Source organism: Xanthomonas cassavae CFBP 4642 (genome assembly GCF_000454545.1).
Lineage (GTDB): Bacteria > Pseudomonadota > Gammaproteobacteria > Xanthomonadales > Xanthomonadaceae > Xanthomonas > Xanthomonas cassavae.
Genome location: NZ_CM002139.1, coordinates 1,122,025 through 1,351,571, shown reverse-complemented (window position 1 = coordinate 1,351,571; position 229,547 = coordinate 1,122,025). Strand labels below are relative to the sequence as shown.

Below are 229,547 nucleotides of genomic sequence, written 5' to 3'. Positions count from 1 at the left end.
GCGGAACGCATCGTCGCCCCACGCATCCAGCGTGATATCCAGCCCCTGCCGCGACGCGAACGCCATCTCGCACAACGCGGCAAACGCACCGCCATCGCTGCGATCGTGATACGCCAGCAACAGCCCGCTGTCGCGCGCGTCGCGGATCAATTCGAAGAAGCTGCGCAGCCGCTGCGCATCGTCCAGATCCGGTACTTCGCCGCCGAATGCCGGCAGCGCCGAAGCGTCGGCATAGACCTGCGCCAGCACCGACCCACCCAGACGCTGCTTGCCGCCACCGAGCCCGATCAACCACAGCTCGCTTTCTTCATCATTGCGCAGCAACGGCGTGAGCTGCGTGCGGACATCGCTCACCGGCGCAAAGGCACTGATGATCAGCGAGACCGGCGAAACGCTCTTGTGAGCGATGGGATTGGAGATTGGAGATTGGGGATTCGCAACAGCGGAGGTCTCCGGTGTTTCGCCAATCCCGAATGCCGAATCCCGAATCCCGGCTTCAACCCACTGCGCCTGCATCGACAGCGAGTCCTTGCCCACCGGAATGCTCAGCTCCAGCGCCGGGCACAGTTCCATGCCGACTGCGCGCACCGCGTCGTACAGCAGTGCGTCTTCGCCGGCATGACCGGCAGCGGCCATCCAGTTGGCCGAGAGTTTGATGCTGGCCAGGGTCTGCACCGGTGCCGCGCACAGGTTGGTGATCGCCTCGCCCACGGCCATGCGCGCCGAGGCGGCAGCGTTCAACAGCGCCAGCGGGGCGCGCTCGCCGATCGACATCGCCTCGCCTTCGAAGGTCTCGAACCCGGCCAGGGTGATCGCGCAATCGGCCAGCGGCAGCTGCCACGGCCCGATCATCTGCTCGCGCGCGGTCAGCCCGCCCACGCTGCGGTCGCCGATGGTGACCAGAAAGCTCTTGGACGCCACCGTGGGATGCGCCAGCACGCGCAACCCGGCCTGCTGCAGGTCCAGCCCGGCGGTCTGCAGCGCCGGCCACTGCGGCGCGGCCGGATGCACCGCATCGCGATGCATCTTCGGCGCCTTGCCGAACAGCACATCCATCGGCAGATCGATTGGGATCTGGGATTCGGGAGTCGGGATTGGGGATTGGTTAGAAGCAGGAGCGCTTTCAGCATCCGAGAGAGCGCCATTGCGAATCTCGAATCCCGAATCTCCAATCCCGGAGTCGAAGACTCCATACCCCACCACCAACCGCTCCTCTTCCGTCGCCACGCCGACGGCGGCGAACGGGCAGCGCTCGCGGGCGCAGATGGCGGCGAATTCCTCCAGGCGTGCCTGCGGTACGCCGAGCACGTAGCGTTCCTGCGATTCGTTGCACCACAGTTCCAGCGGCGACAGCGACGGGTCGTCGCTGAGCACGCGGCCCAGGTCGATGATGCCGCCCACGCCCGAGTCGTGCAGCAGTTCGGGGATGGCGTTGGACAGGCCGCCCGCGCCCACGTCGTGGAACCAGCGGATCGGGTTGTCGGTACCCAGCGCCACGCAGCGGTCGATGACCTCCTGGCAGCGGCGTTCCATCTCCGGGTTCTCGCGCTGCACGCTGGCGAAATCCAGCGCTTCGGCACTGTCCCCGGCTGCCACCGAACTGGCCGCACCGCCACCCAGGCCGATCAGCATCGCCGGGCCGCCCAGCACGATCACCGCATCGCCCGGCTGCAGGCGCAGCTTTTCCACCTGGTTGCGATCGATCGCGCCCAGGCCGCCGGCCAGCATGATCGGCTTGTCGTAGCCGCGGGTCAGGCCCGGGCCTTCGGCCAGCTCGAAACTGCGGAAATACCCGAGCAGGTTCGGGCGGCCGAATTCGTTGTTGAACGCGGCACCGCCGAGTGGGCCGTCGAGCATGATGTCCAGCGCCGGCGCCATGCGCGTGTTCAGCGCGCGCGGCGCTTCCCACGGCTGCGGCAGGGTCGGAATGCGCAGATGCGAGACCGAAAATCCGGTCAGGCCGGCCTTGGGCTTGCCGCCGCGACCGGTGGCGCCTTCGTCGCGGATCTCGCCGCCGGCGCCGGTGGCCGCGCCGGGAAACGGCGCGATCGCGGTCGGGTGGTTATGCGTTTCCACCTTGATCGCAAATGCCGACGGCAGCACCGCTTCGCTGCGGTATTGCCCGCTGGCCGGGTCCGGGCGGTAGCGCGCGGCCGGCACGCCTTCCACCACCGCCGCGTTGTCGCTGTACGCCGACAAGGTGTGCTGCGGGGTCTGCTGGTGGGTGTGCTTGATCATGCGGAACAGCGAGCGTTCCTGCGGCTTGCCGTCGATGGTCCAGCTGGCGTTGAAGATCTTGTGCCGGCAGTGCTCGGAGTTGGCCTGCGCGAACATCATCAGCTCGACATCGGCCGGGTCGCGGCCCAGGGCGGCGAAGCGTTCGCGCAGGTAGTCGATCTCGTCCTGCGCCAGCGCCAGTCCCAGGTCGCGGTTGGCCTGTTCCAGCGCGTCCAGCGGCACGCGCTGCAGCTGGCCCGGGTCGGGCACGCTGAACAACGCTTCGCCCGCGGCGGTCGAGCCCAGCAGCGACTGCGTCATCGGGTCGTGCAGCAGCCTGGCCACCGCGGCTTGCACGGCAGGGTCCTCCGGCCAGCCGGCCAGATCGATGCGGGTACCGCGCTCCACGCGCTGGATCGGCTGACCGGCCCCGCGCACCAGTTCGGTGGCCTTGCTCGACCACGGCGACAGCGTGCCCAGGCGCGGCACGACGTAGCGCGAAGAGGCGTCCTCGGCGCGCGGCGCCGGGTCTGCGGCGGCCTGCAGGATCCGCTGCAAGGTGGCCTGATCGGGCGATTGCCCTGCCTCGGCGCGAATGAAGTAGACGTGCCAGGCGCCGGAGATGCGCAGCGCAGGAACGAGGGTTTGCAGGCGGGTTTCGAGCCGAGCGCGGCGGAACGGCGAAAGGGCGGAAGCGCCCTCAAGGACCATCATGTCCGGGGAACCGTGTCAGAAACGGGGCTGCAGATTGTAACGGAGCCGGTGGATCGGCGTCGGTCGAGCGTGCGGCGGCACGGAATCGGGAAGCGGGAAGCGGCAGGCCGTGGCTAGCTGGCGCCCAACCCTCAGAAACAGCATAAGGCCCGGGTGCGGTGGCACCCGGGCCTTTGTCATTGTGCAGACCACCACCGCAACGACGCTATCGGCAAGGCGCCGCGACGATCGGAGTCGAGCAGGCCTCAGCGGCTGCCGCCCGCCGTGGTGACGGCGCGCTTTTCCAGCGCTTCACGCAGCTGCGCCGGCGGCAGGTAGCCGCCGAGCTGGGTGCCGTCGGGGGCAAAGATCGCCGGGGTCCCGTTGACGCCCAGGCGCTGACCCAGCGTGTATTCCATCGATACCGGGTTCTTGCAATCCTTGGAAGCCACCGGCTGGCCGGACTTGGCCGCCGTCAGTGCCTGCTTGCGGTCGGCGGCGCACCATACCGCGATCATTTCCTTATGGTCCTGGCTGCCCAGGCCCATGCGCGGAAACGCCAGATATTCGACCGCGATCCCCTGCTTGTTGAGCTCGCCGATCTCGCTGTGCAGCTTGCGGCAATAGCCGCATTCCACATCGGTGAAAACGGTCACGGTGTACTTCGGGTTGGCCGGCGCGAACACGATGCGGTCGGCCTTGGGCACCGTCTCCAGCTGCTTGCGACGGTAAGCCAGCAGGCCCGGGCTGGCTGCGAACTGCTTGTTCTGGATGTCGAACGGCTGCGCCTGGATCAGGTAGCGGCCGTCGTCGCTGACGTACAGCACCTGCCCGCCGACCACCACTTCGCGGAACCCGGGGAACGGCGCGGCGCCGATATAGTCCGGCTTGAAGTCCGGATCCAGCGCTTTCAGCGCATTACCCACACGCTGGTCGACATTTCCCGACGCAGCGGCGGCAGGAGCGGCAGCGGGCTTGGCGCCGGCATTGCTTGCCGCAGGCTGCGAGGATTGCGCGCAGGCAGTGAGGCTGAGTGCGCCCAGCAGTGCGGCGATGGCAAGACGATACATTCACGCATCCAGTGGAATGGGGTCGACCGATTCTCGCACAGGGCAGATGAAGCCTGGCAGCGGCCGCGACAGTTTGTTCGCTTCCGGAGGGACCGGTTTATGACACTTGATGGGCACGCAGTGGTGGGCCGACCTGGCGCCGCAGGACGAGCCACCCCAAGCTATCAGCACGTTACGCCCCGGTGCCGCATAGATCTAGCGAGGACATTCCGATAGCCGCAGCGGCTTGCAGGTGGCGAAGTCCACCGATCGGATGCCCACACGCTCGAGGCCGGGACGCCTCCGGCCGATCAACGCTGCGCGCCACGCAATGTTGCCGACAGCTGAGCATGTGACTCACCCGGACATGATCTTGTACGACAAGAATTCCCTCGTTCGCCCCATCAGCCGCGCGGATGATGCCGGGCATGCAGCGTCTGCAGGTGCTGACGCGCCACCAGCGTGTAGATCTGGGTGGTCGAGAGGGAGCTGTGGCCCAGCAGCATCTGCAGCGCGCGCAGGTCGGCGCCGTGATTGAGCAGATGGGTGGCGAAGCTGTGGCGAAGGCCATGCGGGCTGACCGTGGCCGGATCGATGCCGGCCAGCGCCGCGTGGCGCTTGACCAGCGCCCAGAACTGCTGACGGCTGGGCGGCTGGCGCGCCGCGTCGATGAACAATGGCACCTGCCCATCCGCCGCGGGTACCGCCTTGTTGCCGGCAAGCAGCGGGCGCGCCTCGCGCAGATAGCGCTCCAGCCAGTGCTGGGACTCCTCGCCCAGTGGTACCAGACGTTCCTTGCTGCCCTTGCCGGTGACGCGCAGGACGCCCTGCCGCAGGTTGACCCCCACCGCCGGCAAATTGACCAGTTCACTCACGCGCAACCCGGCCGCATACATCAATTCAAGCATGGCGCGGTCGCGCAGCCCCAGCGGCGTCTGCACATCCGGTGCCGCCAGCAAGGCATCGATCTGGGTTTCGGTCAGCGCCTTGGGCAGCGAGCGTGGCAGGCGCGGAGGGTCCAGCAAAACGGTGGGATCGTCGCTGCGCACGCCATCGCGCAGCAACCGCCCATAGAAGGCGCGCAAGGTGGATAACAGCCGGGCATTGCTGCGCGGGCAATAACGCGCCTCGGTGCGCCAGCGCAGGTAGTCGAACAAGGCCGGACGCTGCATCCCTGACAGGCCACCGCCCGCACCATCGCGCCAACGCGCCAGCCCTTCCAGATCGCGCCGGTAGCTCTCCAGCGTCTGTCGCGCCACGCCGTTTTCGGCCCAGAAACGGTCCAGGAAACGCTCGATGGCCGCCGCATCGGCCGCCTGCAAGGGCGGCAGTTGCCGGGCGAGTTGTCGACGTTCGGTGGGGCTGCTGGCAGACATCGCCACAGCATAGAACGTGGCCGGCGGCATGCGCGAGGCCAGGCGTGCCCGGCAACGCGACGCCAAGCTGGCTCGCCACCGCTCAGGCACACCACACCAACGCCTGCAGCGCGCTACCGCAGCGCGGCGTTGCCGTAGCCTTGGCGCCGGCTATGCTCCTGGCATGACGTCCATTCCCGCTCCCCGCGCAGCACGCTCACCTGCCCTGCTGGGCTGGCGGATCCTCGCCCTGTGTTACGACCTCTGGCCAGCGCTGGCGCTCTGGATGCTGGTGTCCACCGGATTCACGCTGGGATTTACCCTGGCCGGACACCCCGCACGCCAGAACATCGCTCCCTTCAGCGCCTGGCAGTGGCTGCTGTGGCTGTGCTGCTGGGGGGTGGCAGGTCTCTACGCCACGGTCAGCTGGCGGCGCGGCGGGCAGACCCTGGGCATGCGCCCGTGGCGACTGCGACTACAGGAGCCACGCCCCACCTGGCGGCAGGCCTGGACGCGTTATGCGGTGGGCACGCTGTCGCTGGCCCTGGCCGGCGCCGGATTCTGGTGGGCATGGGTGGACCGCGACCGGCTGACCTGGCATGACCGCGCGAGCGGAACACGGCTGCAGCGGCCACTCAAGCCAGGTCGCTGACCCGGAGGATCACCAGACGTTCAAGCTATCTGCAAGCAGACCGCAAATGGCACGCGCATCGCATGCATGGTGGCGTTCTCAGGCGGGCGCGCCGCCTGCTGGCTTGGCCAGCGTCATCTAGCGAGAGAACGGGGACGGGCGCCCGATGCATGCCTGCAGCAGGCCTCCCAACAGATACAAGCCCACCAAAAAGGGCAGCACCAAGACAAGGTGACTCGTCGACCAGGACAGCCCGCGTAGCCAGGAATCTGCGCCAATCGCGTCCAGCAACGCAAGCTGCGGGGTCAGGGCAATTGCAGCATTGCAAACCGCCCCTTGTCGTCGCTGCCGGCCTCCTGAGCGATCCACAGGCAGAGTGCTGTGGATATCAGGTACAGCGCACAGCACGATGCCGAACACACTCGGACGCCGCCGATGGATCAACTACTGCGTCGCCGGAACAACCACGCCGAGACGCCCAGCATCACCATCGGTGGCAGCGCGTAGGCGATGCGGTAATCCAGCTTGAGCGCGCCGGCCATGCGGCTGAAGAACAGCTGCAGCAGCCAGAACCCCAGCGCGAACAGGATGCCCAGGAACAAGCGCTTACCCAGGCCGCCGCTACGCAGCGAACCGAACGAGAACGGAATGGCCGCCATGCACAGCGCCAGTACATTGAGCGGGTAGAACCAGCGGCTCCAGTACTGATCTTCGTAGTCGCGCGCATCCAGGCCATTGCGGCGACGGTACTCGATGCTCTGCTCCAGATCGCGGGCAGATAGGTTGCGTGGCTTGGCAAGCCCGGCCGCCAGGGCGGCCGGACTCAGCTGGGATTGCCAGGGCAATTCCGGGAAGGTCTCACGTTGTACCGAGCGTTCCTGAAAGGTGTCGCGGCGCACTTGGCGCAACGTCCAGCGGCCATCACGATGCTCGGCAACGGCCGCGTAGGTCAGCTGTTGCATCCTGCCGGCGGCGTCAAGGTGATAGAGACGTACATCGTGCAGAGCCAGCGCAGTGCCGCCGCTGTCGAGCAACTTTTCTTCGCCGCTCAGCGCATTGAGGAAGGTGTCGCCCTCGCGTGCCCATAGACCGGAATAGCGCGCCATGGCCATGTCGCTGTTGTAACGGGCACTGGTCTTGAGCGTATCGGCCTGGTTCTGCGCCCACGGCCCGATGGTCTCGCCGCTGATCACCATGCTGGCGGTCAACAAGGCCATCGCAGCGACCACCGAGGCGGACATGCGCTTGCGCGAGACGCCCAGCGCGCGCAGTGCGGTCAATTCGGATGTGGCCGCCAGCTGCCCAAGGCCCAGCAGCGCCCCGATCACCGCGGCGGTGGGAAACAAGGTGTAGGCCCGGCGCGGCACCGTGTAGGCCACATAGGCCACGACATGGCCGAACGTGTAGCTGCCCTGGCCGATATTCTTGGCCTCACTGGCGAAGGCGTTCACCAGGTCCAGCCCCAGCAGCACCGTCCAGGTCAGCAACACCGTGAGCAGCACCGCACGGCCGACGTACCAATCATGCACCCGCGGCATCAGCCTCATGCGCGCACCCTCGGACGGCGCACGCGGCCATCGCGCGCATACGCCCAGACCGCCACTGCCAGCAGCGGCAGCGTCAGCCACCATAGGCCCAGCGCAGCCGGAGTCTTGCCGTTGGCGATCCACTGGGTACCGACAATCATCAGATTGGTGCCCACCATGTAGGCCAGGAAGGCCAGCATGATCCGGCCGTAGCGCTGCTGCCGCGGCGCACTGCGCGACAGCGGCAGGGTCAGCAAGGCGAAGGCCAGCGCCAGCAGCGGCGGTGCCAGCCGTTCATGCAGCTGCGCGCGTGCGGCCGGGCGTTCATCGGAGAGCAGCTGCGTAGTCCACATCACTTCCGGGTCGTTGGCGTCATGCACCCGGGTGCGGTCAGGCAAGGCCACATCGTTGCTGGCGAACTTCATCAGGCGGTAGTCCAGGGTGGCACCGGCCGCCGGGCCTTCGATGCGGTAGCCATCCTCCAGGCGCAGGTAGCGGTCGGTCTTGCCTTCGAAGAACATCGCGCCGCGCTGGGCGGTGACCACGTCGAGGCGGTCGTCCTTCTGCCGCTGCAGGAACACCTTGCCCAGGCCCTTGCCGTCGGCGGAAATGGTGGTCAGGTAGACCACGCCACCGCCGGAGAGCGGGGTGAACTTGCCCGACTCCAGCCCGGCCATCAGCACACTGCGGTTGGCGTCTTCCAGCATGGTTTCGGCGGTACGGCTGGCCCAGGGGCCCAGCCACAGCGAGCACAGCCCGATGATCACGACCACCGGCACCACCAGCATCAGCATGGGCCGCAGCATGCGCCTGGGGCCCACACCAATGGCGGTAATGACGGCCATTTCTGAATCGCGGTACAGCCTTGCCAGCGCCAATAGCAGGCCCAGCATCAGCGCCAGTGGCAGGATGATCGGCAGATAGGCGACGAATTGCAGCCCCACCTGCGACAGCAGCAAGCGCGCCGGAATGCGGCCGTCGGCGATATTGCCGAGGATATCCACCAGGACACCGCCGACGCTGACGACCAGCAGCACGATCAAGGTGGCCAGGAAGCTCTGGGTGAAATCGCTAAGCAGATATCGATCGAGCTTCGGCATAGGGTGGGCTTGTTTTAAACTCTCGGATTCGTTCGCGGCGCCGCCAGCCTAGTCAGGTTGGCGTAAACAGCCCGCGATTGTACGGATTTGCCTACGGAATCTGATCAATGGCCCTGCAATTCACCCTGAACCAAGACGCGCCGGCAAGCGCTGCCGTCGACTGCATCGTGGTTGGCGTGTTCGCCGACAAGACCCTCTCGCCCGCTGCCCAGGCGCTGGACAGCGCCAGCCAGGGCCGTTTGACGGCCCTGGTGGCACGCGGCGATGTGGGTGCCAAGACCGGCGCCACCACCCTGCTGCACGACCTGCCCGGGGTCACCGCCCCGCGCGTGCTGGTAGTGGGGCTGGGCGATGCCGGCAAGTTCGGCGTGGCGCCCTACCTCAAGGCGGTGGGCGACGCGACCCGCGCGCTGAAGACCGGCCCGGTCGGCACCGCCCTGCTCACCTTGACCGAATTGCCGGTCAAGGCGCGCGACAGCGCCTGGAACATCCGCCAGGCCATCATCGTCGGCGACCACGCCGCTTACCGCTACACCGCCACGCTGGGCAAGAAGAAGGTCGACGAGACCGGCCTGACCACGCTGGCGATCGCCGGCGACGACGCCCGTGCACTGGCCGTGGGCATCGCCACCGCGGAAGGTGTGGAGTTCGCCCGCGAGCTGGGCAACCTGCCGCCGAACTACTGCACGCCGGCCTACCTGGCCGACACTGCCGCGACCTTCGCCGGCACGTTCCCCGGCGCCGAGGCCGAGATCCTGGACGAGGCGCAGATGGAGTCGCTGGGCATGGGCTCCCTGCTGTCGGTGGCGCGTGGCTCGGCCAACCGCCCGCGGCTGATCGTGCTGAAGTGGAGCGGCGGCGGCGACGCGCGTCCCTACGTGCTGGTTGGCAAGGGCATCACCTTCGACACCGGCGGCGTCAACCTCAAGACGCAAGGCGGTATCGAGGAAATGAAGTACGACATGTGCGGCGGCGCCAACGTCATCGGCACCTTCGTGGCCACGGTCAAGGCCGAGCTGCCGATCAACCTGGTGGTGGTGGTGCCCGCGGTCGAGAACGCCATCGACGGCAATGCCTATCGCCCCTCCGATGTGATCACCAGCATGTCCGGCAAGACCATCGAAGTCGGCAATACCGACGCCGAAGGTCGCCTGATCCTGTGCGATGCGCTGACCTACGCCGAGCGCTTCAACCCCGAAGCCCTGGTGGACGTGGCCACGCTGACCGGTGCCTGCATGGTGGCGCTGGGCCACCAGACCGCCGGCCTGATGAGCAAGCACGACGACCTGGCCAACGAGCTGCTCGGCGCGGGCGAGCACGTGTTCGACCGCGCCTGGCGCCTGCCGCTGTGGGACGAATACCAGGGCCTGCTGGATTCCACCTTCGCCGACGTCTACAACATCGGCGGCCGCTGGGGCGGCGCCATCACCGCCGGCTGCTTCCTGTCGCGCTTCACCGAGAACCAGCGCTGGGCGCACCTGGACATCGCCGGCGTCGCCAGCGACGAAGGCAAGCGCGGCATGGCGACCGGCCGCCCGGTGGGCCTGCTGACCCAATGGTTGCTGGACCGCGCCGAAGGTGGGAATTGACAATCGGGAATAGGGAATCGTGAAAGCCCTTTCCTTTCAGGCACCGCCGCGACCTTCGAGGTCGCGGCGGTGCCGTGACCATTCCCAATTCTCCTCTCCCGATTCCCTGCCCTGATGCCCCGTGCCGACTTCTACCTGATCGCCAAGCCGCGCTTCCTCAACGAACCGCTGCGGCTGGTCTGCGAGCTGGCGCGCAAGGCCAACGACGCCAACCTGTCCACACTGATCCTGGCGCGCGATGCGCAGCAGGCCGAAGCGCTGGACGACCTGCTGTGGGCGTTCGACGACGAGGCCTACGTACCGCATCAGATCGCCGGCACCGATGAGGAAGACGAACTGGCACCGGTGCTGATCGCCCCCCCTGAATTCGCCGCGCCGTCGCGCCCGCTGGTGATCAACCTGCGCGACGATCCCTACCTGGGCGCCTGCGACCGCGTCCTGGAAGTGGTGCCTGCCGACCCCGCCGCCCGCGAACCGCTGCGCGAACGCTGGAAGCAGTACAAGGCCCTGGGCCTGGAGCTCACCAAGTACGACATGTGAGTGCGGCGGGGATTGGGGAGTTGGGATTGGAGATTCGTCACAGCGGTTTTGCGCGCTTCCATAGGCTGCAGCCAACGATGAATCCGAAATCGCCACCCTCCGTTCCATAGCACCATCGCTGCCATTGATGCGTGGGTTGCCAGTGATTCCCACAGGCTCCATGACCCAACAAATCCCGAATCCCGAATCAACGAATCCCAGCCCTTCTATGACCACCCTCGCCTCCAGCTACGACCCCGCTTCCTTCGAATCGCGCTTGTATGCGCAATGGGAGGCGGCCGGCTATTTCGCGCCGTCCGGCAAGGGTGAGCCGTATACCGTGCTGCTGCCGCCGCCCAATGTGACCGGCACGCTGCACATGGGGCATGCGTTCCAGCAGACGTTGATGGACGCGCTGGTGCGCTATCACCGCATGCGCGGGTACGACACCTTGTGGCAGGTGGGCACCGACCATGCCGGCATCGCCACCGAGATGGTGGTGTCGCGCAACCTGGCCCTGGAAGGCAAGGGCGAAACGCGCGACTCGCTCGGCCGCGAGGGCTTCATTGCCAAAGTGTGGGAATGGAAGGCCGAATCCGGCGACACCATCGAGCGCCAGATGCGTCGCCTGGGCACTTCCAGCGATTGGTCGCGCAGCACCTTCACCATGGACCCGCAGCCGTCGGCGGCGGTCAACGAAGCGTTCGTGCGCTGGTACGAGCAGGGCCTGATCTATCGCGGCCAGCGCCTGGTCAACTGGGATCCGGTGCTGAAGACCGCGATCTCGGATCTGGAAGTGGAAAACGTCGAAGAAGACGGCTTCTTGTGGTCGATCCGCTATCCGCTGGCCGATGGCGTCACCTACGAGCACGTCGAGCACGATGCCGACGGCAACGAGACGCTGCGCGAAACCCGCGATTACCTGGTGGTCGCCACCACGCGCCCGGAGACCATGCTGGGCGACACCGCGGTGATGGTGCATCCGGAAGATCCGCGCTACGCCACGCTGCACAGCGCCCGCATCGTGCTGCCACTGACTGGCCGGCAGGTGCCGGTGATCACCGACGATTATGTCGACCGCGCCTTCGGCACCGGCGTGGTCAAGGTCACGCCTGCGCATGATTTCAACGATTATCAGGTCGGTGAACGACATAACCTCCCGTTAGTGAACTTGTTCACGGCTGAGGCAAAGATTGTCGATCCACGCACGCAGTATCCGGACGACCTGTATCCCTTCGTCGAACCAGGCATCGATTGGCGCGGACTCAACCAAATCCAGCGCAAACGTACCGGCCAGCATCTTGCGTATTCGATCCCTTCAATTTATGTGGGGCTGGACCGCTATGACGCTCGCAAACTTGTCTTAGCCCATTTGGAAGACGAAGGTCGATTGGTGGAAACCAAGCCGCACAAGCTGCAGGTACCGCGTGGCGACCGCACCGGCCAGGTGATCGAGCCGTATCTCACCGACCAGTGGTTCGTGAAGATGGACGCGCTGGCCAAGCGCGGCCTGGAGCTGGTCGAAAGCGGCCAGGTCAGGTTCGTGCCGCCGAACTGGATCAACACCTATCGCCACTGGATGGAGAACATCCAGGATTGGTGCATCAGCCGTCAGCTGTGGTGGGGCCATCGCATTCCGGCGTGGTTCGACGACGCAGGCAAGTGCTACGTCGGCCATGACGAAGCCGAGGTGCGCGCCAAGCACGGTTTGGGTGCCGACATCGCCCTGCACCAGGACAGCGACGTGCTGGAAACCTGGTTCTCCTCGCAACTGTGGCCGTTCTCCACGCTGGGCTGGCCGGATGCGAACGCGATGGCCGAGCGCGGCTTCGAGCGCTACCTGCCGTCGTCGGTGCTGGTCACCGGCTTCGACATCATCTTCTTCTGGGTGGCGCGCATGATCATGGCCACCGACAGCTTCACCGGCCAGGTGCCGTTCCGCGATGTCTACATCACCGGCCTGATCCGCGATGCGCAGGGCCAGAAGATGTCCAAGTCCAAGGGCAATGTGCTCGATCCGCTGGACATCATCGACGGCATCAACATCGAGGATCTGGTGGCCAAGCGCACCGGCGGTTTGATGCAGCCGCGCATGGCCGAGAAGATCGAAAAGGCCACCCGCAAGGAATTTCCGGACGGCATCATCGCCCACGGTGCCGATGCGCTGCGCTTCACCATCGCCGCGCTGGCCACGCATGGCCGCGATATCAAGTTCGACCTGGGACGGGCAGAGGGCTACAAGAACTTCTGCAACAAACTGTGGAATGCCACGCGCTTTGTGTTGATGAATAGCGAGGGTGCGCGCTTCGCCGGCGTGCCGCGCCCGCGCACCGAGACCGAAAAGTGGATTCTGGCGCGACTGGACAAGGTCGCTGCAGAAACCCACGCGCATTACGCCAACTACCGCTTCGACCTGCTGACGCAATCGTTGTACGAGTTCGCCTGGAACGCGTTTTGCGACTGGTTCGTGGAGCTGTCCAAGCCGGCGCTCAGCGATGCCATGCAGGACAGCGATGCGGCCGCCAGCACCCGCCACACCCTGCTCTATGTGCTCGAAGCCCTGCTGCGCCTGCTGCACCCGCTGATCCCGTTCGTCACCGAGGAACTGTGGCGGCAGGTCGCTCCGCGCCTGGGCATCACCGACGCCACCATTTCCCTGCAGGCCTTCCCGCAGGCCAATGACCTCGATACCGGCGGCTACGCCGGTGCGGAAGCCGATGTCGAATGGCTGAAGTCGATGGTGTCGGCACTACGGCGCGTGCGCAGCGAATTGAACGTGCCGCCCTCCAAGCAGGTGCGTCTGTTGCTGCAGGCCGGCAACGCCGACGACCGTGCGCGCGTGGCGCGCTTCGCATCGCAGCTGTCCTTCCTGCTCAAGCTCGAAGCGATCGACTGGCTGGATGCCGGCCAGGACACACCGCCCTCGGCCACCGCCATCGTCGGCGAGCTGACGCTGCTCGTGCCGCTGGAAGGCCTGGTCGACATGGATGCCGAACGCACCCGCCTGGACAAGGAAATCAAGCGCGTGGAAAGCGAAATCGGCAAGTGCAACGGCAAGCTGGGCAACGCCACCTTCGTGCAGAACGCGCCGGCCGCGGTGGTCGAGCAGGAGCGTGCACGCCTGAACGACTGGACGGTGCAGCTGACCGGCCTGCGCGAGCAGCGCGCCAAACTCTGAGGCAATGCATCACGCCCTTGCGCGATAGCGCACGATCCGGCTCGGCGTCTCTCGAGACCTGCGAGCCGGAGCAGCCCGACGCAGCGGTCTGCGTTGAACAGCGCGCTGGCGATGTCCGGACTGCTCATTACTGCTAAAGCACTCCTGTCGGGGTGCATCGCATCGGGCATCATGTGCGCATGAAGATCTATCTCGTTGGCGGCGCTGTCCGCGATGCCTTGCTCGGTCAGCCGGCCGGAGACCGCGATTGGGTGGTGGTCGGTGCCGATCAGGCGCAGATGCAAGCGCAGGGATTCAAGCCGGTGGGCAAGGACTTCCCGGTGTTCCTGCATCCGCGTAGCGGCGAGGAATATGCACTGGCGCGCACCGAGCGCAAATCGGGCCGGGGCTATCGCGGCTTCGTGGTGGATGCCGATCCATCGGTGACGCTGGAAGAAGATCTGCTGCGGCGTGACTTCACCATCAATGCCATTGCCCGCGACGAAGACAGCGGCGCGGTGGTGGACCCGTATGGCGGTACGCGCGATCTGCAGGCGCGCATCCTGCGTCATGTGGGACGGGCGTTTATCGAAGATCCCGTGCGCGTTCTGCGTGCGGCACGTTTCATGGCGCGGTTCGCCCCGCTTGGCTTTACGCTGGCGCCGGAGACCGCAGCGCTGATGCGTGAAATGGCGGCCAGTGGCGAGCTGGACAGCCTGGTGCCCGAGCGCGTCTTGCAGGAACTGCGCCGGGCGTTGAGCTGCACCCGGCCGTCGGCATTCTTGCGCACCCTGCACGACACCGATGCACTGCGCGTCATCCTGCCGGAAATCGATGCGCTGTACGGCGTGCCGCAGCGCGCCGACTTCCACCCGGAGGTGGATACCGGCGTTCACCAGGAGATGGTCAGCGACATGGCCGCACGTCTGGCGCCCGGCGATGCGCTGATCGGCTTTGCCGCGCTCACCCATGACCTGGGCAAGGCACTGACGCCACCTGAGCAATGGCCTCGTCACCTGATGCACGAGCAGCGCGGTGTCGACCCGCTGCTGGTGCTGTGCGAACGGCTCAAGGTGCCGCAGGACTATCGCCAGTTGGCCGTCACCGCCTGTCGCGAGCACCTCAACATTCACCGTCTGGCGGAACTGCGCAACAGCACCGTGCACGACTTGCTGGTGCGGTGCGATGGCTTTCGCCGGCCCGAGCGCATCGCGCAGCTGGCCCTGGTGTGCGAGGCCGACAAGCGTGGTCGCCTGGGCAGCGAAGAAACAGCCTACCCGCAAGGCGAACAGCTCAAGCGCCTGCATGCAGCAGCACTGGCGATCAATGCGCGCGACCTGGCCGCGACCGGCTTGCAAGGACCGCAGATCGGGCAGGCCTTGGCGAAGGCGCGGATTGCCGCAATCGCGGCGGTGCGCAACCACGCTCAATAAGGCCGCCTTCCGCGCATGAACAGCAGGCGCTCAACCGATGTGCACCATATGGCCTGTACAGGGCGGTGTCGTTCTTGGTGCAGGCCAAACCCGCCACAGCCAGGTGAGCGCGTCACTGGCTACGGGGGCGGCAGCAAGGAATTATGCATTGGCTTGCGCAGCAGCCCTCACATGATCTGCAGGAGCGGGGCCTCTTTCCGAATGCCCATAGACGATACGTGTCGCAAGTCCGCACCACGCAATGTGCATCTGGCAAGCCACCATGCAAGGTCTGGCAGGCCTCTACTCGATCGAACACCATGACCTGATGGCAGGCCGATACTGAGAGCCAAACCAGCATGCTCTGACCGTCCCAGGCAGCGCCTGCATTCGCGACGTCCCCGGCACTACTTACAGCTTGAAATTCAGGCTCAGCATGAACGACCGGCCGTTCTTGTAGAGGTAGTATGGCTGGTTCTTGTTGCCGATGTAGCTGAAGTAGGTTTCGTCCAGCAGATTGGTGGCTTCCAGCGCTACCCGCAGCCGCTCGGTGGCCTGGTAGCCGAACGAGGCATCGACCTGGGTGAAGGCATCGGTCATCTGCTGGCCGTTGAGCCGGCCGATCTGGGTGAAGTATTCCGAACGCCAGCCCAGGTTCACCCGCGCACTCCACTTGCCCTGCTCATAGTACGGGCTGATGTTGTAGGCGTTGCGCGAGTTGTACGGCAGGCTGTAGTCGCCGTCGGTATTGGAGTCGGAGTAGGTGTAGTTGGCCACCACGCCAAACCCGTTACCGAAGTTGTGCTGCAGGTCGAGCGCCACGCCCTGTACCTTGGCATCGCCGGCATTGGTGGGCACCGAGGTCTGATAGGTGCTCGACCCACCGGTGGCGTTGTTGAAGAACACCCGGTCTTCCACCGTGGTCAGGATGTAGTTGGAGATATCGCGCGAGAAGAACTCGCCGCTGAGCAGGCTGCTGTCGGCGAAATACCATTCCAGCGACGCGCCCAGGTTGGTGGACTCGTACGGGCTCAGGCCAGGATTGCCGGTGGAGGCGGTGAGCGTGGTGTCGTCGGTGGCCACGTACGGGGTCATGTTGGTGTAGCGCGGCCGCGCGATGACCTTGGAGGCGGCAAAACGCAGCATCAGGTCATCGCGCAGGTCATAGGCGATGTTGAAGGCCGGCAACCATTTGCCGTAGCTGCTGAGAAAATTGACCGGCGTGTAGTTGCCGCCCGGCGCATAGCTGAAACCATCGGTGGAATCGCGGGTATGCACGTAGCGCACGCCGATGTTGCCGCGATAGCGCTCGCCGGAGAAGTTGCCCTGCAGGAACCAGGCGCGGTTCTGCTCCTCGATGCTGTAATTGCCTGCGTAGCTGATCGGAAAACCGGCATCGCCTTCCAGATCACCGATGTAGCGACCGATCGCACCGCGACCGATGGTGGACCAGCGTTGCATGTCGGCGCTGGTGGACAAGCCATCCAGGTGACCGGGTGGCGTGGTGCCTGGCGAAAAATCCGCCAGCGTACTGCCATCGTTCGGCGCCCAGGTGCGGCTATAGGATGACTGTCCGGTGGCGTGGTTGGTGAGCTTGATGCCGGTAAGGATCTGCGTGAACGGCCCCCATTCCACCGCATGGTCGAAATCCAGCTGCAGGTAACGCTCCTTGTCGTACTGCGGGCTGTGGCTGGCCGAGACATTGTTGAGCTGCATCGCCGTCGTATTGGTCGGCTCGGTGCTGTAGTCCATCGCGGTGCGGCGCCCGTCGATGGTGTAGCTGTAGCCGGCCAGGTTGCGGAACTGGATGCCGTAGATGCGCTCGGCACCGCCTTGCGAGCTGGTGTAACCGACCTGGCTGGAGGCATTCCAGCCATCGCCATGCCAGTCGGCGCGCAGATGGATGCTGCCGGTGCTGACATCGCTGTTGCGCAGGTAGCCATCCAGGAACGTGGTGGACCGATCGCCGAAGGTCCCGGAGGTGGCCACGCCGTTTTCGAAGCCCAGCGCCCGTGCATCGCCGGGATTGGATCCCCAGTAGCCGTAGCGGCTCTGGTTGTAGTTGTCGAAATTTTCGGTGACGTACAGACCGGTCAGGTTGAGCTCGAAGTCGGCATCGGGCTTCCACTGCAGCGCAGCGCTGATGCCATCGCGTTTACGCGTCTGTTGGAACAACGCGATGTTGATCGAGATGGGAAACACGCCAGTGTTGTTGCCGACCGCCGCAGGCGGAAATGCGGCGCCGGCAACATCGTCGTAACCGAAGATCTCCACGCCTTCGCGGCGCAGCACGCGCTGGGAGTGCATCACCGAGGCCAGTATGCCGAAGGTCTCGTCCTGGTTCTTCCAGCTGTAGAGCGCGGAGGCGTTCGGCTTGCCCTCATCGGAACGATCGTTGTAGCCATAGCTCACTGTCCCGGTGAGCGTGTTGCGACCGAGCTCCAGCGGCTTGCGGGTGTGCACGATCACGGTGCCGCCGATGGAGCCTTCGTCGATCCGCGCCTCCGGGGTCTTGTAGACCTCCATCAGGCCCACCACTTCCGGCGCCAGCGTGCTGTAGTTGAACGAACGGCTGTCCGGGTCGTTGGGGTCGCCACCCCAACTGGTGGAGGCGATGGTCTGACCGTTGAGCAGGACCCGGTTGAGCGCCGGATCGGTCCCCAGGATGCTGACCTTTTCGCCTTCGCCGAACTGACGATCCACGGTAATGCCGGAGAGCCGCGATAGGGATTCGGCCACGTTGGTATCGGGGAACTTGCCGATGTCTTCGGCACTGATCGCATCCACGATCGCGTCGGCATTGCGCTTGACGTTGAGCGCCTTGCCCAGGCTGGCCTGGTAGCCAACGACCTTGATTTCGTCCAGCGTGGAGACCGACGGATTGGTCGGCGGTGCCGCAGTGGCTTGTGCAGGCGGCGATGAAACCGGCGCTGGTGCGGGCTGCTGTTGCGCGAACGCTGGAAGCGCCTGCGCGCCACTCAGCGCGGCGCCACCGATCAGCAGCGCGCGAACCGCAACACCCAATGGCGCGCGCGGCGGCGATTGGCTGCGCACGACAATGTGCGATGACGCGCCTGCGCCCCCTCTCGGCCCGGCGATCGCAGCGGTGGGCAAGCGCCTCGCGGGAACAGCAGGCGACACCGAAGCGCAACGATCAGGCGCAGCGATTGGCTGCGCGGCAGAAGTGCAGATTGCATCGACAGACAACGACAACAGACGGGGAAACAGCATTGCATTGACCTCGTGGCGGAGACGTCAGGCCGCAACCGATCGGTTGCACTGGAGCGCGGCGCGCGCGGTGCTGCACTCCGTCCCCTGCGCCGGAATGCAAGCAATGACCCACACGCGCATTCCGCGTGCAGACCGGACTACCAGACCGCAGCACGGGCGGCTGGTAACGAAGTGATCGAATGGAACAGGCTCCTGTTCGCTGACAACGTTATCAGCGAAGGTGCCTTCCGATAGTGGCACTGTCAACCAGTGGTCAGAAATGCCTGGATTTATGCGAGATACGCTGTGGTCGCCGTCGATAACGGAATAGCAGCGTGACCTATCGCAGTCCTGATGGCTGCACATGCAGACCACTGCGCCAGGCAGCGTGACGTGGAAAGGCTGCGCAGCGAAATGTTGCGATGCAAGACGTGGTGGTTGCGGGGTGTGGTACGCGAGCTGATGCCTCACTCAATGGTTTTGGCTCGCCACGCCTAAACTATGCAAGCGTGGATGCTCGCCATGGTGCCGATACCCACCTGATGCGGTCATGACACGCGATTGGCATCAATTCGTTCGCGCAAGCTTCCGCGGAAGGTCGCCTCTCCGCACGCAGCATGCACACAGCACACTGACGCTGCTGCGATCACCTGTCGACGGGTATCGGAATCAATGCGTTTGCGCGCACCGCTGCGTCCGCAGCCACTGCGCCGCCGCAGCGATGGCATCGACCTGCGGGTCCAGCGCCACGTCCGGTTGCAATGCGCCATCCAGACGCTGTGCATTGCGGTCCTGCGTCGCACTGCTGGCAATTGCAAGAACGCCGCCACCGGGCAGATCGACCGAGCGATTGCTGGTGGTCTGCCCCGCACTCGCTTGGCCGAAGCTACGCGTTGCCGGGTGGCCACGGAATGCGATGGCGACCATCTCGCCCGCGCTTGCCGTGTGTGGCCCGATCAGCAGGGCTACCGGGCGCTCGGTTTGCGACGCGCGCGCGCCGGCAGTCGGCCTCGCATGCCAGGGCGTCTGCCGCCCTGCTGAGTCGACGAAGTACCCGAGTGACTGGTCACCCAGCAACGATTGCAACCCATTGACCATCGGCCACATCGTGCCGCCGGTGTTCTGTCGCAGATCGATGACCCATCCGCAGCGCGCTTGCGCTGCCATGCCATCCAGCGCGGCGGCAAGCGCACGTTGATAGGCGCCCCTGACATCACCGGACGAGGTCATCAAGCCAGTCACCTCGACATAGCCCACATCCGGCGGCAGCAAGCGTGCCTGCACTGCGGGTCGCGCGGCGGCGCGCGCCTCCATCTGGCGCCGCGCCGTGGGGCGCATCAGGAAGCTGTGGCCGTCATCGAGCTCGGCGATCAGCGCATCGATGGCGGCGTACGCGTCGGCTTCGCGCATGCCTGCGGCCTGCGCGCGCAGCTGTGGCTCGCGGGTGGCCCAGTCGATGCGGGTGCGCTGCAGTGCGTGGTCACGGATGGCCGGGATGGCAACGTCGAGGATCGCGGACGCCGGTGCAGCATCAACGATGGCCTGCGCCATCAGACGCAAACCGGTCACCTCGACCGCACCGTCCCCTCGCAGCACCACGCCGACTGCCAATCGACTTGCTTGCGAGGGAATCTGCATCGCAATGCGACGTTGTGCCTGGGCATTGCCACTTACCCGATCAGCCTGCGAGGTTTCGAATGCCAGGACCTTGCCTTGCGCATCGACTGCGCGCATCCACAGGTTTGCACCCTGCATCGCTTGAGATGCCTGCAAAAGGCCGTCCAGCGCCAGCGACTGACCCCGCAGCGCAGCGGCATCCAGTTGCACGGCCACTGCACCGAAGGCGGCCGTGCGATTGGCAGCGGCGGTCAGACGTAGCCGGGCGCCCTCGGCCGCCTGCACATCCCCCTGCGCTACCTCCAATCGGTAGTCCGTGCCGCCGGCAACCAGCTGCCAGGGTGCGGCAGCGGCAGCGGTCGCGTGCATGCAAAACAGCAACCACCCCACCCACCACCAGCGCATCCGTGCGTTGCTCATCGGTACTGCCTTGTCCTTGAGTTGATGCCGACTCTAGCAGCCACGGCGTGCCCCGGGTGGATGGCAGCGCCACCCACCTCGCAGCCACCATGATTCGGCCGCTGATCCGCACGTAACGGCAACGGCACCGCAACCCGTCCGGAGGGGTGCCTGGCAGGCATTGCCGCTGCTGTAACTACCGCAATGCCTGAACACCCATGCCGGGAGCTAAGGACGCTTCAACGTCAGCACTACACCCGGACACGCCAGACGTCATTGCCACCTGCAGACACAGCCCATGGGATGTACCTGCCCGAAAGCAGGCGCCACCATCATGCGTGCCCTCAGTCGCGCTGCCCGGCCACCCAGGTGCCCAGCACCTGCACATTGGCGTCCACCAGCACCAGATCGGCCTGGTAGCCGGGTGCGATGCGGCCCAGACGCTCGCCCAGGCCGATGCACTGCGCCGGATAGGTGGACGCCATGCGTGCGGCTTCGGCCAGGTCCACGCCCAGCCAGCGCACGCTGTTGCGCACGGCGGTGGCCATGTCCAGCGCCGAGCCGGCAAGAGCGCCGTCGGCATTGCGCACCACCCCATCCACCGCAGTGATGGTTTCGCCATAGAGGTCGAAGCTGGGGCTGTCGCTGCCGACCATCGGCATGGCGTCGGTCACCAACAGCAGCTTGCCGCGCGGTTTGGCCGCCAGCGCCACCCGCAGGCTGGCCGGATGCACGTGCACGCCATCGACGATGACGCCGCACCACACGTCGGGATCTTCCAGCGCGGCGCCCACGGCATTGGGCTCGCGCCCGGCCAGTTGCGACATCGCGTTGTACACGTGCGTGAAGCCGCTGACGCCGGCAGCGATGCCATCGCGCGCCTGTTCGTAGGTTGCCGCAGTGTGGCCGGCGAACACGATTGCACCGCCAGCCACGAACGCACGGATGTCCTCCACCGGCACGCGCTCGGGGGCGAGCGTAATCAGGGTGACGCCATTGTCCAGCGAGGTATCGACGGCGATTTCATACGCGTCCGGCAAACGGAATTTGTGCGCGTCGTGGGTGCCTTTGCGCGCGGGGCTCAGGTAGGGCCCTTCCAGATGGATGCCAAGCACGCCGGGCACGCCTTGTGCGATGGCCTGGCGGGTGGCTTCGATCGCTTCGGCCATCACTTCGGCGGTGTCGCTGATCAAGGTCGGCAGCATGCCGGTGGTGCCGAAGCGGCGGTGTGCTGCCGCGATGGTCGCCAGCGCCTGCGGGTTGCGGGCGTTGTTGAGCAATACCCCGCCGCCGCCGTTGACCTGGATGTCGATGAAGCCCGGCAGCAAGGTGGCGCCGCCCAGGTCCACGCGCGTGTGCGCCTGCGCCACACGTACATCGCCGGCCGGCACGACCGCCTGGATCTGCGCACCGTCCAGCAGCACGGCCAGGTCATCCTGCAGACCGCCGTCGGTCAACACACGTGCATTGCACAGCGCTTGAATCGGGGAAGCATCCATGTTCAAACGGTTTCCGTGACCTTGTTCAAGTGCGGCGGCAGATCGGGATGATGGCCGCGCTGCAGTGCCAGCGCATTGATCGCGCGATAGAAGCTCTGCACGGTCAGCAGCGGCGCACACACCGGGTGCGCGGCCTCTGCCAACGGCAGATCGCCATCGGGCGCGGCCAGCCACACCTGCGCACCACGTGCGCGGAATTCTTCGGCCAGCGCGCGCGTGCCGGCACCGGTCTCGTCGGGCTGGGCGAACACCAGCACCGGGAAACCCGGGCCAACCAATGCCATCGGCCCGTGTCTGACCTCGGCCGAGCTATAGGCCTCGGCATGCAGGCCGCAGGTTTCCTTGAACTTCAGCGCCGCCTCCTGCGCCGCGCCCAGGCCCAGGCCGCGGCCGAGCACGAACAGGTTATGCGCAGGGGTCAAACCGGTGGTCAGTGCGGACCAGTCGGCCTGCCAGGCGCTGCGCAGTTGTTGCGGCAACGCATCCACTGCGGCGAGCAGTGCGGGGTCGTTTTTCCACACGGCGCCAAGGTGCAGCACCGCCGCGAGCGAGGCGAGATAGCTTTTGGTGGCGGCAACGCTTTTTTCCGGGCCGGCACCAAGCGCAATCACCACATCGGCCAGCTGCGCCAGCGGCGAATCTTCCACGTTGACCAGCGCGACCACGCGTGCACCGGCGGCCTTGGCGGCTTCGGCATTGCGCAGCAGATCCGGGCTCCTGCCCGATTGCGAAATCACCATATACAGCGCGCCGCGCAGCTGCAGCGGTGCGGCATACACCGAGCCCACCGACGGCGACGCAGAGGCGGTAACAATGCCCAGCTGCGTCTCGAACAGGTACTTGGCATACGTGGCGGCGTGATCGGAGCTGCCGCGCGCGCAGGTCACCACGAACGGCGGCGGGTTATCGCGCAGCGACTGCGCCAGCGCGGCGATGGTGCCGGCGTTACGCGCGAACTGTGCGGCCACCACATCGGCGGTCTGTGCCGCCTCGCGGAACATCAGGGTATCGGTTTCCTGGGGGAGGTTCATCGGAGCTCAGGCGGATTCGGGGGGAAGGGGCTTGCTGGCCGGCGTCTGCGCCGGTGCGGTGGAGCCGCGCACCACCAGCTGCGGCACGAAGCCGCGGTTCTGCAGCTGCGCGGGTTGGTCATCGTAGGCATCGCTGCGCAGCTGGCTGATCAACAGGCGTGCGGCGTGCCGCGCGATGTCGTCGGTGGCCTGCTTGGCCGTGGTCAGCGCCGGCCACGACTGCCGCGAGAACGGGCTGTCCTCGAAGCCGGCGATCGACAACTGGTACGGCACGTTCATGCCGGTGGACTTGGCTGCGGCCAGCACGCCGGCGGCGATTTCGTCGTTGCTGCCGAAGATGGCGGTGGGCGGCTCGCGCAGCGACAGCAACCGACGCGCGCCACGGAAGCCATCGTCGAAGGTGTAGTCGCCGGGAATCACCAGGTGCTTGTCCAGGCTGATGCCGTAATCCTTCAACGCGGCCTCGTAACCGGCGTAGCGCTCGCCGCTGGAGCGATGCTGCGGGCCGCCCCACAGGAAGCCGATGCGCTGGTGGCCGAGCTGGATCAGATGCTCGGTGATTTCATACGCGGCATCGCGGTCGTCGATATACACGCACGGGCCATCGCCCGGATCGTCGGTGGCGGCGATGATGCGCACGCTTTTGATACCGCGCGCGGCCAGACCGGCGAGCAGCTCGGGGCGCTCGGACATCGGCGCGGTCAGCACCACGCCAGCCAGGCGCGAGCGCTGCACCCACTCGGCCAGTTCCTCGGCCAGCAACGGCGAGGTGGAATCGCAGGGATGGATCTGCAATCCGAAGCCGGTTTCGCGGCAGGCGGCGAGCACGCCGTTCTGGATGCCGATGATGTGGTACGGGTTGGGGTTGTCGTAGACCAGGCCGATCACGAACGGCGTGCCGCTGCGCAGGTTGCGCGCAGACGGATCGGGTTCGTAGTCGAGATCGGCGATGGCGCGCAGCACGCGCGCGCGCGTGGCCTGCATCACCGAGGGCTCGTTGTTGATCACCCGCGACACGGTCTTCAACGAGACCTTGGCGCGCTCGGCGACGTCTTTGATGGTGGGCCTGCGCATGGGTATGCCTTGGTCGTCGGAACGCATCATGCCGCGTCGCTCACTTGGCCTGGGCCGGCAGGCCCACGCGGTGACCGCGCAGCGAATAGAACAGGATGTACAGATAGCACGGCACCATCAGCGCAGCGAACACGACCTGGAAGTCGTAATGCTGTTTGAGGATGGCGAACAGCTGCGGAATGATCGCGCCGCCGGCAATGCCCATGACCAGCAACGCCGAGCCGATTTCGGTGAGACGGCCGAGCCCGCGGATGGCCAGCGGAAAGATCGCCGGCCACATCATTGCGTTGGCAAAGCCGAGCGCGGCGACAAAGCCCACCGACACGTAGCCATGGGTGAACAAGGCGCCCAGCGAGAACAGCACACCCAGCACCGCCGACACGCTCAGGTAGCGCGCCTGCGAAATGACAGTGGGGATCAGCACCAGGCCGGCGATGTAGCCCATCAGCATCGCGCCCAGCGTGTAGGAGGTAAACAGCTTGGTGCTGTCCAGCGGCAGGTTGAACCCATGCCCGTAGGTGCCGATGGCATCGCCGGCCATCACTTCCACGCCCACATAGACGAACAGGCACAGCACGCCCAGCCACAGATGCGGAAACTGGAAGATGCTGTGCTTCTGCACGCCGGTCTTGGCGCCGGGCGTGGCATTGGCCTCGGACGCCTGGAGTTCCGGCAGTGGCGAGAACAGCACGCCGATGGCCAGCAACAGCAGCACGCCGGACATCACCAGATACGGTGCGTGGATCTTGGCGGCAAACGCTGTGAGCAAGGTTTCCTTGGTCGCTGCATCGGCGCTGGCCACCTGCGCGGATAGATCGCCGATGCCGTGCAACACCAGCGAGCCGATCAGGATCGGCGCCAGGATGCCGGCGATCTTGTTGCAGATGCCCATCAGCGCGATGCGGCGCGCCGCGCTTTCGATCGGCCCGAGAATGCTGATGTACGGGTTGATCGCGGTCTGCAGCAAGGCCAGGCCGCTACCGATCACGAACAGCCCGCCCAAGGCGCCCGGATACCAGCGCTGGGTGGCGAACTGGCCAAAGCCCGCCGCGCCCACCGCCATCACCACCAGGCTCAGCGCCAGGCCCTTCTTCATGCCGGTGCGCTTGAGAATCCACGACGCCGGCAGCGCCAGGAAAAAGTACGACAGGTAGAACACCATCAGCACCAGGAAGGCGTTGACCTCGTTGAGATCGAACGCCAGCCGCACGAAGGTGATCAGCGGCCCGTTGATCCAGGTGAAAAAGCCGATGATGAAGAACAGCACGCCGACGATGGCGATCGAGACAACGGGATTTGCGGGCCTGGCAGTAGTCATGGATCGGCTGGCTCTGAAGTTGTCGTGGGGGAGGCCGTTGGCGTCAGCGGCGCAGTTCGGCGACGAAGTCGTAGAAGTCGTTGTGGCAATAGGTGTCGGTCAGTTCGATCGCGCTGCCGTCGCGGGCGTAGCCCACGCGCAGCACGTGCAGGATCGCCTCGCCGGTCTTCATGCGCAGATGTTCGGCCAGCCGTGCCGGCAGGTTGATCGCGCGGAAGTACTGCAGTGCGCGCACCACCGGGGTGCCTTGCGCATCCAGATAGCTGTAGAGCGAATCGCCCACCTGCTGTGGGTCGGCCACGATGCGCTGCGGCAGCACGGCATGTTCGTAGGCCATCACGCGGTCGTCGGCGCTGCGCAGACGCGTCAGCGAGGCCACCGATGCGTCCGGGGACAGGCCCAGCCGCAAGATCTCTTCGCCGTGGGCCGGGCGCAGGCGCCGCTCCAGCCAGCGCGTGCCCGGCTCGTAGCCCTTGATGCGCAGCGTCTCGCTGAAGCTGGTGAGGCCGCTGAGCTGGTGCTGGATCTGGGTGGTGACGAAGGTGCCGGCGCCCTGCCGGCGCGACACCAGGCCTTGTTCGACCAGCACGTCGACCGCCTGGCGCAGGGTGACCCGCGAGATCTGCAGGCGCTCGCACAGCTGGCGCTCGGCCGGCAGCGCCTCGCCGGCCTTCCATCGACCGCCACGGATGGCATCGGTGAGCTTGCCGGCCAGTTGCAGGTACAGCGGGGTCGGCGCGGACGCGTCCAGGTGCAGCTCGTCCAGTCGCTTGTCGGCGTCCGCCTTGGCCTTGGCCATCGTTGTTCCGTCCGCCCAAATTCGATAGGTCCAATATAGTACCAATCGGCGGCAGCGCACCAGCCCCGATGCGTCAGGGACTGACAACGCTGCGATTCGGCAGGGATTTCATGCTCGGGCTGACCAGCGCACTGGTATGAAATGCCGGGACGGTCGCCCATTGGTCTGCCTGATGCCACGGTGGCGAGGCCGGGCGAGGCGGCCTGCCAAGACAGTGACCATGGCGGGCGGAACCGGGATTCAGACCACTTGCATCGCGGTGTCGGCAGCAGAATGACGGGGGAGACCCTGCCCGACCGCGCGCTACGCCATGCACGTGTCGCTATCCCTCACTGCACCGCTGGCCCATCGGCCCTGCAGGCAGATCTACAGCTGCCCTTCGTCGCGCCGTACCAGCCAGCGCTCCGGCGTCTGCATAAAGCCGAGCAATGGCAGGCCCAGCTGCAGGGCGGTGTCGGGGCCTGGCTCGACCTGGGTGCGCCACTGCCAGCGGCCATCGCGTTGCAGGCGCAGTTCGGCATTCAACTGCACGCCATCCGGCAGGCCGCCATCGGGGGCGAGTGCCAGCACCACTGCATCGTCCACGCAATGCGGGCTGCCGCGCAGGCGCAGCGGCAGCAACCCGGCGGCCTCGCCGCGCTCGCTGGGCACGATCTGCATGGCCACATCGCCGCCGGCCTGGACGCAGCGGGTAGTGTCGAAGACTGCGCGAACATCGCGCAGATCGATCGACAGGTCCATCAGGCTCACCCCGCCTGGATTGCGTAGCAACAGCCGGCCATTGGCCTGCTCCACGCCCTGCCGTGCGCCCTGCAGGGCCACCGCGTGCACGGTGGCCGAACGCAACTGCACCTGGCGTTCGCCACGCAGCAGCGGCAGCGCACGCAGGCGCACGCCGACATCGCCCAGCTGCAGGCTGTTCCAGCGCACCTCGCGCAAGGTGCCGTTCCAGATCGAGCCCTGTGCTTCCAGCGCGGAAAATGGCAGGCGCTGCGCAGGCAACAGCAGACGCAGCGACAGGGTGGCGATCACAGCCGTGGCAAGCACCAGCATGCCCAGCAGCGCCCAGCGCAGTGCCCTCATGGCGCGATGCCCTGCAAGGTGATGTGCGCTTGCAGCTGGCCATCGCGGCGGGTGATATCGAGCTGGGTCGGCGCCAGATGATCGCGCTGACGCAGCTGTTCCAGCCACGCGAACAAGCTGGCACTGCTCACCCTATCGATCTGCAGGTCCAGCGTCCCGGTGGGGCTGACGCGGTGATGGGTGATGGCGATGGTGGCCTCGCGGGCGCTGCGCAGAATGCGCTCAAGGGGGACTGCCGTCACTGTAGCGGCGCGGTGTGAAGCACGCGCAGCGAGCAGCGTTTCGGCGGCATGGTCATAACGGGACTGGGCACGGCCCTTCCAGTGCCGCAGCGGCACCAACAGCGCGTACCACCCCACGAAGGCCGCCACGGCCAGCAACATGATCGCCAGCATGCCGCGCTCACGCGGCGCACGCGCCTGCCACCAGGCCTGCATGCGTTGATTCATCGTGGCGGTTCCAGCTGCAAGGTGGTACGCAGGCGCCCGTCCCGGGATTCGCCCGGCGATGGTTGCAGCTGCCAGCCGGCAGCATGCAAGTGGGAGCTGACACTCTGCAGCTGCGCCGCATCGGCATGCAGCACGGCGATGCGTATCGCGCCGGCATGGTGGTACGCCAGCACATCCAGCTCCACGCCCGGCACCGACTCCACGGCGGAAAAAACGGTTGCCAGGCGCGAGGCGAATGCGTCCGGCGTTGCAGCGCTGGCCTGCGCTGCGGCCGCGTCGGATGGCCCCTGGGGATCATCCTTGCCCAGCAGCGCGGCAGTGCGCCGCTGCAGCAGCTGCGCCCCGATCTCGTAGCGCAGGGTCTGCGCAAGCACCAGCAACACCGGCGACAGCAACAACAGCGCAACCAGCAGCGTCAGCGTGCGCCTGCGCAGGCCGGCGCGCTGGCGGGTGACCACCGCAAAGCCTTGCTGGCGCAGATCGATCGGCGCGATGGCGGCATGCCGGGCGAACTGCGCGATGACCCGCTGCGGATCCGGGTCCAGCGGCAGCGCAGGCGCGATGGGGAGTGCGGCAATCAGCACCTGTGCAAGCGGCGGCTCCAGGCTGCAGGCCAGACGCGGGCCGCGCAGCAGCCAGCGCCCGTCCCACTGCAGCAGTGTCGGCGGTTGCTCGGCGGCCGGCACGGCCAGCAGCAGACACTCCGGCACCACCGCATCGGGAACGATCCCCACGCCTGCAGCGCGCTCCAGCCAATGCTGCATCACCACCGTGTCCACCGCCGCGACCAGATGCATGCCATCGGCCTCCGGCTGCGTGGCAATGGCCACGTGCAGGGCCTGCACGTCCACTGCCAGGTGCTCGGCCAATTGCAGGCGCGCGGCGGCCACCGATTGCGCCATGCTGCGCCCGGGCAAGGCCATCCAGCGCAGCTGCACATCGGCGCCGGGCACCACCAGCACGCTGCGTCCAGGAGGCGCGGGCCGTGCGTTGCATTCGCCTTGCCATACCACCTGCCCGTGCGCATCCACATGCACGACGGTTGGCGGCGTTGCCGTGTCGGCCGGCAGCAGCACCAGCGTGGTCATCATGCGTCGGGGCTCCATTGGCGTGCCACCAGCCGCACGCGGCCGGCCGGGTCTTGCTGCAGCAAGGCTTCGAGCATGACCTGCGCACCGGCATGCTCGACTTCGCTGACGAGGGAAAAATACGTGGTGCGCAACTGCACCTGCTGCAGCACTGCGTTCGACGGTGCGACGTGCAGCAGGGCGGGCGTGTTGAAGAACACCACCGGATCGCGCCATCCGCCGGCCGGGCGTGCCGCGATCACCCGGCGTGCGGCCGTCAGTTCCAGCCGGCCTTCGGTCAGCGCCACCAGCACCGGCGCATCCTGCAGGCGCAGGGTGTTGATGTTGACCGGCGACAGCCGCCCTTCCGGTAGCGCACACAGATAAGGCTGCAGCAGCGTGATGCGTGCGGGGGTGTAGCCGGCGATGGCACCCAGCTCGCTGACACCGGCCAGCAGGGTCGCACCGGTCCGCAGCGGCGCTGCCGAATGCAGATAGTGCTCGTCTTCCGCGCCGTGTGCGCCGGGTTGGCTGTCGCTGTCGATCCAGTCCACCAGCGCATCGGTCAGCGCCTGCGCCTGTGGCGGCGTGATGCCCAATGCCTCCAGCAGGGCCTGGTATTGGCGCGCACCGTCGTCGCTGCGCTGCCATTGCTCGGGCGCGCCGGCCACCACGCTATTGAGGTTGAAACAGCTGCCACGGTCGCGCAGCCGTACGCTCACCCTGCCATCGTCCAGCGGGAAGGTGACCGGTTGATCGTTCCAGCCGCCATCCAGCGTGGTGCGCAGCGGGTCGCGTCTGGCCAGTGCCTGCAGGCGTTGCCGCGCGAGGGTCTCGCTCCCCAGCGCATACCACTGCGCCTGCGTCATCGCCTCGCCATTGCCGCTACGGCGCAGGCCAAAGCGCAGGTCGTCCAGCACCGCGACCATCAGCAGCGTCATCACCGCCACCAGCAACAATACCGTCAACAATGCGACGCCACGTTGCCGCGCAGGTGCATGCAACGCCCTCATGCGCGTCCCTCCGGCAGCAGGAACACTTGCCGCACACGTCCCCATTGCTCCATGTCCAGCTCCAGCGAGATGGCATCCGGCAGCGCTTCCAGCCCGCCGCTCCAGCCATCGCTCCATTGCGCACGGTAATGAAACGCCACCACCGCCGAGCGCACGCCGCGCAGCAGCACCTGCGGCGTTGCGGCCGCCGCACCATCCAGTGCCGGTCGCGCACTGCGCTCCAGGCGTCCTTCGACCACGCGGTACTCCACATATTGCAGCGAGGCGCGTGCCAACCGATCCGGATTGCTCCAGCCGCGCCGCACGAAGCCGAACAACGGCCCCTGGGTTCCCGGCGCACTGGCGATGAAGGCCGTGCGCGCGGCGCTGCCATCGCCATTGCGCGTGCGCCGCACCGCGGCCTGTTGCAGATCGCTGCGCAGCAGGCCATGGGCCAGCTGGAAATCGCGCACCTGCTGCAATCGTTGGCGGACCGTATCGCGTTGATCGATGCTCTGGCGCATCACCACCACCGCCGCAGCTGCCACCAGCGCGAACACCGCCAGCGCCACCAGCAGCTCGATCAGGGTGAAGCCGCCCGCGCGAGGTGGGCGGCTCATTGCACGCTCCGCAACACGCTCAGGCTGGCGATTTCCTGCGTCTGGCCTGCGGCACGCACCTGTACCTCGAGACGCACCATGCCGGCGCTGGCCGGCACGGCCTGGCGCTGCCAGTCCCAGCTGCGGCCACCCAGCAGTTCCTGCCCGTGGGCAGGCGCCAGCGCAGCGGCGGTGGGTGCAAGCATTGCCTCGATCGCCTGGTTTTCTGCCACCACGGCCGCCATTGCGCGTTCTTCCAGCACCACCGCCGTGCGCATGCTTTCGCCGGAGAGATTCAACGGCCCCACCACCGCCATGCCGAAGATGGCCAGTGCGACCATCAATTCCAGTAGCGCAAAGCCGGCCGCGGCCTGGCGACTATCGACGCGGCGCATCGACCCGTACTCCGCCGGCGGCATCGACCAGCACCTGTAGCTGTTGCTGCCCGTCGGCCAGGGCGATGCGTTGCGGCGTGGCCGCCCCGGTGGGGTCGAAGCGCACGCTCAGCTGCGTGGCACCGGCTGGTAGTTGCGCCTGCACACCGGCCGGCCAGCGTGTGGCGACGAGCGGTTTTTCGTCCAGCGCCACCCACTGCTGCCGCGCCTGACGACGGAACGCGTAGCCGCCGGTATCGACGATCACCTCGACCATGCGCAGGCTCAGGATGGCGTCGTCGCGCGCGTCGATCAGCGCGCTGGCCAATCCATCGGCCTGGTCGTGCAGATCGCGCCGGGTGTCGGGCAGCGTCATCACCACCAGCGTGCTGGCCAGCGCGGTGATGACCAGCACGGCCAACATCTCCAGCAAGGTGAAACCACGCATGCCCGTACGCCGGTGGCCGAGTACGCATCGCTGCACGATGACGGGTGCGGTCGGCACGCGCGTGTCTCAGCGCCAGTTGCCGATGTCGGCGTTGTCGGCATCGCCGCCTTGAGCCCCATCGGCACCGAAGGAATACACATCGAAGCCGCCTGTGCGACCCGGGCGGCGATACTGGTACGCATGCCCCCAGGGGTCTTCGGGCAAGCGGCGGATATAGCCGCCTTGCCGGTAGCGCTCCGGCCGGGCCAGACCGCCCGGCGCGGTGAGCAGGGCCTGCAGGCCCTGTTCGGTGGTGGGATAGGTGAGGTTGTCCAGGCGATAGGTTTCCAGCGCCTGCTCCAGCACCGCGACATCGGCGCGCGCCTTCTCGACCATGGCGCGGTCCTGGCTGGGCATCACGTTGATCATCACCACGGTGGCGAGCAGGCCGATGATGACGATGACCACCATCAACTCGACCAGGGTGAAGCCGCGCGCGCGACTGCGCAGCGGACGCGCGCCGGCAGAGGCAAGAGACTGGATGGACTGCATGTGGATCTCCGAAAGAACGGCTGCGCTCAACCAAGCGCCAGGGTGTTGAATTGCAGGATGGGCAACAGGATCGACAGCACGATCACCGCCACCACGCCACCGAGCAGCACGATGATGGCCGGCTCCAGCAGGCTCATTGCCGCAGTGGTAAAGGATTCGAATTCGCGTTCCAGATAATCGGCCGCGCGTTCCAGCATCGGCGCCAGCCGCCCGCTGTTTTCGCCGCTGGAGGCCATGTACAGCAGCGTCGGTGGGAACACACCCGCGCGCTTCATCGCCGCGGCCAGGCTGCCGCCTTCGCGGATGGCGCTGACCATGCTGTCGGTGGCCAGCCGCAAGGCGCGGTTGTCCACGGTGCGTGCGGCGATCATCAGCCCTTCCATCAACGGCAGGCCGCTGTTGACCATGATCGCCAGCGTGCGTGCCATCCGTGCGGCATGCAGGTCGCGGATCAGGCGCCCCAGCAAGGGCGCGCGCAGGATGGCGCGATCTGTCGCCAGCCGCGGCGCCGGCCGCTGAAGCACACGTGCCGCAGCGAACGCAGCGACCACCATGGCGATCAACAACGGAATGCCTGCCTGCAACAAAACGTTGGACACGCCGATCACCGCCCGCGTCAGCCAGGGCAAGGCGCGGCCCATCGCATCGAACTGGTCCACCACCTTGGGCACCACGAAGGTCATCAGCACGATCACCACCGCCCCTGCGGTCAGGGCCAACGCCGCCGGGTAGACCAACGCAGACTGCAGCTTGCTGCGCACCTGCGCTTGGCGTTCGAGCAGATCGGCCAGCCGCTCCAGCACCTGCGGCAGGGCGCCCGCACTTTCGCCGGCGGCCACCATGGCGCGATACAGCGGCGGGAACGCATTGCCCTGGCGCGCCATCGCATCGGACAGGCGAAACCCTTCCACCACCAGCGCATGGGTCTGACCGGTGACCCGGCGCACGCCGCGGCGCTCGGACTGGGTGCCGATGGTGCGCAAGGCTTCCTCCAGCGGCGCGGTTTCCACCAGCGTGGCGAGCTGGCGGGTGAACAGCACCAGATCCTTGCCGCTGAAGCGCGCTGCGCGCACGGCGGTCGACGTCGTGGTGGCTGCAGCATCAACGCGCACCGGCACCCACTGGCGCTGTTCCAGCTGCGCCCGCGCGCCCTGCACGCAGTCGGCGCTGATCACGCCCTGGCGGCTGCGCCCTTGCAGGTCGAGTACGGTGTAATCAAACCGCGGCATGCGCGTCGTCCTGCTGGCGGGTGACGCGCGAGGCTTCTTCCAGCGTGGTGAGGCCTTGCAGCACCGCGGCACGCGCAGCCTCACCCAGGCGCGGCGCGCGCGCGAAGGCCACCGCCGCCAATGCGGCTTCATCGGCGTTGTCGCCAATCAGGCGGCGCATGGCATCGTCCACTGCGATGGCTTCGTAGATGCCCACGCGCCCGGCGTAGCCGCTGTGATGGCAGGCGCTGCACCCCACGGCCGCATACACGCTGGCGCTGTGGTCGCACCCCATCAGCTCGCGCGTGGCGGCGTCCAGGGGGCGCGGCGTGCGGCACTGCGTGCATAGCCGCCGTACCAGTCGCTGCGCCAGGATCAGCCGCAGGCTGGAGGCGAGCAGGAAGGGCTCGATGCCCATGTCGCGCAGGCGCGTGACCGCGCCCGCCGCATCGTTGGTGTGCACGGTGGAGAGCACCAGGTGGCCGGTGAGGCTGGCCTGCACCGCGATCTGCGCGGTCTCGGCGTCGCGGATCTCGCCGATCATCACCACGTCCGGGTCCTGGCGCAGGATGGCGCGTAGTCCGGCGGCGAAGGTCATGCCGACGCGTGCGTTGACCTGGGTCTGGCCGAGGCCATCGATGGCGTATTCCACCGGGTCTTCGACGGTGAGGATGTTGCGCGAGCCATCGTTGAGCAGGCTCAGCGCTGCATACAGCGTGGTGGTCTTGCCCGAGCCGGTGGGTCCTGTGACCAGCACGATGCCGTTAGGCACCTGCAGGGCACGCTGCACGGTATGCATCACCGCCGGCGGCATGCCCAGCTGCGCCAGCGACAAGCTGCCCTGCTCCTTGTCCAGGATCCGCAACACCACCCGCTCGCTGCCGCGCGTAGGCAGGGTGGACACGCGCACGTCCAGTGCCTTGGCACCCATCACCAATGACACGCGGCCGTCCTGCGGAATGCGCTTTTCCGCGATGTCCAGCCGTGCCATCACCTTGACGCGCGACACCAGCAGCGGCGCGATGCGGCCGGGCAAGGTGGCTGCCTCGCGCATCACACCATCCACGCGCAGGCGCACGCGCAGACGCGATTCGTAGGATTCCAGATGCACGTCGGAGGCGCCCAGCCGCGCGGCCTCGGCGATGATGCCGTTGATCAGGCGGATGATCGGCGCATCGTCCTGGCTGTCGAGCAGATCGGCGGTGGGGATATCGTCGATCAACGAATCCAGGCTGCCATGCAGATCCAGCGCTTCGACCTGTACGCCCTGCTCCAGCCCGGCGTCGGCGTAGATCTCCGACACATGCCGGTCGAACACAGCCGGCGTCAGCGTGCGCACCTGCAATGGCATGCCGAGCGCGCGCCGCAGCTCGATCAAGGCCTGCACATCGCCACCATCGCGCAGGCCGATCTGCGCGGTGTCCTGTGCACCGAGCAGCACCACACCATGGCGTTTGGCGAAGGCATAGGAAATGGCGGCGCGTGCGGTGGTCATGGCCTCAACGCTGCACAGGACGGCTGGCGGGTGCGGGGGTGACGGCTGGCGCCGGGCGCACGGACGGGGTCGCGGGCACCTGCGGCGGCTGCGCACGCAGATAGTCGCGCACCAGCGCATCGAGCGCGGCCTCCGGGTCGCCATCGGCCAGCTGCCGATCGCGCAGGTAGTCGTAGCGCGGCGCGGTCATGCGCTGCGCATCGGCCGCATCGCGGATGATGGTGGGGCGAATGAACACCATCAGATTGGTCTTGTCGCGATTGCGCGACTTGTGCCGAAACAACGCGCCCAGGCCCGGCACGTCGCCCAGCAACGGCACCTTCTCCACGGTCTGGCGATCGTTCTGGTCGAGCAGGCCGCCGAGCGCAACGATGGCGCCGTTCTCCACCACCACGCGCGTTTCGATCTGGCGCTTGTTGAATACCAGCTCGGACGACTGCGTGCTGACCGGCCCGGCGATGGCCGAGACTTCCTGCTTGATCGCCAGCGTGATGCCACCGGCGGTGTTGATCTGCGGGCGCACTTCCAGCTCCACGCCCACGTCCTGACGCTGGATGGTGCGGAAGGGATTGTCGTTGGCCGCGCCCAGCACCTCGCCGGTGGTGATCGGCACTTCCTGGCCCACCAGGATGCGCGCCTGTTCGTTGTCCAGGGTCATGATCGAGGGCGTGGACAACAGGTTGGAGCCGGTGTCGCTCTTGACCGCATCGATGATCATGCCGAACACCGCATCGTTGCTTTGCCCGGCCAGGCCGATCAGGCCGCCGCTCAAACCCAGCAAGGATTGTGCGGCCACATTGCGCGCCTGTTCCAGCACCGACTCGTCATCGTCGTTGCCACTGCGCGTACCGGCCGCCGCTGCAGCCAGCGGCACGATGCCCGGCGAGGCACCGCTGTACTGCGTGGCGATCAACGGCACGGTGCCGTTGCGGCCGGCCAGCAGCAGCTGCACGCCCAGGCGCTTGGCGGCGGTGTCGGAAATCTCCACCACGATCGCTTCCACCAGTACCTGCTCGCGGTGCACGTCCAGCTGGCGGATCACATCCATCAAGGCGCGCTGCGTCTCCGGGTCGGCATTGACGATCAGGGCGTTGGAGCCGGGGTAGCGCACGATCACCGGGCGCTTGCCTGCCGCCGGTGCAATCACTTGCGTCTGCGCAGTACCGCTTGCCGCCGCCACATCCACCGCAGTCGAACGTGTGTCCTGCCCGGGCTGCACCTCGTTGCCGGGCGTCTGCCCGACCAGCTGCTGCAGCACCGGCAACAGCTGTTCGGCACTGGCGTGCTGCAGACGCACCACGCTGACATCGCCGCGGCGCTCGGCGCGCCCGTCCAGATCCACCGCAGTGCGCACCACCCGCTGCACCAGCGCCGGGTCGCCGCGCACGATCAGCGAATTGCTGCTCTCCACCGGCAACACCGACAGCACCGCGCTACGCTCGCCACCCTGGCCGAACAACGAGGTCAAGGTGCGCGCCAGTTCCTGCGCGGAACTATTGCGCAAGGTCACCGTGTCGATCGCCACGCGGTCGGTATCGATCTGCGCCACCAACCCGCGAATGCGCCGCAGGTTGTCGGCGTAATCGGCAATCAGCAGGCTATTGCCTTGCGGCATCGCCATGATCACGCCGCCGCGCCCGATCAGCGGCTTGAGGATTTCTGCCGCGCTGCGCGCATCCACGCGCTGCAGGGTGAATACCTGCGTCGCAAACCCCAGGTTGCCGTGAGCGGCGCTGCCGGGTTGTTGCGCGGCGGTGTCGTCGGGAATGATGCGATAGGTGGATGGCCCGCTGGACACGGCAATCAATCCATTGGCGCGCAGCACCGCCAGCAGCATGCCCAACAGATCCGCTTCGGACATCGCCTGCGCGCGCGCCAAGTTCACCGCGCCCTGCACGCGCGTGTCCACGATGAAGGTGATGCCGGTGGCGCGCGAGACATCCTGGATGAAGGCACGCAGATCCACGTCCTCCAGGCGCACCGCCGGGGCATCGGCGGCGCGCAGCGAGACCGCCGGCATGACGGGGAGCGCGAGCAACAACGTGGCCGAGATCAGCCAGAGAGGACGAGCGGCACTCATTGCGGGCGCTTCAGGATCATGGTGTGGGTCTGGCCATTGCGGCGATAGGTCAGCGTGGCAGCCTGGCCACCGCGCAGTTCGTCCTGCAACTCGCGCAGGTGGTCGGCATCGAGGGTGCGGCCGTTGATCTGGGTCAGCACATCGCCCGGCGCCAGGCCGGCCTGGCGCAGCAGCGCGCCATCGCCACGCGGCATGATCGTGAAGCCGCTGCCGTCTTCGCTTGCGCGCAGCCCCGTGGTGCTCAGCAGCTGCTGCGGGTCCACGCCAGCAGCAGCGGCGGCATTGGTCGCGTTACTCACGTTCGACATCACCGCAGCGGCCACGCCTGCTGTTCTCGTGCCCGCTAGTGATGGTGTTGAGGCGGGCACCTGCGGCGCGGCATCGGTCAACGCCAGGCGGCGCACGCCGCTGCCGGTGCGCAGCAGCACATGGTCGGCAGCGATCGCCTGCACCACCACGCCAGGCAGCACCGCATCGCCAACACGGTAGGCGCCCTGCTCGCCCTCGCCGTGACTGAGATAGGCCGCCGCGTGCGTACCGCCGGCACGCACGCCATGCAGCACGACGCCATCGCTGTTGACGTCGCCGACAGTGCGGTAGAACACGTCGCGGCCAAGCGCAGACAGATCCGATGTCGCCTCGGTGGCCGGCGGGTGCGCGCCCAACGGGCCGATCGGCGTGACCACCAGCCAAACCAGGCGCAGCGCCTGCACCGCCAGCACCACGGCCAGCACGCAGACCACGGCCGTGCGCGCACCGCGCAGCGACATGACGGTATTCAACGAGGGCAACACGCGCTGCACAGCAGACATCCGTCTTGAGGATTGCGAACGGATGACAGAATGCGGCTGCAATGTGTCCGTTCGAAGAAACTGATGACACAGGTCGACACATGCCGACGTACGGCAAAAACGCAAATGCCCGCCGTGCCTGGCACAGCGGGCGTTTGCGGCGCTTCCCGCGCGCGCCGCGGATCAGAAGCGCGCTGTCACACTGATGTCATAGCTGATGCCGGGCTGGTAGGTGTACAGGTCCACCCGGTTGCTGCCCACCTTCTGGTATTCCTGGTACCTGGTCTTGAGCAGATTGCGTGCGGCGAAGTTCACCAACAACGTATCGCCCGACCAGACCAGGCCTTTCTTGATCACCAGATCCAGCGAGGTGCCCGGCTTGTCGATGTAGTCCGGCTGGCCGGGGCGGCCGCGTGCCGACACCCGCTCGCCCACGTAGTTGGCGATCAGGGTGGCCTGGCTGTTGGTGCTCTCGCTCTCCACGCCGATCTGCAGGTTGGCGATATCGTCCGACTGCCCCTGCAGTGCGGAGCCATCGCGGATGAACAGCGTGGCCTGCACCGGTGCGCTGAAGCCGAACGGCTGCACGGTGTCGCCGGCGCTGGCACTCACCTCGGAGGTGGTGCGCGTGTAGTTGCCGGAAACAAACATGCGCTTGTCGCCCCACCAGTCGGCGGCGATCGGCAGCTCCAGATACTTCTTGGCTTCCAACTCGATGCCGCAAAGGTTGGCCTTGGGCGCATTGATGAAACTCTGCACGATGCCGCCACCGGGCGCGTCGTTGACGATGGCTTCGATCGGCTTGTCGATGTCCTTGTAGAACGCACCGACGGTGACGTACTGGCCCGGTTCGAAGAACCATTCGTAGCGCGCATCCAGATTGACCAGCTCGCTGTCGACCAGGAACGGGTTGCCGAAGAACTGGCGATCGATGTCCGGGTCCAGATATTGCTGCGGCGCCATTTCGCGGAACTGCGGCCGCGCGATGGTCTTGGAAGCGCCAAATCGCAATTGCTGGTTGTCGGCGAAGTTCCAGGTGACCGTGGCCGACGGCAGTGCGTAGCTGTTCTCCAGCGGCGCCACGCTGTCCTGGCGCGTGCCACTGAAGATATCGTACGGATGCACCGCTTGCGTGGCATCTTCGTAACGCACGCCCAACGTGGCACGCAGGGTCGGCACGATCTCGCCTTCGGCCTGCAGGTACGCCGCCTTGACCTTCAAGGTTGCGTCGTAGGCCGCCGCGCCGAAACTGCCGGTGGTTTCGCGAAGACGCAGCAGATCGTTGCTGAGGTTGTAGTCGGAGATCAGGTAATCCACGCGCTGGTACTGGTTCAGGAACGGCAACGGGCCATCCAGCGCCAGGAAACGGAACTCGCGACTCCACGCGGTGCGGTCGTTGTCCAGATACGCCAGACCACCCTTGACGGTGATGTCGTGCTCGATCGGCAGGCGCCAGGTCACATCCACGCCGCCGCTGGCGACGGTGTCGTCGACCTTGCTGAAGCGGGTGTAGTTCTGCACGCGCGAGGCATCGTGCGCCCAGTAACCATCCAGCAGCTCGTAACGAATGCCGGTCTCGTAGGGCACATTGCGGCTGGCGTTGGCCACCGCAGCACGCCATTCGATCTTGAGGTCGTCGTATTCGCCGAACGCATGCGAGCCCAGCAGCTGGTTGTTGATCAGCTGACGCTCGTACCACTCGGTGTTGTCGTCGCGCACATCGAAACCAGCCAGCTCATCGCGGCCGGCCCGGCTGCGCGCCACCTTCAAAGCGTCGTGCACATACAGAGTGGTCCAGCCGATGGTGTGGCGGCCGTATTCCCAGCCCAGCCCCAGCATGCCGTTGGTGCGCACGTTGTTGCGGGTGGTGGCGAAATCGTAGTTGGAATTGAACTCCACGCTATCGCCGACGAAGATGCCGTCCTGCTGCTTGCCGGTGCGGGTGCGCCATTCGTTGTCGTAGCTGGCCACCGCCAGGATGCCCAGCTTGGCTTCGCCGATATCCATGCTGTAGCCGGCGCTGGCGCCAACATTGACGTCCGGGTCGATGCTGTCCTTTTCCTGCAGCACATACAGGTTGGCATTGTTCATGCTGCGCCCGATGCGGCGGATGTCATCGCGCGAGAAATTGCCCAGATCCACGCGGCGCCCGCTGGCGATGGCATCGCGCAATGCGCCCGGCTGCTTGCGCGCGCCGTCATCAAAGCCCCACTCGTCATCGCCGGAGCCGTAATAGGTCAGGCCCTTCTCGCCGGTGCTGACGCTATTGGCGCCGCCGCCTACGGTGAGCGAGAGGAACGGCTTGTCCGGCACGGTCATCGATTGCAGATCGATCACGCCGCCGCCGAATTCGCCGGGATAATCGGCCGAATAGGTTTTTTGCACGGTCACGCTTTGCAGCACGTCGCTGGGAAACAGATCCAGCGGCACTACGCGCTGCATCGGCTCGGGGCTGGGCAACGGCGAGCCATTGAACAACGCAGACGAATAGCGCTCGCCCAGGCCGCGCACATACACATACTTGCCGCGCGACAGGCTCAGGCCGGTCACACGCGTCAGCGCCACCGCGGCGCTGCTGTCGCCGGTGCGCTCCATGTCCTGGCGAGTGACGAACGAGGCCACTTCGGAGGTCTGCAGCATCGGCTCGGGAATGTAGTCGCCGCGCACCACGACCTGGTCGAGTTGCTTGGGCGCAATGGCGGCACTGGAACTGCTGCCGCCGGCAGCATCGCTGGTGGTCGACTGCGCCAGTGCGGCGCCGGACATCAGCAAGGTGGAAATGGAAAGAGACAGGCCCGTCCGCGACAGACGGGCAACAGTGGAGGTACGCATCGTGGGAGCCCTGGCGACAGAAAGATGAAGCGGGACGCAGCGCGCGGCGGCATCGGGCCGCCGCGCGCTGCCGTGCCTCAGCAGGGACGATCGGCGGTCAGGCCGCAGGTCCAGCCCTGCCACCAGGTGTCGTTGGCATCGCGCACGCCACCGATGTAGTTCACCTGCTGGAAGAAGCTGCTCACCCCGTTCAAGCCCTGGAACGCCGGCACTGCAGTTTCGTTGGCGCCATTGACGAAGGTGTTCTGCAACGTGGACACGCCGTTGGCGACGTTGTTGGTACCGGCCGCAAACTGGCTGGCCGCACGCGGGTCGCTGCCGAACGCGGTGGGGCAGGCGAAGAACACCGAGTTGAAGGTGCCGAGCGTATCGGCATCGGCCAGGTTGAAGCACACCAGACCATCACCGGTGCCACCGGCCGGACGCGTGACCACCGCGTTGTAGAACGCAGCCTGCGTGCCCTGGTTGAGCATGATTGCCGCACCGGCGCGCGCATTGCCCACGTAGGTGAAGTTGGCCACCTTCGGGCGCGAATACGGCTGACGGCGCAAGCTGCTCCACTCGTTCATGCGGTCGCCGCCGCCGGCGCGCTGCACCACGATGCCGAACTGCAGTGCACCGTTCCAGCCAGCATCGGTATCCAGCGAATCGTCGTCGGCACCGGTGATGACCAGATGGCTACCGTTGACCGTACCGCCGAACCATTCGATCCCGTCGTCGGAGCTGTTGTGGATCTGCACGTAATCCAGGCGCGTGCCGCTGCCCACGCCGGCCAGGGTGATGCCCTGCAACTCGTTGTTGGGCGAAATTTCGAAGCCCGAATACATCACGCGCAGGTAGCGCATCGAACCGCTGTTGTCGGTGGCGTTGTTGCCGCCATAGAACGCGTTGGTGCCCTCGACCTGCGCCTGGCATTCCGGCGTACCGGACACCGTGGTACCCGGGCAGTTGTTGATCGCCGCGCGCCCCAACACCACGATGCCGCCCCACAGACCGATGGTATTGGCGCTGACCGTGCCATCCAGCGCCTGACGCGCGGTGAACACGATCGGTGCAGCCGCGCTGCCTTCGGCAAAGATCTGCGAACCGCGATTGACCACGATGTAGTCGCTACCGGCCGACCCGAACAGGGTCACGCCCGGCTCGATGGTCAAGATGCCCTGCGTGCTGCCAGCTGCCGGTGCGGTGGCATTGCCGCCGCGGTCGGTGCCCACATTGACGCGGCCACTGATCGAATACGCGGTACCCGCGCGTGCCGGCACCACCAGATTGCCATTGATGGTTTCCGGCAACTGGCAGGCGCGCAGCGTGTTGTTGGCGATGGTGCCGACATTGGAAAAACCGGTCGGGCAATCTGCGGCCGGGCCGGTTGGCGCAGGTGCGGGCGTCGGCGCCGGGGTGGGTGCCGGCGTCGGCGCGGGTGCCGGTGCAGGCGGAAAGGCACCCTCGCCGGGCGAAGCGACACGGTCGGCACCGCCACCGCAGGCAGACAACGCCAGTGCGGTACCAAACGTCATGAGAAGTGTCTTGCTGCTGTTGCGAACGGCCATGCGGCTGATCTCCAGGTCAAAGGGTCCGGTATGAAGAGGAGTCGTCAAGAATTGGTGGCGTTCCGCGCACTGCAGTGGCGAGCACGTTCAAGATCCCCGTCACTTTTATAGCGACCGTCTGTTGCATTTGTCTTACCGCGACACATTTGACACACAACTGCCACACGCTGGCATGCACTGTAGCGGGATGACATCCACCAACATTCCTACAGCGCTGGCCGACTGGATCGTGGCGCAAGCACTGGCCGGCCAGCCGCCCGAACAGGCGCTACAGCCACTGCTGGACCAGGGCTGGAACGAGCAGGACGCCATCGATGCGGTCGAGGCGCTGGTCCGCGCCCACATCCAGCAACATGCGCAGGCACACGGTTTGCCGGTGCCGGTGCGCGTGCCAGCGCTGCAACAGGACAACGACGCCTCGTTGCTGGCGTTGGGCGACCGGGATGTTCGTGTACTGATGCGCCTGTTGCTGCCGCGCGTGGTCGTGCTGGGCGGTTTTCTTTCCGATGCCGAATGCGATGCATTGATCGCCTTGGCGCAACCGCGCCTGGCGCGCTCGCGCACCGTGGACAATGCCAATGGTGCGCATGTCGTCCATGCGGCGCGCACCAGCGACAGCATGTGTCTGCGCGTGGGGCAGGATGCGCTGTGCCAACGCATCGAAGCGCGTATCGCACGCTTGCTCGACTGGCCAGTCGAGCACGGCGAGGGGTTGCAGGTGTTGCGTTACGCCACCGGTGCGGAATATCAGCCGCATTACGATTATTTCGACCCGGACGCGGCAGGCACACCGGTGTTGCTGCGGGCCGGCGGGCAACGCGTCGCCTCGCTGGTGATGTACCTCAACACACCCGAACGCGGTGGTGCCACCCGCTTCCCGGCTGTGCATCTGGACGTTGCAGCAGTCAAAGGCAACGCGGTGTTTTTCAGCTACGATCGCCCGCACCCGATGACACGCAGCCTGCATGCCGGCGCCCCGGTGCTGGCCGGGGAAAAGTGGGTGGCCACCAAGTGGCTGCGTGAACGCGCAGTGCGCATGCCGGCCTGAGGGCGGAGATCGGTGCTTGCGCAGTAGCCAGATGGACGACTATCGTACTGAAACACCCCCCATCTGCAGCCCCACTCGCACCGTCTTGCCAACCAATCAACGCGGCCCGAACAAGCGCCGATCAATCCGCAGCATCACAAAACGCAAGGGCGTCCACGCCAGGCACACGCCGGCCAGGATGCCCAGGGTATCGGCCAGCGTATCGTAGGGATCTGCGCTGCGGTTGGTGGTCAGCGCGCCTTGCGCAATCTCGATCCCGATCCCCAGCAGCACCAGCCCGAACGCGGCCAGCAACAGCGCACGACGGGTTGCGAACAACTGCACGGCCCCCCAACTCAGCAGCGCGAAACTCAGGAAGTGTTCGGCCTTGTCGCTGTTGGACGGCAGCTCGGGAAATTCCGGCGGTGGCCCCAGGCACACCGCGATCAGCACCACGATCGCCGCGATCCACAGCCCCACCCACAGCGCCGGCCGGTGGAACGGCCGCAGCGCCGCCGTCACAGCCGCCACGTGAGATCGCCAGCCAGAAAGGCGGGGGCGAGATCCACCTCGCGCGAGAAACCCATCACCTGGAAACGCTCGCCCATTTCGCTGGGCAGGGTGAGCTGCTTGACCTGCTGACGCAGGCGCATGCGCCCGACGTCATCGGTGCGCGCATCGGCCTGGGTCAGCAAGGTATCCAGGCCATTGCCCAGCAGGAAACTGGCCTGCGTGCAGTAACCGGCCAGCTCGAAACCGGCGCCGGTGCCGGCCTCGGCCAACGCAGTGAAGTCCACCGAGGCGGTCAGGTCCTGCAGACCCGGCCAGCGATACAGATCCTGGTGCATGCGGTGGCGATAGAACGCGCGCAAGGTGCCGTCCTCGCGCTGCGCACGATAGAACTCGCCACGCGGGTAACCGTAGTCCACGAACAGCATCGCACCGCGTTTCAGTCCGCCGGCCACCGCCTGGATCCAGTACGGCAGCTGCGGCAACAGCTCGGAGCGATAGCCGTCGGCGAAGGGCTGTTGCAGATAGCGTTCCAGATGCCGTACCGCCGCGCTCAGCAAGGCATCGGCCGGCTGCTCGCCGCGCGCGAACTGCTGCTGCGCGTCCAGCACCACGGTTTCTTCATAGACCTGCCCATCGCGCAGCGCAAAGCGTGGCGTAGGCAAGGCGTCGATCACCTCGTTGGCGAACAGCACGCCGTCCCAATCGTCGGGGAATGGTGCATCCAGCCACTCGACCAGATCGAACACCGGCGGAATCAGGCTGCGTCCCAGGCGCTCGCGCTGGCGTTCGCGCAGGTCGGCACTGGGCTCGAGAATCGCATAGCGCTCCGGCAGCGCATCCAGCTCCAGCAACCGCTTGAGCATGACCTCGGCAAACGCACCGCTGCCGCCCCCCACTTCCAGCACCCGCGCCTGCGGCCCCAGTTGCTGCAGCACCGGCGCCAGCGCGCCGGAGACGGTGGCGGCGAACAGCGGCCCCAGCTCGGGCGCGGTGACGAAGTCGCCGGTCTCGCCGAACTTGCTCGACCCGGCGCTGTAGTAGCCCAGGCCCGGCGCATACAGTGCCAGCTCCATAAAACGCGAGAACGGAATCGCTCCGCCGGCGGCCTGGATTTCGGCGCGCAGATGTGCGGCCAACCGCTCGCTATGCGCCAGGGCGTCCGGATCGGGGGTGGGAAGGTCGGCGTGCATGCGGGCACCGGTTGCGAAGACAATGCACAGGATAGCCGAGCCCTCCGCAACGCCGAGCGAGTACGCCATGACAGACAGTTCCAAGGTGGTGTTGATCACCGGTGCCGGCCGCCGCATCGGCGCGCAGATCGCCACCACGCTGCACGCCGCCGGCTACCGCGTCGCGCTGCATGCGCACCGCTCCGGCCAGGCGCTGAGCGCGCGCGTGGCGGAGTTGTGCGCGCAGCGCGCCGGGAGTGCATGCGCCCTGCAGGCGGACCTGCGCCTGCCGCAGGCGCCGGCGCAGCTGGTGGACGACTGCATCGCCGCCTTCGGCCGCCTGGATGCGGTGGTCAACAACGCCTCGGCGTTCTATCCCACCGCGCTGGGCCAGGCAACGCCGGCGCAGTGGGACGAATTGTTCGCCGTCAACGCACGCGCGCCGTTCTTCATTGCCCAGGCCGCCGCCGCACAGCTGCGCCAGCACCGCGGCGCCATCGTCAACCTCACCGACCTGCATGCCCGGCAGCCGATGCGTCATCACCCACTGTACGGCGCCTCCAAGAGCGCACTGGAAATGCTGACCCGTTCGCTCGCACTGGAGCTGGCGCCGGACGTGCGGGTCAACGCGGTGGCGCCCGGTGCGATCCTGTGGCCGGACGAAGGCAAGGCCGCCGAGGCCAAGCAGACACTGCTTGCGCGCACGCCGCTGGCACGGATCGGCACGCCGGACGAAATCGCCGAGGCAGTGCGCTGGTTGCTCGACGACGCCAGCTTCGTCACCGGCCACACCCTGCATGTGGATGGCGGCCGTCAACTCAGCTGAGAACGGCTGGCCACACGACCGCGCTCACCGCCAGGCGGGCGCGGCCGATGCTCGGTGAGAAGTGCGCATGGCCACTCGTACATCCCGATCCTGAGCGCGCCATCCATACACGTCTGACGACTCCTCGATACGTAATGTCTGCTGCGCGAAGGCGGACGAAGCACGCACGCGTTGCGCGAGATGCATCGTCAGCGATCGGCAGACGCATGCGCACAAGCCAATCTGCAAATAGCCCGCCGTAAGCTCGCTTGCCAGCGGCACGCACACTGGCGCTACGGCGCAGCATTCAGCGCAGGCGCATCCAGCTCCACCGTGGTGAATGCACTGCCATGCTGCGGATGCGCCTGCCATAGCGCGGCCAGCGTCTGCCCGCTCAACGGGTCCACGAAATCCGGCGCGATATCGGCCAACGGCTTGAGCACGAAGGCATGCTTGAGCTCGGGCCGCGGGATGCGCAACTGCCCCGGTCCTTCGACGATGCTGTCGCCGAAGAACACCACATCCACATCCAGGGTGCGGTCGCCGAAACGCGGCCCGCTGCGATCGCGGCCATGCGCATCCTCCAGCGCATGCAACCACTGATCCAGCGCCTGCAAACCCAGCGCGGTCTGCAGTGCCACTGCGTTGTTGACGAAATCCGGCCCATCGAAGCCCACCGCCGGCGTGCGGTACGCCGCAGACACAGTGAGTGGGCCAAAGCGCGCGCGCAGGGCCGCCACGGCCAGGCGCAGGTAATGGGTCGGTTGGACGTTGCTGCCGAGGCTGAGGAGCACGGTGGTCATGCGGTATTCGCGCACGCGGCCGGCGTGGGCGTCAACTGTTGCAGGCGTGCCCACTGCCAATCAACGGGCAAGGCGCACGCGACGCTCCGGCTCAGGCCACTTCCAGCGCGTGCGCCACCGCGCGGAACACGCGGCGCATTTCCAACGGCTTGCGCAATACGTGCACCGGGATGTCCGGCGGGAAGTGCATCCGCTGCAGCGGCGAGCCCATGTCTTCCAGCACGATCGCCGGCCCCTGGTAACCCAGCTCCTGCATGCTCAGCAGCACGTTCACTGCAGACAGCTGGATGATGTCGCTGTCGATGATCACCAGGTCCGGCATCGCGTGCTGCTGCACCAACTGCAGCGCCGCAAAGCCATCGGTGGCCAGCTGCGGCTGGTATCCCTGGCTGGACAAGGCATTGCCCAGCAGCGACAGGCGCGTGGCCTCGCCATCCACCAGCAGGATGCGCTGCCCATGGCCCAGCGCGAGCGGCAGTTCGGTGTCGGCGATCGCTACCGCCGCTGCACGCATCGGCACGAGCATGTCGAAGCGCGTGCCCTCACCCAGCCGGCTGTCGACCTGGATGCTGCCACCGTAGCTTTCCACGATGCGCTTGCACGAAATCAGGCCCAGCCCGGTGCCATCGGCCTTGGTGGTGAAGAAGGGGCTGAACAACCGCCCGCGGGTTTCATCGCTCATGCCCACGCCGGTATCGGCCACGCTCATGCGTACGCGCGTGGCATCAAAGCGATCGGCCGACAGCATCAAGGTACCGGCGCCCGGCATCGCCTGGATCGCATTCAGGCCCAGGTTGAGCAGGCATTGCTGCAGCTCGGTGTAGTTGGCTTCGATGGTCAGGTCGGCGGCAATCGGGTCCATCTGCAGGCGCACGCCATCGGGCAGGCTGCTCTTGAGCAGCATCTGCACCGCAGAAAACAGGTTGGCGATGGACACCTGCTCGCGCGGTTTGTTGGAGCCACGCACGAACGACAGCATCGACTCGGCCATTTCGTGCCCGCGTCGGCCGCACTCGGCCACCACGTTGGCCAGCTGGCGCAGCTGTGGGTCGTCGGTGCGGCCAGCCAGCAGGTCGGGCACGATCAGCAGCGGCTGCAGAATGTTGCGCAGGTCATGGCTCAAGCCGGCCGCCAGCATCGCCAGGCTCTCCAGGCGCTGCGCACGCATCAGCTCGCTCTCCACTCGCTGGCGCTCCAGATCCGCACGCGCCTCGCGGATGGCGCGCATCACCGCGCTCGGCAACCGCGTGGGGTTGTGCTTGATGATGTAGTCGTTGGCGCCGTCCTGCAGCGCCTTGACCGCGGTCTCCTCACCCATGGTGCCGGAGACGAAGATGAAGGGGATGGCGCCGTTCTGGCGCACCAGGCGCAATGCCTGGTGGCCGGAGAACCCGGGCATGCTCAGATCAGACAGCACGATGTCCGGGTGAAAGACGTCCAGCACGCTGCGCAACGACGGCTCGCTGTCCACGCGCTCGAACACGGCATCGATGCCGGCATCCAGCAGCTGATCGGACAACAGCTCGGCGTCTTCGGGTGAATCTTCCACCAGAAGGATCTTCAGCTGCTCCAGTTTGCCCCCCTCATGCGGCATGGCTCAGTCCAGCTCCGGTGCCTGGTTGATGACTGCCCAGAAGGTGCCGAGCGTCTTGACCGCGTTGAAGAACTGATCGACATCCACCGGCTTGACCACATAGGCGTTGACGCCCAGGTCCCAGCTGCGCGCCAGGTCGCTCTCCTCGCGCGAGGACGACAGGATCACCACTGGCAGGCGCTTGAGCGTTTCATCGCTGCGCACCTGCTTGAGCACCTCCAGCCCGTCCAGGCGCGGCATCTTGATGTCCAGCAGCAGCACCGCCGGCAGCCCTTCCTCACGGTGGGCGTAGGCGCCACGGCGCAGCAGGTAGTCCATGGCTTCCACGCCGTCCTCGACATGCACGATGGGGTTGGCCAGGCGCGCGTCGCGCAGGGCGTCGACCGCCATCTCCGCGTCGGCCGGGCTGTCTTCTGCCAGAAGAATGGTACGGATGGCACTCATACAGTGAACTCTTGGTTGGGCGCCTCATGCGCAGGGGGAAGCTCGAAATAAAACGTGGCGCCTGCATCGACGACGCCTTCGGCCCAGATGCGGCCGCCGTGACGCGTCAGCACCCGTCGCACGCTGGCCAGGCCAATGCCGGTGCCGGCGTACTCGCTGGCCTTGTGCAGCCGCTGGAACACGCCGAACAGTTTGGCGCTGTACTCCATGTCGAAGCCGGCGCCGTTGTCGCGCACGCTGAACCGGTGACCACCCTCGGGCGTCGGGACATAGGTGATCTCGATCCTGGCCACCTCGCGCTTGGCGCTGTACTTGACCGCGTTACCCAGCAGGTTCATCCATAGCTGGCGCATCATGTTCTCATCGGCCACCAGCACCGGAAGCGGCGCGATCTGCCACTCCACGCGGTGGCCGGTGTTCTCGCTCTTGACGCTGGAATCCAGGATCGCGCGCGTCTCGGCGACCAGCGATTGCATGTCCACCGCCTGCAGCCGCAGCGCACCACGGCCCAGGCGCGAATACACCAGCAGATCGTCGATCAACGAGGCCATGCGCCGCGCCGAGCTGCTGATCACTTCCATGTAATGACGCGACTTCTCGTCGGCGGCATCGCCCAGATGCCGCGCCAGCTTGTCCGAGAATCCGGCCACATGGCGCAGCGGCGCGCGCAGGTCGTGCGAGACCGAATAGCTGAAGGCCTCCAGTTCGCGATTGACCTCCGACACCTGCTCCACCTTGCCCTCCATCTGCCGGTTGAGCTCGGTGATGCGCAACTGCGAGGCCTTCTGCAGGCTGATGTCGCTGACCGTCATCAGCACCATGTCTTCGTCCGCGGTGTCCGGCAGCGGCATGTGCCGCGCATTGATCAGCATGGTGCGCAGCACCCCGTCGGCGGCGCGTTGCTCGTGCTCGAAATCCCACAGTTCGCGGCCGCGCAGCAACACGTCGGCCAGGCGCTGGTGAATCTGCTGGTCGCGCCACACGCCCTCGCCCACGTCTTCCAGCGCCATCAATTCGTTGCCGCGTTCCTCCAGGCCGTACAGCTCGGCAAATGCGGGGTTGTGCAGGACGATGCGCTGGCTGGCATCCAGCAGCACGATGGGCTCGCGCACGGTCTGCAACACCGAGCTGGCACGGCCGTTGGCGCGCAGGTATTCCTGCTCGGCCGCCAGCCGGCGCCGGATCTGCCGTTGCAGCAACCAGATCACCGTGGCCAGCAACAGCAGCTGCACCGCCAGCGCGGCCCAGCTCAGCATCGTGTAGTGCATGCGCTCGGTGTCCGCGCGCGCGTTGCGCAGCACCAGCAACCGGCCTTCGGCACCTTGCAGGTCGTCGATCAGCACGCGGATCGGGTTGTTCACCGTCATGTCGATGATCAACGCGCGGATCTGCTCCGGCTCGGTGGTCACGGCGATCCGCTCGGCCAACAGCAGCCGGCGCTCGATCGTGCTCTGGATCCGTCCGACGCGCAGCAGCTGCGGCGGGTTGTCATCGGTGAGCGCGATCAGCCGCGCCACCGCTGCCATGGATTCGCGCCGGCCCCGGCGCATGCGTTCCAGCAACGGCGGCCGCTCCACGCCGTGCGAGCGCATCAGCGCGGCCGATTCGGTGTCGCGCATCGCCGCTTCCAGCCGCTGCGCAGTCTCCTGCACCTCCTGGCTATGCGATACCCATACCGCCGCCTGGTTGGCATTGCGCGCCATCTGCTGCAGCAGCAAGGACGGCACCACCACGATCAGGCACACCGCCACCGCCAATGAAGGCAGTCGCCAGCGATCCCATTTCTCTGCTTGGGCCGTTGTCTGCATTACCAGGTCTGTGTCCGCTCGCTGCAAATGCCCAGGTCGGCTCGGCATTGTCTCCGATCGCGCCCCAAACGAGATTAATGATTCAGCAAATAACAGTTAGGACCGTGACTTTGCTGAATGGGCACATCATAAGTGCAGCAAACGTGAAAACCGCGAGAGCGCTCCGCCGCCTGCCGGTTCTCCGGCCACCTGGGCCAGACGAAAAAAGGCGCACTCCGGAGAGTGCGCCTTGTGCCCAGTCCAGCCGCCTCGCCTCGGCCGGCCCGGCATTCGCACCGGATGGACTTACTTCTTCGCAGCAACGACCTTCAGACCGGTCGACTTGACGCTCTTAACGCCTTCGATGCCCTTGGCCACGGCCACGGCCTTGTCGTGCTCGGCCTGTGTTGCGACCGAACCGGTCAGCATCACGATACCGTTCTTGGTCTCGACCTTGACGTCGGTGCCGGACACATTATCGGTCGCCAGCAGATCGGCCTTGACCTTGGTGGTGATCCAGGTGTCGGTGACCGGCTTCTTGGACTCGTTCATGCCAGCGGCATGGTCCTTGTGCGCGCCCATGTCCTGCGGCGCGGCAAATGCCTGTGTGGCGCCCAGGGTCAGGCCCAACGACAACGACAGCGCCAGCAGCTTGCGTGCATGCTTCATGTTCTTCATCCGAGACACTCCTGTTGAACGTGGCTGCAGCTTGCGGAAGTGCTCGTCGAGCAGACGTGACCGCTGCATGCAGGCGCCGTGAACCCGGCGAATACGGGTAGGTGCAATACCATGCGGGCTCCTTCCGTCGTTGCGATGAACCGTTTTCAATGCCTAAACAGTTCAATCTGGCCGTCGTCGGCTATGGCTATGTCGGCCACACCTTTCATGCACCACTGATCGCCAGCACGCCCGGCATGCAGTTGCATAGCGTGGTGTCGTCCAAGCCGCAACAGGCGCAGGCGGACTTTCCCGGCATCGATGTCGTCGCCGACCTCGCCACTGCGCTGGCCGACCCCGCACTCGATGCGGTGGTGCTGGCCACGCCCAACCAGACCCATGCGCCGTTCGCGTTGCAGGCGCTGGCGGCCGGCAAGCACGTCCTGGTGGACAAGCCCTTTGCGCTGGATGCCGCGCAGGCACGCACCGTAGCAGACGCCGCCGCAGCCGCCGGATGCATCGTCAGCGTGTTCCAGAACCGCCGCTGGGACGCGGACTTTCTGACCTTGCGCCGCCTGATCGACGAAGGCCGGCTGGGCGAGGTGGTGGAATTCCATTCGCACTTCGATCGCTATCGCCCGCAGGTGCGCGACCGCTGGCGCGAGAGCGACAGCCCCGGCGCCGGCCTGTGGTACGACCTGGGCCCGCATCTGCTCGACCAGGCCTTGCAACTGTTCGGTACGCCGCAGGCGATCGGCGCAGACCTGCAGCGCCAGCGCAGCCAGGCGCGCAGCGACGATTACTTCCACGTCACCCTGCACTACCCGCGGCGACGGGCGATCCTGCACGCCGGTTCGCTGGTGGCCGACAACCGCCTGCGTTTTGCGGTGCATGGCACGCGTGGCAGCTACCTCAAGCATGGGCTGGATACGCAGGAAGATCAGCTGCGCGCCGGGCGTCGCCCTGGCACGGTCGGCTGGGGCGTGGACCCGCTACCGGGCACGCTGACGCGCGTGGACGAGGAGGGCCGCGTGCACATCCATCAGCCCGAAAACCTGCCCGGCGACTATCGCCAGTGTTACGCCGCCTTCCGCGACGCGCTGGCCGGCACCGGTCCGGCACCGGTCTCCGCTGACGACGCGGTGCAACTCATGCATCTGCTGGAGCTGGCCCAGCGCAGCGCAGCAACCGGCCAGGTGCAGTGGCTGGAGGGCATGCGCCCTGACGCAGACGCAACCGGCTGCGCGCGTTGACGGCGCGCAGCTAGCTGCGTGCAAGACATCGGCTGTTGGCGTCGTCGCACTCGCGTTCGACGTCCACCGTTCGATGCCGACAGCGTGTGTATTCAAGGCACGCTGCCTGGCTCCGCCTGTCTGCCGACCGAGCATCGTGCGTGTTCCCTCTGTTGGCAGCTGACGCCATCGCTGCGGGCATTCAATCGGAGGGCTGGATTCGCAGCTGAAAACAGCGATCTCCAGCCAGCGGCCTTGGCTACGCCTTGACGCGCGGTCGCGCCGCTAGACACTATTGCAACCATCGGCATGCTCAGCCACGACCGCGCCTTGCCACAGGCGCAGTCACCGAAGACCGCTTAGGCGTCCTTGCTGCCGATCGTCGGGGAGGCGGCCGTGGTGGTCATCACCGCATGCCCGCCGAACTGGTTGCGCATCGCTGCCAGCAGCTTGTCGGTAAACGAATCCTTGTCGCGCGAGCGCAGCCGTTCCATCAACGACAGCGTGATGATCGGCGCCGACACTTCCAGATCGATCGCCTCGGCCACCGTCCAGCGGCCTTCGCCCGAATCGGCCACGAACGGCGCGATGCCATCCATCGCCGGATTATGGCGCAGCGCATCGGCGGTGAGATCCAGCAGCCACGAACGCACCACGCTGCCGTCGCGCCAGATCTCCGATACCTGGTGCAGATCCAGCGCAAAGTCGGTCTTGTGCTGCATCAACGCGAAGCCTTCGGCATAGGCCTGCATCATTCCGTACTCGATGCCGTTGTGGACCATCTTGGTGAAGTGGCCGGCGCCACTGGGGCCTACTCGCCCCCAACCCTTGTCCGGTGCCGGTGCCAGCGTGGCAAGGATGGGGTGCAGCGTGGTCACTGCCGCTTCCTCACCGCCCACCATCAGGCTGTAGCCCTCCTTCAGCCCCCACACCCCGCCGCTGGTGCCGCAGTCGACGAAGGCGACGCCGCTGGCCTGCATCTGCGCGGCGCGACGCTGCGAATCCTTGTAGTACGAGTTGCCGCCATCGATGACGATGTCGCCGGCCTGCAGCAACGGCAGCAACTGCGCCAGGGTGTCATCGACGATCTTGCCAGCCGGCACCATCAGCCAGACCACGCGCGGGCTCGGCAACGCGGAGACCAGCGCTTCCAGCGCATCGGCGGTCACGATCCCCTTGGCCTGCGCACTGCTGCGCGCGCTCGCGCCCAGATCGTAGCCATGCACGCGGTGCCCGCCGTGCACCAGACGCTCGGCCATGTTGGCGCCCATGCGGCCCAAACCCACCATACCCAGTTCCATAACCACTCCTCATGCTCTGATCAGTGCAGGGTGCCACGCCCGGCGTACGTCGGCGTGGCGGAATTCTCAATGGATTGTTCCGTGGCGGTGCTGGTGGCGCACTGTTGCAGCTGCCAGTCGATCCAGCGCCAGTACAAGGTGGTATGCAGATTGTGCAGCGTCAGGTCGATGGCGTAGGGCGTGCGCGGGTTGCGGTCCAGCAACCGCGCCACGTGATAGCCGATCGGCTTGATGCCCTTGGGATGCACGTACACCAGAAAGCCCTGGTAGAACGGATCGTCCAGCAGCGTCTGCAACTGCTGCAGCTGCGCCTGCTGCCGCGGATCCAGGCTGGCGCGCAGCGAGGCGTCGCGCTCGTACAGCAAGCGTTCGAAGCGTCGCTTACCCGGCCCGCGCAGCGACTTGGACAACTCCCAGATCCGCCGGTTGAGTGCGTCGTAATGCGCAAAGCCGCCATGCCGGGCCAGTGCCTGCGCCGCCGCATCGCCGACATCGACCACCACGAAGTTTTCGGCCTGGTTATGGATATCGTCCAGATAGGCCTTGTCGAACACGTGCGCGATGAAACCCGGCGCACCCACAAAGGCCTGCCGCCCCAGCTGCGCGGTTTTGGTCGCCTTGCCATCAGCGAACAACCTGCCGGCGTGCGCGCCAAGCAGAATGCTGTCGGTGTCGTGCAGGGTCAGGAAGGTGCCGATCGACAACTCGCCGGGCGTGAACACCTGGTCGAATCCGGCATCGCCATACAACTCACGCTGGGTGGCGAGCTGGGCCACCTGTCGCCCCACCCCGCATTCGGAGCGCACATGGCCGCGGTAGAACGCATCCAGTGCCTGCGCATTGCTGCCGTGCGGCTGATAACCGCGGCCGAAGCTGCGAAACCCGCTCCAGCCCTGCGCCGCCGCGCCGTGCCAGCCAAAGCCGATCCAGCCCAGCTGCACTGCCGAAAAGCGGTAATTCGGATTGTTCTGCAGTTGGGTCACTGCGCGCCGTGTCGCGGCCCCGACCTCGAACCCATAGGCGCAGTGCGTGGCCGGATCATCCAGCAGCGCCTTCAGTGCGGCGCTGCGTTGCGGCGTGCCCCAGGCTGCCGGCAAGGTTGCCTGCAGGTCGCCGGCCGCGTGCGCCTGCGCCAGCGATTCCCGCGTGCAGGGTGCGCCGCGGGCAATGACCGGAGCGTCGACCGCTGCCTCGCGAATGGTCCAGCCCAGACGTTGCAACAGCGCCTGCACGCAGTCGGCGCTGGCTGCGCTTGCGGCATCGCCGGGCTGCGCAGTCGCTGCCTGCAGCAGCTGCGCAGCGACCAGCACCGCGGCACAGCACCGTGTCGCCAAACGGGGACGCACGCTATGCCGCGTGGCCACGCAGATGGGGAGCGATGCACGCTGACGGCACGGCAGCTGAAGGTTGCTTATTCGCACAACGGGGGGGCTTGACGGCGTTTTCTTCTTGACTACAACACAAAAGCCCCGGCATGGCCGGGGCTTTGCGGATTCACCGCATCAGGCTCAGCGACGTTCGCAGACGCGCTCGACCTGCCGGTTGCCGTTGGTCTGCTGACGATTGCCCTGGATGGTGCGGCCTGCTGCACCGCCAGCCACTGCACCGGCCACAGTCGCCAGCTTCTTGCCGTTACCGCCGCCGACCTGGTTACCCAGCAATCCACCGATTGCAGCGCCGGCCAGCGTGCCGCCAATGCGATTCGGGTCGGTCGAGTTCTTCTGCACTTCGACATTACGGCAGCGGACGCGGGTGCCATCGTTGAAGCGACGGCCTTCGTCTGCTTCCGAATAGCGCTGCTGATGCGAATAGTTCTGAGCCTGCGCGAAGGTGCTCGTGGCCATCAGGCCGATCAGGGACATACCCAGCAGGGAGGTGCGCATTTTCATCGTTGGTCTCCACGTTTCTCGCCCGCTCGGCGAGCCATGGGCGCACTCTGGCCGCTGCGTCGAGAACACAACGTGAAGCGCGCAACCGGCTATTCAGACTTTGGAGCGCAGCGTGAAAAAGCCCGTCACGGCTGCGTGCCGGGCTCGGTTTGCGGCACCTTGGCCGGGGCCGGCGGTGGATCCTGCGCCTCGACCGGCAACGGTGCCACCGGCGGCTGTGCCACGGTCGTAGGAGCTGCTGTGGCAGCGGGTACAGGCGCAGGCGTTGCGCTCGCCGTCGAGGTGGCCGGAACAACCGCTGCCGGCGCCGGCGCTGGTGCCGCCGCATGCGCAGGGAGCGGTGCCGGTGCTGCACTTGCGGCGGCAGGCACCGCTTCGGTCACGTTGGGCAGATAGGAATTCAGCCGTTCGAAGAAGCGCTTGTAGAAGGCCGCATCCTGCACCGTAGTACTGGACACGCGCACCAGCGAATCGCCGCTGCTGCCCACCGGCAGCGACAACGACCCCAGCACCCCCACACCGACGCTGGCCGAGGTCGAACTCTTCTTCAGCGCATACCGGTCCTGCAGCGCACTGACGAACACCTGCGCCTTGCCGCCATCCTGAGTGGCGCAGGAGATGCGCAAGTTGAGTTGCTCGCTCTGGTCGGCTTCCTTCAACTGGAAGTTCTTGCTGCCCTCCACCGCCGCCGCATCGGCACGGGTGACGGCGTAGCCCTGGCTCAACAGCACGCGCCGAGCCGCTTCGCAGGCCTGTGGCGAGCTGGCCGCCACGCTGCGCGAGTAGGTGTCGTCGGAATTGAACGACTCACGCATCAGCATCGTGTCGCCCTTGCTGCCACCGCAGCCGGCCAGGGTTGCCAGCGCGCCAAGCAGTGCGCCATGCGCGATCGGGGAAGTACGAGACATGGGAAGATTCCATCATCCAAAACCGGCCAAAGCATAGCCGCAACCCATGTGCGCGCGGTGTCGCCTCGCCTGCTCAGGGCATCGGCGGTTCATCCGCTGGCAGTTGCAGGTCTACCTGCAGGCGGCTGCCCTCGGCACCGATGCGTTCGGCGCGCAGGTAGTGATGCGTGCGGACCGCCGCCAACGGCACCGGTGCCCGGCATGGCTCGCCCCACAGGCTCAAACTGAATCCCTGTGCCTGCAGCCAGGCGGTCATCCGGTCCCATAACGGCTGCTCGGCGCGCAGCATCAGGTCCAGGTCGTCCGGCCCGTCTGGCACCAGGATGGGCGACTGCAGCCAGCGTGCGTAGCTGCCATGCACCCGCACCGGCACTCCCAGCGCCTGGACGGCCTGCAGCAACTGTGCGGCCTGCGCCAGGTCCAGCTGCGCCCGGCAGTGCTGGAAGATCAGCGCGTATTCGTGGCTGCGGTTGCTGTCGGTGCGTGCATGCGCGATACCACCGGCTGCGCACTGGTAGCACAGCACCCGCTCTTCGTGCAGCGTAAACAGGCTGCCCAGGATCCGGCCGAGGTCCCAGGCCTGCGGAAACAGTCGCCCGCCAAGACAGATGTTTTCCGCCATCACTACGCCGAATGCGTCTGGGCGCAGCCGCCGTCGCAGCGCATGGAACACCCCGCGCATGCCGGCAAGATAGCCGGCGTAATCGGCACTGGCGTACAGCTGGCCTGCCTGCGCTTCACCCTGCCACTGGCAACCGAAATACGGCACGTTGGTCAGGCACAGATCAATCGCCGCTGCGGGTGTCGTCTGCATCAGGCTGCCGAGCACGACCGGCGCATCCACCCCATGCCGCTGCAGCCGTGTGCGCGCCACCTGCGCCCGCGCGGCATCGATTTCCATGCCGTGCGCGCTGCGACCTTCGAGCGCCGCGGCGAGCAAGGTGGTACCGAAGCCGCAGAACGGGTCGAACACCTGCTCGCCCGGCAAGCTGAAGTGGCGCACGAACGGGCGCATCTGATTGACCCAGCCACAGTCGCGGCCATACAGCGGATCGCTGGCACGCAGATCCTCGGGCAACGCCCAGGCGGCATCGTCGGCGCTCGGTGTCCACCAGCTACGCCGATCGAACTCATCCATCGGCCGGCTCCCATAGCACGTCTGCATCCGGGTCCCAGCCGGCGCACAGGCGGCCATTGGCGAAGAACACCAGCTTGTAGATGTCGCCGGTGGCATGACGCGCATGCAGGGCCGCGTAATCGGCACTTCCAAAGACCACCTGCAAGCCGTCGTCCCCACGCAGGCGCACATTCCAGAAGTAATACCCTTCGGTCATGCCATCGAGCTGCCACTGCGCCCACCACGGCTGCTGCGTGCAGTCGGCCAGCAACGGCTCCACGCCGATGCGCTGCTGTTCGATATAGCGCCAGGTGCCGTTGCTGCGATATGCCTCATCCAGCCGCGACAACTCGCGGAAGATGACCTGGCTGGCGCCGCAGCGGCGTGCCCACGCGATGTAGTGCGCCACGTCTTCGGCACGGCAGATGCCATCGCGTTGCACGATGCAGACCAGCCGCACCGGCAGGCGCTCGGCAATGCTGCGCGCGGTACGCACGAAGGTGGCCGCATCGGCGATGGGCTCGTCCGCCCGAAACCGCATGATGGCATCGTTGCGCGCCTGCAACGGGTGGTGGCGCGACAGTTCGATCCACGACACGCCGAACTGGCTCAGCGCATCCAGCAGGCGCCCGCCTTGCGCACGCGCCAGGCCCGCCCCGTTGCTGTAGAGCACGCGCTGCTCGACCTGCGGGCCATCCGGTGTCTGCGACAAGGTCTGCAGCAGGGTCTGCAGCCAGTGCGCATCGTCGGTCATCTCCAGACCCGACAACGAATACGACAACGGCACTGCGTGCAGCACCTGCAAGGCGGCACGCAGCTGATCGAAATACGCCGGACCCGGCCGCAGCATGGACGCCGTCAGGCTACCACCGTGCTGGCGCAGGTTTTCCGAGCAGAACCCGCAGCGTGCCGAGCAGGGGCGCACCGACGCATACGGGGTGAAGGTGACCGGCAACGCCATCCGATAGCTGCGTTGGCCGATACGCAAGCGATGCCAGCGATTGCCTTCGTCCTGCAGCGGCACACGCCGGTGCAGGCTGGGTACTGCCGCGCGCAGCTGCGTCAACAGCGGCGAGGCGGCCGCCAGCGGTGCGTCGTCGATGGAAGCGGGCATGACCATGCCTGCGTGCCGCCGGTCAGCGGCGCGCCGCGTCGGCGCGCGCACGCACCTGCTCCAGCGTCCACTCCTGCTGCATCGCCCCGTTCTCCCACACCGTCACCAGCGCGTCCTCGCTGTCGGCGCTGGCAATCACCTCGTCCAGCAACGCACTGCGGTAGCTGCCATCGCGACGGTCGCGCAGCAGGGTCAACCGACCGCGCTTGCTCTGCTTGCCCTGGTCGGTGATCGGATCCTTGTAGACATCGATCCACTGCCCGTCCACACGCACCGCCGAGCACTTGAGCGCGAATTTCTGGGTATCGCGGTCCACCTTCTGCAGCAAGGCACCGCCCATGCCGAAGGCGACGTTGTCGGCGGCATAACCGGCTGCGGTGATCCGCTCCAGAATCGCGCGCAGCGACTGCGGGTTGATGCCATCGCCCTGGATCACGCGTACGTGGTTGAGCACCTTGTAGCCCTTGCCGTTGGCCTGATGACCGAAGGCTTCGTCCAGCAGCAGCAGGCATTGTTCCACCACATCCACCGGGTCGCCGGAATCGGGGCGGATCACCACCGTCGCGCCGGAGGCGACGATCTCCTCGCGCAAGGTGGTGCCCCAATGCTCGGCAATGGCGCGGTAGATGTCGTAGCTGTCCGAGACCACCGCCACGATGGAACCGGGCCGTGCGAATTGGGTGAGCATGTTGCGATACGCATCCACCTCGCGCTCGCGACCCCAGCTGGTGATGGTGCTGTGCTCGGCGGCGGGAATCGAAAAGCCCGCCACTGGTGTGTGGTAGTGCGCGCGTGCCAGCAGCAACGCCGACAAGGTATCGGTGCCGAGAAAGTTCACCAGATGCGCGGCGCCACCGAGGGCCGCCGAGCCCGGGCTGGACACGCCGCGCGCGCCGAAGTCGTGCAGCTTGAACGGCAACTGCCCTTCCGGATCGTCGCTGGTGCGCTCCAGGTAATCGCGCACGATCTGCTTCACCTGCCAGCTCACCGTGGCCACCGTCACCGGATACCACACGCGCAGCAACAGGGTTTCCAGATACGACGGCACCCAGAACGCCCGGGCGTCGGTGGACTCGATCGTCATCAGCACATTGTGCGTGGGCACCACCGTACCTTCGGGCACCGCACGGATGCGGATCGGCAACTGGCCACCGAGACGGTCGACGATATCGCGCCAGCCGGCCTCGTTGAACGGCTCGCCATGCGCGGCCAGCAATGCCTTCGCATCGTCGATATCGGCGTGCGTGACCGGCCGGTTGATGGCTTCCTTCAGAATCGACTGCAGGCCGAAGAACACGGTCTGGTCGTACACGCCGCCGCGCGATTCGACATAGAAGAACGAGGCGTCGGTACCAGGCGGATATTGCAGCCAGTGGCTGGCCTTGTAGCTATCGGTGTTGAGCAGCAGGTTATCGAGGTAATGCATGACGGAAGCTCCTTCGCGTCGGGAAAACCGGCAGTCTGTCCGCCGGCGGGAGGCTGTGCTGCAAGCAAAAACACATGTCATGCGGACAACACCGATCGGTGCCGGCACGCAGGCGCATGCCGCTGCCTTCAACCACGGCCCAGGAAGAATTCAAGGATATGCAGGTGGTCTTCGTACAGACGCGGGCCCATCGCCATGACCTCGGCGATCGGAATCCAGCGCGCCTTGTCGGCATCGTCGCCACCGCGCACGACAGGCAGCTCGCCGGCCGGAAATTCGAAGTGGAAGGCATGGGTGATGGTGCGCCCGCGCAGGCTGCGGTCGGGATGGTCGAACACCTGGCGGGCACGCAACGAGCCCTTGAGCACCGGCACCGGCAGCTTGAGCCGGGTTTCTTCGCGCAGCTCGCGCAGGCAGCTGTCCAGCAGCCCCTCGTCCTGCGCAACGAAACCGCCCGGCAATGCCCACAGGCCCTTGCCCGGCTCGGCACGGCGGCGCACCAGCAGCACGTGGCCCGAGTGCACCACCACCGCATCGGTGGTCACGAAGGTGGGCGCATACGGCGCATCCTTCCAGGCAGCGCGGTAGTGCTCGATGAAACGGTATTCGGCCACCAGCTGCGCATAACTGGGCGAATTGCGCCGGAACGCTTCAAGCATGTCGTAGACTGGCGCCGGCACATTGCCGCGCAGCATCAACAGCCCGCCATGGAAACCGATGTCGCCCGCCTCGAACAGATAGCGACGCAGTTCGGTGGCCGACAGGGTGGCGGTGTGTTGCACATCTTCCAGCGGCCACTGCGGAAACTCGCGCAGGTAATAACTGCTGGCATCCTTGTCCATGCCGATCAGGCCGACCCGCGCATCGGGCGCGCCGCCATCGGCCTGCACCGCTTCGGCAACCTGGCGCTGCACCTCGGCGATCCACAGGCTTTCGTTATAGAGATGATCGCGCAATGGACGCAGGATCAGTCGCGCGTTCTCGCCCGGCAACGCGGACTCGATCATCACCGCGCGTTCTGCGACGGTCCAGGGATTGCGAATGGTGCGTGGCGTGTCGGCCGAACCGATCAACACAATGAGCTTGCTCGCCTTGCCCAACGCATGGCGGGCGACGGCGGCGTGGCCGTTATGAAAGGGCTCGAAACGCCCGATAAACACGAGATAATCGTACTGCACTGCCATGAGAATCCCTCACGGTTGGTGGGTAACCAGCGGTCTGTCCGCTGGCTTGGTGCAAATGCTACGCCGATGCGCGGCGGCGTCAAGCAGGCGAGGATGTCTGCATACATCATCACTGTCGTGACGCAGTGGTCATCGTTGCTGGCTAGACTCGGTGCTCTTGTTTCCAGGGAGTTCGCCTGCATGCCACGTCCGATCGCGCAGGTGCTGCTGCGCCGCCTTCTCGCCACCGTTGCAGCGCTGTGCATCGCCCTGCCCGCACTGGCGGCAACGCCGAGCGCGCCGCTGCGGGTGATGTCGTTCAACGTGCGCGTGCCGGTCGATACCGACGGCGACAAACGTTGGCAGGCGCGTCGCGATGCCATGGTCGCGTTGATCCGTCAGGCGCATCCGAATGTCGTCGGCACCCAGGAGCTGGTACACAGGAGCAGGCGCGGTATCTTGCAACGCACTTGCCGACCTATCGCTGGTTCGGCAAGGGACGCAGTGCCGACGGTGGCGGTGAGCACATGGGCGTGTTCTATGACAGCCGCGTGCTGACGGTGGTCGAATTGGGCGACTTCTGGCTATCCGAAACACCCGACATCCCCGGCAGCGGCAGCTGGGGAACGGACCTGCCACGCATGGTCACCTGGGCACTGTTTGAACGTCGCAGCGACAAGCGCCGGTTCTACCTGTTCAACACGCATCTGCCGCACCGCGATCAGGATGAGCAGGCCCGCGAGCAAGGCGCCCGATTGATCCTGTCGCGTATTGCGAAGCTGTCTGCGGATAGTCCGGTGGTGCTGACCGGCGATTTCAACAGCGATCCGGACAAGCGTACCTACCCCACGCTCACCGCCGTGCTGGGCGATGCACGCACCCACGCACCCAAGCGCAACGGTCCGGAAAACACCTTCCAGGATTTCAGCACCCGCCCGACCCGGCGCATCGACTGGATTCTGTTCCGCGGCCTGACGCCTACCCGCTTCACCACCCTGGAGGACCGCCCCGGCGGCATCCTGCCGTCCGATCATTATCCGGTGCTGGCCGAGTTCGACTGGCCGCGCTGACAGCCAAACGCGCAAGCACTCATCGCGCCGGCAATGACGCAATGACACGCCTGCCAGCGGCTACGGGATCCGATCTTGTGGGTGTTGCGGCCGCTCGAAGCGGCTCACAAACATCTCAAGCAAGCGTCATGTCGGTGGGGAAGGCGCGCTTGAATCAATGGTTGCAGCGTTAGGACATTGAAAGCCCGCGCAGCGGCCACGCCCGGCAGCCACGCGGCGATGTGCCGGCCGCTCAAACCACCTGGATGCCAGCCTGTGCCGCGCTGGCCTGCAGCCATTCCAGCAAGGTCTGCAGGATCGCCGATGGCGTGTCGCGCCAGACGATGGACAGCTCGCGCCGCGCCCAGGTTTCGTCCAGCGGCACCGCCGCCAACTGCTGCCTGACGCTGGAGCACGCCAGCGCCGCGTGCGGCACGATGGCCACACCCACACCGCGCGCCAGCATGCGGCACAGTGTTTCGATGCCGGGCACGCGCGCGCGGATGCGCAGGTGCACGCCGGCCCTGGCCAGGTGCGTGCGCAGGTGACGCTGCAAGGCGTTGTCGGCCGACAATGCCAGCAACTGCATCTGTGCGATATCGGTCAGGCGCACGCCGCCCGCAGCGGCCAGCGAATGGCTGGCGGCCATCGCCACCACCAGGCGATCCTGCCGGAACGGGCGCCGCTGCAGGCCGGTGAAATCCGCATGCCCCGCCACCACAGCCAGGTCGGCACGTTCATCGCGCACCGCGTCGGCCGCCTCCTCGCTCCCCCACTCGGCCAGGGTCAGATCCACCCGCGGATGCGCCAGCAAGAAATCCGCCACGCATTCGGGTAGCCATTCCGAGAGTGCGGCGGTGTTGGCGGCCAGTCGCAGCGTGACCTGGCCGCCGATGCCATAGTCGCCAAGTTCGCTGCGCATCGCCTGCTCCTGCCGCGCCAGCACCCGTGCGTGTCGCAGCAACACCTGGCCGGCCGCGGTGAGCGTCACCCCGCGCCGGCCACGCTCGAACAGCGCCGCCCCGACCTGCAACTCCAGCGCGCGGATGCGCGCACTGGCGGCCGCCAGCGACAGCGCCACGCGGTCGGCGCCAGCCGTGATGCTGCCGGTGTCGGCTACCGCAACAAAAATCCGCAGATCGACGAACTCTACCTGCATGTGCACTCCCAGCCTTCGGCGTAGCCGAAGTCTGCCTCAAACAAAGACAGCTTGCCGGCTCAGCATCGCCACCCGGATCCTGGCGCCCATGAGTGGACATGTTTCGCAGTGGCTGCTGGTTGCAGCGGTCTTCCTGCTGGCCGGCGGCGTCAAGGGCGTGGCCGGCATGGGGCTGCCGACGGTGGCGATGGGGCTGCTCGGGCTATGGCTGCCGCCCAGCCAGGCCGCCGCACTGCTGGTGTTGCCTTCGCTGGTGACGAATCTGCAGCAGGCCTGGGGGCCGGCGCCGGCAGCGCTGTTGCGGCGTCTGTGGCCGGTATTGGCCCTCGTGGTGGCGGGCACCTGGCTGAGCGCCGGGGTGATGATCGGCGGCAACCCGCGCGTCCTGCGCGCCGCGCTCGGCGTGCTGCTGGTGGTCTACGCCCTGCTCGGGCTTGCGCGCCGGCAGTGGACGCTGCCGCCACGCCACGAACGCTGGGCCAGCCCGCTGACCGGACTGGTCGGTGGCCTGCTCAACGGCGCCACCGGTGTCCTGGTGATTCCGGTGGTGCCCTATCTGTCTGCGTTGGGCCTGCCGCGTGAGCTGTTGATCCGCGCACTGGCGGCGTGCTTCGGCACGGCAACGCTCGCCCTGGCCATCGCGCTGGTCTGGCATGGCGGGGTGCCGCTCTCGGCCGGCCTGCCATCGCTGTTGGCGCTGGTACCTACCGCAGCGGGCGTATGGGCTGGCACGCGGGTGCGTCGCCGCATCTCTGCCGATCTGTTCCGCCAGGTATTTTTCGGCACCTTGCTGCTGCTCGGCCTGCAGGCCTGCTGGCAGGCGCTGGCCTGAGATCTCGCTGACAGCGGATGCCGCACACAAACGAAAACGCCACCGGCAAGCGGTGGCGTTCGTGGATCGGATGCGCAGCGGTGATCAGTCTGCCCAGCGCCCCGGGGCCGTGGACTGCGGCAGCACTTGCGCCGAAAGCGGTTGGTCCTGCGACAGCAGGCCCAACGCATCGGCCAGGATGGCGGCCGACTCGTGCAACAACGGGTCCGGACGCTTTTCTGCCGCCTTCTCACGCGCGGTGTCCTTGACGATATCGCGTTCGCTGCCGGTCAGGCCATCATCGGTGTCGTCGGCAAGCGGATCCAGCGGCAAGCCGAGCTGCTTGCGAATCTGCTGCCGATCCTTGCGCTGCTGGTCCTGCTTCTGGCGCTCGGCCAGGCGCTCGGCCTCGTTCAAGGAAATGTACTTCTTGGCCTTCTCTTCGCGGAACTGCTTGACGTCCTCTTCCCACCACTGGAACTCCTTGTCGGTGGCGATGCGCGCGGTGTGCAGCGTCTGCAGCTTGGGCAGCAGCGGTGCGAAGTTGCCGTACTGGGTGTGCGGCGCGGCAGCGATGCGCGTCCACGGCAGCGCGTTGTCGTAGGTGCTCTCGCCGAATTCGGTGGCATCGACGCTGGCCGGGAAGGCGATATCCGGTACCACGCCCTTGTGCTGGGTGCTCGAACCGCTGACGCGGAAGAACTGCGCAATGGTCAGCTTGACCTGCCCGTAGCGCTGGCCTTCGGCGGCCGGCCACCGGTCCAGGTCCACGATGTTCTGCACCGTGCCTTTGCCAAAGCTGGTTTCGCCGATCACCAGGCCACGGCCGTAATCCTGGATGGCGCCGGCAAAGATCTCCGATGCCGATGCCGAACCGCGATTGATCAGCACGCCCAGCGGGCCATCCCAGGCAACCTTGGGATTGCTGTCGCCATTGACGGTGACCCGGCCACCGGATTCGCGCACCTGCACCACCGGGCCCTGTTCGATGAACAGGCCGGTCAGTTCGATCGCCTCGTCCAGCGAGCCGCCACCGTTGTTGCGCAGGTCCAGCACCACGCCGTCGACCTTGTCGGTCTTGAAGCCTGCCAGCAACTTGGCAACGTCGCGCGTTGCAGATGCGTAATCGGTCGCATTGCGACGACGCCCCTCGAAATCCTGGTAGAAGCCCGGCAGCTTGATGATGCCGATGCGGCGTTCCGGCTGACCGCCCTGGGCCGGCAGTTTGATGGTTTCTCCCTTGGCGGCCTGCTCGGCCAGGCGCACCTTTTGCCGGGTCAGCGTGACCGTGCGGTGCTTGCCGTCGATGCCCGACTCGGCCGGGATGTATTCCAGGCGCACCTGGGTGTCCTTGCTGCCACGGATCTTGGCCACCACGTCGTCGATGCGCCAGCCGATCACGTCCTCGATCGCCCCGTTCTTGGCCTGGCCCACACCGACGATGCGATCGCCCGGCTTGAGCGTGCCGTCCACCGCCGCAGGACCTCCCGGGATCACCTCGCGGATCACCACCATATCGTCCTGCTTCTGCAGCTGCGCGCCAATGCCTTCCAGCGACAGCGACATCTGCTGATTGAACGTCTCGGCGGTGCGCGGGGTGAAATAGTCGGTGTGCGGGTCAACCGCGTTGGTGTAGGCGTTGACGAAGAACTGGAACACATCCTCGCCCTTGAGCTGCTTGACCGAGTCGGCGAGCGCGGCATAACGCTTGTCCAGCGTCTTGCGGATGTCGTCGGGCTTCTTGCCGGCCAGCTTCAGACGCAGCCAGTCGTTCATCACCGACTGCCGCCACAGCACATCCAGCTGCTTGTCATCCGATGCCCAGGGCACGTCCTTGCGGTCGTACTCGAACTTGTCGCTGCCGTTGAAATCGAAGTCCTGCTTGAGCAGGTCGCGCGCGTACTTGACCCGTTGGTCGACACGCTTGCGGTACACCGCAAAGACCTGGAACGCCGGTTCCAGATTGCCACCGCGCAACGCGTCGCCCACACCGGCCTGCAGCGGCGCAAAACCGTCGATATCCGCCTGGGTGAAGAATTGCTTGCCGCCATCGAGCGCTTCCAGATACCGCTTGAAGACATCCTTGGCCATCGCCTCGTCCAACGTGCGCGGCCGATACGCATAGCGACTATCGGACAGCAGGCCATAGACGAGTTTGGTCGCGGTCGCCTGCTCAGGCGTGGCGGCCGCCGGCAGCGCGGTATCGGCGCGTGCGAGCAATGCCATCGGAGTGGTCAACACCAGCGCCAGCAGGCCGGCCTTCATGGACGCAGAAACGTTGTAGGTCATCGAATGGCTCTCGGCACGGGGCCGACAAAAGAACGGCGGTGATCGGATCGGACAGCATGACAGTGCCGAAAGTTGCTGGCGTTGTCATCCGCTGGCTGAATCAGCCTAGCGCCCGGCATGTAGCAGATTGTGAACGAGACCGTACCTCGCTCAGTTGGGCGCCGCCGCCGAATGCAAAACGGCCCCGTGCGGTGCACAGGGCCGAATCGGGCGAGCCAGCAACGTTGAAAACAGCATCACGGCCGTCAATGCGCGATCGCACATCCAGCGCTGCTGCTGGCCGAGCCGACCAGCAGCACGCGACGGTAATCACATGCCAGCCACCGGTACCGCCGCTCAGGCGGCGACGCCGGCGCCTGCGGCCTGCCGGTCGGCATGGTACGACGAGCGCACCATCGGACCCGATGCGACGTGGCTGAAGCCCAGCGCATTGCCGTACTCCTCCAGCGCCTTGTAGTCCTCCGGTGTCCAGTAGCGCATCACCGGGTGGTGGTGCGGCGTCGGCTGCAGATACTGGCCAATCGTGATCATGTCCACATCGTGTGCGCGCAGATCACGCAAGGTGGCCTGCACCTGCTCCATGGTTTCGCCCAGCCCCAGCATGATGCCGGACTTGGTGGCGATGGTCGGATGCTGCGCCTTGAAGCGCTGCAGCAGGGTCAGCGACCACTGGTAATCCGCACCGGGGCGGACGTTCGGGTACAGGTCCGGCACCGTTTCGATGTTGTGGTTGAACACGTCCGGCGGGCTGAGCGCCAGGATCTCCAGCGCGCGATCCATGCGGCCCTTGCCACGGAAATCCGGTGTCAGGATCTCGATGCGGGTGTTGGGCGAACTGGCGCGGATGGCGGAGATGCACTCCACGAAGTGCTGCGCACCGCCGTCGCGTAGATCGTCGCGGTCCACGCTGGTCACCACCACGTATTTCAGGCCCATGTCGGCCACGGTGGTGGCCAGACTGGCCGGCTCGCCGGCATCCGGCGGCTTGGGCCGGCCATGTGCCACATCGCAGAACGAGCAGCGCCGCGTGCACACCTCGCCCAGGATCATGAAGGTGGCGGTGCCGTGGCTGAAGCACTCGTGGATGTTCGGGCAGCTGGCTTCTTCGCAGACGGTGACCAGGCGGTTTTCGCGCAGCTTGGCCTTGAGGGTCTGCACCGCGTTGCCGGACGGAATCCGCACGCGGATCCACGACGGCTTGCGCAGTACCGGTGCATCGACAAACTGCACCGGCGAACGATTGATCTTGTCGCCACCGATCTGCTTGACGCCGGTCTGCAGCGGCGCAGGCGCCGCGGTGTCGCCGGAGACGACCTGCAAGGGGATGGAACGGGCGATAGGCTGGGTCATGACAGTACGGGCGCTCAGGCCGGAAGCGAAAGGTCGGGCAATGCGGAAACGGGCTGCAGCACGAGGCCGAACTGGCGCGCCAGTTGCTCGAGCAGCACCGCCTTCACCGCGTCTATCCCGGAGGGGCCGCCCAAGTCTAGCACCGAGGTCACCTGCAGACCCTGGTAGCCACAGGGGTTGATACGGTGGAATGGCTCCAGATCCATCGCCACGTTGAACGACAACCCGTGGAAGGTGCAGCCACGGCGCACCCGGATACCGAGTGCGGCGATCTTGGCCGCGCCCACATAGACGCCGGGCGCGCCGTCGCGGCGCTCGGCCACGATGTTCCACTCGTCCAGCGTGTCGATCAGCGCCTGCTCGATCTTGCACACGTAATCGCGCACGCCGATCTTGAGCCGGCGCAGGTCCAGCAGCGGATAGACCACCAACTGGCCAGGGCCGTGATAGGTCACCTGCCCGCCGCGATCGACCTGCAACACCGGAATCTCGCCCGGCGCCAGCACGTGCTCAGGCTTGCCGGCCTGGCCCAGGGTGAACACCGGCGCGTGCTCGACCACCCACACCTCGTCGGCCGTGTGCTTAGCGCGCGTGTCGGTGAAACGCTGCATTGCACGCCACACCGCGGTGTAGTCCTGCTGGCCCAGGTCGCGCAACTTCGCCGGCGGGATGGCAACCGGAGCCATGACCGGCTCGACCGCTACAGCGTCCACTTCACTTCCGGATGGTCGCGCAGCGCCTGGTGCGCGGCGTCGAACTGCTCCCGGCTCTCGGCGCGGAAGCCGATCTTGACCGAGACATACTTGCCGCTGGACGAGTGTTTCCAGCTGACGCCTTCCTGCATCAACTCCACGCCGGTGGCGGCGAGCAGACGCGGAAGCTCGGTTTCCAGGCCACGATCAGCCGCGCCCATGGCGCTGAGCTCGAAGGTGCCTGGGAACTGGAAGCCGTGATCGGGGGTGTCGGTGCTGATGTCCATCGTCCCATTATCGGGCCGGTGGAGAGCAAACCCAAGTCCACTGGAGGTCGCTGCGGGTATCTGCCACGCATCACAGCGAACCTGAGGCATGGGCCGACCAGGTGACTACGTCACTCAGCCGGACACACCCATGCAATAGCGCGCCAATCCTGCAATCGAACTCGACAGACAAGACGTCATCGCCGCACGAAATTCACGCGGTGCAGCGGTAGTGGAAGGCACCTTTGCTGAACCTAGCCCACCTTTACTCCCCAGGCCCTCCATGCTCCGATCGCGCGCGTTGTCTGCTGCCCTGCTGCTTTCTCTCACCGGATTGTCGATGCCCGCCCTGGCCGCGGATCAATGCGACTCGAGCCGGCTGGGGCGTACGCCGCCGGCGGTGAATTTCCGTGTCGATAACGACCTGTTCGGTGGGGAGGACCAGGACCAGGGCTATTCCAACGGCGCGGTACTGACCCTGGTGTCGCCCAACCTGGTGGACTACACCGACGACCCCTGCCTGCCGCGCACCGCGCTCTGGGTGAACAGCTACCTGGAACGCCTGCATCCGGGCGAGTTCGATCAGCAGAACATGGTGTTTTCGATCGGCCAGGCGATCTTCACCCCCACCGATTTCACCCGTCACGACGTGATCCCGGACGACCGCCCCTACGCAGGCATTCTGCTGGCAAGTTTTGGCTACAACGCGCGCAACGATGCGTACTTGCGAACCACCCAGTTGCAGGTCGGCGTCGTGGGCCCCTGGGCCTTTGCGCAGGAGGCCCAGGATGCGATCCACGACGCATTGGGCGACGAAAAATTCCAGGGCTGGGACAACCAGTTGCACAATGAGCCACTGATCAACCTGGTCCACGAGCGCATGCGCCGCTGGCCTGCCGATGCCAGCGGCAATGCCGATGGCTTCGGGTGGGATTTCATCTCTCACTGGGGCGGCGCGGTGGGCAATATGGCCACGCACCTGAACGCCGGTGGCGAAGCACGTTTTGGCTGGAAACTGCCCGATGACTTCGGCAGCACCCCCACCCGCCCGGCCGGCGAGAACACCGCACCCAGCCGCCTGGGCCGTGCCAGTGGCTGGTCGGGGCATCTGTTCGTGACCACCGACGCACGCTGGGTGATCCGCGACATCACCCTGGACGGCAACACCTTCCGCAACAGCCACAGTGTGGACAAGCGTCCGTTCGTGGGCGATGTCGGTTACGGCCTGGCCATCATGTACGGCCGCTGGAAGTTCGCCCTCGCCCGCTACCACCGCACCCGCGAATTCGAGACCCAGCGCGAGACGCCGGTGTATGGGAGTTTCACGATCAGCCGGATGCTTTGAGGGATGGGATTGGGGAGTCGGGATTGGGGAGTCGCAAGAGCGGGCTGCTGGTGCTTCGCTGCTGCTCTCGCCTTTGCCAATCCCGAATCTCCAATCCCCAATCCCCGCAAAGAAAAAGCCGGCGTTCGCCGGCTTTTTCTTTGGATCACTCCGATTCCCACCACATCCAGAACGCATCCCAGAGGCGCTTGAAGAATCCGCCCTCCTCGACCGCGTTGATGGCGACCAGCGGGGCCTGGGCGATGATCTTGCCGTCCAGGCTGACATTGACAGTGCCGACCTGCTGGCCCTTCTTGATGGGCGCCTGCAGGTTCTTGGCCACCTCCATGCTGGGCCTGAGATCGTTGTAGCGGCCGCGCTGCAGGCTGACCAGCAATGGCTGGGCCACGCCGAGCTGCACTTCGTCCTGCGCGCCCTTCCAGACTTTCTGCTTGGTCACGACCTTGCCCGGTGCATACAGGCTGTGGGTCTCGAAGAAGCGGAAGCCCCAGTTGAGCAGGGCCAGGCTGTCGTCGGCGCGCTGGCGCTCGGACGAATCGCCCATCACCACCGCGACCAGGCGCTGGTCGCCGCGCTTGGCCGAGCTCAGCAGGCAGTAGCCGGCTTCGGAGGTGTGGCCGGTCTTGATGCCATCCACCGCCGGGTCGCGCCACAACAGCAGATTGCGGTTGTTCTGCTTGATGCTGCCGACCTGGAATTCCTTGATCTTGTTGTAGGCGTAGGTTTCCGGGTAATCGCGCACCATCGCGCGGCCCAGCAGGGCCAGATCGTAGGCGGTGGAATGGTGGCCTTCGGCGCTCAGACCATGCGCGTTGACGAAGTAGGAGTTCTTCATGCCGATCTTGGCGGCATAGCTGTTCATCAGCGAGGCGAACGCTTCTTCGCTGCCGGCCACATGCTCGGCCAGCGCGATCGCCGCGTCGTTGCCGGACTGGATCGCCATGCCCTTTTCCATGTCTTCCAGACGCGCGGTCTGGTTGACCGGGAAGCCGCTATAGCTGCCATCGGTGCCTGCGCCACCTTCGCGCCAGGCGCGCTCGCTCATCATGACCTGGTCGTCGCGGGTGACCTTGCCGTTCTTGATCTCGGCGGCCACCACATAGGAGGTCATCACCTTGGTGATCGAGGCCGGCGCCAGTTGCTGGTGGATGTTCTCGCCGGCCAGCACCTGCCCGGTGGCGTAGTCCATCAGGATCCAGGACTTGGAGACGGCCGGCGCGGGCGCGGGCGGAACCGGGACGGCGGCCGGCGCAGCGGCAACGGCAGGCGTCGGCTGCGGCGCAGGGGTCTGCGCGCAGACCAGGCCAAAGGCAAACGTGGCCACCGCAGCGGCGGCGAAGCGGAATTTCATTGAAGAACGACTCCTGACGGGCCCGAAGGCTGGGTAATGCGAAATTGTAAGGCGCCACGGCGATCAGGGCGACGCACGCGATGCTGCGCGCGCCTGCGCAGTTCAGCGATGGCGGCAGACGACGCGCCGAACGTGGCTGACGCGCTGGGCGATCGAGCAAGCTGCATTGGGCGCGTCGTGATCGCGGCTGCCCGACGCTACCTGTCGATAGCGGGCGCCGGCCTACCCGCCGACGCCTTGGCTGCCGGATCGATCGTCGCTAGTTGGCGACGATCTGCGGGCGCCCGAAGCCCAGGCCGGCGATGCGCTGCGCGATTTCCGAGGCATTGGCGTGATCGCGTGCATTGACGCGCAGGCGCCACAAGGTACGTCCGCCACTGACGATATCGCTGACGCTGGCTCCGGCGATGCCGGCCGATGCCAGCTGCGACAGCGCGCGATTGGCATTTTCGCGGCTGGCGAAACTGGCAACCTGCAACAGGATGTCGCCCAGCGCGGATTCGGCGGCGCTGGGCGCCCTGGCCGGAACCGGATCGACCTTGACCGGGCGCGCAGGCGCGCTCGCCGGCGCCTTGACCACCGCGACGGCAACCGGCGCAGCAGCAGCCGGACGCGGCGTGGCGGCCGCCGGCTTGCCGGTGGCCACACGTACGCCCTGCGCCTGCATCCAGGCATCGAAATTGTCGGCATTACCGGGCTGGCGCGAATCGGCCACGCGATAGCGCCACCGTTCGCCGGCCGGGATGACCACAGCGCCATTCGAGGCAGCGGCAGGCGCGGCAACCACCGTACCTGCGCTCGCCGCCGCACGTGGCGGCACGGTGCGGGTGGGCAGGCGCTGCACCAGACCATCGATCTGGCTGCTGCCCGCAACAGGCCGCGCCGTGGCAACGGCCGTAGAGGCCGGCTGGCTGCGGCGGCGCTTGGCCAGCAGGTTGCCGTTATCGGCTTCGGTCAGCCCGCGCACTTCCACATTGCCGGTGCCCTTGCCGGTGATGCCCAGCTTGACCGCCGCGGCGTAGCTCAGATCGATCACGCGTCCGTCGTGAAACGGACCGCGGTCGTTGACCCGCACCACCACCGAGTCGCCGGTGTCGGTATTGGTGACCAGTGCAAAGCTTGGCAGTGGCAGGGTCTTGTGCGCGGCAGTGAAGGCGTACATGTCGTAGACCTCCTTGTTGGAGGTCAGCCGGCCGTGGAATTTGCTGCCGTAATACGAGGCGGTCCCGCGTTCGACATAGTCGCCGGGGTTGTCCATCACCACGTAGCGCTTGCCCAGCACCTCATACGGCGAGCGGTTGCCCACCGCCGAGCGCGGCTCGTTGGTGACCAGGGGTTCGGGAATGCAGGCCACGTTGGGCACGTGGTCCGGCGTACTGTCCTTGACGCCGGGTTTGTACAGGCCGCCGGCGGTGTAATCGCCACGCGTGGACGGGTCTTCCTTGGCCGCCGCGTACGGCGACGTGGGGGGGCATCCGGTCGCGACATACGCCGGTCCCTTGCCATCGACCTTGACGCCCTTGATGGCACCGCTACCGGTGCTGCCGGCACCTTTCTTCGGTGCGCTGCTGCAGGCCGCCAGGCCCAGCATCAATGCCATCGGGATCAGCCACTTGGGGCCTGTCATGCTGTTCATGCCGGTGGTAACTCCTTGCCGGCGATGGCCTCGGACAGCTGGAACACGGCCATCGCGTACATCTTGGAGATGTTGTAGCGGGTGATTGCGTAGAAGTTCTGGAACCCCAGCCAGTACTGCTTGCCGTTGGCATCATCCAGGCTGATCGGCGTGGCGGTGCTGCCGGCCACCACCGGTGCGTTGGGGTGATAGCCACGCGCCGACAGGTCGGCCAGCGTATACACCGGCGACCAGTCGGTGGGATTGAATTCCTCGTGGCCGGCGGCCAGCGTAGCCGGCACCGCTACCTGCCCGTCGCGCACCCAGCCGCCCTTCTTGACGAAGTAGTTGGCGATCGAGGCGAACACGTCGTTGTAATCGGTGAACAGATTGCGCTTGCCGTCGGCATCGCCATCGACACCGAACTGGCGGTAGCTCGATGGCATGAACTGGCCCATGCCCATCGCACCGGCGTAGCTGCCGATCAGCGCGGTGACGTCGAGTTGCTCTTCCTTGCCGAGCGCGAACAATTGACCAAGTTCATCGCGGAAAAACAGCTCGCGCCGCACTTCGCGCTCGAGCTTGGCCGGGTCGCCGCTGCGTGGATAACGGAACGCCAGCGTGTATAGCGCATCCAGCACGCGGTGTTTGCCTGCGTTCGTACCGTAGCTGGTTTCCACCCCGATGATGGCCACGATCACTTGCGCCGGCACACCGGTGGCAGCCTCCACCTTGCTCAACTCGGCACGGTGTTCGGCCAGGAACGTGCGCCCGCCATCGATGCGGGCCTGGGTGATGAACATCGGCCGGTAGTCGTTCCACGGCTTGACCCGTTCGGCCGGACGCGACATCGCGGTGACGATGGCGTCCTTGAACTGCGCTTGCGCCAGCGTGGCTTCGATCTGCGCGGCATCGATGCCGTACCGGGCGGCGGTGTCGCGCACGAAGTTTGCGCGGGCGATCTCGAATGGCACCGGGGTCAGGTCGACCGGCGGAAGCGCGGGCGCTTCGGCAGCGGCACTGGCGGGCGTAGCAGACGCTGCCGGAGTACCGGGCGGCCTTGCCGGGGGAGCGCTGGCCGCCGGCGGCGGGAACGGAGGGCTGGGCTGGGTCGCGCAGGCGACTAGGCCGAGGGTGAGCAGGCAGGTCAGGGTGCGTCGAATCATCGGCCGAGGGTAACAGACATCAGATGAACTTCTGGCAATAAGGCCATGAAACGCAAAGACTTTGACTCAAGTCAAGGCGGGCTGCAGCAAATTGGGGATTGGGGATTGGGAAGCGGGCTGAAGACGGGGAGGCCAGGGAACAACAGAACAGGAGGACCAGGGGCCGGCGGGTCGAGAGTGAAACATCGGACCACTGAAGATCGTGGCCTGAGGCCGGGGTCGCAGCCTGCGGCGGCCACAGCGGCCTGTCCAGCAGCGGCCTTGCCAATCGCCCGATGATGGCCGGTTCGCCCAGTGGCTGATCGATCTTGCATGCCGGAACCTGCGCCTGCGCCCATGACTGCAGTTGCAAGGCAGGCTCTTCAGACAACGCCCGGGCAGTGCCCCTCCGGGGCGTCGTTATCGCGTCGGCAGCTGCAGGTCCGGCGCGACCGTTCAATGGCCGCGCCGGATGTCTTACAGTGCCGGGAAGTGCGGCGCGCCCGAGCAGGTGGGCACGGCGCCTTCGACTTGCACGGCACCGGTGGTGACGCCAGGACCGGTGGGCGTCAGTGCACTGTTGCTCAGCCCGATCTTCGCGTTGCTCGCAGTGACCGACGTGTTTCCGGTGACCACATTGGCCAGCACCAGATCCAACGGCGTCTGCGCGTCGTAGCCGCGCAGGATCCAGCCTTTGCCGCCGGCATCGTTGGCACTGCGCAAGCCGTCCACGACGATGGCGCTGAAGGTCGGCTTGGTGCCGCCGCTGCCTCCGGCATAGAACGGATTGATCACCACCGGACTGGTCACGCCGTACAGGCAGGTCGCGCGATAGGTAACCTGGCTGACCGGGCCGCCCTTGACGATGCTGGTCTTAATGCGCAGGCCGTTGTTGTCGGTACTGCGGTTACCCGCATCGTCGGTGGACACCAATGCATTGTTCTCCACCAGCACGTTGCTGACGCCAGACATCACCTCGCTGCCGATCGAGATGCCGTGGGTGCCGTAGAACCGGGAGTTGCGTACGGTGATATTGGCCGACTTGGACGCGATGGTCTTGATCGCCACGCCGTCGTCGCCCCCCATCACGTCACTGTCGTGGATGGTGGCGTTGACCACGCTGTCCAGATCCAGCCCGTCGGTATTGGGGCTGGTGGCCGGCGACTTCACCCGCACGCCCCAGATGGTGAGGCCGTTGACGATATGCGAAAAGAAATGGAAGTACGCCGCATTGATCAGGTTGACGTTGTAGAGCGTGAACGCATTGGAGTTCTGCACCTTGATCAGGTCCGGGCTGTTCTGCACCAGATTGGCCTTCTTGGCGTTTTCGCCGAACTCCCACCACGTGGTGCTCTTGCCCAGCATGGTCAGATCGCCGCGCCCATCGATGGTGCCCTGGCGCCCGCCGGTACGAATGCCCATGACGCCGGCGTTATTGCCCTTGACGCTGATCAACGGCAGGCAGCCACCGCTCTTGGAGGCGGCCACGCCGCAGCCGCTGCCGTAGTCGGCCGGATCGCGTGAGCCGTACAACGTGACGCCTTGGTCGATGACCAAGGTGACATTCGCTGGAATCGAGAGCGGGCCAGTCAGAAACGCGTTGCCGCTGCCACTGGTCAGCAGCACGCTTCCGCTCTTGCAGGTATTTAGCGCGTTCTGGATCGTCGCGGTATCGGGTGGCGTTTTTTCCAGCACATCGTCGAATTGTCGCCCGGCCGGCGTTCGGCTGGCCTTCAAGGGCGGCTGACAACTGGCGGGAATCGAGGGCTCGGAGACAGCACGGGCATCACCGGTGGCGAAGGTGACGGCACCGGCCTGCGTAGCAAGCGTAAGACAGACGCCGCCAATGGCAACAGAAAGCAGTTTCATACAGGAGATCGTCCGAAAGAAAGGTGCACGTGCCCATGCGGGCAACGCGGCGCGGCCGCCGTCGCTGCAGCGGCGTGGCGGACTCTACGGAGCGTGGGGTGCGCCCGTAACAGATGAGCGAATCGGGCACCGTGCGAGCGAAGTCACGCCCGCGCGCTGCGCGCTCCTTGCAACGCAGCGCGCAAAACACGCCACAGGTGCCGAGCTGTCAGCGCGATGACATGCGCGCGTTACGACCGTCAACAACGCGATCGTGCAGGCCTGCTGCGCGCGGAGTGATCGGCGTGACGCAAGTCAGGCAATCTGCCTGGCGATCACAGCGCGCGCGCACGCATGCGATGCAGTGCAGCTGCGCGGCCTCAATACCCATGCACCGGGCGATGCGACTTCACCGCCATCACCAGCCCCAACCCGGCCAGCAACGACACTGCCGAGGTGCCGCCGTAACTCATCAGCGGCATCGGCACGCCCACCACCGGCAGCAGGCCGGAGATCATGCCGCCGTTGACCAGCACGTAGACGAAGAACGCCAGGCCGGTGGCACCGGCGACCAGGCGCGAATAGGTGTCGCGTGCCTGCGAGGCGATCCACAGGCAGCGGCCGATGACAACGAGATACAAGGTCAGCACGGTGGCGACGCCGATCCAGCCGAATTCCTCGCTGAGCACGGAGAACGCGAAGTCGGTGGTCTGCTCGGGAATGAAGTTCAGATGCGATTGCGAGCCCAGCCCCCAGCCCTTGCCATCCAGCCCGCCGGAGCCAATGGCGATCTTGGACTGGATGATGTTCCAGCCGGCACCGAGCGCGTCGTTTTCCGGATTGAGGAACATCATGATGCGGTCCTTCTGGTACGGGCGCAGCAGCCAGAACCAAGCCACCGGCGCAGCCGCCGAGACCCCGCCGATGCCCACCGCCACCCACCACCACGGCAACCCGGCCAGCAGCAGCACGAACACGCCGCTGGCGGCGATCAGCACGCCGGTGCCGAAGTCCGGCTGCAGCATGATCAGTGCGGTCGGCACGCCGATGATCACCCCGGTCACCAGCACGGTGGAGATGCGCGGCGGCAGCGGCATGCGATGCAGATACCAGGCCGCCATCATCGGCAGGCTGATCTTGAGCAGCTCGGCCGGCTGCAGGTAAAACACTTTCAGGTCTAGCCACTGGCGGCCGTATTTGCCGGTGCCCAGCGCGAACACCGCCAGCAACGGCAGCATCGACAGGCCGTACACCCACGGCGTCCAGGCGCGCAGGCGCAGCACCGACATGCGCGAAATGCCCCACATCGCAGCCAGGCCGATGACGAAGCGCACGGCTTGCGCCATCACCAGGTGATCGCCGTTGGCGGCGCCGCCGGCGCTCTTGAGCACCGACAGGCCGATCACCATCAACGCGCCAAGCGCCAGGCACAGCACCCAGTCCAGGCTGCGCGTGAAGCGCGCGGCCATGTCCACCAACCAGCGCAGGATGTCACTCAATGGTCGGTCTCCTGCACCGCATCCGGCACGTCCGGCACCACAGGTTGCGCGGGCGTGCTGGGATCCAGCGCCACCGCAGTCTGGCCGATCACCACCGGCAGGTCTTCCAGCGTGGCGGCGGCCGTATCGCCTGCCTGGCGTGCATCGGTGGCGCCGGCTTCGAACTGGTTGATGCCCACCGCGGTCATGCCCAGTTCGCTGTCCAGCGGCAGGATGCCCGCAGGCATCTTGCCGAGCAGCCAGGCGTCGAAGATCTTGCGCGCGATCGGCGCCGCCGAGCTGGTGCCGAAGCCGCCGCCCTCCACTGCGACCGCGACCGCGATGACCGGGTTGTCGGCCGGCGCAAAACCGACGAACAGGCCACGATGGCGCAGGTGCATCGGCAGGCTGCGCGGGTCCACCGCGGCCACGCCCTTGCGGCTGACCACCTGCGCGGTGCCGGTCTTGCCGGCCATCTGGTACGGCGCGCCGGGCGTGATCGCATACCCGGTGCCGCCCGGGCGCATGGTGTCCATCATGCCCTCGCGCACCACCTGCAGGTGCGCTGCGCTCGGGCTGACCGGCTTGCCCGGCGGCTGGATCATCGGCTGCCAGGGATGGTCGAAGCCGGTGCGCTGCTCCAGCACCAGGTGCGGGCGCAGCAGCAGCCCGCCGGCGATGGCCGATACCCCGCGCACCAGCTGCAGCGGGGTGACCTTCCAGTCGCCCTGGCCAATGGCGATATTGACCGTGTCGCCGGGATACCAGCGCTCCTTGCGGGTCTTGTACTTGTAGGCCGGCGACGGCAGGATGCCGCCGATTTCACCGAGCAGGTCCACCCCGGTGGGCTGGCCGAATCCATAGTCGGACATGTAGCGGTCGAAGCGCTCGATGCCCATGTCCACCGCCAGCCGGTAGTAATAGGTATTGACCGACTGGGCGATGGATTTGCGCAGGTCGGTCCAGCCGTGGCCGCCGCGGTGCGAGTCGCCCCAGCCACGGCTGACCCCGGGCAGATAGAACATGCCGGTGGACAGCACCCGGTCTTCCGGCCGGCGCAGCCCGCTGTCCAGGCCGGCCAGCGCGATCAGCGGCTTGAGCGTGGAGCCCGGCGCCACGCCGCCGAGCACCAGCCGGTTGAACTGCGGCCGCGACGGGTTGTCGTTGAGCATCTTGAAGTCGGTATGCGAGATGCCGTTGACGAACAGGTTGGGGTCGTAGCTGGGCAGGCTGACCATGCCCAGGATCTCGCCGGTGCGCGGGTCCATCGCGATCGCCGCGCCCTCGTGCTCGCCGAACGCGGCCACCATCGCGCGCTGCAGGTCGGCATCCACCGACAGCCGCAGGTCCGCGCCCGACTGCGGCGCGACCCGGCCGACAGTGCGGATCGCCCGCCCCTGTACGTTGGTTTCGACCTGCTCGTAGCCCACCTGCCCGCGCAGGTCCTGCTCGTAATACCGCTCCAGCCCGGACTTGCCCATGTGGGTGAGCGCGGCATTGCCCTCGCCCAGCACCGCCAGGTCTTTTTCGTCGATCCGGCCGACGTAGCCGATGATGTGCGCGAACAACGGCCCGAACGGATAGCGGCGGGTCAGATACGGCTCCAGCTCCACGCCGGGAAAGCGCCAGCGCTCCACCGCAAAGCGCGCCATTTCCTCATCGCTCATGCGCAGCTTGAGCGTCACCGGCAAGAAGCTGCGGCGCGCGCGCCGCTCGCGGTTGAAGCGCTCCAGATCCTCCGGCGCGATCGGGATCACCTTGCCCAGCGCGGCCAGCATGGCGTCCATGTCGGCGACCTTGTCCGGGGTCACGTCCAGGCGAAAGGCCGGCACGTTTTCGGCCAGCAGCCGGCCGGTGCGGTCGTAGATCATGCCGCGCCCGGGCACCACCGGCCTGGGCTTGATGCGGTTGGCTTCCGAGCGCGTGGCGTAGACCTCGTGGTCGAGCACCTGCAGCTTGAAGTACCAGCCGCCCAGGCCGACCAGACAGATCACCACCATCACAAAGCCCAGCACCGCACGGCGGCGGAACTGCTCGGCCTCGGCGTGCGGATTCTTGGGGTGGCGCCGCCCGTGCATGACTTACTTCTTGCTCCGCTTGCCCAGCCGCACCGCGTCCAGCAGCACGAACAGCGGCGGCCACAGCGCCATGCCCAGCAGCGGCGCCCACCAGTAGCTCCACGGCAAGGTCGGCTCGCCGACCGCCAGATGCACCGCCGAAGAGACGATCCGGTCATTCAACAGCAGCCCACCGATCGCCAGCGCCTGCTGCGACACCGGGAAGAAGCGCATCCGCGCGCGGAAGCGTTGCAGGATGAAGGTCATGATCACCAGCCGCAGCGCCTGTTCGCCAAGCAGCCCGCCATACAGCAGGTCGGCCAATACCCCGGCCACGAAAGCGATGCCCAGCCCCACCCGGTCCGGTTCCTCGATCACCCAGTAGGCCAGCACCAGCGCCACCCAATAGGGCCGCAGCGGCTGCACCACCGCCGGCAACGGCAGCAGCCCCAGCACCAGCGCGATCAAGATGCTGACCGGCAGGATCCAGGTATTGCGCATGCGGGTCATTGGTCCGTCTCCTGCGGAGCCGGACGGGAATCGGGAGTCGGGAATCGGGAATCGTTAGGAGCGGTGCTCTGCGGCTGTGGGGTGTTGCGGTTGCCGGTTCCCGATTCTGCGTTCCCTGACGCCTGTGAGCCCTGCGGTGACTCGGGGCGGGAATCAGGGTTCTGGGTGCTGAATTTGTTCGATGCAGGAGTACGCGCGGGCATGCTGGACGGGCGGCTGGGTGCCGGCGCACTAGCAGGCTGCGCACCAGGCTTGGCCGATGTCGGCGTGGACTGGGCGCGCGGCGCAGCGCCGGTACTGGCGGCTGGTGCGGGTGCGGCGCCCGATGCTGCGCCCGCCTCCGCACGTGCCGGATCGGTCGCCGCGCTGGCAACACCGCTCGCCGCCGTGCGCGGTGTTGCCGTCATCGGCAGGCTCGCTGGCGCGGTGGTGGCAGCAGGCGCGGCATTGCCGTTGCCGTTGCCGTTGCTGTTGCCATTCCCGATTCCCAACTCCCCATTCCCCATTCCCGGCACTACCCGCAGCGGCTTGCCCGCCCGCAGCAGCAACACGTCGCGGCCGCGGTCGAGCTTGGCAGCGGGGGTCAGTTCGCCGACCAGGAAGGCGTGGGTGTCGTCCGGGTGCAGCTCGGAGACCTTGCCCACTGGAAAGCCGGCCGGGAAGCGGCCGCCCAGGCCGGAGGTGACGATCTCATCGCCCACCTGCACGCCGGCGCTGAGCGGGATGTCGCGCAGCTCCAGGCGGTCGCCGCGGCCGTAGACGATCAGGCGCACGCCGTTGCGGGCCACGCTGACCGGCACCGCATGGTCGGGGTCGGTGAGCAGCAGCACGGTGGAATGCAGCGGGGTCACTTCGATCACCTGGCCCATCAACCCGCCGGCATCGATCACCGCCTGGCCCAGCAGCACACCATCGCGGCTGCCGGCGTCCAGCAGCAGGCGCTGGCGGGTGGGGTCCAGGTCGATGTCCAGGATCGGTGCCAGCTGCACGTCCAGGCCGCGGCGCTCGGCCACGTTGAGCAGCTCGCGCAACTGCGCGTTGTCCAGCGCGGCGGTCTGCAGCCGGGTCAGCCGCGCATTGGCCACCAGCAGCTGATTGCGCAGATCCCGGGTTTCTTCCACCAGTTGCGCATGGGTGGCGGCGTTGTCGCGCACCTGCGAGCCGATCCGCCCCGGCAACCCGGCCACCGCCCAGATCGGCTGGATCAGCAGATTGGCCTGCAGCCGCACCTGGCTCAACCAGCCGCCCCGGCTATCGAGCGCGATCAGCACCACCGCCAGCACCAGATAGACCAGCAGCCGCAGCGTGGAGGTGACTTCGCCCGGACGGGAGGCGACGGGAGGACCGGCGTAGGAGGGCACGTTCAGGGCCGGGATTGGAGATTCGGGATTGGGGATTCGGGGCGCACTTGGCTGGCCCCGAGACGAATGCGGCTAACACGTGAATCAGCGGAACTGCGGGGCAATCCCGCCGGGCCGTAGGCAGGAACCGCCTTTGCGAATCCCCAATGCCGACTCCCGAATCCCGAACGCCTCACTCCGGCGCGAAGAACTCGTTGCCATGCATGTCCACCAGCTCCAGTGCACGACCGCCGCCGCGGGCCACGCAGGTGAGCGGGTCGTCGGCGACCTGCACGTGCAGGCCGGTTTCTTCGGAGATCAGGCGGTCCAGGTCGCGCAGCAGCGCGCCGCCGCCGGTGAGCACGATGCCGCGCTCGGCGACGTCGGCGCACAGTTCCGGCGGGGTCTGTTCCAGCGCCAGCTTGACCGCCGAGACGATGCCCGACAGCGGCTCGTGCAGCGCTTCGAGCACTTCGTTGGAGTTGATCTTGATCATCTTCGGCACGCCTTCTGCAAGGTTACGGCCGGAGATTTCCATCTCCTGCACCTCGTCCTGCGGGTAGGCGCAGCCGATCTGCAGCTTGATGCGCTCGGCGGTGGCTTCGCCAATCAGCATGCCGTGGTTGCGGCGCACGTAATTGGTGATCGACTCGTCGAAGCGGTCGCCGCCCACGCGCACCGACTGCGAGTAGACGATGCCGTTGAGCGAGATCACCGCCACCTCGGTGGTGCCGCCGCCGATGTCGATGACCATCGAGCCGCGCGCCTCGGTCACCGGCATGCCGGCACCGATCGCCGCGGCCATCGGTTCTTCGATCAGGTACACATCGCGCGCACCGGCTTCTTCCGCCGATTCCTTGATGGCGCGGCGTTCCACCTGGGTGGAACCGGCCGGCACGCATACCAGCACGCGCGGGCTAGGGCGCAGGAAGCGCGACTTGTGCACCTTCTTGATGAAGTGCTTCAGCATTGCCTCGGTGTAGGTGAAATCGGCAATGACGCCGTCCTTCATCGGGCGGATGGTGGTGATGTGACCGGGGGTACGACCGAGCATCTGCTTGGCCTCCGCGCCGACCGCAGCCACCGAGCGCGTGCCGCCGATCGCGCGGTCCTGACGCACTGCCACCACCGATGGCTCGTTCAGCACGATGCCCTGCCCGCGCACGTAGATCAGCGTATTGGCCGTGCCCAGATCGATGGACAGGTCGTTGGAGAACATGCCGCGCAGTTTCTTGAACATCGAGGGAGTTGTTCCTGGGTAAGTCGCGTGCCCTGCCGCCAGACTGGCGAAATTTTGGGCAGAAAACGAAGTCGGCTAGCCTAGCAATCCCCCCCGGGGTGAGCAAGGAAAAATCGGGGATTTCGCCTCGGTTTTCATGTGCCGGTCACGCCGGGCATGGCATGCGGTTGTGGCCCTGATCGGTCGCAGCCGTTACCCTTTGCGCCGCGGCGCTCGCGCCGTCCCGCTGCCATGCCCGGCAACTGGCGGGTATTTCCCTACGCAAAGGCCTGATTCGATGTCCGCACTGATCTGTGGTTCCCTCGCCTACGACACCATCATGGTGTTTCCGGACCAGTTCAAGAACCACATCCTGCCGGACAAGATGCACATCCTGAATGTGTCGTTCCTGGTCCCGCGCATGCGTCGCGAGTTCGGCGGTTGCGCCGGCAACATCGCCTACAACCTGCACCTGCTGGGCGGCGCGCCGATCCCGATGGGCACGGTGGGCCAGGACTTCGGCCCGTACCGCGAGCACTTCGAGACGCTGGGGATCGACCTGTCGCGGGTGAAGATCATCGAGGACCTGTTTACCCCGCAGGCCTTCATCACCACCGACCACGACAACAACCAGATCACCGCCTTCCATCCGGGCGCGATGATGCGCAGCTACGAGAATCACGTGAAGGACGTGCCGGGCGTGACCCTGGGCCTGGTCGGCCCGGACGGGCGCGAAGGCATGATCCAGAATGCGGAAGAGTTCGCTGCCGGCGGCATCCCCTTCATCTTCGACCCCGGCCAGGCGATGCCGCTGTTCAACGGCCCGGAGCTGCGCCAGTTCATCGAGCAGGCCGATTACGTGGTGGTCAACGACTACGAGTCCAACCTGCTGCAGGAGCGCACCGGCTGGAACGAGAAGGACATCGTCTCGCGCGTGCAGGCCTATATCACCACCCAGGGTCCCAAGGGCGCGCTGGTGCATACGCCGGACAAGACCTCCGACATCCCGCCGGCGCACGAACGCCGCGTGGTCGATCCCACCGGCTGCGGCGATGCGTTCCGCGCCGGGCTGATCTACGGCATCCAGCACAATTATGACTGGCTGACCATCGGCCGCATGGGCAACCTGATGGGCGCGCTGAAGGTGGAGCACCCGGGCACGCAGAACCAGCGCTTCGACTTTGCCGAATTCAACGACCAGTTCAAGCAGCAGTTCGGCTACGCGCTGTAACGCGCGCCTTGCCCTTCTCCCACCGGGACAGTGTCCTCCTTTATGGGGGAGAAGGGCGGATGGGCTATGAGCAACGCCTCGTGCAGATTGAACGGTGCCGAGGCTTCGCTCCGTACCCTCAACACGCCCCCGCAACCCCCTCCGCGCTCCTGCGCGCTTGCGCCGCGGGCGCTCCCAAGGCACACGCGCCCACGGCGTGCCAGCCGCGCCTTCCCGCCCCGCAGGCAGAGAGGCTCTGTCGACATCTGGCGTCCGTATCGCCATCCCGTTTGCTGCAATGCAGTTTGAGCAAGGGCCCGGTTTGGGTCTCTACTGGCGTCTCGCGCCCACTGAGGAACGCTGGCCCATGTCAGAGCCAAGCGTTGTCGCTGCCGCTTCCATCAGCCTGCCGGAGATCGAACCCGATACCCTCCGGCACATCCGACGGCTGCGCGACATCGCGCCGCTGGCCGCGCCACTGTCGCGCTCGTGGCGGCGCTGCCTGGACGATTACGCGCTGCTGCCCGAAGCGACCCCCGAGCCACTGGTGCACGACGCACTGCATGTGCGCGAGCGCCAGCAGCGCCTGGGCGAGGTGCTGCGCATCGCCAGGGTGGAAATGGAAAACCTGTACGAGCAGATTGCCGGCAGCGGCTATGCGGTGATCTTCGGCGATGCCGAGGCCACCGTGCTGCACAGCGTGCACGACTCCACTCTGCTGCGCGAATTCCGCCAGGCCGGCCTGTTCTGCGGCGCCAGCTGGGCCGAGTGCCATCAAGGCACCAACGGCCTGGGCACCTGTGCGGCCGAGCGCACTGCGGTGAGCGTGCACCGCGGCGAGCATTACCTGACCCGGCACCTGCCACTGTCGTGCAGCGGCGCGCCGATCCTGGACCCGCATGGCGGCCTGCTGGCGGTGCTGGACGCCTCTACTCCCAATGCGCAGGACAGCAAGCAGATCCAGCGGCATACCATGGCCCTGGTCAGCATGTCGGCCGCGCAGATCTCGCGCTCGCACTTTCTCAATCAGTTCGGCCACGCCTTCATCCTGCGCTTCCATAGCCGGCCGGAATTTGCCGGGCTCCTGCACGAAGCACTGATCGCCATGGATACCGACGGGCGCGTCCTGGCAGTCAACGAAGCGGTGCTGGAACAACTGGGCAAGCTGGACCGCAGCCAGTTGGTGGGCCGCGACATCTCGCAGGTGATGCAGCTGGATTTCGACACCATCGAGCACCGCGCCGGCAGCGACGCAGGCACGCTGTGGTCGATTCGCTGTGCGTGCCACGGGCGGCGTTTCCATGCACTGGTGCGGCCGCCCCGCGCGCGCGCTGCACCGGCGTCCATCGGCGGGGCCGGACAGGTGGCGCCGGAGTGCGACCTGCAGCCGGGCGAGCATGTCGGCTCGGACCCGCGCATGCGCCACAACCTGGCCAATGCGTTGAAGCTGGCCGCGCACCGTGTCTCGATTCTGTTGCGCGGCGACACCGGCACCGGCAAGGAAGAATTCGCCAAAGCCGTGCATCGCGGCTCGCCGTGGGCCAGCAATGCGTTCGTGGCGATCAATTGCGCGGCGATCCCCGAGGCATTGATCGAAAGCGAATTGTTCGGCTACGCGCGCGGCGCCTTCACCGACGCCGCACGCGAAGGCCGCCACGGCAAATTGCTGCAGGCCAGCGGCGGCACGCTGTTTCTGGATGAAATCGGCGACATGCCGCTACCGCTGCAAAGCCGCCTGCTGCGGGTATTGGAAGAACAATGCGTCACTCCTCTCGGCAGCGAACGCGCAGTGCCGCTGGAGCTGCACGTGATCAGTGCCAGCCACCGCGACCTGGCACAACGCGTCGCCTCGGGCGAGTTTCGCGAGGACCTGTACTACCGGCTCAACGGCGTGGTGTTGCACTTGCCGCCCTTGCGCGAACGCAGCGACAAGGCCGAACTGATCCGCACGCTGCTGCGCGAAGAAAACTGCGAGCAAGGCGTGCGCATCAGCGAAGAAGCGATGCACAAACTGCTCAGCTACACCTGGCCCGGCAATCTGCGTCAGCTGCGCAACGTGCTGCGCACCGCCGCGGTACTGTGCAGCGATGGCGTGATCGGCCTGCCCAACCTGCCGCAGGAAATCGTCGATGCCGGCAGCGCGCCCTGCCTGGTCGATGGCCGCGCGGTGGCCGCCGACGACATGTCCGGCCGCGCCGCACTGGATCAGGCCGAACGCCTGGTGCTACAGCAACAACTCGAACGCTACCGCTGGAATGTCAGCCGCACCGCCGATGCGCTAGGGATCAGCCGAAATACGCTGTATCGCAAGCTGCGCAAGCACGGTCTGGATACCGGGTGAATCGGGAATCGGGAATCGTAGAGCCAAGCACCCTTGCTCTTACCCATTCTCGATTCCCTACTCCCTATTCCCAATAATCAAAGCGCCCACCGCAAGCCAATCAGATACTGCCGGGGCACTCCCGGTGCCAGGAAGCTGGCCGGTCCGGTTTCCACCGGCGCTTGCTGCGGGCGGGCGAGTTCGCCATCGGGAAACACGTCTTCGGCCACGGCCGCATAGGTGGCGTACTGGCGGTCGAACACATTGTCGATGCGTGCGAACAGCGACACGCGCGCAGTGATGGCCCAGCGCGCCTGCAGATCCACCAGCGCATAGCCGGCGGTGACGATGTCGATGCGCTCGGGCGCGGCTTCGCCGTCTTCGGCGTTGTCGACCTGACCGTCTTCGTTGCCGCTGGCTACCCGCCCGGAGACCGCGCGCACGCCCATGCCCAACGTCAGCGCATCGCGCTGCCATTCCACGCCGAGCTTGAGGTTGTGCCGCGGTAGCGCTGCGATCCGCAGGCCCGGCCGCAGGGCGATCACGCGTTCGCCGGACAGCAGTTCGCCGCTGCTGCGATAGGTCGCATCCAGATAGCTGTACCCCGCAGACCACTGCCAGTCGCCGCTGCGCAGGTGTAGCGCCGCGTCGATGCCCTGGTAGCGGGTACGGCCCACGTTATCGAAGTAGCCCAGCTGCGTATCGGGCGCACGCAAGAACAAGATGTCGTCGCGGTTGTCGGCGCGGTACACCGACACCGTCGCGTTGCTGTCGGCCCATGGCCACCAGCGTGCGCCCAGCTCGTAGGTACGCGAGACGATCTGCTCCAGGCGCGGGTCGGCCTGCAGGCCGGTCGGCAGCCGGCACGGCTGGGTGGGATCGGCGCACCCCAGCTCGATCGCCGTGGGCGCGCGCGTGTTCTGCGCCACCGAGCCGTACACGGTCAGGCCGGACTCCAGCCGATGGGTGAGCCCCAGTGAGGGGTTGGCCTTGGCGTAGACGAAGCGCTCGCGCGGGCGGTCGCCGTCTTCGGCAGTGGAGAGGATGTTGTCGACCACCACCCGGTTCCAGCGCACGGCGGCAGTGAGATGGGTGGCCGCGCCTAGCTCCCAGGTGTCTGCGAGAAACGCGCCCAGGGTCTTGGTGCTGCCGCGCACGCCGGAAAAGAACGCACGCTCGGCATCTGGATCTGCCACCACCGAGCGGTCCGGCTGCACCCAGCCATCGCGGGCGAACTGGCGGTAACGCACGTGCCCGCGGTCGAAGGTGACACCGGCACTGAGCGCATGCGCGCCCCACTGCTTGCTCAGGTTGAGCGCAAGCCCCTGCGCTTGCTGCCGCATCTGGGTGGTATTGAGCGCGCCAGTGTGCAGCGCATCGGCATCGGCGCGCGCCACCTCGCAATCGGCATCCAGCGCGCTGCCATCGGCAGCGTAGCCGGAGGCGCACTCCTCGACAAACTCTTCGTAGTCCTCGCCGATGTCGCCGTTGACGGTGTCGCGCCGCCCTGCCCGCGAGTACGCCAGCGCGTGCAGCGCGGTGTCGGCATCGAAGCGGTGATCCAGTTGCGCGGTCAGCAGCGTGTTGCGATTGCGGGTGAGGTCGGGCGAGGTATACACCGCGCGGCGATCGACACGATACAGCCCGGGCTCTGGCCCTTCATCGGTGTAGCGCGTGTCCGGCAGCAGGCCATTGCCGATCAGGCGGCTGCGCCCATGCAGCAACGACAGACTCCAGTCGGTGTCATCGCCTTGCCGGCCGAGCTTGCCGAACAGCGTGCCCAGGCGTCCTTCGGAGGCATCGCGCCAGCCGTTTTCGTCGAAGCCGGTCACTGCGATAAAGCCGTGCCAGCCATCGCCGCCAGCCATGCCGTAGCTGGCGTCCAGCCGCTTGCGCGCGCCGCTGCCGGTGGTCAGTTCGCCCTGCAGTCCGGGCGCAGTGAGGCCGGATGCGGTGGACAACACCACCGCACCGCCAAGCGTGTTCGGCCCGAACAACGGGTTGGAACCAGGCATCAAGGTCACGGCGGTGATGGCCGATTCGGGCAGCATGTCCCAGCTGACGATGTCGGCGAACGGTTCGTTGACGCGCACGCCATCCAGGTACACCGACACGCCTTGCGAGGCACCCGGCAAGGCCGATGCGCGGAAGCCATGGAAGGTGAGGTCGTTCTGAAATGCGCTGCCCTGTACATCGTTGCCATCCACACCGACAAAGCGGCGTTGCAGCAGATCGCTGAGGTTGTTGCTGCGCCCGCGCGAGAACTCCGCAGTGGTCGCCGACTGCACCATGTACGGCAGCTGCGCCGCATCGATGGTGGTGCCCGGAATGGGCGTGGCGGTGACGTCGATCCGATCCAGCCAGGTGACTTGCGGCGCCTCGTCCGCATGTGCAATGCCGGTCGTGCCGGCGCACACCAACGCTGCGCACGCACAGGCGAGCCGATGCCGTTGCACTGCATCGCGGCCATGGCGTGCGGTGCGAAATGGCGGTGTGCTGCAATACCTCGGCAAGCGATGCGTCGACCTCATGTCGTCTCCTTCAATACCGTATGATCGATTTGATGCCGCGCGCCGCGCGCAGATCTGCCAGCGCCTGATTGATGTCGTCCAATGCGAGCGTGCGGGTGATCAGCGGTGCCAGCTGGAGATCGCCACGCAGATAACGCTTCACATAGCCGGGCAACTCGCTGCGCCCCTTCACCCCGCCGAACGCGCTGCCACGCCACACCCGCCCGGTGACCAGCTGGAATGGGCGGGTGCTGATTTCCTGCACATCGTCGGCCACGCCGAGAATGACGCTCTCGCCCCAGCCCTTGTGGCAGCACTCCAGCGCCGCGCGCATTGCGCCGACATCGCCTACGCATTCAAAGCTGTGGTCGGCACCGCCATCGGTGAGGTCCACGATCACCTGCTGGATCGGTGCGCCGTAGTCGCGCGGGTCCAGGCAATCGGTGGCGCCCAGCGCGCGTGCCAGTGCGAACTTGCCCGGGTCGATATCCACCGCGATGATGCGCCCGGCCTGCGCCAGCACTGCGCCCTGGATGACCGACAAGCCGATCCCGCCCAGCCCGAACACCGCCACGCAGTCGCCGGGCCGCACATGCGTGCTGTTGAGCACCACGCCCACACCGGTGGTGACCGTGCAGCCGAGCAAGCAGACCTGATCCAGCGCTGCCTCCGGCTGGATCCGCGCGACCGCGATCTCCGGCAGCACGGTGTATTCGGAAAACGTGCTGGTGCCCATATGGTGCAGGATCGGGCGCCCATTCAATGAGAACCGGCTGCTACCATCGGACATCAGGCCGCGCTCCTGGCTGCTGCGGATCGCCTGGCACAGGTTGGTGCGCCCGGAGCGGCAGAACTTGCACACGCCGCATTCGGGCATGTACAGCGGGATGACGTGATCGCCGGGCCGCACGCTGGTCACGCCGATGCCGACGTCTTCGACAATGCCGGCCCCCTCCTGCCCCAGGATCGCCGGGAAGCTGCCTGCCTGCCCATGCGCCAGCGCATGCGCGTCGCCATGGCAGACGCCGGTGGCGACCAGGCGTACCAGTACTTCGCCGGGGCGCGGCGGCTGCAGGTCCACTTCTTCGATGGTCAGCGGCTGATGCGGGCCCCAGGCCACCGCAGCGCGTGTCTTCATCCCGCCTCCCCGGCGCATCTCGGCATGGGCGCCGCTCAGCGCGCGATGACCACGCCCCACGGCAGTTCGCCGACAGGGATCTGTTTGAGTTCGCGCAAACTGGCGGTATCGATCACGCTCACCGTGTTGGAGCGCCCGTTGGCCACATACAGCTTGTCGCCGGCCGGTGTCAGTGCCGGGTTCCAGGGCCGCAAGCCGACCGGAATCTCGGCCACGCTGCGCCCCTGCCGGGTATCGATCACGCTCACGGTGCCGGCGCCGCCATTGGATGCGTACAGCCGCGCGCCATCAGCCGACAGGGTGACCCCGGCGGTGCGCACACCGGCCGGCAGGCTGGCGCGGCGCGTGCGGGTCTTCAGATCGATCACGTCCACCACGTTGGCGGTTTCCTGCGCGATGTAGACGCTGTGTCCGTCCGGGGCGAACGCCATGCCGCGTGGATGTCCGCTGGTGGCAACCACGCCGCGCGACCGGTGCGTGGCCAGCTCGATCATGTCCATGTCGTTGGAGCCTTCGTTGCTGGTGAGCAGCCACTGCCCGTCCGGCGTGTACGCGCAATGTTCCGGTGCATGCCCGCGCGTGGCGATGACCTCCTGCACGCGGAACTGCGCCGCAGCGATCAGCATCACCTGGTTCTGTCCTTCCACGCACACGGCAAACTGGGTGCCATCGGGCGAACGTGCGATGCCTTCGGCGTTTTCGCCGATGTCCACCTGGCGCTCCACGGTGTCCTTGGCGGTGTCCAGTTCGATCAACCGGTGATGCTGCGCATCGATCAGATACAGCAGCCCCTGCCGGCCGGGCAGCACCTGCTGCAGGCGCTTGCCGAGCTGGCCCTGCGCACTGAGCGTGCGCACCACCGTGTCGCTGGCAGTGTCGATCACCGACACCGTGCCGCTGCGTTGATTGGGCACATACGCATATACCGGCGGCGACGAGGGCGTCGGCGCTGCATCGGTGGCGCGTGCCGGCGCGGAGGCTGCGGGCGCCGCCGTGGAGGCCGCCACCGTCGCATCGCGCTGGCAGCTGGCCAGCAGGAGCAATGTGCCGAGCGCGCCCATGGTCGCCAGGCGCGGCCAGGTGCCGGAGGCCGCTCTCGGTGCGACTGGCTTCATTGCGCCTTGCCCGCGGTCTTGTTGACCGAATGGATGAAGGCCAGCAGCTTCTCGGTATCGCCGGGCTTGAGCACCGGTGCGAACGGCGGCATCTGCCCAACGACTTTTTCGTGCCCGATGCGGGTCTTGCCATGGGTGATCATCGCGGCGGTGCCTTCGCTGATCAGCGCGCGCAAGGTGTCGTCGTCGCTGCCGTACACCCACACATCGTTGGTCAGCGGCGGGCACATGCCGCCGCCACCGGTGCCGCCGTGGCAGGCATTGCAGCCGGCCGAGAAATAGATCCTCTTGCCGTCGGCCACCAGCTCCGGGGTGACCTTGACCTCCGGCCCCTTCGGAATCGGCACCACGGTGGCCGGCGGGGCAGGCGGGGTGGCTGGATCGGGCGCCGGCCCGGCGGCGAGATGGGGCATTGCCGGCGCTGTGGCGGCCGGTGCTGTGGCGGCGGGTGCGGGTGCGGGTGCGAGTGCGCCGGCGGCAGCGGGTGCCACCGCATCCGGCGCCGGAGCAGGCGGCGGCGCTTCTTCCTTGCTGCATGCCGCCAGCACTGCACTGAGCAGCACGCCGCATAGCGCTGCGCGAACGGAACGATCGGTATAACCCACGGTGGACTTGCGCATGAACGCACCTTTCTGATCGGCGGGAACACCGCGCACCCCGTGCACGCGGTGGATGAAACGGTCAGCGTCTGGCAGGGCGCCTGGCCTCGTTAAGGAGCGAAGCCAGCGCGGTATTGCCGCGGTCCTGTGCCAATGTCGCGGCGGTCTTGCCATCGCGGTTGCGTGCCGCTGGGTCGGCACCGGCCGCCAGCAGACGCTTGGCGACGTCCTCGCGCCCGGCGGCTGCGGCCAGCATCAAGGCGGTGACACCGGCCTGATTGGCGTGCCCCACGTCGGCGCCGCGCGCGAGCAGCGCGTCGAGAATGGCCGGGTCGTCGCGTGCCACTGCAAACATCACCGGCGTAAACCCGGTGGCGTTGGCGCGCCGTGCATTTGCGCCGGCAGCAAGCAGTGCCTGCACCACCTCGGCATCGGCGTAGGACACCGCCAGATCCAGTGCGCTCCAGCCATCGCCGGACACGGTGTCCACCGGCGCGCGCTTGCGCAGCAGGCGGCCGACACTGTCGGCATCGTTGGCCCAGGCCGCCTTCATCAAGGCAGTCCAGCCGCTGGCATCGCGCGCTTCCAGCCGTGCGCCGGCATCCAGCAACAGGCCGACCAGATCCGGTTCCTGGTTGCGGATGGCCTGATGCAGTGGCGGCTCGCCGAGCAGGTTGGGCGTGTTGGCATCGGCGCCATGCCGCAACAGCCACGCCGCACGTACCGCATCGCCGGCATCCAGCGCATGCGTCAGTTCCTGGTTGGGGTTGGCGCCGTCCGCGATGCGCAGCTGCAGCTGCGCCAGTTCCTGCGACGAGGCGGCAGGACTCGGCGCGGTCGATGCGGAGGCCGGTGTGGTGTACGGCCCATGCGACGGCAGATCGCCAGCCACGATGCAGTCGCTGCAACGGACCAGCGGCACGTGATAGCCATGCAGGATCTGCGCGATCTTTGCCGCGTTGTCCTGCAGTGCCTTGTTCAATGCATCGCGTAGTTGCGCATTCTTGCGCGACACCGCCCACGCCATCGAATACTCCAGCACCGCATCGTCGATGGTGTTCAACGGCACCATGCCCAGCCCACCGCGCGCCGCGTAGTAACCGGCCACCGGGCCCCAGGATTCGGCCGCATCCAGCTCGCTGGCAGCCACCCGCTCGACCAGCTTGCCCGGATGTTCTTCCGGTGCGGTGGCCGAGTCGTAGAACAGGTATTGCACCTGGCCGCTGATGCCGTGCTCATACAGGGCCTGGCGTGCGGGCGAGCTCTGGAACACGCCCAGCTTGATCGATTTCAATGCTGCATCGTCCAGCGAACGCGGCCTCAGCTCCAGGCCCTTGCGCGTCACCAGCACATAGGTCGAACGGTACACGGGCCGCGTGGTCAGGCCCTGCTCGAAGTCGCTATTGAGATCCATCAGCAGATCGCAGCGGCCGGCATTGATCGTGCTGTGCGCCAGTCCCCGCTGGTAATAGCTGCGCCATTCGTATTCGAACCGCCGGCCCATGGCATCGGCGACGACTTGCGCGATCTTGTTCTGGAAACCTTCGCCGGCCTTGTTGGACAGCGGCATATTGCCCGGGTCGGCGCAGACGCGCAGCACCGTGGAATCGGGCGCAGGGGGCGGCGTGTTGGCCGGCGCTTGCGCGGCGGCTGGGGCTGCAGTGGATGCAGGCGCCGCTGTGGGCGCCGCACCGGAATCAGAAGCGCGAGCCGCCGGTGAAGACGGCTCGCGTGTGCAACCTGCGGCGACGAGTCCGAAGCTGCAAACCACCAGCCCCTTGCGCAGGTGCCGGGTCATGCCGCCCACGCCGACAGAGCGCTGCCGACGTTGGCGTCCAACGCCTTGCGTGGATCTCATCGTGCCGTCTTCGCTGCTGCGTTGGCGGTACCGCCGCCTGCGGCCGCAGTGGCAGTTGCGGTAGTGGACACCGTCTTGCCGGCGCCATCGATACGGAAGGTGTGCACCATGCCGCCGAGCGGGATCTTGTCGAAACCGGCGCCGAACGCCAGACCGGCAGCACCCAGCGCGCCGTACGGATCGGACGGGTCCAGACCTGCCGCCACCGGCAAACCGATCCAGCCACCGATGCCGGAGAACACCGCCACGTACTGGTGCCCATTGGCCTTGTAGGCGATCGGGTTGCCGATGATGCCGGAGGGAAGTTTCATCTCCCACAGCTTCTTGCCGGTGTCCTTGTCCACCGCACGGAACCAGCCATCCAGCGTGCCGTAGAACACCAGCCCGCCATCGGTGACCAGGGTACCGCTCCACACCGGGAACTTCTCCTTGATCTCCCACTTGGACTTGCCTTCCACCACGTCGAACGCTTTGACGATGCCCAGCGCGCCGGGCTGGTTCGGCTTCATCATCACGTTGGCGAACACATACGGCAGGCCTATCATGGTGTTGCCGCGTTCCTGCGGTTCCAGCTCCATGTGCCAGTTGTTGGTGCCGCAGAAGAATACTGCCGAATTGGCTGGATCCACCGAACACGGCTGCTGGTCCTTGCCGCCCATCGCCGACGGGAACGCCTGCACCTTCTTGCCGCGTTCCAGCGGCGAATGCGCGGCCACCTTGACCGGCCGGCCGGTCTTCATGTCGATGCGTTCGGCCCAGTTGGCCGGCACGAACTTGTGCGCGCGCAGCAAGGTGCCATCGCGACGATCGAGCACGTAGGCGAAACCGTTGCGATCGAACTGCACCACCGAGGGCACCTGCTTGCCGTCGATGCTCAGGTCCACCAGGATCGGTTCGTTGATGCCGTCGTAATCCCACTGGTCGAACGGGGTCTTCTGGTAGCCCCATACCGCTTCGCCGGTGTCGATCTTGCGCGCGAACAGCGTCATCGACCACTTGTTGTCATGCTCGCCGTTGTTGCACTCCTCCTGCGTGGTCTTGCCGCAGCGATACGACGGGCTCCACAGACCCGGATTGCCGGTGCCGTAGTACACCAGCTTCAACTTCGGGTCGTAGCTGTACCAGCCCCATGCCGCGCCACCGCCGCGCTTCCATTCGTCGTTGGGAAAGGTCTTCACGCCCAGATCGCCGAGCTGGCCGTATTGCGGATTGGCCTTGTTGAAGTCCGGGCCCAGGCAGATCGCCTTGTCGGTGCCGGCCGCATCGCAGGACCAGGCCTGCTTGCCATCGGCCAGGTTGTAGGCGGCCACGCGCCCGAGCACGCCGAACTCGTTGCCGCTGATACCGGCCACCACTTTGCCGTCGGCGATGATCGGCGCCATGGTGAGGGTTTCGCCCTTGTCCGGGTGCGCGAGTTTCTGCTTCCACATTTCCTTGCCGGTCTTGGCATCGAGTGCGATCACATCGCCGCTCAGGCTGCCGAACACCAGCTTGCCATCGGCGTACGAGGCGCCGCGGTTGACCGTATCGCAGCACGCCACCGCCACCGAGCGTTCGTCCTGCTGCGGGGTGTACTTCCACAACACCTTGCCGCCGTCCTCCTGCGCTGCCAGGTCGATGGCGAACACGTTGTTCGGATATGCGCTGACCATGTACATGACGCTGCCGATCACCAGCGGCTGGCCTTCGTGGCCGCGCGTGGCATCGGTCTTCATTTCCCACGACATCTTCAGGTTCTTGACGTTGTCGCGATTGATCTCGGCCAGCGGGCTGTGCCGGGTGAGCGCGAAGTCGCGCCCGATGCCGCCCCAGTTGTCCGGGTTGCTGGCATTGGTGGTGAACTCGCTGTCGGTATCGACCATGGCGGCGGCCGCCGGCGCGACGGGCTTGGCGGCCGGTGCGGGCGTTGTCGTCGTTTCCGTGGCGGCGTCTTTCTTGCAGCCAGCCAACGCGGCGCTCAGCGCAAGCATGAGCAGCACACTGCTGCGCAGGCTACGACAGGAAGATTGGTGCATATGCGTCTACCCCTCTCGATTGAACAACCAGTCGGTTGAAACATTCCGCAGCACAGGCGTTGCACCCGCCAATTGCACCGCGGACGTCGGAAACGTCGAGAAGGAAAGAGCAAACGCCATGCCAGCGCCCTGGTGCGACGCAGCATGCTGGAGCAGCAGGGTTTGTGGTGATGGCAGTCGCTGAGCCAGGTGCACTGTCACGGTTCTGGCACAGTTTGCGCCGGGCGTGCTGTGACATGGATGGTGCAGCGGGTGTGGGACTGCCTGTCGGTCAGTGCTGTGAACTCAGCGCGCGTGGGGCGACATGATTGCCTCTGGCTCGCGCAAATCAATGCATCACAGCCAAAGACCGCACCAGATAATCGAACAAGGTGCCGCCACGGCCTTCCCTTCCCACCGGGAGAAGGTGCCCGAAGGGCGGATGAGGGCACGGCATAGGTCAGGCGTGTGATGTCTGGCAGTGCTGATGACGCGTTGCAAGATTCAGCAGCGTCCACGCCCTTTCGAGCGCATGTCACTTCCAAGGCGATAACGGTGTCCTGATCGTCATCGTCATCCAGCGACACGCGGCCAGCCACGCATCGCACTCCATGCTTCGCGCGCCTGGCCTACTCGCCAAAGCTCACGCTAGCGGTTCCACTGCGCCAGCAACTGCGTGCAATCCTGCAACCGCCAGTCGGCAAGGCCCGGCCATGGATCGCCGGGTGTATTGACCAGCACGGTGCAGGTACCGACTGCACGGCCGCAGGCCAGGTCGTTGTGGTGATCGCCGACCATGACCAGTGCTGTGCCCTCCACCGCCCAGCGTTGCGCAAAATACTGCAAGCCATCGGGTGCGGGTTTGGGGGCGGCCTCATCGCGGCCGACGATGTCGTCCCAGGCGAATGCATCGTGCAGGCCGATCGCCTGCAATGTCACCTGCGCCAATGCGCGCGCATTGCGGGTGAGCATGCCGAGCCGGCATCCGGCTGTCTGCAACGCACGCACCAGCGCCACTGCACCGGGTGCGGGCTGTGCGGCCTGTGCGAGTTCACGCTCGTGCGCGAGCAACCAGGCGTGTTTGACTGCGGCTTGGTCGGCCGGCAGCGATGCCAGGTAATGCAGGATGTCCGCCTCGGGCGGGATCTCCAGCGCGCGTCGGATCAACGCGAAATCGTGTGCCGGCAACGTGAGCGTGCCGTCCATGTCGAACACCCAGTGTCGGTAGGCGGACAACGGCAGGCGTGCGGCGATCGCGCCGTCCATGCGCTTATTTCCAGCCCGGCATTTGAGTGGTATCCAGGCCGCCCACCTCGAACTCCGCCGTGCGCGTCCCGCCGGCCTTGACCGGGAAGGTGATGCTGATGCGCTTGGCGTTACGCACAATTTTCCACAGCGCCTTGTCGTCGTCGATGAACATCGCGATCGCTTCGTCGGTGTCCGGGCGGTGGGCCGCCATCGCGCGGGGCGCGCCACCATCGGCCGAGACCTGCACCTTGCAGCCGCTGTAGCAATTGAAATCGCCGGCCTTGAGCACGAGATAGCTGTGACGCTTCCACTGCGGGTGATCGCGGAACACCAGGCTCACCGGCTTGGGACCGCTGCCGTCGACATCCACGCGGCTCTTGGCATCGATCATCGCCGAGCGCTGCGTGCCGCCCTTGGCCGGCACCTGCGAGTACTGCCAGAGCGCCTGCATACGACGCAGCTCGCGCGCCTGCTCGCCCTTGGCCTTGATGTCGGCATAGCCGGGCTCGATGCGTGTGGCCGCCGTGGTCCCGGCATAGCCTTCGATCAAGGCCGCACCGTGCGCACGCGCCATGTCCCAGTTCTGCGCCTTGACCGCTTCATCGTATTGCTTGGCGAGCGCATCGGCCTGAGTTTCCTTGGCCTGCGCCTGCGCGCTTGCCTGCGCCTGACGCTGCGCCTGGCGGTCGGTACAGCCACTCACTGCAGCGACGCACAAGGCCGCGCTCAGCAGATACTTCATCGTCGACTCCGGAAGGCATGAAAGGCAGCGGCAACGATACCAGCCTGCCCACGACGGCCGCGATCAAACTGCGGCACGCCGTAGGAGCACACCCTGGCGCGACGTGGCGTTACCGGGAATGCTCCCTCGCGCCCGGGTGCGCTCCTACAGCGGCGATTGCAGGGCACGATGCAGCAAGGAAAGCGGCCGGAGGGCGTCTGCAACGCCCTCCCCTTCCATTACGGCTGCGGCTGCGCCGGCGGTGCCGCCTTGGCCTTGGCGATCATCTCGGCCACCGATGCGGTGGTGATCGGGTGGTAGCTGGGCTTGGCCTTTTCGAAGGCCTGCTCGGCAAACGCAATGCCGTCCGGGGTCTTCAGCAACTCGGCATAGATCGGCAGCACCAACTTGCGGCGGCCCACGCGTTCGATGAACTCGCCTGCAGCGGGGCGCGCATCGGTGTAGCCGCTGCGGATCGCCAGCGGGTACCAGCGCATGGCGATCTCGCCATTCGGCGTGCCGGTGAAGTGATAGGCCTCGTCCAGCTGCTTGAGCTGCTCGGGCTTCAAGGTCGCGCCCATGCCGCTGAGGAAATGCACCCACTCCTGCGTGCCCCATTCGCCGGTGACCTGCTTGCTGGGCAGCGTGCCGCTGCCGCTCCAGGCGATCCGCGCGGTGTCCACGATGGAGAAGCTGCGCGAGCGCGCCTTGGTCGCAAACGCCGGGATGCCCGGCTGGTTCAACCACGCATCCACTTCGGCAGCGGTCACCGCGGTGGGGTTCTTGGCCAGCAGGTTCTTTTTCAGGTAATCGACGAACTGGTCGGTGGTGGCGCTCTGGAAGGCGTGGTCGTCGAACCAGCCGCGCAGGAACGGGTCGAACACCTCGCGGCCGAAGCGCTGCTCCAGGAACTGCAGGAACCAGGCGCCCTTGACGTAGGCCACCTGGCTCAAGGCCTCGTCCGGATCGCGCTGCGCCAGCGGCGGCAGTGCCAGGGCCTGGTCGGCGGGCGCCATGTCCTTCACTTCGGCCAGCAGATCGCCCTGGTCGATCTCGCGCTCCATCTCGGCCATCTCGGTGCCGTACAGCGCTTCGGTGATGCGGGCCTGCACGTAGGTGGTGAAGCCTTCGTTGAGCCAGATGTCCTTCCAGCTCGCATTGGTCACCAGGTTGCCGGACCAGCTATGTGCCAGTTCGTGCGCGACCAGCGACACCAGCGACTTGTCGCCGACGATCACGGTGGGCGTGGCGAAGGTCAGGCGCGGATTCTCCATGCCGCCGAACGGGAACGACGGCGGCAGCACCAGCATGTCGTAACGGCCCCAGCGATACGGGCCATAGAGTTTTTCGGCGGCACCGATCATCTTCTCGGTGTCTTCGAATTCCTTGGCCGCCTTGTCGGCCATCGCCGGCTCGGCCCACACGCCCGAGCGCGCGGAGATCGGCTTGAACACCACATCGCCGGCGGCAATGGCCAGCAGATAGGACGGAATCGGCTCGGGCATCTTGAAGCTGTAGTCGCCGTCGCGCGCGGCCTTGGGGTCGTTGTCGGCGCTCATCAGCACCATCACGTCCGGGCGCGAGGTCACGTGCGCGCTGTAGGTGAAGCGCACGCTCGGGGTGTCCTGCAACGGCACCCAGCTGCGCGCGTGGATCGCCTGCGACTGGCTGAACATGAAGGGCAACTGCTTGCCCTCGGTCATCGACGGCTCCAGCCACTGCAGGCCCGAGGCGGTCGGCGCGGTGTGATAGGTGATCACGACCTTGGCGGGCTGGTTCGGCGTCTCGATGGTGAGCTTGCTGCCGAAGGTCTTGTCGGCTGGCGCCAGTGCGAACTGCAGCGGCGCCAGGCCGCCCTTGCCATCGTCGGCCTGCACCTGGGCGATGCTCAGCTCACGCGTATCCAGCACCAGCTGCTTGGCCGCCTTGTCCTTCCACTCCAGCGTGTAGGTGGCCGTCCCGCCGATCTGCTTGCTGTCGAAATCCAGCTTCAGGTCCAGCGCCAGATCCTTGATGACCACCAGCTGCGGCTGGGCATAGGAGCTTTCGTCGTGGTTGCGGGCGTCTGCTTTCACGGGGGCCTTGGCAGTGGCGGCCGGCGCGGCGGCGGTGGACGCCGGCGGCGTGGAGTCATTGGAACAGCCGGCCAGCGCGATGGACACGGCCAGGGACAGCGACAGGAACGGGAAGCGCATCGACGGCACCGCAGCGAGGGAATCGGGCATTTTAGCGCTACGCGCCATCGGCTGCCCGCGCCGCCGCCGACCGGGGACGAACGGCCGACGTGACAGCGAAAATCAAGAGTCGCTGGAAGAACGTCGCGCAGCCATCAGCCAAGGACCGACGGCGCCCAGGAGCCGGAGTGTGCGCTTCACAGACGAGGATTCCGGGCGCCGGCGCGCCTACCCGGCGGCTGCGCAGCCGTTGCGTTGGCCGCGCCAAGGCCGCGTTCGCTTGCCGCGAGGTCGCGACGCTGCTGTCTGTCTGCAGATGCCTCGACACAATCCTTACATTACGTCAATGCGCAGTGTGCCGGCACCGCAACGGCGGCCGATCGAACCAACGCGCCGACGAACGCGCAGAGCATCGGCGATGGCATGCCGCCCAGGTGCGGCACAACGGCAGGCGCACTACCCGGTGGCAGCGCGCCTGCAGGCGCAGCTGCGTTTCAGGTCACCGGATGACCGCGCGGCGTGTCATGTCCGTCGCGCACCAGACGCCGGCCGCCGGAAAACTTGGCGCGGTACATCGCCGCATCCGCGCGCCGATACAGCTCGGTCGCGTCCACGCCCCGCGCGCAGACCGCGCTGCCCGCGCTCAGGTGCAACGGCGCTTCCTCGCCGTCTTCGCGTTCGAGCATGGACAGCCATTGATTGAGCTTGAGCGTGGCCTCGTCCTCGCTGGCGTGCACGCCGACCAGGAATTCGTCGCCACCCCAACGGCCGATCCAGTCCTGTGCCCCCAGCCAGCCGTAGGCCGATTCCACCAGACGCACCAGCACGCGGTCGCCGGCCAGGTGCCCGAAGCGGTCGTTGATCGGCTTGAGGTTGTCCATGTCCAACACGAACAGCACGAACGGCCAGCCTTCGCGTTGCGCGGCGGCCACCGAGTCGCGCATGGCCTGCTCGCAGCCGCGTCGGTTCAGCGCCTCGGTGAGCGGGTCGAACAGGGCATGCTTCTTGAGGTCACGCATGCCGGCATCGATGCCGCGCAGGCTGCGGTTGATCCCGCGCAGCAGCCGGCCCAATTCGTCATCGCCATGCTCGGGCAGGCTGGGCAGACGCTGGTCGGCGTAATAGGTATCCAGTGCATCGGCGGCGATACGCAGTGGCGCCAGCAACCGGTACAGGGCCGAAAGCGTCAAGGCAGTGCCGGCCAGCGTTGCCAGCAGCGCCACGAGGATCACCGACCACAGCAGGTGCCCGCCCAGTTCGCTTTGCGAGGCCAGCCATGCAATCAACAACAGCAGCGGCAGATGGATGCCGACAAAGGTCACCGCCAGCAGCTTGGCGCTGAAGGAACGGGGAAACACGCGCGAGAGCCCGGCGTACAAGCGCATCCAACTCTCCGGCAAAGGGGCGCCTAGTGTCGCCGACCGCTGATGGAGCCAACGCGACGGAAGTCGCAGAACCTGGCGGTACGCACGCCGATGCAAGCAGCAACCGGCGCGAAGCACGTGGGCAGTCATGCAGCACGCAAAGCGCCGCATGCCAGCCCCGGTGGCGCGGCGTCAGATCTTGTAGCCGGAGTGGATCGCCACGATGCCGCCGGTGAGATTCTTGTAGTGGCAGCGCGCGAATCCGGCCTCGCCCATCATGCCCTTGAGCGACTCCTGCGGCGGGTGCTTGCGGATGCTCTCGGCCAGGTACTGGTAGCTGTCGGCATCGCGTGCGAACAGCTGGCCCAGCTTGGGCAGGATCTTGAATGAGTGAAAGTCGTAGATCGGCTTGAACCACTCGGCGGTGACTTCGGAGAATTCCAGCACGCGCGCCTGGCCGCCCACCTTGAGCACGCGGTACATCTCGCGCAGTGCAGCGTCCTTGTCGGTCACGTTGCGCAGGCCGAAGGAAATCGTGACCAGGTCGAAACTCTGGTCCGGGAACGGCAGCGCTTCGGCGTTGCATTGCACGTAGTCGAAGCCGGCCACCAGCCCGCGGTTGGTCAGCCGGTCGCGGCCCACCGACAGCATGCCCGCATTGATGTCGCCCAGCACCACCGCACCTTCATCGCCCACGCGCTCTTTCAGCAGCACGGCGATGTCGCCGGTGCCGCCGGCCAGGTCCAGCACCCGGTCGCCCGGCTTCACCTGCGCGGTGGCCACGAAGTAGCGTTTCCAGGCGCGATGCACGCCCAGGCTCATCAGGTCGTTCATCAGGTCGTAATTGCGCGCGACCGAGGTGAACACTTCGCCGACCAGCTTCTGCTTGTCCTTGGCAGCGACATCGCGAAAGCCGAAATGGGTGGTACCGGAGGTATAGGGGGATTCGCTCATGGGGGGATTATCGCACTGCTGACGCCACCGTGACCGCAACCGGACCACACTGCGGCCTCTTCCGCAACGGCCCCGCGAGCATTGCGTGCGCGACAAGTATGTTCGGCGCGACTGGCAGCCCCATGAAAAGCCCACCCTGCCCGGGTCGGCCTCCACGCCCCTGCACCCAACCCGGCGCCGCATCCAGTACGGCCTGGTGGGCGTGGTGGTGGCGCTGACCGGGGGTCTGAGCAATGCGCTGGACTGCCAACCTGCCGTATCTGCAAGGCACGCTGGGCGCCTATAGCACTGAAATGGCATGGCTGCCGGCCGCCTATGTGATGACCAACATGTCGGCCAACCTGCTGCTGGTGAAGTTTCGCCAGCAGTTCGGGTTACGCCGGTTCACCGAGATCTTCCTGGCGCTGTACGCGGCCATCGCCTTCGCCCACCTGTTCGTGCACAGCCTGAGTTCGGCCATCACCGTGCGTGCGGCGCATGGGCTGGTGGGCGCGGCGCTCAGCTCGCTGGGGCTGTATTACGTGATCCAGGCCTTCCCCAATAAACACCGCCTCAAGGCAGTGGTCCTGGGGCTGGGCATCACCCAGCTGGCGTTGCCGCTGGCACGGGTGTTTTCCACCGACCTGCTCGAGTTCGGGCAGTGGCAGGGGCTGTACCTGTTCGAGTTCGGGCTGGCGGTGTTCGCATTGGCGTGCGTGCTGGCGCTCAAACTGCCGCCGGGGGACCGCTACCGGGTATTCGAGACGCTGGATTTCCTCACCTTCAGCCTGTTTGCCGCCGGGGCGGCCGGCTTGGCGGCGGTGCTGTCGCTGGGCCGGCTGCTGTGGTGGACCAGCACTCCGTGGCTGGGCGTGGTGCTGGCGTCCTCGATCGTACTGCTGTGCGCGGCCACCTGGATCGAGCACAACCGCCGCAACCCGATGATCAACACGCGCTGGCTGGCCAGCGGCGACATGCTGCGGCTGGGCCTGGCCATCCTGCTGATCCGGCTGGTGCTGTCCGAACAAAGCACTGGCGCGATCGGCTTCTTCCAGACCCTGGGCCTGGCCAACTCCCAGCTGCAGACCCTGTTCGCGCTGATGCTACTGGGCGCGGTGGTCGGCGTGGCCGCCAGTGCGTGGCTGATCAATCCGGCGCGCATCGCCGAACACCTGATCATCGCAGTGGCGGCCATCTGTGCCGGCTGTTTCATGGATGCCGATGCCACCAGCCTCACCCGCCCCGAACAGATGTACATCAGCCAGTTCCTGCTCGCCTTCGGCAGCACCTTCTTCATTGGCCCGGCGATGGTGGCCGGCATCGGCCGGGTGATCGCGCAACCCGGCAACCTGATCAGCTTCATCGTGCTGTTCGGCATGGCGCAGAACATGGGGGGCCTGCTCGGCAGCGCGCTGCTGGGCAGCGTGCAGGCGGTGCGCGAGAAATACCATTCCAGTCAGTTGGTGGAGCACCTGGTGCTGACCGACCCGCAGGTGGCCGCGCGCGTGCAGGCCTATGCGAGCGCATACGGCAGCAGCATCGGCGACCCGGCCTTGCGCCAGGCCCAGGGCGTGCGTGCGCTGGGCAGCGTGGCCACCCGCGAAGCCAATGTGCTGGCCTATAACGATGTGTTTCTACTGATCGGCTGCATTGCCATCGCCACCGGGCTGTGGATCCTGTCCGTGCTGGTGTGGCGGCGCTATCTGCGCCCTGCCGCCTCTCCCTCCTCTCCTGCTTCCAGCGCGCGCCCATGAATACACCTGCAGAGTCCTCCCCTGTCGCCGACCGGCAACGTCGCCGCCGCCGTCGCATCACTGGCGCGATCGGGGTTGGCGGCCTGGCGCTGATCGGCGTGGCGCTGGTGCTGTATGCCTGGCGGCTGCCGCCGTTCGTCAGCGCCATCGAACGCACCGAGAACGCCATGGTGCATGGCCAGATCACGGTGATCGCACCGCAGGTCAGCGGCTATGTCACGCAGGTCCCGGTGCAGGATTTTGCGCACGTCACACGCGGCCAGTTGCTGGCCACCATCGACGACCGCATCTATGCCCAGCAGCTCGAGCAGGCCAGGGCGCAGCTGCAGACCGCGCAGGCCAATCTCGCCAACTGGGAGCAGCAGCGGCATGGCGCGCAGGCCACCATCGCCGAACAGCGCGCAGCGCTGAGCAGCACGCAGGCCCAGCGCGAACGCACCCGCTCGGCCTATGCCCGCGCGCAGCAACTGGCCAACCAGAAACTGGTGTCCGAGCAGGACCGCGACACTGCGTTCGCGGCGCGCGCGCAGGCCGAAGCGGGCGTGACGCAAGCGCGCGCCGCAGTGCAGGCGGCCGAAGAAAACGCCCGCAGCGTCACCGTCAACCGCGCCGCGCTGGAAGCCGCGGTGACCAATGCGCAGGCCTCACAGCAACTGGCGCAGATCAACCTGGACAACACCCGCATCCTGGCCCCGCGCGATGGCCAGCTCGGCCAGCTCGGCGTGCGCCAGGGCGCTTACGTCACCAACGGCACGCAGCTGATGGCGCTGGTACCGGACACGCTGTGGGTGGTGGCCAACTTCAAGGAAACCCAGATGGCCAAGATCCGCATCGGGCAGCGCGCCAGCTTCACCGTGGATGCGTTGAACAACGCGACCCTGCGCGGCCGTGTGCAGGAGATCTCGCCGGCGGCCGGCTCGGAATTCAGCGTGCTGCCGGCCGACAACGCCACCGGCAACTTCGTCAAGATTGCCCAACGCATCCCGCTGCGGATCAGCGTCGACCCCGATCAACCGCTGGCCGCACGACTGCGCCCGGGCATGTCGGTGGTGGTGGCCGTGGACACTGCAAGCGCCGTCGACTGAGCGCACCCATCGGCATGCTGCACGGCGCCCCGCGCGCGATGCAGCCGCTATCATGCGGCGATGCCCTCTTCCACGCGCCTCCACCTGCAGCGGCAATCACTGCGCTTTGCCCAGCTCGGCACCGCGCAGCTGTATGCGCTGCTGACGCTGCGCACCGACGTGTTCGTGGTGGAGCAGCGCTGCGCCTATCCCGAGCTGGATGGCAAGGACACCGCCCCGGGTGTACTGCATCTGCTTAGAACGACCGACACCGGCGAGCTGGCTGCCTGTCTGCGCGTGCTGCCGCCGGGGTTGAGCTATCCCGAGCCCGGCATCGGACGCGTGGTGATCGGCCGCGCGTTTCGCGGTAGCGGGTTGGCACATGCCTTGTTGCAGCACGGCCTGCAGCTGGTGCATGCGCATTGGCCGGGCAGCGCCATTCAACTGGGCGCACAGGCGCATCTGCAAGGGTTCTACGCCGCGCACGGATTTGCGCCGGCATCGGCACCGTATCTGGAAGACGGCATTCCCCACCTCGACATGCTGCGCCCTGCCGGCGCAGCGCCTCTGGAGCCCACATGATCACCACCCCCGACTATCGTGCCCTGCTCGACACCGCCATCGCCCAAGCCCGCCAGGGCCTGGCCGAAGGCGGCATTCCGATCGGCGCGGCGCTGTACTACAACGACGGCCGCCTGCTTGGGTGCGGCCACAATCGCCGCGTGCAGGAAAACGACCCGTCCGTGCACGGCGAAACCGATGCCTTCCGCAAGGCCGGCCGCCAGCGCCGCTACAAGGACACCATCATGGTCACCACGCTGGCCCCGTGCTGGTACTGCAGCGGGTTGGTGCGCCAGTTCAATATCGGCACCGTGGTAGTGGGCGAATCGGTCACCTTCCAGGGCGGTATCGCCTGGCTGCGCGAGCATGGCGTCAACGTGATCGACCTGCAAAGCCAGGAATGCATCGACCTGCTCGGCGGCTATATCGCCGCCAATCCGGATGTGTGGAATGAGGACATCGGCGAGGATTGACGCCTGCGGAGTTCCCGCGACGGCTGGCCTCGCGATTGCCACGCGTGCGGCCAACGCCTTGCAAGCTGCCGGTGAGGCATGCCCATTGCTGACGTCAACGCGCCTTGACATGCACGACGCTAGGCTCGCGCTTTGCCCACGGGGGGATCGTTCAATGGCAGTGCCAGATGTCGTAATACCCGGCCGCGCCACGGCGCAGCCGGTCATGGAAGTGGCAGGTGCGGCCCGGGGCGTGGCGCCGGTGGCGCCGGTAGATGCGTGGGCTTCAGGGTTGCGCGCAGTGGACCATGCGCGCTGCCCTCATCCGCCCTTCGGGCACCTTCTCCCGCAGGCGGGAGAAGGACAGGCGGCAGGTTTCGGATCGAACGTCGGTCGCCCGGTTGCCGCGTCTGCGCTGGCTGGCAATGGTCTTGCACAGGCGGCAAGCGGAGCGACGCAGGGATGTACATTGGAAATGACGGCCCTATTGCAGAAGCCGCTGCTGCAGGCGCCTGTTGCGCAACCGGCTGCCAGACCCCCAGCGGCTAGCGGGAGCCGGCTTGATACGCCGCAGCAGCCTGCATTGACGGATCCCGCAGTCAACGCCCGTGCGCACCTTGGCGTCTTGTTGATCCAACGCTACAGCGCCAGTCTGCGCCGCAGCACGCGCTGAGCATCGCGCCTATGCCGCGGCGCAACGCCCCTCCGAGGGCCGGTCGTTGCAGGACCGAGGCATATCTTGCTGCACAACGAGTAACGCAACGCCGATCAGGACGCCTGGGAGATCATTTTGACTTCCGCCGCCTGATCGGCATTGCCTCACAGGATGTAGCGACTCAGGTCCGGATCCTGCACCAGCTCGCCCAGCTGCGCGTCCACATAGGCCGCATCCACGGTCACGCTGTGGCCATCGCGGTCGGGCGCTTCGTAGCTCAGGCCATCCAGCAGGCGCTCGAGCACCGTGTGCAGTCGACGTGCGCCGATGTTTTCCTGGCGCTCGTTGACCTGGGCGGCAATCTCGGCCAGCCGTTCCACTGCATCGGCACCAAAGCTCAGCGACACGCCTTCGGTCTGCAACAGCGCTTCGTACTGTTTGATCAAGGCGGCCTTCGGCTCGGTGAGAATGCGCACGAAATCGGCCTTGGTCAGCGCGGTCAGCTCCACCCGGATCGGGAAACGGCCCTGCAATTCGGGAATCAGGTCGCTGGGCTTGGCCAGATGGAACGCGCCCGAAGCGATGAACAGGATATGGTCGGTCTTGACTGTGCCGTACTTGGTCGACACGTTGGAGCCTTCCACCAGCGGCAGCAGATCGCGCTGCACGCCCTCGCGGCTGACATCGCCGCCATTGGAGCCGGCTTCGCCGCGCTTGGCGACCTTGTCGATCTCATCGATGAACACGATGCCGTGCTGCTCGCAGGCCTCGATCGCCGCCGCGCGCACATCGTCTTCGTTGACCAGCTTGCCGGCTTCTTCTTCGATCAACAGCGGACGCGCGGCCTTGATGGTGAGCTTGCGCTTTTGCGACTTGCCACTGCCGATATTGGCAAACATCTGCCGCAGCTGCTGGCCCATTTCCTCCATGCCCGGCGGGGTCATGATGTCCATGCTGGCGTTGACGGCCACGTCCAGTTCGATTTCGCGCTCGTCCAGTTCGCCGTTACGCAGCATGCGGCGGAACTTGATGCGGGTATCGTTGTCCTGCGACGAAGGCTCGTTGCGTGCGGCTTCAGGGTCAAAACCGATGCCGGCAGCGCGACGCGGCAGCAGCGCATCGAGGATGCGGTCTTCGGCGCGGTCTTCGGCCTGGTTGCGCACGCGCACCTTGGCCTGCTCGCGGTACAGCTTGACCGAAGTATCGGCCAGATCGCGGATGATCTGCTCCACGTCCTTGCCGACATAGCCAACCTCGGTAAAGCGGGTGGCTTCCACCTTGACGAACGGTGCATTGGCCAGCGTCGCCAGGCGCCGCGCGATCTCGGTCTTGCCCACGCCGGTCGGGCCGATCATCAGGATGTTCTTGGGCATCACCTCGTTGCGCAGCTCTTCAGGCAGCTGCATGCGACGCCAGCGGTTGCGCAGCGCGATGGCAACGGCGCGCTTGGCATCGTGCTGACCCACGATATGACGGTCGAGCTCCTGCACGATTTCGCGCGGAGTCATGGTTGAAGTTTCGGGATTTGGCATTGGGGATTCGAGAATTGGGAATGGGGAATCGTGGGCGCAAGAATCAAGAGCCTATTGGTTGGAGTGGAGCCGAAACCGCTGTTGCGATTCCCGATTCTCCACTCCCGATTCACAGCTCTTCGACCACCACGTTGCGATTGGTATAGATGCAGATGTCGCCGGCGATGTTGATGGCCTCGGTGGCGATGGTCCTGGCATCCAGCTCGGTGTGCGCCAGCAGGGCGCGTGCGGCCGACAAGGCGTACGAGCCGCCAGAACCAATCGCGATGATGCCGTCTTCCGGTTCGATCACATCACCGGTGCCGCTGATGATCAACGAGGTCTCTTTATCGGCCACCGCCAGCAGGGCTTCGAGCTTGCCCAGGCGGCGTTCGGTGCGCCAATCCTTGGCCAGTTCCACTGCGGCACGGGTCAGCTGGCCATGCTTGTCCAGCTTGGCTTCGAACAACTCGAACAGCGTGAATGCATCGGCCGCAGCGCCTGCGAATCCGGCCAGCACCTGACCCTCGCGGCCAAGCCGGCGCACCTTGCGCGCGTTGCCCTTCATGACCGTGTGGCCAAGGGTGACCTGGCCATCGCCGGCGACGGCGACGTGCCCACCACGCCGCACCGAAATGATGGTGGTGGCGTGAACGATGTTGGGGTTCTGACTGGGGTCCATGGATCCTCCGGGGGGTTTCCAAGGAGGTGGGGACGCCCCTGCCGGGTTCAAGCGCGCTGCGACGAGGCGACGCAGGAGACAGACTTTCGTGAGCCTGCCGCGCGCTTCACTCGATCCGAGACAGGCGACGACGCCCTGCCGACACGCCAGACGACCAACCCCCTCTCTCACGCCGGGAGAGCGGCCTGGAGCCACCTCTCCGAAACCCACCTGTTGTCACCGCTCCCATCAACGACAGCAACTCATCCGGCTGCATCAGCCAATCATGCAACGCTGCGGGTAACGTTGCTCGCACGCACGCTCACTCGACCGCCTTCTTGCGCTTGGCGCGCGGGTGCGCAGCGTCGTAGACCTTGGCCAGGTGCTGGAAATCCAGGTGTGTGTAGATCTGCGTGGTGGCGATATCGGAATGACCGAGCAACTCCTGCACGCCGCGCAGATCGCCGGAGGATTCGAGGATGTGGCTGGCAAAACTGTGCCGCAACATATGCGGGTGCACGTCCTTGAACATGCCTTGGCGCACGGCCAATTGCTTGATGCGGATCTGCACCGCACGCTGCGAAATCGCACCGCCGGCACGCCCGGGGAAGACATGCGTTTCGGCCCGCCCGCCGCTGTCGCGCTGCCACTGCCGCAAGGCCGCAATCGCATGCGAGCCCACCGGCACCAGGCGCTGTTTGCCGCCCTTGCCCAGCACCATCACCAATCCACTGGCCAGATCCAGATCGCGCCAGCGCAACGCGCAGATTTCGCTCAGGCGCAGCCCCGACGAATAAAACAGTTCCAGCAATGCGCGATCGCGCAACCCCAGCGGCGCATCGGTCGGCACTTCGACCAGGCGCACGGCCTCGTCGGCATCGAGCACCTGCGGCAGCTTGCGCGGCGCCTTGGGCGCTCGCAACGCCGCGGCAGGACTGACCGCAATGCGGCCATGCTTGAGCAACCAGGCGTAATAGCTGCGGCAGGCAGACAGACGTCGCTGCAGGCTCTTTGCGGACAGACCGCGTCGATGTTCGTCGGCGACAAACTGGCGCAGGTGCGCGCTGTCCAGCTGCACGACATCCAGCGGTGCGGCGGCATCTTTGGCCTGCTCGGCCACCCAGCTCAGCAGGGCGCCTAGATCGCGCCGATACGCGTCCAGCGTGTGGGCCGAGACCTGCCGCTCGACCTGCAGATACGCCAGGAAATCCTCCACCGACGACATGTCACCTGTCCCGCGGTCGCGGCGCCACTGCAACGCTGCGCTGCAACGCGCCGATCCGTTGCCACACCACCGCCATCACGCGTCGAAGCGCTGCAGCGCCACGCTCAGCGACTCGCCCATCATGCGCAGGAACAAGGTCCCCATGCCGGGATAGAAGCGGTTGGCGTCGTGGCTGCCGACCGCGATCAGGCCGATGCCAGGTAGCGCCAGCAAGGCAGTGGACTGCACCTCGCCGGCCTGCTCGCCGTACAGCAGCGCGTGCTTGTCGGCCTGCAGGCGGCCGCAGATCGGCTCACCGTCGCTCAGGCAGTCGCGGAAGGGCGCCAGGCGTGCATCGTCGGCAGCCATGGTCTGCAGCCAGTCGGCTTGCAGACCAGCCACCGGCGTCAGCAGCACCAGCCGCACCAGATCGCCGTTGAAATCTTCCGCCAGCGAAGCGGCCGTGGCCTTCAGCGTGTCGGCCGCAGTACGTTGGCGCAGCAGCGCCAGCGTCAGCTGATGGGTGCGCACCGCCAGCCGCTCGTTGACCTGGGCATTGCTGCCCAGCTCGTGCAGCCGCCGCGCCAGCTCGCGGTTCTTGTCGCGCAACACTTCCAACTGGTAGGTCGCCAGCGAGGCGGTGGGGCCATCGTCACGCGGCACCAGCAGGCTGACCGCCAGATCCGGAAACTGCTTGAGGAAGGTGGGATGACGACGCAACCATGTCGCCACATCGTGCGCGCCCAGCTTGTCGGTGGTGTCGCTCATCAGATCCATTCTCCATCGAAGACGAACACGGCCGGACCGGACATCACCACGTCCTGCCCGTCGCCGGGCCAGCGGATCCGCAGCTCACCGCCCGGCAGCGACACGCGAACATCGCGCTCCACGCGGCGGCGCTGCATCAGCACCGCCGCCGCCGCGCAGGCACCGCTGCCGCAGGCCAGCGTCTCGCCGACACCGCGCTCGAACACGCGCAAATGGAGATGCGCAGGGTCCACGACCTGGGCAAAGCCCACGTTGACCGAATCGGGGAACGCGGCGTTCTGTTGCAACAGGCTGCCCACACGTTCCACCGGCGCGGCCTCCACGCGACCAACCTCCAGCACGGCGTGCGGATTACCCATCGACACTGCGCCAAAGCGCACCGTCTCGCCGTGCACCGGCAGCGCGTATTCCTCGCGCGCATGCGCAAAGCCGGCCAGCGGAATCTGCGCTGGTTCGAATTGCGGCACGCCCATCGCCACTGCGTAAGTATCCGCGCCCACCCGCTCAACCGCATGCGCGGTGACCGGACTGTCGATGATGAAGCGATCGCCTTGCGCAGTGCCATCGCGCACCAGCCAGGCCGCGACGCAGCGCGCGCCGTTGCCGCACTGGCGGGCCGCCGAACCATCGGAATTCCAGATGCCGTAGGCGGCCACGGCGCCATCGCTGCGCGGGGCTTCGATGGTCAGGATCTGATCGCAGCCCACGCCGACATGCCGGTCGGCCAGGCGGGCGGCCAGTGCGGCATCCGGCGGCGGCGAGCCGTCGCGCAGGTCCAGCACCACGAAATCGTTGCCGGCACCATGCATTTTGGTGAAACGCAGGCGCCCGGTGCGGCCGTCAGCGCTCATTGCCGCTGCTAGCGGGCTGGTCGGTGGTGGAGGCTGGCGGCGTATCGGTCTGCACCGGCGGGGGCGTGGACTCGTCCAGCGGTTGCGGTGCATCCGGCGGCTGCGGCACGGGCTGGGCTTCCACCGGCACCGGCTTCTGCGGCATCACCAGCGGGCCCTTGTTGCCGCAGCCGGCAAGCAGGACAAAGGTCGCACCAACCAGTGCGAGACGAACGGAAGGTCGGGACATGAGGCTCATGGCCCCGAGTATAGCCAGAACACCCTGACTGCCGTGCGCTCAGTGCGGCGCGGGCAGCGTGCGCGGCGGCGGCTCCGGACGCAACCACAACCAGATCGCCACCACCGCCATGCTGCCGATCGACAGGCACTTCACCCACAGCACCGGCACGCACCACAGCATGATGCCGGCACAGATGGTCATGGTCAGCGTGGCCATCCACTTGGCCTTGCGACTGACTGCCCGATAGGTCTGCCATTCCACGATGGCGGGGCCAAAGCGCGGGTGCGACAACAACCAGCGATGCAGGCGTTCGGACCCGCGCGAGGCGGCCCAGGCCGAGATCAGGATGAACACGGTGGTCGGCAAGCCGGGCACGAAGATTCCAACAATGCCGGTCGCCAGGCTGGCATACGCCAGCAACCACCAGGCCCAGCGAAATCGGTTCGGTTGCGTCATGCGCAAATGATACGGCCAGCAGGCGCCGAGATGTCTGGGCATCCTCCTTCTCCCACCCGTACATTGTCCTCCTTCACGGCGGAGAAGGCGCCCGAAGAGCGGATGAGGCGACGCCTGCATGCAGGGATGAGAGACCTGCCCTTACCAATCCCCAATCCCAACTCCCGACCCTTGAGCTACTTGCCCCCCAGCTGATCCAGCACAAAGGCGTACGACTCGGCCAGCTCGCGATAGCGCCGGAACCGGCCGGATTTGCCGCCGTGCCCGGCTTCCATGTTGGTGCGGAACACAATCGGATACTTGCCGGTGTTGTCGTCACGCAGCCTGGCCACCCACTTGGCCGGCTCCCAGTACTGCACCTGCGAATCCCACAGGCCGGTGCCGACGAACATCGCCGGATACGCCTGCTTGCGCACGTTGTCGTACGGCGAGTACGACAGCATGTAGTCGTAATGGTCCTTGTTTTCCGGGTTGCCCCACTCGTCGTATTCGTTGGTGGTCAGCGGAATGCTGGCATCCAGCATGGTGGTGACCACATCCACGAATGGCACCTGCGCCACCAGCACGCGGTAGTCCTGCGGCGCCATGTTGGCCACCGCGCCCATCAACAGGCCACCGGCGCTGCCGCCAGAGGCCGCCACGCGGTCCTTGAAGGCATAGCCCTGTGCCACCAGGCCACGGGTGACATCGACGAAATCGGTGAAGGTGTTTGTCTTGTGCAGCAGCCTGCCGTCGTCGTACCACTGGCGGCCCATTTCCTGGCCGCCGCGGATGTGCGCGATGGCATACACCACGCCACGGTCCAGCAGGCTGATGGCGGGCAGGTTGAACGCGGGATCCATCGACATGCCATAGCTGCCGTAGGCGTACTGGAACAGCGCCGCCGAGCCATCCTTCCTGAAGTCCTGCCTGTACACCAGCGACACCGGCACCTTGACCCCGTCGCGGGCGGTCACCCACACCCGCTCGGTGACGTACTCGGTGGGGTCGTAGCCGATCACAGGCTGCTGCTTGAGCGTTTTGCGTTCGCCGGTCCGGGTGTTGAGCTCGTAGGTGGTCGCCGGTGTCGTCAAGGAGGTGTAGCTGTAGCGCAGCCACGGCGTCTGCGGCTCGGCGTTGACCGACAGCCCCATCGAATATGCCGGCTCATCGGCCTTGACGTACTCATGGCTGCCATCGCGCTTGAGCAGACGCACGCGCTCCAGCCCGCCGGAGCGTTCTTCGATGGCGGTCAATCCGTCGAACAGCTCGAAATTCTCGATGTACACGCTGTCACCGTGCGCGACCCAATCGGTCCACCGCTTGCGGGTAGTCGCATCGGTCGGCGCGGTCACCAGCTTGAAGTTCTTGGCGCCGTCGGCATTGGTGCGGATCACCCAGCGGCCATCGAAATGGTCGGCGTGGTATTCCACGTCGCGCTCGCGCATGGCCAGCACATTGAATCTGTCAGGCTTGGCGGCGGAGGTATAACGGGTCTCCGAGGACACCGTGCTTTCCACGCCGATGGTGATGTACTTGTCGTCGCGGGTGCGCCCCACGCCCATGTAGAAGCTATCGTCCTTTTCTTCGTACACCAGCACGTCATCCTTGGAAGGCGTGCCGAGCACGTGCTTTTTCACGCGCACGGTGAGCAGCGTTTCCGGATCGTTTTCGACATAGAACAGCGTCTTGTTGTCGTCGGCCCAGACCATGTTCGGAGACACGCCTTCCAGCGTGTCGGGATAGAGTTCGCCGGTCTCCAGGTTCTTGAAGCGGATCGTGTACTGGCGGCGGCCGATCGCATCGTCGGCCCAGGCCAGGATGCAGTTGTCCTGACTGACCTGCGCCTCACCGACGCTGAAATACTCCTTGCCCTGTGCCATCTGGTTGACGTCCAGCAGGATCTGTTCCGGCGCCTCCATGCTGCCTTTGCGGCGTGCCTGGATCGGATAGTCCTTGCCGGCTTCGAAGCGGGTGTAATACCAATAGCCGCGCTCGCGGTATGGCACGCTGGCGTCGTCCTGCTTGATACGCCCCACGATCTCGGTATACAGCGTGTCCTCCAGCGGCTTGAGCGGCGCCATTACCTGGTTGGTGTAGGTGTTCTCGGCATTGAGATAAGCCAGCATCGCCTTGTCTTCGCGCTTGTCGTCGCGCAGCCAGTAGTAGTCGTCGTTGCGGGTGGCACCGAACGGCGCCTTGACCACATGCGGATGCTTGGCGACGTCCGGCGGCGTTGGGAGAGCGGCAAAGGCGGAGGAGGCGGATGTGGTCATCAGGCTGGCGATCAACAAGGTCAGGACAGGCTTCATCAGATTGGGGTGCGCTGGATGAACGCAATACCATTCCAGCGTCCGCGTGTGGAAGAGCCCATCGCCGAGCGTCCTGTGTGTCCTAGGTCATGCTGGTCTATCATCGTCTTGATGGATTCCACGCTTTCGCCCCTCAGCGGCTATAGCCGCCGCAGCCAGGACATCGCCCCGTTCCATGTCATGTCGCTGTTGGCGCGCGCCAATGCGCTGGAACAGGCCGGGCATGATGTGATCCACCTGGAAATCGGCGAACCCGACTTCACCACCGCCGCGCCGATCGTGGCGGCCGGGCAAGCCGCCCTGGCCGCCGGCCACACCCGCTACACCGCTGCGCGCGGGCTGCCTGCACTGCGCGAGGCCATCGCCGGTTTTTATGCGCAGCGTTATGGCTGCAGCCTGGATCCGGAGCGGATCCTGATCACCCCGGGCGGCTCCGGCGCGCTGCTACTGGTCAGCAGCCTGCTGGTGGACCCAGGCAGGCACTGGCTACTGGCCGACCCCGGGTATCCATGCAACCGCCATTTTCTGCGCCTGGTCGAAGGCGCCGCGCAGCTGGTGCCGGTCGGGCCGGACAGCGATTACCAGCTGACCCCGGCACGGGTGGACGCGTACTGGAACACCGACAGCGTCGGCGCGCTGGTCGCCTCGCCGGCCAATCCCACCGGCAGCGTGTTGTCGCGCGAACAACTGGCTGGGCTGTCCCATGCGTTGCAGGCCCGCGGCGGGCATCTGGTGGTGGATGAGATCTATCACGGCCTGACCTATGGCCTGGACGCGCACAGCGTGCTGGAAGTGGACGACAGCGCCTTCGTGCTGAACAGTTTTTCCAAGTACTTCGGCATGACCGGTTGGCGGCTGGGCTGGCTGATCGCGCCGCCGGACGCGGTGCCCGAGCTGGAGAAGCTGGCACAGAATCTCTACATCAGTGCCTCCACCATTGCGCAACACGCCGCACTGGCCTGCTTCACGCCCGAGAGCATTGCCATCTTCGAAGCACGCCGCGCCGAATTCCAGCAGCGCCGCGACTATCTGCTGCCGGCGCTGCGCCAGCTGGGTTTCGACATTGCCGTCGAACCGCAAGGCGCGTTCTACCTCTACGCCGACATCAGTACGTTCTCCAATGATGCCCAGGCGTTCTGCGCGCATTTCCTGGAAACCGAGCATGTCGCCTTCACCCCCGGCATCGACTTCGGCCACCACCGCGCCAACCAGCACGTCCGCATCGCCTATACGCAGAGCCTGCCGCGTCTTGAGCAGGCAGTGGAGCGGATTGCGCGTGGTTTGCAACGTCTTTGATCGAACCAGCGCCAGTGCGCACGGCGCATCTCGTCGAGCAGCGCCTGGACGTGGCCGCAGATTCACTGCCTCGATGTAAACAGCCGTGACTGCGATTTGCTGCTGCTTTTGCACTACTGCTTGTGGGCTTGCCTCGCCCTGAAGCGAACCAAGCGCCGCAGCCACGCATGGCTGCATGGGCACCCTGCTGGGCGTAGCCAGTGGCGTGCGCACGTATCCTCATCCGCCCTTCGGGCACCTTCTCCCGATGGGAGAAGGAAGTAACAAAAAAGCCCTGGACATTCGGCCCAGGGCTTTTTTCAACGCAGCACATGATCAAGACAACTCGAACTGCGGAGTTGCCTTGAGTCGACAACTCAATCCGCCAGCCGCTCCCACAGGAAGCTGTAGGCCAGCGCCGCCATGTGCGCGGCCTGTGCGTTGTTGGCCGCGCCGCCGTGGCCGCCTTCGATGTTCTCGTAGTAGGTCACGTCCTTGCCGGCCTCGATCATCTTGGCTGCCATCTTGCGGGCGTGGCCAGGATGCACGCGGTCATCGCGCGTGGAAGTCAGGAAGATCACCGGCGGGTAGGTCTTCTTCGGGTCGAACAGGTGGTACGGCGAGAAGGTCTGGATGAAGTTCCAGTCGTCGGTGTCCGGGTTGCCGTACTCGGCCATCCACGAGGCGCCTGCCAGCAGATGGCTGTAACGCTTCATGTCCAGCAGCGGCACCTGCACCACCACCGCACCGAACAGGTCCGGGTACTGGGTCAGCATGTTGCCGGTCATCAGGCCACCGTTGCTGCCGCCCTGCACACCCAGGTGCCTGGTCGAGGTGATCTTGCGTGCGACCAGATCCCTGGCCACCGCAGCCATGTCTTCGTAGGCCTTGTGGCGATTCTGCTTGAGGGCGGCCTGGTGCCAGCGCGGGCCGTACTCGCCACCGCCGCGGATGTTGGCCACCACGTACACGCCACCCTTTTCCAGCCACGAGCGGCCCAGGGCGCCGGAGTAGTTTGGCGTCATCGAGATCTCGAAACCGCCGTAGCCGTACAGCAGCGTCGGCGCGCTGCCATCGCGCTTGAGCGCCTTCGGGCGGACCAGGAAATACGGCACGCGGGTGCCGTCCTTGCTGGTGGCGAAGTGCTGCTCGATGGTGTCTCTGCCGGCGTCGAAGAATGCCGGCATGGTCTTGAGCGGCTGCGGCGCGCTGCCCACATCCACCCACGACAGCGTGGTCGGAGTCAGGTAATCGGTGACGGTCAGCCACAACGCCTCGCTGTCGTCGCTGTCCACGGCACCGACGTCCACGGTGCCGAAGGACGGCGCACCGACGAAGGCGCTCCTGGTCCAGCCATCCTGCGTCGGAGTGACCACGCTCAGGCGATTCTTGACGTCGTCCAGCACGTTCAACACCAGGCGCGACTTGGTCCATGCCACGCCGGCCAGCGAGGTAGTGTCGGTGGGTTCGAACAGCACCTGGATGTTGCGCTTGCCGACCATGAAGTCGTCAAAGCGCGTCGCCAGCAGCGAGCCGGGCTTGTAGGTTTTGCCACCCACCGTCCACGGCTCGCGCAGCTCCAGGGTCAGCCATTGCCGCTTGACCGTCTTGCTGGCGGAATTGGGCACGTCCACCTTGGTCAGCTTGCCGTCGGCGCCCTTCAGATACAGCTCGTCGTTGTAGAAGGCCAGGGTGCGACTGACGAAATCACGCTCGAATCCAGGCGTGTCGTCGTGCATCGCGGCGATGTACATGTCGGTCGGCTTGCCTTCGTACACCACCGCAGCGGCGCTGAGCGGGGTGCCGCGCTTCCACTGCTTGGCGATCCGCGGGTAGCCGGAGGTGGTCATCGCGCCTGGGCCGAAATCGGTGAACACGTAAACGGTGTCCTGGTCGATCCAGCCCAGCCCCCCCTTGGACTCGGGACGGAAGAAACCGTCCTTGACCCATTGCTTGCTGCCCAGGTCGAACTCGCGGGTGACATCGGCGTCGGCACCACCGCGCGAGAGCGCGATCAGGCAGCGCTGATACGCCGGGCGCAGGCAGTCGGCGCCATGCCAGACCCAGTTCTCGCCTTCGGCCTTGTTGAGCGCATCCAGATCGAGCACCGTTTCCCACTTGGGCGCCGGCTTGCGGTATTCGTCCAGCGTGGTGCGCCGCCACAGGCCGCGCTCGTGCTGCTTGTCCTTCCAGAAGTTGTAATAGAACGCGCCGATCTTCTGCACGACGGGAATCTTCGCGTCCGAATCCAGCACTTCGCGGATGCTGGTTTCCATCTGCTTGAACGCCGGGGTGACGGCCAGCCGCGCCTCGGTCTTGGCATTCTGGGCCTTGACCCAGTCCAGCGACTTGGCGCCGGAGACATCTTCCAGCCAGGCGTAGGGATCGTTGGACACGGCGGTTTCCTCTGCAGAGACGGCGCCAGCGGTGACCAGGCCGGCAACCAGGCAGATCGAGGCGAACTTGGGCATGTAATTTTCCGGAAAAACCAATGCCGGAAAACCTAACACAGCGCTTCGCCCGCGCTCCCCTGCCGAAGGTCAGGCCGCCCGCGCCGGTGTCGCTGCCCGCGAAGTCACCCGTCGGCGCTGCGCCTGCGGCCCGCGCCGGCGCGGCACCGCGCGGCGCACGCCCGGGCGTGCCAGGGTGGGTAACGCAAACCGGTACAGGCTCCACCAGGCCAGCATCGGCATGCCGACCAGCCATAGCGGCAGCCACCCGATCCATTCGCTATGGCCGCGGGCGGCCGGCCAGACCAGCACCAGCGCAAGCCCGGCCAGGGCGACCTGCCGGACCGGGCGCAGCACGCGCGGATCGGGGCGTTCGGAACGAGGAGAAGAACGATGCGACATGGCGGCACTCCGTGGCTGGAAGGTCAGGACAGGCCGGCAGGATTGCCTGCGCCCATCTCACCGATTGCGACCTTGACGCCGGGACGGCGGCAGCGCGCACTGTCGCCGCGGCGCAAGGTCCGCTGGAGAGCGTCTGGCTGCTCACTGCCTTGCAGGACGTGACCCGTGGCCACAAGCGGCGACCGTCGCAGCAGGCGATGGATCTGCGACGCCGCGTCTGCGCAACGCTCGGCCGACGCCAGCGGCCAGGGCATGCCGTTCCAACGCCTCGCATGCGCACCGCCCCCCCGGCCGGGGACACGCGGCGTGTGGATACACCGGCGCGGCGGCGAGATCCATGCGGCCCGCACGGCACCACAACGGCTTCACTCAGGCGGCCGAACACGTGCCGCCCGCCCGGCGCGCGGCACTGGCGGGGCCAGATCGTCACCCGTCGCACGCCGCGGCCGGCAGTGATCGGCCGCAGACACCGCTGGCGCACACGCCAGACCCGACCGTTGACGCGAACTTGCCCCCTGCATGCGGTAGTGTGCTGCACCTATTGCCCCTTTGTGATGTTGCGATGCGCCTGACCGTTACGATCGCCCTCGCTGTCCTGCTCGTCCTCGGCCTGCCGATGGCGCATGCCAAGGACGCATCCACCACCGAGCCGGCGATCGATCTGTCCAAGATCATGGGCACCTGGTATGTGATCGCCCGCATGCCCAACCCGGTCGAGCGCGGCCACGTCACCAGCCGCGACGAATACACCCTGGTGGAAGATGGCAAGGTCGCCGTGCGCTATCTGTACCGCGACGGCTTTGGCGAGCCGGAAAAGGAAGTCAACGCACGTGCGTCGGTGGATGCGGACAGTGGCAACCGCGACTGGCGCGTGTGGTTCTACAAGGTGATCCCGGCCAAGCAGCGCATCCTGGAAATTGCCCCGGATGGTTCCTGGATGCTGATCTCCTACCCCGGCCGCGACCTGGCCTGGATCTTCGCGCGCAAGCCGGACATGAGCCGCGAGCAGTACCGCACCCTGGTCAGCAAGATGCGCGACGACTACGCCATCTACACCGACAAGCTCAAGCGCGTGCCGCAGTTGCGCGAGCAGGTGGACCGCTTGGGATTTGAAGTGCCGAACAAGCGTTAGCCTTCAGTTGCCATGATCACTAAGGAGCAAGCGCATGCACTCGTCACTGCTCAAATCGCAGATAGCGAAGGGGGCGTTTCGGACGCAGAGGCACTGGTCGTGCTGGAAGGCCGGACCATCGAGCGGCCCTGGGGCTGGGTTTTCTTCTACACCTCTCGCAAGTGGCACGAGACCGGCGATTTTCGGTACGCCATCGCGGGGAATGCCCCATACATCGTTGAGCGGCAGAGCGGCAAGATCCTCGCCACTGGCACAGCGCTGCCCGCTGAGCACTACATTGAAGCCTACGAACGGACAGGTAGCCCGCACGGCTGACAATTGGTCCAAGCCGACGCCGCTTCGCAATTCGGCTCAATTCAGGCCTTGAGCGTCATTGACCGCATCTGCACGCACTAGGCCGGGTGCGTCTTGCGGACGCTTGCGCGCGCCTGCGTCAACTGCAGCCCTGCCAAACGCCTCGACTGTCCAACACGCTCAGTCGTAATTGCTCAATGCCAGCGACAACAACGCCTTGGCCTGTTCGCGCAGCGAGATGGGCTCGACGATTTCCGCGTCCGAGCCATAGTGCAGCACGTCCATCAGCAACTCGCGCGAGTTGCTGTACGGCAATTTGAGCTCGTAACGGCCATCAGGTAGAAAGCGGCCCTGCTGCTTGGAATGCCAATGTTCGTCGGCCACCCAGCGCGCGGCCTTGGCACTGAACACGATGGTTGCCCAGCCCTTGGGCGCACCGGAAAAGATGCCGTAGCTGGCGGCGAGCTGTTCGTCCAGCTCGCTGTCGGGCACATCGCGCGGCGCCGCATCGAGCAGGCGCGCGTGGTTGATGCGGTCCACCGCGAAGCTGCGCACACCGTCGCGACCATGGTCCCAGGCATCCAGGTACCAGTTGTCGCGGTAGTGGGTGATGCGCTGCGGCGAAACGGTGCGCTTGGTGGATTCGTCGGTGGAACGGGCGCGATAATCGAAGCTCAGCTGCTTGCGCTCCAGCACCCCGGAGGCCACGGTGCGGAAACTGGCTTCGTCCAGCTTGCGGCCGCGGTGCGGGATCACTCGTACCCGGTCCACCGGCCACTGCGACACCCCGGCCTGCGCGGCCAGCAGTCCTTCGATGCGCTGCTGCAACGGCGCCAGCATCGAGGACAGCACCCCGCCGCCGGTGCGCGCGAGCAGTTGCTGCGAGGCCAGCAGCGCGTGCAGCTCTTCGGAACTCAGCCACAGGCCGGGCAGTTCAAAACGATCGCTCTCGCCGGACAGGTAGCGGAAGCCGGATTCGCCGTCGCCTTCCACCGGCGCCATCAGCGCATCGCGCAGAAACGCCAGGTCGCGGTACACGGTGGCACGGGAACAGCTCAGCTCATCCTGCAGCCGCGCCACCGTGACCGGATAGCGTGCCGATTTGAGCAAGCGATGCAGGGAGTTGATGCGTTCATAGCGGTCCATGCGCCGATTATGTCCGGTTCTTCGCGCGACGGGGTGAGCGTGCGCACTGCGCCCCGCTTGCGGGCGCCAAGCCAGCGCCCCGGCTGCACAGCGCGCGATGCTGCAAGCGATGCTGACATGCCACTCCCTACCGGACGCAACCGCATGGAACCGGGGCAGCGCCCGAACCGTCAATGAAGCGTGGCGTTCACCTGGTCATGACGGAGCGCACAGTCCGTTATCATGAAATCGCTTTCACCCAATGCCCTCCCCGCCCCGTCCTCAAGCGAGCTGCCCATGTCCCGCCGTGCCCCGTCGTCCGCCCTGTTGCCGTTGCTGTTGATCACGCCCGCCGTGTGGGCCCAGTCGATCACGGTCGCGCCGACACCGGTTGACCCTGCCGCTGCGCTGATGCCCTCACCTTGGAGCGGCAGCAGCGGCGAACTGGGGTATGCCTCGGCGAACGGCAACAGCACCACCGACAGCCTCAATGGCCGCGTCCGCCTGCGCTACACCGATGGCGACTGGATCCACAGCCTGGACGCCACCGCGCTGCGTTCGAGCTCCGAATACACCAACACCAACGACGACGGCAGCACCACGCGCGAGCGCCAGACCACCGCCGAGCGCTACACCGGCAGCGCCGGCAGCGCGTTGCAGTTGGGCGAACACCGCCAGCTCACCGCCACCGGCCGATACGAACACGACGACTTCGCCACCTACGACCGGCTGGCCACCATCGGTATCGGTTATGGCACGCGCCTGATCGATGCCGACCGCTTCTACCTGGATGCGCAGATCGGCCCGGGTATCCGGCGCGCGCACAACAGCGACGAGGACCGTAACGAGACCGGGCTGATCGGGCGCGGGCTGTTCGACCTCAAGTACACCGTCACCGACAACACCGACCTGATCAACACGCTGCTGGTGGAATCGGGCGAATACAACACCTACGCGCAGAACGATTTCGGCGTGCAGGTCAGCATGAACTCGCATTTCGCCTTGAAGGCCGCCTGGCAGATGCGTCACAACAGCGATGTCAGCGACGGCGACAAGAAGACCGATACCCTGACCACGGTCAATCTGGTCTACACCTTCAAGTAAGCGCCCGCATTCGCGTGCAAGGCAGCGCGCTGGCCGCGAGGGATTTTCGTGTAGGAGCGGCCCTGGCCGCGAGGGCTTTCCCGGGAAAGCCCGTCGCGGCCAGGGCCGCTCCTACGACAAGCGGGCATTGCGCATCGCGCGGACACAGGAAAACCACCGCGCAGACCACGGCCAGGCCGGTCGATAAGATTCCAGTAGATGTCCACGCTCGCCCCGTATCACCGGCTTGGCAGCCAGCGCCGCCTTCTCCCTAAAGCGGATCCAACCGCAACGACTTGCCCGGAACTGGCCGCGAGAGGTTCCCACGTAGGGAGCGGCCCTGGCCGCGAGGGCTTTCCCGTGGAGGCGCGGATCCTGCCGCGAGAGCGTTATCGGTAAAGCCCCTCGCGGCCAGGGCCGCTCCTACGAAGAGCCGGCACGCGCGCGGCCAGGCGCGCTGTTCCAGGCCCGGCGTTACAGCTCGGCCAGCAGCTGCGCAGCGCCCTTGTCGAACAACCCCTGCGCGACACGCTGGCCGAGTGCGTCGGCGTCATCGGCGCTGCCGTGCGCCTCGGCGTGGATCAGACGCCCATCGCTGGCGCTGCCGACCATGCCCTGCAGGAACAGGCCCTGCTGCCCTTCCCACCGCGCGAACGCCGCCACCGGCACGTGGCAGCTGCCGTGCAGCGCGCGATTCATCGCCCGCTCGGCTTCCACACAGACGCGGGTGGTGGGCGCGTCCAGCACCGCCAGCAGGGCGTGGATGCGTGCATCGTCGCCGCGGCATTCCACCGCCACCGCGCCCTGCGCCGGTGCCGGCAGCCACGCCGGCGCGTCCAGCCGTGCGCTGATGCGTGCGTCCAGGCCAAGCCGCTGCAGGCCGACGCAGGCCAGCACGATGGCGTCGTAACCGCCGTTGTCGAGCTTGGCCAGGCGGGTGTTGACGTTGCCGCGCAGGTCGATCAATTCCAGGTCAGGGCGCGCAGCACGCAGCTGCGCCTGCCGCCGCAACGACGAAGTACCCACGCGTGCGCCCAGCGGCAACGCCTGCAGGCTGGCGTAGAGGTTGGAGACCAGCGCATCGGCGGCATCGCCACGGGCCAGGATGGCCGGCAGCACGAAGGGCGCGTCCAGTTCCATCGGCACGTCCTTGAGCGAATGCACGGCGCAATCGGCCTGGCCGCGCAACATCGCCAGCTCCAGCTCCTTCAGGAACAAGCCCTTGCCGCCGATCGCGGCGAGCGAGCGGTCCAGCACTTCGTCGCCGCGGGTACTCATCGGCACCAGCACCACCTCCAGTCCGGGATGGTGCTGACGCAGCACGGCGGCGACGTGTTCGCTCTGCCAGAGGGCGAGCGGGCTTTTACGGGTGGCGATACGGAGCGTGGTCATGCCGGCATTATCGCGGAGCCGGCGCGGAACTCACAGCTGACGTAATTGATCGCGCAGGCTGGCGACGCAGCGACGGCTCACTTCCAGGGTCTGCGGCACGTTGCGCAGCACCGCATGCACCTGGCCATCGCCGCTGCGGCGCAGCTCCACCAGTTCGTCGCGGGCCACCAGGCAATTGCGATGGATACGCACCAGGCGGTCGGAGAATTCGTCTTCCAGCGACTTGAGCGACTCTTCGATCAGGTCCTCGCCACGGGTGTGGTGGACGATGACGTACTTCTCTTCGGCCTGCAGATAGTGGATATCGCCGATGGCGATCAGCCGCAGGCTGCCGCGCAGGCGCGCGCACAGATGGGTGCGCAGCGGTGCCGGCGCGGCGCTGGGCACGCGCCCGGCCAGGAAGGTGGCCACGCGCTCCAGCGCGGCGGCCAGGCGTTCCGGGCGCACCGGTTTCATCAGATAGTCCAGCGCGGCGGCATCGAAGGCCGATAGCGCGTGCTGGTCGTAGGCGGTGCAGAACACCACCGCTGGCTGCGGCTGGCACTGGCGCAGCAGTCGCGCGGTTTCCAGGCCGTCCACGCCGGGCATGGCGATATCCAGCAGCACCAGGTCCGGATGCCACTGCTCGCATTGCTGCAGCACCTGCTGGCCGTTCTCGGCCTCGCCGATCACCTGCACCTGTGGATGCTCGGCCAGCAGCATGCGCAGGCGCTCGCGCGCCAGTGGCTCGTCATCGGCGATCAACACCCGCACTTGCGTGGCCGTCATGGACATCCCCCCTACGCTGCGGTGACGCTCCCTCACGGCAGCGGCAATGTGATCTCGCAGGCATAGTAGCCTTCGGCCCAGCTGGCCGCCATCCGTGCCCCGGCACCGAACTGGAACGCCAGCCGGTGCGAAATGCTGGCCTGGGCGTGCCCGGCGCCGGCAAGCAGCGGCGCCTGGGTTCCCGGCTGCGGGGCCGGGTTGACGATACGGATCTGCAGCTGGCTGCCGCGCTGGCGCAGCGACAGGTACAGCGTGCCGCCCTCGGGCATGCGCGAGACCCCGTGCAGCACGGCGTTTTCCACCAGCGGCTGCAGCACCAGGCGCGGCATCGGCAGCTCCCACGGCAACGGCTCCTGGCGGTGCCAGCGCACCTGCAGGCGCTCGCCCAGGCGCAGCGATTCGATCGCCAGATAGCGCTCGGCCAGCTCGCATTCGGCGCGCAGGCTGGACATGCCCTCGCCGGCGCCGAGCGCGGCGCGGAACAGGTCCGACAGGTCCAGCACCGCCTGCTCGGCCACCACCGGGTCGCGGCGCAGCAGGCTGGCGATGAGATTCATGCTGTTGAACAGGAAATGCGGGCGGATGCGCGCCTGCAGCGCATCCGCCTCGGCGCGGGCATTGGCCTGCACCTGCGCCTCCCAGCGGTCGCTGACGTAGAAGTAGCGCAACGCCAGTGCGGTGATCAGCACCACGGTGGCCGCGCTGCCCAGGGTGAACCGCCAGAAACCCACCAACGGGCCCAGCGGTGCCTGGTCGAGCGCCGCATACAGGGCGTGCACGATCCCGGCACCGAGCATCGCCACCACGGCGGCGATCGACAGCGCGGCCAGCCCGCCCAGCCGTGGCGGCAGCCGCGACAACGCGGGCCGCAGCACGCACAGCAACACGCTGACCGCCAACGCCAGCCATAGCGCCAGGCCGCTGGCGGAGACGAAGCGCGACAAGGTGATGCTGCGCGCCGCGCCGGCGTCCGGTACCAGGGTCACCACCAGCACCACCAGCTCGGCCAGCCCCAGCATCGCGCCCAGCCGGGGCAGCCGGCACAGGTCCGGCATCCAGGCGATCTGTGGCGCGCTGGCGGCCATGGGCTCAGGCAGCGGTCAAGCGCGCCTGCATCCAGTCGCGCAGGGCGTCGATCTCTTCAAGGCAGACCTGATGGCCCATCGGGTAGCTGTGCCAGTCCAGCGCGAAGCCAAGCGTACGCAAGGTCTGCATGCTGGCCTGGCCAGCGGCGAACGGCACCACCGGGTCGGCGCTGCCGTGGGCCATGAACAGCGGTTGGCTGGTGGCGGTCGGCTGCAGCTGGCTGGCGGCGGCGGCCGGGTCCGGCAGATAGGTCGACAGCGCGATCAGCCCGGCCAGCGGCACGCTGCGCTGCAGGCCCACCGCCAGGGTCACCGCGCCGCCCTGCGAGAAGCCGGCCAGCAGGATGCGCCCGGGCGCGATGCCGCGGGATTGCTCGTAGGCAATCAGCGCCTGGACCTGGGCCACCGATTCGGCGATGCCGGCCTTGTCGGCACGCTGGGCGAAATCCATACCCACGATGTCGTACCAGCCGCGCATGCGCACGCCGTTGTTGATGGTGATCGGGCGGATCGGCGCATGCGGGAACACGAAGCGCAGCGCCGGCCAGTCCGGGCGCACCAGTTCCGGCACCAGCGGGGCGAAATCGCTGCCGTCGGCCCCCAGGCCATGCAGCCACAGCACGGTCCATTGCGGGTTCGGTCCGGTCTCGCGTTCGATCACTTCCAGCATCATCCAGCTCCGTTCGGGGGCCGGGCATTATGCCTTGCGCACCGGGCCTGCCCGATCACGCCGGGGTTCGACTGCGCCGCCTTGCCGTTGATGGGGTGCCGGATGTGCCTGGTATCGCCATCCGGGCAGCTGCTGCGCCGTGAATCATTACGGCAACGGGGGATGCACGCACTGCCCAGAGCGCACTGGCGTGGCGGCCACTCAGATCGGCGATGGCCTGCAGCTGCGACGTGGCTCGGGCGCGCGCAACCCTGCCCGGGTCGATGTCGGAAGGACTTGCTCTGGATGCTGGCGTGGCACAGCGCCAGCTGTAGCGACACAGCGAGGCCGGCGGTGCCTGATGCACGCGTGCTGACACGGGCCAGCATGGCAGGGTCGCTCAGATCAGCGACGGTTCCAGCGCCGCGGCGCGGCGCAGTTCTGAAGCGCGCATCAGGACCTTGGGCGGATCGAGCTCTTCGGGGATGCAGAAGATGCCGGCGCGGCGCAGTGCCAGGCCGGAGCGGCGCAGCGAGGTCAGCGCCACCACCGGGATCGACACCGCCATGCCCACGATCACCGGCGCCATCCACGCTGCCAGCGAAGGCGAGACGGTATAGGCCACCGCGCCCATGAACACACCGAACACGGTCAGCCCGCCGTAGCTGCGCAACAGCGCCGGCCACGACAGCTTGCCGTCGTCGCGCACCTGCGCGTCCCAGCCCGAATCCTTGCCGGCCAATACTTCGAACACCCCGCGCGATTGCAGATACATCACCACCGGCGCCATCAACGCGGCCAGCACGGTTTCCAGCACAATGCTCAGCGCGGCGCGAATGGCACCGCCGCAGGCACGCAGTTCGCGCGGGTTGAGCAGCAGTGCGATGTAGCCCAGCAGCTTGGGCGCCAGCAGCACGAACATGGTGCAGATGAAGATCCAGATCGCACTGCCCTGGCTGCTGCCGTGCCAGTAGCGCGCCGGCGAGAACGGCAGGTCGCCTGCCAGGTCGATGCCGCCGCCAGCCAGTGGAATGCCGATGCCGATCAACATCAGCAGGCCCCACATCGGGGCGGTGAAGTAATGGCCGATGCCGATCAGCATGTGCATGCGGCTGATCCAGTGCAGCCCCTTGGCGCTCACCACCTTGGCATGCTGCAGGTTGCCCTGGCACCAGCGGCGGTCGCGGATCAGCAGGTCGGTGAGCGTGGGTGGGCCTTCTTCGTAGCTGCCCTGCAGGTACGGCACCATGTGCATGGCCCAGCCGCCGCGCCGCATCAGCGCCGCTTCGACGAAGTCGTGGCTGAGCACGTGGCCGCCGAACGGCTTGCGCCCGCGCAGCGACGGCAGGCCGGCATGATCGGCAAACGCCTGGGTGCGGATGATGGCGTTGTGCCCCCAGTAATTGCTCTCGGCGCCGTGCCACCAGGCCACGCCGAAGGCGATGATCGGCCCGTACACGCGCCCGCCGAACTGCTGCATGCGGGCGAACAGGGTCTGCCCGTTGACTACTGCCGGCAGGGTCTGGATCAGGCCCACGTCCGGGTTGTTTTCCATGCCCGCGACCAGCCGCACGATGGTGTCGCCGGTCATCACGCTGTCGGCGTCCAGGATCAGCATCTGCGCATAGCTGCCGCCGAAGCGACGCACCCAGTCGGCCACGTTGCCGGCCTTGCGCGCGGCATTGTCCGCACGGCGGCGGTAGAAGATGCGCCCATGCCCGCCGACGCGGTCGCACAGGTCGTTATAGACCAGTTCTTCGGCGCGGCCGATGTGCTCGCGGGTGGTGTCACTGAGCACGAAGAAGTCGAAGTGCTCCAGCAGGCCGGTCTCGGCCACCGATTCGTAGATGGCCTGCAGGCCGGCCAACAGCCGGCGCGGATCTTCGTTGTAGGTGGGCATCAGCAGCGCGGTGCGCGAGCGCAGCGTAGGCAGTGGCTGCTCCGGGTCGATGCCGAGCTTGCGCCCGGCACGCGCCACCACGGTGACGAAACCGGCCACCGCGCTGGCGAAGGACATCGCAATCCAGGCGAACAGCAGCACGAACAGCCCAACCAGGCAGCCTTCCAGCACGCTGATGCCATCGGGCCATAGCACGCTGAGCATCACCCACACCGCCACGGCGGTGGTGGCGAAGGTGCCGCCGATCAGATAAAAGCGCCGCACGCCGATGCCGACCGGCGCGGTGCGCTGATGCGGCACCTGCAGACGGCCTTCGCGCAGCGATTGTTCGGGCATCGCCAACGGCGCTTGCGGCGGCAGCGTGGGCTGGCCGGCATCGAGCGCGGAGACGGTGGGACAGTCGGTTGGTGCGGGGGAAAGGGTCACGGTACCGTCCATCAGGGCTGCCCGTCGCACAAGCGCGACAGTGTGGGCGGAAACGGGAGATGCATCGCGGCAACGCGTCGCGGCGGCGCCCTGCGCGCGGCGACGGGAGCACGCCTTGCGGTGTGCAGATACAACGCGGGATGGGCAGCTTTGGAACCACTCCGATGCACAAGCTCTCCTGGCGGCGACGCAACGTCGCGGCTCATCCTAAAGAATCGTCCGTTAAAGGAAACAAAGACTATGGTGCGGTCTTCGCCCCTCCCCACGAGGACCGCGCGGCAGACTACGCCGTGACAACCGAACGCAACCCCAACAGATTGCAGGCCGGCGCGCACACTGGCACGGCCCGCCGGCCCTGCTGTTACAGCCATCGATGCAAGCAATATGCCAGCAACCGCGCGGCGGCCTGCAAACGGCTGCGTGGATCAGCGCATGCGCCCGGGGCATGCCGTGCCACCGGATACGCCGCAGGTGCCTGACGCACCCCCTGCCTGTGCTGCTCGCACGGGTCCACAGATTCGCGCGCAGCGGTGCCAGTGCCACACATGTCGAGTGCCGTCGCGCGCGGATGCGGCCTGGCCACCACCAGGCAACCCGGCAGACCGCCATACCGCCCGGGGCTGGCTCTGTAGACGGCACCGGCGTTGGCGGCGGCCAACTGCAGGACGCGCCGTTGGCGCCACACGCTGCCAGGCCAGGCCCCGCCTGACTGCCAGCGCGCGGCACCGAGGCCACGCCGTGTCGGCATGGCCTCACCGCTGATGCGGACTACTTGCGTGCCGCCTCGCTGGCATCGCGGGTGGCGCGGAACTCCGAATCGCTGCTCCAGTTCGGCCACTGGCGCGAATCGGCCAGCTGCTGGCCCAGCGCGTACAGCACGCCCAGGTCGCGCGCGGCGCCGGCGAAGGTCCAGTCCGGCGTCCACTCATCGCCCTGCTGGTGATAGCGCTTGGCGGTGTAGTCGTCGGATGCGGCCTTGCCTGCGGCCACGCCGCCCACTTCCCAATCCTGCCCGGCCGCATACGACAGCGCCGGCACGCCACGCTTGGCGAAGGAGAAGTGATCGGAACGGAAGAAGTAACCGGCCTGCGGCTTGGGATCGGGGGTGTAGCGCAGCTTGGACTGCGCGGCCACGGTCTTGAGCTGGTCGAGCAATTCGAGCTTGGCGGTGCCGTAGATGCCGAAGTCGCGCGAGGGCACGAACGGGTTCATGCCGTCCATGTTGATCACCGCCACGGTGGTGTCCAGCGGGTACAGCGGCTTGGAGGCGTAGAACTCCGAGCCCAGCAGGCCCTTTTCCTCGGCGGTAACCGCCAGGAACACCACCGAGCGCTCCGGCCTGGGCGCCTTGGCGAAGCCGCGCGCCAGTTCCAGCAAGGCGGCGGTACCGCTGGCGTTGTCCAGCGCGCCGTTGAAGATGGTGTCGCCGCGTGCGTCCGGCTTGCCGACGCCGATGTGGTCCCAATGCGCGCTGTAGATCAGCGTCTCGTTGGGCCGCTTGCTGCCCTCCAGCCGCGCCACCACGTTATGCGAGGTGATCACCTCGGAGGTGACCTGGTAGCTTGCGCTCAGGCCCTGGCCCTTGAGTTCCACCGGCTTGAAGCCGCGAATCTGCGCCTGCTTCTTCAATGCGTCGAAATCCAGGCCGGCGCGCTTGAACAGCGTGGCCGCCAGATCGCGCTGGATCCAGCCTTCCAGCGTGGGATGCGCCGCGCGCGGGTTGTCGCGCACCACGTCGAACATGGTGTTGGTGTTGGAACTGGCCACGGTGTCCCAGCCGTAGGAAGCCGGCGCGGTTTCGTGCACCACCAGCACGCCGAGCGCGCCCTGGCGTGCGCCCTCTTCGTACTTGTAGGTCCAGCGGCCATAGTAGGTCATGCCGGCACCGTCGAAGGCGCCCTTGCCGGTTTCGAAGTCCGGGTCGTTGATCAGCACCACCGCGATCTTGCCCTTCAGGTCCACGCCCTTGAAGTCGTCCCAGTCACGCTCGGGCGCCTTGACGCCGTAGCCGACGAACACCAGCGGCGCGTTGGCGATGTCGACCTTGGACGATCCGTCCAATGCGGCGCGGATGGCGATCTCCTTGCCCTGGGTCAGCGGCTGCGCCTTGCCGGCATCGGCTAGCGCAATGGTCGGTGCACCGACGATATCGGCGCGCCGCAACGGTACCGCCTGGGTCCACAGGCGCTTGCCATCGGCGAGATCGCCGCCAGGCTGCAGGCCGGCATCTGCGAACTGCTTGCTCAGGTAGGCAATGGTCTTCTCTTCGCCGGCGGTGGCCGGGCCGCGGCCTTCGTAGGCGTCGGAGGCCAGTTCCTTGACGTCGCGCGAGATGCGCGCGCCATCGAACGTCGGCGCCTGCGCCATCACCACGGTCGAGACCGCCATCGCCAGCAGGCCCATCGTCACGGTCTTGCCGGCACGCTTGATCACAACTCGCTTCACTGCAGCACCCCAGGTGTTATCCGAACAGCCCCCGAGTGTAGCCACTGCGGCCGGGACCTGCTGGCGGTGCAGTGAGGTGCGATCCGTGCCGACGGGTTTGCTGCATGCGGACACGGCCTGTCGTGCTGGCGTAGCGTGGCTGCGCGCAGTCGTCAGGATCCTGCGCCAAGCGCGAGGACCACGGTCTGCGCGCAGGCCACCTGGATCAGGCACACAGGCGCGCCAGCCCGAGGTTGCGCAATGGACATGATTGCCGCGCTCAGAACAGGTCGACGCTGCCGACCTGCTGGGCGAGCTGCTGCATCTGGCCGCTGGCGATCAATTCGGCATACACCGCCGCGCGATTACGGCCGTGCTGCTTGGCCCAGTACAGCGCCTTGTCGGCCTCGTCGAGCATCTGGCTGATCAACCGGCCATGGGTCAGTTCCACGATGCCGGCGCTGAGGGTGACCTGGCCCACCTGCGGGAAGTCGTGCCCGGCCACCGCCGCACGGAAGCGCTCGAACAAGCCGACCGCGACATCGCGATCCACACCGCGCAGCACGATCACGAATTCCTCGCCACCGAACCGGAACAGCAGATCGTCCCGGCGAAACGCACGCTGCATCAGCTGCGCCACCAGCAACAGAACCTCGTCGCCATACAGATGGCCAAAGGTGTCGTTGACGCGCTTGAAGTGATCGATGTCCACGATCCCCAGCCACACGCCCTGCGGCGCTGCCGCCTCGGCGCTGCCGGAGAACAGCGGCAGGATCACATCGTCGAAGGTCTTGCGGTTGCGCAGGCCGGTCAGCGCGTCGCGCTGGGCATCGTCGAGCAGGCTGCGGTAGTTCTGGAAGAAACGTGCGAAGCCTTGCAGCATCGCCTGCTCGGCGGCACCGGGCGCGCGTGCGCTGCCCACCCGCAGGCAGGTGCGGATGCCGCGTGCTTCCATCATCGGGTAGACCAGCAGCGCGCGGCCGTCCTGGTGCAGCTGCACCATCTCGCCCGCGCCATGCACATCGGCCAGCTGGGCACGCAGCTGCGTATCCTTCAGCTCGGCCACCGTCAACTGCAGCCGGCCATCGTCGCGCAGCCGGGTTTCGGCCATGCTGCGGCCGTCTGGGGCGATGCGCAGCAGCGACAGGTCGTCGGCGGCACAGACCTCGCGCATGGTGCGCAGCAGGCTCAGGTCGAGCAGATCGGCATCGCGGATGGCGGTCATGTCCACCATCCGCTCCAGCAAGGGCGCGGTACTCATCGGCGCCTCGGCCCACATGCAGACGCAGACCTTGCGTGCCGGGTGGGCACGGCTGGCAGACAACGGGAGTGGCAACGCACAGGCTTCACGACAGCGACCGGCAATCAGGATGCCGGTTCATCGGCGTGGGCCACGCAAACTTGAGGTCGTTGGACGGCCACGCTCAGCCAACGGCCAGCCCCCTTGCGCAGCGGACAAAACGCCCGCTGCGCCTGGCACTCGTAGCGCCCGCACGGGCTCAGGGCAGCGCCGATTCCAGCGCGTCTTCGCCCAGCGCATGCGCCTGCATCAGGCGCCGGCTGCCGGCATTCACACCACGGACCCGAACCTCCAGATCGTGGTGCCGCAGCCGCTGCACCACTTTGTCCAGGGCGGCCACGGCGGTGATGTCCCAGAAGTGCGCACGGCTGACATCGATCACCACGCTGCGGCCGGGCACCTGGCGCGCATCGAAGGCGTCGATGAACACGTCGGCCGAGGCGAAGAACACCTGCCCGCGCACGCTGTAGGTCCGCACGCCGTCTGCACCATCGTCGTGCGTGATCTGCAGCAGCGCGGCCACCTTGAAGGTGAAGAACACCCCGCTCAACACCACCCCCACCGCCACCCCGGCGGCCAGGTTGTGGGTGGCCAGGGTCACCGCCACGGTGGCCAGCATCACCACGCTGGAGGTACGCGGATGGGTGATGAGGGTGCGCAGCGAACGCCAGTCGAAGGTCTCGGCCGAGACCATCACCATGATCGCCACCAGCGCGACCACCGGTACCTGCGACACCCACGGCTTGAGCAGCACCATCAGGATCAGCAGGAACACGCCGGCAAACAGCGTGGACAGCCGGCCACGGCCGCCGTACTTCACGTTGCCCACGGTCTGCCCGATCATGCCGCAACCGGCGATGCCGCCGAACAGGCTGGCCGCCGCGTTGGCGATGCCCAGCCCGGTGCACTCGCGGTTCTTGTTGCTGGGGGTGTCGGTGAGCTCATCGACCACGCGCGCGGTCATCATCGACTCGAGCAGGCCCACCATAGCAATGGCCAGCGCCGGCAGCGCGATGATGCGCAAGGTCTCCAGCGTCAGCGGCACCGCCGGCCATTGCAGGAACGGCAGCGCAGCGGGCAGCTTGCCCAGGTCGGCCACGGTCTTGAGCGGCAGGTGCAGCACGCTGCCGGCGATGGTCAGCAGCGCGATGCACAGCAGGGGCGAGGGAATCGCCGACAGCCCGGGCACGCGCAGGCGCGGCAGGCCGTAGATGATCGCAAGACCCACCCCGAGCATGGCCCAGGTGGCGAGGTTGGCGCCCAGCAGATGCGGCAGCTGCGCGGCGAAGATCAGCACCGCCAGCGCATTGACAAAGCCGGTACGCACCGAACTGCTGACAAAGCGCATCAACACGCCCAGCCGCAGCAGCCCGAACGCGATCTGCACCGCGCCAGCCAGCAGGCCCGCGGCCAACAGGTACGGCAAGCCGTGCGCAGCCACCAGCGGCGCAGCCACCAGGGCTACCGAGCCGGCCGCAGCGGAAATCATCGCCGGGCGTCCGCCACACAACGCAATCACGATGCCGATGACGAAAGACGCGAACAACCCGACCTGCGGGTCCACACCCGCCACGAAGGCGAAGGCGATCACCTCGGGAATCAGCGCAAACGTGGCGACTGCACCGGCCATCAACTCGCGCGCGGGCGAAGCGCGCCACTGCGCCAGTTCGGCACGCAGAAGGGACATTTATGGACACTCCATGGACAAAAAGGACAGAAAGTAGGCATCCACTACCCAAATAGTGTGGTCCAAACGAACGCTTCCGATGTGACTGGTGCGGCAAAGCATTTTTTTGCGGAAGAGATCACGCCTCTTTCGGAGGCCTCGGACCAAGATGCCCCCCTCACTGGGCTCGGGTGTCGAGTCCGGTTATCTAGGGAGAAAACCATGTCCGTCTTCAGGACTGCAAGTACGCTCGCACTGGCGACCGCGATGGCCCTGGCCGCCGCGCCGGCCTTCAGCTATTCCATCAGCAACAACAAGGTTGTCGACGACAGCGGCAAGGTGGTTCAGCTCAAGGGCGTCAACGTGTTCGGCTTTGAGACCGGCAACCATGTCATGCATGGCCTGTGGGCGCGCAACTGGAAGGACATGATTGTCCAGATGCAGGGACTGGGCTTCAATGCGGTGCGCCTGCCGTTCTGCCCGGCCACGCTGCGCAGCACCACCATGCCGACCAGCATCGACTACAGCCGCAACGCCGATCTGCAGGGCCTGACCTCGCTGCAGATCCTCGACAAGGTGATCAACGAATTCAATGCGCGCGGCATGTACGTGCTGCTGGATCACCACACCCCCGATTGCGCGGCCATCTCCGAGCTCTGGTACACCGGCTCCTACACCGAAGCCCAGTGGCTGGCCGACCTGCGCTTTGTGGCCAACCGCTACAAGAACGTGCCGTACGTGCTCGGCCTGGACCTCAAGAACGAACCGCACGGCGCCGCCACCTGGGGCACCGGCAACGCCGCCACCGACTGGAACAAGGCCGCCGAGCGCGGCTCGGCTGCGGTGCTGGCAGTGGCGCCGAAGTGGATCATTGCGGTGGAAGGCATCACCGATAACCCGGTGTGCTCGATCAATGGCGGCATCTTCTGGGGTGGCAACCTGCAGCCGCTGGCCTGCACCCCGTTGAACATCCCCGCCAACCGCCTGCTGCTGGCGCCGCATGTCTACGGCCCGGACGTGTACGTGCAGTCGTACTTCAACGACAGCAACTTCCCCAACAACATGCCGGCCATCTGGGACCACCACTTCGGCCAGTTCGCCGGCAAGTACGCGTTGCTGCTGGGCGAATTCGGCGGCAAGTACGGCGAAGGCGATGCGCGCGACAAGGTCTGGCAGGACGCGCTGGTGAAATACCTGCGCAGCAAGGGCATCAACGAAGGCTTCTATTGGTCGTGGAATCCCAACAGCGGCGACGCCGGCGGCATCCTGCGCGATGACTGGACCACCGTGCGCCAGGACAAGATGACGCTGCTGCGCACCCTGTGGGGCGCGGTGAGCAGCACCACGCCGACTCCGACACCTACTCCCACGCCGACGCCGACGCCGACGCCCAGCGGCAGCTTCAGCACCAAGGTGAGCGTGGATAGCCAGTGGAACGGCGGCTACTGCAATCGCGTGCAGGTCACCAACACCGGCACCGCCAGCGGCACCTGGGCGATCTCGCTGCCGGTCACCGGCACCGTCAACAACGCCTGGAACGTCACCTGGTCGCAGAGCGGCAGCACGCTCAAGGCCAGCGGTGTGGACTTCAACCGCACCCTGGCCGCCGGTGCGACGGCCGAATTCGGCTTCTGCGCGGCAAGCTGATGCAATAAGGCGGGCACGCAGTGCGTGTCCGCCATTGTGGCGTTCATATCGATCGCCGGATCGACGCACATGACCTTGTAGGAGCGCCCCCGGGCGCGATGAAGCGTTCTCGATAACGCCCCATCGCGCCCGGGGGCGCTCCTGCATTGCATCCGTCGCAGGCGGACGCTGCCGCAATCGGCATTCAACCGGCATGTGAATCAGCCGCTATTCATGGCATGGCGCCCTGCGCGCGTTCTGGATGCTGTTGCCATGCTCGTTGTCTCCCTGTTGCGTCGTCACGTTGCCAATCTCCCGCTCACCCGCAAGTTCGTCCTGTTGTGCACGCTGCTGACCGTTGGCGTGATCCTGTTGGCGGTCGCCGCCGCGCGCCTGCAATACCTGGACCTGATCGAGGCACGCAAGCTCGGCGTCAAGACCGAGGTCGAGATGGGGCTGACCGTGATGCAGCACTACGCCGACAAGATCAAAAGCGGCGAACTCACCGCTGACCAGGCGAAAGAGGCTGCGCGCGCCACCCTGGCCGACATGCGCACCCACGATGGCGTGGACTACTTCTTCATCGTCGATCCGCAGATGCGCATCCTGATGCACCCCAAGCGCCCGGTCGGCACCGACATGACCGACTACAAGAGCGATGCCGGGCAGTACGTGTATCGCGACATCAAGACCGCCATCGACAGCGGCGACGGCTTCAGCTATTACGACGCGCCCAAGCCGGGCAAGAAGGAACAGCTGCCCAAGATCAGCTATGCCAAGACCTTTCCGGCGTGGAACTGGGTGTTGGTGATGGGCGTCTACGCCGAAGACATCCAGCTGCAGGCCTGGGGATTCACCCGCATGCTGACCCTGATCGGCGCTGCGTTGGTAGCGATGGTGATCGGCGTGTGCTGGCTGATTGCCTCGGCCATGGCCGCGCCGTTGCGTGCAGCAACCCGCACTGCCGAAGCGATCGCCTCGGGCCGCTTCGATAACGCTATCCGGGTGGAATCGCGCGATGAAACCGGCCAGCTGATGCACAGCATGCAGCAGATGCAGACCCAGCTACAGCGCTTCAATGGCGAGATGCAGACCATGATTGGCCTGCAGCAGGGCGAGAACATCGCGCACCGCATTCCGGAGGATTTCCCCGGCGATTACGGCACATTGGCACATGGTGTGAACACCGTGGTGTTCGAGCACCTGGATGCCATCAACGAGGCGATGGATGTCATGAGCGAGTATGGCCGTGGCGATCTGCGCCGCGACATGCGCCGCCTGCCCGGCCAGCGCGCGGCCCTGCATGAGGCGCTGGATACGGTCAAGCGCAACCTGTCGGCGATCAACGGCGATATCGCGCGTCTGGCCGATGCGGCCGCGCGTGGCGACTTCTCCGCACGCGGCGAGCAGGGGCGCTACCAGTTCGCATTCGCGGAAATGGTGCAGGCCTTGAACCGGCTGATGCAGCAGGCCGATGCCGGTCTGGACGATGTGGGCCGCATCATGGCCGCGATTGCCGATGGCGATTTGTCACAGCGGGTGGAATCGCATTACGAGGGCGCCTTCGGGCGCCTGGCCGACGCCGCCAACCGCACGGCGATCCAGCTCACCGGCATCGTGCAGGGCATCCAGCATTCGGCCGAGATGATCAATACCGCCGCCGGCGAGATCGCCAGCGGCAACGCCGACCTGTCCACGCGCACCGAGAACCAGGCTGCGAACCTGGAAGAAACTGCCGCCTCGATGGAGGAACTAACGTCCACCGTGCGCCAGAATGCCGACAACGCACGCCAGGCCAATCAGCTGGTCAAGGGCACCGGCGATGTGGCCGAAAGCGGCGGACGCGTGGTGCAGGACGTGGTCACCACCATGCAGGCCATCACCCAGGCCTCGGCGCGCATTTCCGACATCATCGGAGTGATCGACGGCATTGCCTTCCAGACCAACATCCTGGCCTTGAACGCAGCGGTGGAAGCTGCGCGTGCCGGCGAACAGGGCCGCGGCTTTGCGGTGGTGGCGACGGAAGTGCGTGCACTGGCGCAGCGTTCGGCCGGTGCGGCCAAGGAAATCAAGCAGCTGATTTCCGACTCGGTGGAAAAGGTGGAACAGGGCTCGGGCCTGGTGCAACAGGCCGGCAGCACCATGACCGAGGTGGTCAGCTCGGTGAAGCGCGTGACCGACATCATGGCCGAGATCACCGCCGCCAGCACCGAACAGAGCGCCGGCATCGAACAGGTCAGCACCACGGTGATGCAGCTGGACGAAATGACCCAGCAGAATGCCGCGCTGGTGGAGGAAGCCACGGCAGCGGCGCGCAGCCTGGAAGACCAGGCGGCGGACCTGGCGCGCGCGGTGGCCGTGTTCCGGCTGGCGCCGGCACAGCCTGCGTCCACGCCGCGCCACGGCGCCGCTCAAGCCGCGTAATGCCTGGCGGGAAACGGCGATTCCAACACGTGCCAAAGCCCCTCTCCCGGCGGGAGAGGGGTTGGGGTGAGGGTGCCCGGCAGCCGGGGGGCTTCGACACACACACGAGATGCAGTGCCGAACAAACGAGATGTGGCGACCAACAAGCCCTCGCACAGGCAATCGAGAAGCACTCATCGGCAATCGAAACGCGTGTATCGCTCGTCCAGACATGGGCGGCCGCAATCACCACATCAGCTGACGCACCCTCATCCGCCCTTCGGGCACCTTCTCCCCCATAAAGAAGAACGATGTTCCGTGGGAGCAGGAACCGCAACGCACCGCAAATGACCGCTCACTTCAACGCGTTGCGTCGCGGCCGTTCATCGCGGCGTTCGTGCTGCCACGCGCGTTCTTGGCGGCATACATCGCCTCGTCCGCGGCATGCATCAGGCTGGCGGCATCGGCCTGGTCGCCGTGCTGCCAGGCCACGCCGATGCTGGGCTGGATCGGTAGCCGCTGCTCGCCGAACATGGCACCTGCCGCAGCCGCGTGACGGATGCGCTCTGCCACCGTGGCGCAGTCCGCCTCAGGCGCCTGCAGGTTGTCCAGCAGCACCACGAATTCGTCGCCAGCCAGGCGCGCCACCAGGTAACGCCCCTCCACCGCGCGTTGCAGGCAGCGACCGAACTCCACCAGCACTGCATCGCCGGCACGGTGGCCGTAGGTGTCGTTGACGCGCTTGAAGCCATCCAGGTCGAGAAACATCACCGCCACCGCCCGCTGCAGGTGATGCGCCTGCGCCACCGCGGCCTGCAGTGCCTCGGTCCAGGCATGGCGATTGGGCAGGCCGGTCAGCGCATCGCGGGTGGCACGCTCGTGCATCAGTCGGTGTAGCGTCTTGTGCGCGGTCACGTCCTGCGCCATCAGGAAGAAGCCTTGCGTGCCGGCACGCGAACGGCGGGTTTCCGGTACCAGGGTGATCTCCACGTCACGCGGCGTGCTGCCAATCCGCAGCACATGTTCGAAGCTGGCACGCTGTCCGGCCGCCACCTGTGCCAGCGCGGTGCGGGCGGGAACGCTGAGCGCTGCGCCGAGCAGATGGGTGATGGGCATGCCGACCAGACTGGCGGGCTCCACGCCCAGCCAGTCGCGGTGCGCTTCGTTGGCAAACAGGCAGCGCTGGCTGGCATCGAACTGGCTGACCAGCGCCGGCGTGGCATCGCTGATGGCCCGCAGCCGCGCTTCGCTTTCGGCCAGGCGCTCGGCGGCGACATGGCGTTCGGTGACATCCTGGATCTGAGAGACGAAATGCACCGGCGCGCCACTGCCGTCGCGCACCAGCGACACCGACAACTGTGCCCAGATCACCGCGCCCTGCTGGCTGATGTAGCGCTTGGCCAGGCTGTAGCTGTCGCGTTTTCCGTCGATCAGTTCCTGCACCAGCTTCAGGTCCATATCCAGGTCTTCCGGATAGGTGATCTGCTGGAACGTGGTGCGCAGCAATTGCTCGCGCGGATAGCCCAGGATGCTGCACAGCGACGGATTGACGTCGCGCCAGGCGCCGTCCAGCGACACGATGGCCATGCCCTGCGGCGCGGTTTCGAAGGCGCCGGCAAACCGCTCGGCGGCCAGCTGCGCGGCCGCCTGCGCCTGCAGCTCGGCGGTCACGTCGATGGCCATGGCCAGATAGCCGGCCAGGCCCTGCTGCGCATCGTGGATGATGTTGAAGCACAGGCGCACGCGGCGCAGTTCGCCATCCTTGCGCACCAGGGTCCACAGTTCCTCGCGCAGCATGTCGCCGGCTGCGGCTGCAGCCAACTTCACGTACGACGGAGGCGACAACGCCAGGGTCGCCATATGGCGTTCGAGCTCGGCCTGCAGATGGAACCGCGCCGGGCCGCCACCCAACACCTCGTCGGCGGCGTAACCCAGCAACTGTTCGGCACCGGGATTGAACAGCTCGATCCGGCCCTGCGGATCGAAGGCGATGATCGCCACGTCCTGCGAGGCGTCCACCAGCGCCTGCAGCCGCGCGCGCTCGGCCGACAACGCCGCCGAGGCGTCCTTGAGCTGGGTGATGTCGTGCATCACGCACACCGCGCCCAGCGCGGTGCCCTTGTCTCCCACCACCGGGTCCGCATTGCACAGCACGCTGCGTGCCGGCTGGCCGGTGGCACGGATCACCAGTTCGGCATTGCGCACATGTTCGCCGCGCCACGCGCGCACCAGCGGGATGGCATCGGTGGGCAACAGGCTGTGTCCATCGGCGGCGTACAGATCGAAATGCTGCGCCCACTGCGCCGGCGGCAGCACGCGCGGGTCGGTGCCGTGCCATTGCCGCGCGGCATGGTTGAACTCGCGCAGCAGGCCGTCGGTACCGCAGGCCACCACGCCGTCGGGCATGGCTTCCAGCAACATGCTCAGGGTCTGCCGCTGTGCCTGCGCGACCAGGCGGTCGCGCCGGGCTTCCAGCTGATTGACGGCCTGTCGCGCCAGCCGGATCAAGGCCTGCTTCTGATTCTCCTCGAGCACGCGCGAGCGGGTGCTGAGCGTGCAAAGGGTGCCGTAGGCATAGCCTTCGCGGCCGATCAGCGGCACCCCCGCATACGAGCGCACGCCCGGCGCCGTGGTCACCAACGGGTTGTCGACGAAGCGCGGGTCGGCCTCGGCATCGGGCACTTCCATCAGCTCGGTGCCCATCACCGTGTACGAGCAGAACGACACGCTGCGCGGCGTGCCTTCCAGGTCGGTGCCGCAGCGCGCCTTGAACCATTGCCGGTCGGCATCGAGCAGCGACACCAGCGCCATCGGAGCGCCGGTGACATGCGCCGCCAGCCAGGCGATGTCGTCGAATTCGGCTTCGGCTTCGGTATCGAGCACCTCCAGCCGACGCACCGCGTCCACGCGCAAGGCGTCGTTGGCGGGAATCGGCACGGGCGGCAACAAGGCGGTCATGGGATGGTCGGCAGGTGACGTCGGGGCAAGGTAGGTCGCCCCAAGTAACGGCGAGGCGATGGCCAACTTAAGCGCTCGCGACTGTGCCCGCTTCCGCGGACCCGCCGGCCTGCCGGCACACGGGGCCGGCCGCGACCTCCCGCCGCGTACACCTCCTGTCGCGGCGGTGGCGTCGACCCGCCCGGCCTTGCGGCCCGTTCAGCATCGTCGCGGTGGCAGCCGACCAGCGTGGGCCCGCGCCTGCGACCAGGCCACCGATGCCGGCTTCGCCCCCCGCCCCGCAGCATCCCCCTGCCCAAGCGCATTTGCGGCCCCGCCAAGCAGCCACTACCCTCGGCCGATTGCCCTGTTCTGGAGTGTCACATGCTGCGTCCGCTGTCCCTGTTGATCGCCGGTGTGCTCGGCGTCGCTGCCGGTACCGTTGCCCCCGCCGTCGCGGCCGCCCCGGCCAGCCTGTCCAAGCCCGCGGCCAGCAGCGCCATTCCCGACATCGCCTATACCCGCTTCACGCTGCCCAACGGCCTGACCGTGGTGGTGCATGAAGACCACAAGGCGCCGGTGGTGGCGGTGAGCATCTGGTACCACATCGGCTCCGGCGACGAGCCGGCCGGCAAGACCGGCTTTGCGCACCTGTTCGAGCACCTGATGTTCTCCGGCTCGGAGAACAACAAGGGCAGCTTCTTCGCGCCGCTGGAAAAGGTCGGCACCACCGACATGAACGGCACCACCTGGTTCGACCGCACCAACTATTTCGAGACCGTGCCGACCACCGCGCTGGATACCGCGCTGTGGCTGGAATCGGACCGCATGGGCCACCTGCTCGGCGCCATCGGCCAGCAGGAACTCGACACCCAGCGCGGTGTGGTGCAGAACGAGAAGCGCCAGGGCGAGAACCGTCCCTACGGCCGCGTGGAACAGAACATCCTGTCCAACCTGTTCCCGGCCAACCACCCCTACCAGCACGACACCATCGGCTCGATGGAAGACCTGGACGCGGCCTCGCTGGCCGACGTCAAACAGTGGTTCAACGACAATTACGGCGCCGCCAACACCACCCTGGTGCTGGCCGGCGACATCACCGTGGCACAGGCACGCGCCAAGGCGTTGCAGTATTTCGGCGATATCCCTTCCGGCAAGCCGGTGGCGCGTCAGCAGCCGTGGGTGACCCCGCTGGCCGCACAGAAGCGCGGCGTGCAGCACGACCACGTCTCGCAGCCGCGCATCTACCGCACCTGGGCCGCCCCGCAACTGGGCACCGACGACATCATCCAGCTGGATCTGGCCACCACCGTGCTCGGCGGCGGCAAGACCTCGCGGCTGTACCAGCGCCTGGTCTATCAGGACAACCTGGTGGACGACGTCTCCGCCTCGGTTCAGCCGTTCGCGCTGTCCAGCCAGGTGCAGATCCAGGCCGACGTGAAGGATGGCGTGGACCCGGCCAGGGTCGAGGCGATCATCGACGAGGAACTCAAGAAGTTCATCGCCCAGGGCCCGACCGCCGATGAGCTGCAGCGTGCGCAGGTGGCCTACCGCGCCGGTTTCGTCCGCGGGCTGGAGAAGGTCGGCGGCTTCACCGGCAAGGCCGTGATCCTGGCCGAGGGCCAGGTCTATCGCGGCGACCCGGGCGCCTACAAGAAAGACTTGCAGCGCGGCCAGGCCGCCACTGTGGACAGCGTCAAGCAGGCCGCTGCCAATTGGTTCGGCAAGGGCGATTACCTGCTCACCGTGCTGCCGGCCGGTAAGGATTTCGACCCGGCCGCCGAGGACAAGGCGGTGGTTGCGCGTGGCGAAGAAGCCGGCAAGCCGGCGCCGAAGCTGCCGGCCGCAGGCAAGTTCAAGGTCACCGCCTCCACGCTGGACCGTAGCAAGGGCGTGCCGCAGACCGAGCAGTTCCCCGACCTGAGCTTCCCAAAACTGCAGCGCGGCAAGTTGAAGAACGGCGTCGAAGTGATCCTGGCCGAGCGCCACACCATCCCGGTCACCCAGGTGGAGTTGCTGTTCGACGCCGGCTACGCCGCCGACCAGGGCAGCAAGCTCGGCACCGCCAGCTTCAGCGCTGCGCTGATGAACGAGAGCACCGCCGCGCTGGATTCGGTGGAAGTGGCGCAGCGCCGCCAGCGCCTGGGCGCCATCACCGCGGTGGGCTGCGATCTGGACAGCTGCAGCGCCTCGCTGAATGCCCTCAACGACCAGTTGCAGCCGTCGCTGCAGTTGTTCTCCGACATCGTGCGCAACCCCGCGTTCAAGGCCGCAGACATCGAACGCGTGCGTGGCCAGTGGCTGGCCGGCATCGCCCAGGAAAAGACCAAGCCCACCAGCCTGGGCCTGCGTGCACTGCCGCCGCTGCTTTACGGCGACAAGCACCCCTACGGCATCCCGCTCACCGGCAGCGGCACCGAGGCGGCGATCAAGAGCCTCAACGCGCAGGATCTGCGGCAGTTCCACAGCCAATGGCTGCGTCCGGACAACCTGCGCATCCTGGTGGCCGGCGACACCACGCTGGCGCAGATCATTCCGCAGCTGGACGCCGCGTTCGGCGACTGGAAGGCCCCGACCAGCGCATTGCCGAAGAAGAACCTGGTCGAGGTGGCCGCGCAGCCCAAGCCACGCGTCTACCTGATCAACCGCCCGGACGCACCGCAGTCGGTGATCCTGGCCGGCCTGCTGGCCCCGTCCACCAAGACGCCGGACAACCTGGCGATCGGCGTGGCCGACGACGCGTTCGGCGGCACCTTCACCTCGCGCCTGAACATGAACCTGCGCGAGAGCAAGCGCTGGGCCTACGGCGCCGGCACCCGCATGCTGGATGCGCAAGGCCAGCGCCCTTACATGTTCTCGGCGCCGGTACAGACCGACAAGACCGCCGAGTCGGCCAACGAGATCTTCAAGGAGGCCACTGCGGTGATCGGCGCCAAGCCGCTGACCGGCGAGGAAATCGAAAAGATCAAGAACCAGCGCATCCGCGCCCTGCCCGGTAGCTTCGAAACCACTGGCGCGGTGCTGGGCGCAATCGAAGGCATCGTGCAGTTCGACCGTCCGGACGACTACGTGCAGACCCTCAAGCCGCGTCTGGAAGCGATCGATCAACCGGCGGCGCAGAAGGCCATTGCGCAGATCATCAAGCCGGAAGCGATGACCTGGGTGATCGTTGGCGACCTGAAAAAAATCGAAGCCCCGGTGCGTGCACTCAAGCTGGGCGAGGTGCAGGTGCTGGACGTGGACGGCAAGCCGGTCAAGCGCTGACGGCACGCACGCACCCCGCCTGGCTGCGCGCAGCCCGGGCGGGGGTGACCCGGCATCCCCGTTGTCGACGCTGCGTTATCGGTCGGCCCGGTTACGCTTGGGCACTGTCCATTGCAGGTGCGTGGCTCATCCGATGAAAGAGATGCCGAAGGCAGACGAAGCGTCCCGCCAGCAGGTGCTCGACGGTTATCGCATCGTCGACAGCCTTCCCGAAGACACCTACCAGGACATCGTGCAGGTGGCCGCCTCGCTGTGCGAGACGCCGATTGCGCTGATGTCGCTGGTGGATCGCGACCGCCAATGGTTCAAGGCCCAGCTCGGCCTGGGCCTGCAGCAGACCGACCGCAGCCAGGCGGTGTGCGACCACGCCATCCGCGAGCCCAGCACTCTGATGGAAGTGCCGGACCTGACCCAGGACCCGCGTTTCCGCGAGATTTCCGTGGTCACCGGCGACACCGGCGCGCGCTTCTATGCCGGCATGCCCCTGGTAACCTCCGAGGGCGTGGCGCTGGGCACCGTCTGTGTGTTGGACACCGAACCGCGCCGGCTCAGCGACATGCAGCGCACCGGCCTGCAGGCATTGGCGCGGGTCACCATGAACCTGCTGGATGCGCGCCAGCACGCCTTGCAACAGGAACACGCGGCCATCCTGCAGCCGGCCGCCGATGCGGCCGCGGCGGCTGCCGGCCAGGCCAGCAGCGACGATCCGTATCGCCTGGTGATCCTGGAGGTGCAGGAACTGGCCGCACTGGCCGAGCGCCAGAGCGAGCGCCTGCTCGGCCGCACCCTGCAGCAGCTGGACCAGTCCCTCGCCGCGCTGGTGCAAGGCCCCGGCAACAGCATCGACCGGGTGACCGACAGTGCCGAGTTCATCGCCGTGCTGCGCGGCCCGGATGCCGCGCACACCCTGCAGGCCCTGCGCGAGGTGGCCCAGCAGCAACACCCGCTGGGCCTGACGGTGTTGCTGGGCCAAGCGCACGCCAGCCGCGCAGACGAACCGATCGGGCAGGTATTCCTGCGCGCGGAAATCGCGCTGAGCGCAGAGAAGGATCGGTATCGCCAGCGTCTGGCGTAGGCCTGCCAACCGATCCCCGGCTGCGCGCACGTCCCCTCACCGCAACCCCGCTCCCGACGGGAGAGGGGCTTTATGCGCGGCGAAGGCCGCAGGGAGCAAGTGCATTAGCTGAAACGGCAGGCACACCCAGGCGCAGCGTTGCGGCAGCTGGCATTGCTTCAGGCGCCGCAAGACCAAAGCCTCTCTCCCGCCGGGGCGAGAAGGCACGGCTTATACGCCATTGGCGCGTGTGCCTTGGAGCGCCCGTGCCGCAAGCGCGGGCCGGGGCGCGGAGCGGGGGTTGCGGTGAGGGTACGGCAACCACCTTGCACCCCAATCTCGCGCCGACTGACGGACTCTCCCATCGCCACGGTCACCAGCCGCCGCCGCGCCACTCACCCCACCGCGCACTGCTTCAGTTGCCGGTCCGCGTACCACAGCGCGCGGCGCGCCATGTCGTAGGCGCTGTCGGCCTGGCGCGGCAGCAACTGCGCGGCCATCACCGGATCGGCGCCGTTGTTCAGTGCGCGCTCGGCACGCTCCAGATCCGACAGATGCGTGCGCACCGGCGACAGCAGCGAGGTGCGCCGGCCTGCATCGCAGCGTGCGCTGCGTTGTTCCAGCGCAACCAGCGCCTCGCGGATGCGGCGACTGGCTTCGCCCTTGAGATCGGGCAGGCGTTCGTGCGCGATCGGGGCAGCCTTGTAGGCATCGCCGGTCGCCTCGCTGCCCAGATCGGCCTGGTTGCCGGCCAGTGCGGGATTGAAGCGCACATCCGGCGGCGGCCGCGCCGTGGCCACCTGCGTCTGCGGTCCGTTGAGCATGTCGTTGAACTTCTTCATGCCGCGATCCATTTCCTGCATCGCCACATCGCCCAATGTGCCGTCGCTCTTCCAGTCCTTGGAAAAGCGCGTTTCCTTGTACTGCACCGGGTTGACCCGCTCCATCACGCTGCGTGCCTTCGCTTGTGCGCGCTCGTCGGTCATGCCGGGCGGCACCGCAGCGCCTTGCGCCAGCGGATCCAGGCGGGTGTCCGGCGGCAGGCGCAGGCGGCCCTCGCGGGTGTACAGCTGGGCCGCCATCGCATCGTTGGCCAGTGCATTGGCTGCTGCCACCTGGCGCTGCGGCGGTGGGGTGCGTGTGGGCGGCGGCGCAGCACGTGCGGTCGATGCGGCAGCGGCGTTCGGCTGTCGCTCGACCTGCGTTGGCGGCACGAGCGCAGCCGGCTGCGTGAGCGGCTGGCGTGGCAGGAAATACACCTGCAGGCTTTCGTCGGGGCGCACCGACCGACGCGGGGCCGGCATGTACAACAACAGGCAGGCAAGGAAAAACAGGATGGCGCCCGTGCATGCGGCCGCAGCCATATGCGGGACAAGCGCTTCCTTCCTGCGGGTAATCACAATGCGGGAGACCGGTGAGATGGGAGGGTCGGCAATCGCACCTGCAGTCACGGTGCCAAGCGCGCAAATCTAGCGGGCCCGGCGTTCGCGCGCGTTCGAAATTCGTTGTCCGGCCAATCGGCCCCAGCCGCCATTCACATTGGACGCGCCAGCCACTACCGTGGCACCGCCGCCAGCCACGACATTCAGGCAGAGCCCTGTGCAACTGCGACTGCCCGTGTGCACCTCCCCTGTGCATCTGTTGAACGCCGCCTCTTGAGCACCGAATCGAATGCGGTGAACACTCGATTGGTGCGGGCACTCAACGTCCGCATCAGGCCAGCGGCACCGGAGCGGCTACCAACCGGATCGCAGGCCTGCTGTCCTTACGCGCCGTCAGGCAGATACAACCGCTGACAGAGCTCGCAGAAAAACGCCCGCCTGCCGGCCTGGCCCAAGTGCTTGCGATACTGCAGTGGCGCGCCATCGCGCGGACAGCTGGTCTTGGTATGCACCTGGAAGTGCTTCTTGAGCACGGCTGCCTTCTTCCACGTATAGAAATCGAAACTGTACTCGCGCGCCTGCGTGACCAGTTCGCCGAGTTTACGCGCCGGCAACGCACCCACCCGGCTTTCCGGATGCACGCCAATCCGATGCAGGACCTCGTTCTTGATGATGTTGCCAACCCCGGCAAAGATGTCCTGGTTCAACAAGGCATCGGCTGCGAGCATCGCAGGCGCCGCGCGCAGTTTGCGGCGCGCCTGCGCTGCGTCCCAGTGGGGGTTCATGACATCCGCGCTCCAGTCGTAGACCGTGTCCAGCGGACGTTCGATGAATTGCACAGAGCACGCATAGAAATTCAATCGCTCGCCCCTGGAGAACTCAAGCCGCAAGCGCGGCACGGCGTTGGGCTTGTCTTCGTTGATGCGATAGCTGCCAAACAACAGGAAGTGGATGCGCACGCTGACGTGCGCGCATTCGAACAGCAGATGCTTGCCCCAACTGCGCACGGCCAGCACCTTGTGGTGTTGCAGGCGCGCGATGTCCAACTTGCTGTTGCCGGAAACACGCAGCATCTTGCGGCCCACAAAACGGGCGGCTTCTTCGCGCAGGATGAGCAGTGAGGGGCCTTCGGGCATGCCCCAGTATCAAAGCGCCGCGTGAGTCGGTCGTGAGTGCTGCGCACACGCAATCCTGACGGGGGCACCGGCATACCGTGGTGTCAGCCAACGCCATCAACGCCATGCCTGCTCGCGCTTCCCCCGCAAATGGATGCCTTCGGTGTGGCTGCGCAGGCTGGTCGATTCCCGCTGCCGAGCGTGCCGCCTTCGCCGCAGGCGCCAACGTGCTGCAGCGTTACGCCACCCGCTTCAACGCGGTGGAGATCAACTCCTCGTTCCATCGCCCGCACCGCCGCGACACCTATGCGCGCTGGGCCGACACCGTGCCCGAGGACTTTCGGTTCTCGGTCAAGATGCCACGCAGCATTAGCCACGATGCGCGGCTGCACGCTGCCGGACCCTTGCTGGATGCCTTCCTCGCGCAGGCCGGTGCGCTGGGCGCACGCCTGGGCTGCCTGCTCCTGCAATTGCCGCCCAGTGCGGCATTCGACGCGCGCGTGGCGGCGGCCTTCTTCGCCATGCTGCGGCGGCGCTGGGATGGCAGTGTGGTCTGCGAACCGCGCCACGCCAGCTGGTTCACACCGCAGGCGCAAGCGGTGATGACGCGTCACCGCATCGCACGTGCCGCCGCCGACCCTGCGCCGCATCCGTCCGCGGTCGCACCGGACCCCACCACCGGCCCGTCCTACTGGCGTTGGCATGGGAGCCCGCGCGTCTACTACAGCGGCTACGACGCGCCTGCCTTGGCCGCGCTGGCGGCAGCCGTCCGCGGCGCGGCGCAGGCCGGTCACGACCGCTGGGTGATCTTCGACAACACCGCCGCCGGCGCGGCCGTACCCAATGCCTTGCGGCTGCGGACCCTGCTGGAAATCGAAGAGGTCGGTTGACGCGCCTCACTCCGCCCGTCGGCCATTGCCGTTGCATTGCCGGGCCGCGCAGGTGCCTGCCAGGGCGGCTATGCCAGCGGATTGGCAGGCGCGCTCGGTCCCGATGCGTGCCGGCAATCGTGTCGCTCTGTCGCGTCTGCCGGCGCCTGTGTCGACGGGCGCACCTTTGCGCCAGGCAAGCAGCGCTCTGGCGCATTTCTTGCAGCATTGCCGACAATCCAGGCGACACCGCGCTGCTCAAGCTGCTCCGATCCGCGCCGATACGCCAGGATTGGCGCACGTTGCGTCGGCGCGCCGGATCACCTGACTGAATCCTGTTGTCCCCACGCGAAGCCTGCCGGCGTTCCGGCACCCCGCGCGGTCCCGTCCGCCACTTCGGTCGTTTACCATGCCACACGCCACTGCCCGTTCTGGAGATGCCATGAGTTCTGCCGCGCCCCCGTGTTGCACGTCGCTGCTCGGCCTGTCGCTGAGCATGTTCGTCGCGCCGTGCACGCTGACTGCCGCGCCGCTGGAGACTCCGGTCGTCACTGCGCCCGCGTCCACGCCGCCCACGCCGGACCTGGCCTATCCCGAACTGTTCCAGGCGGTGCAGAGCGCAGAACTGTTCGAGGACCAGAAGCATTTCGTCGACTTCCTGCCGCTGCGCGACCCGGCACTGATCAATACCGACTATCTGGCGCAGCACGACCACCCCGGCTTCGACCTGCGCCGCTTCGTGGACGCCAACTTCGAAGAATCCCCGCCGGTGCAGACCGACGTGATCCGCCAGGACACCGCGCTGCGCGAGCACATCGACCTGCTGTGGCCCAAGCTGGTGCGCAGCCAGACCCAGGTGCCGGCACACAGCAGCCTGCTGGCGCTGCCGCACCCCTATGTGGTGCCGGGCGGGCGATTCCGCGAGGTGTACTACTGGGACTCCTACTTCACCATGCTGGGCCTGGTGAAGAGCGGCGAGACCACGCTCAGCCGCCAGATGCTGGACAACTTCGCCTACCTGATCGACAGCTACGGGCATATCCCCAACGGCAATCGCACCTACTACCTGAGCCGCTCGCAGCCGCCGTTTTTCTCCTACATGGTGGAACTTCAGGCCGGCGTGGAAGGCGAGGCGGTCTACCAACGCTACCTGCCGCAGCTGCAAAAGGAATACGCTTACTGGATGCAGGGCAGCGAGAGTCTCACGCCCGGCGAGGCCGCGCGCCACGTGGTGCGCCTGCCCGACGGCAGCGTGCTCAACCGCTACTGGGACGAACGCGATACGCCACGCCCGGAAGCCTGGCTGCACGACACCCGCACCGCCGCCGAAGTGAAAGACCGCCCGGCTGCCGAGGTCTACCGCGACCTGCGCGCCGGTGCCGAAAGTGGCTGGGATTATTCCAGCAGGTGGCTGGCCGATGGGCAGAACCTGCGCACCATCCGCACCACCGCCATCGTTCCCATCGACCTCAACAGCCTGCTCTACCACCTCGAACGCACCCTGGCCCAGGCCTGCGCGCAACCCGGCGCGGACTGCGCGCAGGACTACGCCGCACTGGCGCAGCAGCGCAAGCAGGCCATCGATGCGCACCTGTGGAATGCGGCCGGCTATTACGCCGACTACGACTGGCAAACCAAGACCTTGAGCAACCAGGTCACGGCCGCCGCGCTGTATCCGCTGTTCACCGGCCTGGCCTCGGACGCACACGCCAAACGCACCGCCACCACCGTGCGTGCGCGCCTGCTGCGTCCCGGGGGCCTTGCCACCACCGCGCTGAAGACCGGCCAGCAATGGGACGAGCCCAATGGCTGGGCGCCGCTGCAGTGGGTGGCCGTGGACGGCCTGCGCCGGTATGGCGAAGACGCACTGGCCCGCACCATCGGCGAACGCTTTCTCAGCCAGGTGCAGGCGCTGTTCGCGCGCGAGCACAAGCTGGTGGAAAAATACGGCCTGGAAGCCGATGCGGCCGGCGGCGGCGGTGGCGAATATGCCTTGCAGGACGGCTTCGGCTGGACCAACGGCGTCACCCTGATGCTGTTGAACCTGTATCCGGGCAAGTACCCGGCCGCAAACCTCAAGCGCGTGCGCAAGCCCGAGCCGGCAGCGCGCTGCCCCTGCGCATGCTGCCGGGCACTGCTCGGCAGCGCTGGCGGCATTGCATCCCTGCCCACCCGGCCCATGCATGCCGCCCTGCCCGGCATGGATCACCGTGCCGCCCCCGTTGCGCATGTCCACACCGGCACGATCCAGATAGGTCTTCACCCAGCCCGGCACGCTGCCGAAGATCGCACCTGCGTTACTGAATCTGCTGCGATCGGTGCTGGACAACGCCAACGGTGGAATAGATGTAATAGCGCCCATCGCCGAGGTTGCGCATCGCCGGATCGTGCACGATGGTGTCGTCGGTCACTACGCCTGGGCCGGTGGCTGCCCACGCCACCGCGCCATCCACACCAGGTACCGCAACCGCTGCTGCGCACAGCAGTGCAAGCGTACCCACACGCAAAGCGCCTGCAGCGCGCATCGGTTCCCATCGATTGCCGCGACCTACGCGCGTCGCTTCTCTCCTTCGGTTCTCAAAGATCCCCTGCCACCGCAATCTGATCCGGTAACGTCTACTTGAACCCGACGCCGTTCGCACAAGCGTGCAGGGTGCCGGGATGCGTGGCGACGTGCACAGTAGCGATGGATCGTGAGCGCGGATGGCCACCGACACATCGCGAATCGTTCGATAGCAGCGCGGCGTTACGCACCTGCAGACGCCACGTTGCGTAACGACAGCGCGCGATCTGTGCTATCGCATCGATGTGCCTGTTGCTACTCCACTACCAAGCGCAGTTCGCGTCGGGAGTTCGCCAGGCGCTGCGCAATACGTAAGCGGCTTCTCACCACGGCGCCGACCTGCGCGTATCATGCGCACTCTTTCACTCCAGGATGCAACGCATGGCCGTACGCACCCTCAACGAATTTCTTGCCCACTCCAAGGAAAAGGACGTCAGCCCCGATCCCTTCGAGCTGGAAAACCCGCATCTGCTGGAAGTGCGCCTCAACGGCATGGTGTGGTCCAAGGCCGGCGCCATGGTCGCGCGCACCGGCAACGTCAAGTTCACTCGCGAAGGCCTGCTGGAACAGGGCCTGGGCAATCTGCTGAAAAAAGCTGTCAGCGGCGAAGGCATGCAGCTGATGAAGGCCGAAGGCCAGGGCCGCGTGTATCTGGCCGATGTCGGCAAGCTGGTCACGCTGCTGCGCTTGAATGGCGAGTCGATCTTCGTCAACGGCAATGACGTGCTGGCGTTCGAATCCGGCATCGAGCACAAGATCACCATGATGCGCAAAGTGGCGGGCATGCTCTCCGGTGGCCTGTTCAACGTGCGCCTGAGCGGCCACGGCATCGTGGCGATCACCTCGCACTACGAGCCGTTGACCCTGCCGGTCACCGCCGACAGCGGCCCGGTGTTCACCGACCCCAATGCCACCGTGGCCTGGTCGGGCACGCTGACCCCCGAGCTGGTCACCGATGTGTCGCTCGGTACGTTGTTCGGCCGCGGCTCGGGTGAGAGCCTGCAGATGCGCTTTGCCGGCGAAGGCTGGGTGGTGGTGCAGCCATACGAAGAAGCCAGTTTCCAGGCCAAGGGCTGATCCGGGCTCCTACAACGGGCAAACACGTCCAAGCGCAGCTCGGCCACACATCCGACAACACCTGCCCGTAGAAGCGCACCGGGGCGCGACTGGGCTTTATCGGGAATGCCCCCTCGCGCTCGGGCGCGCTCCTACAACAGGCAAACACGTCCAAGCGCGGCTCGGCGACACTCCCGACAACGCCTGCCCGTAGAAGCGCACCGAGGCGCGACTGGGCTTTAACGGGAATGCCCCCTCGCGCTCGGGCGCGCTCCTACAACAGGCAAACACGTCCAAGCGCAGCTCGGCGACACTCCCGACAACACCTGCCCGTAGGAGCGCACCGGGGCGCGACTGGGCTTTATCGGGAATGCCCCCTCGCGCTCGGGCGCGCTCCTACAACAGGCAAACACGTCCAAGCGCAGCTCGGCGACACTCCCGACAACACCTGCCCGTAGGAGCGCACCGGGGCGCGACGGGTTTTACCGCTAACGCCTCATCGCGCCCAGGTGCGCCCCTGCGGTGTGTGTGCAGGCAGTCCGTACGGTGTAAACATGGAGTGCAAGCAGCCCGGATGCGCGCTCGGTCACTGCACGCATCACACCCATCCCCGCTTGCGGAACCACGCCAGCGGCACCACCACGCTCAGAGCGATGATCCCCAGCGCCCAGAAGTAGGCATCGTGCCATTTCAGTTCAGGCATGTAGGCGAAGTTCATGCCCCAGATGCCGACCAGCACGGTGGGCGGAATGCCGACCACCGACGCCACCGCCATCACCTTCATCACGTTGTTCTGGTCCATGTTGATCATGCCTAGCACGCTGTCGAGCAGGAACTCGATGCGGTCGTCCATGTGCTGCTGGAATTCGCTCAGGGTGGTCAGGTCCTTGTGCAGCAAGCCGATGCGTTTGGCCGCATCGGCACCGAACCAGTCCGGCGCGGCGCCGTCCAGATAGGTGACCAGGCGCAGCAGGCCTTGCCCGGCATTGTGCAGCCCGCCCAGACGCCGTCCCATGCCTCCGACCTGATGCAGCATGCGCTCCAGGTCCTTGGTTTTGTGCGGGTTGTCGAACACCTGCCGGGTGGTGTCGGTGACCTCGGCTTCCAGCGACTCCAGCCGGTCTGCCAGGCGCCCCACCAACTGGTCGAAGATGCGCAACAGCAGATCGTCGGCGCAATGGCAGGGCTCATGCGCAAGACGCGCGGCCACCGCGTCCAGCGAGCCCATGTGCTGCTCGCGCAGGGTCACCAGCATGGTCGGCGACAGCGCAAAGCCCAGCGGCGCAGTCGGGCCATCGTCGTCCTGAAAGCGCGGCACGTTGAGAAACAGCACCTCGTCCTGGCGCCGCACCCGGCTGGAAAATTCGATCTCGCCGATGGCTGCGCGATCCGGCAGCGCAAAGCCCACCTTGTCTGCGGCCAGCGCCAGTTCCTGCGCGCTGGCCTGGCACAGGTCGACCCAGCAGCCTTGTGTGTGCTGCGTTCCGGCAATCGGGTGCGTCGTGATCATGCGATGGGCCGTGGCGATGGATGGCGGCGAGCATCCCGTTCCATCCGGGCCGCGTCAACGTCGCGCGGATCGCGTGCTTAGCTGCCAGTGGCCTTTATCGCGGCGCCGTGCAGCCACAGACGCCAAGGCCCCGCAGTGCGGGGCCTTGATGAGGTCTTTCGCTGGATGTCTTCGCTGCTGCGAACGCTCAGCCGCTGCGCGTCTGCTGCCGCTTCACCGCATAGCCGATCGCCAGGATCAGGAACCACACCGGGCTGGCCAGCAGGGCCTGGCGCGTGTCGGCCTGCAAGGTCAGCAGCACGACGACGAAGGCGAAGAACGCCAGGCACACGTAGCACATCAACACGCCACCGGGCATCTTGAACGCCGAGGCCGCATGCTGCTCGGGCCGCTTGCGCCGGTACGCGATGTAGGCGCACAGGATCAGCGACCACACGAACATGAAGAGCACCGCCGACAAGGTGGTGACCAGCGTGAACGCAGTGACCAGGTTGGGGATCAGGTACACCAGCATCGCGCCCAGCAACAGGCACAGGCAGGAGAACAGCAGGCCGCGTGCCGGCACCGCCGCGCGCGAGAGCTTGGCAAATCCCTTGGGCGCATGCTGCTCCTCGGCCAGGCCGTAGAGCATGCGGCTGGTGGAGAAGATGCCGCTGTTGGCCGAAGACGTCGCCGAGGTCAGCACTACGAAATTGATCAGGCTCGCCGCGGCCGGCACCCCGGCCAGCACGAACAGCTCCACGAACGGGCTCTTGTCGGCCACCACCTGCCGCCACGGCGTGACCGCCATGATGGCGATCAGCGCCAGCACGTAGAAGATCAGGATCCGCACCGGAATCGAGTTGATCGCCTTGGGCAGATTGCGGCGCGGGTCGGCGGTTTCGGCGGCGGTGGTGCCCACCAGCTCGATGCCGACAAACGCGAACACCGCGATCTGGAAGCCGGCGAAGAATCCGCCGATGCCCATCGGGAACATGCCGCCGTCGTTCCACAGGTTCGCCAGCGAGGCCACATTGCCCGACGGCGAACGGAAACCCCACGCCACCAGCCCCGCACCGGTGATGATCAGCGCGCAAATGGCGATGATCTTGATCAGTGCAAACCAGAACTCCATCTCGCCGAACAGTTTCACCGTCACCAGATTCAATGCCAGCAGCAACAGCACACACGCAATCGCCGGAATCCACGGCGCCAGGCCGGGAAACCAGAACTGCGCGTAGGCCGCAATGGCGATCACGTCGGCGATGGCAGTGATGATCCAGCAGAACCAGTACGTCCACCCGCAGAAGAATCCGGCCCAGGGGCCGAGCAGATCGGTGGAGAAGTCGATGAACGACTTGTAGTCCAGGTTGGACAGCAGCAGCTCGCCCATCGCGCGCATCACGAAGAACAGCATCGCGCCGATGATCAGGTAGACGAACAGGATCGACGGCCCGGCCAGACTGATCGTCTTGCCCGAGCCCATGAACAAGCCGGTGCCGATCGCCCCACCAATCGCGATCAACTGCAGGTGGCGATTGGACAGGCTGCGTTGCAGATGATCGGGCGCGGACGGATCGGACATGGGCACGGCACCGGCAAGTGAACAAGCCGTCAAAAATACGAGATCGCGCCGGCTGGCACCAGGGGTTATGAAAAACGGGCGACGCGGGGCAGTTCGGCCAGTCGCGCTGCCCCGTCATGGTGCGCTGGGACGCGGGTCCAGCAAGCTGGCCCGCCATGCGCCGGCCAGAGGAGGCGACGCCGGTCCCGGCCGATCAGCGGACGATCAAGACCGGCGCCCTATGACCTCGAACCGATAGCACGCAACATTGTGTGCACCACCAGGCACTTCCAGGCCTGATGTGCGCGATGCGGCATGTCCCGGCGGGCGGTGAACAGCGGCACATCGGACCGCCCTGTGCTTGATTGCATCACAGCGGCGTGGCATCTCGCACAAACAGCAATCCCCATTCCAGCGCGGCCCCATACCTGTCGTCGCATACACACTCCCGCTCGCTTCCTTGACTCGGCGCACGAACCGCGGCAGGCAATCGCTGGTTACCTGCGCAGCCGTCACCCAGGAGACTTACATGCATCCACGCTCCCATCTGGTTCTCGCACTTGCGCTGCTGGCCCCGTCACCGCCTTGGCCGTGCAGGTCGACACGCGCGGGCAACTGATGGACGCGCAGGGCCAGCCGCTGCAGATCCGCGGAACGACCGCGCGCCGCTGCGGCGGTGCTTGCGGTGGCGCCGCGCTGGGTGGTGGGTGTCGGAGGTGTCGGCAGCAATACGGTGTGCAGCGCCACTGCACGCAAGGCCGCCGGCAGCGATCTGCAGCCGCTGGCATGCGTGCCGTTGCGCATCCCGACGCGCCAGCTGGTCTTGATGCCGAAACTGGCCGGTCCGGATCGCGACGCGGCGGAGGCGTTTGCAGCACCGGACTTTGCACAGGCGCTGCCTGCCGCCTGGCGGCGCGATTTCGGCACGTTTGCGGCCGATCATGCGGTGGTGCAGGTCAGTCTCGGCGGTGGCCTGGGCGATGGCGACCCCCGCGACCCGGAGTGGCAGGCCGCATTGAGCGGCTATCTGGCCAACAGCGGGCTGCGCAGCGCGTTCCTGGGCAGCTGGGACGTGGACAATGCCAACAACGGCGGGCTGCTTGCACCGGATGGCAACCCGCGGACAGACAAGCTGCAACTGCTGCGCCGGGCGTGGGGCATGACACCTGTGCGCAACCATGCCTCTCCGGTGGTGACGTTCGAAGTGAAACAGGGTAGCGCCTGGAAGAGCCTGCAGAAGATGGACGACAACCACTTCCTGGGCCAACGGCGGGGCAACCAGCCCTTGTCCATCCGCATCACCGATAGTCGTGGCAAGCGCGTGGTCGATACCAGCGTCTCGCTCCTGGCGGTTGCACGTGGCATCAGCCACTTATAGCACGCAACAAGCTACCCGCCTGCAAGACCTCCGCCAACACGCCCCGGCAGGGCGCTGTCATCATCCCTCTCGAGTTCGCCGACCTCCTCGCGCAGGCCGCCCTTTTGTGGCGGTCGCTCTTCCAGTGGGCCTTCGTCTTCGTTGGTGTCTGGATCTGGTGTGCCGTGCATCGCCATGGCGTGCGTGGATATCTGGCGAGCAATGCCTGGTGTGAGCTGCATGGTAACTCCGTGGGCGCGATGGGTAGGACCACGCTAGGCCGGCTGGCGCTATCCGGCTGTGAGCCGGCCAGCGTGCGCCGTAACCTCGTGTTGACAGGCCATCCGGATTGCAGCGCCCTCGGTGCGAGAGCCTGGCGTCTTCGTTCCTGACACCCAATGGCGCAATAGCAGCTGCAAACGACGTGGCCCAAGTCGCGACCAGATGCTGGTGCGCCAACGTTGCCACCGCCCCCCCAGGATGCACGAAGGCGATGGCCCTCGACTTGCGCCACTGCATCCGCGCCGATCTGCAAAGCTGTCGCATCCACCGGCATCGCTATCATGTGCACTCCTCTCGGAGCCATGCCATGCGCGCTCGCATCTTGATCGGAACACTGCTGACCTGCGGCATCGCGCACGCGGCTCCGCCAACCTCACGCCTGGATGCGGTGCTCGCCTCCGGTGTGTTACGCGTGTGCACCACCGGCGACTATCGTCCGTATTCGCTGCTGCGCGCCGACGGCACCTTCGAAGGCAGCGATATCGCGCTGGCGCAATCGCTGGCCAACGGCCTGGATGCACGGATCAGCTTCGTGCGCACCAGCTGGCCGCAGCTGTTGCCCGACCTGCTTGCCGACCGCTGCGAGATCGCCGTGGGCGGCATTTCGGTGACCTTGCAGCGGCAACGCCAGGCCAGCTTCAGTGCGGTGCTGGACGTGGACGGCAAGATCCCGCTGGTGCGCTGCGCCGACCAGGCCCGCTACCGCAGTGTCGCCCAGCTCAACCGCCCGGAGGTACGCGTGATCGAACCGCCTGGTGGCACCAACGAAGCCTTTGCACGGCGCGAGCTACCGCGCGCGCAACTACGCCTGTTCGCCGACAACACCACCATCTTTCAGGAGCTGGTGGAGCGGCGTGCCGATGTCATGATCACCGACGCCTCCGAAGCGCTCTACCAGCAGGCCAGGCTTCCCGGATTATGCGCCGTGGCTCCCGATCACCCGCTGGACTACAGCGAAAAGGCCTTCCTGCTCCCGCGCGACGACGCTGCATGGAAAGCCTATGTCGACCAGTGGCTGCACCTGAGCAAGGCCAGCGGCGAATATGCGCGGATTGTAGACGGGAATAGGGAATAGGGAATAGGGAATAGGGAATAGTAAGAGCATAGCCGCAGCACCACTGGCTCCACCGCTTTTGCCATTCCCGATTCCCGATTCCCCATTCCCGCGCCGCCTCAAACGATCTTGGTCCGCCGCCACCAGCGCGAGACCTGCTCCTCGCGAATCAGTGTGAACAGGCCTGCGCCCAGGATCAGTGCAATGCCCACGCCCATCGGCCAGTCCAGATGGTCGTGGAACAGCAGGTAGCCGAAGCCGATCGCCCACAGCATCTGGCTGTACTGGGTGGGCGCCACCACGCTGACCGGCGCCAGGCGCGTGGCGTACATCATGCAGATGGCAGCCAGGCCGGCGAGCAGGCCGTAGCCGGCCAGCAGGCCCCATTGGTACAGCGAGGGCCAGACGAAGCTCGGCAGCATCAGGATGGCGCCCATTACCAGCGGGCCAATGACGCCGGCGCCGTACAGCGTCAGGCGCTTTTCGCTATGCCCGGCCATGCGCAGGGCGATCACCGAGATGGCACCGACCAGGCCGCAGACGATTGCTGCCACATGGCCGTGGGTGAGATGCCGAAATCCTGGCCGCAGCACGATCAGCACGCCGATAAAGCCCACGATCACCGCCGTCCAGCGCCGCCAGCGCACTTCTTCCTTGAGGAAGACCACCGACAGCACGGTGACGAAGATCGGCATCAAGAAGATCAGCGCAAACGCTTCGGCCATCGGCAAGGTGGTGAAAGCGATCACCGAGGTGAGATTGCCAATGGCACCGGTGAGCGCGCGCAACAGCCACAGGGCTGGCTGCCTGGCCATGACCAGTTCGCGCAGCTGGTCGTCGGGCTTTTTCAGGAACGGCACCGCCAGCAGCATCAGCAAGGCGCCCAGAAACAGCACCTCGTACACAGGCAAGCTACCTTCCAGCAGCTTCACGAATGCATCGCTGATCGAATAGGCCGCATAGCAGGCAAACCCCAACAACACACCTTTCAGCATTGCCGACACTCCACGGTTGATGCCGATCCAGACCAGGCGTGGATGTGGGCGGCCCGAAGTATGCGACGGGACGGATGTCAGCGGAACCGCAGCGGCGGCATCGACAGGCCATCAGTGCCCGGGCTCGAGCGTGTGGCTCCATCCGCCGCACCCCGCTCCGGCGCCTGCAGGTCTGCCGCCGGCAGGCGAGATCGTGCCGTGCTGGCCGCAGGATTCAGCACAAACATCCTGCGGCATGCCTGCCTGTGCACGGCTTGCCCTGATCGCAACATCCACCAAATCACCCGGCAGCCCCTCGGCGCATGCCAGGCAAACGCCCGACATCGAAGCTGACGCCAGCAGTGCCCTGGTGCGTTCACCAGCACCACGCTCTGCTGATAGCCGCATCGACGACGGATGCCGTCGCGCAAGGGGTCGGTTACGATGCCAGTCCCTTTCACACAACGGCGTGCGCATGCGCGTCCGCCTCCAGACGTGCAAGCCGTGACCCATTACTCCGGACCGTTACTCACTCTCCCCGATGCCCAGGCGCTGCTGGCAGCGCGCTGCAGCGGTCTTGCCACGTGGACCGGCTCGCTGGATCTGGGCCGCAGCACCGACACTGCACAGCTGGATGCGCAGACCTGGCAGTGGCGCGGCCGCGGCTATCCGTATCCGGGCAAGCTCAAGGACCGCACGCTGTACTTCTGGGACAACGACGACTTTGCGCCGATCTCGCGATTCGGCGGTGCGTTGATCAAGTTGGTGCCCACCGAATGGGGCGCGCCCACCTTCGAGATCGATGGCATCAAGATGCTGCCGTCGGCACAGGTGTCGCCGTTCGAGGATGCGCGCCGCAAGGTGGCGCTGGTGAACCCGCGCGGCAAGATCGTGCTCGATACCTGCGGCGGCTTGGGCTACTTCGCGGCATGTTGCCTGGAAGATGGCGTGGCGCAGCTGCGTTCGTTCGAGAAGAACGCCGATGTGCTGTGGTTGCGCACGCTCAACCCGTGGTCGCCGGATCCGGATGCGGCAGCGGCCGGCGGACGCCTGCAGTTGCTCCATGCCGATGTCTCGCAACAGATCGCCATGCTTGCCGACGCCTCGGTAGACGCCGTCCTGCATGATCCGCCGCGCTTCGGCATCGCCGGCGAGCTGTATTCGCAGACCTTCTACGATCATCTGGCGCGTGTGCTGCGCCGTGGCGGGCGGCTGTTCCACTACACCGGTACGCCGAACAGGCTCACCAGCGGGCGCGATGTGCCCAACGAGGTGAGCAAGCGGCTTGCCAAGGCCGGCTTCAGCACCCAGCTCGCGCTCGATGGGGTGCTGGCCACCTTGCCCGGGCGCCGGTAACGCGCGGTGCGCGCTACGTGGCCGCGTGGCGTCGGAACGGATCTGCGATACTGCTCCGCCCTCGACACGGACGTTGCATGCGCGCTCATCTCACTGCTTTTCCGCCGGCCACGCTGCTGTTGGCACTGTGCGTCCCGGCCTGCGCCCAGACGGCGCCCGCGCCGCCCATGTCCGAAGTGACCACACGCTATCCGGTGACCACGGCACAGCTGGCCGGGCGTGAGATTCGCCTGGGCGAGCAGGCTGGCATGTGCACCCTGGTGCGCGGCGATGCGGTGCTGCCGTTGGGCGTGCATGCGCCGTGTTATTTCAGCATCAACCGGAAGCACAGTGCGCAGGTGCATCACTTCCAGGGTAGCGACATCGTGCTGGTGCAGCATGCGCGGCCGACCTCGCGCCCGGATTGGGACAGCGCGCGCTATGGCCCGATCTGCACGTTCGAATCGCAGGCGGTGCGCGAAGTCGGCGGCGTGCTGGAGCCGGGCGTCGTGGCCAGCTCCTGGCATTGCGATCCCAGTGCCGGTGCCGACCAGAAGCAGTTCGTCTACAGCTACGGCACCTGGCCCAGGCGCGAAACGCTACCGGCAGCACGCAGGCAGCGCGCACGCTAGGCGCTGCAACGGGACTTGCCTTGCGCGCAGTGATGCGACACCGGCTTTTAATCGCCAGATCGCCGAGCAGCGCCCAAGGAGGCCGGCCTGGCTGCATCCAGCAACTCCGCCCATCGTGGCAGTTCGGCTCACCACTCACCGCATGCCGGATGCTGCAACTGGCTGAGCCGGCCACGCCTTGCGCAGCGTCGCGCGCGTGTTATGTGCGTGGTGGCGTGTTGGCGTTTGCCCGCCCTCAACGCCTGCCTCGCGTGCTCCTGGTCGCGTGCAACATGCGGGAGAGGCGGCTATCGGTGCGCATGCGATCCTGGGCCGTTCGGCTGTTTCACGGCAACGACCTGTCGTCGTTGCTGCACGATTGTGCCGCAGCACCACGCCATTGTGGCAACACCTCGGTACGCCGCAGGCTCAGCACACCGCCCATTGATCGCGCCCGGCGGTCTTGGCGGCATATAGCGCCAGATCGGCCTGGCCAAGCAGCACATCCAGCCCGCTCCCCGGTGTGACGCTGACCGCGCCCATGCAGAACCGCACCGGTTGCTCGGCAGGCAGGCCGGGGATGGCGATGGCGGCCACGGCGTTGCGCAGGCGCGCGAACACCGCCGGCAGTTCGTCCGGGCTGCAGCCCGGCAACACCAGCAGGAATTCTTCGCCACCCAGGCGGCCCAGGCGGTCCTGCGCGCGCAGCGCCAGCTTCGATGCGCTGGCCAGGGCGGTGAGCACCGCATCGCCTGCGGCGTGGCCGTGCACGTCGTTGATCAGCTTGAAGTGATCCAGGTCGATCAAGGCCAGCATGCAGGGCGTTTGCGTGCGCAAGGCATGGTCCGTCTGCTGCTGCGCCTCGGCGCGAATGGCACGGCGATTCGGCAGGCCAGTGAGTTCGTCGCGCATGGCCAGCCGCGACAGCTGGCGGCGATGGCGCGCGCCGAATGCCAGCACCACCAATGCACCGAGCAGCAGCAGGCAGGCCGCGCATAACGCGATCCAGAGCGCGCGCTGGCCGGCTTCGCGTGCCTGCAGCGCCAGCCGTGCAGTTTCGCTGCGGCGGCGCAACTCGGCGGTTTCGGCGTCGCGGCGCGCATCTTCATAGCGCGCCTGCAGCCGCAGCATCACGGTGTCGCGCTGGCGGCCCAGGTTCTGCGCGCGCAATGCGTTGGAGCGTTGCAACTCCTGGTACGCCTCGGCATGCCGGCCTTCGGCGGCCAGCGCCTGGGCGATGGCATCGACCAGCTCCACGCGCCCGGTCAAGGCAAGATTCGGGTCGTCAGCGACCTTGGCCGCGGTGATCGCACTGCCCAGCTCGGGCGATTCCAGCGCGGTGAGCGCCTGCAACAGCACGGTATGGCAAGCCGCCACGCGGCCGACATTGCCCTGCTTCTGCATCAACGGCAGCGCTTCGCGCGCCATCGTCAAGGCTGCCTCGGCGTCGCCGGTCTTGATCAAGGCCTCGCTGGCATTGGTCAGCGCCGCCGCCACGCCGGCCTGATCGCTCAGCTCGCGGCTCAACGCCAACGCGCGCCGGAAATGCAGCAAGGCGGCCGCCGGTTGCTGCAGCGCCAACGCGCTGCCGTATTCGTATTCGATCAGGCTGCGCTGGAAGCGCGCCGGCTGGTCGTGCAGGCGGGCCAGGGCGCGCTGCAGGTAATCCTGCGCGTCGTTGTCGTCGGCGACCTTGCCGGCGACACGGCTGGCCAGTGAGCCGATCTGGGTCAGGCCATCCACCTCCAGGCCCAGCAGTCCTTCGCGCGCGGCGCACTGGTAACTGGTTTGCGCCGCATTCCAGGCTTCGTCGCTGCTGCCGGAGGCCAGCATGCTCCACATGTCGATCGCTTCGATCTCGCACAGCAGATCGCTGCGCCCCAGCGTGCGTGCCTGCTGCCGCAGGCCGTTCAGGCGCGCCACCATGCTGCGATTGGGGTTGTCGCGTACATCGCTGAGCGACTGCACGATGTCCAGCCAGAGCCGCGCCTGCGCGGCGCTGCCGTGCAACTGATCGAGCAGGCCGCGCGCCTGGATCAGCGCGGCCTGGCGCGCCTGGCTGTCTTCCAGCGAAATCAGCACCCGCGCCTGCGCCAGCAACGCCCAGAACTGCGCGTCGCTGTCGTGCTCGGCCCTGGCCCGCTGCAGGGCGCGCTGGGCGATCTGCAACGCGCCGATCGGGTCGTCGAGCGTGGCCGATTCAATGCTTTTCCACGGCTGCGGCTGCGCGCATGCGATGGCGCTGATCACCAGCAACAGGCAGGCGATGAGCACACGTCGCCAGACGGTGGCAGGCATGCTCAACGATCGCTCATGGCGAACAGGGACCACCGCGCGGGCGCGCGCTGCCCATGGCGATGCAGTGGACCTGGACACTGGCTGGTTGCTGCGGCATCTCAGGCACTCCCGTGGTTGCACAGCGGTGAAATCCAGTAAGCGAGACAGCAAGGCCTGCGCGCTTGAGGTAATGCGGCTGCCATCATGACCGGCGCAGCTGGCCGGCGACGTGATCGCCCATGAGGGTCGAGCCCGTTATCGGCCCGCGCGCAGAAGACTTGAATCGCCGCGCCGCCCTCACCTAGTGGCATGAAGACGCCACGGCCTGCGCACGTAAACTGCCCGCGGCAGTTGCCGCCCCCGACCCTGCTGGAGATGCCGTGACCTTTTCCCTGTTCCGTGTACTGCCCTTGCTTGCCGCGGTGCTGGTGTCGGCCTGCGCAACCCAGGCCCCGCGTACGCCGCAACGCCCGCCGGACGTGGTCAAGGCCGATATCGCCCGCCGCCTGCCGGCCACGCTGCCAGACCGCGCCGGCTGGGCCAACGATGTGTATGTGGCGCTGTCGTCGCAGGCGCTGGACACCAGCGCCGAACAGATCTGCGCGGTGCTGGCGGTGACCGAGCAGGAATCGACCGACCAGGCCAACCCGGTGGTGCCCAACCTGGGCAAGATCTCGCGTGCGGAAATCGATCGCCGCGCCAGCGCGCACCATCTCCCCGGCTTCATGGTGGATGCGGCGCTGCGGATCACCTCGCCGGACGGCCGCAGCTACGCCACCCGCATCGCCGCCGCGCGCACCGAGCAGGAACTGAGCCGCATCTTCGAGGACTTCACCGGCAGCGTGCCGCTGGGCGCGCGCCTGTTCGACGGGCTCAACCCGGTGCATACCGCTGGCCCGATGCAGGTGAGCATCGCCTTTGCCGAACAGCATGCTGCACGCTATCCGTATCCACTCGACGGCTCGATCCGCCACGAGGTGTTCACCCGCCGCGGCGGGCTGTGGTTCGGCACCACCCATCTGCTGGGCTACCCGACCACCTACGATGCGCTGCTGTACCGCTTCGCCGATTTCAACGCCGGTTGGTATGCCAGCCGCAATGCCGCGTTTCAAGCCGCGCTGAGCAAGGCCAGCGGCATTGCGCTCGCGCTGGACGGCGACCTGCTCACCCCCGGTGCCAGCCTGGACACCCCCGGCGGTACCGAACGCGCCGCGCGCGCGCTGGGCAGCCAGTTGGCAATGAGCGACCGCCAGATCCGGACCGCCCTGGAGGCGGGTACCACGCTCGAATTCGAAGACAGCGCGCTGTATCGCCAGGTCTTTGCGCTGGCCGACGGCACTGCCGGCAGGCCATTGCCGCGCGCGGTCCTGCCGGGCATCACCCTGGACAGCCCCAAGATCACCCGCACGCTCACCACCGCCTGGTTTGCGCAGCGGGTGAACGAGCGCTGGAAGCGGTGCATGGGCAAATAGGCGCACGCTCCTGCCTGACAGGCAGCCGGCGCGGCCGACGCCGGCTGCAGCCGTGGGCACGACTTCTGGCAGAGGCGCCCGATGCCGCACGGCCGCTAGCATCGGGCGGTTGCGCCGACTGCGGTTTGCGCGCGTCCTTCCTCCCGGAGAGTGCTACATGCCCACCCCATTGCCGATGCGCCGCCTGCTTGCCGCCATCGCCCTGGCCGCCCTGCCGTGTATCGCCAGTGCGCAGGCACCCAGCGTCGGCGAGGCCGACTATGCGCGTGCAGAACGCCTGGTCGGCTATCTTGCGCAACCGCTGGTGGATCATGCCGTCACCCGCATCGACTGGCTGGATGCCACCCATGTGGTCTATGTCGATCACGATGCCAAGGGCAATCACCTGCTGCAGCTGGATACTGCCACTGGCAGGAGCGCGCCGATCTTCAAGCAGGCGGCGCTGGTCGCCTCGCTCAACACACTGTTGAAGACCGGCGACAAACCGCTCAAGGCCGACACCTTCGCGCCGGTGGTCAAACGCACTGCCGATGGCCGCTATCGCCTCAGCGTGCGCGACACCGCAGTGGTCTGCGACACGCGGGCACGCTGCAGCAAACTCTACGCAAAAGACCAACCCGAACCGGGCGTGCTGTCGCCGGACACGCGCCGCGAAGCGTTCATCCGCAACTGGAACCTGTGGGTCCGCGATGTGGCCAGCGGCCAGGAAGCCCAGCTCACCCACGATGGCGTGGAAAACTTCGGCTACGCCACCGACAACGCCATCGTTGCGTGGTCGCCGGATTCGCGCAAGATCGCCACCTTCCAGCAGGACCAGCGCAAGACCGGCGACATGTACCTGGTCAGCACCAAGCTCGGGCACCCGGAACTGCAGTCGTGGAAATACCCGCTGGCCGGCGACAAGGATGTGACCATGATCGAGCGCGTCATCGTCGATGTGCCCACGCGCAGCGTGTTGCGGCTCAAACTGCCGCCCGACCAGCACCGCTCCACCCTGTGCGATGACGTCAGCTGCTCGCCGGGCCTGTGGGACGATGTGAAGTGGGCGCCGGACGGCAAGACACTGGCCTTCGTCTCCACCTCGCGTTTCCACAAGCAGGCCTGGTTGCGCATTGCCGATGTCGCCACCGGCGAAGTGCGCACCGCCTTCGACGAAACCGCCAAGACCTATTACGAAAGCGGCCAGGTCGCCGCGAACTGGGCGTATCTGCCCGGCAGCAACGAGGCGGTGTGGTTCTCCGAGCGCAGCGATTGGGGCCAGCTGTATCTCTACGACCTGGCCACCGGCAAGCCCAAGCGCGCGATCACCACCGGCGAGGGCAACGTCACCGAACTGCTGCGCGTGGACCCGGTGACGCGCACTGCCTGGTTCGTCGGCGTCGGCCGCAGCCCGGGCGTGGACCCGTATTACCAGCAGCTGTGGAAGGTGAACCTGGACGGTGGTGAGCCGGTGCTGCTCACGCCAGAAGTCGCCGATCACAGCATCGCGCTGGCGCCCGATGGCGCCCGCTTTGTCGATACCTATTCCACCTCGATCACGCCACCGGTCACGCTGCTGCGCGATGCCGGCGACGGACGCACGGTCAGCACCATTGCCACTGCCGACATCAGCCGCCTCAAGGCGGCCGGCTGGGTGCCGCCGGAGCCGATCACGGTCAAGGCACGCGATGGCAAGACCACGCTGTATGGCCTGATGTTCAAGCCCAGCAACTTCGACCCGGCGCGCAAGTACCCGGTCATCGATTACGTCTATCCCGGCCCGCAGACCGGCTCGGTCCGCGGGCGCAGCTTCTTCGCCGGCCATGGCGACAACCAGTCGCTGGCCGAACTGGGCTTCATCGTGATCGCCATCGACGGCATGGGCACGCCGTGGCGCTCCAAGACCTTCCACGACACCTGATACGCCAACATGGGCGACAACACCTTGCCCGACCAGGTGGCGGCGGTGAAGGAACTCGGCCAGCGCTACCCATGGTTCGACACCAGCCGCGTCGGCATCTGGGGCCATTCGGGCGGCGGTAACGCCTCCACCGCCGCGATGCTGCGTTACCCCGATCTGTTCAAGGTGGCCTGGTCGGAAAGCGGCAACCACGACAACCGCGGCTACGAGGACGACTGGGCCGAGAAGTATCACGGCGAGCACATCGTCAACACCGACGGCACGTCCAACTACGACGATCAGGCCAACGCCAACCACGCCAGCAAGCTCAAGGGCCGGTTGATGCTGGTACACGGCACGCTCGACGACAACGTGCCGCCCTACCTCACCCTGCTGGTGGCCGATGCGCTGATCAAGGCCAACAAGGACTTCGACATGCTGATGCTGCCCAACGCCAAGCATGGCTACGGCGATCTGACGCCCTATGTCGCCCGCCGCCGTTGGGATTACTTCGTGCAGCACGTGCTCGGCGCCACCCCGCCGGCGCAGTACCAGATGAAGCCGATGCCGGAGAAGTAGGCGGCGCTGGAAGCGGCACCGTCGACCATCGACGGTGCCGCTATCGCGTCGTTGAACCGGGGGTACAGACAATGCGGCGATGCAGCTGGCCTGCTCCGTCGCACAGCCGCTGTCATGGGCACGACCTATCTCCACTGTGCGCGCACATCGTTCCTACAACCTGCAGAACTCTCCGGGGCCGTAGGAGCGGTTCTGGCCGCGATGCCTTACCCGCAGACCGCAAACCTTGCAACACAGCATCGCGAAAGCATGCGGGCGTCTGCACACTGCGGTTAACGCCTCAAGCTCCATGCACCGCCACCACGTGCACTCTGCATACTTGCGCAGGCCAGACGCTGCCTGCGGAATGGCCTTTATCTGCGAGGGACAGCACCGCAGCTGCACGCTGTGCGGTACGCCGTCGGTCAATGCCGTCGGTCAGCGCGTGGTAGCGCGCTGCTGGCCCAGCAAGCCGATCCGTCGGAACCACAGCTCCAGCGGCACCGTCACCAGTGGCGGCAGCGCCGCCAGCAGACTCACTGCCCACGCCCACCACGGCCAGCGCAGCCGCAACGCGGCGAGCACGCTGACCGCCACGTAGAACACAAACGCCGCCCCGTGCGCGCGACCGAACAACCACACCACGGCCTCCGTGGTCTGCGTGCCGTACTTGAGAAACATGCCAAGCAACAGCCCGGCCCAGGTGATGCCCTCGATGAGCGCAGCGGCCGCAAACAGCCTGCCCATCGGCGATAACGCAGAGAACGACACACGCATGCACACCTCCAGACGGAAAAGAATTGCCGCGACGCGATGGCGGCGGCGACGCCCGCTGGCCTGCGCAGTCTAGCGCTGCTGCCACTCTCACCAGAACCTACCGCACGCCGCTCAACAACCTTTCGATGGACGCCTCACCCACATTTCCGCAGCGGCCGCACCTGCGCAGCGGCGCGGCCGACGCCGATCCCGGCGATAATGCAGGTCTTGCTGCTTCCTCAGGTTCGTGCCGTGCGTCTTGCCTTGCTGCTCATCGCCTTCGTTGCACTCCTGCCGGCATCGGCACGTGCCTTGCGTGTCCAGGATGGCGACCTGCTGTTCGTCACTGCGGCCCGCACCGGGCTGAGCGGCGCCATCGATGATGCGACCGCCAGGCAGGGCGCTCCCAGCTTCGACCATGTTGCATTGCTCGCCCACACCGGGCGTACGCAGGTGGTGCTGCATGCCGACGAGAAGGGCTCGCGGCAACAGCCATTGCGTGAGTTCGTCGAGCAAGCCATTGCCAAGCACCGGCAGATCGTGGTGTACCGGCTCACGCCCGCGCATCGCCCTGCCATTGCCGATGCCATCGTCCAGGCGCGCAGCATGTTGGGCAAGCCCTACAACGATACCTATGTCCCGAACGAGAACAGCTACTATTGCTCGGACTTCATCGAACGCGCGTTTCGCGCTCACCAGGTCTTTGCCCTGCAGCCGATGAACTTCAAGAACCTGCAGACAGGCGCCATCTCGCCGTACTGGACCGAGTTCTATCGCAGCCGCGGCATGGCGGTTCCGCAGGATGTGCCCGGCACCAATCCGAACGATATGGCGCGCGCGCCGGCGCTGGAACGTCTCGACGTATTTCCGGGAACCTGATCGCCCACTGCAGCGCCCGACAGGAGCCCACGCGCCGGTGCGCCTGCACTCATGTATGCAGGCGCACTGCGTCTGTGGCTGTGCGACCGGCAGCCTTGTACGCTCACGCACCGATCGTCCTCACAGGAATTGAGATGCAACTGTCACAGGGCCAACGCGTCCCGCTGTCCAGCCTGATCCAGGAGCGTGAGTGCACGCTGTCCATCAAGATCCGCACGCAGCCCACCATCGACTATGTGTGCTTCGCTGCCGAAAAGGCCATCATGGTGGCCACATCTACCGCAGCAAGGGCGAGCGGCGCATCGTCGCCAACCTGCAAGGCCTCAACGCCGGCCTGGATGCCCTGGTGGTCCACTTCGGCGGTGAAGTCACCGACGCCCCATCGCCGCCGCCACCGCCACCTGCTGCCGTGCCCGATACGAAGGTCTCGCTGGAAAAGCGTCTGGCCAGTGCCGCGCCGCAGTTGGTGAACCTCGCCAAGAAGGCCCAGGTCAGCCTGGAGAAGGTGCGGCTGCTGCACGTCAAGGCACGTGTCGGGCTGGCGCTGGATGCTTCCGGATCGATGAATTCGCAGTACAGCCGCGGTCATGTCAAGGAAGTGATCAATCGGCTGATTCCGCTTGCCGTGCACTTCGACGACGATGGCGCGCTGGATTGCTGGGCATTCGGAGCCTCGCCGACGCAGTTGTCTGCGGTGTCTTTGCAAAACGTCTCGGGCTTTGTCGAACGCGATGCCGGTGGCTGGAAGAAGTGGCCGGTGGGCATGCGGATCAACGACGAACCCAAGGCCATGCGCATGGTCGTCGACTACTACAAGAAGAGCGGCGACCGGACACCGGTCTACATTCTTTTTATCAGCGACGGTGGCGTGCATCAGGACCGCGAGATCACCAGGCTGATGATCGGGGCGGCAAACCTGCCGATCTTCTGGCAGTTTGTCGGATTGGGCCGCCGCGGATACGGCATCCTGGAGAAACTGGACGATGTGGGCGGGCGTGTCGTCGACAACTGTAATTTCTTTGCCCTCGATCGCCTGGATCAGGTGCCCGAGGAAAGGCTCTACGACCTGCTGATGGAGGAGTTCCCGCAATGGCTCAAGGACGCCAAGGCCAAGGGCCTTCTGTGAGTGCGGCAGGCCAGTGCCTTGGGGCTGGGCGGGTGGCGGCCCACGCAATCCGGCACAGTGGACGCGGGCAATGCAGTTGGATGACCACGTCGGCACCGGGCATGACCGTATGAGTGCAGGCAGATACTGGTGGTGGCGATTCTGCATCGTCGCGGGCATGGCGGTGCTGTGCGCCGGCTGCCACCGCGCACCCGATGCACCGCAGCCCAGCATGTCCATGCAGCCGACGGCGAAGGCGCCGGCCGCCGACACGCCCACGGCGACATCCGGCGCCCAACGCGGCAATGGCATGCCCTATGAAATGCAGGACACCGAGGTGTGGGACGTGCCCGACCCGGTCTCCGGCCGCGGGTATCAAGTGTTCGTTGCCCTGCCACGCGGTTACGCCAACCACCCGCAACGCCGCTATCCGGTGGTGTATGTCACCGACGCCGACTACGCCTTCCCGTTGGTGAAGCAGATCGCGCGCCGCTTGAACGGCGAAGGCCCGGCCATCGAAGACTTCATCCTGGTCGGCCTGTCCTATGCCGTCGGCGACGAGCCGATGCCGAGCCGGCGTCGCGACTACACCCCCACCCCGGAAGAGGGCGCCAATGCGGCTCCGGTGGCAACGCAGGGCAGGAGTGCGGCTTATATCGCCTACCTACGCGATCAAGCGCTGCCCTTCATCGCGCGGCGCTACCGGACAGACGCGCAACGCCGCCTGTTCCTGGGCCATTCGTATGGCGGCCTGCTCGGCACCCAGTGCTGGGGATCGCGCCTGCGCACCGCGAGGGCCGTTGAGCCGGCGATCAAAGCGCGGCAGGTGATCGCTCCGCACCGCCCTTGACGGCATCAAGCGTCCTTCGCGCAACGTTGAACAAGCTCAGGACACCACAGCCAGCCGCGATGGACCGATGCAACGTGCAGCAGTGGCCGGTATTTGCGGCCCTGCCGCGCCTGCCATCATCGTTCCAGCTTCGCAGCAAGCAGTGCGCCGGGAACTGGTCGTCTGCTGCCACGAACCTACTACCCACTCGAACCGGCCAACATCGGGCGGCCGGCACGGCCGTTCCAGTCGCAGCTGCGCAGGCGGTGGTCGTCGCTGCCATGGGTCACCGAGTAATTGCCCCGGACCGGTCGCCAAATGCCCCCGACTTCTGACCCATGGCGCAAATACAACAGCGCTTATATATTTGCGCCATGAGCACACCTACTCCCACATTGGGCACCCTGGTCCGGCACTTGATCGAGCTGTTGGACGGCGATCTCGAAGCGGTCTACGCGGCCTCGGGGCTTCCCTGGCGGCCGCGTTACACGCCGGTGTTGCGCGTGCTGATGCGGCTGGGCCCTGCGTCGATCAAGATGCTGGCGCAGCAGATCGGCATCACCCACTCCGCCGCCAGCCAGACCGTCGCGCAGATGGTCAAACAACGCCTGGTCGTACTCAAACCCGGTGCCGATGCGCGCGAACGCATCGTCGTCCTCACCGCCAGGACCCGGCGCCTGGTTCCCGCCCTGGAGCAGCAATGGACGGCAACCAATGCGGCGGCGGCACAACTCGATGCCGAACTGTCGGTGCCGCTGTCGACCGTCCTTGTCGAAGCGATCGACGCGTTGCACCGGCGCTCGTTCGCAACCCGCATCACCGCAGCCACTGCTGTAGCCCCCCGCACCTCCGCGCCATGACCGCTGTCTCCACAAGGAATCGCACATGCATGCAATGACGCAATCAGCACCCCGCATCGCCGCGCCTGCCACGCATGCGCCCCAGTCCATTGTGCTGGGCGAGCACGGCATCCTGCGTCCCGGCCGCCTGCGCTGGCTGCGCGCCTCCGCCTGGGCCCTAGTGTTGTTCTTTTTGGTCGCCATCCCTACCGGCGTGTTTAGCCGGTTTTTCGGCAGCCTCTGGCCGAAAAGCAACGAGCCTGTGCAATTCGTTGTCAGCGTGGTCGGCGCACTGCTGGCGCTGGGCATCTATGCGCTGGCCGTTCGCCTGGCCGAACAGCGCAAGCCCTCGGAGATCGCAATGCGCCCGATGCTGCCGCAGCTGGGGATCGGCCTGCTGGCCGGTGCGGCGATGTTTTCCGCCGTCATGGGCATCATGGCGCTGTTCGGTCTTTACGATATCCAGCCAATCGGCCCGGCATCGGCATGGACGCCGCTGCGCAAGGCATTGCAGGCCGGCGTCGTGGAGGAACTGATGATGCGCGCAGCGATCCTGCGCCTGCTATGGCGCGCATTCGGCCCCTGGACCGCCGTTGCGGTGTCCTCTGCGGTGTTCGGGCTCAGCCATCTGGGCAACCCGAATGCCACCGTCGTTGCCGCGATCTGCATTGCCCTGGAAGCCGGCGTCATGCTCGGTGCGTTCTACGCGCTCACCGGCCGCGTGTGGGTGTCGATCGGGGCGCATATCGCCTGGAACTTCACCCAGGGCTATCTGTTCGGTGCCGCCGTCTCGGGCATCGCGCCGGACCAGGCCATCGCCCGCAGCACGCCGAACACGGCCATGGCCGACGTACTGACCGGCGGTGTGTTCGGCCCCGAGGCGTCGCTGCCTGCAGCATTGGTCTGCCTTGCAGTGGGCCTGGCGGTCGCCTGGAAGGCATGGCGCTCTGGCAGGCTCGCAGTGCGTTAATCGGGAATCGGGGGGGATCGTCCCAGGCTTCGGTGCATAGCTGGTTCGTAGCTACCTTGTCGTTGTCGCCGCAACCGTAAGGCATGGCCGTCCCGACAATTGCAGCGTAGTGCTTCCGCCATGCGACGCGCTGCCAGGCACCCTGGTGGCGCGTCATCAGCGCCAGGCTCTGCGGTCTCGGCACACGGCTTCCACCACATCTTGCCAAGGCCCACACATGCCACCTCCTAGGCTGCGGCATCGATCATCGTGCCGGCACGCAGCGCATCCCGCCTGCGGTCTCGCGGTAGGTGCAGAGGTGCTTATGGCTTTGATTCATTCCATTCTGATGGGCGCGGTCGCCGGCATGCGCTCGATGACCCCGCTTGCTGCGGTGACCAACGCCGCGCGCAGCGGCAAGCTCCCACGCGACAATGGCGCCCCCCGCCTGCTCGCCAATCCGCTGGCATCGGCCGGCATGCTCGCATTGGCCAGCGGCGAAATCGCCGGCGACAAGATGAAGACCGCGCCCGACCGTATCGTGTTGCCGGGCATGATCGCGCGTGTTGCCACCGGCATGATTGCCGGCGCCGCCCTCGCCCCCCGACACCAGCGCGGTCTTGCTGCCGTGCTGGGCGCCACCGCTGCGGTCGGTGCCGCCTACCTCACCTTCAACCTGCGCATGCGCGCCATTGAACGCTATGGCCAGACCAGCACCGGCGCAGTGGAAGACGCCATTTCAGTGGGCGCGGCAGCGTTGATCGTGCGCAGCGCCGCCGAGGAGTGATCGCTTCGCTGGCGCACGTGGTTGTGGCCGGGCGACAGACACGCGGCGCAGCCTCTGGCCACGTGCTGCATCGCGCAGTCACTGCCGGGCAGGCGTTTCAAGCCTCGCGATGGATGGCGCACAACTTGTTGCCATCCGGATCGCGCACATAGGCCAGCCATGTCGGCCCCATGCTGCTGTCGCGCAGCCCCGGCGGATCTTCGATGGACGTGCCGCCCGCGGCCACTGCCGCATCATGGAATGCCTGTACCTGCTGCGGCGATGCGCAGCTGAAGCCCACCGTGGTGCCGTTGCCGCTCGTAGCGGGGGCATCGTCGATCGGTTGGCTGACGCAGAACGTGCTGCCTGCGTGCCGGTAGAACAGGCGCAGATGCCCGGACCGTGCAGTGTCGACAATCGGTGCACGCGCACCGAAGACGCCGCCAAGCACCGCGTCGTAGAACTGCCTGGAGCGGGCGATATCGTTGGTACCCACCATCACATGATTCAGCATGGCGTATTCTCGTCTGTCTGAGCCCGACAGCTTAGGCAATCTGCCACGCGTCCGGCCAGATGCAGCTGGGCAGCCGCATCGTTTGGACCGTAGTTGACGAGCACTTGCCGCGCCGCCGTGCCATGGATCAGCCTTTCTGCAGATCGCCACGCCCATGCGGCGCGCTGAGATCGAGCACCGGACCCATTGGCACGATACCGGTGGGGTTGATCGTGGCGTGGCTCTGGTAGTAATGCCCCTTGATGTGCTGGAAATTGACGGTCTCCGCAATCCCCGGCATCTGGTAGAGCTCGCGCAGCAATCCCGATAGCTGCAGGTAATCGGCGATGCGGCGCAGATTGCACTTGAAGTGCCCCACATACACCGCGTCGAATCGCACCAGCGTGGTAAACAGCCGCCAATCGGCCTCGGTCAAGGCGTCGCCGCACAGATAGCGTTGCTGGCTCAGGCGTGCCTCGAGCCAGTCCAGCGACGCGAACAGCGGCGTCACCGCGTCTTCGTAGGCCTGTTGGGTGGTGGCAAATCCCGCCTTGTAGACGCCATTGTTGACGGTGTCGTAGACGCGCGCATTGACCGCATCGATCTGCGTGCGCAACCGCTCCGGATAATAGTCGCCTGCGCGCGCGCCCACGGCGTCGAACGCGCTGTTGAACATGCGGATGATATCGGCGGACTCGTTGCTCACCACCGTCTTGCGCTCGCGGTCCCAGAGCACTGGAACCGTCACCCGCCCGGAATACTGCGGATCGGCCTTGAGGTACACCTCGTACAGACGGCGCGCGTGATTGACCGGATCTTGCACCACACCCGGGCCCGGCTCGAACGTCCAGCCGTGCTCGCCCATCAACCAGTTCACCACCGACACATCGATCAACGCCTCCAGCCCTTTCAGGCGGCGAAAGATCAGGGTGCGATGCGCCCACGGGCAGGCCAGCGAGACATACAGGTGGTAGCGCCCTGCCGCCGCAGGGAATCCGCCCTCTCCGTGCGGGCCAGCGGCGCCGTCGCGCGTCACCCAGTGACGAAACTGCGATTGCGAGCGCTCGAAGCGCCCATCGCTCTTGTCGGTGTCATACCAACGGTCTTGCCACTTGCCTTCGACCAGCAGGCCCATGGTGCCTCCTCCCGCACATCGACAGGTGCCCACGGTAGCCCAGCAGGTCTGGAGAGCATGTGAGTCGCCACGCGGTTCGACACAGATGCGGTCGCAGTCGCCGCCAGGCCTTCCACGCGTCGGGACAGGCTGCGCGCGGCCCATCCCCCATACGCATGCTATCTGGCAATTACCAATGTGCCGGACGGCACCATATGGCAGGCCTGCGCCTTCTTGCAGACCTAGGTCGTCGGATCCTGGCCAACGGTCCGGCACGCAGCCTGTCGCTTCTCGGGTTGCCTGGGGTGCTGTCCGGCCCGCAGATTGGCGCCGCCACCCCAGAATCGGCGAAAATGTCGTCGCGGCTGCCCGATCGCTGGCCGCCAGCCGGCAGCACTGCCGTCCTCACCTGTTGCCTTCGCGCTTTCGCGGCCGCCCGCCGCCGCCACGGCCCGTACCGCTTTTTCCCGGATCTGCCTTGAACACCAACGCCCCGCCCTTGCCCGCCGACGACCTGCCGCTGACCGACCGCCTGCGCGCCGCGCTGGACCTGCTGGAGGCCATCGAAGCCGACCGCAGCGTGCTCGACACCCTGCCCGAGGCCGACCGCGTGCGCCTGCACCAGGTGGTGGCACGGGTCTACCATCCCGAGCCCAAGGCGCGCCGCCAGTTGCTCAAGCAGCGCGAACGCGAGCGGCATCAGGAGAAGGTGCGCAAGGCCGAGGCCCTGCTCGAACAACGCGGCATCCGTGCCCTGCGGCGCAAACCGGTGTTCAGCACGCCCAATTATTTCCCGCCGCATGCCGCCGGCCTGCACGACGCCCACAACGGCGAACATGCCAGCGCCGCGCCGGAGCCGACGCATTCGCCGGAGCTGCGGCACTGCTACGTGTGCAAGCAGAAGTTCACCCAGCTGCATCATTTCTACGACCAGATGTGCCCGACCTGCGCCGAGCTCAATTTCTTCAAGCGCACCGAAACCGCCGACCTGCGTGGACGCGTGGCGCTACTGACCGGCGGGCGGGTCAAGATCGGCTACCAGGCCGGCCTGAAGCTGTTACGTGCCGGTGCGGAATTGATCGTCACCACGCGCTTCCCGCGCGATTCGGCCGCGCGTTATGCAGAAGAGCCCGACTTTGCGCAGTGGGGACACCGCCTGCAGGTGTTCGGGCTGGACCTGCGCCACACGCCCAGCGTGGAGGCGTTCTGCAGCCAGTTGCTGGCCACAAGGCAGCGGCTGGATTTCATCATCAACAATGCCTGCCAGACCGTGCGCCGTCCGCCGCAGTTCTATGCGCACATGATGGCCAATGAAACCGCCGCACTGCATGAGTTGCCGAAGACCGTGCAACAACTGATTGGCCATTACGAAGGCCTGCGCACGCCCGAGCTGTTGCGCGACGCATCGGCCACCGCGCTGCCGGCCGTGCACGGGCGCGGCCTCGCCGATGCCGATGGCCTCACCCGCGCCGCCGAGCTGTCGCAGATTGCCTTGCTGGACGATGAGCTGGTGGGCCAGGAACATCTGTTCCCCGACGGGCGGCTCGACCAGGACCTGCAGCAGGTGGATCTGCGCGGGCGCAATTCCTGGCGCCTGCTGATGGCCGAAGTGCCTTCGGTGGAATTGCTGGAGACGCAGCTGGTCAACGCCATCGCCCCGTTCATCATCAATGCGCGCTTGAAGCCACTGATGCTGCGCACGCCCGAACGCGACAAGCACATCGTCAACGTCTCGGCGATGGAAGGGCAGTTCTACCGCAACTTCAAGACCACCCGTCACCCGCATACCAACATGGCCAAGGCCGCGTTGAACATGATGACGCGCACCTCGGCGGCCGATTACCAGAACGACGGCATCCACATGAACAGCGTCGACACCGGCTGGGTGACCGACGAAGATCCGGCCGACATCGCCGCACTCAAGGTGCAGCAGGAACGCTTCCACCCACCGCTGGACATCGTCGATGGCGCCGCGCGCATCGTCGACCCGATCATCCACGGCTTCAATACCGGGCAGCACGTATGGGGCCAGTTCCTGAAGGACTATGCGCCGACGGATTGGTGAACACTGGCACTGCGCCACACATCCAGCATGGATGCGTGGCGCATGCTGGCAACACGTACGAGCAGTGCGTGCCAGTGAGCTGACAGGATGGCGTCGTGCATCAACGTCGACGCGCCGGCTCGCATCCCACGCCATCATGATCGCGATCCAGGTGTGGGCCATATCCTGGATCGCCACGCCGCACCGGTGCAGCGCCAGCTGCGCGCGCTTGTGCGCAATTGCGGGAGACCGCCCCGGCCGATGGAATCGACGAAGACCGATCTAACGGCTCGGCTGCGGGCGTCGGTTCGCCTTCGCCAGTGGCGGAGCGGTGACAGTGGTAGCCACCGTTTTTGCGATCGTTGTGGCAGCCGTGCTTGTTCAATCCCCCTGGATGCGCGACAGCTGCAGAAGTTGTCCAGGCAATCGACTCAATGTGTTCAACGCATTCTCCATTCTCGCCATCCAGCGATGTCACTAAGCTTGCGATAGCGGCGCGAGGTGCCCGTTCTCGATCGCACACGATGGCCTGATGGGTAAAGTGCGCAGCAGCGCACGAACGAAGGTGCTGCCCGCGCCAAGCGGCACGCATCCCGCCCGGTGACTCGCGCTCACGCGGCTGCCTACACACCCGGCATGATGACGCCTGGACGTTGACCACAGACGCAGAGGACGCACAGATGTCACAACACGCCATCGAGGAATGCATCGAGCGCTGCATCCATCTGGTCGATCGCAGCACCGTGAGCGGCACGCACAAGACAGCCCTCATGCGCAGCCTGCTTCGGCTGCAGGCGTCGCTACGACACCGGCCTGACCTGGTTGCGCGTGCACGCGGTGCTGCTGCGCCATGGCGTGCTGGTGCGGATTGCCATCGAGGACATCGAGGATGCTTCCCTGCGCGCGCATGCGCAGGCTGCCGCCCCCCCCCGGTTGGCACGAGCAATCCGACGGTCCGGTCTACCTGGCATGGGAAGAGGGCTCACGCGCGCTCCACTGGCAGCCTGACACCGGCCACACCCTATCGCTGTCCACCGTGTTTGGCGATGCGCTGCAGCTCGTCGACCAGGCCGATGACACCGAGCTGTTCACGGACACTTACGGCCTGCTGGTGAATGGCTGGCTGGACGACACCTTCGACACCTTCGACACCTTCGACACCTTCGACACCTTCGACACCTTCGACACCGATGATGGCATCGCGCCCACGCGCGACGACCTGCTCGCCTCGGAGACGTTACTGGCCATTCATGCGCTGGCCGCACGCCGTGGACTGACGCGTTGCCGTGGCGCGCCGGAAGATCTGGCGTTGCCGCGCCTGGGCGACAACCACACCCGTGGCGAGATCGAGCGCGAGAGTGGCCTGTGTTTCTTCCTGCAGCCCAAGCGCACGCCCGCCGCATTACGCAGCGCACGCGACAAGCCGCAGCGTCAGCAGCGGCGCGTGCGCGAGCTGCTTCCACAGCTGATCGAACACCACCTGGGCACACCCCTGCAGGCCGCCGGCTGGCTGCCGGTGCCCATCGAAGCGGACCAGTCCTGGCATTGGATGCCCGACCGTCACGGCAGCCGTCAGTGCCTGTGGACCAGCTACGACGTTTCGCGGGGCGAGCTGATGCTCCAGGCAGGGCTGCAACACGCGCGCCTGCTGGCGTGGCAGCAACGTGCGGCGACCACGCAACTGCATGATCTGCATGTCGTGGATGCCGCCACGGCATTTCTGGGCGATGACATTCTGCACGGCAAGGACGTAGGCGCGTATGGAGGCTGGGCCCTGGATCCGGCCAGCAGCGACACTGCGCTGAGCGCCAGCCTGGACAGGCTCGCGGCCGCCCTTCCGGCGCTGGATGCACGCTATTTCGGCTTCATCACCGATCAGCTGGCTGGCCCCTGGTTCGAGCGCTCCTCCGACACGTGGCTGCACTTACTGGAAGAAGGCGACGATACCGGCGTGATTCCGCCTACGGTGTTCTTTGCCAACCCCGACAGTCTGCTGCTCGCCTTCGTGTTCTTCTATCTGGAGCAAGGAGATCAGCCTCGCGCACACATGCTGGTGGCGACGTCCCCCTGGTTATGTAAGGTCCGAGCCTTCGTTTTCCTTCGCGTCGTCGTCATGGAGCATCCTTGGTCGGGACGGTTGGCCTGTTGAACCACGATACCGCCACTGCGACTTCGTTCCAGCTACCGTCGCGCTCTGCGGGATGCGGCCGGCACCTCCACCGGCCGCAACACCTCCATCAGCAGCTGCCCTTCGCTGGCGGTGATGCGCAGCTTGGTGCCGATGGCAAAGCCCAGTTGTTCCAGCCATAGGCCGCTGAGGCGGACGTGGGGCACGTGCTGGTCGCCGGCATGGTCGTGGGCGCCGGGGTAATGGGTGTAGCTGACGGTGCATTGGCGCGGGCGTCGTGCGCGGCGGGGTGCGCGTAGCGTGCCGGGGCCTTGCGGGGAGGCGTCCGGGTCGGGCGGCAGCATCGGTGGCAGCTTGGTGCGGTCGGGTTCCACAACAACCCACTGCACCCGCTTGGGCGGCGTGGGGCGCGTACGCGTGCGGGTGGGCCGTACGCTGGCAGATGCCGTGGGTGGGCGGCGGCGTGTCATGGCGCCTCCGGGTGGTGGCGGGTGATGGATGCGGCGACGCACTGCTGCAACGCCACGCCACTGCGTGCGAACCGTCGGTGCAAGGTGTGCGGCAGCACACCGAGCTGGCGACTCAGCGGATGCGCGGGATGGGCGCTCGCCTGCTCAACAGCTGCGCGTGCGACGAGCCGGCGCAGCACATCGCCCACATCCCAACGCAGGCGGTGCGCGGAAGCTAGCGACAGATCAACCGGCACAGATGCCGGCATGGATGGTGCGGTAGACATGGCAACGCCCTCCTGGAACAACCCAAGAACCGACGCCAACGGCGACGGGATGTCGGGAGGTTCGAAACCGCACACAGCCGGCGGGCGTATTCCCCTTGCGGGTGTTGTATTAGCCGCCCTCCCGACGCAGGCATTGCGTCGGCTTGTACCTGCAGGATGCAGGCACAAAAAACCCACCGGTTTGACGGAGGTGGGTACCGCTGTGTGAGGAGTTTCGACGCTCCTTGGGTCTAGATTGCGAGTGCAGCGCGTAGTGTGTCAAGAGCAACCAAGGAAGAAATTTGACGCGCTTCAGTAGCGCGCTGGCGCGGTGTCGGCAGCTAAGGAATACTGACCGTCACAGAGGTGTGTTGGACGTGCAGTTGCCGAGGGAGGCTAGATGAGTTCAATGGATGAAGTAGCGACGGAACAGAGCGCCGACATTGATGGAAAAGCGATCAAGCACACAGACACGAGCTTTCCATCGCTCTCTTCAGCAATGGCCCATTACGCACAGGTGACCGAGCAGAGCCGCGCCGGCCCAATCGAGCGCTGGAGCTTGACGATTGGCCTGATCGGTGCCGGCATCGGAATCTTGTCCGGTGCTCTGTTGGACGGCAAAGCTGGCAGTTATTTAGCTGTCTTCGGACTTGTGACTGAGCTGACAGGGTTCCTGATTTCGGCAGCGCTAACCGTCAAGCGCGAATGGCCGGGGTTCCGTCGCCCCTATGCGGATCACGCAGAGCTGATGGAGCGGGAGTTCCATCAGTATCAATCGATCGTCGCGGCGCTTCGTAGGTTTCCGCTGGAACAACGGCGTCGACGCGAGGCATTCATGCGTGATCGTCGCACCAACATGCACGACCGCCTGGGCCTGTTCACCGGTGGCATGGAGAAGCTTGGCTTCATGCCTGTCCTGCTTGCCCTATATTTGCAGTTGAAAGACTGGCGTTTGGGCGGCTGGGCGGTACTGAGCAAGATCACCTTAATCCAGGGCGTGCTGGCCTTCACGCTACTGTTTGCCTTTGCGATGTCATGGCACCTCATTCGCCTACGTACACGCGTGCAGTCTTACGAGCAATTGTTGGCTGAGGCTAATCGTCAAGACAGCACCCCCAACAAGTAGATGACCGTCAAGCGCTGCAGCTCGAGCCGTGGCGTAGTAATGGGCCCAAACTGCCATGGAGACATTGCATATCTACTGGCTTATTGTTAACACCCAAGCGTGGCTGCGAGCGAGTTTTAATATCCTGACTTCTAGCTTGCCGAGGTAGCAGGTGCTAACGTACCTCGTCAGATCCCATGCTGGGCATGAACGTGGATATGAAAAGTAGACTGATGTTTGCTACGGGGCTACTCGCACTATCAACCTTGGCTGCTTGTGCAGGAGGAAACATGCGCTCTGATTACAAGAAGAATGATGTTCAGCCGGTCAAGATCGAAAAATCAGGCGATTCACTTCAAATCACGTACCACATGCCTGCAGAAAGCCTGTTTTATTCTCCCGGTATTGACTTCGTAAATGAGGGCGGCGTATTGCGTATCGCCATCCGCAGATGTGGCATCAAAGAGAAGTGTGATGCCATGGCGAAGGCTGCCTTGCCACCCGCTGAGCCTTGGACACCGAAGGTCACCGTACCGTACGGGGGCGAAAAGGTCGTACTGGTCTACGCAGACACCGAAGAGACGTTGACTCCATAATTCCAGTCAAGGAGCGACCTGATTAGCCCTGACCATCAGCCGCCTGTCGCAGGATCTGCGCCGCGCTGGGTGGATGCTGCTGTCACCTGAAGCCAACGAGGTGGCGTGATGAGTATCAATGCCGTGCANCCTGATTAGCCCTGACCATCAGCCGCCTGTCGCAGGATCTGCGCCGCGCTGGGTGGATGCTGCTGTCACCTGAAGCCAACGAGGTGGCGTGATGAGTATCAATGCCGTGCAGTTCCAAGCGGGATTGTCGATGCCTGAGTTCTTCGCGTCCTACGGCACCGAAGCCAAGTGCTATCGCGCGCTTTACAAGTGGCGCTGGCCGCAAGGCTTTCGTTGCCCTGTTTGTGCCGGACGCGTGCGCTCGCGTTTCAAGCGGGGTGCTGCGATCTACTACCAATGCAGCGCGTGCCGGCATCAGACCAGCCTGATTGCAGGCACGATGTTCGAAGGCACCAAGCTGCCGCTGCGCACCTGGATGCTGGCGTTGCACCTGCTGACCTCGACCAAAACCAACATGGCCGCGCTGGAGTTGATGCGGCATCTGGGCGTCAACTACAAGACGGCCTGGCGGATGAAACACAAGATCATGCAGGTTATGGCCGAGCGCGAATCCATGCGGAAACTGGCGGGTTTCGTGCAGATCGACGATGCCTATCTCGGCGGCGAGCGTAACGGTGGCAAGGCCGGACGCGGATCGGAGAACAAACAAGCGTTCCTGATTGCGGTGCAGACCGATGCCACCTTCACCGCGCCGCGCTTTGTGGTGATCGAGCCGGTGCGCAGCTTCGACAACACCTCGCTGCAGGACTGGATTGCCCGTCGCTTGGCGCCCGAATGCGAGGTCTACACCGATGGGCTGGCCTGCTTCCGCCGGCTAGAAGACGCCGGCCACGCGCACACCACGCTGGACACTGGCGGTGGTCGTGCCGCGACCGAAACGGCCGGTGCACGTTGGCTCAACGTGGTGCTGGGCAATCTCAAACGCGCCATCAGTGGCGTGTATCACGCCATCGCGCAAGGCAAATACGCAAGGCGTTACCTGGGAGAAGCGGCCTATCGTTTTAATCGTCGATTCCGCTTGCGCGAGATGCTGCCACGACTTGCCACGGCCATGATGCAATCCACACCATGCCCAGAGCCGNNNNGATGCTGCCACGACTTGCCACGGCCATGATGCAATCCACACCATGCCCAGAGCAGGTTTTACGTGCAGCGAGCAATTTTCATGGCTGAGAGTCGGGGCTAATCAGGTGCATATTTGCTAATGGCCGTGCCGTCGGGCGGACACCGGCGGCTGAGTAGGAAAATTCTTACGTGACACAGTTCACATCAAAGGCTACATTCCGACAAACGGAGTGAAGAAATCGTCACAGGCGGCCGTCATAGAGAGCGTGGACGGCGCGTCAGGGGAACCGGCGCTCATAGACACTGCCTCGGGGGAGGGGTTTCGCATGCATCTGCTCAGAAAGTTTCAGTTTCCGGTCAAGACCGCGATGGTTGTGGGCTATGTCCTGGTGATCAGGGAAGCCCTGGTGCTGTGGTCCTGATCGGGCCTCGCTGCACCGAGGCGTAAGCTGCCGGGTATCGCTGATCGATACCCGACGTTGCGTCTCACTCCCGGTCCACCCAACCACGCCGGCGTGCGGCTTCCAAATCGCTGGGGGTGTCCACATCCAGCGCCAGTGCCGGCGCGCTGATGCAGCCCAGGGTTTCCACATCCAGGCCTGCGAACAGGCCGCGCAAGCCGTTGTCGCCGGTCAGCGCCACGTCTGCCCAGGCCGCATGCGTGACCACGGCCGGGACGCCGCGCACGCCGGCGTAGCCGCTGGTGGCACACCCGGAGCTGGCCCGATCGGCCTCCTCCAGCAGGGCCCGCAGGTGCGGCGCGTCCAGCGCCGGTTGGTCGCAGCCCAGGATCAGGCTACGACGCAGACTGGCGTCGCCCTGGATATGCCGGCGCGATGCCGCAAGGCTGGACCCCATGCCATCGGACCAGTCCGCGTGCGTCAGCACTTCCACCTCAAGCCCGTGCAGCACCTCGACAAGCCTGTCCGCGTCCGCCCCCAGCACGACGACGCACCGATGTGGCGCGGTCTGCAACGCGATACGTGCTGCACGCCGCAGCAACGGTTCGCCATCGCGCATCAGCAATTGCTTGGAACGTCCCAGCCGCCGTCCGGTACCGGCAGCCAGTACCAACGCCGCATGATCGTTGCTCATGTCCCAGGATCGCGTTGCATGGATCTAGGCGCTTGTCTGCGGCGCGGTGACAAGGCCGAGGCTGACATAGCGCGGTCGCGCGACCGGCGCGTGCGGCAGGCTGATGCATGCGAGTCGATGGCGCATCGATCGCAGAGCACGTCGTCATTGGAAACAGAAACAGCAGACATGGCGACGTCTTACAACGTGGAGACGAACCCAGCGTAGAGATCGGACTGTGCGTGCGAGGTGACTGCACACGGCAACTGCGGCGTTGCGTGCTCGCGCAGCACGCGCATGACGCACATCGCTTGCAGCGCCGACGGTTGTGCGTTCGCGATGCCCGGTCCTGTCGGCTGTTACGCATGGGCTTGGCACAGTCAGAAGAACGTTGCGCAGATGCACGCGACGCATGGATCAAGCGCAATGGCGTTGGCGCCGCTCAGTCACGACGATCCGCTTGTCGGCAGCGACCCCGTCACCGGATGCGCGAGGCCAGGTTCCCATCCAATCGTGGCCGTGCGCGGGCGTGTCAGATGCGCCTCGTCGGCATAGGTCTGCCGCTTGTTCGTGAAGCAACACGGCCGCCAGACGCGACAAACCACCCCCCTGTGCCGAACGTTACCTGTCCGCGCGCACGCCTACGAAACTCATCTGCGCGTCTGCCACTGCCTGCGTGGCTTCGGCGATGATGCCGAGCGCGATGGTGTGCGGCGACGACCGCCCCATGCGCCAGCCGGCAGGCAGCCGCAGGCGCGCGAGTGCTGCATCGTCGTGCCCGAGGGCGCGCAGTGCCTGCAGGCGCGCTTCGCGCTTGTGCCGGCTGCCGAGGATCCCGATGCACGCGACGTGGGACGCCAGGCCGCGACATGCGACCTGCAGGTCGGTCTGGCTATCGTGCGCCAGGCTGTACAACACAGTGTTGGCGTCCAGCTGCAAGGCGGCGAGCGCATCGCCCAGCGCGCGGCGATCGTAGTGTTCCGGCGCCAAACCGGGCGGCGGTTCGCTGGGGCCGTGCGGCCGCAGGACACGCAGTTCAAAGCCCATCTGGCTGGCCAATGCCACCAGCACCAATAGCGCCGGATCGGCACCGACCACCACCAACCGCAACGCGGGGCGATGCACGCGTACGAACTCGCTCGCACGCGCGTCCTGGGCGCTGGCGGGATAGCGTACCGCCCCGGTCACGCGGTCGAGCGCAACATGAAATGCACGCCGATGCTGGCGCGCATTGCGCCAGCGTGCCAGGTGCTCCGCCAGGTCCGGCACCGGCCAGACCAGCACGCCGATGCGTCCACCACAGCTGAGCTGGATATCCAGCACCTCGCTGCCTTCGCCGTAGTCCAGCCAGCGCGGACGCCCATCGCGCAAGGCAGCCAGTGCCTCGTGCGCTACGGCCGCTTCCACGCAACCGCCGGACACGTACCCAGCCACCCCGCCGTCGGCGCTGATCGCCATCTCGCTGCCCAATGGCCGCGGCGAGGATCCTTGCACATCGATCAAGGTGGCCATCGCAACGCGCTGCCCGGCACGCTGCCACGCCGTCAAGACCGGCAGCAAATCCTCGTGCAAGGCATAGCCCGGCCACGCTGGCCACGCCGAGTCGGCCGGCGCCCCCTGCGTGACCGGTGCGACTATCGCGCTCACGCGCGCAGCGACTCGGGCAGGTGCGGCAGCAGCTTCTCGAGCGTGACCGGGTAATTGCGCACGCGCATCCCGGTGGCGTGATAGACCGCATTGGCGATCGCCGCCGCCACGCCGCAGATGCCGAGCTCGCCCACGCCTTTGGCCTTCATGGGCGAAGACATCGGATCGCTCTCTTCCAGGAAGATCACTTCCTGGTGCGGGATATCCGCATGCACCGGCACTTCGTATCCGGCCAGATCGTGATTGACGAAGAAGCCGAAGCGTCTGTCCACCGCCAGCTCTTCCATCAATGCCGCACCCGCCCCCATCGTCATGCCGCCGATGACCTGGCTGCGCGCAGACTTGGGGTTGAGGATGCGCCCGGCCGCGCACACCGCAAGCATGCGGCGAATGCGTATTTCCGCAGTGGCGATATCCACACCGACCTCGACAAAGTGCGCACCGAAGGTGGACAGCTGCTGCTGCTTCGCCAGGTCGCCGAACTCGATCCTGTCTTCCACCACCAATGCACCGTTGGCAGCCGCATCGCCAAGCGCGATGCGCTTGCCACCGGCACGCACATGGCCATCGACGAACTCGGCCCTGGCCGGGTCCAGCCCAAGCCGGGCGGCAACGGCCTCGCGCAGTTTCACCGATGCGGCGTAGACGCCGGCAGTGGAACTGTTCGCCCCCCACTGCCCGCCCGAACCGGCCGACGCGGGGAAACTGGAATCGCCCAGCCGCACATCCACCCAGTCCAGCGGCACGCCCAGCATCTCCGCGGCGGTCTGCGCGATGATGGTGTAGGAGCCGGTGCCGATGTCGGTCATGTCCGTTTCCACCACCACGCGCCCACCCTGCTCCAGCCGCATGCGCGCACCGGATGTCATCACCGGCGCATTGCGAAACGCCGCGGCCACGCCCATTCCGACCAGCCAGCGGCCATCGCGCGTATTGGCGGGCCTGGCACTGCGCTTGGACCACTCGAACCGCTTTGCACCCTCCTCCAGACACTGGACCAGCTGCCGCTGCGAGAACGGACGTTGCGGATTTTCCGGATCGACCTGGGTGTCGTTGACGATGCGGAACTGTACCGGGTCCATGCCGAGTTTTTCCGCCATCTCGTCCATGGCGATTTCCAGCGCCATCAGCCCGGGCGCTTCGCCCGGCGCGCGCATCGCATTGCCTTCAGGCAAATCGAGCACGGCCAGCCGCGTGGCAATCAGTCGATTGGCACCGGCGTACAGCAGCTGGGTCTGCGCGGCGGCGATTTCCGGTTCGCCATCGGGCAGGTCGCCAGACCAGGTTTCGTGGGCGATTGCGGTGAGCTTGCCGTCGCGCCCGGCGCCGAGGCGGATGCGCTGTATGGTGGCCGGGCGATGCGTGGTGTTGTTGGCAATCAGCGGCCGCGGCAGCATGACCTTCACCGGGCGCCCGACCTCGCGCGCCGCCAGCGACGCCAGCACCGCATCGGCACGCAGGAACAACTTGCTGCCGAATCCGCCACCCACGTAAGGCGACATGATCCGCACGCGCTCGCGCGGAATGCCGAGCGTGGTGGCCAGATCACGCGCGCCCCAGGCGATCATCTGGTTCGACGTCCAGACACTGAGCGTGTCGCCTTCCCACATCGCGATCGACGCATGCGGCTCCATCATCGCGTGCGAGTGATCCGGCGTGGTGTATTCGGCGTCGAGCTGCACCGGTGCCGCGCCAAATGCACCCGCGAAGTCGCCCACGTTGCTATTGGGTGCGCCGCCGGACTCGGTGACCTTGGCAGCGCCGCGCGCCTTTTCCAGACCATAGGCACCCACGTGGCGACCATAGTCCACCTTGATGAGCTGGCCGGCTGCACGTGCCTGCTCGAAGGTCTCTGCAATCACCACGGCAATGGCCTGGTGGTAATGCTGGATCTCCGGCCCGCCCAACAGTTTGGCGGTATTGAGCTTGCCCTTGTGCAACGCTCCGGCGTTCTGTGCGGTGACGATGCCCAGCACGCCTGGGGCGCTGCGCGCTGCGCTCAGATCGATGCTGCGGATGGTGCCCTTGGCGATGCCTGCACCCACCACATGTCCATAGGCGGCGCGGCCAGGCAGATCGTGATGCTCGTAGGCGTACGGCGCCCGGCCGGTGGTCTTGAGCGGCCCGTCGATGCGGTCCACGGGCTTGCCCACGATCTTGAGTTGATCGGTCGGGTTGGTTCCGGCTGGAGTATCGAATTTCATGTCAGGCCCTCGCGTCGGCCAGGATCGCAGTCAAGGCGCGTTCGACCAGCGGCAGCTTGAATGCGTTGTGTTCGGTGGGCTGTGCGCCTTCCAGCAGCACGGAGGCAATGGCGCGGGCGCCCTGGCGCGATTGCGCTTCGGCCGCCTCGCTACGCCAGGGTTTGTACGCCACGCCACCGACGCCGACACGGGCGGTGCCGTCGCGCTGCACCACGGCAGCCACCGACACCAGAGCAAATGCATAGGACGCGCGATCACGCACCTTGCGATAGACATGCGTTCCGCCCAGTGGTTTGGGCAGCGTCACCGAGGTGATCAACTCGCCTCGTTCCAGGACGGTTTCCAGGTGCGGCGTGGTACCCGGCGGGCGATAGAACTCCGCCAGCGGCACTGCACGGGTCTGCCCGTCCGGGCGCACCGTATCCACCGCGGCATCGAGCACGCGCATGGCGATTGCCATGTCGCTGGGATGGGTGGCGATACAGGACTCGCTGGTGCCGATCACTGCCAACTGCCGATTGAAGCCACCAATGGCCGCGCAACCACTGCCAGGCAGGCGCTTGTTGCATGGTTGGTTGGTGTCGTAGAAATACGGGCAGCGCGTACGCTGCAACAGATTGCCTGCGGTGGTTGCACGGTTGCGCAATTGGCCCGACGCACCTGCCAACAGCGCGCGCGACAACACCGCATAGTCGCGGCGAACGCGCGCGTCGGCAGCCAGATCGGTATTGCGTACCAGTGCCCCGATGCGCAAGCCACCTTCCGGCGTCGCCTCGATGGTGTCCAGGCTCAAGCCATTGACGTCGATCAGATGCGACGGGGTTTCGATCTGCAGCTTCATCAGGTCCAGCAGATTTGTGCCACCGGCGATGAATTTGGCCCCGAGCTGACGCGCGGCCTTGGCCGCAGCATCGGCCGGCGAGGTAGCGCGCTCATAGCTGAAAGCCTTCACGCGCGTTCCCCTGCCACATCGTTGATCGCTTCGACGATATTGGAATACGCACCACAACGGCAGATATTGCCGCTCATGCGCTCCTGCAATTCCGGGGTGCTGAGCTTGGTCCGGGCGGTGAGGTCTTCGGTCACGTGACTGGGAATGCCACGCTTGACCTCATCCAGCACTGCCACCGCCGAACAGATCTGGCCGGGCGTGCAGTAGCCGCATTGATACCCATCGTGTTTGACGAATGCAGCCTGCATGGGATGCAGCATGTCCGGCGTTCCCAGGCCCTCGATAGTGATGACCTTTGCGCCTTGGTGCATCACCGCCAGCGACAGACACGCATTCATCCGTTGCCCGTCCACAATCACCGTGCATGCACCGCATTGCCCGTGATCGCAGCCTTTTTTGGTGCCGGTCAACTGCAGATGTTCGCGCAGCGCATCCAGCAACGTGGTGCGGTTATCCAGGGTCAGCGTGATCGGCTTGCCGTTGACCTCGAACGCGACCTGGCTGGACGTGTTGGCCGGCTCCACCGGCTGCCGTTGCGCCACCGCATTGGCAGCCATCAATTGGGTACCGGCGACGCTGGCTGCGGACGCGGTGCCAGCGATCAATACCTTGCGACGGGTCATCTTGATGTCTTTCATGGCTGGCATCTCCAACAATGCTGGCTTGTACAGTTCTATATCAATGTGCAGGGCCACCGGTCACAGGCGCGTGAGTGCAGCCATGCGCGATTGAGCCTGGGGTCACCCGATTCTGGGGATCGCCTGAAGCAGCATTGAAGTTGGAGTCTGCATGCGGTTGTGAAACGTGCTCAGCATTGGATGCGAGCGGCCGCACCTCTGTATCGATGCGCGATGCGATGAGGCGTCAAGTGTTGGCAGTATCACCTGCGGACCCGAACATATTGCACCGAGCACCGGCCGCGACCGCCTGGCGGTGTGCGCAGCGGGTTGGCTGCTCAAAACTCCAGCACGATCTTGCCCAGGTGGCCGCCCGCCTTCTGCAGCGCGAATGCCTCGCCGATGGCCTCCAGCGGGTAAGCGCGGTCGATCACCGGGCGCAGCGGCAGGCCGTCCAGTGCACGCACCAGGTCCTGCTGGTGCCGCCGGCTGCCGACAACCAAGCCCTGCAGGCGCTGCTGGCGACCCATCATTTCGGCGGTCGGCACCGGGCCGGCGGCACCGGTCAAAACGCCGATCAGGGCGATGTGCCCACCCACGCGCGCCGCGCGGATCGATTGGGCAAGCGTTCCCGGCCCGCCGACTTCCACCACATGGTCCACACCGCGGCCGTCGGTGATCTCCAGCACCTGCGCGGACCACTGGGCATGCTGCCGATAGTTGATGACATGGTCGGCGCCGAGCGCACGCGCCTTGTCCAGCTTCTCGTCGGACGAGGACGTGGCGATCACAGTGGCGCCCATGGCCTTGGCGAACTGCAGCGCGAAGATCGACACGCCACCGGTGCCCAGCACCAACACCGTGTCGCCCGCCTTCAGCCCGCCATTGACGACCAGCGCACGCCAGGCGGTGACGCCGACGGTGGTCAGGGTGGCCGCCAGCGCATGGCTGTAACCGGCCGGCGCATGCGTGAACGCGGTTGCGGCCGCCACGACCGCAGACCGTGCGTAGCCATCGACCCCATCGCCTGGCGTGGTCGCACAACCGGCCTGCAGTGGCTCACCGTCCAGCCACTGCGGAAAGAACGTGGACAACATGATCGCCCACGGCGAACTCGCTGACCTCCAGCCCCACCGCTTCCACCACACCGGCACCATCGGACATTGGAATGCGCCCATCGGCGGTCGGAATGTGCCCAAGCACGACGCCAAGGTCGTGGAAGTTGAGCGAACTGGCCTGCAGGCGCACGCGGACCTGACCACGCGCGGGCTGCCCAGGATCGGGCAATTCGACCGAATGCAGTGCATCCAGGCCGGCGGGATGCGATAGGCGGATGGCGCGCATGGGGGGGGCCGAAGTGTGATCCAAGGACTGGATAGCATGCCTGCCGTGACGCGGATGCAGTCGAGCTGGCTTGCGTTGCTGCGAGTAGTTGCTGCGACGCGCGCATATCGGGCGTCGCAAGCATCGTGAGCAGCCGCCAACCGAGCTGTGGCGCCCTGTTGAGCCGTCAATCACAGATCCGCATGCTGCGCCGGCGCCTGCACGCAATCGCCGCGAGGCGCGCGCGTAGGCTGGCACACCGGTTGCATCACCCTGCTGGACAAACAGGGGGCCACAGTGACGTCAACGACAAAGCGGCGGCGGCAACGTGCACAGCGCATCGCGTTGTGCTTCGTGCTGGTCGTGTCGTGGGCGTTGCTGCTCGGGTCCGAATACTGGTCCATCCACGAGGAGCGTGCGAGCGCGCTGCGTAGTGCGGAGACGCAGTCGTCCAACCTGGCCAATTCGCTGGCGCAGCATGCCAGCGATACCTTGTCGATCGCCGACGCCGTGCTTTCGGGACTGGTGGCGCGTGTCGAACACGACCAAGGCTCTGCACGCGCAGGCGCGGCGATGCACGATTTCCTGGTGCGCGAGGCGCGCCGCTCGGACCGGCTGCATGGCATATTCATCTACGCCGCCGATGGCAGCTGGGTGAGTTCGTCGCTGGACAGCACGCCCCGAACGCACAACAACGCCGACCGCGCCTATTTCAAGTACCACCGCGATCACCGCGATGCGCTGTCGCTGGTCGGCCCACCGGTGCAGAGCCGCTCCGATGGCAGCTGGGTAATGACACTCAGCCGCCGGCTCAACACGCCCGATGGCGAGTTCGCCGGCGTGGTGCTGGTCACGCTGCAACTGAAGTATTTCCAGCATTACTACAGCACGTTCGACGTGGGGCCGCACGGCACCATCGGTATGATCAACGACGATGGCATCGTGCTGGTACGCCGGCCCGACCGACAGGGCGTGGTAGGCGTCTCGATCGCCGGCACCTCCATCTATGTCACCATGCGCGCACGCAAGCACGGCACCGCGACCTATCGCTCGCCGATCGATGGTGTGGAGCGCATCTCCAGCTTCGCGTCGGCGCGCCCGTATCCACTGACCGTGTTGACCGGCGTTGCGGTAGACGACGCGCTGGCAAGCTGGCGGCAAGCAGCACAGCAGCGCATCGTGATCGCCACGCTCGGCTGCATGCTGCTGCTCGGCGTGGGGATCTGGCTGGATCTGCAGCTGCGCCGCATGCACCGCAACGAGGACCGGCTCAGCTCCGAGGCCTGGGTGGACGCGCTCACCGGCATCGCCAACCGCCGTGCGTTCGACTACCGGTTATCACAATTCTTGCAGGACGCTGTGCGCCAGCAGTCGCCGCTGTCGGTCCTGATGATCGATGTCGATCATTTCAAGCTCTACAACGACAGCTATGGGCATGTGAACGGCGATGCCTGCCTGCGCCTGATTGCCGGCGCCATCGCCGCTTGCTCGCGCCGCAGCGATGATGTTGCCGCGCGCTACGGCGGCGAAGAATTCGCCATGATCCTGCCGCATACCGACGCGGCCGGTGCGCTGCGCCTGGCAGATACGGTGCATAACGCCGTGGCCGAACTCGGCTTGATGCATTTGCCCAGCCCGACCAGCGCGCACGTCACTGTCAGTGTGGGCGCCGCCACCTTCGAGCCGGGCGAAGCTCCCCGCACCCCGGATGCCATCGTGCACGACGCCGATTCTGCGTTGTATCGCGCCAAGCAAGGCGGGCGCGATCGGACCTCTGCGTGAGTTGCCAGCGGGTCCGATGTGCGGCTGGCGTGCGCGCCGGTCCCCCTGCCGAGCAGTGCGTGGGCATCAGGTGCGGTGGAGGTGCGTGTCGCACACCCATTTACGCATGAAAATCGATGATGGCCAGCGCGCCTTGGGGAGTGGAGGACTCCAGATGCAGCCGCCATCCGAAGCGTTCGCAGATCCGGCGGATGAGGAACAGCCCCAGTCCCGCACCGCCGCCCTGCTTGACCGACTGCTTCAACGATGCGGTGTAGCGCTGCGCGGCTAATGCAGTATCGAAGCCGTCGCCGGAATCGCGAATGCTCAGGCGATGGCCGTGCAGCCCCACCTCGATCTGGTAGCGCTTACCGTCGAGATAGGCAACCAGCCGATAAGGCCCATTCTCCTGATCGGGCGCCTGTTCTTCGAATGCCGCGCCATCGAGCGCAGGCTGCACCAGCGATGCCAGTGTGCGCAGCAGCGAATCGTGCGCATGGGGAAACTGCCCGGTCTCGGCATCGACGCCATGGAGGTAGCCGGAAGCGGCCAGTACCGAGGTCGCATCCGCGGCCTCGAACCGGGCAGCAGACACCCCTGCCACGCATTGAAAGCCAAGGCGTGCGAGCGTTTGCCGCATCGCGGCGAGATCCGCAGCGGGAACCGCAGGCGGCGTTGCCGCAGGTTCGTCGGTGTCATGCCGTGCGGGGCCGGATCGCACACTGGGTGCTGTCGCGGCATACGCGCACACGCGCTCCAGGCCAGGGCATGCAACTGAGGTCGCGGGTACGGAAGAAGGCCATGGCGAGTTGGTCGGCTTCCTTGCGGCCGGAATACGCGCATGCACTGCGCGCAGACTGGCCCAGGCGTCAGGCTCGGACCGATAGGCGAGTGCCCACGCTGCATCGCGTACCGCATCGTCATCGCCCGCATCGATCGCCTGCAGTGCGGGCACGCGCCAGTGGATCGTGGTCCGGGGGTGGGGCCTGCCCCGCTTGTGCGGGCGATGTCCCTGATCCTGATTCGCGTGAGGCCGGGGGCGCCTTGCCCACCGCTGACGTCACCTACGCCGCGGCGCACCAGTGGACCCACGCAACATCAAGCTGAAATCCAGCGTCTGCTGCGGCGGTACGTCCACCCGTTCGATGATCGCGAGCAGCAGGTTGACCGCGCGGACACCGATCTCTCGCATGGGTTGCCGGATGGTGGTCAATGGGGGCGTGAGGTAGCTGGACGAGGCCAGGTCGTCGAAGCCGGCGATGGACAGGTCATCCGGCACGCGGATGCCCAGGTCACGGCAGGCCGCCAGCGCGCCCAGCGCGGCCTGATCGCTGAAGCAGAAGAATGCGGTCGGCGTGGACGCACGGGCCAACAGCGCCATCGCAGCCGCATGGCCGGATTCCACCGAGAAATCGCCCGGCACCACGACCAGCTTGCGCACGCGGCCGCGCGCCTTGGCGGACGCCCGCGCCCCCTCCAGCCGTTGCTGGTGCAGGGGGTTATCGGGCGGGCCGCCCACCACGGCGATGCGCTCGTGCCCCAATCCATACAGGTGGTCCATCACGGTGCGCGCGGCGGCCGCGTTGTCGATATGGACGCTGGGAATGCCCAGCGCCGGGTCGAACTCGCAGCCGTTGACCACCGGCGCCGCAGCGCCCAGCTGCTTGACGATCTCACGCGCCGTCGGCGGGAGGCGGTGCCCCAGCACGATCAGGCCGTCCGCCTCGTTGCGCCGGAGCATCTGCGCGTAGCGCTCCTCGCGGTCGGGCTGGTGCTGGGTATCGCCCAGCAATACCGCATAACCAACCGCCTGCGCTGCGTCCTCCGCGCCTTGCAGGATCTGCGCAAAGAATGGATTGGCGATGTCCGGGACGGTGACCAGGAGCTTGCCGCTGCGCTGGGTCTTGAGCGTCCTGGCCACCGTATTGGGGACATAGCCCAGCGCCGCGGCAGCCTGCTCGATGCGCGCGCGCGTGTCCGGCAAGACTTTTTCCGGCCGCGAAAGCGCCCGCGACACGGTGCCGGCGGTGACGCCGACGTGCTTTGCAATGTCGTAAATGGTGATTGCCATGCCAGGCCTTCTTTCTGCTGTGCAGTGCACAACGGGTCTTGCGGGATGCCCATGCTAGGATAATTCAATCGATTGCATCGGGGCAAATCACGTTGAAGACGCTCAAAGGTCCAGCGCTGTTCCTCGCGCAGTTCATTGGCGACACACCTCCCTTCGATCGCTTGGACACACTGGCCGGCTGGGCCGCAGGCCTGGGCTACTCCGGCGTACAAGTCCCCACCAGCGCGCCGCACCTGTTCGATCTGGCACAGGCCGCGCAAAGCCAGGCGTACTGCGACGACCTTGCCGGCATGCTGGCCGGGCATGGCCTGCAGATCACCGAGCTGTCCACCCACCTGCAGGGCCAGCTGGTCGCCGTCCACCCCACCTATGCCCCCCTGTTCGACGGATTCGCACCGCCGGACAAGCGCGGCGATCCCGCCGCCCGCCAGGCCTGGGCGGTGGAGCAACTGCTGCTGGCTGCCAAGGCCAGTCAGCGCCTTGGCCTGACGGCGCATGCCACGTTCTCCGGCGCGCTGGCCTGGCCTTACCTCTATCCCTGGCCGCAACGCCCGCCCGGGCTGGTGGACGCCGCGTTCGCCGAACTCGGCCGCCGCTGGCGCCCCATCCTGGATGCCTTCGACGCCTGCGGCGTGGACCTGTGCTTCGAGATCCACCCGGGCGAGGACCTGCACGACGGCGTGACCTTCGAGCGCTTCCTCGATGTCGTGGACCACCACCCGCGCGCCAGGATCCTGTACGACCCCAGCCACCTGCTGCTGCAGCAGATGGACTACCTGGGCTTCATCGACCGGTATCACGCGCGCATCGGCATCTTCCACGTCAAGGACGCGGAGTATCGCGCCAGTGCGCGCAGCGGCGTCTATGGCGGCTACCAGGACTGGATCGATCGTCCGGGGCGGTTCCGTTCGCTGGGCGACGGCCAGATCGACTTCAAGGCGATCTTCTCGAAGTTCGCGCAATACGATTTCCCGGGCTGGGCGGTGCTGGAATGGGAGTGCTGCCTGAAGCATCCGGAAGACGGCGCACGCGAGGGTGCCGCGTTCATCCGCGACCACATCATCCGCGTTACCGAACGCGCCTTCGACGACTTCGCCGACAGCGGCGCCGATCCGCAATCGCTGCGCCGCATGCTGGGGATCTAGAAGCCTGGGAGGGCAAACCATGACGCACACCATGTCGCGCTTGGGCGCGATGATGTTTTTGCAGTTCTTCATCTGGGGGGCATGGTTCGTGACGCTGGGCACGTACCTGGTGCAGGGTCCGCTGCAGGCCAGTGCGAGCCAGGTGGCAACCGCCTTCCTCAGCCAGTCCATCGGCGCCATCGTGGCGCCATTCCTGGTCGGCCTGGTCGCGGATCGCTACTTCGCGGCGCAGCGCATCCTCGCGGTGCTGCACCTCGCCGGTGCGGTGCTCATGTGGATGGCGTCCACGGCGACGAGCTTCGGCATGTTCTCCGCCTGCGTCATGGCCTACATGCTGCTGTTCATGCCGACGCTGGCGCTGGCCAACAGCGTGGCGATGTGGCATATGCAATCGCCTGAAAAGCAGTTCCCGTCGGTGCGGATGGCCGGCAGCGTCGGCTGGATCGTGGCGGGCGTGCTGATCGGCTGGCTGGGCTGGGAACAGGCGCACCGGCTCGAACTGACGTTCCGGATGGCGGCGATGGCATCGCTGGCCCTGGGCCTGTATGCCTTCACCCTGCCGCACACGCCGCCGCTGGCGCGGCAGCGCGACGCCGGGCTGGGGGAGATCCTGGGACTGGACGCGCTGCGGCTGTTGAAGTCGCGCTCCTATCTGGTGTTCTTCCTTGCATCCATCGCCATCTGCATCCCGCTGGCGTTCTACTACAACTTCACCAACCCGTATCTCAACGATCTGGGTGTGCGCGGCGCGGCCGGCCTGCAATCGCTGGGACAGGTGTCCGAAGTCCTGCTGATGCTGGCCATGCCGATGCTGTTCGTGCGGCTGGGGGTCAAGACGATGCTGGCGCTGGGCATGGCGGCGTGGGTGCTGCGCTACGCGATGTTCGCCTTCGGCGATGCGGGCAGCGGCTTCTCCCTGCTCATCATCGGCATCCTGCTGCACGGCATCTGCTACGACTTCTTCTTCGTCACCGGCCAGATCTACACCGATGCGCACGCCGGCCCGGCCACGCGCAGCAGCGCGCAGGGCTTCATCACCCTGGCCACGTACGGCGTAGGCATGTTGATCGGCACGTTCCTGTCCGGCGCGGTGGTGGAGCACTACACCACGGCGGCCGGTCCGAACTGGCAGCAGATCTGGCTGTTCCCCGCAGGCGTGGCGCTGGTCGTGCTGGTCGGCTTCCTGCTGCTGTTCCGCGACCGGCCGGTCGCCGCCGCCCCTTCCACGCGCTGAGGCCCATTCGATGAGCAAGCTTGGAATCGCCATTGTCGGTACCGGCATGATCGGCGCCGTGCATCGTCGCGCGGCGCTGCTGGCCGGTGCGCAGGTCCGCGGCATCGCCGCCTCTTCCGCGCAACGCGCACGCGAGGTTGCGCAGTCATGGAATGTGCCGCGCGCTTATCGCGACATCGAAGAGGTGGTCGCCGACCCACAGGTGCAGGTAGTGCACGTGTGCACGCCCAACCATCTGCACCGCGCCATGGCGCAGGCGGCGCTGGACGCCGGCAAGCACGTGATCTGCGAGAAACCCTTGGCCACGACGCTACAGGACGCCCAGGCGTTGGCGGCACTGGCCGCCTCGGCCGGGCGGGTTGCCACGGTCCCCTTCGTCTACCGCTACCACCCGGTGGTCCGCGAGGCGCGCGCGCGCATCGCGCAGGGCGAACTGGGGCCGCTGCGCTTGATACACGGCAGCTATCTGCAGGATTGGCTGCTGGACCCCGCCAGCAACAACTGGCGCGTGGACCCGGCGCTGGGCGGCGCATCGCGCGTGTTCGCCGACATCGGCTCGCACTGGTGCGACCTGGTGGAATGGGTCGGCGGCGAGCGTTTCGTCGAGGTCAGCGCGGCGTTCGCGACCGTGATCGCCGAGCGCGGCGCGCTCACCGGACAGAGCTTCGGCACGCCGACGGCAGGCGGCGCGATGCAGGCGGTGTCGAGCGAGGACGTGGCTGCGGCGATGTTCAGAACAAGCGCGGGCACGTTGGCCTCGTTGACGGTGAGCCAGGTGTCGGCCGGGCGCCGTAATCGCCTCTGGTTCGAGATCGACGGCGCCAGGGCCAGCGTGGCGTTCAACCAGGAGGATGCCGAACGGCTGTGGATCGGCCTGCCCGACCAGCGCGAGGAGATCTTCGTGCGCGGCCCGGGGGCCGGCAGCGCCGAACAACGCCGGCTGTCGACGTTGCCGGCCGGGCATGCGCAGGGCTACGGCGATTGCTTCGAGGCGTTCGTCGCCGACACCTATCGCGCCATCGAACGCGAGCGGCCGGAAGGCTTGCCGACTTTCGAAGACGGGGTGCGCTCGGCGCTGATCGTCGATCGCGTCATCACATCGGCCAGAACACGTGGCTGGACATCCATCGATTGAATTCCGGGAGGACTTTCTGATGCATCTGCCTACACGCAGGACCGCGACCCTCGCCCTGCTGCTGCTCGTCGCCCTGCCCGCCTTCGCACGCGACGCCGCCGGCCCGCAACAGCCCATCGCGGTGCAGATGTACACGCTGCGCAACGCCGGCTCGCTCGACCAACAGCTGAAGATCGTCCACGACGCCGGCGTGGGCGCGGTGGAAACGGTCGGCACGCAGAACGTCAGCGCTGCCGAACTCAAGCAGCTGCTGGGCAGGTATTCGATCAAGGCGATCTCCTCGCACGTGCAGCTGGCCGAGCTGCGCAAGGATCTGGACGGCGTGATGGCGTTCAACCGCTCGATCGGCAACACGACCCTGGTGGTGCCTTACCTGGACGAGAAGGATCGGCCGACCGATGCCGCGGGCTGGACCGCATTGGGCCGGGAACTGGGCCAGATCGCGAAGCGGATGCAGGCCAAGGGCATGCGCCTGGCCTACCACAACCACGACTTCGAACTGGTCGACATCAATGGCAAGACCGGGCTGGAGCTGCTGTTCGCCGCCGCCGGCCCTGATCTTCAGACCGAACTGGATCTGGCCTGGGTCGCGCGCGCGGGCTACGACCCGGCGGCGATGCTGGGCAAGTTCAAGGGCCGCATGTTCGCAGTCCACGCCAAGGACAATGCGCCGAAAGGCCAGGCCGAGGACGAAGGCGGCTTCGCCGCCGTGGGCCGGGGCGTGCTGGACTGGAACGCGATCCTGCCTGCGGCGGCCGATGCCGGCGTACGCTGGTACATCGTCGAGCACGACCGTCCGCGCGATCCGGCCACCGTCATCCAGACCGGCGCCGATTACCTGCGTCAGCACCTGCCCGCCAGCACGCATCGCTAGCACGCAAAGGAGCCTGGTTTGAAAACGATCCTGACAATGGCCGTGGCGCTGCTGGGGGCGGCGCTTGCGACCACGGCGTGGTCCAAGGACGACCCGACGGCCGGCGCGCAGCTCTACGCAACACACTGCACCGCCTGCCACGGCGCGACTCGCGCAGGCGTCCCGCCCACGTTTCCTGCGCTAACCGACGTGGGCAAGCGGCTGCAACCCGCGCAGATCAAGGAGAAGATCGTCAAGGGCGGCGGGTTGATGCCGCCCTTCCCTCAGCTGTCGCAGGAGGATGTCGACAACATCGCCAGCTTCCTGGCGCAATAGGATGCCGGCGCCAGCCGCGCACGAGTGCTACAGCGCGCGTACCCAGATGTTGCGGTAGCTGACCTTGGAATCGTGCTCCTGCAGCAAGATCGGCGCGCACCCATGCGGCGCGTACGACGGCGCGCCGATGTACTCGGTCTTGCCCGACAGGACGGTATCGTCCTGCACCAGCACGCCGTTGTGCAGGACGGTGATGCGGGCAGGTGAGGTAAGCCCGCCTCCCTGCGAAAAGCGCGGCGCCTTCCAGAGGATGTCGTAGGCCTGCCACTGGCCCGGCGCACGCGACGCGTTCACCAGCGGAATGGCCTGCTTGTAGATCGCGCCAGCCTGGCCGTTGGCGTAGGTCGGGTTGTTGTCGCTGTCGAGTACCTGCAGCTCATACAGCTCCTGCAGGAAGATGCCGCTGTTGCCTCGCTGCTGGCCTTCGAACCCCCGCGTCCCGGTGGGCGTGCGCCATTCGACATGCAGTTGGATGTCGCAGAAGCGCTGCCTGGTGCGGATGCCCTTGCTGCCCGGGACCACGGTCAGCGCGCCGTCGGTAACGCTCCAGGGCACCGGTCCGCCCTGCTCCGACTCCCAGGCGGAGAGATCCTTGCCATCGAACAGCACGATGGCGTCGGAGGGCGCGCGGCCCGGGGGCGTGGCCACGAGCGCGGGGACGGGCGTCCACACTTCCGTCTTGGCCGGATCGCGCGACGCACCGCCGCTGGTCTGCGCGACCGCAGGCGCCGCGGCCAACAGGCTGGCCGCCATCAGGAAGGGTCTGGTCATGGCGTTCCCGGGGAAGCGGCGCAGGAGCGCATCGTTGCGGCCCATCAGTTGGTCGCCCAGGCGGGCGTGCCGGGGGCATAGGCCATGTCGCCGTCGTAGCGGCCCGGCACGGCAACGTAGCGCAACACGTCGGTGGCGGCGACCTTCGAGCTGAAGAAGCTGAAGATGGCCAGCTGCTTGATCATCGTGAAGTAGTGCGGCATTGCTTTCGCCTTTTCGGCGGTGCCGATATCAGTGGTTTCGACGACATGTTTCCTGGCTTCCGCATCCAGCGCGCGCAGCAGCTCGGTGCGCGCCTGCGGCGCGAGCGACACGAATCGGCCGCCGGCGCGTTTGTCGATGTCGATCAGGCCGGCACGGAACACTGACTGCTGCCGGGCGGTGTAGCAATCGGTGACGAAGCGCGCCATGAACGCGCCGGCGCCGGCATCTTTGGCCCCCGGCGTTTTGGTCCGCGGCAGGATGGTCTCGGCGATCTCGTCCAGCGTGCGAACATCGGCGGCGGAGAAGATGGTCTTCGCTCCCTCGGCCGGCGCCTGGCCATGGCCGAGCGCGGGCAGGCCGATCATGGCCGCCCCCGTGGCAGCGACGATCATCTTCAGCAGTTCGCGGCGTTCCATCACAGGTTCCCCGCTTTCAGTTCGCGCACTGCATGGTCCGCCGCGCGTGCCGTCAGCGCCATGTAGGTCAGCGAGGGATTGACGCAGGCGCTGGACGTCATGCAGGCACCGTCGGTCACGTAGACGTTCGGCGCGTCCCAGACCTGGTTGTGCTGGTTCAGCACGGAATTCCTGCGGTCGCGGCCCATGCGCGCGGTCCCCATTTCGTGGATGCCCTTGCCGGGCGCGTAGTCGTCGTCGTGCATGTGCACGTCCTTGACGCCGGCGGCCTCCAGCATCTCGGCGGCATCGGCGGCCATGTCCTTGCGCATGGCCTTTTCGTTCGCGCGCAGGGACACATCCATCGCCAGCACCGGCAGCCCCCATTTGTCCTTGCGCTGCGAGTCCAGGCGAATCGCATTGTCGTGGTGCGGCAGCATTTCGCCGAATCCGGTCATGCCGATGCGCCAATCGCCCGGCTGGGTCAGCGCATCCTTCAGGTCAGCGCCGATGTTGAGCTCGGCGATCTCGCGCGACCATCCGGTGCGGCTGGCGCCGCCCTGGTAGCCAAACCCGCGCAGGTAGCCGCGCTTGTCCGCGGCGACATTGCGGAAACGGGGAATGTAGAAGCCGCAGGGACGACGGCCGAAGTAGTACTTGTCCTCGTAGCCCTCGACGCGGCCGGAGGCGCCCGCGCCGAAATGGTGGTCCATCACGTTGTGCCCGAGCTCGCCGGATGAAGACCCCAGCCCACCCTCCCAGACATCGGTGGCCGAGTTCATCAGCAACCAGGTCGAGTTGAAGGAGGAGGCGTTGAGGAAGATCACGTTGGCCGTGTACTGATAGGTCTGTCCGTTCTCGGCATCGATGATCTCCACGCCCCGCGCGCGCTTGCGGTCCTTGTCGTAGAGCACTTCCTTGACGATCGAGAACGGCCGCAAGGTCAGGTTGCCGGTCTTCATCGCCGCCGGCAGCGTCGCCGCCTGGGTCGAGAAGTAGGCGCCGAAGGGACAGCCCAGGATGCACTTGTTGCGATACTGGCAGTTGACGCGGCCCTGCTCGGGCATCGGCTGGGTGATGTTGGCGGTGCGCGAGTGGATCAGGTGCCTGGTTCCGCCAAAGGCCTTCTTGATCCTCGCAGCCACGTCCTTCTCGACGATGTTCAACGGGATCGGCGGCAGGAACTGGCCATCGGGCAATACGTCCAGGCCCTCGCGCGTGCCGGCGATGCCGGCGAACTTCTCCACGTAGTCGTACCAGGGCGCGATGTCGGCGTAGCGGATCGGCCAATCGGTGGCGATGCCGTCCTTGAGGTTCGCCTGGAAATCCAGGTCCGACAGACGATAGCTCTGCCGCCCCCACAGCAGCGAGCGACCGCCCACGTGATAGCCGCGGAACCAATCGAATCGCTTGATCTCGGTGTAGGGCGATTCCTGTTCGTTGGCCCACATGCCCTGCAGGTTTTCGACCAGGGCGTAGTCGCGCTTCAACACCGGATAATCGGCCTTCATCGCCTGGGTCGGCCGGTTGTAGTGCGGGAAATCCCACACTTCCTTCATCGCGTTGACGTAGTCCTTGACGTGCTCGATGTTGCGCCCGCGTTCCAGCATCAGCACCTTGAGGCCTTTCTCGGTCAGCTCCTTCGCCGCCCAACCGCCACTGATTCCCGAACCGACGACGATGGCGTCGTAGTAATTGTCTGCCATGGATTCTGCTTCACCTGGGTAGATAGCGTTTCAGACGTCGCACAGGCGGATCGCCTCGCGCAGCGAGCCGACGGGATCGGGCGCGGTAGGAATGAATTCCTGCGCCAGATAGCCGTCGAAACCGGTAGCGCGGATCGCGCGACAGATGGCAGGATAGTGGAGTTCCTGAGCGTCTCCGATCTCGTGCCGACCAGGCACGCCCGCGGTGTGGTAATGCTTGAAGCACGCGTGATGCCTGCCAATGGTGGCAATGATGTCGCCCTCCATGATCTGCATGTGATAGATGTCGTACAGCAGGCCGAAATGCTCAGAGCCAATCCGCCGGCACAGCTCGACGCCCCATGCCGAGTGGTTGCAGAGATAGTCGGGGTGATCGACCTTGGAGTTCAGCAATTCCATCACCAGCACGACGCCGCGTTTTTCGGCATGTCCGAGGATGCGCTTGAGTCCCGCTTCGGCATGGGCCATTCCGTCCTGCGGATCCATGCCGTTCCGATTGCCGGAAAAACAGATGAGGTTGCGGTAGCCGGCATCGGCCACCAGGTCGATGTGCCGCGTGTAGCGCTCGACCAGCTGGTCGTGGAACTGGCGGCCGGCGAACCCCTTGTCCAGGCCCATCTCCGCGCCGTTGCACATTGAGCTGTACACGCCGTTGGCCTTCAACGTAGGCCAATCGGCCGGGCCGACCAGATCGATGGCGGCGAATCCAAGCTGTTTCACCGTCTGACAAAGCTGGGCGATCGACTGCTGCGGAAACGTCCAGCGGGCCACGGAATGCTTCAGCTTGCCCTTGCCCTTGCGCGGCGTGGCAGCGGCAAGCGCGGGCAGCACGCCCGCGACGCTGAAGCCAAGGCTCCCGGCGACACCCAAGCGCAGCGCATCTCGCCTCGTGAACCCCGGAGCCGGAACCGGCCCGCTCGATTGCATAGCCATTCGTTTTCCGGCCTCCCAACCAGTCCCAAATGCTGAGGATTGCCTCGATTCAATCGATTGCACCATAGAGGAGGGAATCGTCTTTTTGCAAGACGCAGTGCACGAGAGCCCGGGCGGCAGCCACATTGGCTGTTGCGCCCGTTACGCCTGTGCTCCTGTAGCGCCTGTTGCCCACGGTGATGGAACGTCGGGCAACGCGGGAGCGCGGACTGCCAGGTGTACGGCGGAATGTGGGTATCCGTGAACCCATGGCTCCCCATGCAGGCCAAGCGTGGCGACATGCCGGCGCAACCATCCTCCTCGCAGCTATGGCACTGCTGCCTGGATGACCAATGGGGCCGGTTCGACAACGCGTGCCGGGCCTGTTCGCCTCGTCGGCCAGGCGCATTCACCACACTTGACCCGTGCCGTCGGGACTAGCCCTCGCCGTGAGCGCCAGCATGGACCCGACACGAAAGGCCACGCCAGATCGTTGCTTGAGCCAACCGCTCGCGATGCACGCTGACGTCCCACGAAGGCAAGGACGCAGAGGCGCTTGCTGCTTGCTGCTTGCTGCTTGTTGCTTGCTGCTTGTTGCTTGCTGCTTGTTGCTTGTTGCTTGTTGCTTGTTGCTTGTTGCTTGCTGCTTGTTGCTTGCTGCTTGCTGCTTGCTGCTTGCTGCTTGCCGCCAAGCTTCGCTTTAAAGGTTCCCGTCTTGGGAAGGACGATAGCGATGCTTCCAATCGACCGCTACCGTCTGGCCGCGACCAGCGTTGGGGTATCCAATTCGCTCCCAGGATTGCCGCGCCGCTCGATCGATCGTCCTGGCACGCGAAGCGGTGTCGACCAACAGCCGCATCGCCCATCCCGTCGAAGCAGCGCACGCTGTAGTCGTCCCAGCTGTCCTTCGACAAGAACGACGTTACATAGGCGGCCAGCACCATCGAGCAAAAGAAAAGCCCCTCGAAAGGGGCTCTTCTGAAATGTTCATCAACACGCCCTACCAGGCGTGTCCTAGAACGGGATGTCGTCGTCGGCAAAATCGTCCATCGGCGGAGCCGACTGCTGCTGCGCCGGCTGTTGACGACGCGGGGCATAGTCCTGACCACCGCCACCGCCGCCGTAGCCGCCGCCCTGCCCGCCACCACCACCGCCCTGCTGGCGCGGGGCCTGCGAGCGCTGCGGACGGTCGCCGCCCATGCCGCCACCGCCGCCTTCACCACGGCCGCCGAGCATCTGCATCTCGTTGGCGACGATATCGGTGCTGTACTTCTCCACGCCGTCCTGGCCGGTGTACTTGTCGTAGCGCAGCTCGCCTTCGACGTAGACCTGCGAGCCCTTGCGCAGGTATTCGCCAGCGATCTCGCCCAACTTGCCGAAGAACACCACGCGGTGCCATTCGGTGCGCTCCTGGTTGTTGCCGTCGCGGTCCTTGCGCACGCTGGTGGTGGCCAGGCTCACGCGGGTGATCGCCATGCCGGCCTGGGTGTACTTGGTGTCGGGATCGTTGCCGAGGTTGCCGACGAGGATGACTTTGTTGATGCCGCGGGCCATAAATGCTTCCGATGGTGCGCCGGCGCCGAAGGGGCGCGGCGGTGAATGTCTTGGGGCCAATGTTACCGCACCTGCCCTGCCCGGGTGCCGCCGCGCGGCCCGCCGCCGGGCCGGGAAATCCCGCGCCGGCAGGTGGGAATCGGCACCGGCCGTCAGCCCCGCGGGTCAGGCGCCGCAACGGTTTCCGCCCTGCCCCGGCCGCCGCAGCACACGCGGCGGGACGGATCCGGCCCGGGCACCTATAATCGAGGCACATCACGAACGCCTGCGCATGACCATCGCCGAAGACCTCCCCACCGTCCTGGGCCTGCCCCAGATCCAGTCCCTCGCCGCGCCCGACATGGCCGCGGTCGACGCGCTGATCCGCCGCCGTCTGGCCTCGGATGTCGTGCTGATCAACCAGATTGCCGATCACATCATCTCCGCCGGCGGCAAACGCCTGCGGCCGATGCTGGTGATGCTGGCCGGCCACGCCGCTGGCGGCTCCGGCCCGGAGCACCATCAACTGGCGGCGATCATTGAATTCATCCACACCTCCACCCTGCTACACGACGACGTGGTGGACGAGTCAGACCTGCGCCGCGGGCGCAGCACCGCCAACGCGCTGTGGGGCAATGCGCCCAGCGTGCTGGTCGGCGATTTCCTGTATTCGCGCAGCTTCCAGTTGATGGTGGAGCTGGATCGCATGGAAGTCATGCAGATCCTGGCCGACACCACCAACCGCATCGCCGAAGGCGAGGTGCTGCAGCTGCTGCACGTGCACAACCCCGACACCGACGAAGCCGCCTACCTGCGGGTGATCGAGCGCAAAACGGCGGTACTGTTCGCCGCCGGTACCCGTCTGGGCGCGCTGGCCTCGGGCGCGGATGCGCAGGTGCAGCAGCAGCTGTACGACTACGGCATGCAGCTGGGCTTCGCCTTCCAGATCGCCGACGACGTGCTCGATTACGCCGCCGAGGCCGAGGATCTGGGCAAGAACCTGGGCGACGATCTGGCCGAAGGCAAGGCCACGTTGCCGCTGATCCACGCCATGGCGCACTCGGACGAGGCCACCCGGCAGCGCCTGCGCGCCATCGTCGAACAGGGCGATGCTGCGGCAATGCCCGAAGTGCTGGCCGCCATCCATGCCACCGGCGGATTGGACTACAGCCGCCAGCGCGCCGCCGAGTATGCCGCCGCCGCCGAACAGGCGCTCGGCACCTTGGCGCATAGTCCTGCAGTGGCGGCGCTGCGCGGCCTGGCGCGTTACGCGGTCGAGCGCACGCATTGATCCGGCGCGCTTCGCGCACCGGACGGAATTTGGGATTGGAGATTTGGGATGCGTAAGAGCGGCTTGGTTGTGCTCTTACGCATCCCGGCATTCGATGGCACAGCGATGTTCAACGCAAGCCCCTGAGCACAAACTCACGGAAAGATTTGAAAGACGGGACCACGCTTTTGCGAATCCCGAATCCCAAATCACCAATCCCGGTTACAAACCAAAGCGCTCATCGAAGAAGTCACCCAGCATGCGATAGGCACGCTTGGCGGCACGCGGGTTGTACAGGCAGCCTGGCGGGCTGTTGGCATCGGCTTCGGCAAAGCAATGCACCGCACCGCTGAAATTGACGAACTGCCAGTCCGCGCCGGCCGCATTCATCTCGGTTTCGAAGGCGGCGATGTCCGCCTTGCTCACGCTCTTGTCGTCGGCGCCATTGAGCACCAGCAGCGGCGTCCTGGCCGAGCCGGCCGCCGCCGGGCTGGGCGTGGCGATGCCACCGTGCAGGCTGACCACACCGGCCAGTTGCGCACCGGCGCGCACCAGCTCCAGCACCGTGGTGCCGCCGAAGCAGAATCCCACCGCACCGATGCGCGATGCATCCAGCGGCACCTTGCCGGCCTGCGCCTTGAGCACATCCACTGCTTTCAGCGCGCGGGCGCGCAGCGTCGGCGGGTCCTTCTTCAGGGCACCGGCAAACTGCCCGGCCTCACTGTCGTTGGCCGGACGCTTGCCCTTGCCGTAGACGTCGGCAACCAGCACCACGTAATCGTCGCCGGCCAGTTGCTTGGCCTTGGTGACCGCCGAATCGTTGACCCCGCGCCAGTTCGGCACCATCACCAGCCCTGGGCGCTTGGCGGCACCGGCGTCGTCGTAGACCAGCACGCCGCTGAAGGTGTCCTTGCCGATCGTCCATTCCAGCGGCTTGGCCTGCATCGCTGCGGCGGCGGGCAACGCCAGCGACGCCAAGACACCGAACAACCCAACGCCACGCCATCTCCATTGCTTGTGCATGTGTCTGCTCCCGGGAAGGTCCGGCGAGTGTAGGCGCTGCCGCCGTGCAGGCCGGGTCAGCGTGGATGCCGACGGACCGATCGCGTCGGCGTTCTGCCACGGCCGTCGAAAAACCCGGGGCGGATGGCGCCGTCGCTCCGCGCGCGAGCAACGCAGCGCTATTGCACGCCCAAGCCGGGAATCGCACTGATCGCCGCCGGATCGAACCCGGCCAGCTGCGCAAAATGGCGGCCGCGCGCAACGTAGTCGCTATACGCCCCGAAGCTGGGCGCACCCGGCGACAGCAGCACCACGCCGCCCTGCTCGCCCAGCGCCTGGCGTGCCAGCCGCATCGCGTGCTCCAGGTCGTCGGCAGCATGCAGGCCGAAGCGACCGCTTACGGCCAGCGGCGCCAGTAACGCATGGATCCGCGGGCCATTGGCGCCCATGGTGACGATTTCCAGCGGTGCCTGCTGCGCCATATGCTCGGCGAAATCCTGCCAATCCAGCCCGCGATCGTGGCCGCCGACCAGCAGGGCCACGCGGCGCTGCGCGAAGCACGCCAGCGCGGCCAGCGACGCATGCGGCGTGGTGCTGATCGAGTCGTTGACGTAGCTGATGCCATCCACGCTGCCCAGCAACTGCAGCCGATTGGGCAAGGGGCGGAAACTCGACGCGGCCGGCGCGAGTGCAGCGGCATCCAGGTCCAGCGCCTCCACAGCGGCCAGCACCGCGCACAGATTACGGCGGTTATGTTCGCCGGGCAGCGGCACGTTGGCGGTATCGAAAATGGCCTGCTCGCCGCGGTACACCACGTCGCCGCGCAAATGCCAGCCGTCGGGATGATTGAACCAGCGCACCTCGCTCTCGGGCAACTGCATACCGCGCAGCAGCGGATCGGCGGCGTTGAGCAAGGCGATCCGCGGGCGGCCTTCGGTCACCAGCGACAGCTTGTCGCGCACGTAGCGCGCCTCATCGCCGTGCCAGTCCAGGTGTTCGGGAAACAGGTTCAACACCAGCGCCAGCTGCGGGCGCGCACCGCTGCGCGCGACCTCGCCGGTCTGGTAGCTGGACAACTCGATCGCCCAGTACGCCGGTGGCGGCTGCGGTGCCAGCACTTCCAGCAAGGGTTGGCCGATATTGCCGACCAGCGCGGTACGGTGCCCGGCGCTGCGCAGCAGGTGCGCCAACAGCGCAGTGGTGGTGCTCTTGCCCTTGGTACCGGTGACACAGATGACGCCAGGCACGTCGCCATCGGTCCGCGCGTGCTCTGCAAACCACAGCGCGGTGCCGCCGATGAACCGCGTGCCGTGCGCGGCGGCGGCCAACGCCTCGGCGCGATACGGGCTGATGCCGGGCGACTTCAGCACGATCTCGAACCGGCCCAACGCCTGCGCGCTGGAATCGGTCTCTACCTGCAATGCCGCATCGTCCAGCGCCGCGAGTTCGCGCGCCTCCTCGGCACTGCAGAACACCGTCAATGGCTGGGCAGGCAGCGCGGTGCGCAATGCGCGATACGCCGCGCGTCCTTCGCGCCCCCATCCCCACAACGCAACCGCCCTGCCCTCAAGCTGCGAAATTCGCACGCACGCGCTCCCACAGCGCCGCCGGGATACGGTGCTCGCCATCGATGGACATCAACGGCTCCAGCTGCAGCTCCTGCGGATCCAGTTGCGGCTGGATCTCGCGGATGAAGCGCGTCACCAGTGCGTCTTCCTTCCACTCCGCCCGCGTTGCCAGCAACGCCATCGCAGCGCGCGATTCGCGGCCCTCGCCCACGCATTCGAACGGCTTGTGGTCCTGAAATTCCAGCAGCGCGTCGTAGCCGCCGGCCTGCGCGGCATCGTCGAGCAGATTGCGCCCGAAGATCCCCACCAGTCGCGTCTTCGGCATGAAGGGGGCCAGCGCCAGGAATACGAAGTGGCACTTCGGGCACACCCCGCACCAGCGGTGTACCGGGCGTTCGCCCATGATGTGGAAGTTGCGGTTGCAGCTGGAAAAATGCGCGTCGTAGTGATCGGTCTTGGCGAACTGCCGCGCCACTGCCAGCTCTGACAACGGCCGCAGCAACGAGTAGTAGCGCAGATCGGCCGCTACGTGCCGCTGCACGTACTCGCCGAACGCCTGTTCGAAGGCCCAGCCCTTGGACCACTGGTGATTGACCTCGCCGGTGCCCGGAATCTGGCTGCCGTAGCTGGCCGAGCGCTCGTTGGAAAACACCGCCTGGTCCACACCGGTCAGCAATGCCGACAGCACCAGGATGGCCGAATTCACCGCAGTGACGGGAATATGCCCGTTCCAGGCGCCCTGGCGATTGAGCTCGAACAGCTCCGGCGCCAGGACGCGGCCGACATTGAGCACCGGCAGGCCGGTGCGCTCGGCGCAGGCACGGATGAGCTGCGAGCCACCGATCCAGCTCACGGTCTGATCGACACCGGCCTGGCGCAGGGCCTCGATGCTGACCAGCGAATCCTTGCCGCCACCGATGGCGACCAATGCATGCTCGCGCAAGCCCAGCGCAGGCGCTTGGTCAGCTGCCTGCGCAGCCACCGGAAAGTTGATCTTGCCGTGCAGGTTCAAGCCATTGCGGTAGGCGAACTCGCCCAGGCCATGCAGATACACGCTTTCCACCAATGCGGCGGTGTCCGCATCGATGCTGTAATCGTCGATGGCAATCGTTGGCGGCACTGCAGCCTTGTAGTAACTCACGCCCGCAATCAGGTGCAGCAAGCGAAGCGCCTGTTGCACGGCAGCGGCGTGTGCGCCCTCAAACGCGAACGGTGCGCCCGGCACGGCGACGGTTTCCACCAGTTCCGGGCCCTGGTCGAAGGCATACACCAGCGTCGCCACGCCGGTCTGCGCGTCGAGCGCGCAGCGCACGAAACGGAATGTGGAGATCTGGTGTTTGTCGAAAGCGCTCATGGACTACCTGCAGGAACGTGCAAACGACGCAGATAACGTCGGCACAGGACATATTCAATCATGGAAAACGGTACCGCGGCCCACAGCAGCGGCAGGCAACCGACCGCGAACAGCAGCAGCACGACCTGCGAGCCGATCACCTTCGCATCGCCGGTCACCGCCAGCGCCAGCAACAGGTACACCAGCAGCGCCGGCAGATAGCTGAGCCCGCTCAACAGCACCGTGCGCACCGCCATGCCGCCAGCCTGCCGTGCCGAGGCGCGCGCCTGGCGACGCTGCTGCCAGCGGCCGGAGCACCACGCGCCGGTGCCGGCGGCAAGCACTGCGGGCAACACCCACTTCAGGCTGTCGGTCCAGGGTACGCGCAGGTCGACCATGTCGATGGCCGTGGACATCACCATCGACGCAGCGCCGGCCAGCATGCTGAGCACCACGAACTCAGCCAGCGGGCGCATCGATGACCTCTTCGCGCGGCAACTCGCGCTGGTTGTAGGTGCTGGCCATCGAATAGCCGTATGCACCGGCATCGGCCACCAGCATCACATCCTCCGGCGCGGTGCTGGCCGGCAGCCGGCGGCGCTTGCCGAACACGTCCGAGGATTCGCAGATCGGTCCGACGATATCGAAACTGCCATCGGCCGGCGCGTCAAGCCGACTCAGGTTTTCGATGTCGTGCCAGGCGTCGTAGAGCGCCGGGCGAATCAAGGTATTCATGCCCGCATCCAGCCCCACGCGCTGCACGCCGTCCTTTTCGATCACCTGGGTGACCTGCGCCAGCAGCACACCGGCCTCGGCCACCAGATAGCGGCCCGGTTCGATCGCCAGGCGATAACCAGGATGCACGGCCTTGACCTCGGCCAGGCCCTTGGCCCATACCTCCAGATCGAACGGCTCGTCTTCGGCGCTGTACGGAATCGGCAGGCCGCCGCCGATATCGATGGTCTCCACCGTGCCGATGCGACGCGCGAAGCCGGCCAGTTCGTCGTACATCATCCGCCAGTGCTCGCCGGTCTCCACGCCGCTGCCCAGGTGCGCATGCACGCCGGTGATGGTGACATCGAGCGTGCGCGCCGCCTCCACGAACTCGTCCACGCGCGTGGACGACAAGCCGAACTTGGACGCCTTGCCGCCGGTATTGACCTTCTCGTGGTGGCCATCGCCGTGGCCCAGGTCGATGCGCAACCACACGTTGCGGCCACCAAACACCTCCGGCCAGTTGCGCAGCGCCTCGACGTTGTCCACGGTGACGGTCACGCCAAGCGCAAAGGCGGCTTCGTACTCGGCCCTGGACGCAAAGCTCGGGGTGAACAGCACCCGCCGCGGCGACAGCTCCGGCAGCGTCTGGAACACCCGGCGCAGTTCACCGTGCGACACGCATTCCAGCCCGAAACCAGCCTGTTCCAGCGCCATCAGGATCGCCGGATGCGCATTGGCCTTGATGGCGTAATAGCGCTGATCCACCGCGGCAATCTGCGCCAGCGCCTGCGCCCGCGCACGCACCGTGGGCAGGTGATAGACGTAACGCGGCGTGCCGGCCCTGGACAGGGTCAGCAGATGCGCGCGCTCGGCATGCCACCACGGCGTGGGCCGCGGCCGCACCGAGCCGATGATCTGCCGCCAGCGCGGTCCGAACACCTCGCCTTCGCTGACCGGCATCGCACCGCTGTCGATCAGTTCGGCATGCAGGATCGGCAGCAGGCCATCGGCATCGGCTTCATCGATGACGAAGGTCAGGTTCAAGTCGTTGGACGACTGCGAAATCATGTGCACGCGTTCCTGCCCGAACGTGGCCCACACATCGGACAGCTTGTGCAGCAGCGAGCGCATGCCGCGCCCGACCAGGGTGATCGCCGCGCAAGGAACAATGATCTTGACCTTGCAGATCTGCGACAGATCCGCCGACAGCGCCGCCAGTACGTCGGTATTGACCAGGTTTTCCGACGGATCCAGCGACACGGTGACATTGGTCTCGGCCGAACCGATCAGGTCCACCGACAGGCCATGCTTCTTGAACAATGCGAACACATCGGCCAGGAAGCCCACCTGCTGCCACATGCCGATGCCTTCCATCGACACCAAGACGATACCGTTGCGACGGCTGATCGCCTTGACGCCAGGCACCGGCTCGGCGCTGCCGTCGATGCTGGTGCCGGGCAGATCCGGGCGTTCGGTATCCAGGATCGCCATCGGCACGCCGGAATCGCGGCAGGGCTTGATCGACCGCGGATGCAGCACCTTGGCACCGGTGGTGGCGATTTCCTGTGCTTCGTAATAGTCCAGCCGGGTCAGCAGGCGCGCGTCGGGCACGTCCTTCGGGTTGGCGCTGAACATGCCGGGCACGTCGGTCCAGATTTCGACCCGGCTGGCACCGAGCAGCGCGCCGAAGTACGCCGCCGAGGTGTCCGAACCGCCACGGCCCAGGATGGCGGTGCCGCCATCGGCGTGTCGCGAAATGAAACCCTGCGTGATCAACAGGCGCGTGGGCTGCGCATCGAAACGCGCGCGCCAGTCCGCATCCGATTGCCACTGGCATGACACCGACAGGCGCTTGGACCACTCGCTCTGATTGGGCTGCGGCGGCAACGCCGACAGCCACTGCCGCGCGTCCAGCCAGCCCATGTCCAGGCCACGGGCATGCAGATACGCCGCACCGATGGTGGAAGACAGCAATTCGCCCTGCCCCAGCACCTCGGCCTGCCAATCGAGCGTGCGCGTTGCGGCACGCGCATCGGCAAGCAAGGCGTGCAACGCGGCCAACCGCTCGCCCAGCACTGTCTGTGCATCGAGCTCGAGCTCGGCAACGAACTCGCGATGACGCTGCTCCAGCGCGGCCACGCGCTGCGCACTGTCGGCGGCGCCATCGGCAATGGCAGTGAGCTCGTTGGTCACGCCCGACAATGCAGACACCACCACCAGCACGCGGCCGCCGGTTTCGTTCGCCCGTTTGCCCGCCAGTTTTCCAATCGTGTCCCAGCGATGACGACGCGACACCGAAGTGCCGCCGAACTTGAGGACGATCCAACGATCGGTAGAGTGGGGAGCTGACATGGAGTAGGCGTTTGAGATTGGGGGGGGAAAAGCCGGTATACCGGGCGGAACCCCCGATTCTACTGCCAATATCCGTTGCATGACCTTGTCAGTGGCCGCAATCCGCGCTGTGCTATCGCCGCGCCACAACGGTTTACGCTGCAACCATCCGCATGACTGCCTGACCCGAGACCGCGCATAGATGAGCAAGCATCGCTACCTGCAACTGGACGTCTTCGCCAGCCGCACCGGCTCCGGCAATCCGCTGGGCGTGGTGTTCGACGCGGGTGCACTGTCGAGCGAGCAGATGCAGCAGATCGCCGCATGGCTGAACCTGTCGGAGACGATCTTTTTCCTGCCGGTCAGCGTGCCGGACGCCGACTATCACATCCGCATCTTCACCCCGCGCGCGGAACTCCCGTTCGCCGGCCACCCCAGCGTGGGTGCGGCATGGGCCGCGGCCACCCACGGGCTGACCGGCTTTAAGGCCGACGGCCGCCTGCGCCAGCAATGCGCAGCCGGCGTGCTGCCGGTGGAGGTATTCGACCGACACGGCGCCCTGCAGGTCCGGCTGCGCGCACCGCGTGCGCACCTGGTGGCGACCGGCGACAGCCACGCAGCAGCAGTGCATGCCGCCTGCGCCGGGTTGCGCACGGCCCCGCATCCGGCAGCGTTATGGAACAACGGCCCCAATTGGTGGCTGCTGGAACTGGCCGATGCCGATGCGGTGCGGCAGGCCGTGCCCGATTTCGCCGCGATCACCCGCCTGACCCAGGCCAGCGCGGCCACCGGGTTGGCCATCTACGCGCCCGACGATGGCGGCACCGAAGACCTGGTCGTGCGCGCGTTCTGCCCCGGCGATGGCATCCCGGAAGACCCGGTCACCGGCAGCGCCAATGCGTGCATCGCCGCACGCCTGCACCGCGAGGGACGCCTGCCGGGCGAGGGCTCGCGCTACGTCGCCAGCCAGGGCCGTGAGGTCGGCCGCGACGGACGCATCCAGGTGGAACTGGACGAGCAGGGCGAGGTTTGGATCGGCGGAACGACGCTGCAGGTGATCGACGGCCACATCGATTGGTAAGCTGCCGCGCCCTGCCCGCGAATCGCCCCTCATGACCACCCGCCGTTTCCTGCAACTGGATGTGTTCTCCGCCCGCCCAGGCAGCGGCAACCCGCTGGCAGTGGTACTGGATGCGCAGGGGCTGGACGATACCGCCATGCAGGCGATTGCGCGCTGGACCAAGCTGCCGGAGACCACCTTCGTGTTCCCTGCAGCCGATGCCCACAGCAGTTACCGGTTGCGCATGTTCTCGCCGCAAAAAGAAGTCCCGTTCGCCGGCCACCCCAGCGTGGGCACGGCGCATGCGGTGCTCGACGCCGGGCTGGCCGCGCCCGACGACGGCCTGCTGGTGCAGGACGGCATCGCCGGGCAGTTGCCGCTGCGGGTGGAGCAGATCGATGGCCACCGCAGCATCGCCATCCGCACGCCACGCGCCCGCGTCGCCGAACAGGTCACTGCCGACGACCCGCGCCTGCACGCTGCGCTGCATGGCTGGCCGCTCGGCAGCCTGCCACCCGCGTTGATGGACGGTGGACGCACCTGGTGGGTAGTGGAACTGGCCAGCGAAACCGCCTTGCGCAGCCTGCAACCGGACTGGGACGCGATTGCCGCGTTGGCCGAATCCACCGGCAGCATGGGCGTGTTCGCCTATGCGCGCGCCGCGACCGCAGGCAGCTACGACCTGGCCGTGCGCGCGTTCGTCGGTAACGGACGGCGCTTCGAAGACGCCGCTTCCGGCGCGGCCAATGCCGTGCTGGCCGCATGGCTGGACAGCCGCCATGCGCTACCTGGCAGTGGCCGCCGCTATGTGGTCAGCCAGGGCCGCGAAATCGGCTTCGATGCCTTGCTGGAGCTGCGTATCGACAGCAACGGCGACGTGTGGTCCGGCGGCCAGGTGCAGACGGTGATTCGCGGGACCTTGGACTGGAGTTGAGCTGTGGGCTGCAGGGCTGCAGCGTCACTGTCTCCGCCAAACTGAGACGGGTGGTCTAAGACAAACCTGACCGACATTCTTCTGCGCTGGGAGCTCAGCCCGATACCACCCAACGCGCAGCGCGCCTGCGTTTGGCCGTCGAATCCAGAAGTTTTTGCAGTCTTTCGCATGCGACGTGCCATCGAGCACCATCGCACAATGCTCACTCACTGCATGACTCCCGACGCAAAAAACGCTGCGGTCTCCCGCAGCGTTTTTTTACAAACAGCCCCGATGCAGTCAATCAGTCGGGGCGTACGTCCACGCGCACGCGGATCCGGTCGCCCGGGTTGTAATCGCTACGCGTGTGATACATGCGGCCGCCGTATTCGTAGGTCACGTCGTAACCGTCCACCCGTTCGCGCGTGGTGCGATACGACACCGGCTCGCAGACGCTGACGTTGCCCTGATAGGTGCGGTGATTGGCTTCGTAGATCGAACGACCCGCCGCGACACCGGCCATGGTGCCGACAGCGGTGCCAACCAGACGTCCGTTACCGCCACCCACCTGACTGCCGAGCACCGCGCCGGCAATACCGCCGATGACGCTGGCGACGCCGCGGTTGGAGGCATTGGGCGAGCCATAACTTCCGCCATCGCGATAGTAGCCATCATTGCTGGTGTAGTAGCCATCGGACGGGCGGTTGTAGCAGCGCTCGCTGCTGCGTTCGTTGTAGGAGTCCGACACGATGATCGGGTCCACGCGCACCACCCGCGCGTATTCGTAACGACCGTCCTCGTAGCCGCCGCGATAGGTGTCGCGGTAGCCGCTGTCGTAGCGCTGCGCCGTTGCGTTGCCCGCTACGGCCAGACCCATTACCAGAGCACCAAGCACAAGAGTTTTCATTGCGGCAGCTTCACAGGGAGGACACGCTGCCGATGCTCGGCTCGCGGCAGTGAAACCGCCCTGAACCAGACGGGCCGTCGAGAGTCCTATTCAGGTTGTCGCCAGCTGCATGGCGCCGGCGCGCGCCGACGCCATGCACGCGCAGCGCATCAGTTGGAGAACTCGGTCTCCAGACTGATCGGCACTGCGCTCAATGCCTTGGACACCGGGCAATTTTTCTTGGCGGTATCGGCCAGCTCGCGAAACTTGGCTTCATCGATGCCGGGCACCACGGCGGTGAGCTTGAGGCGGATCTGCGACAGCTGCGGGCCGCCTTCCATCGACAGGTCGACGTCCGCGCGCGTATCCAGCGAGGCCGGCGGGAAGCCCGCTTCGCTCAGCTGCGCCGACAGCGCCATGGTGAAGCAGCCCGCGTGCGCAGCGGCGATGAGCTCTTCCGGATTGGTGCCCTTCTCATCGCCGAAGCGGCTGCTGAAGGCGTAGCGGGTGTTGTCCATCAGGCCGCTTTGCGGCGTGCTGAGCTGACCCTTGCCGGTCTTGAGGTCGCCTTCCCAGTGTGCGGTGGCATGGCGCGAAATACCCATTGTGGTCTCCTGCGATGAAAGGGACCTCACGATAGGGGAGCGGGTGTTACGCGGTGGTGCTGGGAATCGGGAATCGGGAATCGCAAGAGCAGGCTACGGGTTGGGTTTGTTGGCAAGGCTCTGGGCCATTGGCAACGGGCCTGAAAATCTGCTGCCCGGAAATGCGGTTATTGGTTTAGTGCTTCGCCGCTAAACAGGTGCCGCACAGGAGTGCTGCAGCCTTATGCAGCACTCCTGCATCGCGAACTTCGCGACTTAGGCAATCGATACGACGCAACGGCGTGGCTGCACCTGGCACACAGTGCAGACGGTGATACGGCGCTTCACCACCAAGGCAGGCGTTTCAGCTGCACTAACAGCGGGCAACGCGTCGTGGCCGACGACGCAGCGCTCAGGCGCGCAAACGTTCTGTATCGATTCGTGCGACCTGCCTCGGTCGCTTCACGTCCGCGCTCGCCTGGTGGCGGACGCGGGTATTCTTCTGGCGGCCTCAACCCAGCAGGGTTTCCAGCACCGCCATGCGCACCGCCACGCCGTTGGCAACCTGGCGCAACACGCACGATTGCGCGCCATCGGCGACTTCGTCGGTGATTTCCACGCCGCGATTGATCGGGCCCGGATGCAGTACCGCCGCATCGCGTCCGGCACGCGCCAGCCGCTCGCGGGTGAGGCCGTATTCGGTGTGGTACTGCTCCAGCGAGGGCACCAGGCCTTCTTCCATGCGCTCGCGCTGCAGGCGCAGCATCATCAGCGCATCGGCGCCTTCCAGCATGGCGTCGAAGTCCTGGCCGACCACGCAGCCGTCCAGCATGTCGTCATCGGGCAGCAGGCTCGCCGGGCCACAGACGCGGATCTCGCCGGCGCCCAGCGTGCGCAGCGCATGCAGGTCCGATCGCGCCACGCGCGAGTGCTTCACGTCGCCGACGATGACGACCTTGAGCTTGGAGAAATCAGTGCCCTTGGCCTGGCGCAGGGTGAGCATGTCGAGCAGGCCCTGGGTGGGGTGCGCGCTGCGGCCGTCGCCGGCATTGATCAGCGCGGTGCCCTCGCCGGCTGCGGCGGCCAGCGCTTCCACCGCGCCGTCGTCGGGATGGCGCACCACGAACCCGCGCACGCCCATCGCCTCCAGATTCTTCAAGGTGTCGCGCGCCGTCTCGCCCTTGCGGGTGGAAGAGGTCGACGCGTCGAAGTTGAGCACGTCGGCGCCCAGGCGCTGCGCAGCAAGATGGAACGAGCTGCGCGTCCGCGTGGACGGCTCGAAGAACAGCGTGCACACCGCGGTGCCGGCCAGCACGCTGCGCTTGCCGACGCGGCCCACCGCAGCATCGCGGATCTGGCCGGCGCGATCGAGCAGTTGCAGCAGCGTGGCGCGCGGCAATCCTTCCAGGGTGAGCAGGTGACGCAAACGTCCATTCGAATCGAGTTGCATGGCAGCCATCGCAGGTCAGGAATCAGGGAAGAAGAGTGGCCTGGTCGGGCGCGGCCAACCAGCGTTCGACGATCACGGCCGCGGCCATCGCATCCAGTGCCTCGGCATCGCGGCGACGCTTGCGCCCATCGGCGCGCTCGCACGCGAAACGCTGCGCGGCCTCGACCGAACTGGAGCGCTCATCGATCAACACCACCGGCAGCGCATAGCGCTCGCGTAGCTGGCGGGCGAATGCATGGGCACGCTTGCGCGCAGGCTGATCCTTGTCGTCCAGGGTGAGCGGGTCGCCGACCACCAGGCCGTCGGGCCGCCATTGCTTGTGCACCCGGTCCAGGGCTACCCAGTCCGGGCCGCCGGCATGCACGCTGATCACGGCCACCGCACGTGCGCCTGCACCCAACGCGGTGCCGACCGCCACGCCGATCCGGCGCGACCCCACATCGAAGCCCAGCACCGTGCCATCGGGGCGGTTGGTGCCCGCCTCAGGCATGCCCGGAATAATCCGTCAGCCGGAACAGATCCACGCCGATGCGCCCGGCGGCCGTCTGCCAGCGATCTTCCAGGACGGTATCGAACAGCACGTTGGCATCGGAGGGCGCGGTCAGCCAGCTGTTCTCGCCCAGCTCGAATTCCAGCTGCCCCGCCCCCCAACCTGCACAGCCCAGCGCCACCAGCGCATTACGCGGGCCTTCGCCGGCGGCCATGGCTTCGAGGATGTCGCGCGAGGTGGTCAGGAACACGCCCTGCCCCACTTCCAGGCTGGAATCCCACTCGCGCGCATCGTCGTGGATGACGAAGCCGCGCTCCGGGTGCACCGGCCCGCCACTGAGCACGATCTGCTCGCACAGCTGCGCGTCTTCGGTTTCGATCCCCATCTGCGACAGCACTTCGCCCAGGGTGTACTCGGACGGGCGATTCACCAGCACGCCCATCGCGCCGTTCTCGTCGTGCTGGCAGATCAGCGCGACGCTGCGCGAAAACGTGGGGTCGGACAGCGCCGGAAGCGCGATCAGCAGTTGGTTGGCCAGAGGCGTGGGTAAAACGGACATGGCCGCATTCTAGCCGTTCGTTCCGCCGCGCGCAGAGGCGCTGCCATACTGGCCGCTTGCCTCGAACATGGACCGTGCATGCGAACCCTCCCCAGCACCGACAATCTCGGCCCCGAAATCCCCCTGCCGCGACAGACCCGTGCCTTCATCGTGCTGGTCGCGCTGTTGCAGGGCGGGTTGCTGTACCTGGCCGCCCTGGGCGCGCAGCACGACGTGCGGCCGTTCACCGAACTGGGCGTGCGCATCTGCTGGTACACCCTGGTGATGACGGCGCCCAGCATGCTGCTGCTGAGCCTGCAGCAACTGCGCGATCGCTGCCTGTGGCAACACGTGGAACTGACCGACCTGGAGCAGATCCGCAAGCAGATCATCGTGGCTGCCGGCAAGACGGACCCGCCAGCCGATTGGTGGACCTATCTGCTGAGGTCCGCGCCGCGCCTGCAGGATCGGGGAGAGTGCACGCACAACGACAGCCGCTGCATCGTCAGCAGCGACGATCTGGACCGGGACGGCCAGCCCGATGTGTTGCTCTGCGATGTCAAAGGCGACCATGCGATCGCCTGCGTGCTGTATGCGCGCAACCAGGGTGGCTGGTATCAGGCAGGCACGACCCGGTTCTATTCCGGCAGCAACGATGCCCAGACCCTGGCACGCCAGGCACTGCGCGACGGCCAGGTGCAGGCGCGTCCCAGCCGCGGGCCGGACCTGGTGCTGCCGGGCGACAGGCGTATGAGCATCAAACCCACCGACGAAGGCATCAGGCAGGAGCGCGCCCCATGAGCGACTATTGCAGCATCGCCCCGGGCCACCCGGTGCACGGCCATTACCACGACCACGAATACGGCTTCCCGCAACGCGACGAACGCGAGCTGTTCGAGCGATTGGTGCTGGAAATCAATCAGGCCGGCCTGAGCTGGGAGACCATCCTGCGCAAGCGCGCCAATTTCCGGCAGGCCTATGACGGCTTCGATGTGGATACCGTGGCTGGCTACGGCGACACCGGCATCGCCCGCCTGCTGGGCGATGCCGGCATCATCCGCAATCGCCCGAAGATTCTGGCGGCCATCCACAACGCGCAGGTCATCCAGACGCTGCGTCGTTCGCACGGCAGCTTCGCGCAATGGCTGGACGCGCAGCACCCGCTGGACAAGCCGGCCTGGGTCAAACTGTTCAAGAAGACCTTCCGCTTCACCGGCGGCGAAATCACCGGCGAATTCCTGATGAGCCTGGGCTACCTGCCCGGCGCGCACCATGCGCAATGCCCGGTCTACAAGACGATTGCCAGGCTGAAACCGGCATGGATGCAGCACGCGTGAGCCGGCATCTGCACGGCGTCGCACGCAACGCCGGTCCGTTGTTTGGTATGCCAACGCTGCGTATCGCATTGCGCTCGCGCAGCGCGTGGCTGCTGCTGGCTGGCCTCACTGGCATCATCGCGCAGAAGTCACCCTAGAAGCGGCGAACGGTTCGCCGTCTGCGGTCACCACGGGTGCGCAACGCGCCGAACCGCAGATCACACCCCCATGTAGCGATGCGGGCGGTGATTGAACATCAGCACCAGACTCAGCATCAGCGCGCCGATCGCCGAATACAGCACCTTGTCCGGCTTCAATACAAAGAACGCCCCCAGCATCAGCATGGCATCGAAGCTCATCTGCACCTTGCCCGCACTCCAGCCGCGCTCGCGCTGCAGGTAGACCGCCAGAATGCCGATGCCGCCCAGGCTGCCGCGGTGACGAATGAAGAACAGGATGCCAAGGCCGGACAGCGCACCGCCGGCAATGGCCGAAAACGCGGTGCTCATCTGCGCGTAATCGGCCCAGCGCGGCAGCAGATTGGTCAGCGCGCCGCAGGCAGCGACCGCCACGAAGGTCTTCAGGGTGAATTCCCAACCCATCCGGCGCACGCTCAACCAATAGAACGGCAGGTTGACCAGCACGAACACCAGGCCAAAGTTCCAGCCCAGCGCGTAGTGCAGCAGGAATGCCACACCCGCCATGCCGCCGATCATCAGGCCGCCCTTGGCGAAGATCGCCAGACCCAGCGACGCGACCAACGTCGCCAGCAGCATGCCCTGCACGTCCTCCGCCACCGAATGATGGAAGGCGTGATCGTCGGCAGCGGTGCCCGCCGAATCCGGCGGCGGCGTCAACGGGCCGGAGGTGACCACAGCGCCGTCATCGGGCAACGGGGCCTGCTCCGGACGCAGATCGGAATCGGTAAGGCTCACAGGCGTGGGGAACTGCAGTGGGGTGCGATATTAGACACTATCGGCTGGTGCGGTTACATCTGTAACCGCAATGGTCATCCGGCGGGCACTGCCGCGCCATACGTTCGACGCTGCAGCAGAGATCCTCTTTGCCCGCGCTGGCTCGACTGCGGCGCCTGCCGGCGTCCCCAGTTGCGGGCCTCAGCGAACCTCGGCAATCTCCACGCCATCCAGCCCCTGTGCCAGGGTCTTGGCATCGCCACCTTGAGAGAGCTTGATGCGCAGACGCACTTCGTTCTGCGAGTCGGCGTAGCGCAGCGCGTCTTCGTAGCTGATTTCACCGGCCTGGTAGAGCTCGAACAGGCTCTGATCGAAGGTGCGCATGCCCAGGTTGGTGGACTCCTTCATGATCTCCTTGAGCTTGTGGATCTCGCCGTCGCGGATGTAGTCCTGCACCAGCGGCGTGCCCAGCATGATTTCCATCGCCACGCGGCGGCCGCGCCCGTCCGGCGTCGGAATCAGCTGCTGCGCGACCACGCCCTTGAGGTTCAGCGACAGATCCATCAGCAGCTGGTTGCGGCGGTCTTCCGGGAAGAAGTTGATGATGCGGTCCATCGCCTGGTTGGCGTTGTTGGCGTGCAGCGTGCACAGCACCAGGTGGCCGGTTTCGGCGAAGGCGATGGCGTGGTCCATGCCTTCGCGGGTGCGCACTTCGCCGATCATGATCACGTCCGGCGCCTGGCGCAGGGTGTTCTTCAGCGCATTCTCCCAGCTGTCGGTATCGATGCCGACTTCGCGCTGGGTGATGATGCAGCCTTCGTGCTTGTGCACGAATTCGATCGGGTCCTCGATGGTGATGATGTGCCCGGTGGAATTCTGGTTGCGGTAGCCGATCATTGCCGCCAGCGAGGTCGATTTACCGGTACCGGTGGCGCCGACGAAGATGATGATGCCGCGCTTGGTCATCGCCAGCGTCTTGATCACCGGCGGCAGGCTCAGTTCTTCCACGGTGGGAATGCGCGTCTCGATCCGGCGCAGCACCATGCCCACCTGGTTGCGCTGGTAGAAGCAGCTGACACGGAAACGCCCGACCCCGGACACGCCGATGGCGAAGTTGCACTCGTGGGTCTTTTCGAACTCCTCGCGCTGCGAGGGCGTCATCACGTTCAGCACCAGGTCGCGACTCTGCTGCGCGGTCAACGGTGTCTGCGTGATCGGGCTGATCTTGCCATGCACCTTGATCGCCGGCGGCATGCCGGAGGTGATGAACAGATCCGACGCCTTCTGATGCGCCATCAGCTTGAGGAAGGAGGTGAAGTCGATGGTGCTCATGGCGTGCTCCTCGGGAGCAGGGATTCGGGATGGGAGATTCGGGATTCGCAAGAGCGGGGTCCGGTCAGGGAGCCGCCGTTGCGAATCCCCAATCCCGAATCCCGAATCCCGGCTACTCGAATATCCGCTTGTCCTTGGCGTATTCGCGCGCCTGGTTGCGCGTGATCAGGCTGCGCTTGACCAGGTCCTGCAGATGCTGGTCCAGGGTCTGCATGCCGTATTGCTGGCCGGTCTGGATCGAGGAATACATCTGCGCCACCTTGTCCTCGCGGATCAGGTTGCGGATGGCCGGGGTGCCGACCATGATTTCCCAGGCCGCGGTGCGTCCGCCGCCGACCTTTTTCAACAGCGCCTGCGAAATCACCGCGCGCAGCGACTCGGACAGCATCGAGCGCACCATCGGCTTTTCGCCGGCCGGGAACACGTCGATGATGCGATCGATGGTCTTGGCGGCCGAGCTGGTGTGCAGGGTGCCGAACACCAGGTGGCCGGTTTCCGCGGCGGTGAGCGCCAGACGGATGGTCTCCAGGTCGCGCAATTCGCCGACGAGGATGATGTCCGGGTCCTCGCGCAGTGCCGAGCGCAGCGCTTCGTTGAAGCCGTGCGTGTCGCGGTGCACTTCGCGCTGGTTGATCAGGCACTTCTGCGAGGTGTGCACGAATTCGATCGGATCCTCGACGGTGAGGATGTGGCCGTATTCGTTCTTGTTGATGTAGTCGATCATGCCGGCCAGCGTGGTCGACTTGCCCGAACCGGTCGGGCCGGTGACCAGGATCAGGCCCTGCGGCTGGTCGATCAACTGGCGGAAGATCGGCGGGCAGCCCAGGTCTTCCAGCGTCAGCACTTCGGAGGGAATGGTACGGAACACCGCACCGGCGCCGCGGTTCTGGTTGAACGCATTGACGCGGAAGCGTGCCAGCGAGGGAATCTCGAACGAGAAATCGACCTCGAGGAATTCCTCGTAGTCGCGCCGCTGCTTGTCCGACATGATGTCGTACACCAGCGCGTGCACCTGCTTGTGGTCCAGCGCCGGAATATTGATGCGACGGACATCGCCATCGACACGGATCATCGGCGGCAGCCCTGCAGACAGGTGCAGGTCCGATGCCTTGTTCTTGACAGAAAACGCCAACAGTTCAGCGATATCCATGCGCTGCTTTTCCCCTAGGCTGCGATTGGAAGGTACTCCCCGGCCGGCAGTATAGCGTTCTGGCAGCGCGCGGGAAGCGGCCGGACGCCGGTTCAGGCCGGCAGACCGGTGCAGGGCTGAAGGCGTTGTTTTCCGGGCATGGGCGGCATGGTGCCTGCCCGTATCCGGACCTGGCGCCGCCGAAGGCAGCCGGCAACAGCCGTACATGTGCGCAAACCTTCCACCTGCCCCGTCTGCGCACCTAGTCACCTCCTTTATATAGGCGGCCGGACGCTGTGCGCTGGAAGCCCGTCACCGGCAGCGGCACACTAGCGCCCCGCCTTTGCTGGATGTCCCCGTGCCGGTTTCGTCGCTGCAGCAGATTCTCGATGCCATCCAGGCCGCGGCAGCCCAGCATGCCCGCGGCGACGTCCGCCTGCTGGCGGTCTCCAAGACCAAGCCTGCCGAGGCCATCGCCGCGCTGGCCGCGCAGGGACAGCGCGCATTCGGCGAAAACTACGTGCAGGAAGCCGGGACCAAGGTCGCCACGCTCCGCGCACTGAAACTGGAATGGCACCTGATCGGCCACCTGCAATCCAACAAGGCCGAGCTGGCCAGCCGGTGCTTCGACTGGGTGCAGACAGTGGACCGCCCCAAACTGATTCCACTGCTCGCGCGCCATCGCCCGGACGACCGCGCACCATTGAATGTGCTGATCCAGGTCAACATCGACGATGAGCACAGCAAACACGGCTGCACGCCGGAGGCGATCGACGCGCTGGCCGACGCCATCGCACTGCAGCCCACATTGCGCCTGCGTGGATTGATGGCCATCCCCGCGCCGCTTCCGGAAGCGGCGCGGCGCGCAGAAGCGTTTACCCGCATGCAGACGCTCTTCGAACAGCTGCAGCAGCGCTTCGCGCAGGTGGACACCTTGTCGATGGGCATGAGCTCGGATTTCGCCGAAGCGATCGCGGCCGGCGCCACCATGGTGCGGGTGGGCACGGCGCTATTCGGCGCGCGCGCGCCCGCACCCGACGCACCTGCCTGATCCGCGTTGCGCGCACGCGCGCACAACCCATTCTTGCTTACTGGAGCTTCCAATGACCCTGCCTTCCGCGTCTGCGTCGTCCGTCAACGCCGGCTCCATCGCCTTCATCGGCGGCGGCAACATGGCGCGCAGCCTGATCGCCGGACTGATACGGCAGGGTGTGCCGGCTGCCCGCATCCGTGTCGCCGAGCCAGTTGCCGACCTGCGCGCGGCGCTGTCGCGCGATTTTGGCGTGGAGACGCTGGACAACGCATACGAGGCCGCCGATGGCGCGCAGACGTGGGTGCTGGCGGTCAAGCCGCAGGTGATGCCGTCGGTTTGCGCACAGCTGGCCGATCTCGCCCAAGCCCGGCAGCCGCTGCTGGTCTCGATTGCGGCTGGTATCACCGCAACGCAGTTGCAGCGCTGGTGCGGCGGCGAGGTGGCCGTGGTCCGCGCAATGCCCAATACCCCTGCCCTGCTCGGTGCCGGCGTCACCGGCCTGTACGCCACTGCACGCGTCTCCCAGACCCAGCGCGCGCAGGCGACCCAGTTGCTGCAGAGTGCCGGCGTCACCGTGTGGATCGACGAGGAGACACAGATGGACGCGGTGACGGCCGTTTCCGGCAGCGGGCCGGCCTACGTGTTCCTGTTGGCCGAAGCGATGGACGCGGCGGCACAGGCGCAGGGACTGCCGGCCGACACCGCCCGCACGCTGGTTCTGCAGACTCTGCTGGGTGCATCGCGCATGCTCACCGAATCGGGCGAGGCACCCGAGGTGCTGCGCCGTCGGGTGACCTCGCCCAACGGCACCACGCAGGCGGCTATCGAGACATTTCAAGCCGGTGGTTTCGAAGCGCTGACCGCACAGGCCATTGCCGCCGCCACCGAACGCGGCCGCAGCCTGTCAGCTGCCAACGATTAGGCGAGCTGTGCTGGCTGTACGACCTGCGGTTGCAAGGCGTGCGATCGATGCAAACGCGCAGCAACGCGCTGCCCCCAGAGCAAGCATCGGTCGGCCGCGCTCCTGGGAAGCAGAGCCTGGGCGCGATGCGGGCTCGCAGGCAATGGCGCGATGCCGCCACCGAACTGCAGTGCCCCCCCTACAGACCTCGCATGCGGACAATGCAATCGATGCCAATCAATGCCGCGTCGGCAACGTCCTGGCGCGGCATTGCCATCGCCCATTAAGGCGCGTGCACCGACATCGTGTCCTACGCCTGCGAGCATCCGCGCTCACGCGTGCATGCTCGCGCAACCCGCCTGCTGCTTTGCGTCAGATGCGACGCAGACCTGCGCACCGCGCGTGTTGGGCACGCTGTTTTGCACGCGTTCTGCGCCGCTGGTGAACGAATCCCGGTCGAAAGACGCTTTTTTTCGGCTGTTTCATCGTTTACCTATTGGCGACGCGCAGCAGTTGCCCTACATTTCGCGTTGCCGACCGGGTCGGCAGACCCAACACCACCAACGAATACGGAACGCATAACTCATGGCAAAAACCGCCGCTAAGAAGGCTGCCCCCAAGAAGGCAGTGAAAAAGGTCGCCGCCACCAAGACCGCAAAGCCGGCCAAGGCCGCTACGTCGGCCGCGCCGAAGCCGATCAAGGAAGCCCTGAGCAAGACCGGCCTGGTCGCGCACATCGCCGAATCCACCCAGCTGGCTCCGAAGGACGTCCGCGCCGTGCTGACGTCGCTGGAAGCCGCTGCGCATTCCTCGTTGAATAAGAAAGGCGTCGGCAGCTTCACCCTGCCCGGCATGCTGAAGATCACCTCGGTCAACGTGCCGGCCAAGCCGAAGCGCAAGGGCATCAACCCCTTCACCAAGGAAGAGCAGATCTTCGCTGCCAAGGCCGCAACCCGCAAGGTCAAGGTTCGCCCCCTGAAGAAGCTGAAGGACGCCGCGCTCTGATCGAGCGCGCATCCGGTGTCATCGAGACGGCCTTCGGGCCGTCTTTTTTTTGCGCAGTTCCAAGAGCGGCTACCAACCCGTAGCGAGCGGTCGTCAGGTGGGTGCGGACGGCATGGAGGAACCGGAGTGTACGCGTGGCACATGCCGCACCGAGCACCGGCCGCGCCTGCCTGGCGGTGAGCGCAGTAGTGTTGTGAGCTGCTCTAAACGTCATGGCAGCGCCGCACCACATGCCACTCATCACCGCTCGCCTACCCTGACCGGCGTCCCCACAAACACCATCGTCCGTGGCCCCTGCCCCTCCGACATCAAGCCCCGCACGCCGGCTTCGCCGCCGTCTGCTCTGGATCGCGGCGCTGTGCGTCCTGACGGTCGGTGCGCGCTGGGCCTGGCAGCTGCCGGTGGCCGACCGACTCCGCACCACCTGGGAACTATCGCAGATGCCGGCACCGCAGGCGCTGCGGATTCCGGTGCACAACGTGCGTGCCCGGCAGATCGCCGACACCTTCGGCGCGCCACGGGGACGCGACCGCACCCACGCCGGGGTCGACATCTTCGCGCCGCGCGGCACACCGGTGGTGGCGGCGACGCGTGGCGTGGTCAGCGCGATCCGCGATCGCGGCCTGGGCGGCAAGCAGGTCTGGGTGCTCGGTCCGGCGATGGAACGGCATTATTACGCGCACCTGGACGACTGGGCGGCTGGCCTGGCGGTAGGCGATGTGGTCGAGCCCGGCACGCCGCTGGGAATGGTCGGCACCACCGGCAATGCGCGCGGCACGCCGCCGCATCTGCACTATGGTGTGTATGGGCGCAACGGTGCGTATGATCCGCTGCCGCTGCTACGTACCACTGCGCCTTCGCCGGCCGACTGAGCACGCTGGAACACTGCGTCATGGCCGGCCCTATCGAGCGCGTCGCGGGCTGCGCCTATGGTGGTCATCTCCCGAAGCGGCGCGACCACCATGTCCCGAAAACGCTATCGCATCACGGTCACGCCCATCGAAAACGACGGCCGCCCCTGCGACGACCGCTGTACCATCGAGTTCGAACAGCGCTCGCGCGCCGACTGGATGCGCCTGCTCGAGGAATTGCACCTGCGCCGCGACCTCAGCAGCGATGAGTGCGCTGCACTGACGGTGGGCTCGCAACTGCTGGAAGATCTGGCCGCGCGCCCGCGCGCGCAGCCCAGCGACGCGCTGGACGCGTTGCGGCCCAGGCTCCAGTTGCTGCTGGAGCGCCTGCAACGCGTGCACCCCGGGCCATAAGCGCACAGCTGGCTGCATGGCACCGTTACACTGCGCGCTTCGGGGACGGAGAGGCGCCATGCGCTGGATCGCTATTGCCATATCGCTAGCCGCACTTGCCGGCTGCAGTTGTCAGCGCAGCGCAGATCACCAGGTCGATGCGGCAACACCCGCGTCCACGGCGGCCACGCCACCACCATCGACCGATGCGGCCGATCGCAGTGTACCGGCGCCACCTGCGGCCGACGCGCTCGTCGCTGCGCAGGCGCGCACCGACCTGGCCGAAGCAAGCGCCACTGTGCAACGCTACCTGGGCGCGCTGCCCGGTGCTGCCCGTTCCGATGCCGATGCACTGTGGACAGGCGGGCGTCCGCCACCGGTGCCGGACGACGCCGCACTGCGTGCGATGACCGACATCCAGTCGATGCGGATCGACAACGACCCACCGGTGCTGCTGGACCCGGACAACCCGCAGCGACGGATCGAAGTGCCGGTGCGCATCGTCGTGCGCAGCGCGTCCGGTACGCAGCAGCTGGTTGGCGCTTATCGCCTGCAACCGCGCGCGGGGAGCAACACCCTGGAAATCTACTCGGCCACGTTGCACCCGGTACTGCGCTAACCCGTGGTTCACCGACGCGGGCTAAGGTTGTCTCACCTGTTGCCGGAGTCACTCGATGAAACTGCGTTCGCTTGCCGGATCCGCGCTCGCCCTTGCCTTGGCGCTGCCTGTCAGCGGCGCGTGGGCGGCGCCGCGGATCCAGGGACATCAGATCAGCATGCAGGCCAGCGATCTGCAGCAGTATCTGGGTGGCCGCTTCCCGCAAACGCATGACGCGCTCGGCGGACTGATCGAAATGACCGTCAGCAACCCGGCGCTGTCGCTGCCGCCGGGCGACCGGATGAAGATGGCCTTCGACCTGGCGGTTGCCACCGCAGGCGCCGCGCCGGCGCCGGTGGGCAATGTCACCTTGACCAGTGCGCTGCGTTACGACGCTGCCAAGCAAGGTTTGTATCTGGACCAACCCAGCATCGACGATTTCCGCCCGGCCAACGCCGGTGCGAAGCTCGACCACAGCACCCGTCAACTGCTCAATACCTGGCTGGCCGACTATGCGCGCAAGGAACCGATCTACCGGATCGACCCGGCGATCGCCGCCGCTATGGGCGCGGTGCAGGTGGAATCGGTGGGAATCCAGAACGGGCGCGTGGCCGTCAACTTCAACCAGAACATCGAGCAACTGGTGCCGGCGGCAGCGCTATCGGGAAAATAGGCCGCTCGCATCATGCGTGCACAGGCAAGACCGGCAGGTGCGACGCAATCGGCGCCTACACGAAGACCCGACGCGATAGCGCCGGGCCTTCCCTCATCTGATGCATGCCTACGCCGTCAGCGCCTCTGCGACTTCGGCTTTACGCAGTCAGTGCCTGGGCAACCGCAGCACTGAAGGGAGGAATGTCATCAGGCTTGCGGCTGGTGATCAACTGACCGTCCACTACCACTTCTGCGTCCTTCCAGCGCGCCCCGGCATTGCTCAGATCGGTCCTGACCGAGGGCCACGACGTGACATTGCGGTCGCGAACCAGGTCGCTTTCAAGCAACAGCCATGGCCCATGGCAGATCGCGGCAACCGGCTTGTTCGCTGTGGCAAATGCCTGAATCAAGCTGATCGCCTGCGCGTCGGTGCGCAGGGTATCGGGATTGAGCACACCGCCGGGCAGCACCAGCGCGTCGTAGTCTTGCGCCATCGTCTTGTCCAGCGAACGGTCCACCGCCACCGTCTGGCCCCAATCGGTGTGATTCCAGGCGCGGATCTTGTCCGCATCGCCCGGCGCGATCACCTCGACCTTGGCGCCCCAGGATTCCAGCAGGCGCTTGGGTTCCAGCAGTTCGGACTGTTCGAAGCCATCGGTGGCCAGCACCGCGATGGTCTTGCCAGAGAGCGAATACGACATGGGGGCTCCTTACTGAAAGAAGCCCGCACCGTAGGCAGCGTGGCGTTGCGCACCCGTGAACCGATGTATGCGTCGCGTCAGCGCGCGACACGCTTGCGGATGCTCAGCGCTTGGGCTGCAGCATCGTGCCGGTGCAGTTCTTGGAGCCGCAACGGCATTCCCAGATCTTCTTCAGCCGAGGCGTATGCCGTTCGCTCAGGGTAATGCCGTAGTTGTAGGTCAGCTCTTCACCGGGTTTGATGGCGCGCTTGGCCTCGATGAAGATCTTGTCCTTGCTGCGGTCGTCGCCCTTGGCCTCTTCGATCACCGCTTCGCAATTGGGATTGCAGCTGTGGTTGATCCAACGCGCGACATTGCCGTCGTAGTTGGCATCCAGAACATAATCGTCGCTGAGCGTAAACAAAAAGGTGTGCCCACTCTCCACATCGCCGGTGTCATCGGCATCCACTTCGGCATGCGTACGCAGGCGGCCCTTGTACTGGATGATCCGCTCGCCCTTGCGGAGCGGGGCGAGGGCGAACATGCCGTTGCCGTGGATACGTGACTTGCGGGCGGCAACTTTGCGCGACATGTAAGGATCCGGTGATGGGGCCGCTCATTGTGACTGCAGCGCGCCCGGGCGCCAAGCACAAGCGCGCCAACGCCGGCAATGGATGCGCTTGCCGGCGGCTGAACCGGGCGATTGGCCCTGCCGCGCCCAAAAGCGTACAATTTCGGTCCGCTTTCGGATTTCCCCGCCCGCTCATGTTGCGCGTCACCAAACTCACCGATTACGCCACTGTCGTGCTGACCGTGCTGGCTGCGCGCAGCGAGCAGGTGCTCAGTGCCAGCGAGCTGGCCGAGCAAGCCGGCTTGGAAGCGCCGACCGTGAGCAAGATCCTCAAACCGCTGTCGCAGGCCGGCCTGGTCGAAGGCCTGCGTGGCGTGCATGGCGGCTACCGGCTCGCGCGCGCGGCCAGCGA

Annotated in this window: 183 protein-coding genes, 1 other RNA gene and 8 pseudogenes (2 of these 192 only partly in view); 64 read left to right on the top strand and 128 right to left on the bottom strand. The window is 66.3% G+C overall.

Going from position 1 to position 229,547, the window contains the following annotated elements:
* The 3 genes from purL to xerD all read right to left on the bottom strand — a co-directional run.
* A protein-coding gene (gene purL, locus XCSCFBP4642_RS0105890) for a phosphoribosylformylglycinamidine synthase (RefSeq protein ID WP_029218991.1) crosses the window boundary here: on the bottom strand, positions 1-2,931 show its 5' portion. The gene continues 1,122 nt to the left of window position 1, outside the view; only the first 2,931 of its 4,053 coding nucleotides appear in the window; its start codon is at positions 2,929-2,931; the stop codon falls past the left edge of the window.
* Positions 2,932-3,176: 245 nt separating this feature from the next.
* On the bottom strand, positions 3,177-3,980 hold the full coding sequence (locus XCSCFBP4642_RS0105885; protein ID WP_029218990.1) for a DsbC family protein: 804 nt from the start codon (positions 3,978-3,980) through the stop codon (positions 3,177-3,179).
* A 383-nt stretch (positions 3,981-4,363) separates the two neighbouring features.
* A complete protein-coding gene (xerD, locus tag XCSCFBP4642_RS0105880) occupies positions 4,364-5,335 on the bottom strand; it encodes a site-specific tyrosine recombinase XerD (protein ID WP_029218989.1) in 972 nt (323 codons plus the stop codon).
* A gap of 163 nt (positions 5,336-5,498) precedes the next feature.
* Between xerD and XCSCFBP4642_RS0105875 the strand changes: the two genes are divergently transcribed.
* Positions 5,499-5,966 (top strand): RDD family protein, encoded by a 468-nt coding sequence (locus tag XCSCFBP4642_RS0105875; RefSeq protein WP_029218988.1) that lies wholly within the window; start codon positions 5,499-5,501, stop codon positions 5,964-5,966.
* Positions 5,967-6,385: 419 nt separating this feature from the next.
* Here XCSCFBP4642_RS0105875 and lptG read toward each other — a convergent pair whose 3' ends face one another.
* Entirely contained in the window at positions 6,386-7,492 is a 1,107-nt protein-coding gene (gene lptG / locus XCSCFBP4642_RS0105870) for an LPS export ABC transporter permease LptG (RefSeq protein ID WP_029218987.1), read from the bottom strand.
* Complete coding sequence (lptF, locus tag XCSCFBP4642_RS0105865) at positions 7,489-8,571, bottom strand: LPS export ABC transporter permease LptF (protein WP_029218986.1); 1,083 nt, start codon at positions 8,569-8,571, stop codon at positions 7,489-7,491. The genes lptG and lptF overlap by 4 nt, the downstream gene beginning before the upstream one ends.
* Positions 8,572-8,678: 107 nt before the next feature.
* Here lptF and XCSCFBP4642_RS0105860 point away from each other — a divergent pair, with 107 nt between their 5' ends.
* The 4 genes from XCSCFBP4642_RS0105860 (at position 8,679) to XCSCFBP4642_RS0105845 (ending at position 15,269) form a co-directional block, all read left to right on the top strand.
* The gene (locus XCSCFBP4642_RS0105860) at positions 8,679-10,160 is read left to right on the top strand and encodes a leucyl aminopeptidase (RefSeq protein WP_029218985.1); all 1,482 of its coding nucleotides are present in this window, start codon (positions 8,679-8,681) and stop codon (positions 10,158-10,160) included.
* A gap of 114 nt (positions 10,161-10,274) precedes the next feature.
* Complete coding sequence (locus XCSCFBP4642_RS0105855) at positions 10,275-10,700, top strand: DNA polymerase III subunit chi (RefSeq protein WP_029218984.1); 426 nt, start codon at positions 10,275-10,277, stop codon at positions 10,698-10,700.
* A gap of 208 nt (positions 10,701-10,908) precedes the next feature.
* Positions 10,909-13,857, top strand: coding sequence for a valine--tRNA ligase (locus tag XCSCFBP4642_RS0105850; RefSeq protein ID WP_029218983.1), 2,949 nt, complete (start codon positions 10,909-10,911; stop codon positions 13,855-13,857).
* Between the two features lie 179 nt (positions 13,858-14,036).
* A complete protein-coding gene (locus tag XCSCFBP4642_RS0105845; protein WP_029218982.1) occupies positions 14,037-15,269 on the top strand; it encodes a multifunctional CCA addition/repair protein in 1,233 nt (410 codons plus the stop codon).
* Positions 15,270-15,659: 390 nt separating this feature from the next.
* Here the strand turns inward: XCSCFBP4642_RS0105845 and XCSCFBP4642_RS0105840 are convergent, their stop codons facing one another.
* The 21 genes from XCSCFBP4642_RS0105840 to XCSCFBP4642_RS0105740 form a co-directional block, all read right to left on the bottom strand.
* Positions 15,660-18,302 carry a TonB-dependent receptor gene (locus XCSCFBP4642_RS0105840; protein ID WP_425480169.1) on the bottom strand — a complete coding sequence of 881 codons (2,643 nt, stop codon included), beginning with the start codon at positions 18,300-18,302 and terminating at the stop codon, positions 15,660-15,662.
* Between the two features lie 825 nt (positions 18,303-19,127).
* Entirely contained in the window at positions 19,128-20,495 is a 1,368-nt protein-coding gene (locus XCSCFBP4642_RS0105835) for a S41 family peptidase (RefSeq protein WP_029218980.1), read from the bottom strand.
* Between the two features lie 323 nt (positions 20,496-20,818).
* Positions 20,819-21,973, bottom strand: coding sequence for an N-acetylglucosamine-6-phosphate deacetylase (gene nagA, locus XCSCFBP4642_RS0105830; protein WP_029218979.1), 1,155 nt, complete (start codon positions 21,971-21,973; stop codon positions 20,819-20,821).
* Between the two features lie 2 nt (positions 21,974-21,975).
* Complete coding sequence (locus tag XCSCFBP4642_RS0105825) at positions 21,976-23,004, bottom strand: SIS domain-containing protein (RefSeq protein ID WP_029218978.1); 1,029 nt, start codon at positions 23,002-23,004, stop codon at positions 21,976-21,978.
* 6 nt (positions 23,005-23,010) lie between these two features.
* Positions 23,011-24,078 carry a LacI family DNA-binding transcriptional regulator gene (locus tag XCSCFBP4642_RS0105820; protein ID WP_029218977.1) on the bottom strand — a complete coding sequence of 356 codons (1,068 nt, stop codon included), beginning with the start codon at positions 24,076-24,078 and terminating at the stop codon, positions 23,011-23,013.
* Between the two features lie 40 nt (positions 24,079-24,118).
* Positions 24,119-25,396, bottom strand: a complete 1,278-nt coding sequence (locus XCSCFBP4642_RS0105815) for a sugar MFS transporter (protein WP_029218976.1) — start codon at positions 25,394-25,396, stop codon at positions 24,119-24,121.
* A gap of 43 nt (positions 25,397-25,439) precedes the next feature.
* Entirely contained in the window at positions 25,440-26,162 is a 723-nt protein-coding gene (locus XCSCFBP4642_RS0105810; protein WP_029218975.1) for a GntR family transcriptional regulator, read from the bottom strand.
* Positions 26,163-26,561: 399 nt separating this feature from the next.
* Positions 26,562-27,278: a type II secretion system protein N gene (gene gspN, locus XCSCFBP4642_RS0105805; protein WP_033898057.1), complete on the bottom strand. Its 717-nt coding sequence runs from the start codon at positions 27,276-27,278 to the stop codon at positions 26,562-26,564.
* On the bottom strand, positions 27,275-27,727 hold the full coding sequence (gene gspM / locus XCSCFBP4642_RS0105800) for a type II secretion system protein GspM (RefSeq protein WP_029218973.1): 453 nt from the start codon (positions 27,725-27,727) through the stop codon (positions 27,275-27,277). Before gspM ends, gspN begins: the two co-directional genes overlap by 4 nt.
* Positions 27,724-28,818, bottom strand: coding sequence for a type II secretion system protein GspL (gene gspL / locus XCSCFBP4642_RS0105795; protein ID WP_029218972.1), 1,095 nt, complete (start codon positions 28,816-28,818; stop codon positions 27,724-27,726). Before gspL ends, gspM begins: the two co-directional genes overlap by 4 nt.
* Positions 28,815-29,807, bottom strand: coding sequence for a type II secretion system minor pseudopilin GspK (gspK, locus tag XCSCFBP4642_RS0105790; protein WP_029218971.1), 993 nt, complete (start codon positions 29,805-29,807; stop codon positions 28,815-28,817). Before gspK ends, gspL begins: the two co-directional genes overlap by 4 nt.
* On the bottom strand, positions 29,804-30,406 hold the full coding sequence (gspJ, locus tag XCSCFBP4642_RS0105785; protein WP_029218970.1) for a type II secretion system minor pseudopilin GspJ: 603 nt from the start codon (positions 30,404-30,406) through the stop codon (positions 29,804-29,806). The genes gspK and gspJ overlap by 4 nt, the downstream gene beginning before the upstream one ends.
* The gene (gspI, locus tag XCSCFBP4642_RS0105780; protein WP_029218969.1) at positions 30,403-30,780 is read right to left on the bottom strand and encodes a type II secretion system minor pseudopilin GspI; all 378 of its coding nucleotides are present in this window, start codon (positions 30,778-30,780) and stop codon (positions 30,403-30,405) included. The genes gspJ and gspI overlap by 4 nt, the downstream gene beginning before the upstream one ends.
* Entirely contained in the window at positions 30,764-31,207 is a 444-nt protein-coding gene (locus XCSCFBP4642_RS0105775; protein ID WP_029218968.1) for a GspH/FimT family pseudopilin, read from the bottom strand. Before XCSCFBP4642_RS0105775 ends, gspI begins: the two co-directional genes overlap by 17 nt.
* A gap of 66 nt (positions 31,208-31,273) precedes the next feature.
* Positions 31,274-31,738: a type II secretion system major pseudopilin GspG gene (gene gspG / locus XCSCFBP4642_RS0105770; protein ID WP_029218967.1), complete on the bottom strand. Its 465-nt coding sequence runs from the start codon at positions 31,736-31,738 to the stop codon at positions 31,274-31,276.
* A gap of 26 nt (positions 31,739-31,764) precedes the next feature.
* Positions 31,765-32,967 (bottom strand): type II secretion system inner membrane protein GspF, encoded by a 1,203-nt coding sequence (gene gspF, locus XCSCFBP4642_RS0105765; RefSeq protein WP_029218966.1) that lies wholly within the window; start codon positions 32,965-32,967, stop codon positions 31,765-31,767.
* A complete protein-coding gene (gene gspE / locus XCSCFBP4642_RS0105760; protein WP_029218965.1) occupies positions 32,954-34,441 on the bottom strand; it encodes a type II secretion system ATPase GspE in 1,488 nt (495 codons plus the stop codon). Before gspE ends, gspF begins: the two co-directional genes overlap by 14 nt.
* 4 nt (positions 34,442-34,445) lie before the next feature.
* Positions 34,446-36,521, bottom strand: coding sequence for a type II secretion system secretin GspD (gene gspD, locus XCSCFBP4642_RS0105755; protein ID WP_029218964.1), 2,076 nt, complete (start codon positions 36,519-36,521; stop codon positions 34,446-34,448).
* Entirely contained in the window at positions 36,518-37,333 is an 816-nt protein-coding gene (locus XCSCFBP4642_RS0105750) for a type II secretion system protein N (RefSeq protein WP_029218963.1), read from the bottom strand. The genes gspD and XCSCFBP4642_RS0105750 overlap by 4 nt, the downstream gene beginning before the upstream one ends.
* A gap of 162 nt (positions 37,334-37,495) precedes the next feature.
* Positions 37,496-40,144 carry a TonB-dependent receptor domain-containing protein gene (locus XCSCFBP4642_RS0105745; RefSeq protein WP_029218962.1) on the bottom strand — a complete coding sequence of 883 codons (2,649 nt, stop codon included), beginning with the start codon at positions 40,142-40,144 and terminating at the stop codon, positions 37,496-37,498.
* 77 nt (positions 40,145-40,221) lie between these two features.
* The gene (locus XCSCFBP4642_RS0105740; RefSeq protein WP_029218961.1) at positions 40,222-41,694 is read right to left on the bottom strand and encodes a hypothetical protein; all 1,473 of its coding nucleotides are present in this window, start codon (positions 41,692-41,694) and stop codon (positions 40,222-40,224) included.
* Positions 41,695-41,881: 187 nt separating this feature from the next.
* On the opposite strand from XCSCFBP4642_RS0105740, the gene XCSCFBP4642_RS0105735 reads away from it, so the two are divergent.
* A complete protein-coding gene (locus XCSCFBP4642_RS0105735) occupies positions 41,882-42,742 on the top strand; it encodes a 2OG-Fe(II) oxygenase (RefSeq protein ID WP_029218960.1) in 861 nt (286 codons plus the stop codon).
* A 96-nt stretch (positions 42,743-42,838) separates the two neighbouring features.
* On the opposite strand, the gene XCSCFBP4642_RS0105730 is transcribed toward XCSCFBP4642_RS0105735, so the two are convergent.
* Positions 42,839-43,252, bottom strand: coding sequence for a VanZ family protein (locus XCSCFBP4642_RS0105730; protein ID WP_029218959.1), 414 nt, complete (start codon positions 43,250-43,252; stop codon positions 42,839-42,841).
* On the bottom strand, positions 43,240-44,493 hold the full coding sequence (locus XCSCFBP4642_RS0105725; RefSeq protein ID WP_029218958.1) for a class I SAM-dependent methyltransferase: 1,254 nt from the start codon (positions 44,491-44,493) through the stop codon (positions 43,240-43,242). Before XCSCFBP4642_RS0105725 ends, XCSCFBP4642_RS0105730 begins: the two co-directional genes overlap by 13 nt.
* Between XCSCFBP4642_RS0105725 and XCSCFBP4642_RS0105720 the strand changes: the two genes are divergently transcribed.
* Positions 44,492-45,229: a pteridine reductase gene (locus XCSCFBP4642_RS0105720; protein ID WP_029218957.1), complete on the top strand. Its 738-nt coding sequence runs from the start codon at positions 44,492-44,494 to the stop codon at positions 45,227-45,229. The two genes, XCSCFBP4642_RS0105725 and XCSCFBP4642_RS0105720, sit on opposite strands and share 2 nt — an antisense overlap.
* Before the next feature lie 272 nt (positions 45,230-45,501).
* On the opposite strand, the gene folK is transcribed toward XCSCFBP4642_RS0105720, so the two are convergent.
* The 5 genes from folK to XCSCFBP4642_RS0105695 all read right to left on the bottom strand — a co-directional run bounded on the left by folK (position 45,502) and on the right by XCSCFBP4642_RS0105695 (position 50,514).
* Entirely contained in the window at positions 45,502-46,011 is a 510-nt protein-coding gene (gene folK, locus XCSCFBP4642_RS0105715; protein ID WP_029218956.1) for a 2-amino-4-hydroxy-6-hydroxymethyldihydropteridine diphosphokinase, read from the bottom strand.
* 91 nt (positions 46,012-46,102) lie between these two features.
* Positions 46,103-47,605 carry an ATP-binding response regulator gene (locus tag XCSCFBP4642_RS0105710; RefSeq protein WP_029218955.1) on the bottom strand — a complete coding sequence of 501 codons (1,503 nt, stop codon included), beginning with the start codon at positions 47,603-47,605 and terminating at the stop codon, positions 46,103-46,105.
* A gap of 3 nt (positions 47,606-47,608) precedes the next feature.
* Positions 47,609-48,049 (bottom strand): response regulator, encoded by a 441-nt coding sequence (locus XCSCFBP4642_RS0105705; RefSeq protein WP_029218954.1) that lies wholly within the window; start codon positions 48,047-48,049, stop codon positions 47,609-47,611.
* Positions 48,046-49,857 (bottom strand): sensor histidine kinase, encoded by a 1,812-nt coding sequence (locus tag XCSCFBP4642_RS0105700; protein WP_029218953.1) that lies wholly within the window; start codon positions 49,855-49,857, stop codon positions 48,046-48,048. Before XCSCFBP4642_RS0105700 ends, XCSCFBP4642_RS0105705 begins: the two co-directional genes overlap by 4 nt.
* A 285-nt stretch (positions 49,858-50,142) precedes the next feature.
* On the bottom strand, positions 50,143-50,514 hold the full coding sequence (locus tag XCSCFBP4642_RS0105695) for a BON domain-containing protein (protein ID WP_029218952.1): 372 nt from the start codon (positions 50,512-50,514) through the stop codon (positions 50,143-50,145).
* Positions 50,515-50,663: 149 nt separating this feature from the next.
* Here XCSCFBP4642_RS0105695 and XCSCFBP4642_RS0105690 point away from each other — a divergent pair, with 149 nt between their 5' ends.
* Entirely contained in the window at positions 50,664-51,746 is a 1,083-nt protein-coding gene (locus tag XCSCFBP4642_RS0105690; protein WP_029218951.1) for an oxidoreductase, read from the top strand.
* A 338-nt stretch (positions 51,747-52,084) separates the two neighbouring features.
* Here XCSCFBP4642_RS0105690 and gnd read toward each other — a convergent pair whose 3' ends face one another.
* The 8 genes from gnd to XCSCFBP4642_RS0105650 form a co-directional block, all read right to left on the bottom strand.
* Positions 52,085-53,026 carry a phosphogluconate dehydrogenase (NAD(+)-dependent, decarboxylating) gene (gene gnd, locus XCSCFBP4642_RS0105685; RefSeq protein ID WP_029218950.1) on the bottom strand — a complete coding sequence of 314 codons (942 nt, stop codon included), beginning with the start codon at positions 53,024-53,026 and terminating at the stop codon, positions 52,085-52,087.
* A 20-nt stretch (positions 53,027-53,046) separates the two neighbouring features.
* Complete coding sequence (locus XCSCFBP4642_RS0105680; protein ID WP_029218949.1) at positions 53,047-54,390, bottom strand: hypothetical protein; 1,344 nt, start codon at positions 54,388-54,390, stop codon at positions 53,047-53,049.
* A gap of 144 nt (positions 54,391-54,534) precedes the next feature.
* Positions 54,535-54,915: a glycine zipper 2TM domain-containing protein gene (locus XCSCFBP4642_RS0105675; protein ID WP_029218948.1), complete on the bottom strand. Its 381-nt coding sequence runs from the start codon at positions 54,913-54,915 to the stop codon at positions 54,535-54,537.
* 125 nt (positions 54,916-55,040) lie between these two features.
* Positions 55,041-55,823 carry a DUF2242 domain-containing protein gene (locus tag XCSCFBP4642_RS0105670; protein WP_029218947.1) on the bottom strand — a complete coding sequence of 261 codons (783 nt, stop codon included), beginning with the start codon at positions 55,821-55,823 and terminating at the stop codon, positions 55,041-55,043.
* Positions 55,824-55,896: 73 nt separating this feature from the next.
* Positions 55,897-56,961 (bottom strand): DNA methyltransferase, encoded by a 1,065-nt coding sequence (locus tag XCSCFBP4642_RS0105665; RefSeq protein WP_029218946.1) that lies wholly within the window; start codon positions 56,959-56,961, stop codon positions 55,897-55,899.
* On the bottom strand, positions 56,954-58,054 hold the full coding sequence (locus tag XCSCFBP4642_RS0105660; protein ID WP_029218945.1) for a hypothetical protein: 1,101 nt from the start codon (positions 58,052-58,054) through the stop codon (positions 56,954-56,956). Before XCSCFBP4642_RS0105660 ends, XCSCFBP4642_RS0105665 begins: the two co-directional genes overlap by 8 nt.
* A gap of 22 nt (positions 58,055-58,076) precedes the next feature.
* Positions 58,077-59,480 (bottom strand): nicotinate phosphoribosyltransferase, encoded by a 1,404-nt coding sequence (locus XCSCFBP4642_RS0105655; protein WP_029218944.1) that lies wholly within the window; start codon positions 59,478-59,480, stop codon positions 58,077-58,079.
* Positions 59,481-59,608: 128 nt separating this feature from the next.
* Positions 59,609-60,664: a bifunctional nicotinamide-nucleotide adenylyltransferase/Nudix hydroxylase gene (locus tag XCSCFBP4642_RS0105650; RefSeq protein ID WP_029218943.1), complete on the bottom strand. Its 1,056-nt coding sequence runs from the start codon at positions 60,662-60,664 to the stop codon at positions 59,609-59,611.
* Between the two features lie 180 nt (positions 60,665-60,844).
* On the opposite strand from XCSCFBP4642_RS0105650, the pseudogene XCSCFBP4642_RS24185 reads away from it, so the two are divergent.
* Positions 60,845-61,713: pseudogene (locus tag XCSCFBP4642_RS24185) on the top strand (endonuclease/exonuclease/phosphatase family protein).
* Between the two features lie 232 nt (positions 61,714-61,945).
* On the opposite strand, the gene XCSCFBP4642_RS0105640 reads toward XCSCFBP4642_RS24185, so the two are convergent.
* A complete protein-coding gene (locus XCSCFBP4642_RS0105640) occupies positions 61,946-62,851 on the bottom strand; it encodes a LysR family transcriptional regulator (protein ID WP_033898055.1) in 906 nt (301 codons plus the stop codon).
* An 88-nt stretch (positions 62,852-62,939) separates the two neighbouring features.
* On the opposite strand from XCSCFBP4642_RS0105640, the gene XCSCFBP4642_RS0105635 reads away from it, so the two are divergent.
* Entirely contained in the window at positions 62,940-63,683 is a 744-nt protein-coding gene (locus XCSCFBP4642_RS0105635) for a sulfite exporter TauE/SafE family protein (protein ID WP_029218941.1), read from the top strand.
* 84 nt (positions 63,684-63,767) lie between these two features.
* Here the strand turns inward: XCSCFBP4642_RS0105635 and XCSCFBP4642_RS0105630 are convergent, their stop codons facing one another.
* The 4 genes from XCSCFBP4642_RS0105630 to XCSCFBP4642_RS0105615 form a co-directional block, all read right to left on the bottom strand.
* The gene (locus XCSCFBP4642_RS0105630; RefSeq protein ID WP_029218940.1) at positions 63,768-65,927 is read right to left on the bottom strand and encodes a carboxy terminal-processing peptidase; all 2,160 of its coding nucleotides are present in this window, start codon (positions 65,925-65,927) and stop codon (positions 63,768-63,770) included.
* Between the two features lie 360 nt (positions 65,928-66,287).
* The gene (gene lipA, locus XCSCFBP4642_RS0105625) at positions 66,288-67,301 is read right to left on the bottom strand and encodes a lipoyl synthase (RefSeq protein WP_029218939.1); all 1,014 of its coding nucleotides are present in this window, start codon (positions 67,299-67,301) and stop codon (positions 66,288-66,290) included.
* Between the two features lie 14 nt (positions 67,302-67,315).
* Positions 67,316-68,014, bottom strand: a complete 699-nt coding sequence (lipB, locus tag XCSCFBP4642_RS0105620) for a lipoyl(octanoyl) transferase LipB (RefSeq protein WP_029218938.1) — start codon at positions 68,012-68,014, stop codon at positions 67,316-67,318.
* On the bottom strand, positions 68,002-68,280 hold the full coding sequence (locus XCSCFBP4642_RS0105615) for a YbeD family protein (RefSeq protein WP_029218937.1): 279 nt from the start codon (positions 68,278-68,280) through the stop codon (positions 68,002-68,004). Before XCSCFBP4642_RS0105615 ends, lipB begins: the two co-directional genes overlap by 13 nt.
* A gap of 262 nt (positions 68,281-68,542) precedes the next feature.
* Here XCSCFBP4642_RS0105615 and XCSCFBP4642_RS0105610 point away from each other — a divergent pair, with 262 nt between their 5' ends.
* A complete protein-coding gene (locus tag XCSCFBP4642_RS0105610; RefSeq protein ID WP_029218936.1) occupies positions 68,543-69,604 on the top strand; it encodes a lipid A deacylase LpxR family protein in 1,062 nt (353 codons plus the stop codon).
* Positions 69,605-69,749: 145 nt separating this feature from the next.
* Here the strand turns inward: XCSCFBP4642_RS0105610 and XCSCFBP4642_RS0105605 are convergent, their stop codons facing one another.
* From XCSCFBP4642_RS0105605 to XCSCFBP4642_RS0105565, 9 genes are all read right to left on the bottom strand, one after another.
* Complete coding sequence (locus XCSCFBP4642_RS0105605) at positions 69,750-70,955, bottom strand: D-alanyl-D-alanine carboxypeptidase family protein (protein ID WP_029218935.1); 1,206 nt, start codon at positions 70,953-70,955, stop codon at positions 69,750-69,752.
* Positions 70,956-71,214: 259 nt separating this feature from the next.
* Positions 71,215-72,591: a septal ring lytic transglycosylase RlpA family protein gene (locus XCSCFBP4642_RS0105600; RefSeq protein WP_029218934.1), complete on the bottom strand. Its 1,377-nt coding sequence runs from the start codon at positions 72,589-72,591 to the stop codon at positions 71,215-71,217.
* Complete coding sequence (gene mltB / locus XCSCFBP4642_RS0105595; protein ID WP_029218933.1) at positions 72,588-73,736, bottom strand: lytic murein transglycosylase B; 1,149 nt, start codon at positions 73,734-73,736, stop codon at positions 72,588-72,590. Before mltB ends, XCSCFBP4642_RS0105600 begins: the two co-directional genes overlap by 4 nt.
* A 456-nt stretch (positions 73,737-74,192) precedes the next feature.
* Positions 74,193-75,584, bottom strand: coding sequence for a glycoside hydrolase family 28 protein (locus XCSCFBP4642_RS0105590; protein ID WP_029218932.1), 1,392 nt, complete (start codon positions 75,582-75,584; stop codon positions 74,193-74,195).
* Between the two features lie 359 nt (positions 75,585-75,943).
* A complete protein-coding gene (gene rodA, locus XCSCFBP4642_RS0105585; RefSeq protein ID WP_029218931.1) occupies positions 75,944-77,062 on the bottom strand; it encodes a rod shape-determining protein RodA in 1,119 nt (372 codons plus the stop codon).
* Positions 77,059-79,119: a penicillin-binding protein 2 gene (mrdA, locus tag XCSCFBP4642_RS0105580; protein ID WP_029218930.1), complete on the bottom strand. Its 2,061-nt coding sequence runs from the start codon at positions 79,117-79,119 to the stop codon at positions 77,059-77,061. The genes rodA and mrdA overlap by 4 nt, the downstream gene beginning before the upstream one ends.
* Before the next feature lie 3 nt (positions 79,120-79,122).
* Positions 79,123-79,608: a rod shape-determining protein MreD gene (gene mreD, locus XCSCFBP4642_RS0105575; RefSeq protein WP_029218929.1), complete on the bottom strand. Its 486-nt coding sequence runs from the start codon at positions 79,606-79,608 to the stop codon at positions 79,123-79,125.
* A complete protein-coding gene (gene mreC / locus XCSCFBP4642_RS0105570; protein ID WP_029218928.1) occupies positions 79,605-80,969 on the bottom strand; it encodes a rod shape-determining protein MreC in 1,365 nt (454 codons plus the stop codon). Before mreC ends, mreD begins: the two co-directional genes overlap by 4 nt.
* 172 nt (positions 80,970-81,141) lie before the next feature.
* On the bottom strand, positions 81,142-82,188 hold the full coding sequence (locus XCSCFBP4642_RS0105565) for a rod shape-determining protein (RefSeq protein WP_003482734.1): 1,047 nt from the start codon (positions 82,186-82,188) through the stop codon (positions 81,142-81,144).
* 277 nt (positions 82,189-82,465) lie between these two features.
* Here XCSCFBP4642_RS0105565 and XCSCFBP4642_RS0105560 point away from each other — a divergent pair, with 277 nt between their 5' ends.
* Positions 82,466-83,398, top strand: coding sequence for a carbohydrate kinase family protein (locus XCSCFBP4642_RS0105560; RefSeq protein ID WP_029218927.1), 933 nt, complete (start codon positions 82,466-82,468; stop codon positions 83,396-83,398).
* 346 nt (positions 83,399-83,744) lie between these two features.
* A complete protein-coding gene (locus XCSCFBP4642_RS0105555) occupies positions 83,745-85,718 on the top strand; it encodes a sigma-54-dependent Fis family transcriptional regulator (RefSeq protein ID WP_029218926.1) in 1,974 nt (657 codons plus the stop codon).
* Between the two features lie 77 nt (positions 85,719-85,795).
* Here the strand turns inward: XCSCFBP4642_RS0105555 and XCSCFBP4642_RS0105550 are convergent, their stop codons facing one another.
* The 11 genes from XCSCFBP4642_RS0105550 to ubiE form a co-directional block, all read right to left on the bottom strand.
* The gene (locus XCSCFBP4642_RS0105550) at positions 85,796-88,117 is read right to left on the bottom strand and encodes a TonB-dependent receptor (RefSeq protein WP_029218925.1); all 2,322 of its coding nucleotides are present in this window, start codon (positions 88,115-88,117) and stop codon (positions 85,796-85,798) included.
* A 121-nt stretch (positions 88,118-88,238) separates the two neighbouring features.
* On the bottom strand, positions 88,239-89,345 hold the full coding sequence (locus XCSCFBP4642_RS0105545) for an S-(hydroxymethyl)glutathione dehydrogenase/class III alcohol dehydrogenase (protein WP_033898041.1): 1,107 nt from the start codon (positions 89,343-89,345) through the stop codon (positions 88,239-88,241).
* 35 nt (positions 89,346-89,380) lie between these two features.
* Positions 89,381-90,460, bottom strand: coding sequence for a beta-propeller fold lactonase family protein (locus tag XCSCFBP4642_RS0105540; protein WP_029218923.1), 1,080 nt, complete (start codon positions 90,458-90,460; stop codon positions 89,381-89,383).
* Positions 90,457-91,116: a c-type cytochrome gene (locus XCSCFBP4642_RS0105535; RefSeq protein ID WP_029218922.1), complete on the bottom strand. Its 660-nt coding sequence runs from the start codon at positions 91,114-91,116 to the stop codon at positions 90,457-90,459. Before XCSCFBP4642_RS0105535 ends, XCSCFBP4642_RS0105540 begins: the two co-directional genes overlap by 4 nt.
* 25 nt (positions 91,117-91,141) lie before the next feature.
* On the bottom strand, positions 91,142-92,917 hold the full coding sequence (locus XCSCFBP4642_RS0105530; RefSeq protein WP_029218921.1) for a quinoprotein dehydrogenase-associated putative ABC transporter substrate-binding protein: 1,776 nt from the start codon (positions 92,915-92,917) through the stop codon (positions 91,142-91,144).
* The gene (locus XCSCFBP4642_RS0105525) at positions 92,914-94,932 is read right to left on the bottom strand and encodes a methanol/ethanol family PQQ-dependent dehydrogenase (RefSeq protein WP_084624423.1); all 2,019 of its coding nucleotides are present in this window, start codon (positions 94,930-94,932) and stop codon (positions 92,914-92,916) included. Before XCSCFBP4642_RS0105525 ends, XCSCFBP4642_RS0105530 begins: the two co-directional genes overlap by 4 nt.
* 627 nt (positions 94,933-95,559) lie before the next feature.
* On the bottom strand, positions 95,560-96,177 hold the full coding sequence (locus XCSCFBP4642_RS0105520; RefSeq protein WP_029218919.1) for an HAD family hydrolase: 618 nt from the start codon (positions 96,175-96,177) through the stop codon (positions 95,560-95,562).
* Between the two features lie 4 nt (positions 96,178-96,181).
* Positions 96,182-96,901, bottom strand: coding sequence for a hypothetical protein (locus tag XCSCFBP4642_RS0105515; protein ID WP_029218918.1), 720 nt, complete (start codon positions 96,899-96,901; stop codon positions 96,182-96,184).
* A gap of 218 nt (positions 96,902-97,119) precedes the next feature.
* A complete protein-coding gene (locus tag XCSCFBP4642_RS0105510) occupies positions 97,120-99,075 on the bottom strand; it encodes a M1 family metallopeptidase (protein ID WP_029218917.1) in 1,956 nt (651 codons plus the stop codon).
* Positions 99,076-99,548: 473 nt separating this feature from the next.
* Positions 99,549-100,439, bottom strand: coding sequence for a GGDEF domain-containing protein (locus XCSCFBP4642_RS0105505; RefSeq protein ID WP_029218916.1), 891 nt, complete (start codon positions 100,437-100,439; stop codon positions 99,549-99,551).
* 171 nt (positions 100,440-100,610) lie between these two features.
* Positions 100,611-101,372 carry a bifunctional demethylmenaquinone methyltransferase/2-methoxy-6-polyprenyl-1,4-benzoquinol methylase UbiE gene (ubiE, locus tag XCSCFBP4642_RS0105500; RefSeq protein WP_029218915.1) on the bottom strand — a complete coding sequence of 254 codons (762 nt, stop codon included), beginning with the start codon at positions 101,370-101,372 and terminating at the stop codon, positions 100,611-100,613.
* A gap of 85 nt (positions 101,373-101,457) precedes the next feature.
* On the opposite strand from ubiE, the pseudogene XCSCFBP4642_RS24180 reads away from it, so the two are divergent.
* The 4 genes and pseudogenes from XCSCFBP4642_RS24180 (at position 101,458) to XCSCFBP4642_RS0105480 (ending at position 105,203) form a co-directional block, all read left to right on the top strand.
* A pseudogene (locus XCSCFBP4642_RS24180) lies at positions 101,458-103,105 on the top strand (MFS transporter).
* Positions 103,102-104,190 carry an HlyD family secretion protein gene (locus tag XCSCFBP4642_RS0105490; RefSeq protein ID WP_029218914.1) on the top strand — a complete coding sequence of 363 codons (1,089 nt, stop codon included), beginning with the start codon at positions 103,102-103,104 and terminating at the stop codon, positions 104,188-104,190. Before XCSCFBP4642_RS24180 ends, XCSCFBP4642_RS0105490 begins: the two are co-directional and overlap by 4 nt.
* Positions 104,191-104,250: 60 nt before the next feature.
* Positions 104,251-104,751, top strand: a complete 501-nt coding sequence (locus tag XCSCFBP4642_RS0105485) for a GNAT family N-acetyltransferase (protein WP_029218913.1) — start codon at positions 104,251-104,253, stop codon at positions 104,749-104,751.
* A complete protein-coding gene (locus XCSCFBP4642_RS0105480) occupies positions 104,748-105,203 on the top strand; it encodes a nucleoside deaminase (protein ID WP_029218912.1) in 456 nt (151 codons plus the stop codon). Before XCSCFBP4642_RS0105485 ends, XCSCFBP4642_RS0105480 begins: the two co-directional genes overlap by 4 nt.
* A 798-nt stretch (positions 105,204-106,001) precedes the next feature.
* On the opposite strand, the gene hslU is transcribed toward XCSCFBP4642_RS0105480, so the two are convergent.
* The 8 genes from hslU to XCSCFBP4642_RS0105440 all read right to left on the bottom strand — a co-directional run bounded on the left by hslU (position 106,002) and on the right by XCSCFBP4642_RS0105440 (position 113,799).
* Positions 106,002-107,369, bottom strand: coding sequence for an ATP-dependent protease ATPase subunit HslU (gene hslU, locus XCSCFBP4642_RS0105475; protein ID WP_029218911.1), 1,368 nt, complete (start codon positions 107,367-107,369; stop codon positions 106,002-106,004).
* A 109-nt stretch (positions 107,370-107,478) separates the two neighbouring features.
* The gene (gene hslV, locus XCSCFBP4642_RS0105470; RefSeq protein ID WP_026112384.1) at positions 107,479-108,030 is read right to left on the bottom strand and encodes an ATP-dependent protease subunit HslV; all 552 of its coding nucleotides are present in this window, start codon (positions 108,028-108,030) and stop codon (positions 107,479-107,481) included.
* Between the two features lie 301 nt (positions 108,031-108,331).
* On the bottom strand, positions 108,332-109,234 hold the full coding sequence (gene xerC, locus XCSCFBP4642_RS0105465) for a tyrosine recombinase XerC (RefSeq protein ID WP_029218910.1): 903 nt from the start codon (positions 109,232-109,234) through the stop codon (positions 108,332-108,334).
* A gap of 75 nt (positions 109,235-109,309) precedes the next feature.
* Positions 109,310-109,981 carry a DUF484 family protein gene (locus XCSCFBP4642_RS0105460; RefSeq protein ID WP_029218909.1) on the bottom strand — a complete coding sequence of 224 codons (672 nt, stop codon included), beginning with the start codon at positions 109,979-109,981 and terminating at the stop codon, positions 109,310-109,312.
* The gene (dapF, locus tag XCSCFBP4642_RS0105455) at positions 109,981-110,832 is read right to left on the bottom strand and encodes a diaminopimelate epimerase (RefSeq protein WP_029218908.1); all 852 of its coding nucleotides are present in this window, start codon (positions 110,830-110,832) and stop codon (positions 109,981-109,983) included. The genes XCSCFBP4642_RS0105460 and dapF overlap by 1 nt, the downstream gene beginning before the upstream one ends.
* A complete protein-coding gene (lptM, locus tag XCSCFBP4642_RS0105450) occupies positions 110,822-111,070 on the bottom strand; it encodes an LPS translocon maturation chaperone LptM (RefSeq protein WP_029218907.1) in 249 nt (82 codons plus the stop codon). The genes dapF and lptM overlap by 11 nt, the downstream gene beginning before the upstream one ends.
* A gap of 39 nt (positions 111,071-111,109) precedes the next feature.
* A complete protein-coding gene (locus XCSCFBP4642_RS0105445) occupies positions 111,110-111,508 on the bottom strand; it encodes a YbaN family protein (protein ID WP_029218906.1) in 399 nt (132 codons plus the stop codon).
* A gap of 176 nt (positions 111,509-111,684) precedes the next feature.
* Positions 111,685-113,799: a S9 family peptidase gene (locus XCSCFBP4642_RS0105440; RefSeq protein ID WP_029218905.1), complete on the bottom strand. Its 2,115-nt coding sequence runs from the start codon at positions 113,797-113,799 to the stop codon at positions 111,685-111,687.
* Positions 113,800-113,910: 111 nt separating this feature from the next.
* Between XCSCFBP4642_RS0105440 and XCSCFBP4642_RS0105435 the strand changes: the two genes are divergently transcribed.
* The gene (locus tag XCSCFBP4642_RS0105435) at positions 113,911-115,095 is read left to right on the top strand and encodes a pyridoxal phosphate-dependent aminotransferase (RefSeq protein ID WP_029218904.1); all 1,185 of its coding nucleotides are present in this window, start codon (positions 113,911-113,913) and stop codon (positions 115,093-115,095) included.
* Positions 115,096-115,451: 356 nt separating this feature from the next.
* Here XCSCFBP4642_RS0105435 and XCSCFBP4642_RS0105430 read toward each other — a convergent pair whose 3' ends face one another.
* Entirely contained in the window at positions 115,452-117,545 is a 2,094-nt protein-coding gene (locus XCSCFBP4642_RS0105430) for a prolyl oligopeptidase family serine peptidase (RefSeq protein WP_029218903.1), read from the bottom strand.
* A 69-nt stretch (positions 117,546-117,614) separates the two neighbouring features.
* Positions 117,615-117,926: a hypothetical protein gene (locus tag XCSCFBP4642_RS0105425; protein ID WP_029218902.1), complete on the bottom strand. Its 312-nt coding sequence runs from the start codon at positions 117,924-117,926 to the stop codon at positions 117,615-117,617.
* Positions 117,927-118,488: 562 nt separating this feature from the next.
* On the opposite strand from XCSCFBP4642_RS0105425, the gene XCSCFBP4642_RS0105415 reads away from it, so the two are divergent.
* Positions 118,489-119,058 (top strand): lipocalin family protein, encoded by a 570-nt coding sequence (locus XCSCFBP4642_RS0105415; RefSeq protein WP_029218900.1) that lies wholly within the window; start codon positions 118,489-118,491, stop codon positions 119,056-119,058.
* A gap of 12 nt (positions 119,059-119,070) precedes the next feature.
* Complete coding sequence (locus tag XCSCFBP4642_RS0105410; protein ID WP_033898033.1) at positions 119,071-119,373, top strand: YrhB domain-containing protein; 303 nt, start codon at positions 119,071-119,073, stop codon at positions 119,371-119,373.
* 159 nt (positions 119,374-119,532) lie between these two features.
* Here the strand turns inward: XCSCFBP4642_RS0105410 and XCSCFBP4642_RS0105405 are convergent, their stop codons facing one another.
* The gene (locus tag XCSCFBP4642_RS0105405) at positions 119,533-120,498 is read right to left on the bottom strand and encodes a helix-turn-helix transcriptional regulator (protein WP_029218898.1); all 966 of its coding nucleotides are present in this window, start codon (positions 120,496-120,498) and stop codon (positions 119,533-119,535) included.
* Positions 120,499-120,774: 276 nt separating this feature from the next.
* Between XCSCFBP4642_RS0105405 and XCSCFBP4642_RS0105400 the strand changes: the two genes are divergently transcribed.
* Positions 120,775-121,581 (top strand): DUF481 domain-containing protein, encoded by an 807-nt coding sequence (locus XCSCFBP4642_RS0105400; RefSeq protein ID WP_029218897.1) that lies wholly within the window; start codon positions 120,775-120,777, stop codon positions 121,579-121,581.
* Positions 121,582-122,034: 453 nt separating this feature from the next.
* Here XCSCFBP4642_RS0105400 and hemC read toward each other — a convergent pair whose 3' ends face one another.
* The 8 genes from hemC to XCSCFBP4642_RS0105355 all read right to left on the bottom strand — a co-directional run bounded on the left by hemC (position 122,035) and on the right by XCSCFBP4642_RS0105355 (position 133,191).
* A complete protein-coding gene (hemC, locus tag XCSCFBP4642_RS0105395; protein WP_029218896.1) occupies positions 122,035-122,952 on the bottom strand; it encodes a hydroxymethylbilane synthase in 918 nt (305 codons plus the stop codon).
* Positions 122,953-122,982: 30 nt separating this feature from the next.
* The gene (locus XCSCFBP4642_RS0105390) at positions 122,983-123,720 is read right to left on the bottom strand and encodes a LytR/AlgR family response regulator transcription factor (RefSeq protein WP_029218895.1); all 738 of its coding nucleotides are present in this window, start codon (positions 123,718-123,720) and stop codon (positions 122,983-122,985) included.
* 32 nt (positions 123,721-123,752) lie between these two features.
* A complete protein-coding gene (locus tag XCSCFBP4642_RS0105385) occupies positions 123,753-124,805 on the bottom strand; it encodes a sensor histidine kinase (protein ID WP_029218894.1) in 1,053 nt (350 codons plus the stop codon).
* A 4-nt stretch (positions 124,806-124,809) separates the two neighbouring features.
* Entirely contained in the window at positions 124,810-125,478 is a 669-nt protein-coding gene (locus XCSCFBP4642_RS0105380) for an alpha/beta hydrolase (RefSeq protein ID WP_029218893.1), read from the bottom strand.
* Between the two features lie 376 nt (positions 125,479-125,854).
* Entirely contained in the window at positions 125,855-127,792 is a 1,938-nt protein-coding gene (mdoH, locus tag XCSCFBP4642_RS0105375) for a glucans biosynthesis glucosyltransferase MdoH (protein WP_029218892.1), read from the bottom strand.
* Positions 127,793-128,548: 756 nt separating this feature from the next.
* A complete protein-coding gene (locus XCSCFBP4642_RS0105365; protein ID WP_084624725.1) occupies positions 128,549-130,183 on the bottom strand; it encodes a M28 family metallopeptidase in 1,635 nt (544 codons plus the stop codon).
* A 301-nt stretch (positions 130,184-130,484) separates the two neighbouring features.
* Positions 130,485-131,465: a GGDEF domain-containing protein gene (locus XCSCFBP4642_RS0105360; RefSeq protein ID WP_029218889.1), complete on the bottom strand. Its 981-nt coding sequence runs from the start codon at positions 131,463-131,465 to the stop codon at positions 130,485-130,487.
* A 238-nt stretch (positions 131,466-131,703) separates the two neighbouring features.
* Entirely contained in the window at positions 131,704-133,191 is a 1,488-nt protein-coding gene (locus XCSCFBP4642_RS0105355; RefSeq protein WP_029218888.1) for a SulP family inorganic anion transporter, read from the bottom strand.
* A 201-nt stretch (positions 133,192-133,392) separates the two neighbouring features.
* Here XCSCFBP4642_RS0105355 and XCSCFBP4642_RS0105350 point away from each other — a divergent pair, with 201 nt between their 5' ends.
* Entirely contained in the window at positions 133,393-134,817 is a 1,425-nt protein-coding gene (locus XCSCFBP4642_RS0105350; protein WP_029218887.1) for a glycoside hydrolase family 5 protein, read from the top strand.
* A gap of 270 nt (positions 134,818-135,087) precedes the next feature.
* The gene (locus XCSCFBP4642_RS0105345) at positions 135,088-137,220 is read left to right on the top strand and encodes a methyl-accepting chemotaxis protein (protein WP_029218886.1); all 2,133 of its coding nucleotides are present in this window, start codon (positions 135,088-135,090) and stop codon (positions 137,218-137,220) included.
* A 339-nt stretch (positions 137,221-137,559) separates the two neighbouring features.
* Here the strand turns inward: XCSCFBP4642_RS0105345 and XCSCFBP4642_RS0105340 are convergent, their stop codons facing one another.
* On the bottom strand, positions 137,560-140,223 hold the full coding sequence (locus XCSCFBP4642_RS0105340; protein WP_152527226.1) for a PAS domain S-box protein: 2,664 nt from the start codon (positions 140,221-140,223) through the stop codon (positions 137,560-137,562).
* A gap of 297 nt (positions 140,224-140,520) precedes the next feature.
* On the opposite strand from XCSCFBP4642_RS0105340, the gene XCSCFBP4642_RS0105335 reads away from it, so the two are divergent.
* Complete coding sequence (locus XCSCFBP4642_RS0105335) at positions 140,521-143,400, top strand: M16 family metallopeptidase (RefSeq protein WP_029218884.1); 2,880 nt, start codon at positions 140,521-140,523, stop codon at positions 143,398-143,400.
* 133 nt (positions 143,401-143,533) lie between these two features.
* Positions 143,534-144,475, top strand: coding sequence for a GAF domain-containing protein (locus XCSCFBP4642_RS0105330; protein WP_029218883.1), 942 nt, complete (start codon positions 143,534-143,536; stop codon positions 144,473-144,475).
* A gap of 374 nt (positions 144,476-144,849) precedes the next feature.
* Here the strand turns inward: XCSCFBP4642_RS0105330 and XCSCFBP4642_RS0105325 are convergent, their stop codons facing one another.
* On the bottom strand, positions 144,850-145,854 hold the full coding sequence (locus XCSCFBP4642_RS0105325) for a hypothetical protein (RefSeq protein ID WP_029218882.1): 1,005 nt from the start codon (positions 145,852-145,854) through the stop codon (positions 144,850-144,852).
* A gap of 365 nt (positions 145,855-146,219) precedes the next feature.
* Positions 146,220-146,972 (bottom strand): DNA-formamidopyrimidine glycosylase family protein, encoded by a 753-nt coding sequence (locus XCSCFBP4642_RS0105320; protein WP_029218881.1) that lies wholly within the window; start codon positions 146,970-146,972, stop codon positions 146,220-146,222.
* A gap of 104 nt (positions 146,973-147,076) precedes the next feature.
* Here XCSCFBP4642_RS0105320 and XCSCFBP4642_RS0105315 point away from each other — a divergent pair, with 104 nt between their 5' ends.
* The 3 genes and pseudogenes from XCSCFBP4642_RS0105315 (at position 147,077) to XCSCFBP4642_RS0105305 (ending at position 151,460) form a co-directional block, all read left to right on the top strand.
* On the top strand, positions 147,077-147,841 hold the full coding sequence (locus tag XCSCFBP4642_RS0105315) for a DUF72 domain-containing protein (RefSeq protein WP_029218880.1): 765 nt from the start codon (positions 147,077-147,079) through the stop codon (positions 147,839-147,841).
* 421 nt (positions 147,842-148,262) lie between these two features.
* Positions 148,263-149,930: pseudogene (gene treA / locus XCSCFBP4642_RS24175) on the top strand (alpha,alpha-trehalase TreA); the annotation flags it as partial.
* 834 nt (positions 149,931-150,764) lie between these two features.
* On the top strand, positions 150,765-151,460 hold the full coding sequence (locus XCSCFBP4642_RS0105305) for an AIM24 family protein (protein ID WP_029218878.1): 696 nt from the start codon (positions 150,765-150,767) through the stop codon (positions 151,458-151,460).
* A gap of 577 nt (positions 151,461-152,037) precedes the next feature.
* Here the strand turns inward: XCSCFBP4642_RS0105305 and XCSCFBP4642_RS0105300 are convergent.
* Both XCSCFBP4642_RS0105300 and cycA read right to left on the bottom strand, forming a co-directional pair.
* Complete coding sequence (locus tag XCSCFBP4642_RS0105300) at positions 152,038-152,949, bottom strand: CorA family divalent cation transporter (RefSeq protein WP_029218877.1); 912 nt, start codon at positions 152,947-152,949, stop codon at positions 152,038-152,040.
* 187 nt (positions 152,950-153,136) lie between these two features.
* Positions 153,137-154,513 (bottom strand): D-serine/D-alanine/glycine transporter, encoded by a 1,377-nt coding sequence (cycA, locus tag XCSCFBP4642_RS0105295; RefSeq protein ID WP_029218876.1) that lies wholly within the window; start codon positions 154,511-154,513, stop codon positions 153,137-153,139.
* Positions 154,514-155,111: 598 nt separating this feature from the next.
* Here cycA and XCSCFBP4642_RS0105290 point away from each other — a divergent pair.
* Positions 155,112-155,870, top strand: a pseudogene (locus tag XCSCFBP4642_RS0105290) (hypothetical protein); the annotation flags it as partial.
* Positions 155,871-155,881: 11 nt separating this feature from the next.
* Here XCSCFBP4642_RS0105290 and XCSCFBP4642_RS26525 read toward each other — a convergent pair.
* The gene (locus XCSCFBP4642_RS26525; RefSeq protein WP_084624415.1) at positions 155,882-156,091 is read right to left on the bottom strand and encodes a hypothetical protein; all 210 of its coding nucleotides are present in this window, start codon (positions 156,089-156,091) and stop codon (positions 155,882-155,884) included.
* Between the two features lie 347 nt (positions 156,092-156,438).
* Here XCSCFBP4642_RS26525 and XCSCFBP4642_RS0105285 point away from each other — a divergent pair, with 347 nt between their 5' ends.
* A complete protein-coding gene (locus XCSCFBP4642_RS0105285) occupies positions 156,439-157,206 on the top strand; it encodes a transporter substrate-binding domain-containing protein (RefSeq protein ID WP_029218874.1) in 768 nt (255 codons plus the stop codon).
* 98 nt (positions 157,207-157,304) lie between these two features.
* Here the strand turns inward: XCSCFBP4642_RS0105285 and XCSCFBP4642_RS0105280 are convergent, their stop codons facing one another.
* Entirely contained in the window at positions 157,305-158,180 is an 876-nt protein-coding gene (locus XCSCFBP4642_RS0105280) for a DMT family transporter (RefSeq protein WP_029218873.1), read from the bottom strand.
* Positions 158,181-158,603: 423 nt separating this feature from the next.
* On the opposite strand from XCSCFBP4642_RS0105280, the gene XCSCFBP4642_RS0105275 reads away from it, so the two are divergent.
* Together XCSCFBP4642_RS0105275 and XCSCFBP4642_RS0105270 are read left to right on the top strand one after the other, a co-directional pair.
* On the top strand, positions 158,604-159,515 hold the full coding sequence (locus XCSCFBP4642_RS0105275; protein WP_029218872.1) for a class I SAM-dependent methyltransferase: 912 nt from the start codon (positions 158,604-158,606) through the stop codon (positions 159,513-159,515).
* Positions 159,516-159,592: 77 nt separating this feature from the next.
* Positions 159,593-160,126: a hypothetical protein gene (locus tag XCSCFBP4642_RS0105270; protein WP_029218871.1), complete on the top strand. Its 534-nt coding sequence runs from the start codon at positions 159,593-159,595 to the stop codon at positions 160,124-160,126.
* 408 nt (positions 160,127-160,534) lie between these two features.
* Here the strand turns inward: XCSCFBP4642_RS0105270 and XCSCFBP4642_RS0105265 are convergent, their stop codons facing one another.
* Positions 160,535-162,403 (bottom strand): GGDEF domain-containing protein, encoded by a 1,869-nt coding sequence (locus tag XCSCFBP4642_RS0105265; protein ID WP_084624413.1) that lies wholly within the window; start codon positions 162,401-162,403, stop codon positions 160,535-160,537.
* A 359-nt stretch (positions 162,404-162,762) separates the two neighbouring features.
* Between XCSCFBP4642_RS0105265 and XCSCFBP4642_RS0105260 the strand changes: the two genes are divergently transcribed.
* Positions 162,763-163,854, top strand: a complete 1,092-nt coding sequence (locus tag XCSCFBP4642_RS0105260) for a DUF1615 domain-containing protein (protein ID WP_029218869.1) — start codon at positions 162,763-162,765, stop codon at positions 163,852-163,854.
* A 157-nt stretch (positions 163,855-164,011) separates the two neighbouring features.
* A pseudogene (locus tag XCSCFBP4642_RS24170) lies at positions 164,012-166,312 on the top strand (S9 family peptidase).
* A 417-nt stretch (positions 166,313-166,729) separates the two neighbouring features.
* On the opposite strand, the gene XCSCFBP4642_RS0105250 reads toward XCSCFBP4642_RS24170, so the two are convergent.
* Positions 166,730-167,068, bottom strand: coding sequence for a DUF3817 domain-containing protein (locus tag XCSCFBP4642_RS0105250; RefSeq protein ID WP_029218868.1), 339 nt, complete (start codon positions 167,066-167,068; stop codon positions 166,730-166,732).
* 198 nt (positions 167,069-167,266) lie between these two features.
* Here XCSCFBP4642_RS0105250 and XCSCFBP4642_RS0105245 point away from each other — a divergent pair, with 198 nt between their 5' ends.
* The 6 genes and pseudogenes from XCSCFBP4642_RS0105245 to XCSCFBP4642_RS0105220 all read left to right on the top strand — a co-directional run bounded on the left by XCSCFBP4642_RS0105245 (position 167,267) and on the right by XCSCFBP4642_RS0105220 (position 172,435).
* Complete coding sequence (locus XCSCFBP4642_RS0105245; protein ID WP_033898030.1) at positions 167,267-167,926, top strand: YiiX/YebB-like N1pC/P60 family cysteine hydrolase; 660 nt, start codon at positions 167,267-167,269, stop codon at positions 167,924-167,926.
* A gap of 238 nt (positions 167,927-168,164) precedes the next feature.
* On the top strand, positions 168,165-169,052 hold the full coding sequence (locus tag XCSCFBP4642_RS24165; protein WP_200859735.1) for a vWA domain-containing protein: 888 nt from the start codon (positions 168,165-168,167) through the stop codon (positions 169,050-169,052).
* 211 nt (positions 169,053-169,263) lie between these two features.
* Positions 169,264-169,797, top strand: a pseudogene (locus tag XCSCFBP4642_RS0105235) (alpha/beta hydrolase); the annotation flags it as partial.
* 437 nt (positions 169,798-170,234) lie between these two features.
* On the top strand, positions 170,235-170,720 hold the full coding sequence (locus tag XCSCFBP4642_RS0105230) for a MarR family winged helix-turn-helix transcriptional regulator (RefSeq protein ID WP_029218865.1): 486 nt from the start codon (positions 170,235-170,237) through the stop codon (positions 170,718-170,720).
* Between the two features lie 25 nt (positions 170,721-170,745).
* Positions 170,746-171,669 carry a CPBP family intramembrane glutamic endopeptidase gene (locus tag XCSCFBP4642_RS0105225; protein WP_053329524.1) on the top strand — a complete coding sequence of 308 codons (924 nt, stop codon included), beginning with the start codon at positions 170,746-170,748 and terminating at the stop codon, positions 171,667-171,669.
* Between the two features lie 304 nt (positions 171,670-171,973).
* A complete protein-coding gene (locus XCSCFBP4642_RS0105220) occupies positions 171,974-172,435 on the top strand; it encodes a membrane protein (protein WP_029218863.1) in 462 nt (153 codons plus the stop codon).
* Positions 172,436-172,532: 97 nt separating this feature from the next.
* Here the strand turns inward: XCSCFBP4642_RS0105220 and XCSCFBP4642_RS0105215 are convergent, their stop codons facing one another.
* On the bottom strand, positions 172,533-172,928 hold the full coding sequence (locus tag XCSCFBP4642_RS0105215; protein WP_029218862.1) for a VOC family protein: 396 nt from the start codon (positions 172,926-172,928) through the stop codon (positions 172,533-172,535).
* 127 nt (positions 172,929-173,055) lie between these two features.
* The gene (locus tag XCSCFBP4642_RS0105210; protein WP_029218861.1) at positions 173,056-174,042 is read right to left on the bottom strand and encodes a glutathione S-transferase family protein; all 987 of its coding nucleotides are present in this window, start codon (positions 174,040-174,042) and stop codon (positions 173,056-173,058) included.
* 457 nt (positions 174,043-174,499) lie between these two features.
* Here XCSCFBP4642_RS0105210 and XCSCFBP4642_RS0105205 point away from each other — a divergent pair, with 457 nt between their 5' ends.
* Complete coding sequence (locus XCSCFBP4642_RS0105205; RefSeq protein ID WP_029218860.1) at positions 174,500-176,086, top strand: SDR family NAD(P)-dependent oxidoreductase; 1,587 nt, start codon at positions 174,500-174,502, stop codon at positions 176,084-176,086.
* 100 nt (positions 176,087-176,186) lie between these two features.
* On the opposite strand, the gene XCSCFBP4642_RS30455 is transcribed toward XCSCFBP4642_RS0105205, so the two are convergent.
* The gene (locus XCSCFBP4642_RS30455; protein ID WP_084624718.1) at positions 176,187-176,657 is read right to left on the bottom strand and encodes an excalibur calcium-binding domain-containing protein; all 471 of its coding nucleotides are present in this window, start codon (positions 176,655-176,657) and stop codon (positions 176,187-176,189) included.
* A gap of 315 nt (positions 176,658-176,972) precedes the next feature.
* Between XCSCFBP4642_RS30455 and XCSCFBP4642_RS24160 the strand changes: the two genes are divergently transcribed.
* Positions 176,973-178,214 (top strand): hypothetical protein, encoded by a 1,242-nt coding sequence (locus XCSCFBP4642_RS24160; protein WP_228325637.1) that lies wholly within the window; start codon positions 176,973-176,975, stop codon positions 178,212-178,214.
* Between the two features lie 32 nt (positions 178,215-178,246).
* Here the strand turns inward: XCSCFBP4642_RS24160 and XCSCFBP4642_RS0105190 are convergent, their stop codons facing one another.
* Together XCSCFBP4642_RS0105190 and XCSCFBP4642_RS29905 are read right to left on the bottom strand one after the other, a co-directional pair.
* A complete protein-coding gene (locus XCSCFBP4642_RS0105190; protein ID WP_029218859.1) occupies positions 178,247-178,663 on the bottom strand; it encodes a SymE family type I addiction module toxin in 417 nt (138 codons plus the stop codon).
* The gene (locus XCSCFBP4642_RS29905) at positions 178,660-178,929 is read right to left on the bottom strand and encodes a hypothetical protein (protein ID WP_228325636.1); all 270 of its coding nucleotides are present in this window, start codon (positions 178,927-178,929) and stop codon (positions 178,660-178,662) included. Before XCSCFBP4642_RS29905 ends, XCSCFBP4642_RS0105190 begins: the two co-directional genes overlap by 4 nt.
* Positions 178,930-179,308: 379 nt before the next feature.
* On the opposite strand from XCSCFBP4642_RS29905, the gene XCSCFBP4642_RS0105180 reads away from it, so the two are divergent.
* From XCSCFBP4642_RS0105180 to XCSCFBP4642_RS0105170, 3 genes and pseudogenes are all read left to right on the top strand, one after another.
* Positions 179,309-180,034 (top strand): hypothetical protein, encoded by a 726-nt coding sequence (locus XCSCFBP4642_RS0105180; protein WP_053329523.1) that lies wholly within the window; start codon positions 179,309-179,311, stop codon positions 180,032-180,034.
* A gap of 185 nt (positions 180,035-180,219) precedes the next feature.
* Positions 180,220-180,609, top strand: coding sequence for a hypothetical protein (locus XCSCFBP4642_RS0105175; protein ID WP_081390767.1), 390 nt, complete (start codon positions 180,220-180,222; stop codon positions 180,607-180,609).
* Positions 180,610-180,829: 220 nt separating this feature from the next.
* Positions 180,830-181,787: pseudogene (locus tag XCSCFBP4642_RS0105170) on the top strand (IS1595 family transposase); the annotation flags it as partial.
* 442 nt (positions 181,788-182,229) lie between these two features.
* On the opposite strand, the gene XCSCFBP4642_RS0105160 reads toward XCSCFBP4642_RS0105170, so the two are convergent.
* The 6 genes and pseudogenes from XCSCFBP4642_RS0105160 to XCSCFBP4642_RS24145 form a co-directional block, all read right to left on the bottom strand.
* Positions 182,230-182,838, bottom strand: coding sequence for a nucleotidyltransferase family protein (locus XCSCFBP4642_RS0105160; RefSeq protein WP_029218854.1), 609 nt, complete (start codon positions 182,836-182,838; stop codon positions 182,230-182,232).
* Positions 182,839-183,438: 600 nt separating this feature from the next.
* Positions 183,439-184,464, bottom strand: coding sequence for an XdhC family protein (locus XCSCFBP4642_RS0105150; protein WP_029218853.1), 1,026 nt, complete (start codon positions 184,462-184,464; stop codon positions 183,439-183,441).
* Positions 184,461-186,668, bottom strand: coding sequence for an aldehyde oxidoreductase molybdenum-binding subunit PaoC (gene paoC / locus XCSCFBP4642_RS0105145; RefSeq protein ID WP_029218852.1), 2,208 nt, complete (start codon positions 186,666-186,668; stop codon positions 184,461-184,463). Before paoC ends, XCSCFBP4642_RS0105150 begins: the two co-directional genes overlap by 4 nt.
* A 1-nt stretch (position 186,669) precedes the next feature.
* Complete coding sequence (locus tag XCSCFBP4642_RS0105140; RefSeq protein ID WP_029218851.1) at positions 186,670-187,620, bottom strand: FAD binding domain-containing protein; 951 nt, start codon at positions 187,618-187,620, stop codon at positions 186,670-186,672.
* Positions 187,617-188,258 (bottom strand): aldehyde dehydrogenase iron-sulfur subunit PaoA, encoded by a 642-nt coding sequence (paoA, locus tag XCSCFBP4642_RS0105135; protein WP_029218850.1) that lies wholly within the window; start codon positions 188,256-188,258, stop codon positions 187,617-187,619. The genes XCSCFBP4642_RS0105140 and paoA overlap by 4 nt, the downstream gene beginning before the upstream one ends.
* Before the next feature lie 317 nt (positions 188,259-188,575).
* Positions 188,576-189,581, bottom strand: a pseudogene (locus XCSCFBP4642_RS24145) (zinc-dependent alcohol dehydrogenase family protein).
* 276 nt (positions 189,582-189,857) lie between these two features.
* Between XCSCFBP4642_RS24145 and XCSCFBP4642_RS0105125 the strand changes: the two are divergent.
* Positions 189,858-191,342 (top strand): GGDEF domain-containing protein, encoded by a 1,485-nt coding sequence (locus tag XCSCFBP4642_RS0105125; RefSeq protein WP_029218849.1) that lies wholly within the window; start codon positions 189,858-189,860, stop codon positions 191,340-191,342.
* 100 nt (positions 191,343-191,442) lie between these two features.
* On the opposite strand, the gene XCSCFBP4642_RS29900 is transcribed toward XCSCFBP4642_RS0105125, so the two are convergent.
* Complete coding sequence (locus tag XCSCFBP4642_RS29900) at positions 191,443-191,916, bottom strand: ATP-binding protein (protein ID WP_053329522.1); 474 nt, start codon at positions 191,914-191,916, stop codon at positions 191,443-191,445.
* A 465-nt stretch (positions 191,917-192,381) separates the two neighbouring features.
* Positions 192,382-193,392: a LacI family DNA-binding transcriptional regulator gene (locus XCSCFBP4642_RS0105115; protein WP_029218848.1), complete on the bottom strand. Its 1,011-nt coding sequence runs from the start codon at positions 193,390-193,392 to the stop codon at positions 192,382-192,384.
* Between the two features lie 92 nt (positions 193,393-193,484).
* Between XCSCFBP4642_RS0105115 and XCSCFBP4642_RS0105110 the strand changes: the two genes are divergently transcribed.
* The 5 genes from XCSCFBP4642_RS0105110 to XCSCFBP4642_RS0105090 are packed head-to-tail and all read left to right on the top strand — an operon-like array spanning position 193,485 to position 198,095.
* Positions 193,485-194,537: a sugar phosphate isomerase/epimerase family protein gene (locus tag XCSCFBP4642_RS0105110; RefSeq protein WP_029218847.1), complete on the top strand. Its 1,053-nt coding sequence runs from the start codon at positions 193,485-193,487 to the stop codon at positions 194,535-194,537.
* A gap of 19 nt (positions 194,538-194,556) precedes the next feature.
* A complete protein-coding gene (locus tag XCSCFBP4642_RS0105105) occupies positions 194,557-195,771 on the top strand; it encodes a nucleoside permease (RefSeq protein WP_029218846.1) in 1,215 nt (404 codons plus the stop codon).
* A 10-nt stretch (positions 195,772-195,781) separates the two neighbouring features.
* The gene (locus tag XCSCFBP4642_RS0105100) at positions 195,782-196,906 is read left to right on the top strand and encodes a Gfo/Idh/MocA family protein (RefSeq protein WP_029218845.1); all 1,125 of its coding nucleotides are present in this window, start codon (positions 195,782-195,784) and stop codon (positions 196,904-196,906) included.
* Between the two features lie 19 nt (positions 196,907-196,925).
* The gene (locus XCSCFBP4642_RS0105095; RefSeq protein WP_029218844.1) at positions 196,926-197,780 is read left to right on the top strand and encodes a sugar phosphate isomerase/epimerase family protein; all 855 of its coding nucleotides are present in this window, start codon (positions 196,926-196,928) and stop codon (positions 197,778-197,780) included.
* A 36-nt stretch (positions 197,781-197,816) separates the two neighbouring features.
* Positions 197,817-198,095: a c-type cytochrome gene (locus tag XCSCFBP4642_RS0105090; protein WP_033898008.1), complete on the top strand. Its 279-nt coding sequence runs from the start codon at positions 197,817-197,819 to the stop codon at positions 198,093-198,095.
* Between the two features lie 27 nt (positions 198,096-198,122).
* Here XCSCFBP4642_RS0105090 and XCSCFBP4642_RS0105085 read toward each other — a convergent pair whose 3' ends face one another.
* The 5 genes from XCSCFBP4642_RS0105085 to XCSCFBP4642_RS0105065 form a co-directional block, all read right to left on the bottom strand.
* Positions 198,123-198,866, bottom strand: a complete 744-nt coding sequence (locus XCSCFBP4642_RS0105085) for a 3-keto-disaccharide hydrolase (RefSeq protein WP_029218842.1) — start codon at positions 198,864-198,866, stop codon at positions 198,123-198,125.
* Between the two features lie 44 nt (positions 198,867-198,910).
* Positions 198,911-199,486 (bottom strand): gluconate 2-dehydrogenase subunit 3 family protein, encoded by a 576-nt coding sequence (locus XCSCFBP4642_RS0105080; protein ID WP_029218841.1) that lies wholly within the window; start codon positions 199,484-199,486, stop codon positions 198,911-198,913.
* Positions 199,486-201,171, bottom strand: a complete 1,686-nt coding sequence (locus XCSCFBP4642_RS0105075) for a GMC oxidoreductase (RefSeq protein WP_029218840.1) — start codon at positions 201,169-201,171, stop codon at positions 199,486-199,488. Before XCSCFBP4642_RS0105075 ends, XCSCFBP4642_RS0105080 begins: the two co-directional genes overlap by 1 nt.
* 30 nt (positions 201,172-201,201) lie before the next feature.
* Complete coding sequence (locus XCSCFBP4642_RS0105070; protein WP_029218839.1) at positions 201,202-202,104, bottom strand: hydroxypyruvate isomerase family protein; 903 nt, start codon at positions 202,102-202,104, stop codon at positions 201,202-201,204.
* A 993-nt stretch (positions 202,105-203,097) separates the two neighbouring features.
* Positions 203,098-203,637 (bottom strand): single-stranded DNA-binding protein, encoded by a 540-nt coding sequence (locus tag XCSCFBP4642_RS0105065; protein WP_029218838.1) that lies wholly within the window; start codon positions 203,635-203,637, stop codon positions 203,098-203,100.
* A gap of 271 nt (positions 203,638-203,908) precedes the next feature.
* Here XCSCFBP4642_RS0105065 and XCSCFBP4642_RS0105060 point away from each other — a divergent pair, with 271 nt between their 5' ends.
* Complete coding sequence (locus tag XCSCFBP4642_RS0105060; RefSeq protein WP_029218837.1) at positions 203,909-204,907, top strand: polyprenyl synthetase family protein; 999 nt, start codon at positions 203,909-203,911, stop codon at positions 204,905-204,907.
* A 201-nt stretch (positions 204,908-205,108) separates the two neighbouring features.
* Here XCSCFBP4642_RS0105060 and XCSCFBP4642_RS0105055 read toward each other — a convergent pair whose 3' ends face one another.
* From XCSCFBP4642_RS0105055 to XCSCFBP4642_RS0105035, 5 genes are all read right to left on the bottom strand, one after another.
* Positions 205,109-205,909, bottom strand: coding sequence for a dienelactone hydrolase family protein (locus tag XCSCFBP4642_RS0105055; RefSeq protein ID WP_029218836.1), 801 nt, complete (start codon positions 205,907-205,909; stop codon positions 205,109-205,111).
* A gap of 158 nt (positions 205,910-206,067) precedes the next feature.
* Positions 206,068-207,474 (bottom strand): UDP-N-acetylmuramoyl-L-alanine--D-glutamate ligase, encoded by a 1,407-nt coding sequence (murD, locus tag XCSCFBP4642_RS0105050; protein ID WP_029218835.1) that lies wholly within the window; start codon positions 207,472-207,474, stop codon positions 206,068-206,070.
* The gene (gene murL, locus XCSCFBP4642_RS0105045; protein ID WP_029218834.1) at positions 207,455-208,810 is read right to left on the bottom strand and encodes a UDP-N-acetyl-alpha-D-muramoyl-L-alanyl-L-glutamate epimerase; all 1,356 of its coding nucleotides are present in this window, start codon (positions 208,808-208,810) and stop codon (positions 207,455-207,457) included. The genes murD and murL overlap by 20 nt, the downstream gene beginning before the upstream one ends.
* On the bottom strand, positions 208,807-209,265 hold the full coding sequence (locus XCSCFBP4642_RS0105040) for a hypothetical protein (protein ID WP_029218833.1): 459 nt from the start codon (positions 209,263-209,265) through the stop codon (positions 208,807-208,809). Before XCSCFBP4642_RS0105040 ends, murL begins: the two co-directional genes overlap by 4 nt.
* Positions 209,249-211,858: a bifunctional aspartate kinase/diaminopimelate decarboxylase gene (locus XCSCFBP4642_RS0105035; RefSeq protein WP_029218832.1), complete on the bottom strand. Its 2,610-nt coding sequence runs from the start codon at positions 211,856-211,858 to the stop codon at positions 209,249-209,251. Before XCSCFBP4642_RS0105035 ends, XCSCFBP4642_RS0105040 begins: the two co-directional genes overlap by 17 nt.
* Positions 211,859-212,039: 181 nt before the next feature.
* Here XCSCFBP4642_RS0105035 and XCSCFBP4642_RS0105030 point away from each other — a divergent pair, with 181 nt between their 5' ends.
* Together XCSCFBP4642_RS0105030 and XCSCFBP4642_RS0105025 are read left to right on the top strand one after the other, a co-directional pair.
* Positions 212,040-212,918, top strand: coding sequence for a PhzF family phenazine biosynthesis protein (locus XCSCFBP4642_RS0105030; protein WP_029218831.1), 879 nt, complete (start codon positions 212,040-212,042; stop codon positions 212,916-212,918).
* A gap of 31 nt (positions 212,919-212,949) precedes the next feature.
* Positions 212,950-213,831 carry a PhzF family phenazine biosynthesis protein gene (locus XCSCFBP4642_RS0105025; RefSeq protein ID WP_029218830.1) on the top strand — a complete coding sequence of 294 codons (882 nt, stop codon included), beginning with the start codon at positions 212,950-212,952 and terminating at the stop codon, positions 213,829-213,831.
* Between the two features lie 283 nt (positions 213,832-214,114).
* Here XCSCFBP4642_RS0105025 and XCSCFBP4642_RS0105020 read toward each other — a convergent pair whose 3' ends face one another.
* The 5 genes from XCSCFBP4642_RS0105020 to XCSCFBP4642_RS0105000 form a co-directional block, all read right to left on the bottom strand.
* Positions 214,115-214,717 (bottom strand): glycine zipper 2TM domain-containing protein, encoded by a 603-nt coding sequence (locus tag XCSCFBP4642_RS0105020; RefSeq protein ID WP_033898006.1) that lies wholly within the window; start codon positions 214,715-214,717, stop codon positions 214,115-214,117.
* A 149-nt stretch (positions 214,718-214,866) separates the two neighbouring features.
* On the bottom strand, positions 214,867-215,301 hold the full coding sequence (locus tag XCSCFBP4642_RS0105015; RefSeq protein WP_029218828.1) for an OsmC family protein: 435 nt from the start codon (positions 215,299-215,301) through the stop codon (positions 214,867-214,869).
* A gap of 490 nt (positions 215,302-215,791) precedes the next feature.
* Complete coding sequence (locus XCSCFBP4642_RS0105010) at positions 215,792-216,739, bottom strand: aspartate carbamoyltransferase catalytic subunit (protein ID WP_029218827.1); 948 nt, start codon at positions 216,737-216,739, stop codon at positions 215,792-215,794.
* Between the two features lie 13 nt (positions 216,740-216,752).
* The gene (gene ruvX, locus XCSCFBP4642_RS0105005) at positions 216,753-217,220 is read right to left on the bottom strand and encodes a Holliday junction resolvase RuvX (protein ID WP_029218826.1); all 468 of its coding nucleotides are present in this window, start codon (positions 217,218-217,220) and stop codon (positions 216,753-216,755) included.
* Complete coding sequence (locus XCSCFBP4642_RS0105000) at positions 217,213-217,779, bottom strand: YqgE/AlgH family protein (RefSeq protein ID WP_029218825.1); 567 nt, start codon at positions 217,777-217,779, stop codon at positions 217,213-217,215. The genes ruvX and XCSCFBP4642_RS0105000 overlap by 8 nt, the downstream gene beginning before the upstream one ends.
* Positions 217,780-217,857: 78 nt before the next feature.
* Between XCSCFBP4642_RS0105000 and XCSCFBP4642_RS30685 the strand changes: the two genes are divergently transcribed.
* Entirely contained in the window at positions 217,858-218,559 is a 702-nt protein-coding gene (locus XCSCFBP4642_RS30685; protein ID WP_029218824.1) for a hypothetical protein, read from the top strand.
* Positions 218,556-219,095, top strand: coding sequence for a DNA-3-methyladenine glycosylase I (locus XCSCFBP4642_RS0104990; protein ID WP_029218823.1), 540 nt, complete (start codon positions 218,556-218,558; stop codon positions 219,093-219,095). The genes XCSCFBP4642_RS30685 and XCSCFBP4642_RS0104990 overlap by 4 nt, the downstream gene beginning before the upstream one ends.
* A 197-nt stretch (positions 219,096-219,292) precedes the next feature.
* On the opposite strand, the gene XCSCFBP4642_RS0104980 is transcribed toward XCSCFBP4642_RS0104990, so the two are convergent.
* The 3 genes from XCSCFBP4642_RS0104980 to XCSCFBP4642_RS0104970 all read right to left on the bottom strand — a co-directional run bounded on the left by XCSCFBP4642_RS0104980 (position 219,293) and on the right by XCSCFBP4642_RS0104970 (position 222,470).
* On the bottom strand, positions 219,293-219,967 hold the full coding sequence (locus XCSCFBP4642_RS0104980) for a YitT family protein (protein WP_029218822.1): 675 nt from the start codon (positions 219,965-219,967) through the stop codon (positions 219,293-219,295).
* A gap of 222 nt (positions 219,968-220,189) precedes the next feature.
* Positions 220,190-221,320: a PilT/PilU family type 4a pilus ATPase gene (locus XCSCFBP4642_RS0104975; protein WP_029218821.1), complete on the bottom strand. Its 1,131-nt coding sequence runs from the start codon at positions 221,318-221,320 to the stop codon at positions 220,190-220,192.
* A gap of 112 nt (positions 221,321-221,432) precedes the next feature.
* Entirely contained in the window at positions 221,433-222,470 is a 1,038-nt protein-coding gene (locus tag XCSCFBP4642_RS0104970) for a type IV pilus twitching motility protein PilT (RefSeq protein WP_003489919.1), read from the bottom strand.
* A gap of 337 nt (positions 222,471-222,807) precedes the next feature.
* On the opposite strand from XCSCFBP4642_RS0104970, the gene XCSCFBP4642_RS0104965 reads away from it, so the two are divergent.
* From XCSCFBP4642_RS0104965 to XCSCFBP4642_RS0104955, 3 genes are all read left to right on the top strand, one after another.
* Positions 222,808-223,500, top strand: coding sequence for a YggS family pyridoxal phosphate-dependent enzyme (locus tag XCSCFBP4642_RS0104965; RefSeq protein WP_029218820.1), 693 nt, complete (start codon positions 222,808-222,810; stop codon positions 223,498-223,500).
* Between the two features lie 52 nt (positions 223,501-223,552).
* Complete coding sequence (gene proC, locus XCSCFBP4642_RS0104960; RefSeq protein WP_029218819.1) at positions 223,553-224,404, top strand: pyrroline-5-carboxylate reductase; 852 nt, start codon at positions 223,553-223,555, stop codon at positions 224,402-224,404.
* A 564-nt stretch (positions 224,405-224,968) separates the two neighbouring features.
* Complete coding sequence (locus XCSCFBP4642_RS0104955; protein WP_029218818.1) at positions 224,969-225,388, top strand: HU family DNA-binding protein; 420 nt, start codon at positions 224,969-224,971, stop codon at positions 225,386-225,388.
* A gap of 67 nt (positions 225,389-225,455) precedes the next feature.
* Here the strand turns inward: XCSCFBP4642_RS0104955 and XCSCFBP4642_RS26495 are convergent.
* Positions 225,456-225,531: non-coding RNA, sX9 sRNA (locus XCSCFBP4642_RS26495), on the bottom strand.
* A gap of 144 nt (positions 225,532-225,675) precedes the next feature.
* On the opposite strand from XCSCFBP4642_RS26495, the gene XCSCFBP4642_RS24135 reads away from it, so the two are divergent.
* The 4 genes from XCSCFBP4642_RS24135 to XCSCFBP4642_RS0104935 all read left to right on the top strand — a co-directional run bounded on the left by XCSCFBP4642_RS24135 (position 225,676) and on the right by XCSCFBP4642_RS0104935 (position 227,903).
* A complete protein-coding gene (locus XCSCFBP4642_RS24135) occupies positions 225,676-226,260 on the top strand; it encodes a M23 family metallopeptidase (RefSeq protein WP_033898005.1) in 585 nt (194 codons plus the stop codon).
* Positions 226,261-226,350: 90 nt separating this feature from the next.
* Positions 226,351-226,653 carry a DUF3861 family protein gene (locus tag XCSCFBP4642_RS0104945; protein WP_425479546.1) on the top strand — a complete coding sequence of 101 codons (303 nt, stop codon included), beginning with the start codon at positions 226,351-226,353 and terminating at the stop codon, positions 226,651-226,653.
* A 256-nt stretch (positions 226,654-226,909) separates the two neighbouring features.
* Positions 226,910-227,251, top strand: coding sequence for a hypothetical protein (locus tag XCSCFBP4642_RS29615; RefSeq protein ID WP_084624711.1), 342 nt, complete (start codon positions 226,910-226,912; stop codon positions 227,249-227,251).
* 55 nt (positions 227,252-227,306) lie between these two features.
* Positions 227,307-227,903 carry a DUF1439 domain-containing protein gene (locus XCSCFBP4642_RS0104935; RefSeq protein WP_029218815.1) on the top strand — a complete coding sequence of 199 codons (597 nt, stop codon included), beginning with the start codon at positions 227,307-227,309 and terminating at the stop codon, positions 227,901-227,903.
* Between the two features lie 139 nt (positions 227,904-228,042).
* Here the strand turns inward: XCSCFBP4642_RS0104935 and XCSCFBP4642_RS0104930 are convergent, their stop codons facing one another.
* Both XCSCFBP4642_RS0104930 and XCSCFBP4642_RS0104925 read right to left on the bottom strand, forming a co-directional pair.
* On the bottom strand, positions 228,043-228,585 hold the full coding sequence (locus tag XCSCFBP4642_RS0104930; RefSeq protein ID WP_029218814.1) for a type 1 glutamine amidotransferase domain-containing protein: 543 nt from the start codon (positions 228,583-228,585) through the stop codon (positions 228,043-228,045).
* 103 nt (positions 228,586-228,688) lie between these two features.
* Entirely contained in the window at positions 228,689-229,156 is a 468-nt protein-coding gene (locus XCSCFBP4642_RS0104925; protein ID WP_029218813.1) for an SET domain-containing protein, read from the bottom strand.
* 173 nt (positions 229,157-229,329) lie between these two features.
* Between XCSCFBP4642_RS0104925 and XCSCFBP4642_RS0104920 the strand changes: the two genes are divergently transcribed.
* A protein-coding gene (locus XCSCFBP4642_RS0104920; protein ID WP_029218812.1) for an SUF system Fe-S cluster assembly regulator crosses the window boundary here: on the top strand, positions 229,330-229,547 show its beginning. It continues 241 nt past the right edge of the window; 218 of the gene's 459 nt are visible here — the first part of the coding sequence; it begins with the start codon at positions 229,330-229,332; its stop codon lies off the right edge, out of view.

What these genes read in the sequence shown, in the direction of transcription:
- XCSCFBP4642_RS0105885 (WP_029218990.1), bottom strand. Translation starts at nt 3,980, where the DNA reads ATGTATCGTCTTGCCATCGCCGCACTGCTGGGCGCACTCAGCCTCACT.
- xerD (WP_029218989.1), bottom strand. Translation starts at nt 5,335, where the DNA reads ATGTCTGCCAGCAGCCCCACCGAACGTCGACAACTCGCCCGGCAACTG.
- XCSCFBP4642_RS0105875 (WP_029218988.1), top strand. Translation starts at nt 5,499, where the DNA reads ATGACGTCCATTCCCGCTCCCCGCGCAGCACGCTCACCTGCCCTGCTG.
- lptG (WP_029218987.1), bottom strand. Translation starts at nt 7,492, where the DNA reads ATGAGGCTGATGCCGCGGGTGCATGATTGGTACGTCGGCCGTGCGGTG.
- lptF (WP_029218986.1), bottom strand. Translation starts at nt 8,571, where the DNA reads ATGCCGAAGCTCGATCGATATCTGCTTAGCGATTTCACCCAGAGCTTC.
- XCSCFBP4642_RS0105860 (WP_029218985.1), top strand. Translation starts at nt 8,679, where the DNA reads ATGGCCCTGCAATTCACCCTGAACCAAGACGCGCCGGCAAGCGCTGCC.
- XCSCFBP4642_RS0105855 (WP_029218984.1), top strand. Translation starts at nt 10,275, where the DNA reads ATGCCCCGTGCCGACTTCTACCTGATCGCCAAGCCGCGCTTCCTCAAC.
- XCSCFBP4642_RS0105850 (WP_029218983.1), top strand. Translation starts at nt 10,909, where the DNA reads ATGACCACCCTCGCCTCCAGCTACGACCCCGCTTCCTTCGAATCGCGC.
- XCSCFBP4642_RS0105845 (WP_029218982.1), top strand. Translation starts at nt 14,037, where the DNA reads ATGAAGATCTATCTCGTTGGCGGCGCTGTCCGCGATGCCTTGCTCGGT.
- XCSCFBP4642_RS0105835 (WP_029218980.1), bottom strand. Translation starts at nt 20,495, where the DNA reads ATGAGCAACGCACGGATGCGCTGGTGGTGGGTGGGGTGGTTGCTGTTT.
- nagA (WP_029218979.1), bottom strand. Translation starts at nt 21,973, where the DNA reads ATGGATGCTTCCCCGATTCAAGCGCTGTGCAATGCACGTGTGTTGACC.
- XCSCFBP4642_RS0105825 (WP_029218978.1), bottom strand. Translation starts at nt 23,004, where the DNA reads ATGAACCTCCCCCAGGAAACCGATACCCTGATGTTCCGCGAGGCGGCA.
- XCSCFBP4642_RS0105820 (WP_029218977.1), bottom strand. Translation starts at nt 24,078, where the DNA reads ATGCGCAGGCCCACCATCAAAGACGTCGCCGAGCGCGCCAAGGTCTCG.
- XCSCFBP4642_RS0105815 (WP_029218976.1), bottom strand. Translation starts at nt 25,396, where the DNA reads ATGACTACTGCCAGGCCCGCAAATCCCGTTGTCTCGATCGCCATCGTC.
- gspN (WP_033898057.1), bottom strand. Translation starts at nt 27,278, where the DNA reads ATGAGGGCACTGCGCTGGGCGCTGCTGGGCATGCTGGTGCTTGCCACG.
- gspM (WP_029218973.1), bottom strand. Translation starts at nt 27,727, where the DNA reads ATGAATCAACGCATGCAGGCCTGGTGGCAGGCGCGTGCGCCGCGTGAG.
- gspL (WP_029218972.1), bottom strand. Translation starts at nt 28,818, where the DNA reads ATGATGACCACGCTGGTGCTGCTGCCGGCCGACACGGCAACGCCGCCA.
- gspK (WP_029218971.1), bottom strand. Translation starts at nt 29,807, where the DNA reads ATGAGGGCGTTGCATGCACCTGCGCGGCAACGTGGCGTCGCATTGTTG.
- gspJ (WP_029218970.1), bottom strand. Translation starts at nt 30,406, where the DNA reads ATGAGCCGCCCACCTCGCGCGGGCGGCTTCACCCTGATCGAGCTGCTG.
- gspI (WP_029218969.1), bottom strand. Translation starts at nt 30,780, where the DNA reads ATGCGCCGCGTCGATAGTCGCCAGGCCGCGGCCGGCTTTGCGCTACTG.
- XCSCFBP4642_RS0105775 (WP_029218968.1), bottom strand. Translation starts at nt 31,207, where the DNA reads ATGCGTGGTTTCACCTTGCTGGAGATGTTGGCCGTGCTGGTCATCACC.
- gspG (WP_029218967.1), bottom strand. Translation starts at nt 31,738, where the DNA reads ATGCAGTCCATCCAGTCTCTTGCCTCTGCCGGCGCGCGTCCGCTGCGC.
- gspF (WP_029218966.1), bottom strand. Translation starts at nt 32,967, where the DNA reads ATGCCGCGGTTTGATTACACCGTACTCGACCTGCAAGGGCGCAGCCGC.
- gspE (WP_029218965.1), bottom strand. Translation starts at nt 34,441, where the DNA reads ATGACCACCGCACGCGCCGCCATTTCCTATGCCTTCGCCAAACGCCAT.
- gspD (WP_029218964.1), bottom strand. Translation starts at nt 36,521, where the DNA reads ATGAGTGCCGCTCGTCCTCTCTGGCTGATCTCGGCCACGTTGTTGCTC.
- XCSCFBP4642_RS0105750 (WP_029218963.1), bottom strand. Translation starts at nt 37,333, where the DNA reads ATGTCTGCTGTGCAGCGCGTGTTGCCCTCGTTGAATACCGTCATGTCG.
- XCSCFBP4642_RS0105745 (WP_029218962.1), bottom strand. Translation starts at nt 40,144, where the DNA reads ATGCGTACCTCCACTGTTGCCCGTCTGTCGCGGACGGGCCTGTCTCTT.
- XCSCFBP4642_RS0105740 (WP_029218961.1), bottom strand. Translation starts at nt 41,694, where the DNA reads ATGGCCGTTCGCAACAGCAGCAAGACACTTCTCATGACGTTTGGTACC.
- XCSCFBP4642_RS0105735 (WP_029218960.1), top strand. Translation starts at nt 41,882, where the DNA reads ATGACATCCACCAACATTCCTACAGCGCTGGCCGACTGGATCGTGGCG.
- XCSCFBP4642_RS0105720 (WP_029218957.1), top strand. Translation starts at nt 44,492, where the DNA reads ATGACAGACAGTTCCAAGGTGGTGTTGATCACCGGTGCCGGCCGCCGC.
- XCSCFBP4642_RS0105725 (WP_029218958.1), bottom strand. Translation starts at nt 44,493, where the DNA reads ATGGCGTACTCGCTCGGCGTTGCGGAGGGCTCGGCTATCCTGTGCATT.
- folK (WP_029218956.1), bottom strand. Translation starts at nt 46,011, where the DNA reads ATGACCACCGTGCTCCTCAGCCTCGGCAGCAACGTCCAACCGACCCAT.
- XCSCFBP4642_RS0105710 (WP_029218955.1), bottom strand. Translation starts at nt 47,605, where the DNA reads ATGCCGCATGAGGGGGGCAAACTGGAGCAGCTGAAGATCCTTCTGGTG.
- XCSCFBP4642_RS0105705 (WP_029218954.1), bottom strand. Translation starts at nt 48,049, where the DNA reads ATGAGTGCCATCCGTACCATTCTTCTGGCAGAAGACAGCCCGGCCGAC.
- XCSCFBP4642_RS0105700 (WP_029218953.1), bottom strand. Translation starts at nt 49,857, where the DNA reads ATGCAGACAACGGCCCAAGCAGAGAAATGGGATCGCTGGCGACTGCCT.
- XCSCFBP4642_RS0105695 (WP_029218952.1), bottom strand. Translation starts at nt 50,514, where the DNA reads ATGAAGAACATGAAGCATGCACGCAAGCTGCTGGCGCTGTCGTTGTCG.
- XCSCFBP4642_RS0105690 (WP_029218951.1), top strand. Translation starts at nt 50,664, where the DNA reads ATGCCTAAACAGTTCAATCTGGCCGTCGTCGGCTATGGCTATGTCGGC.
- gnd (WP_029218950.1), bottom strand. Translation starts at nt 53,026, where the DNA reads ATGGAACTGGGTATGGTGGGTTTGGGCCGCATGGGCGCCAACATGGCC.
- XCSCFBP4642_RS0105675 (WP_029218948.1), bottom strand. Translation starts at nt 54,915, where the DNA reads ATGAAAATGCGCACCTCCCTGCTGGGTATGTCCCTGATCGGCCTGATG.
- XCSCFBP4642_RS0105670 (WP_029218947.1), bottom strand. Translation starts at nt 55,823, where the DNA reads ATGTCTCGTACTTCCCCGATCGCGCATGGCGCACTGCTTGGCGCGCTG.
- XCSCFBP4642_RS0105665 (WP_029218946.1), bottom strand. Translation starts at nt 56,961, where the DNA reads ATGGATGAGTTCGATCGGCGTAGCTGGTGGACACCGAGCGCCGACGAT.
- XCSCFBP4642_RS0105660 (WP_029218945.1), bottom strand. Translation starts at nt 58,054, where the DNA reads ATGCCCGCTTCCATCGACGACGCACCGCTGGCGGCCGCCTCGCCGCTG.
- XCSCFBP4642_RS0105655 (WP_029218944.1), bottom strand. Translation starts at nt 59,480, where the DNA reads ATGCATTACCTCGATAACCTGCTGCTCAACACCGATAGCTACAAGGCC.
- XCSCFBP4642_RS0105650 (WP_029218943.1), bottom strand. Translation starts at nt 60,664, where the DNA reads ATGGCAGTGCAGTACGATTATCTCGTGTTTATCGGGCGTTTCGAGCCC.
- XCSCFBP4642_RS0105640 (WP_033898055.1), bottom strand. Translation starts at nt 62,851, where the DNA reads ATGCAGGTAGAGTTCGTCGATCTGCGGATTTTTGTTGCGGTAGCCGAC.
- XCSCFBP4642_RS0105635 (WP_029218941.1), top strand. Translation starts at nt 62,940, where the DNA reads ATGAGTGGACATGTTTCGCAGTGGCTGCTGGTTGCAGCGGTCTTCCTG.
- XCSCFBP4642_RS0105630 (WP_029218940.1), bottom strand. Translation starts at nt 65,927, where the DNA reads ATGAAGGCCGGCCTGCTGGCGCTGGTGTTGACCACTCCGATGGCATTG.
- lipA (WP_029218939.1), bottom strand. Translation starts at nt 67,301, where the DNA reads ATGACCCAGCCTATCGCCCGTTCCATCCCCTTGCAGGTCGTCTCCGGC.
- XCSCFBP4642_RS0105615 (WP_029218937.1), bottom strand. Translation starts at nt 68,280, where the DNA reads ATGGACATCAGCACCGACACCCCCGATCACGGCTTCCAGTTCCCAGGC.
- XCSCFBP4642_RS0105610 (WP_029218936.1), top strand. Translation starts at nt 68,543, where the DNA reads ATGCTCCGATCGCGCGCGTTGTCTGCTGCCCTGCTGCTTTCTCTCACC.
- XCSCFBP4642_RS0105605 (WP_029218935.1), bottom strand. Translation starts at nt 70,955, where the DNA reads ATGAAATTCCGCTTCGCCGCCGCTGCGGTGGCCACGTTTGCCTTTGGC.
- XCSCFBP4642_RS0105600 (WP_029218934.1), bottom strand. Translation starts at nt 72,591, where the DNA reads ATGAACAGCATGACAGGCCCCAAGTGGCTGATCCCGATGGCATTGATG.
- mltB (WP_029218933.1), bottom strand. Translation starts at nt 73,736, where the DNA reads ATGATTCGACGCACCCTGACCTGCCTGCTCACCCTCGGCCTAGTCGCC.
- XCSCFBP4642_RS0105590 (WP_029218932.1), bottom strand. Translation starts at nt 75,584, where the DNA reads ATGAAACTGCTTTCTGTTGCCATTGGCGGCGTCTGTCTTACGCTTGCT.
- mrdA (WP_029218930.1), bottom strand. Translation starts at nt 79,119, where the DNA reads ATGCACGGGCGGCGCCACCCCAAGAATCCGCACGCCGAGGCCGAGCAG.
- mreD (WP_029218929.1), bottom strand. Translation starts at nt 79,608, where the DNA reads ATGACCCGCATGCGCAATACCTGGATCCTGCCGGTCAGCATCTTGATC.
- XCSCFBP4642_RS0105565 (WP_003482734.1), bottom strand. Translation starts at nt 82,188, where the DNA reads ATGTTCAAGAAACTGCGCGGCATGTTCTCCAACGACCTGTCCATCGAT.
- XCSCFBP4642_RS0105560 (WP_029218927.1), top strand. Translation starts at nt 82,466, where the DNA reads ATGTCCGCACTGATCTGTGGTTCCCTCGCCTACGACACCATCATGGTG.
- XCSCFBP4642_RS0105555 (WP_029218926.1), top strand. Translation starts at nt 83,745, where the DNA reads ATGTCAGAGCCAAGCGTTGTCGCTGCCGCTTCCATCAGCCTGCCGGAG.
- XCSCFBP4642_RS0105545 (WP_033898041.1), bottom strand. Translation starts at nt 89,345, where the DNA reads ATGAAGACACGCGCTGCGGTGGCCTGGGGCCCGCATCAGCCGCTGACC.
- XCSCFBP4642_RS0105540 (WP_029218923.1), bottom strand. Translation starts at nt 90,460, where the DNA reads ATGAAGCCAGTCGCACCGAGAGCGGCCTCCGGCACCTGGCCGCGCCTG.
- XCSCFBP4642_RS0105530 (WP_029218921.1), bottom strand. Translation starts at nt 92,917, where the DNA reads ATGAGATCCACGCAAGGCGTTGGACGCCAACGTCGGCAGCGCTCTGTC.
- XCSCFBP4642_RS0105525 (WP_084624423.1), bottom strand. Translation starts at nt 94,932, where the DNA reads ATGCACCAATCTTCCTGTCGTAGCCTGCGCAGCAGTGTGCTGCTCATG.
- XCSCFBP4642_RS0105520 (WP_029218919.1), bottom strand. Translation starts at nt 96,177, where the DNA reads ATGGACGGCGCGATCGCCGCACGCCTGCCGTTGTCCGCCTACCGACAC.
- XCSCFBP4642_RS0105515 (WP_029218918.1), bottom strand. Translation starts at nt 96,901, where the DNA reads ATGAAGTATCTGCTGAGCGCGGCCTTGTGCGTCGCTGCAGTGAGTGGC.
- XCSCFBP4642_RS0105510 (WP_029218917.1), bottom strand. Translation starts at nt 99,075, where the DNA reads ATGCGCTTCCCGTTCCTGTCGCTGTCCCTGGCCGTGTCCATCGCGCTG.
- XCSCFBP4642_RS0105505 (WP_029218916.1), bottom strand. Translation starts at nt 100,439, where the DNA reads ATGCGCTTGTACGCCGGGCTCTCGCGCGTGTTTCCCCGTTCCTTCAGC.
- ubiE (WP_029218915.1), bottom strand. Translation starts at nt 101,372, where the DNA reads ATGAGCGAATCCCCCTATACCTCCGGTACCACCCATTTCGGCTTTCGC.
- XCSCFBP4642_RS0105490 (WP_029218914.1), top strand. Translation starts at nt 103,102, where the DNA reads ATGAATACACCTGCAGAGTCCTCCCCTGTCGCCGACCGGCAACGTCGC.
- XCSCFBP4642_RS0105485 (WP_029218913.1), top strand. Translation starts at nt 104,251, where the DNA reads ATGCCCTCTTCCACGCGCCTCCACCTGCAGCGGCAATCACTGCGCTTT.
- XCSCFBP4642_RS0105480 (WP_029218912.1), top strand. Translation starts at nt 104,748, where the DNA reads ATGATCACCACCCCCGACTATCGTGCCCTGCTCGACACCGCCATCGCC.
- hslU (WP_029218911.1), bottom strand. Translation starts at nt 107,369, where the DNA reads ATGCCAAATCCCGAAACTTCAACCATGACTCCGCGCGAAATCGTGCAG.
- hslV (WP_026112384.1), bottom strand. Translation starts at nt 108,030, where the DNA reads ATGGACCCCAGTCAGAACCCCAACATCGTTCACGCCACCACCATCATT.
- xerC (WP_029218910.1), bottom strand. Translation starts at nt 109,234, where the DNA reads ATGTCGTCGGTGGAGGATTTCCTGGCGTATCTGCAGGTCGAGCGGCAG.
- XCSCFBP4642_RS0105460 (WP_029218909.1), bottom strand. Translation starts at nt 109,981, where the DNA reads ATGAGCGACACCACCGACAAGCTGGGCGCGCACGATGTGGCGACATGG.
- dapF (WP_029218908.1), bottom strand. Translation starts at nt 110,832, where the DNA reads ATGAGCGCTGACGGCCGCACCGGGCGCCTGCGTTTCACCAAAATGCAT.
- lptM (WP_029218907.1), bottom strand. Translation starts at nt 111,070, where the DNA reads ATGAGCCTCATGTCCCGACCTTCCGTTCGTCTCGCACTGGTTGGTGCG.
- XCSCFBP4642_RS0105445 (WP_029218906.1), bottom strand. Translation starts at nt 111,508, where the DNA reads ATGACGCAACCGAACCGATTTCGCTGGGCCTGGTGGTTGCTGGCGTAT.
- XCSCFBP4642_RS0105440 (WP_029218905.1), bottom strand. Translation starts at nt 113,799, where the DNA reads ATGAAGCCTGTCCTGACCTTGTTGATCGCCAGCCTGATGACCACATCC.
- XCSCFBP4642_RS0105435 (WP_029218904.1), top strand. Translation starts at nt 113,911, where the DNA reads ATGGATTCCACGCTTTCGCCCCTCAGCGGCTATAGCCGCCGCAGCCAG.
- XCSCFBP4642_RS0105430 (WP_029218903.1), bottom strand. Translation starts at nt 117,545, where the DNA reads ATGCCCAAGTTCGCCTCGATCTGCCTGGTTGCCGGCCTGGTCACCGCT.
- XCSCFBP4642_RS0105425 (WP_029218902.1), bottom strand. Translation starts at nt 117,926, where the DNA reads ATGTCGCATCGTTCTTCTCCTCGTTCCGAACGCCCCGATCCGCGCGTG.
- XCSCFBP4642_RS0105415 (WP_029218900.1), top strand. Translation starts at nt 118,489, where the DNA reads ATGCGCCTGACCGTTACGATCGCCCTCGCTGTCCTGCTCGTCCTCGGC.
- XCSCFBP4642_RS0105410 (WP_033898033.1), top strand. Translation starts at nt 119,071, where the DNA reads ATGATCACTAAGGAGCAAGCGCATGCACTCGTCACTGCTCAAATCGCA.
- XCSCFBP4642_RS0105405 (WP_029218898.1), bottom strand. Translation starts at nt 120,498, where the DNA reads ATGGACCGCTATGAACGCATCAACTCCCTGCATCGCTTGCTCAAATCG.
- XCSCFBP4642_RS0105400 (WP_029218897.1), top strand. Translation starts at nt 120,775, where the DNA reads ATGTCCCGCCGTGCCCCGTCGTCCGCCCTGTTGCCGTTGCTGTTGATC.
- hemC (WP_029218896.1), bottom strand. Translation starts at nt 122,952, where the DNA reads ATGACCACGCTCCGTATCGCCACCCGTAAAAGCCCGCTCGCCCTCTGG.
- XCSCFBP4642_RS0105390 (WP_029218895.1), bottom strand. Translation starts at nt 123,720, where the DNA reads ATGACGGCCACGCAAGTGCGGGTGTTGATCGCCGATGACGAGCCACTG.
- XCSCFBP4642_RS0105385 (WP_029218894.1), bottom strand. Translation starts at nt 124,805, where the DNA reads ATGGCCGCCAGCGCGCCACAGATCGCCTGGATGCCGGACCTGTGCCGG.
- XCSCFBP4642_RS0105380 (WP_029218893.1), bottom strand. Translation starts at nt 125,478, where the DNA reads ATGATGCTGGAAGTGATCGAACGCGAGACCGGACCGAACCCGCAATGG.
- mdoH (WP_029218892.1), bottom strand. Translation starts at nt 127,792, where the DNA reads ATGGACGGTACCGTGACCCTTTCCCCCGCACCAACCGACTGTCCCACC.
- XCSCFBP4642_RS0105365 (WP_084624725.1), bottom strand. Translation starts at nt 130,183, where the DNA reads ATGGGCCTGCTGGCGATGGCGGTCTCGACCGTGGTGATGGCGCAGGCG.
- XCSCFBP4642_RS0105360 (WP_029218889.1), bottom strand. Translation starts at nt 131,465, where the DNA reads ATGAGTACCGCGCCCTTGCTGGAGCGGATGGTGGACATGACCGCCATC.
- XCSCFBP4642_RS0105355 (WP_029218888.1), bottom strand. Translation starts at nt 133,191, where the DNA reads ATGTCCCTTCTGCGTGCCGAACTGGCGCAGTGGCGCGCTTCGCCCGCG.
- XCSCFBP4642_RS0105350 (WP_029218887.1), top strand. Translation starts at nt 133,393, where the DNA reads ATGTCCGTCTTCAGGACTGCAAGTACGCTCGCACTGGCGACCGCGATG.
- XCSCFBP4642_RS0105335 (WP_029218884.1), top strand. Translation starts at nt 140,521, where the DNA reads ATGCTGCGTCCGCTGTCCCTGTTGATCGCCGGTGTGCTCGGCGTCGCT.
- XCSCFBP4642_RS0105330 (WP_029218883.1), top strand. Translation starts at nt 143,534, where the DNA reads ATGAAAGAGATGCCGAAGGCAGACGAAGCGTCCCGCCAGCAGGTGCTC.
- XCSCFBP4642_RS0105320 (WP_029218881.1), bottom strand. Translation starts at nt 146,972, where the DNA reads ATGCCCGAAGGCCCCTCACTGCTCATCCTGCGCGAAGAAGCCGCCCGT.
- XCSCFBP4642_RS0105315 (WP_029218880.1), top strand. Translation starts at nt 147,077, where the DNA reads ATGCCTGCTCGCGCTTCCCCCGCAAATGGATGCCTTCGGTGTGGCTGC.
- XCSCFBP4642_RS0105305 (WP_029218878.1), top strand. Translation starts at nt 150,765, where the DNA reads ATGGCCGTACGCACCCTCAACGAATTTCTTGCCCACTCCAAGGAAAAG.
- XCSCFBP4642_RS0105300 (WP_029218877.1), bottom strand. Translation starts at nt 152,949, where the DNA reads ATGATCACGACGCACCCGATTGCCGGAACGCAGCACACACAAGGCTGC.
- cycA (WP_029218876.1), bottom strand. Translation starts at nt 154,513, where the DNA reads ATGTCCGATCCGTCCGCGCCCGATCATCTGCAACGCAGCCTGTCCAAT.
- XCSCFBP4642_RS26525 (WP_084624415.1), bottom strand. Translation starts at nt 156,091, where the DNA reads ATGCAGCTCACACCAGGCATTGCTCGCCAGATATCCACGCACGCCATG.
- XCSCFBP4642_RS0105285 (WP_029218874.1), top strand. Translation starts at nt 156,439, where the DNA reads ATGCGCGCTCGCATCTTGATCGGAACACTGCTGACCTGCGGCATCGCG.
- XCSCFBP4642_RS0105280 (WP_029218873.1), bottom strand. Translation starts at nt 158,180, where the DNA reads ATGCTGAAAGGTGTGTTGTTGGGGTTTGCCTGCTATGCGGCCTATTCG.
- XCSCFBP4642_RS0105275 (WP_029218872.1), top strand. Translation starts at nt 158,604, where the DNA reads ATGCCAGTCCCTTTCACACAACGGCGTGCGCATGCGCGTCCGCCTCCA.
- XCSCFBP4642_RS0105270 (WP_029218871.1), top strand. Translation starts at nt 159,593, where the DNA reads ATGCGCGCTCATCTCACTGCTTTTCCGCCGGCCACGCTGCTGTTGGCA.
- XCSCFBP4642_RS0105265 (WP_084624413.1), bottom strand. Translation starts at nt 162,403, where the DNA reads ATGCCTGCCACCGTCTGGCGACGTGTGCTCATCGCCTGCCTGTTGCTG.
- XCSCFBP4642_RS0105250 (WP_029218868.1), bottom strand. Translation starts at nt 167,068, where the DNA reads ATGCGTGTGTCGTTCTCTGCGTTATCGCCGATGGGCAGGCTGTTTGCG.
- XCSCFBP4642_RS0105245 (WP_033898030.1), top strand. Translation starts at nt 167,267, where the DNA reads ATGCAGGTCTTGCTGCTTCCTCAGGTTCGTGCCGTGCGTCTTGCCTTG.
- XCSCFBP4642_RS0105230 (WP_029218865.1), top strand. Translation starts at nt 170,235, where the DNA reads ATGAGCACACCTACTCCCACATTGGGCACCCTGGTCCGGCACTTGATC.
- XCSCFBP4642_RS0105225 (WP_053329524.1), top strand. Translation starts at nt 170,746, where the DNA reads ATGCATGCAATGACGCAATCAGCACCCCGCATCGCCGCGCCTGCCACG.
- XCSCFBP4642_RS0105220 (WP_029218863.1), top strand. Translation starts at nt 171,974, where the DNA reads ATGGCTTTGATTCATTCCATTCTGATGGGCGCGGTCGCCGGCATGCGC.
- XCSCFBP4642_RS0105215 (WP_029218862.1), bottom strand. Translation starts at nt 172,928, where the DNA reads ATGCTGAATCATGTGATGGTGGGTACCAACGATATCGCCCGCTCCAGG.
- XCSCFBP4642_RS0105210 (WP_029218861.1), bottom strand. Translation starts at nt 174,042, where the DNA reads ATGGGCCTGCTGGTCGAAGGCAAGTGGCAAGACCGTTGGTATGACACC.
- XCSCFBP4642_RS30455 (WP_084624718.1), bottom strand. Translation starts at nt 176,657, where the DNA reads ATGCGTGCCGCTTGGCGCGGGCAGCACCTTCGTTCGTGCGCTGCTGCG.
- XCSCFBP4642_RS24160 (WP_228325637.1), top strand. Translation starts at nt 176,973, where the DNA reads ATGCGCAGGCTGCCGCCCCCCCCCGGTTGGCACGAGCAATCCGACGGT.
- XCSCFBP4642_RS0105190 (WP_029218859.1), bottom strand. Translation starts at nt 178,663, where the DNA reads ATGACACGCCGCCGCCCACCCACGGCATCTGCCAGCGTACGGCCCACC.
- XCSCFBP4642_RS29905 (WP_228325636.1), bottom strand. Translation starts at nt 178,929, where the DNA reads ATGTCTACCGCACCATCCATGCCGGCATCTGTGCCGGTTGATCTGTCG.
- XCSCFBP4642_RS0105180 (WP_053329523.1), top strand. Translation starts at nt 179,309, where the DNA reads ATGAGTTCAATGGATGAAGTAGCGACGGAACAGAGCGCCGACATTGAT.
- XCSCFBP4642_RS0105175 (WP_081390767.1), top strand. Translation starts at nt 180,220, where the DNA reads ATGAACGTGGATATGAAAAGTAGACTGATGTTTGCTACGGGGCTACTC.
- XCSCFBP4642_RS0105160 (WP_029218854.1), bottom strand. Translation starts at nt 182,838, where the DNA reads ATGAGCAACGATCATGCGGCGTTGGTACTGGCTGCCGGTACCGGACGG.
- paoC (WP_029218852.1), bottom strand. Translation starts at nt 186,668, where the DNA reads ATGAAATTCGATACTCCAGCCGGAACCAACCCGACCGATCAACTCAAG.
- paoA (WP_029218850.1), bottom strand. Translation starts at nt 188,258, where the DNA reads ATGAAAGACATCAAGATGACCCGTCGCAAGGTATTGATCGCTGGCACC.
- XCSCFBP4642_RS0105115 (WP_029218848.1), bottom strand. Translation starts at nt 193,392, where the DNA reads ATGGCAATCACCATTTACGACATTGCAAAGCACGTCGGCGTCACCGCC.
- XCSCFBP4642_RS0105105 (WP_029218846.1), top strand. Translation starts at nt 194,557, where the DNA reads ATGACGCACACCATGTCGCGCTTGGGCGCGATGATGTTTTTGCAGTTC.
- XCSCFBP4642_RS0105100 (WP_029218845.1), top strand. Translation starts at nt 195,782, where the DNA reads ATGAGCAAGCTTGGAATCGCCATTGTCGGTACCGGCATGATCGGCGCC.
- XCSCFBP4642_RS0105095 (WP_029218844.1), top strand. Translation starts at nt 196,926, where the DNA reads ATGCATCTGCCTACACGCAGGACCGCGACCCTCGCCCTGCTGCTGCTC.
- XCSCFBP4642_RS0105090 (WP_033898008.1), top strand. Translation starts at nt 197,817, where the DNA reads ATGGCCGTGGCGCTGCTGGGGGCGGCGCTTGCGACCACGGCGTGGTCC.
- XCSCFBP4642_RS0105085 (WP_029218842.1), bottom strand. Translation starts at nt 198,866, where the DNA reads ATGACCAGACCCTTCCTGATGGCGGCCAGCCTGTTGGCCGCGGCGCCT.
- XCSCFBP4642_RS0105080 (WP_029218841.1), bottom strand. Translation starts at nt 199,486, where the DNA reads ATGGAACGCCGCGAACTGCTGAAGATGATCGTCGCTGCCACGGGGGCG.
- XCSCFBP4642_RS0105075 (WP_029218840.1), bottom strand. Translation starts at nt 201,171, where the DNA reads ATGGCAGACAATTACTACGACGCCATCGTCGTCGGTTCGGGAATCAGT.
- XCSCFBP4642_RS0105070 (WP_029218839.1), bottom strand. Translation starts at nt 202,104, where the DNA reads ATGGCTATGCAATCGAGCGGGCCGGTTCCGGCTCCGGGGTTCACGAGG.
- XCSCFBP4642_RS0105065 (WP_029218838.1), bottom strand. Translation starts at nt 203,637, where the DNA reads ATGGCCCGCGGCATCAACAAAGTCATCCTCGTCGGCAACCTCGGCAAC.
- XCSCFBP4642_RS0105060 (WP_029218837.1), top strand. Translation starts at nt 203,909, where the DNA reads ATGACCATCGCCGAAGACCTCCCCACCGTCCTGGGCCTGCCCCAGATC.
- XCSCFBP4642_RS0105055 (WP_029218836.1), bottom strand. Translation starts at nt 205,909, where the DNA reads ATGCACAAGCAATGGAGATGGCGTGGCGTTGGGTTGTTCGGTGTCTTG.
- murL (WP_029218834.1), bottom strand. Translation starts at nt 208,810, where the DNA reads ATGAGCGCTTTCGACAAACACCAGATCTCCACATTCCGTTTCGTGCGC.
- XCSCFBP4642_RS0105040 (WP_029218833.1), bottom strand. Translation starts at nt 209,265, where the DNA reads ATGCGCCCGCTGGCTGAGTTCGTGGTGCTCAGCATGCTGGCCGGCGCT.
- XCSCFBP4642_RS0105035 (WP_029218832.1), bottom strand. Translation starts at nt 211,858, where the DNA reads ATGTCAGCTCCCCACTCTACCGATCGTTGGATCGTCCTCAAGTTCGGC.
- XCSCFBP4642_RS0105030 (WP_029218831.1), top strand. Translation starts at nt 212,040, where the DNA reads ATGAGCAAGCATCGCTACCTGCAACTGGACGTCTTCGCCAGCCGCACC.
- XCSCFBP4642_RS0105025 (WP_029218830.1), top strand. Translation starts at nt 212,950, where the DNA reads ATGACCACCCGCCGTTTCCTGCAACTGGATGTGTTCTCCGCCCGCCCA.
- XCSCFBP4642_RS0105020 (WP_033898006.1), bottom strand. Translation starts at nt 214,717, where the DNA reads ATGAAAACTCTTGTGCTTGGTGCTCTGGTAATGGGTCTGGCCGTAGCG.
- XCSCFBP4642_RS0105015 (WP_029218828.1), bottom strand. Translation starts at nt 215,301, where the DNA reads ATGGGTATTTCGCGCCATGCCACCGCACACTGGGAAGGCGACCTCAAG.
- XCSCFBP4642_RS0105010 (WP_029218827.1), bottom strand. Translation starts at nt 216,739, where the DNA reads ATGGCTGCCATGCAACTCGATTCGAATGGACGTTTGCGTCACCTGCTC.
- ruvX (WP_029218826.1), bottom strand. Translation starts at nt 217,220, where the DNA reads ATGCCTGAGGCGGGCACCAACCGCCCCGATGGCACGGTGCTGGGCTTC.
- XCSCFBP4642_RS0105000 (WP_029218825.1), bottom strand. Translation starts at nt 217,779, where the DNA reads ATGTCCGTTTTACCCACGCCTCTGGCCAACCAACTGCTGATCGCGCTT.
- XCSCFBP4642_RS30685 (WP_029218824.1), top strand. Translation starts at nt 217,858, where the DNA reads ATGCGAACCCTCCCCAGCACCGACAATCTCGGCCCCGAAATCCCCCTG.
- XCSCFBP4642_RS0104990 (WP_029218823.1), top strand. Translation starts at nt 218,556, where the DNA reads ATGAGCGACTATTGCAGCATCGCCCCGGGCCACCCGGTGCACGGCCAT.
- XCSCFBP4642_RS0104975 (WP_029218821.1), bottom strand. Translation starts at nt 221,320, where the DNA reads ATGAGCACCATCGACTTCACCTCCTTCCTCAAGCTGATGGCGCATCAG.
- XCSCFBP4642_RS0104970 (WP_003489919.1), bottom strand. Translation starts at nt 222,470, where the DNA reads ATGGATATCGCTGAACTGTTGGCGTTTTCTGTCAAGAACAAGGCATCG.
- proC (WP_029218819.1), top strand. Translation starts at nt 223,553, where the DNA reads ATGACCCTGCCTTCCGCGTCTGCGTCGTCCGTCAACGCCGGCTCCATC.
- XCSCFBP4642_RS0104955 (WP_029218818.1), top strand. Translation starts at nt 224,969, where the DNA reads ATGGCAAAAACCGCCGCTAAGAAGGCTGCCCCCAAGAAGGCAGTGAAA.
- XCSCFBP4642_RS0104945 (WP_425479546.1), top strand. Translation starts at nt 226,351, where the DNA reads ATGTCCCGAAAACGCTATCGCATCACGGTCACGCCCATCGAAAACGAC.
- XCSCFBP4642_RS0104935 (WP_029218815.1), top strand. Translation starts at nt 227,307, where the DNA reads ATGAAACTGCGTTCGCTTGCCGGATCCGCGCTCGCCCTTGCCTTGGCG.
- XCSCFBP4642_RS0104930 (WP_029218814.1), bottom strand. Translation starts at nt 228,585, where the DNA reads ATGTCGTATTCGCTCTCTGGCAAGACCATCGCGGTGCTGGCCACCGAT.
- XCSCFBP4642_RS0104925 (WP_029218813.1), bottom strand. Translation starts at nt 229,156, where the DNA reads ATGTCGCGCAAAGTTGCCGCCCGCAAGTCACGTATCCACGGCAACGGC.